This is a genomic window from Fluviicola sp. (assembly GCF_039596355.1).
GTDB lineage: Bacteria > Bacteroidota > Bacteroidia > Flavobacteriales_D > Crocinitomicaceae > Fluviicola.
On record NZ_JBCNJW010000001.1, the window covers coordinates 807,401 to 1,038,086 of the forward strand.

General features: G+C 42.7%; 215 protein-coding genes, 3 tRNA genes and 1 other RNA gene (2 of these 219 cut by a window edge). 108 read left to right on the forward strand and 111 right to left on the reverse strand.

Going from position 1 to position 230,686, the window contains the following annotated elements; all coding sequences use genetic code 11:
* The 3 genes from ABDV94_RS03305 to ABDV94_RS03315 form a co-directional block, all read right to left on the reverse strand.
* A protein-coding gene (locus tag ABDV94_RS03305) for a M13 family metallopeptidase (RefSeq protein ID WP_343604737.1) crosses the window boundary here: on the reverse strand, positions 1-1,906 show its 5' portion. It extends 167 nt beyond the left edge of the window; 1,906 of the gene's 2,073 nt are visible here — the first part of the coding sequence; its start codon is at positions 1,904-1,906; its stop codon lies off the left edge, out of view.
* Positions 1,899-2,363 carry a GNAT family N-acetyltransferase gene (locus ABDV94_RS03310; protein WP_343604739.1) on the reverse strand — a complete coding sequence of 155 codons (465 nt, stop codon included), beginning with the start codon at positions 2,361-2,363 and terminating at the stop codon, positions 1,899-1,901. The genes ABDV94_RS03305 and ABDV94_RS03310 overlap by 8 nt, the downstream gene beginning before the upstream one ends.
* Positions 2,364-2,447: 84 nt before the next feature.
* Positions 2,448-4,091: an acyl-CoA carboxylase subunit beta gene (locus ABDV94_RS03315; protein ID WP_343604741.1), complete on the reverse strand. Its 1,644-nt coding sequence runs from the start codon at positions 4,089-4,091 to the stop codon at positions 2,448-2,450.
* A gap of 99 nt (positions 4,092-4,190) precedes the next feature.
* Here ABDV94_RS03315 and ABDV94_RS03320 point away from each other — a divergent pair, with 99 nt between their 5' ends.
* On the forward strand, positions 4,191-4,835 hold the full coding sequence (locus ABDV94_RS03320) for a protein-L-isoaspartate(D-aspartate) O-methyltransferase (protein WP_343604743.1): 645 nt from the start codon (positions 4,191-4,193) through the stop codon (positions 4,833-4,835).
* A 77-nt stretch (positions 4,836-4,912) separates the two neighbouring features.
* Positions 4,913-5,569, forward strand: a complete 657-nt coding sequence (locus ABDV94_RS03325; protein WP_343604745.1) for a hypothetical protein — start codon at positions 4,913-4,915, stop codon at positions 5,567-5,569.
* On the opposite strand, the gene ABDV94_RS03330 is transcribed toward ABDV94_RS03325, so the two are convergent.
* Positions 5,551-6,348, reverse strand: coding sequence for a DnaJ domain-containing protein (locus ABDV94_RS03330; protein WP_343604747.1), 798 nt, complete (start codon positions 6,346-6,348; stop codon positions 5,551-5,553). The genes ABDV94_RS03325 and ABDV94_RS03330 overlap by 19 nt on opposite strands.
* A gap of 119 nt (positions 6,349-6,467) precedes the next feature.
* Between ABDV94_RS03330 and ABDV94_RS03335 the strand changes: the two genes are divergently transcribed.
* From ABDV94_RS03335 to ABDV94_RS03345, 3 genes are all read left to right on the forward strand, one after another.
* Positions 6,468-7,100 carry a hypothetical protein gene (locus ABDV94_RS03335; RefSeq protein WP_343604749.1) on the forward strand — a complete coding sequence of 211 codons (633 nt, stop codon included), beginning with the start codon at positions 6,468-6,470 and terminating at the stop codon, positions 7,098-7,100.
* Between the two features lie 122 nt (positions 7,101-7,222).
* Positions 7,223-7,747, forward strand: a complete 525-nt coding sequence (locus ABDV94_RS03340; protein WP_343604752.1) for an RNA polymerase sigma factor — start codon at positions 7,223-7,225, stop codon at positions 7,745-7,747.
* Positions 7,744-8,859 carry a head GIN domain-containing protein gene (locus ABDV94_RS03345; protein WP_343604754.1) on the forward strand — a complete coding sequence of 372 codons (1,116 nt, stop codon included), beginning with the start codon at positions 7,744-7,746 and terminating at the stop codon, positions 8,857-8,859. Before ABDV94_RS03340 ends, ABDV94_RS03345 begins: the two co-directional genes overlap by 4 nt.
* A gap of 270 nt (positions 8,860-9,129) precedes the next feature.
* Here ABDV94_RS03345 and trxB read toward each other — a convergent pair whose 3' ends face one another.
* From trxB to ABDV94_RS03370, 5 genes are all read right to left on the reverse strand, one after another.
* Positions 9,130-10,077, reverse strand: coding sequence for a thioredoxin-disulfide reductase (trxB, locus tag ABDV94_RS03350; protein WP_343604755.1), 948 nt, complete (start codon positions 10,075-10,077; stop codon positions 9,130-9,132).
* Between the two features lie 106 nt (positions 10,078-10,183).
* Positions 10,184-10,741 (reverse strand): rRNA adenine N-6-methyltransferase family protein, encoded by a 558-nt coding sequence (locus ABDV94_RS03355; RefSeq protein WP_343604757.1) that lies wholly within the window; start codon positions 10,739-10,741, stop codon positions 10,184-10,186.
* A complete protein-coding gene (locus ABDV94_RS03360) occupies positions 10,734-12,008 on the reverse strand; it encodes a dihydroorotase (RefSeq protein ID WP_343604758.1) in 1,275 nt (424 codons plus the stop codon). The genes ABDV94_RS03355 and ABDV94_RS03360 overlap by 8 nt, the downstream gene beginning before the upstream one ends.
* Positions 12,009-12,012: 4 nt before the next feature.
* Positions 12,013-14,064 (reverse strand): BatA domain-containing protein, encoded by a 2,052-nt coding sequence (locus tag ABDV94_RS03365; protein ID WP_343604760.1) that lies wholly within the window; start codon positions 14,062-14,064, stop codon positions 12,013-12,015.
* Positions 14,065-14,440: 376 nt separating this feature from the next.
* Positions 14,441-15,196, reverse strand: a complete 756-nt coding sequence (locus tag ABDV94_RS03370; protein ID WP_343604762.1) for a TIGR02757 family protein — start codon at positions 15,194-15,196, stop codon at positions 14,441-14,443.
* Between the two features lie 42 nt (positions 15,197-15,238).
* On the opposite strand from ABDV94_RS03370, the gene ABDV94_RS03375 reads away from it, so the two are divergent.
* Positions 15,239-15,433 carry a hypothetical protein gene (locus tag ABDV94_RS03375; protein ID WP_343604764.1) on the forward strand — a complete coding sequence of 65 codons (195 nt, stop codon included), beginning with the start codon at positions 15,239-15,241 and terminating at the stop codon, positions 15,431-15,433.
* 6 nt (positions 15,434-15,439) lie between these two features.
* Here the strand turns inward: ABDV94_RS03375 and ABDV94_RS03380 are convergent, their stop codons facing one another.
* The 11 genes from ABDV94_RS03380 to ABDV94_RS03430 form a co-directional block, all read right to left on the reverse strand.
* On the reverse strand, positions 15,440-16,090 hold the full coding sequence (locus tag ABDV94_RS03380; RefSeq protein ID WP_343604765.1) for an ABC transporter ATP-binding protein: 651 nt from the start codon (positions 16,088-16,090) through the stop codon (positions 15,440-15,442).
* Entirely contained in the window at positions 16,090-17,304 is a 1,215-nt protein-coding gene (locus ABDV94_RS03385; protein ID WP_343604767.1) for a bifunctional 3,4-dihydroxy-2-butanone-4-phosphate synthase/GTP cyclohydrolase II, read from the reverse strand. The genes ABDV94_RS03380 and ABDV94_RS03385 overlap by 1 nt, the downstream gene beginning before the upstream one ends.
* Before the next feature lie 53 nt (positions 17,305-17,357).
* The gene (locus ABDV94_RS03390; protein ID WP_343604768.1) at positions 17,358-17,732 is read right to left on the reverse strand and encodes a hypothetical protein; all 375 of its coding nucleotides are present in this window, start codon (positions 17,730-17,732) and stop codon (positions 17,358-17,360) included.
* 35 nt (positions 17,733-17,767) lie between these two features.
* Positions 17,768-18,955 carry a glycosyltransferase gene (locus tag ABDV94_RS03395; RefSeq protein WP_343604770.1) on the reverse strand — a complete coding sequence of 396 codons (1,188 nt, stop codon included), beginning with the start codon at positions 18,953-18,955 and terminating at the stop codon, positions 17,768-17,770.
* Positions 18,945-20,111: a glycosyltransferase family 4 protein gene (locus ABDV94_RS03400; RefSeq protein ID WP_343604772.1), complete on the reverse strand. Its 1,167-nt coding sequence runs from the start codon at positions 20,109-20,111 to the stop codon at positions 18,945-18,947. Before ABDV94_RS03400 ends, ABDV94_RS03395 begins: the two co-directional genes overlap by 11 nt.
* Positions 20,108-21,586: an LptF/LptG family permease gene (locus ABDV94_RS03405; protein ID WP_343604774.1), complete on the reverse strand. Its 1,479-nt coding sequence runs from the start codon at positions 21,584-21,586 to the stop codon at positions 20,108-20,110. Before ABDV94_RS03405 ends, ABDV94_RS03400 begins: the two co-directional genes overlap by 4 nt.
* A 42-nt stretch (positions 21,587-21,628) precedes the next feature.
* Entirely contained in the window at positions 21,629-22,438 is an 810-nt protein-coding gene (locus ABDV94_RS03410; RefSeq protein ID WP_343604776.1) for a choice-of-anchor J domain-containing protein, read from the reverse strand.
* A gap of 24 nt (positions 22,439-22,462) precedes the next feature.
* Entirely contained in the window at positions 22,463-22,927 is a 465-nt protein-coding gene (locus ABDV94_RS03415; RefSeq protein ID WP_343604778.1) for a DUF4268 domain-containing protein, read from the reverse strand.
* Between the two features lie 224 nt (positions 22,928-23,151).
* Positions 23,152-24,807 (reverse strand): T9SS type A sorting domain-containing protein, encoded by a 1,656-nt coding sequence (locus ABDV94_RS03420; protein ID WP_343604780.1) that lies wholly within the window; start codon positions 24,805-24,807, stop codon positions 23,152-23,154.
* Between the two features lie 855 nt (positions 24,808-25,662).
* Positions 25,663-26,385 (reverse strand): hypothetical protein, encoded by a 723-nt coding sequence (locus ABDV94_RS03425; RefSeq protein WP_343604781.1) that lies wholly within the window; start codon positions 26,383-26,385, stop codon positions 25,663-25,665.
* Entirely contained in the window at positions 26,378-27,577 is a 1,200-nt protein-coding gene (locus ABDV94_RS03430) for a DUF262 domain-containing protein (protein ID WP_343604782.1), read from the reverse strand. Before ABDV94_RS03430 ends, ABDV94_RS03425 begins: the two co-directional genes overlap by 8 nt.
* Before the next feature lie 87 nt (positions 27,578-27,664).
* Here ABDV94_RS03430 and ABDV94_RS03435 point away from each other — a divergent pair, with 87 nt between their 5' ends.
* From ABDV94_RS03435 to ABDV94_RS03445, 3 genes are all read left to right on the forward strand, one after another.
* Complete coding sequence (locus tag ABDV94_RS03435; RefSeq protein WP_343604784.1) at positions 27,665-28,012, forward strand: hypothetical protein; 348 nt, start codon at positions 27,665-27,667, stop codon at positions 28,010-28,012.
* Between the two features lie 266 nt (positions 28,013-28,278).
* A complete protein-coding gene (locus ABDV94_RS03440; protein ID WP_343604786.1) occupies positions 28,279-29,472 on the forward strand; it encodes an SAVED domain-containing protein in 1,194 nt (397 codons plus the stop codon).
* On the forward strand, positions 29,469-30,809 hold the full coding sequence (locus ABDV94_RS03445) for a cyclic GMP-AMP synthase DncV-like nucleotidyltransferase (RefSeq protein WP_343604788.1): 1,341 nt from the start codon (positions 29,469-29,471) through the stop codon (positions 30,807-30,809). The genes ABDV94_RS03440 and ABDV94_RS03445 overlap by 4 nt, the downstream gene beginning before the upstream one ends.
* Positions 30,810-30,838: 29 nt before the next feature.
* Here ABDV94_RS03445 and ABDV94_RS03450 read toward each other — a convergent pair whose 3' ends face one another.
* The 5 genes from ABDV94_RS03450 to ABDV94_RS03470 form a co-directional block, all read right to left on the reverse strand.
* Positions 30,839-31,459, reverse strand: a complete 621-nt coding sequence (locus ABDV94_RS03450) for a recombinase family protein (RefSeq protein ID WP_343604790.1) — start codon at positions 31,457-31,459, stop codon at positions 30,839-30,841.
* A gap of 121 nt (positions 31,460-31,580) precedes the next feature.
* On the reverse strand, positions 31,581-32,243 hold the full coding sequence (locus ABDV94_RS03455) for an ATP-binding protein (protein WP_343604791.1): 663 nt from the start codon (positions 32,241-32,243) through the stop codon (positions 31,581-31,583).
* A complete protein-coding gene (locus ABDV94_RS03460) occupies positions 32,236-34,110 on the reverse strand; it encodes a DDE-type integrase/transposase/recombinase (RefSeq protein ID WP_343604793.1) in 1,875 nt (624 codons plus the stop codon). Before ABDV94_RS03460 ends, ABDV94_RS03455 begins: the two co-directional genes overlap by 8 nt.
* A gap of 344 nt (positions 34,111-34,454) precedes the next feature.
* Positions 34,455-35,504 carry a hypothetical protein gene (locus tag ABDV94_RS03465; protein WP_343604795.1) on the reverse strand — a complete coding sequence of 350 codons (1,050 nt, stop codon included), beginning with the start codon at positions 35,502-35,504 and terminating at the stop codon, positions 34,455-34,457.
* 31 nt (positions 35,505-35,535) lie between these two features.
* The gene (locus tag ABDV94_RS03470) at positions 35,536-35,799 is read right to left on the reverse strand and encodes a helix-turn-helix transcriptional regulator (protein ID WP_343604796.1); all 264 of its coding nucleotides are present in this window, start codon (positions 35,797-35,799) and stop codon (positions 35,536-35,538) included.
* Positions 35,800-35,895: 96 nt separating this feature from the next.
* Between ABDV94_RS03470 and ABDV94_RS03475 the strand changes: the two genes are divergently transcribed.
* Positions 35,896-36,186, forward strand: coding sequence for a transposase (locus ABDV94_RS03475; RefSeq protein WP_343604797.1), 291 nt, complete (start codon positions 35,896-35,898; stop codon positions 36,184-36,186).
* Positions 36,183-36,641, forward strand: a complete 459-nt coding sequence (locus ABDV94_RS03480) for a hypothetical protein (protein ID WP_343604798.1) — start codon at positions 36,183-36,185, stop codon at positions 36,639-36,641. The genes ABDV94_RS03475 and ABDV94_RS03480 overlap by 4 nt, the downstream gene beginning before the upstream one ends.
* 55 nt (positions 36,642-36,696) lie before the next feature.
* Here the strand turns inward: ABDV94_RS03480 and ABDV94_RS03485 are convergent, their stop codons facing one another.
* The 11 genes from ABDV94_RS03485 to ABDV94_RS03535 all read right to left on the reverse strand — a co-directional run bounded on the left by ABDV94_RS03485 (position 36,697) and on the right by ABDV94_RS03535 (position 50,176).
* Positions 36,697-37,644, reverse strand: coding sequence for a DNA/RNA non-specific endonuclease (locus tag ABDV94_RS03485; RefSeq protein WP_343604799.1), 948 nt, complete (start codon positions 37,642-37,644; stop codon positions 36,697-36,699).
* A gap of 12 nt (positions 37,645-37,656) precedes the next feature.
* Positions 37,657-38,685: a trypsin-like peptidase domain-containing protein gene (locus ABDV94_RS03490; RefSeq protein ID WP_343604801.1), complete on the reverse strand. Its 1,029-nt coding sequence runs from the start codon at positions 38,683-38,685 to the stop codon at positions 37,657-37,659.
* Complete coding sequence (locus ABDV94_RS03495) at positions 38,685-39,833, reverse strand: hypothetical protein (RefSeq protein ID WP_343604803.1); 1,149 nt, start codon at positions 39,831-39,833, stop codon at positions 38,685-38,687. Before ABDV94_RS03495 ends, ABDV94_RS03490 begins: the two co-directional genes overlap by 1 nt.
* A 17-nt stretch (positions 39,834-39,850) precedes the next feature.
* Positions 39,851-42,385, reverse strand: coding sequence for an effector-associated domain EAD1-containing protein (locus ABDV94_RS03500; RefSeq protein ID WP_343604804.1), 2,535 nt, complete (start codon positions 42,383-42,385; stop codon positions 39,851-39,853).
* On the reverse strand, positions 42,372-43,229 hold the full coding sequence (locus ABDV94_RS03505; RefSeq protein WP_343604806.1) for a hypothetical protein: 858 nt from the start codon (positions 43,227-43,229) through the stop codon (positions 42,372-42,374). Before ABDV94_RS03505 ends, ABDV94_RS03500 begins: the two co-directional genes overlap by 14 nt.
* A gap of 2 nt (positions 43,230-43,231) precedes the next feature.
* Positions 43,232-44,191, reverse strand: coding sequence for a hypothetical protein (locus ABDV94_RS03510; protein WP_343604808.1), 960 nt, complete (start codon positions 44,189-44,191; stop codon positions 43,232-43,234).
* Between the two features lie 4 nt (positions 44,192-44,195).
* Positions 44,196-45,461, reverse strand: a complete 1,266-nt coding sequence (locus ABDV94_RS03515; protein WP_343604810.1) for a GTPase-associated system all-helical protein GASH — start codon at positions 45,459-45,461, stop codon at positions 44,196-44,198.
* 235 nt (positions 45,462-45,696) lie between these two features.
* Positions 45,697-47,286: a reverse transcriptase domain-containing protein gene (locus ABDV94_RS03520; protein WP_343604812.1), complete on the reverse strand. Its 1,590-nt coding sequence runs from the start codon at positions 47,284-47,286 to the stop codon at positions 45,697-45,699.
* Positions 47,287-47,979: 693 nt separating this feature from the next.
* Complete coding sequence (locus ABDV94_RS03525; RefSeq protein WP_343604814.1) at positions 47,980-48,774, reverse strand: Swt1 family HEPN domain-containing protein; 795 nt, start codon at positions 48,772-48,774, stop codon at positions 47,980-47,982.
* 10 nt (positions 48,775-48,784) lie between these two features.
* Positions 48,785-49,942 (reverse strand): zinc ribbon domain-containing protein, encoded by a 1,158-nt coding sequence (locus ABDV94_RS03530; protein ID WP_343604816.1) that lies wholly within the window; start codon positions 49,940-49,942, stop codon positions 48,785-48,787.
* Positions 49,943-49,960: 18 nt separating this feature from the next.
* Positions 49,961-50,176 carry a helix-turn-helix transcriptional regulator gene (locus ABDV94_RS03535; RefSeq protein WP_343604818.1) on the reverse strand — a complete coding sequence of 72 codons (216 nt, stop codon included), beginning with the start codon at positions 50,174-50,176 and terminating at the stop codon, positions 49,961-49,963.
* On the opposite strand from ABDV94_RS03535, the gene ABDV94_RS03540 reads away from it, so the two are divergent.
* On the forward strand, positions 50,100-50,522 hold the full coding sequence (locus tag ABDV94_RS03540) for a hypothetical protein (RefSeq protein ID WP_343605361.1): 423 nt from the start codon (positions 50,100-50,102) through the stop codon (positions 50,520-50,522). The two genes, ABDV94_RS03535 and ABDV94_RS03540, sit on opposite strands and share 77 nt — an antisense overlap.
* Before the next feature lie 126 nt (positions 50,523-50,648).
* Here ABDV94_RS03540 and ABDV94_RS03545 read toward each other — a convergent pair whose 3' ends face one another.
* The 3 genes from ABDV94_RS03545 to ABDV94_RS03555 all read right to left on the reverse strand — a co-directional run bounded on the left by ABDV94_RS03545 (position 50,649) and on the right by ABDV94_RS03555 (position 55,401).
* A complete protein-coding gene (locus tag ABDV94_RS03545; protein WP_343604820.1) occupies positions 50,649-52,553 on the reverse strand; it encodes a M56 family metallopeptidase in 1,905 nt (634 codons plus the stop codon).
* Between the two features lie 22 nt (positions 52,554-52,575).
* Complete coding sequence (locus ABDV94_RS03550) at positions 52,576-52,977, reverse strand: BlaI/MecI/CopY family transcriptional regulator (protein ID WP_124745684.1); 402 nt, start codon at positions 52,975-52,977, stop codon at positions 52,576-52,578.
* A gap of 120 nt (positions 52,978-53,097) precedes the next feature.
* Entirely contained in the window at positions 53,098-55,401 is a 2,304-nt protein-coding gene (locus tag ABDV94_RS03555; RefSeq protein ID WP_343604821.1) for a P-loop NTPase fold protein, read from the reverse strand.
* 368 nt (positions 55,402-55,769) lie between these two features.
* Between ABDV94_RS03555 and ABDV94_RS03560 the strand changes: the two genes are divergently transcribed.
* A complete protein-coding gene (locus ABDV94_RS03560; protein ID WP_343604823.1) occupies positions 55,770-55,913 on the forward strand; it encodes a hypothetical protein in 144 nt (47 codons plus the stop codon).
* Positions 55,914-55,916: 3 nt separating this feature from the next.
* Here ABDV94_RS03560 and ABDV94_RS03565 read toward each other — a convergent pair whose 3' ends face one another.
* A complete protein-coding gene (locus ABDV94_RS03565; RefSeq protein ID WP_343604825.1) occupies positions 55,917-56,759 on the reverse strand; it encodes a M90 family metallopeptidase in 843 nt (280 codons plus the stop codon).
* Positions 56,760-56,974: 215 nt separating this feature from the next.
* Between ABDV94_RS03565 and ABDV94_RS03570 the strand changes: the two genes are divergently transcribed.
* Positions 56,975-57,532, forward strand: coding sequence for a DUF5565 family protein (locus tag ABDV94_RS03570; protein WP_343604827.1), 558 nt, complete (start codon positions 56,975-56,977; stop codon positions 57,530-57,532).
* Between the two features lie 44 nt (positions 57,533-57,576).
* On the opposite strand, the gene ABDV94_RS03575 is transcribed toward ABDV94_RS03570, so the two are convergent.
* Positions 57,577-58,773 (reverse strand): glycosyltransferase 87 family protein, encoded by a 1,197-nt coding sequence (locus tag ABDV94_RS03575; RefSeq protein WP_343604829.1) that lies wholly within the window; start codon positions 58,771-58,773, stop codon positions 57,577-57,579.
* Positions 58,774-58,839: 66 nt separating this feature from the next.
* A complete protein-coding gene (locus tag ABDV94_RS03580; RefSeq protein WP_343604830.1) occupies positions 58,840-60,717 on the reverse strand; it encodes a hypothetical protein in 1,878 nt (625 codons plus the stop codon).
* 108 nt (positions 60,718-60,825) lie between these two features.
* On the opposite strand from ABDV94_RS03580, the gene ABDV94_RS03585 reads away from it, so the two are divergent.
* Complete coding sequence (locus tag ABDV94_RS03585) at positions 60,826-62,607, forward strand: hypothetical protein (protein WP_343604831.1); 1,782 nt, start codon at positions 60,826-60,828, stop codon at positions 62,605-62,607.
* 29 nt (positions 62,608-62,636) lie between these two features.
* On the opposite strand, the gene ABDV94_RS03590 is transcribed toward ABDV94_RS03585, so the two are convergent.
* Positions 62,637-64,547, reverse strand: a complete 1,911-nt coding sequence (locus tag ABDV94_RS03590; protein ID WP_343604833.1) for a lipoxygenase family protein — start codon at positions 64,545-64,547, stop codon at positions 62,637-62,639.
* A 636-nt stretch (positions 64,548-65,183) separates the two neighbouring features.
* Here ABDV94_RS03590 and ABDV94_RS03595 point away from each other — a divergent pair.
* Together ABDV94_RS03595 and ABDV94_RS03600 are read left to right on the forward strand one after the other, a co-directional pair.
* Entirely contained in the window at positions 65,184-67,571 is a 2,388-nt protein-coding gene (locus ABDV94_RS03595; protein ID WP_343604834.1) for a serine protease, read from the forward strand.
* Between the two features lie 65 nt (positions 67,572-67,636).
* Positions 67,637-68,269 (forward strand): T9SS type A sorting domain-containing protein, encoded by a 633-nt coding sequence (locus tag ABDV94_RS03600; RefSeq protein WP_343604836.1) that lies wholly within the window; start codon positions 67,637-67,639, stop codon positions 68,267-68,269.
* Between the two features lie 19 nt (positions 68,270-68,288).
* Here the strand turns inward: ABDV94_RS03600 and ABDV94_RS03605 are convergent, their stop codons facing one another.
* Genes ABDV94_RS03605 through ABDV94_RS03615 form a run of 3 tightly spaced genes read right to left on the reverse strand, consistent with a single transcriptional unit; the run spans position 68,289 to position 71,064 of the window.
* On the reverse strand, positions 68,289-68,771 hold the full coding sequence (locus ABDV94_RS03605; RefSeq protein WP_343604838.1) for a hypothetical protein: 483 nt from the start codon (positions 68,769-68,771) through the stop codon (positions 68,289-68,291).
* Between the two features lie 39 nt (positions 68,772-68,810).
* Entirely contained in the window at positions 68,811-69,680 is an 870-nt protein-coding gene (locus tag ABDV94_RS03610; RefSeq protein WP_343604840.1) for a DUF2182 domain-containing protein, read from the reverse strand.
* A complete protein-coding gene (locus ABDV94_RS03615; RefSeq protein ID WP_343604842.1) occupies positions 69,673-71,064 on the reverse strand; it encodes a tyrosinase family protein in 1,392 nt (463 codons plus the stop codon). The genes ABDV94_RS03610 and ABDV94_RS03615 overlap by 8 nt, the downstream gene beginning before the upstream one ends.
* A 305-nt stretch (positions 71,065-71,369) precedes the next feature.
* Here ABDV94_RS03615 and ABDV94_RS03620 point away from each other — a divergent pair, with 305 nt between their 5' ends.
* A complete protein-coding gene (locus ABDV94_RS03620; RefSeq protein ID WP_343604844.1) occupies positions 71,370-71,597 on the forward strand; it encodes a phosphate ABC transporter substrate-binding protein in 228 nt (75 codons plus the stop codon).
* Between the two features lie 13 nt (positions 71,598-71,610).
* Here ABDV94_RS03620 and ppsA read toward each other — a convergent pair whose 3' ends face one another.
* Both ppsA and ABDV94_RS03630 read right to left on the reverse strand, forming a co-directional pair.
* Positions 71,611-74,205 (reverse strand): phosphoenolpyruvate synthase, encoded by a 2,595-nt coding sequence (gene ppsA, locus ABDV94_RS03625; RefSeq protein ID WP_343604846.1) that lies wholly within the window; start codon positions 74,203-74,205, stop codon positions 71,611-71,613.
* Complete coding sequence (locus ABDV94_RS03630; protein ID WP_343604848.1) at positions 74,202-74,669, reverse strand: MarR family transcriptional regulator; 468 nt, start codon at positions 74,667-74,669, stop codon at positions 74,202-74,204. Before ABDV94_RS03630 ends, ppsA begins: the two co-directional genes overlap by 4 nt.
* A 108-nt stretch (positions 74,670-74,777) precedes the next feature.
* Between ABDV94_RS03630 and ABDV94_RS03635 the strand changes: the two genes are divergently transcribed.
* Positions 74,778-75,134, forward strand: coding sequence for a DUF5655 domain-containing protein (locus tag ABDV94_RS03635; protein WP_343604850.1), 357 nt, complete (start codon positions 74,778-74,780; stop codon positions 75,132-75,134).
* 132 nt (positions 75,135-75,266) lie between these two features.
* Here the strand turns inward: ABDV94_RS03635 and ABDV94_RS03640 are convergent, their stop codons facing one another.
* The gene (locus ABDV94_RS03640) at positions 75,267-75,593 is read right to left on the reverse strand and encodes a hypothetical protein (RefSeq protein ID WP_343604852.1); all 327 of its coding nucleotides are present in this window, start codon (positions 75,591-75,593) and stop codon (positions 75,267-75,269) included.
* Positions 75,594-75,933: 340 nt separating this feature from the next.
* On the opposite strand from ABDV94_RS03640, the gene ABDV94_RS03645 reads away from it, so the two are divergent.
* From ABDV94_RS03645 to ABDV94_RS03670, 6 genes are all read left to right on the forward strand, one after another.
* Complete coding sequence (locus ABDV94_RS03645; RefSeq protein ID WP_343604853.1) at positions 75,934-76,260, forward strand: metalloregulator ArsR/SmtB family transcription factor; 327 nt, start codon at positions 75,934-75,936, stop codon at positions 76,258-76,260.
* An 8-nt stretch (positions 76,261-76,268) separates the two neighbouring features.
* A complete protein-coding gene (locus tag ABDV94_RS03650) occupies positions 76,269-76,736 on the forward strand; it encodes an SRPBCC domain-containing protein (RefSeq protein ID WP_343604854.1) in 468 nt (155 codons plus the stop codon).
* Between the two features lie 6 nt (positions 76,737-76,742).
* Positions 76,743-77,123: a DoxX family protein gene (locus tag ABDV94_RS03655; protein ID WP_343604857.1), complete on the forward strand. Its 381-nt coding sequence runs from the start codon at positions 76,743-76,745 to the stop codon at positions 77,121-77,123.
* A 30-nt stretch (positions 77,124-77,153) separates the two neighbouring features.
* Positions 77,154-77,732 carry a YdeI/OmpD-associated family protein gene (locus ABDV94_RS03660; protein ID WP_343605351.1) on the forward strand — a complete coding sequence of 193 codons (579 nt, stop codon included), beginning with the start codon at positions 77,154-77,156 and terminating at the stop codon, positions 77,730-77,732.
* 18 nt (positions 77,733-77,750) lie between these two features.
* Entirely contained in the window at positions 77,751-78,314 is a 564-nt protein-coding gene (locus tag ABDV94_RS03665; RefSeq protein WP_343604859.1) for a DUF4256 domain-containing protein, read from the forward strand.
* Positions 78,315-78,460: 146 nt separating this feature from the next.
* Positions 78,461-79,369, forward strand: coding sequence for a lipase family protein (locus ABDV94_RS03670; RefSeq protein ID WP_343604861.1), 909 nt, complete (start codon positions 78,461-78,463; stop codon positions 79,367-79,369).
* 81 nt (positions 79,370-79,450) lie between these two features.
* Here the strand turns inward: ABDV94_RS03670 and ABDV94_RS03675 are convergent, their stop codons facing one another.
* Both ABDV94_RS03675 and ABDV94_RS03680 read right to left on the reverse strand, forming a co-directional pair.
* Positions 79,451-81,850 (reverse strand): ATP-binding protein, encoded by a 2,400-nt coding sequence (locus ABDV94_RS03675; RefSeq protein ID WP_343604863.1) that lies wholly within the window; start codon positions 81,848-81,850, stop codon positions 79,451-79,453.
* A 102-nt stretch (positions 81,851-81,952) separates the two neighbouring features.
* Positions 81,953-82,432 (reverse strand): hypothetical protein, encoded by a 480-nt coding sequence (locus tag ABDV94_RS03680; protein ID WP_343604865.1) that lies wholly within the window; start codon positions 82,430-82,432, stop codon positions 81,953-81,955.
* A gap of 170 nt (positions 82,433-82,602) precedes the next feature.
* Here ABDV94_RS03680 and ABDV94_RS03685 point away from each other — a divergent pair, with 170 nt between their 5' ends.
* The 4 genes from ABDV94_RS03685 (at position 82,603) to ABDV94_RS03700 (ending at position 85,739) form a co-directional block, all read left to right on the forward strand.
* Entirely contained in the window at positions 82,603-83,289 is a 687-nt protein-coding gene (locus ABDV94_RS03685; protein ID WP_343604867.1) for a hypothetical protein, read from the forward strand.
* Between the two features lie 150 nt (positions 83,290-83,439).
* A complete protein-coding gene (locus ABDV94_RS03690; RefSeq protein ID WP_343604869.1) occupies positions 83,440-83,802 on the forward strand; it encodes a hypothetical protein in 363 nt (120 codons plus the stop codon).
* Between the two features lie 79 nt (positions 83,803-83,881).
* On the forward strand, positions 83,882-84,433 hold the full coding sequence (locus tag ABDV94_RS03695) for a GNAT family protein (protein WP_343604871.1): 552 nt from the start codon (positions 83,882-83,884) through the stop codon (positions 84,431-84,433).
* Positions 84,434-84,653: 220 nt separating this feature from the next.
* Complete coding sequence (locus ABDV94_RS03700; protein ID WP_343604873.1) at positions 84,654-85,739, forward strand: AI-2E family transporter; 1,086 nt, start codon at positions 84,654-84,656, stop codon at positions 85,737-85,739.
* Here ABDV94_RS03700 and ABDV94_RS03705 read toward each other — a convergent pair.
* Genes ABDV94_RS03705 through ABDV94_RS03720 form a run of 4 tightly spaced genes read right to left on the reverse strand, consistent with a single transcriptional unit; the run spans position 85,736 to position 87,921 of the window.
* A complete protein-coding gene (locus tag ABDV94_RS03705) occupies positions 85,736-86,221 on the reverse strand; it encodes a hypothetical protein (RefSeq protein ID WP_343604874.1) in 486 nt (161 codons plus the stop codon). The two genes, ABDV94_RS03700 and ABDV94_RS03705, sit on opposite strands and share 4 nt — an antisense overlap.
* Positions 86,218-86,451: a hypothetical protein gene (locus ABDV94_RS03710; RefSeq protein WP_343604876.1), complete on the reverse strand. Its 234-nt coding sequence runs from the start codon at positions 86,449-86,451 to the stop codon at positions 86,218-86,220. The genes ABDV94_RS03705 and ABDV94_RS03710 overlap by 4 nt, the downstream gene beginning before the upstream one ends.
* Positions 86,439-87,293, reverse strand: coding sequence for an aminotransferase class IV (locus tag ABDV94_RS03715; RefSeq protein ID WP_343604877.1), 855 nt, complete (start codon positions 87,291-87,293; stop codon positions 86,439-86,441). Before ABDV94_RS03715 ends, ABDV94_RS03710 begins: the two co-directional genes overlap by 13 nt.
* A 1-nt stretch (position 87,294) precedes the next feature.
* Positions 87,295-87,921: a rhomboid family intramembrane serine protease gene (locus ABDV94_RS03720; RefSeq protein WP_343604878.1), complete on the reverse strand. Its 627-nt coding sequence runs from the start codon at positions 87,919-87,921 to the stop codon at positions 87,295-87,297.
* A gap of 55 nt (positions 87,922-87,976) precedes the next feature.
* Between ABDV94_RS03720 and ABDV94_RS03725 the strand changes: the two genes are divergently transcribed.
* Positions 87,977-89,572, forward strand: a complete 1,596-nt coding sequence (locus ABDV94_RS03725; protein ID WP_343604880.1) for a L,D-transpeptidase family protein — start codon at positions 87,977-87,979, stop codon at positions 89,570-89,572.
* Positions 89,573-89,758: 186 nt separating this feature from the next.
* Here the strand turns inward: ABDV94_RS03725 and ABDV94_RS03730 are convergent, their stop codons facing one another.
* Positions 89,759-90,505 carry a dienelactone hydrolase family protein gene (locus tag ABDV94_RS03730; RefSeq protein ID WP_343604882.1) on the reverse strand — a complete coding sequence of 249 codons (747 nt, stop codon included), beginning with the start codon at positions 90,503-90,505 and terminating at the stop codon, positions 89,759-89,761.
* A gap of 248 nt (positions 90,506-90,753) precedes the next feature.
* On the opposite strand from ABDV94_RS03730, the gene rpe reads away from it, so the two are divergent.
* The 17 genes from rpe to ABDV94_RS03815 all read left to right on the forward strand — a co-directional run bounded on the left by rpe (position 90,754) and on the right by ABDV94_RS03815 (position 108,096).
* Positions 90,754-91,404: a ribulose-phosphate 3-epimerase gene (gene rpe / locus ABDV94_RS03735; protein ID WP_343604884.1), complete on the forward strand. Its 651-nt coding sequence runs from the start codon at positions 90,754-90,756 to the stop codon at positions 91,402-91,404.
* Positions 91,404-91,817, forward strand: coding sequence for a hypothetical protein (locus tag ABDV94_RS03740; protein ID WP_343604886.1), 414 nt, complete (start codon positions 91,404-91,406; stop codon positions 91,815-91,817). The genes rpe and ABDV94_RS03740 overlap by 1 nt, the downstream gene beginning before the upstream one ends.
* 41 nt (positions 91,818-91,858) lie before the next feature.
* A complete protein-coding gene (locus ABDV94_RS03745) occupies positions 91,859-93,238 on the forward strand; it encodes an OmpA family protein (protein ID WP_343604888.1) in 1,380 nt (459 codons plus the stop codon).
* Between the two features lie 74 nt (positions 93,239-93,312).
* Positions 93,313-93,813: a GNAT family N-acetyltransferase gene (locus tag ABDV94_RS03750; protein WP_343604890.1), complete on the forward strand. Its 501-nt coding sequence runs from the start codon at positions 93,313-93,315 to the stop codon at positions 93,811-93,813.
* 112 nt (positions 93,814-93,925) lie between these two features.
* Positions 93,926-94,024: signal recognition particle sRNA small type (gene ffs, locus ABDV94_RS03755), an RNA gene on the forward strand.
* Between the two features lie 130 nt (positions 94,025-94,154).
* Positions 94,155-94,949 carry an AraC family transcriptional regulator gene (locus tag ABDV94_RS03760; RefSeq protein ID WP_343604891.1) on the forward strand — a complete coding sequence of 265 codons (795 nt, stop codon included), beginning with the start codon at positions 94,155-94,157 and terminating at the stop codon, positions 94,947-94,949.
* A gap of 63 nt (positions 94,950-95,012) precedes the next feature.
* Entirely contained in the window at positions 95,013-96,854 is a 1,842-nt protein-coding gene (locus tag ABDV94_RS03765) for a S41 family peptidase (RefSeq protein ID WP_343604892.1), read from the forward strand.
* Between the two features lie 263 nt (positions 96,855-97,117).
* Complete coding sequence (fsa, locus tag ABDV94_RS03770) at positions 97,118-97,774, forward strand: fructose-6-phosphate aldolase (RefSeq protein WP_343604893.1); 657 nt, start codon at positions 97,118-97,120, stop codon at positions 97,772-97,774.
* A gap of 261 nt (positions 97,775-98,035) precedes the next feature.
* Complete coding sequence (locus ABDV94_RS03775; RefSeq protein WP_343604894.1) at positions 98,036-98,536, forward strand: DUF6702 family protein; 501 nt, start codon at positions 98,036-98,038, stop codon at positions 98,534-98,536.
* Between the two features lie 2 nt (positions 98,537-98,538).
* Positions 98,539-100,827 (forward strand): M1 family metallopeptidase, encoded by a 2,289-nt coding sequence (locus ABDV94_RS03780; protein WP_343604896.1) that lies wholly within the window; start codon positions 98,539-98,541, stop codon positions 100,825-100,827.
* Between the two features lie 2 nt (positions 100,828-100,829).
* The gene (locus ABDV94_RS03785) at positions 100,830-101,516 is read left to right on the forward strand and encodes a hypothetical protein (protein WP_343604897.1); all 687 of its coding nucleotides are present in this window, start codon (positions 100,830-100,832) and stop codon (positions 101,514-101,516) included.
* Between the two features lie 30 nt (positions 101,517-101,546).
* Positions 101,547-102,077 (forward strand): NADPH-dependent FMN reductase, encoded by a 531-nt coding sequence (locus tag ABDV94_RS03790; RefSeq protein ID WP_343604899.1) that lies wholly within the window; start codon positions 101,547-101,549, stop codon positions 102,075-102,077.
* A gap of 128 nt (positions 102,078-102,205) precedes the next feature.
* Positions 102,206-102,811: a hypothetical protein gene (locus ABDV94_RS03795; RefSeq protein ID WP_343604900.1), complete on the forward strand. Its 606-nt coding sequence runs from the start codon at positions 102,206-102,208 to the stop codon at positions 102,809-102,811.
* Positions 102,812-102,835: 24 nt separating this feature from the next.
* A complete protein-coding gene (locus tag ABDV94_RS03800; protein WP_343604901.1) occupies positions 102,836-103,180 on the forward strand; it encodes a WG repeat-containing protein in 345 nt (114 codons plus the stop codon).
* Between the two features lie 4 nt (positions 103,181-103,184).
* Positions 103,185-103,793: a hypothetical protein gene (locus ABDV94_RS03805; RefSeq protein ID WP_343604902.1), complete on the forward strand. Its 609-nt coding sequence runs from the start codon at positions 103,185-103,187 to the stop codon at positions 103,791-103,793.
* Between the two features lie 414 nt (positions 103,794-104,207).
* Positions 104,208-106,130, forward strand: a complete 1,923-nt coding sequence (locus tag ABDV94_RS03810; RefSeq protein ID WP_343604904.1) for a lamin tail domain-containing protein — start codon at positions 104,208-104,210, stop codon at positions 106,128-106,130.
* 79 nt (positions 106,131-106,209) lie between these two features.
* Positions 106,210-108,096, forward strand: coding sequence for a SprB repeat-containing protein (locus ABDV94_RS03815; RefSeq protein WP_343604906.1), 1,887 nt, complete (start codon positions 106,210-106,212; stop codon positions 108,094-108,096).
* Between the two features lie 45 nt (positions 108,097-108,141).
* On the opposite strand, the gene ABDV94_RS03820 is transcribed toward ABDV94_RS03815, so the two are convergent.
* Entirely contained in the window at positions 108,142-109,281 is a 1,140-nt protein-coding gene (locus ABDV94_RS03820; protein ID WP_343604907.1) for a metallophosphoesterase, read from the reverse strand.
* A gap of 168 nt (positions 109,282-109,449) precedes the next feature.
* Here ABDV94_RS03820 and ABDV94_RS03825 point away from each other — a divergent pair, with 168 nt between their 5' ends.
* Both ABDV94_RS03825 and ABDV94_RS03830 read left to right on the forward strand, forming a co-directional pair.
* A complete protein-coding gene (locus ABDV94_RS03825) occupies positions 109,450-110,256 on the forward strand; it encodes a universal stress protein (RefSeq protein ID WP_343604909.1) in 807 nt (268 codons plus the stop codon).
* A 5-nt stretch (positions 110,257-110,261) separates the two neighbouring features.
* A complete protein-coding gene (locus ABDV94_RS03830) occupies positions 110,262-110,534 on the forward strand; it encodes a hypothetical protein (RefSeq protein ID WP_343604910.1) in 273 nt (90 codons plus the stop codon).
* Positions 110,535-110,544: 10 nt separating this feature from the next.
* Here ABDV94_RS03830 and ABDV94_RS03835 read toward each other — a convergent pair whose 3' ends face one another.
* Positions 110,545-111,042 carry a DUF6265 family protein gene (locus ABDV94_RS03835; RefSeq protein WP_343604912.1) on the reverse strand — a complete coding sequence of 166 codons (498 nt, stop codon included), beginning with the start codon at positions 111,040-111,042 and terminating at the stop codon, positions 110,545-110,547.
* A gap of 126 nt (positions 111,043-111,168) precedes the next feature.
* Here ABDV94_RS03835 and ABDV94_RS03840 point away from each other — a divergent pair, with 126 nt between their 5' ends.
* Positions 111,169-112,002, forward strand: coding sequence for a S1-like domain-containing RNA-binding protein (locus ABDV94_RS03840; RefSeq protein ID WP_343604913.1), 834 nt, complete (start codon positions 111,169-111,171; stop codon positions 112,000-112,002).
* A gap of 74 nt (positions 112,003-112,076) precedes the next feature.
* On the opposite strand, the gene ABDV94_RS03845 is transcribed toward ABDV94_RS03840, so the two are convergent.
* Positions 112,077-112,856, reverse strand: a complete 780-nt coding sequence (locus tag ABDV94_RS03845) for a response regulator (RefSeq protein ID WP_343604914.1) — start codon at positions 112,854-112,856, stop codon at positions 112,077-112,079.
* Complete coding sequence (locus ABDV94_RS03850) at positions 112,853-113,908, reverse strand: histidine kinase (RefSeq protein ID WP_343604915.1); 1,056 nt, start codon at positions 113,906-113,908, stop codon at positions 112,853-112,855. The genes ABDV94_RS03845 and ABDV94_RS03850 overlap by 4 nt, the downstream gene beginning before the upstream one ends.
* A 128-nt stretch (positions 113,909-114,036) precedes the next feature.
* Here ABDV94_RS03850 and ABDV94_RS03855 point away from each other — a divergent pair, with 128 nt between their 5' ends.
* On the forward strand, positions 114,037-114,945 hold the full coding sequence (locus tag ABDV94_RS03855; protein ID WP_343604916.1) for a polymorphic toxin type 23 domain-containing protein: 909 nt from the start codon (positions 114,037-114,039) through the stop codon (positions 114,943-114,945).
* 167 nt (positions 114,946-115,112) lie between these two features.
* Positions 115,113-115,394: a hypothetical protein gene (locus tag ABDV94_RS03860; protein WP_343604918.1), complete on the forward strand. Its 282-nt coding sequence runs from the start codon at positions 115,113-115,115 to the stop codon at positions 115,392-115,394.
* 85 nt (positions 115,395-115,479) lie between these two features.
* On the opposite strand, the gene ABDV94_RS03865 is transcribed toward ABDV94_RS03860, so the two are convergent.
* Positions 115,480-115,668: a hypothetical protein gene (locus tag ABDV94_RS03865; RefSeq protein ID WP_343604920.1), complete on the reverse strand. Its 189-nt coding sequence runs from the start codon at positions 115,666-115,668 to the stop codon at positions 115,480-115,482.
* A gap of 43 nt (positions 115,669-115,711) precedes the next feature.
* Between ABDV94_RS03865 and ABDV94_RS03870 the strand changes: the two genes are divergently transcribed.
* Entirely contained in the window at positions 115,712-117,334 is a 1,623-nt protein-coding gene (locus tag ABDV94_RS03870) for a CTP synthase (protein WP_343604922.1), read from the forward strand.
* Between the two features lie 80 nt (positions 117,335-117,414).
* Positions 117,415-119,370 carry a membrane protein insertase YidC gene (yidC, locus tag ABDV94_RS03875; protein ID WP_343604924.1) on the forward strand — a complete coding sequence of 652 codons (1,956 nt, stop codon included), beginning with the start codon at positions 117,415-117,417 and terminating at the stop codon, positions 119,368-119,370.
* Positions 119,371-119,512: 142 nt separating this feature from the next.
* Here the strand turns inward: yidC and ABDV94_RS03880 are convergent, their stop codons facing one another.
* The 3 genes from ABDV94_RS03880 to ABDV94_RS03890 all read right to left on the reverse strand — a co-directional run bounded on the left by ABDV94_RS03880 (position 119,513) and on the right by ABDV94_RS03890 (position 123,126).
* Positions 119,513-120,799, reverse strand: a complete 1,287-nt coding sequence (locus ABDV94_RS03880; protein WP_343604926.1) for a hypothetical protein — start codon at positions 120,797-120,799, stop codon at positions 119,513-119,515.
* Between the two features lie 208 nt (positions 120,800-121,007).
* Complete coding sequence (locus ABDV94_RS03885; protein WP_343604928.1) at positions 121,008-121,487, reverse strand: nuclear transport factor 2 family protein; 480 nt, start codon at positions 121,485-121,487, stop codon at positions 121,008-121,010.
* A gap of 64 nt (positions 121,488-121,551) precedes the next feature.
* Positions 121,552-123,126, reverse strand: coding sequence for a S8 family peptidase (locus ABDV94_RS03890; protein ID WP_343604930.1), 1,575 nt, complete (start codon positions 123,124-123,126; stop codon positions 121,552-121,554).
* Positions 123,127-123,229: 103 nt separating this feature from the next.
* Between ABDV94_RS03890 and ABDV94_RS03895 the strand changes: the two genes are divergently transcribed.
* The 4 genes from ABDV94_RS03895 (at position 123,230) to ABDV94_RS03910 (ending at position 128,816) form a co-directional block, all read left to right on the forward strand.
* Complete coding sequence (locus ABDV94_RS03895; protein ID WP_343604932.1) at positions 123,230-125,815, forward strand: S8/S53 family peptidase; 2,586 nt, start codon at positions 123,230-123,232, stop codon at positions 125,813-125,815.
* Between the two features lie 37 nt (positions 125,816-125,852).
* Entirely contained in the window at positions 125,853-126,503 is a 651-nt protein-coding gene (locus ABDV94_RS03900) for a DUF5606 domain-containing protein (protein ID WP_343604934.1), read from the forward strand.
* Positions 126,504-126,609: 106 nt separating this feature from the next.
* A complete protein-coding gene (locus ABDV94_RS03905) occupies positions 126,610-128,304 on the forward strand; it encodes a M3 family oligoendopeptidase (RefSeq protein ID WP_343604936.1) in 1,695 nt (564 codons plus the stop codon).
* A 98-nt stretch (positions 128,305-128,402) separates the two neighbouring features.
* Complete coding sequence (locus ABDV94_RS03910; RefSeq protein ID WP_343604938.1) at positions 128,403-128,816, forward strand: hypothetical protein; 414 nt, start codon at positions 128,403-128,405, stop codon at positions 128,814-128,816.
* A 46-nt stretch (positions 128,817-128,862) separates the two neighbouring features.
* Here the strand turns inward: ABDV94_RS03910 and ABDV94_RS03915 are convergent, their stop codons facing one another.
* The gene (locus tag ABDV94_RS03915) at positions 128,863-129,252 is read right to left on the reverse strand and encodes an START-like domain-containing protein (RefSeq protein WP_343604939.1); all 390 of its coding nucleotides are present in this window, start codon (positions 129,250-129,252) and stop codon (positions 128,863-128,865) included.
* Positions 129,253-129,315: 63 nt separating this feature from the next.
* On the opposite strand from ABDV94_RS03915, the gene ABDV94_RS03920 reads away from it, so the two are divergent.
* The gene (locus ABDV94_RS03920; protein WP_343604941.1) at positions 129,316-130,065 is read left to right on the forward strand and encodes an isoprenylcysteine carboxylmethyltransferase family protein; all 750 of its coding nucleotides are present in this window, start codon (positions 129,316-129,318) and stop codon (positions 130,063-130,065) included.
* A gap of 61 nt (positions 130,066-130,126) precedes the next feature.
* Positions 130,127-130,200, forward strand: a tRNA-Met gene (locus tag ABDV94_RS03925).
* A 153-nt stretch (positions 130,201-130,353) separates the two neighbouring features.
* Here the strand turns inward: ABDV94_RS03925 and ABDV94_RS03930 are convergent.
* A complete protein-coding gene (locus ABDV94_RS03930) occupies positions 130,354-130,929 on the reverse strand; it encodes a pentapeptide repeat-containing protein (RefSeq protein ID WP_343604943.1) in 576 nt (191 codons plus the stop codon).
* Positions 130,930-131,104: 175 nt separating this feature from the next.
* Here ABDV94_RS03930 and ABDV94_RS03935 point away from each other — a divergent pair, with 175 nt between their 5' ends.
* Positions 131,105-131,731, forward strand: a complete 627-nt coding sequence (locus tag ABDV94_RS03935) for an NAD(P)H-dependent oxidoreductase (protein ID WP_343604944.1) — start codon at positions 131,105-131,107, stop codon at positions 131,729-131,731.
* Positions 131,732-131,838: 107 nt separating this feature from the next.
* On the opposite strand, the gene ABDV94_RS03940 is transcribed toward ABDV94_RS03935, so the two are convergent.
* The 11 genes from ABDV94_RS03940 to ABDV94_RS03990 all read right to left on the reverse strand — a co-directional run bounded on the left by ABDV94_RS03940 (position 131,839) and on the right by ABDV94_RS03990 (position 143,859).
* The gene (locus ABDV94_RS03940) at positions 131,839-132,723 is read right to left on the reverse strand and encodes a retropepsin-like aspartic protease (RefSeq protein WP_343604945.1); all 885 of its coding nucleotides are present in this window, start codon (positions 132,721-132,723) and stop codon (positions 131,839-131,841) included.
* Positions 132,720-133,016 carry a thioredoxin gene (gene trxA / locus ABDV94_RS03945; protein ID WP_343604947.1) on the reverse strand — a complete coding sequence of 99 codons (297 nt, stop codon included), beginning with the start codon at positions 133,014-133,016 and terminating at the stop codon, positions 132,720-132,722. Before trxA ends, ABDV94_RS03940 begins: the two co-directional genes overlap by 4 nt.
* A gap of 90 nt (positions 133,017-133,106) precedes the next feature.
* Positions 133,107-135,431 carry a DUF4135 domain-containing protein gene (locus ABDV94_RS03950; RefSeq protein ID WP_343604949.1) on the reverse strand — a complete coding sequence of 775 codons (2,325 nt, stop codon included), beginning with the start codon at positions 135,429-135,431 and terminating at the stop codon, positions 133,107-133,109.
* 89 nt (positions 135,432-135,520) lie between these two features.
* Entirely contained in the window at positions 135,521-135,940 is a 420-nt protein-coding gene (locus ABDV94_RS03955; RefSeq protein ID WP_343604950.1) for a hypothetical protein, read from the reverse strand.
* A 6-nt stretch (positions 135,941-135,946) separates the two neighbouring features.
* The gene (locus ABDV94_RS03960) at positions 135,947-136,720 is read right to left on the reverse strand and encodes a tetratricopeptide repeat protein (RefSeq protein WP_343604951.1); all 774 of its coding nucleotides are present in this window, start codon (positions 136,718-136,720) and stop codon (positions 135,947-135,949) included.
* 57 nt (positions 136,721-136,777) lie between these two features.
* On the reverse strand, positions 136,778-137,503 hold the full coding sequence (locus ABDV94_RS03965) for a sulfite exporter TauE/SafE family protein (RefSeq protein WP_343604953.1): 726 nt from the start codon (positions 137,501-137,503) through the stop codon (positions 136,778-136,780).
* Positions 137,504-137,516: 13 nt separating this feature from the next.
* Positions 137,517-137,969 (reverse strand): DUF1569 domain-containing protein, encoded by a 453-nt coding sequence (locus ABDV94_RS03970; RefSeq protein ID WP_343604955.1) that lies wholly within the window; start codon positions 137,967-137,969, stop codon positions 137,517-137,519.
* Positions 137,970-138,019: 50 nt separating this feature from the next.
* Positions 138,020-138,856, reverse strand: coding sequence for a hypothetical protein (locus tag ABDV94_RS03975; RefSeq protein ID WP_343604957.1), 837 nt, complete (start codon positions 138,854-138,856; stop codon positions 138,020-138,022).
* Between the two features lie 227 nt (positions 138,857-139,083).
* Positions 139,084-139,608: a hypothetical protein gene (locus ABDV94_RS03980; protein ID WP_343604959.1), complete on the reverse strand. Its 525-nt coding sequence runs from the start codon at positions 139,606-139,608 to the stop codon at positions 139,084-139,086.
* Positions 139,609-139,746: 138 nt separating this feature from the next.
* On the reverse strand, positions 139,747-140,892 hold the full coding sequence (gene bshA, locus ABDV94_RS03985) for an N-acetyl-alpha-D-glucosaminyl L-malate synthase BshA (protein WP_343604960.1): 1,146 nt from the start codon (positions 140,890-140,892) through the stop codon (positions 139,747-139,749).
* Positions 140,893-140,904: 12 nt separating this feature from the next.
* On the reverse strand, positions 140,905-143,859 hold the full coding sequence (locus tag ABDV94_RS03990) for a glycoside hydrolase family 3 N-terminal domain-containing protein (protein ID WP_343604961.1): 2,955 nt from the start codon (positions 143,857-143,859) through the stop codon (positions 140,905-140,907).
* A 216-nt stretch (positions 143,860-144,075) separates the two neighbouring features.
* Here ABDV94_RS03990 and mutL point away from each other — a divergent pair, with 216 nt between their 5' ends.
* The 6 genes from mutL to proC all read left to right on the forward strand — a co-directional run bounded on the left by mutL (position 144,076) and on the right by proC (position 150,539).
* Positions 144,076-145,953: a DNA mismatch repair endonuclease MutL gene (gene mutL / locus ABDV94_RS03995; RefSeq protein ID WP_343604962.1), complete on the forward strand. Its 1,878-nt coding sequence runs from the start codon at positions 144,076-144,078 to the stop codon at positions 145,951-145,953.
* A gap of 12 nt (positions 145,954-145,965) precedes the next feature.
* Positions 145,966-146,769, forward strand: a complete 804-nt coding sequence (locus ABDV94_RS04000) for a rhomboid family intramembrane serine protease (protein ID WP_343604963.1) — start codon at positions 145,966-145,968, stop codon at positions 146,767-146,769.
* Positions 146,770-146,771: 2 nt separating this feature from the next.
* On the forward strand, positions 146,772-147,668 hold the full coding sequence (locus tag ABDV94_RS04005; protein ID WP_343604965.1) for a rhomboid family intramembrane serine protease: 897 nt from the start codon (positions 146,772-146,774) through the stop codon (positions 147,666-147,668).
* 2 nt (positions 147,669-147,670) lie between these two features.
* Entirely contained in the window at positions 147,671-148,798 is a 1,128-nt protein-coding gene (locus ABDV94_RS04010; protein WP_343604967.1) for an endonuclease/exonuclease/phosphatase family protein, read from the forward strand.
* A 124-nt stretch (positions 148,799-148,922) separates the two neighbouring features.
* Positions 148,923-149,408 (forward strand): lipocalin family protein, encoded by a 486-nt coding sequence (locus ABDV94_RS04015; protein ID WP_343604969.1) that lies wholly within the window; start codon positions 148,923-148,925, stop codon positions 149,406-149,408.
* A gap of 345 nt (positions 149,409-149,753) precedes the next feature.
* The gene (proC, locus tag ABDV94_RS04020; RefSeq protein WP_343604971.1) at positions 149,754-150,539 is read left to right on the forward strand and encodes a pyrroline-5-carboxylate reductase; all 786 of its coding nucleotides are present in this window, start codon (positions 149,754-149,756) and stop codon (positions 150,537-150,539) included.
* Positions 150,540-150,722: 183 nt separating this feature from the next.
* Here the strand turns inward: proC and ABDV94_RS04025 are convergent, their stop codons facing one another.
* On the reverse strand, positions 150,723-156,449 hold the full coding sequence (locus ABDV94_RS04025) for a T9SS type B sorting domain-containing protein (protein ID WP_343604973.1): 5,727 nt from the start codon (positions 156,447-156,449) through the stop codon (positions 150,723-150,725).
* 299 nt (positions 156,450-156,748) lie between these two features.
* Between ABDV94_RS04025 and ABDV94_RS04030 the strand changes: the two genes are divergently transcribed.
* Positions 156,749-158,059, forward strand: a complete 1,311-nt coding sequence (locus tag ABDV94_RS04030; protein ID WP_343604975.1) for a DEAD/DEAH box helicase — start codon at positions 156,749-156,751, stop codon at positions 158,057-158,059.
* Positions 158,060-158,233: 174 nt separating this feature from the next.
* Here ABDV94_RS04030 and ABDV94_RS04035 read toward each other — a convergent pair whose 3' ends face one another.
* The gene (locus ABDV94_RS04035) at positions 158,234-158,653 is read right to left on the reverse strand and encodes an acyl-CoA thioesterase (protein ID WP_343604977.1); all 420 of its coding nucleotides are present in this window, start codon (positions 158,651-158,653) and stop codon (positions 158,234-158,236) included.
* A 282-nt stretch (positions 158,654-158,935) separates the two neighbouring features.
* Between ABDV94_RS04035 and ABDV94_RS04040 the strand changes: the two genes are divergently transcribed.
* The 5 genes from ABDV94_RS04040 to ABDV94_RS04060 are packed head-to-tail and all read left to right on the forward strand — an operon-like array spanning position 158,936 to position 163,151.
* A complete protein-coding gene (locus ABDV94_RS04040; protein WP_343604978.1) occupies positions 158,936-160,801 on the forward strand; it encodes a carbamoyltransferase in 1,866 nt (621 codons plus the stop codon).
* 4 nt (positions 160,802-160,805) lie between these two features.
* Positions 160,806-162,005: a hypothetical protein gene (locus ABDV94_RS04045; protein ID WP_343604979.1), complete on the forward strand. Its 1,200-nt coding sequence runs from the start codon at positions 160,806-160,808 to the stop codon at positions 162,003-162,005.
* A 4-nt stretch (positions 162,006-162,009) separates the two neighbouring features.
* Positions 162,010-162,159 (forward strand): DUF5989 family protein, encoded by a 150-nt coding sequence (locus ABDV94_RS04050; RefSeq protein ID WP_294861244.1) that lies wholly within the window; start codon positions 162,010-162,012, stop codon positions 162,157-162,159.
* A 12-nt stretch (positions 162,160-162,171) separates the two neighbouring features.
* The gene (locus ABDV94_RS04055) at positions 162,172-162,549 is read left to right on the forward strand and encodes a hypothetical protein (RefSeq protein WP_343604983.1); all 378 of its coding nucleotides are present in this window, start codon (positions 162,172-162,174) and stop codon (positions 162,547-162,549) included.
* Positions 162,550-162,569: 20 nt separating this feature from the next.
* A complete protein-coding gene (locus tag ABDV94_RS04060) occupies positions 162,570-163,151 on the forward strand; it encodes a hypothetical protein (protein WP_343604985.1) in 582 nt (193 codons plus the stop codon).
* Between the two features lie 166 nt (positions 163,152-163,317).
* Here the strand turns inward: ABDV94_RS04060 and ABDV94_RS04065 are convergent, their stop codons facing one another.
* The 14 genes from ABDV94_RS04065 to ABDV94_RS04130 all read right to left on the reverse strand — a co-directional run bounded on the left by ABDV94_RS04065 (position 163,318) and on the right by ABDV94_RS04130 (position 175,592).
* Complete coding sequence (locus ABDV94_RS04065) at positions 163,318-163,950, reverse strand: NAD(P)H-dependent oxidoreductase (RefSeq protein ID WP_343604987.1); 633 nt, start codon at positions 163,948-163,950, stop codon at positions 163,318-163,320.
* Between the two features lie 190 nt (positions 163,951-164,140).
* Positions 164,141-165,037, reverse strand: coding sequence for a 3-hydroxyacyl-CoA dehydrogenase (locus tag ABDV94_RS04070; RefSeq protein ID WP_343604988.1), 897 nt, complete (start codon positions 165,035-165,037; stop codon positions 164,141-164,143).
* 29 nt (positions 165,038-165,066) lie between these two features.
* The gene (locus tag ABDV94_RS04075; RefSeq protein WP_343604990.1) at positions 165,067-165,429 is read right to left on the reverse strand and encodes a DUF1304 domain-containing protein; all 363 of its coding nucleotides are present in this window, start codon (positions 165,427-165,429) and stop codon (positions 165,067-165,069) included.
* A gap of 6 nt (positions 165,430-165,435) precedes the next feature.
* Positions 165,436-165,858, reverse strand: coding sequence for an organic hydroperoxide resistance protein (locus ABDV94_RS04080; protein WP_343604992.1), 423 nt, complete (start codon positions 165,856-165,858; stop codon positions 165,436-165,438).
* Positions 165,859-165,866: 8 nt separating this feature from the next.
* Complete coding sequence (locus ABDV94_RS04085) at positions 165,867-166,295, reverse strand: MarR family transcriptional regulator (protein WP_343604994.1); 429 nt, start codon at positions 166,293-166,295, stop codon at positions 165,867-165,869.
* Between the two features lie 98 nt (positions 166,296-166,393).
* Positions 166,394-166,978 (reverse strand): bifunctional phosphoribosyl-AMP cyclohydrolase/phosphoribosyl-ATP diphosphatase HisIE, encoded by a 585-nt coding sequence (gene hisIE, locus ABDV94_RS04090; RefSeq protein ID WP_343605353.1) that lies wholly within the window; start codon positions 166,976-166,978, stop codon positions 166,394-166,396.
* A 69-nt stretch (positions 166,979-167,047) separates the two neighbouring features.
* Positions 167,048-167,809, reverse strand: a complete 762-nt coding sequence (gene hisF, locus ABDV94_RS04095; RefSeq protein WP_343604996.1) for an imidazole glycerol phosphate synthase subunit HisF — start codon at positions 167,807-167,809, stop codon at positions 167,048-167,050.
* A complete protein-coding gene (locus ABDV94_RS04100; RefSeq protein ID WP_343604998.1) occupies positions 167,796-168,521 on the reverse strand; it encodes a 1-(5-phosphoribosyl)-5-[(5-phosphoribosylamino)methylideneamino] imidazole-4-carboxamide isomerase in 726 nt (241 codons plus the stop codon). Before ABDV94_RS04100 ends, hisF begins: the two co-directional genes overlap by 14 nt.
* Positions 168,518-169,075: an imidazole glycerol phosphate synthase subunit HisH gene (hisH, locus tag ABDV94_RS04105; RefSeq protein WP_343605000.1), complete on the reverse strand. Its 558-nt coding sequence runs from the start codon at positions 169,073-169,075 to the stop codon at positions 168,518-168,520. Before hisH ends, ABDV94_RS04100 begins: the two co-directional genes overlap by 4 nt.
* Positions 169,075-170,211 (reverse strand): bifunctional histidinol-phosphatase/imidazoleglycerol-phosphate dehydratase HisB, encoded by a 1,137-nt coding sequence (gene hisB / locus ABDV94_RS04110; protein ID WP_343605001.1) that lies wholly within the window; start codon positions 170,209-170,211, stop codon positions 169,075-169,077. The genes hisH and hisB overlap by 1 nt, the downstream gene beginning before the upstream one ends.
* Positions 170,208-172,529, reverse strand: a complete 2,322-nt coding sequence (hisD, locus tag ABDV94_RS04115) for a histidinol dehydrogenase (protein WP_343605002.1) — start codon at positions 172,527-172,529, stop codon at positions 170,208-170,210. Before hisD ends, hisB begins: the two co-directional genes overlap by 4 nt.
* A gap of 1 nt (position 172,530) precedes the next feature.
* A complete protein-coding gene (gene hisG, locus ABDV94_RS04120) occupies positions 172,531-173,388 on the reverse strand; it encodes an ATP phosphoribosyltransferase (protein WP_343605004.1) in 858 nt (285 codons plus the stop codon).
* A gap of 344 nt (positions 173,389-173,732) precedes the next feature.
* A complete protein-coding gene (locus ABDV94_RS04125; RefSeq protein WP_343605006.1) occupies positions 173,733-174,014 on the reverse strand; it encodes a hypothetical protein in 282 nt (93 codons plus the stop codon).
* 57 nt (positions 174,015-174,071) lie between these two features.
* Positions 174,072-175,592, reverse strand: a complete 1,521-nt coding sequence (locus ABDV94_RS04130; protein ID WP_343605008.1) for an NAD(P)H-hydrate dehydratase — start codon at positions 175,590-175,592, stop codon at positions 174,072-174,074.
* Positions 175,593-175,679: 87 nt separating this feature from the next.
* On the opposite strand from ABDV94_RS04130, the gene ABDV94_RS04135 reads away from it, so the two are divergent.
* Positions 175,680-177,269 carry a hypothetical protein gene (locus tag ABDV94_RS04135; RefSeq protein ID WP_343605009.1) on the forward strand — a complete coding sequence of 530 codons (1,590 nt, stop codon included), beginning with the start codon at positions 175,680-175,682 and terminating at the stop codon, positions 177,267-177,269.
* 165 nt (positions 177,270-177,434) lie between these two features.
* Here ABDV94_RS04135 and ABDV94_RS04140 read toward each other — a convergent pair whose 3' ends face one another.
* Positions 177,435-178,091 carry a hypothetical protein gene (locus tag ABDV94_RS04140; RefSeq protein ID WP_343605010.1) on the reverse strand — a complete coding sequence of 219 codons (657 nt, stop codon included), beginning with the start codon at positions 178,089-178,091 and terminating at the stop codon, positions 177,435-177,437.
* Between the two features lie 171 nt (positions 178,092-178,262).
* Here ABDV94_RS04140 and ABDV94_RS04145 point away from each other — a divergent pair, with 171 nt between their 5' ends.
* The 3 genes from ABDV94_RS04145 to ABDV94_RS04155 all read left to right on the forward strand — a co-directional run bounded on the left by ABDV94_RS04145 (position 178,263) and on the right by ABDV94_RS04155 (position 180,954).
* On the forward strand, positions 178,263-178,823 hold the full coding sequence (locus ABDV94_RS04145) for a hypothetical protein (RefSeq protein ID WP_343605012.1): 561 nt from the start codon (positions 178,263-178,265) through the stop codon (positions 178,821-178,823).
* Positions 178,824-178,941: 118 nt separating this feature from the next.
* Positions 178,942-179,883, forward strand: coding sequence for a hypothetical protein (locus tag ABDV94_RS04150; protein ID WP_343605014.1), 942 nt, complete (start codon positions 178,942-178,944; stop codon positions 179,881-179,883).
* Positions 179,884-179,958: 75 nt separating this feature from the next.
* Entirely contained in the window at positions 179,959-180,954 is a 996-nt protein-coding gene (locus ABDV94_RS04155) for a hypothetical protein (RefSeq protein ID WP_343605016.1), read from the forward strand.
* Between the two features lie 68 nt (positions 180,955-181,022).
* On the opposite strand, the gene hemB is transcribed toward ABDV94_RS04155, so the two are convergent.
* Positions 181,023-181,994 (reverse strand): porphobilinogen synthase, encoded by a 972-nt coding sequence (gene hemB, locus ABDV94_RS04160; protein WP_343605018.1) that lies wholly within the window; start codon positions 181,992-181,994, stop codon positions 181,023-181,025.
* A gap of 333 nt (positions 181,995-182,327) precedes the next feature.
* On the opposite strand from hemB, the gene ABDV94_RS04165 reads away from it, so the two are divergent.
* From ABDV94_RS04165 to ABDV94_RS04175, 3 genes are all read left to right on the forward strand, one after another.
* Positions 182,328-183,215, forward strand: coding sequence for a hypothetical protein (locus tag ABDV94_RS04165; protein WP_343605021.1), 888 nt, complete (start codon positions 182,328-182,330; stop codon positions 183,213-183,215).
* 10 nt (positions 183,216-183,225) lie between these two features.
* On the forward strand, positions 183,226-183,648 hold the full coding sequence (locus ABDV94_RS04170) for a hypothetical protein (protein WP_343605022.1): 423 nt from the start codon (positions 183,226-183,228) through the stop codon (positions 183,646-183,648).
* Between the two features lie 188 nt (positions 183,649-183,836).
* Positions 183,837-186,920: an ATP-binding cassette domain-containing protein gene (locus tag ABDV94_RS04175; RefSeq protein ID WP_343605023.1), complete on the forward strand. Its 3,084-nt coding sequence runs from the start codon at positions 183,837-183,839 to the stop codon at positions 186,918-186,920.
* Between the two features lie 175 nt (positions 186,921-187,095).
* Here the strand turns inward: ABDV94_RS04175 and fabG are convergent, their stop codons facing one another.
* From fabG to proS, 7 genes are all read right to left on the reverse strand, one after another.
* Complete coding sequence (gene fabG / locus ABDV94_RS04180; RefSeq protein ID WP_343605024.1) at positions 187,096-187,842, reverse strand: 3-oxoacyl-[acyl-carrier-protein] reductase; 747 nt, start codon at positions 187,840-187,842, stop codon at positions 187,096-187,098.
* A gap of 95 nt (positions 187,843-187,937) precedes the next feature.
* Positions 187,938-189,647, reverse strand: coding sequence for a putative porin (locus ABDV94_RS04185; RefSeq protein WP_343605025.1), 1,710 nt, complete (start codon positions 189,645-189,647; stop codon positions 187,938-187,940).
* Positions 189,648-189,722: 75 nt separating this feature from the next.
* Positions 189,723-189,974, reverse strand: coding sequence for a 30S ribosomal protein S20 (gene rpsT, locus ABDV94_RS04190; RefSeq protein WP_343605027.1), 252 nt, complete (start codon positions 189,972-189,974; stop codon positions 189,723-189,725).
* 29 nt (positions 189,975-190,003) lie between these two features.
* Positions 190,004-190,075, reverse strand: a tRNA-Glu gene (locus tag ABDV94_RS04195).
* Between the two features lie 44 nt (positions 190,076-190,119).
* A tRNA-Glu gene (locus ABDV94_RS04200) sits at positions 190,120-190,191 on the reverse strand.
* A gap of 69 nt (positions 190,192-190,260) precedes the next feature.
* Complete coding sequence (locus ABDV94_RS04205; RefSeq protein WP_343605028.1) at positions 190,261-190,941, reverse strand: hypothetical protein; 681 nt, start codon at positions 190,939-190,941, stop codon at positions 190,261-190,263.
* 94 nt (positions 190,942-191,035) lie between these two features.
* On the reverse strand, positions 191,036-192,511 hold the full coding sequence (proS, locus tag ABDV94_RS04210; RefSeq protein ID WP_343605029.1) for a proline--tRNA ligase: 1,476 nt from the start codon (positions 192,509-192,511) through the stop codon (positions 191,036-191,038).
* Positions 192,512-192,597: 86 nt separating this feature from the next.
* Here proS and ABDV94_RS04215 point away from each other — a divergent pair, with 86 nt between their 5' ends.
* Positions 192,598-193,680, forward strand: a complete 1,083-nt coding sequence (locus tag ABDV94_RS04215; protein WP_343605031.1) for a hypothetical protein — start codon at positions 192,598-192,600, stop codon at positions 193,678-193,680.
* 9 nt (positions 193,681-193,689) lie between these two features.
* On the forward strand, positions 193,690-195,162 hold the full coding sequence (locus tag ABDV94_RS04220) for a hypothetical protein (RefSeq protein WP_343605033.1): 1,473 nt from the start codon (positions 193,690-193,692) through the stop codon (positions 195,160-195,162).
* Here ABDV94_RS04220 and ABDV94_RS04225 read toward each other — a convergent pair.
* The 3 genes from ABDV94_RS04225 to ABDV94_RS04235 form a co-directional block, all read right to left on the reverse strand.
* Entirely contained in the window at positions 195,153-196,604 is a 1,452-nt protein-coding gene (locus ABDV94_RS04225; protein WP_343605035.1) for a hypothetical protein, read from the reverse strand. The two genes, ABDV94_RS04220 and ABDV94_RS04225, sit on opposite strands and share 10 nt — an antisense overlap.
* Positions 196,605-196,961: 357 nt before the next feature.
* Positions 196,962-197,936, reverse strand: coding sequence for a glucosaminidase domain-containing protein (locus ABDV94_RS04230; RefSeq protein ID WP_343605037.1), 975 nt, complete (start codon positions 197,934-197,936; stop codon positions 196,962-196,964).
* Between the two features lie 231 nt (positions 197,937-198,167).
* Positions 198,168-199,211, reverse strand: coding sequence for an acyl-CoA reductase (locus tag ABDV94_RS04235; protein ID WP_343605039.1), 1,044 nt, complete (start codon positions 199,209-199,211; stop codon positions 198,168-198,170).
* Between the two features lie 411 nt (positions 199,212-199,622).
* Here ABDV94_RS04235 and ABDV94_RS04240 point away from each other — a divergent pair, with 411 nt between their 5' ends.
* The 9 genes from ABDV94_RS04240 (at position 199,623) to ABDV94_RS04280 (ending at position 207,120) form a co-directional block, all read left to right on the forward strand.
* A complete protein-coding gene (locus ABDV94_RS04240; RefSeq protein WP_343605041.1) occupies positions 199,623-199,970 on the forward strand; it encodes a 4Fe-4S dicluster domain-containing protein in 348 nt (115 codons plus the stop codon).
* 57 nt (positions 199,971-200,027) lie between these two features.
* Positions 200,028-201,143, forward strand: coding sequence for a hypothetical protein (locus ABDV94_RS04245; RefSeq protein ID WP_343605043.1), 1,116 nt, complete (start codon positions 200,028-200,030; stop codon positions 201,141-201,143).
* A gap of 72 nt (positions 201,144-201,215) precedes the next feature.
* Positions 201,216-201,527, forward strand: coding sequence for a DUF3276 family protein (locus ABDV94_RS04250; protein WP_343605045.1), 312 nt, complete (start codon positions 201,216-201,218; stop codon positions 201,525-201,527).
* A gap of 113 nt (positions 201,528-201,640) precedes the next feature.
* A complete protein-coding gene (locus ABDV94_RS04255; protein ID WP_343605047.1) occupies positions 201,641-202,453 on the forward strand; it encodes an AAA family ATPase in 813 nt (270 codons plus the stop codon).
* Positions 202,443-203,363 carry a ParB/RepB/Spo0J family partition protein gene (locus tag ABDV94_RS04260; protein WP_343605049.1) on the forward strand — a complete coding sequence of 307 codons (921 nt, stop codon included), beginning with the start codon at positions 202,443-202,445 and terminating at the stop codon, positions 203,361-203,363. The genes ABDV94_RS04255 and ABDV94_RS04260 overlap by 11 nt, the downstream gene beginning before the upstream one ends.
* Complete coding sequence (locus ABDV94_RS04265) at positions 203,363-203,911, forward strand: DUF5683 domain-containing protein (protein ID WP_343605051.1); 549 nt, start codon at positions 203,363-203,365, stop codon at positions 203,909-203,911. The genes ABDV94_RS04260 and ABDV94_RS04265 overlap by 1 nt, the downstream gene beginning before the upstream one ends.
* A 40-nt stretch (positions 203,912-203,951) precedes the next feature.
* A complete protein-coding gene (gene dapB / locus ABDV94_RS04270) occupies positions 203,952-204,674 on the forward strand; it encodes a 4-hydroxy-tetrahydrodipicolinate reductase (RefSeq protein WP_343605053.1) in 723 nt (240 codons plus the stop codon).
* A gap of 5 nt (positions 204,675-204,679) precedes the next feature.
* Positions 204,680-206,518 carry a S26 family signal peptidase gene (locus ABDV94_RS04275; RefSeq protein ID WP_343605055.1) on the forward strand — a complete coding sequence of 613 codons (1,839 nt, stop codon included), beginning with the start codon at positions 204,680-204,682 and terminating at the stop codon, positions 206,516-206,518.
* Positions 206,518-207,120 (forward strand): WbqC family protein, encoded by a 603-nt coding sequence (locus ABDV94_RS04280; protein WP_343605057.1) that lies wholly within the window; start codon positions 206,518-206,520, stop codon positions 207,118-207,120. Before ABDV94_RS04275 ends, ABDV94_RS04280 begins: the two co-directional genes overlap by 1 nt.
* Positions 207,121-207,310: 190 nt before the next feature.
* On the opposite strand, the gene ABDV94_RS04285 is transcribed toward ABDV94_RS04280, so the two are convergent.
* Both ABDV94_RS04285 and ABDV94_RS04290 read right to left on the reverse strand, forming a co-directional pair.
* Positions 207,311-208,690, reverse strand: coding sequence for a hypothetical protein (locus tag ABDV94_RS04285; protein WP_343605059.1), 1,380 nt, complete (start codon positions 208,688-208,690; stop codon positions 207,311-207,313).
* Positions 208,691-208,817: 127 nt separating this feature from the next.
* Positions 208,818-209,885: a branched-chain amino acid aminotransferase gene (locus tag ABDV94_RS04290; protein ID WP_343605061.1), complete on the reverse strand. Its 1,068-nt coding sequence runs from the start codon at positions 209,883-209,885 to the stop codon at positions 208,818-208,820.
* A gap of 363 nt (positions 209,886-210,248) precedes the next feature.
* Between ABDV94_RS04290 and ABDV94_RS04295 the strand changes: the two genes are divergently transcribed.
* On the forward strand, positions 210,249-212,141 hold the full coding sequence (locus tag ABDV94_RS04295) for an ATP-dependent DNA helicase RecQ (RefSeq protein ID WP_343605063.1): 1,893 nt from the start codon (positions 210,249-210,251) through the stop codon (positions 212,139-212,141).
* Here the strand turns inward: ABDV94_RS04295 and ABDV94_RS04300 are convergent.
* The 4 genes from ABDV94_RS04300 to ABDV94_RS04315 all read right to left on the reverse strand — a co-directional run bounded on the left by ABDV94_RS04300 (position 212,110) and on the right by ABDV94_RS04315 (position 215,412).
* Positions 212,110-212,931, reverse strand: coding sequence for a helix-turn-helix transcriptional regulator (locus tag ABDV94_RS04300; RefSeq protein ID WP_343605065.1), 822 nt, complete (start codon positions 212,929-212,931; stop codon positions 212,110-212,112). The genes ABDV94_RS04295 and ABDV94_RS04300 overlap by 32 nt on opposite strands.
* 213 nt (positions 212,932-213,144) lie before the next feature.
* Entirely contained in the window at positions 213,145-214,086 is a 942-nt protein-coding gene (locus tag ABDV94_RS04305; protein ID WP_343605067.1) for a YihY/virulence factor BrkB family protein, read from the reverse strand.
* Complete coding sequence (locus tag ABDV94_RS04310; protein ID WP_343605069.1) at positions 214,055-214,993, reverse strand: ABC transporter ATP-binding protein; 939 nt, start codon at positions 214,991-214,993, stop codon at positions 214,055-214,057. Before ABDV94_RS04310 ends, ABDV94_RS04305 begins: the two co-directional genes overlap by 32 nt.
* A complete protein-coding gene (locus ABDV94_RS04315; protein ID WP_343605071.1) occupies positions 214,993-215,412 on the reverse strand; it encodes a hypothetical protein in 420 nt (139 codons plus the stop codon). The genes ABDV94_RS04310 and ABDV94_RS04315 overlap by 1 nt, the downstream gene beginning before the upstream one ends.
* Positions 215,413-215,608: 196 nt before the next feature.
* Here ABDV94_RS04315 and ABDV94_RS04320 point away from each other — a divergent pair, with 196 nt between their 5' ends.
* The 16 genes from ABDV94_RS04320 to ABDV94_RS04395 form a co-directional block, all read left to right on the forward strand.
* The gene (locus ABDV94_RS04320; RefSeq protein WP_343605073.1) at positions 215,609-216,778 is read left to right on the forward strand and encodes a class I SAM-dependent rRNA methyltransferase; all 1,170 of its coding nucleotides are present in this window, start codon (positions 215,609-215,611) and stop codon (positions 216,776-216,778) included.
* Positions 216,778-218,097, forward strand: coding sequence for an MATE family efflux transporter (locus tag ABDV94_RS04325; protein WP_343605075.1), 1,320 nt, complete (start codon positions 216,778-216,780; stop codon positions 218,095-218,097). Before ABDV94_RS04320 ends, ABDV94_RS04325 begins: the two co-directional genes overlap by 1 nt.
* Before the next feature lie 11 nt (positions 218,098-218,108).
* Positions 218,109-219,065, forward strand: coding sequence for a methionyl-tRNA formyltransferase (gene fmt / locus ABDV94_RS04330; protein WP_343605077.1), 957 nt, complete (start codon positions 218,109-218,111; stop codon positions 219,063-219,065).
* Between the two features lie 150 nt (positions 219,066-219,215).
* The gene (locus ABDV94_RS04335; protein WP_343605355.1) at positions 219,216-219,527 is read left to right on the forward strand and encodes an HU family DNA-binding protein; all 312 of its coding nucleotides are present in this window, start codon (positions 219,216-219,218) and stop codon (positions 219,525-219,527) included.
* 122 nt (positions 219,528-219,649) lie between these two features.
* A complete protein-coding gene (locus ABDV94_RS04340; RefSeq protein ID WP_343605079.1) occupies positions 219,650-220,324 on the forward strand; it encodes an RNA methyltransferase in 675 nt (224 codons plus the stop codon).
* A gap of 122 nt (positions 220,325-220,446) precedes the next feature.
* Positions 220,447-220,677 (forward strand): 30S ribosomal protein THX, encoded by a 231-nt coding sequence (locus tag ABDV94_RS04345; RefSeq protein WP_343605081.1) that lies wholly within the window; start codon positions 220,447-220,449, stop codon positions 220,675-220,677.
* Between the two features lie 148 nt (positions 220,678-220,825).
* A complete protein-coding gene (serC, locus tag ABDV94_RS04350; protein ID WP_343605083.1) occupies positions 220,826-221,896 on the forward strand; it encodes a 3-phosphoserine/phosphohydroxythreonine transaminase in 1,071 nt (356 codons plus the stop codon).
* Between the two features lie 120 nt (positions 221,897-222,016).
* Positions 222,017-222,982 (forward strand): D-2-hydroxyacid dehydrogenase, encoded by a 966-nt coding sequence (locus ABDV94_RS04355; RefSeq protein ID WP_343605085.1) that lies wholly within the window; start codon positions 222,017-222,019, stop codon positions 222,980-222,982.
* An 11-nt stretch (positions 222,983-222,993) separates the two neighbouring features.
* Complete coding sequence (locus ABDV94_RS04360; RefSeq protein ID WP_343605087.1) at positions 222,994-224,229, forward strand: DUF1015 domain-containing protein; 1,236 nt, start codon at positions 222,994-222,996, stop codon at positions 224,227-224,229.
* 1 nt (position 224,230) lies between these two features.
* Positions 224,231-224,893, forward strand: a complete 663-nt coding sequence (locus ABDV94_RS04365) for a YggS family pyridoxal phosphate-dependent enzyme (protein WP_343605088.1) — start codon at positions 224,231-224,233, stop codon at positions 224,891-224,893.
* Complete coding sequence (locus ABDV94_RS04370) at positions 224,890-225,486, forward strand: DUF1684 domain-containing protein (RefSeq protein ID WP_343605089.1); 597 nt, start codon at positions 224,890-224,892, stop codon at positions 225,484-225,486. Before ABDV94_RS04365 ends, ABDV94_RS04370 begins: the two co-directional genes overlap by 4 nt.
* A gap of 238 nt (positions 225,487-225,724) precedes the next feature.
* Entirely contained in the window at positions 225,725-227,743 is a 2,019-nt protein-coding gene (locus ABDV94_RS04375) for a dihydrofolate reductase (protein ID WP_343605091.1), read from the forward strand.
* A gap of 92 nt (positions 227,744-227,835) precedes the next feature.
* Positions 227,836-228,882: an ankyrin repeat domain-containing protein gene (locus ABDV94_RS04380; protein ID WP_343605093.1), complete on the forward strand. Its 1,047-nt coding sequence runs from the start codon at positions 227,836-227,838 to the stop codon at positions 228,880-228,882.
* A gap of 146 nt (positions 228,883-229,028) precedes the next feature.
* Positions 229,029-229,568, forward strand: a complete 540-nt coding sequence (locus ABDV94_RS04385) for a GNAT family N-acetyltransferase (protein ID WP_343605094.1) — start codon at positions 229,029-229,031, stop codon at positions 229,566-229,568.
* A gap of 76 nt (positions 229,569-229,644) precedes the next feature.
* Entirely contained in the window at positions 229,645-230,133 is a 489-nt protein-coding gene (locus ABDV94_RS04390) for a hypothetical protein (protein WP_343605095.1), read from the forward strand.
* Positions 230,134-230,164: 31 nt separating this feature from the next.
* A protein-coding gene (locus ABDV94_RS04395; protein WP_343605096.1) for an ACP phosphodiesterase crosses the window boundary here: on the forward strand, positions 230,165-230,686 show its 5' portion. It continues 54 nt past the right edge of the window; only the first 522 of its 576 coding nucleotides appear in the window; it begins with the start codon at positions 230,165-230,167; the stop codon falls past the right edge of the window.

Sequence of the window (230,686 nt, forward strand, 5' to 3'; positions counted from 1 at the left end):
AATTGATTTTCCACAATTGTGCATAAGCAATGAAGAAGCGCTGTGCAGGTGTGTAGCCGTCAATGATTTTGTTTTTCTTGAAATCGTCCGTCATCGTATAGGCATAGTAAGCCATCGTCAATCCGCCAAGATCGGCAATGTTTTCTCCCATCGTCAAATCCGGGTTTACGCAGTTATCAGAAACAGGGCAGAAGGAGCTGAACGTTTTTCCGAGGATTTCTGTTTTAGCGACAAATTTCGCTTTATCCGCTTCTTTCCACCAATCGTTGTAACTTCCGTCTGCAGCGAATTTGGAACCATTGTCGTCAAATCCGTGTGTGAATTCATGTCCGATGACCATCCCGATTCTTCCGTAGTTGACAGCATCTTCCGCATTTTCATCGAAGAACGGAGGCTGCATGATTCCAGCCGGGAAAGCGATTTCGTTCAACAGCGGGTGGTAGTAAGCATTCACCAGGTGAGCAGGCATTTCCCATTCCTTGCGGTTCACCGGCTTGTGCAGTTTTTCCAGGTTTTCTTTGAAAGAGAAGTTGCGGCAGTTATCGATGTTAGCTACGTAATCCACTGAGCTGATCGTCAATCCTTTGTAGCTTTTCCATTCGTCCGGGAAACCTAGCTTTCTTCCGATTGCATTCAGTTTGGTCAACGCTTCCTTCTTGGTATCTTCCGACATCCAGTCCAGTTTCTCGATTCGCATGCGGAAACTAGCCAGCAGGTTATCCACCATTTCGTTTACTTTCTTCTTCGCTTTTTCGGAGAATGCCTTGTCAACAAATGCTTTTCCCAGTAATTCGCTCAGAGCAGAGCCCGTAATCTCGTCGATGCAGCGATCTTCAATCGGTTTCATAGCACTTGTTCCACTCAGCACACCACTGTAGAAATCAAAATTGTGTTTTACCCACACATCATCCAGCTTTCCGGCGTAAGCATTTACCGTACACCAGGACAGGTAGTTTTTCCAGGAATTCAGGGATGTTTTTTCCACCATGGTGTTGACCTGTTTCATGAAGTCGGGCTGGCTTACGATCAGTGAATCAAAGCTTTCACACCCGATTTTGGAAAGGTACGCTTCGAAGTCAAACTTCGGCATTGCTTTTACCAACTGATCCAAAGACCATTTGTTGTAGGTTTTTTCCGGCAAGCGGGATTCTGCAGGAGTCATCATGGCATTCGCCAGTTCTTTCTCGAAATTGAAAATATCTTCTGCTTTTGTTTTCGCAACACTTTCTGGATCTCCCAGCAATTGGTAAGATTTCTGAATGTGTACAATATAAGCGTCACGGATGGCCTGTTTGTTGTCCATGAAGTAGTAATCACGGTTCGGAAGACCGATTCCGGCTTGTCCGAGGTAAGCTGTGTTCTTATCCACGTTCTTCAAATCCTGTCCAACTCCGAAACCGTATACGGATTCAATCCCAAGTTGGTGTTGTTTGGAAATGATGTCAACCAGTTCATCTTTTGATTTCAATTCGTCGATCTTGATCAAACGCTGTTTCAAAGGTGTAATTCCAGCCGCGTTGCGCACTTTCATATCGGTATACGACGTGAAGTAATCTCCCAGCAGTTGGTTTTGGTCTCCGGGTGCTTTTTCTTTCGACGCAGCAGCCGTTTGCAGGATTTCTTTCAGCAAAGCCTTGTTGCGCTGATCAAGTTCGTTGAAGCTTCCCCAGCGGGATTCCGTGTTCGGAACAGGATTGTTCTTACACCAGGTTCCATTGGCAAAGAGGAAGAAATCTTCCTGTGGTTTCACCGATAAATCCATGTAAGAAAGATCGATCGTCGTATTTTTCTTAGCTGTTTCCGGTGTGGAAGCGGCTGATTTATCCTGATTTTCAACAACTGTCTTCGGCTGACAGGCAACCAGAGAGGCAGTAATGATTGTTAGAGGAAGAATTTTATTAACCATTGTTTTCCGGGTTTAAAAGCATTTCAACATGCGGGATTTCATCTTCGAAGTATTCTTTTCCGGTAGAAACAAAACCGGATTTATTGTAGAATTTCTCCAGGTGTTTCTGTGCGGAAATACGGATCGGAACTTTTCCGAATTCATCGTATACAAACTGAACACATCGTTCCATCAGCTCCATTCCAACTCCGGAACCGCGGCATTCGGCAGTCAGTACCACCCGTCCGATTGCAACCTCCGGGAACGAAATTCCGGGGTGCAGAATGCGCGCAGTAGCGATCACGTCGCCCTTTCCATCGCGCAGCAGCAAGTGGTAAGCCTTCTTGTCTTTTCCGTCCAGATCCAGGTAAGAACAGTTTTGTTCCACAACAAATGCCTTCAGTCTCAACGCAATGATGTCGTGAAACTCATTTATTGTCAGTTCTTTATAAGGTTTGAATTGCCAGTCTAAATGCATCTTTATTTTAATTAAAAATGAATCAATTCAAAATTCAAAATAAACCTGATGATGAATTTTTGAATTTTGATTTTTGAATTTATTTCAGGTTTGGATTACTCCAACGTTGTACTGTTTTTCTGCTTTTTTGTGGTTTGCCATTTCAATTCCGATTGACAGGAACTCACGGGTCTTCGCCGGATCGATGATTGCATCCAGCCACAGGCGGGAAGCGGCATAGTAGGGAGAAATCTGTTCGTCGTAACGGCTTTTAATGGTGTTGTACAATTCGGCTTCTCTTTCCGGCGTAATTTCTTCTCCGCGTGCCTTCAACGATGCCACTTCGATTTGTAACAAGGTTTTTGCTGCGGATGCACCGCTCATCACGGCAACTTCAGCTGTCGGCCAGCCCACGATCAAACGCGGATCGTATGCTTTTCCACACATGGCGTAGTTTCCTGCACCATACGAGTTTCCTACAATTACGGTAAACTTCGGAACCACGGAATTCGCCATGGCGTTCACCATTTTTGCTCCGTCTTTGATGATTCCGGCATGCTCTGATTTGGAGCCAACCATGAATCCGGAAACGTCCTGGAAGAAAATCAATGGAATATTCTTCTGGTTACAGTTCATGATGAAACGTGCTGCTTTGTCGGCAGAATCGTTGTAGATCACACCTCCGAACTGCATTTCACCCTTCGCATTTTTGGTCAGTTCGCGCTGGTTTGCGACGATTCCGACACTCCAACCATCCAAACGGGCATACCCGCAGAAGATCGTTTTCCCGTATTCACTTTTGTATTCGGTAATACTTCCTTCGTCGAAAATACAATCCAGGATGTTTTCTACATTATAAGGTTTTGCGCGCTCAGCCGGTAGAATTCCGTATACTTTTTTCGCGTCTTCTTTCGGAGCAACTGCTTCAATGCGGTCAAATCCAGCTGATTCCGATGCACCGATCTGGCTCATCATTTTGCGGATTGTTTTCAGGCACTCTTCGTCGTTTGCTACTTTGTAATCACACACACCGGAGATTTCGGTATGGGTTGTTGCACCGCCCAATGTCTCGTTGTCGATGTTTTCGCCGATAGCCGCTTTTACCAGGTAAGAACCCGCCAAAAAGATGGTTCCTGTTTTATCTACAATCAGGGATTCGTCAGACATAATCGGAAGGTAAGCACCTCCGGCAACACAGCTTCCCATCACGGCCGCAATCTGGGTAATTCCCATCGAGCTCATCACCGCGTTGTTTCTGAAGATACGTCCGAAATGTTCTTTATCCGGAAAAATTTCATCCTGCATCGGGAGGTAAACACCTGCAGAATCCACCAGGTAGATAATCGGCAGTTTATTTTCCATTGCAATTTCCTGTGCACGCAGGTTCTTTTTTCCGGTAATCGGGAACCAGGCTCCTGCTTTTACAGTTGCGTCGTTTGCAACGACAATACATTGTTTTCCGGAAACTTTTCCGATCACCATGACAACTCCGGCAGAGGGGCAACCGCCGTGTTCCTGGTACATGCCCATTCCAGCAAAAGCACCGACTTCGAAACGCGGGGTATTCGGATCGAGTAGCATATCAATGCGTTCGCGGGCGGTCATTTTTCCTTTTTCATGAAGGGCTGCAATGCGTTTTTCACCGCCTCCTTTCATGATTTTGGCTAATTCGGCTTCCATTCGGGAGATTTTTAGCCTCATTTCATCGTCATTCTTATTGAATTCCAATTCTTTTGCGTCAATTGCCATGTTTTTTCGTTTATAAGCGTCCCAAATATACACAATTCACTGTAGAAACTTTCTTTGGAAATGGTAAAGAATCCACGTTTTCTAAATTACTTTTGTTGTATGCAAGATACTTACAAGCACAAGGGAATGAGAAAGCAGCTGATTGATCAGTTGCGTCAAAAAGGAATCAGTGATGAGCGCGTTTTGGATGCGTTTGATGCGATTCCGCGCCATTTCTTCCTGGATTTGGTATTCGAGCAGCAAGCTTATTCCAACGTGGCTTTCCAAATTGGTGCGGGACAAACCATTTCCCATCCGTACACGGTTGCTTTTCAAACATCGATTCTCGAATTGAAAAAAGGGGAGAAGGTGTTAGAAATCGGTACAGGATCCGGGTTTCAGACTTGTATTTTGTGTTCGCTGGGGATGAAAGTGTTTTCGATCGAACGCCAGAAAGAACTGCACATGAAGGCGAAGAAAATCATTGATCATTTCCGCTTCACTCCGAAATTGTTTTTCGGCGACGGTTATGAAGGAAAGGAAACATATGCTCCTTTTGACAAGATTCTGGTAACTTGCGGCGCTCCGTTTATTCCTCAGAAATTGTTGCAGCAGCTGAAAGTGGGTGGTATGATGGTGATCCCGGTAGGTGATCTGGATTCTCAGGAAATGCACCGCATTACTAAAATTTCGGATTCGGAATACAAAGAAGAAGTCTTCGGAAATTTCAGCTTTGTACCGATGCTGGAGAAAACAGTCCGGTAATTGAGAATTGAAAAGTGAGAATTGAAAAGATCAGCGCGAATCAAAAATTTTTCAATTCCCAACCCTAAATCTACGATATGAAAAGCCTTCGACTGATAACCAATATCCACCTGATCTTTTACGGAATATTCATTTTACTGAATCTTGCTGAATTCGGGTTTTATTTTCGTGAATATGCTTTGTACGGAGGGAAAATCATACTCTTCAAAAAGGCCCGTGTTATCGATTCTGTTCTGGATTGGGAGTTGTGGTTCCATACTCTTTTGAATTATGTGGATTTGCTGGTGTTGTTTTTTCAAATCGTGATCTACAATGCATTTGTAAAGAAATATACGGATGAAAAGTCAGTTCGTGTGTTATGGATTTTCGTTGCTTTTATTCCGTTGGTGCATTATTTCTGGGGTTTCATTATTTGGAGAAAACTCAACCGTTCGATTTTTACGCATGCAGGAAAAGACCCGCGAGCTTCGGATCGAAAAATTGTGGTGATGTGGGGACTGATCCTGGTTTCTTTGCTGGCAGCTATTTTCTCGTCGCTGATCTTTCATTACCTCGTACGTGTCGGCCCGATGGGGTCGTTTCAGTATGAAAGACTCAGCAGTATTCTGAATTCTGCTTGTATATTGAGTTATTCCGTTATCGGAATGAGCTATTTCATAGAGTTTCACCGGAAAATTACCCGGAAGGGTGCTTTGAATCCGGAGCTTTCCGAGAATCAGTTGTTGGATGAGTGATTCGTTAGGCTTTCGTATGCATTCCGGATCTCCACAAACTTCTCAGCCGCCATTTTTTGCTGGGATTCGGTTCCGGTTGCAAAATGATCCGGGTGGTGGAGTTTCACCAGTTTTCGATACGCTTTTTTGATTTCTTCCTGCGTGGCATTCTTTTGCAGTCCCAGGATTTCATAGGCAAAGTTTTCGGATTGTTTCGCCGGCTTTTTTTGAGCGTTTTCTTTTCGGTGCTTCTCGTATGAAGCATAAATGGCAATGATTTTCGTCAGGTTCTCCGGCTTTAGTTCCAAATCCCGGTTGATCTGTTTCAGGAATTGTAATTCGGAAGCATTCATTTTACCGTTTATCAAGGCCATTCCGGTGAGGAAGTAGATAACCTGCGAACGCGCTCCTTCATCCTTCAGGTGCATTTTCATCCAATCGGTGATGGTATGCGTGCGGATGGGATATTTGAGCGAAAACAACAGCGAATCACCGAAGTTGTAATTGGCAGCGGTAAAATAACGGTTAAAATAGTGATTGATGAATTGCACTTTTTCCTTTGATTCCATGTAATCCAGGAGAATCAACTTTGCACCCAGTGCCAGGTACGCTTCCAGGTAATTATCTTCCGTGGGTTTCAGCTTTTGCGGAAAAATTCCTTTACGCCAGGATCTGGCATGACGTGTTTTGTAAGCGTATAATGCAATGCCACCAAAAAAAGGAGTTCCGAACAGGATGATCACAAGCCAGTTTGGTAACTCGGCAATCGGTTCAAAGGTGAGCGGAAGAAATAAGGTCATACGAAACAGTTCTTTTATTTAATCCAGTAAAACTCCAAAGTAACAAATATTGGTAAATGAAAATAGTTCGGAAGTTTTACTTTTGTTCGCAAATGGAAAAAACCGCGAACCTAAAGTATTTGAAAGGGATTGCAATCATGCTGATGATAGCGAATGTCTTTTTCATGTTTATGAACTTTTTGAAAGGAATTTGGGATTGGACATTTCATTTCGGGAATGGAGGGTTGGTAGCATTCATACGCTTCGCAAATGGTCTTGGAAAAGCTTATTCGGTGATGTATATCTTGATTTATATCCTGGAGATCAGTTTCATAATTATCCTGAACCGGTTTTTGAAAAAGCAAGGAATAGGGAAAGGATACCACATTTTAATCCTCTTGCTGTCCTTTTTACCTGTGGTAAATCTGTTCCTGTTTTATATCATCAAAAGGAAATTGAATCAACAGTTGTTTGCTTATTCAGAAATGAATGGAGCGAGATCCGACCGGAAAATTGTTGTTATCTGGATTTTGATGATCCTTTTAATCACTTATATCTTTATCATACTACCGTTTCTAACATTTTATGTAAATATCCCGGAACTTGTTTCCGAAGCTGCCTATTACTCACACATCTCTATCGTGGTAACCGATAGCTGTTTTTTAGTGATTTCTTTTACCTGGTTCCTTTATTACCTGGAGTTTAAAAGAATGCTGGGTAAAGTAGATTTAACACATACTCCGGTTAATAATAATGAGTTGTTAGACAGTTGATTACGTGTTTGTGTTTACCTGTGATTTAAACAATTTTACACTTCTTTTAAAATAATTGTCATTTCCCTGTCACCTTTTCGCAACTCGTTACACTAACTTTATCAAGAGACCAATTTAGCAGCATGGCAGCCACAAAAAAGAAGCACTTTATGGAACTCTACGAACCGATACATGTGCGGTTCGAAAAGTTTTGTAAAGCAAGAGCGTACGGGAATTTTCACTTCAAGGACTTGATGCATGATGCCTTGTTGATAGCTTACGAACGCTTTGATGCTTTGAAAAATGATGGTGCTTTTCTGCACTTTTTGTTCGGAATAACCATTCGTTTGCTGGCTAATGAAAACCGTAAAAAATCAACAGAACGGTTGGCTGACAATCAGCAGGCATACAATTATTCCGTGGAAAGTGACAGAACTGACAGGCAGCTGGAGATCAATCAGCTATATGAAGCGATTTCACAATTGCCGGATATTCAAAAGGAAAGTATTATTCTGTTTGAAATCTCCGGGTTCTCAATCAGGGAAATTGCCGAACTGCAGGAATCTTCAGAAGATGCCGTGAAACAGCGGTTGGTCCGAAGTAGAAAAAAGCTCCTCGAATTAATGAGTGAGAAACAGGAAGTTGAACCCAAAAAAGTTGAGTTATGATGACAGAAGATAAACTTTCCGGTTTGTTTGATGAGATTCGGAATGAATCAGCTCAGACTTCCGTTTCCGAAGTAGATCAATGGATTGAAACTGCTGTGGCAGGTGCCGCAACAATTGGACTCTTAGCGACATTGAAATTATTTCTCATTAAAAAACCTTTGATTATGTGGTCAGCATTTGTAACGCTTGCCGGTGGGGCATCATTGAGTGCGGTTGTAATTCTCAGCCAGCCGGAAGTGAAAGAAAAACAAGAAAAACAACCGATTGTACGGGCATATGCAGAACCTGTAAGAACAGTCGAATCAACCGAAGATACTGATTTGGAGATTCCCATACCCGAAATCCCGGCCGAAAAAACAACTGCTCCGGCGGAGCCAGGTCAGCCTGAGGATATGGGAGTTCATATTCCTGTAAGAATCCCGGATTTGCATTCCAAACTGACAGAAATTACACCGCTTGCGCCATTGCGGAAAGTGGTTCAGGGGGGAAACTTCACGAAATTGGATCTTTCAGGTGTGGTGGATGTGGAATTGACACAGGGAAAAACGTGCAGTGTGGAGATTGTTCCGGAGAGTGCGAAGGACGTGATCATTGTGAAAATTGAAAACGGTACGCTGCACATCGCGAATGAACCTGAAAAGTGGAATAAACGCCGCAAAGAGAACGAGAAAGAAAAGATCGTTGTGAAAGTGACGATGGAAACCCTGGAACGAATCAATATGAGCGGAGCAACGAATCTTGTAACGAAAGGACAATTTGTCGTTAATTCACTGGAATTGGATATGGCTGGAGCCAGCGACCTGAATCTGAATGTCAAAGCAACAAAACTAAAAGGCGATTTCTCCGGCGCGGTGAATGCAAAACTGAGTGGAGAATGTGAAACCATGAATTTGGATATCTCAGGAGCTGCAGAAGCGGAGTTGTTTGACCTGGTTGCAAAGAAAGCAACTGTGGATAACAGCGGAGCCGGGCACCTGGAAATTTACATTTCGGAATCGTTGGTGGTAGATGGCTCCGGTGCGAGCGAGACTTACTACAAAGTGGATGTTACCTCCAAAAATGTTTCTACCAGTGTTGAAACCAGTGGAGCTGCGGTTGTGAAAAAAAGATAACGGCGCCGAAAAGAAGAAAAATTATTTTCCGGAAATCCGGAAACAAAGAAGCTGTAACAAAGCAATAGTTAGGTTTACCATAAGTAGAGTTAAAGAGAGAAACAAAACGTTGTTTCAGCAAAAACCCTCCCGGAATCCGGAAGGGTTTTTGTTTTATAGTATTGAGTTATTGCTGGCTTCGACTCCGCTCGGCCGGCAAACAAAACTGACTTTTTAGAAGAGAACATGTCGTTTCGAGTAACGAAACGTAGCGAAGTATCTCACGAGAAGTTAATGCTCCAAACTTGCCAAATAACGCTCGGCATCCAAAGCAGCCATACAACCTGTTCCTGCAGCAGTAATTGCCTGACGGTAATTTTTGTCGGCAGCATCACCTGCAACAAATACTCCCGGTACATTCGTTAGAGAAGTTCCCGGTTTTTCATATTTGATGTAACCTGTTTCATCCAGGTTGATGTAATCTTTGAAGATATCCGTATTCGGTTTGTGCCCGATTGCCACGAAGAAACCGGTAGCAGGAATGTCATGCTCTTCACCGGTTACATTGTTTTTAACCTTGATCGCATTTACGCCGTTTCCGTCTCCCAATACTTCAATGGCCTCTGTGTTGTGCAGAATTTCAATGTTTGGTGTTTTACGTACGCGGTCTGCCATGATTTTGGATGCACGGAATTTATCCGTACGAACCAGCATGGTCACTTTCTTACACAATTTGGACAGGTAGTGTGCTTCTTCACAAGCTGAATCTCCTGCACCAACGATCACAGTTTCTTGTCCGCGATAGAAGAATCCGTCACAAACTGCACATGCGGAAACACCTCCACCGATAGAAAGGTAGTGTTGTTCCGAAGGAAGTCCGAGGTATTTTGCGGATGCTCCGGTTGAGATAATTACCGTATCGGCATGAATTTCATGACCATCTTCTGTCCAGCATTTGTGAAGTGGTCCGCTGAAATCTACTTTTGTAATGAATCCTGAGCGGATATCCGTTTCAAAGCGCTTTGCCTGAGCTTCCAGCTGGATCATCATTTCCGGTCCGGAAATTCCATCCGGATATCCCGGGAAGTTTTCAACTTCGTTGGTCGTTGTTAATTGTCCACCGGGCTGCATTCCCTGATACATAACGGGTTTCATTTCAGCTCGTGCAGCATAGATAGCTGCTGTATATCCTGCGGGACCTGAACCGATGATCAGGCATTTGATTCTTTCAGCGCTCATGTTTTGTATTCTCGTTTTTTTAGTTTGTATCCATTACAAAATTAGGGATTTCCAGCCTGTCAAATAAGCTCTCGCCGGAGAGTCTTTTTCAGGTAGGAATCCAAGGTTATTTTCTGCAGTAATAAATAAAAGCAGGGGGGAAATTGGCAGGAGTAAAGGCGATTTCCATGCGTTTGAAAAACTGTTTGATGTTCTTTTTCGCATTCAGGGAGTACTGAAACTGAACATACAGTGCATTGTCATGCATCACCTCGTGGCTTTCTTTCAAAATCCGGTTTTTCAATTCCGAAGGAAAATTGGCTAATGGGAGCGAGGAAACCACGGCGTCTGCCTGTGATAATCCATGTTTTTGAAGGTATTCCCCGATCTTCTCAGCCGAATCATGAATCAGGATCACGCGCGGATCCTTGAACTCTTTTTTGAGCATATTCATGAAACTATCATTGAGTTCGAAGACTAAAAGCACTCCGTCGGGACTCAGTTTTTCAACAATTTTTCGGGTAAACACGCCGGTTCCTGGCCCAAGTTCAACGATGACTTTAGCTGTTGAGAAATCAATTTTCTCCAGCATTTTCTTTGCCAGGTATTTAGAGCTTGGAGCCATTGCTCCAACCATTTTACGTTCTTTCCAGAAGTTTTGTATAAACGAACGCTTATCAGACATGTTCTTTGGTTTCTTTAAGCGCGAATTTACCATTATTGATCACTCCATAAACAAATCCGCTCAATTGTTTATTCAACGCCGGAGTGTTAGTAGCTGGAGTCAGCAGTTCGTTGGCTGTAAAAGTCCACGGTTTTCCGGGGATAAAGAGCGAAAGATCTGCTACGGATTGGTTTTCGATCGCGTTGGTATCAAGTGACAATAATTCTCGACTTTTTCCGCTCAATGCCTTCACAACCAGTTCCAGGTCGAATTCCGGGCAAGCTCCCAATTCTCCGAAAAGGGTTTGCAGGGTACTGTTTCCGAAATTGGCGTGGTCGAACTCCAAATCTGTTTCTTCGGTGTCATTCGGACGGTGATCGGAGACGATACAATCGATTGTTCCGTCTTTCAATCCTGCCCAAAGCGCGATTCTGTCGGTTTCTCTTCGTAGTGGCGGCATCAGTTTGAAATTGACATCGAAATCCAACACCGCTGTTTCGTTATAAATCAAGTGTTGAGCATGCACATCAGCCGTTACATTCAATCCTTTTGCTTTCGCTTTGCGGATCAAATCAACAGATTCTGCATTTGCAATTCCGGTTGCGTGGAGGTTTCCTCCGGTATATTCCAACAAGCGCAGGTTTCGCTCCAGTTCGATGACTTCGCTGATAGAAGGATCGGCTTTCAGACCGGTTTTGGTAGAAGCTTCCCCTTCGTTTACCAATCCTCCGCCCGAGATGGATTTGTCGTGTGCAAAACCAACGACAATTCCATCGAAATTTTTCGAGTAGAGCAGGGCGCGGTACATGATTCCACCGTTTACCGGAACAAGGTCGTCAGAGAACAAACGCACTCCCGACTGGAACATATCATACATTTCTGCCAGAGCTTCTCCCTGGTTTTTCTTCGTAATACAGCCCATTGGGTGGATGGTTGTTACGGCATTTTCTCCGCGGCGCAATACGTATTCTACGCTGGTTTTGTTGTCCAATACAGGTTTTGTTGAAGGAAGAACCGCAACGTGTGTATATCCACCGTATGCAGCTGCATCCAAACCTCCCTGGATAGTGGATTTATGTTCTTCTCCCGGATCTGCAAAATGAGCTTTCAAATCGGTCCATCCTTTTGAAACATGAAGATTCTCTTCCCTGATTTCCAGTTCGCAGGAACGCTCAATGCGCTCAGCAATCTCGTGTATTTTTCCATTTTCCAGGTAAATATCTACCTGTTTACCATGCCATTTAGAGGTTTGATCGATAACTTTTGCTTGTCGGATCAGTAATTTCATATTCTTATTTCTTGTAGAAAATTAGCAACGCCATTTCGCACAGGACGAAAATTCCTGCAAAGAAAACAAACCATTTCCATAAGTCATAACTTTCCCCGATTTCTAACAGAGAAGCGCTATTCCAATTGGAACCGTCCTGCACGGAATTCACTTTAATTCCGGCTTGCTGAAAGCTTGTTTTGATTTCTTCTTGTGTGGATTCGGTGGTTTGTGATTCCTGGCGGTTGTAATTCATGGAAACTGTTCCGATGGTTTTCCCAGCTTGCTGAATGGTGTAATTCCCGGCTTCCAGGATTCGAATCGCTTCCAATCCCTGAACGGAAAGGTATGGTCGCTTATTTTTGTTAAACAATACCGGGATGTAATCAACCTGGTTTTGTTTCAGGTGCACCGGATTATCTCCGGAAGCGTTGGTATTCAATGGATAGCTTCCATCCGAACCGATAATGAGGTAGTACGGATTCTGTCGCTGACTCAGGTTCCCAACATGTAACAAAAGCGTAGAAAACAACTGGTTACTCGTAAAGGTGCTGAATTCCGGTTTCAGGGAAGTCGAGAAGAGGTATGAAGTTCCTTTTCCGGTACTTTTCACAAAGAATGGTGTCCCGTTTTGGTAACTGATCAGGCTGCTTGAAAGTGTTTTCGAACTGCTGAGCAAGCGGTATGCCTTTGCAACGGCCGGAAGTGAGATATTGTCCGGTTTCCCCTCAAAAATGCCGTGGAAGAACGGATCTTTGATGTTGAGTTTTTGAATGGATAATCCAACGGTTTGTGTTCCGTTCATTGCAGGAAGTGCCAGCTTTTCAAGAACAGCATTCCATCCTGTCGGAGAAACATTTGTTCCGGGAATCAGTAAAACCGAACCTTGTTCCTGGTTATATGATTCCAGTGAAGTGCTCAGATTGCTTGGGATTTGATTCAGTCCGTTCAGCACAACCAGGTCGAAATTCTCCAGGTTTTCCTGGGAAGCCTGAGTTGTTGAAATTTCCTTTGTTTTGTAAAAATCATCCAATCCGTATACGATTCCCACGTTATCCACAGCATCTTCACCGTTGATAATCAGTACAGCGCTGCTTTTCTTTACTTCGTAATTGAAGTAGAAAGAGTCGTCCTGGATCATCTGCTTGTCGTTGATTGACACTTTTCCTTTTACGATTCCTGCCTCCTGGTTGAAATAGTTTAGTTGTACCGTATCGGAGCCAAAAGCCGGAAGTTCGGCAAACAAATCACGCTTCATTTTCCCGATCTGTACATTGACTACCGCTGATGCGATCGGTTCTTTTCCGCTGTTCACCACCCGGATGGAAAGTGTTTGTGATGAACCCATTTTCTGAATCGGTGTTTCGAACCAAAGCGTATCTACATACAGGTTTCCAGCGTTTTGAGGGTTCAAAACCAATGGAGAAACGGACGAAATCGATTTGAATTTCTTCAGTGTCTGTCCGGATTTACCTTTTTGGAAATCAGACAAAAAAACAAGAGAAGGCTTCGTCTTGATATTTCCCTCTTTTTGGGCATCCTCAACCCACTGATTCCAGAACGAAAGGATTTCTGTTCGGGAACGGTAAATCGGAGAGTAGTTGATCTTTCCAACCTGGTCGAGGAATTTGACTTGTGTCAGTGTTTGCTTCTCATTTCCGCTTAGTTCGTTCGTGAACAAAACATATTGGGTGTTTCGGGGCGCTTTCTCCGTAATCGATTCTGCGAGTGTTTTTGCCTGGGCCAGTAATTCACCCTGGCTCCCGATGCGTGACATGGAAAAGGAGTTGTCAACATAAACACCGATCAATTGCACATCTTTTTTGCTGAGATCGGAATGAGGAAAGTAAGGCTGTGCAAAAGCAATGACCAAACAGGCAAAGGCAAGCGCCCGTGCAATCAGGATCAGTAAATGCTTGAGTTTTCTCGGGTTCTTTTGTTGCTGCTCCACTGATTTAACGAAAGCAATACTCGAGAAATAAACCGTTTTATACCTCCGGAAATGAAAAAGATGGATAAGTATTGGGATGACCAAGACTAGTAGGGCGAACAAAAATTCAGGATAAACCCATTTCATAACGCTAAAATAACATTGAATTACGAATTACGGGGTACGAACGGGAAGTGTTTTTCTACGATTTTTAAACAATTTAACGAGTTGAAATGTTTAGTCTCATTTCCACGATGTTCTGATACTCGAAGAATAGAAGCACTCTCCATGAAATTCGGAGTTTGTGTTGTATAATGGGAATTCGGGAATTCCCAATTTCCCAATATTGGGACAAGATTTAAGTGTTACTTTATATTTAAGTGTTAAATGTTTTGATTTTCAATATTTTGAAAGTAAACGTGAGTGATTTTTGATCAATGTACTTTTTACGAAAGATCACCAGATTCAAAGTGTTGATCGAATAATTCGTCATTCAAGATTCTTTTTGTCACAGCAAACGGAGTTATTTAACTCCCTCAAAAGCTCCCAGTCCAAACAGTGCAAAATCGTACTTACACGGATCATTCGGGTCGAACAGAGTCAACTGCTCCTGGATTTCGGCTACGCTGCGCCAATCATTTTGCGTTCGGGTGAGAATCCCCAGTTTGCGGGCAACATTTCCGGTATGTACATCCAATGGCAGGTGTAATTCTGACATCGGGATGCTGTTCCAGATTCCGAAATCCACTCCGGATTCGTCTTTGCGAACCATCCACCGCAAAAACATATTGATGCGTTTGGCAGAAGACCCTTTCAACGGATTGGCCAGATGCTTGTGTGTTCTGTCTGGGAATGGCTCCTGGGTGAATACTTCTCTGAAGGAAACAATTCGTCCCTGTACTCCCGGAATTTCCGGATGCGTCTTGAAAGCAGCTTCCAGACCTCCGTATTGTTCATAAATGCGTTTCATGGAAACAAAAAAGGCATTCAGATCATCGCTATTGAAAGTGCGATGCACAAATGCATGTTTTTGTTCCTCGTAATTCATCACATACTCATATGGTTTGAATTGCATGATATTTAGGAGTTTTTCGCCACTTTTGATAATTGCGGTGCGGTTTCCCCAGGCCAGCGTAGAAATTAAAAAAGCACTGATTTCGATGTCTTCCTTCCGGGTAAACTGTTTTGGAATTTGAATCGGATCGGTTTGAACGAAATCCGGGCGGTTGTATTCTAAAACCTTTTTATTCAGATAATCAATGAGTTGCGATTGGTTCATATTCCGGAGAAGTATTAAATTCGTACTGTAAATGAATGACTTATGAAAACAAAAAACTACTTATTAGTCATTATTACAGCCATTTCAATTGGTTTTTTCTCACTGTCTTCCTGTATGCGAAAGCCGAATACCTGTAAATGTTATTTCCTGAACGGAGATAAATTCTATTACGACATGAGGGCATTGGTGAAATGGCCAATACCTGCAGGGCACTCGATCAGGAAAATTGTTTCCTGAGGTAACTTATCCCAGTGCCCCGTCTGCCATTACGATGGATCGGTCTGCCATTTCAGCCAGGAGGTTGTTGTGGGTGACGATCACAAATGTCTGTTTGAATTCTTCTCTCAAATCAAAGAAAAGCTGGTGCAATTCGGCTGCATTCTTAGAATCCAGGTTTCCGGAAGGTTCATCTGCAAAAATGATATCCGGTTCATTCATCAGTGCTCTTGCTACTGCCACACGTTGCTGTTCTCCACCTGAAAGTGCCGCAGGCTGGTGACTTTCCCGGCTTTGAAGTCCGAGTTTTTTCAGTAGGAGGGAAGCGCGTTCTTTTGCTTCCGGCATACTTTTTCCACCGATCAGTGCCGGCATCACCACATTTTCAAGCGCTGTGAACTCCGGAAGCAGCTGGTGAAACTGGAAAATGAACCCGATTTTCTGATTCCGGAATCCGGCAAGACCTTTGGAAGATAAACTGAAAGGATTCACACCGTTTAATGTAAGTGTTCCAGAGTCTGGTTTGTCCAGCGTTCCCAAAATTTGAAGAAGCGTTGTTTTACCGGCTCCGGATGAACCTACGATCGAAACGATTTCCCCGGATTGAATTTCCAGGTCGATTCCTTTCAGAACTTCCAGTTGTCCGTATTTCTTTTGGATTCCCTTTGCAATCAGCATTATTTGTCCAGTTTTAGAGAATGTCCCATTTTCTGAACCTTGGTCTGAAGGTATTTTTCGTTGTGAGCATTACGTCCCACTTCCAACGGAACGTTTTCAACGATCTCCAGACCATATCCGATCAGACCGGTACGTTTTTTCGGGTTGTTTGACATCAGGCGGATTTTGGAAACACCCAATTCGTGCAAGATTTGAGCTCCGATTCCATATTCACGCTCGTCTGATTTAAACCCGAGTTTCAGGTTTGCTTCAACCGTATCGTATCCTTCTTCCTGAAGTTTGTAAGCTTTCAATTTATTCAGCAATCCGATTCCGCGACCTTCCTGGTTCAGGTAAACGATCACTCCTTTGCCTTCTTTTTCGATCATTTTCATCGCGTGATGGAGCTGTGGTCCGCAGTCACAACGGCAAGAACCGAAAATGTCTCCTGTCAGACAAGACGAGTGCATGCGCACTAAAATCGGTTCTCCCGGTTCCCAGGTTCCCTTGATCAGTGCCAGGTGCTCTTGTCCGTTGGATTTCACGGAGAAAGCAGCCAATTTGAAATCACCATGTTCTGTAGGCATTTCCACTTCGATTTCACGTGAGATCAGGGATTCGTGCTTCATGCGGTAAGCAACCAGATCCGCAATGGAAATCAGTTTCAGGTCGAATTTCTTCGCGATTTCCATCAATTGAGGCAAACGCGACATGGATCCGTCTTCGTTCAGAATTTCCACCAGGATTCCTGCAGGTTTAAACCCTGCCAGACGCGCCAAATCTACTGCCGCTTCCGTGTGTCCTGTTCGTTGCAAAACACCGCCTTTTTTGGCACGAAGCGGAAAAATGTGTCCGGGGCGTCCCAGATCCTCCGGCTTGGTGTCTTCAGAAACTAATGCTTTGATGGTCTTTGCACGGTCGAAAACAGAGATTCCGGTTGTACATCCGTGACCGATCAAGTCTACGGAAACCGTAAACTGGGTTTCGTGTAAAACCGTATTGTTTGTAACCATCAGGTTTAATTCCAGTTCGTTACATCTGGATTCGGTAAGCGGTGTACAAATGAGTCCTCTTCCGTGGGTTGCCATGAAATTGATCATTTCAGGAGTCACCGTTTCTGCAGCGGCAATGAAATCGCCTTCGTTTTCGCGGTCTTCATCATCCACAACGATGATTACTTTTCCGGCTTTTATATCTTCAATCGCTTCTTCGATTGTGTTTAGTTTTCCTGACATAAGGATTTAATAAAGTATCACAAATTTACTCCGAATTCTGCAATCGGGGTAAACTATTTAACTTTTTTAAAGGTAAAGAAAATCCCGTGCGGGTCATTTTCGGCGTTTCCGATCCAAACCGACATTTGCGAACCGTTTCCACGGGCATAATTGATCCGTTTGGGGAAGGAATTCTGATTATTTACAAATGTTAATGTGTCTGCATCGATGTAATTATCACATGTAAACAGAAGGGTGTCCTTGTCAATCACAATTTGGTAGCAAAGCAGGTTTTCGTGCTCGAAAATGCGCAATTTTTCGCGTTGGAAGCGGTTTTCGTAAACCATGTAATTTTGTCCCGACAGGTGACCGTTGTGAACCGTCCAGTTCTCGTGAATCAATTCGTTATCAAGTGAAGTTACCCAGTTGCCTCCGATCCAGTGAGGCAAATGATCCTTTCTGGAGCACGAGAAAAACAAAAAAGCTAACAGGAGGGGGGCGAATACAGGAGTTGTAACAGTTTTAATGTTTGTTTTTCCCATGAATAGTGTTGTTCAATGTAGTTTTTTCCATGAAGTGCAATGGAACTAAAATTACCTTCATTAACTAAACCTTCGGTTATTTTTTCGACAAAGGTGTCGATATCTTCTGCCAATAGGATGTTTTCGTAGTTGATACCACCCAGTGCGTTGTTTGCCAATGAAGTGGTGATGCATGGAAGCCCGCTGGCCATCGCCTCCAGTAGTTTATTCTGCAACCCTGTGCCGATAAAAAGAGGAGCAGCAAAGAGCCGGGAGCGCTGGTAACTGGTACGGATGTCATCCACCCAACCGCTGATATGCACATCTTTCGACTGCAGATCAAGTACTTTTTTCACCGGGCTTGCTCCGGATAAAAGTAGTCTGCATGGAATTCCTTTTTGGTGAATCCGTGGCAGGATTTCTTCTGCCAGACAAACCGCAGCTTCAATATTCGGAGCGTAGGAGAAGTTTCCGGTGAAAACCAGGTCGTAATCCTTCGGAAGGGCTAAATCTTCGAAAAATGCCTGATCGATTCCATTAGGTACGACTACAATCTGCGCATTTTCCGGGTGATAAATCAATTTGCGATCCTGTTCCGAAATGATCGTTTTGTGCTCAAAATAGTCGAAAATCCGGCGCTCATATTGCTTCAAACGCTTACTTTCAACGCGGTAAAACCAGTTTTTGTACCAGGGTTCGGTCTGAATCCGGCGTTCCATTCCTTTGGAAAGCGCGTCCATGTAATCCAGTGTTTTTGGAATCAGGTGCTCGTTTTTAACGTATTCCGAAACACGAATCAACTGGCAGTAAATGTGCTTTGGCTGTAATTCTGCGATGATCTTTTGGATCTTCCGGTGAATGGATTTCCGGTAGAAATACTGTACCTGGAAAGGTTTGGAGCTTAGAAACGATGTACATAACTGAAACAAAAGCCCTGGTTTCGACAGGTTAAAAATGTGAATGCGACTGCAGTATTGGTTTACAATCTCCAGATGTTCAGCGGAAACGGGAAGGTCTGAAGTGCAAATGAGCGTTACATGATAGTCTTTGGAAAGTTCTTTCAGCTGGTAAAATGCCCTCAATTTATCGCCTTTTTCCAAAGGGTAGGGGAAGCGGGAAACGATAAACAGAATATGCTCTTTAGCCTTCAAGGGTTTCTTTGATTACTGCGATACAGCTTTCAAAGCTATGATATTTTAAGATATAATCGCGCGATTTTTCACCCAATTCTTGCCTTAATCCGGCATTTTCATGGAATTTCAGGATTGTTTCTGTAAAAGCTTCTGCCGATTCTGCAAGTTGAATCCCGGATTTTTCAACGTCAATTCCAGCTGCACCGAGAGCCGTTGTAATGCACGGAATTCCGAGTGCCATTGCCTCGAGCAGCTTGATACGGATGCCGCTTCCGGAAAGAATAGGAGTAACCAGTGTTCCGGATTGAGCCATGAACGCATTGCTGTCCTTTACCCAGCCCACTACATCGATTGAATCAGAGTTGTAGAACTTGAAATGTTCACTTTTGGAACCGGCAATGAACAATTTGAATGACGAAACTTCCGGATTAACCCAAATCTTCTTCACCAGAAACTGAACGGCTTCCTGGTTGGGTTTCCAGTCCATTGAACCAAGATGGAAAAAGGAATTCCGGTCATAATGAACCTGGATTTCAGGATGTAAATCAACTGAAACCGGGAGTAACAGAACGTTTTTCTGCTGTGTATTTTGAAGCATCCAGCTTCGGTCTTCTTCGGAAATAGCCCAAAGAACCGCTGCTTTGTTCAGAATGTCAATTTCTTCTTTTCGGAGTGTTTTCTCCAGCTGACGCAGGTAAAAGCGTTTCATGACAGAACTTTCGAGCGAAGCATGGAGTTTCCAGATTTCCGATTCCACGTTGTGAGAGCGGATGATTACCGGAGGTAGTTCCTGCATATCGAAATGACTCAGTTGTGCCGCCGCAAACAGGCTGTCGCACACGATGTAATCGTATTTCTCACGCAGTTTTTCCGCGATGATGTGGTAAAGTTTATCCGATTTGAACCGCGAAAGGTTGTAATTTCTCCGCCGGATGAAATTCACCAAAGCTCCCGCCGGATTCACTTCGGTCTTCATCGGAACAACCGTTTGTTTACGAAGGTATTGTCCTAAAATGCGTTCGGATTCTTTGGTGTAGGGATGTTTGTAGGTTTCGAGAATGATTCCGTCGACTTCTGCAATGGTACTCAAACCTTTCAGGCATTCCATCATGGCGAAACATCCTCCGTCGATAACGGGAGCAGGAGATTTCGGTGCAATGTACAGTATTTTCATCTGCGTCGTCCGAAACTCAGGATGTAACTCCACAATTTTTTATCGAAAACCTTCATGTCGTTGGCCGCCGCTGTCATCAAAATGCAGGCAATCGGGATCAGGACAATGGTTGGAAGCCACATGCCCAGAATCGGAGATACGACTTCACCGGTTGCGAGGCTTTCCCCGACGCTGAAGAGTACGAAGTAGACCATGAAGAGCAGTGCTGCAATCACAACCGGTGCTCCGAAACCTCCTTTGCGGACAATGGCTCCGAGCGGTGCTCCTACAAAGAACAAAACAATAATGGCACCCGAAAGTGCAAACTTGCGGTGAAATTCAATTTGAAACAGGTTGTAATTCTTGTACAGAACGGTTGTCATCGATGCCTGATCCATCGTAGTGCTGCTCATACTCCGGGCACTCATAATGGCTGTATTAACGGCAGCTGCACGTTCTTTTGGTGTTAGATCCGAAAGTTTGATCACTTTTTCCGGAATCGCCTGAAGTTGTTCGATCTCCTGAGCATTTCCGTTGAGTTTGTGCATCGGGTTTTTGATCTTTTCAAAGTTAACAGACTGTGTAAACGGACGGTTGTTCAGGTTGTTCTTTGCAAAATCCGACAGCATTTGGTCTTGTTTGCGCTGCATGGAGTCCTTGGCTTCGCTGATCTGGAAGACATTGAGCATTTCGAAGTCGTTCTTAAACAATTCTTCGTCCGACTTATTGAAATTGAACCCTACCAACTCCATTTTGTAGGTTGCGGCTTTGAACTGTGTGGTTCTGCTCGGCCTGAAATCGCCACTTCGGAATGGTTTTCCCTGGTTGGTGAATACGGGGGCCTGTGCCTGTAGTTCTTCGTGAACAATTCCGTGAGAAAGATGGAAAAGCAGGTATCTTCCGTTATCACCTTTGTAGACGGTTCCGGAGTCTGCCTTTACCGTTTTGAGAATATTCGGATTGGTATAATCGTGAATGGTAATGCCGTAAAACGTATTGTTTTTACCTGATTTTACTTTGATGGCGTAACCGTCGATTTCTTTGGAATAAGAGCCTGGTGTGAGTAGCATCCCGACTTTGGTTTCCTGGATGTCGAAAATAATCGAGTGCCATTTCAGGTTTGCAACCGGGATCACATAGTTCGAGAAGAAAAATGTTGCTGTTGCAATGAGTATGACGGTTTGAGTGAGCGGTCTCAGAATCCTGAATAAGGATAACCCGGATGATTTGAGGGCTGTCAATTCGTTGTTTTCCGCCAGGTTTCCAAGGGTCATAATGGAACTCAGGAGAATTGCCAAAGGCAGCGCCAGCGGAATCAAACTGGCCGAAACATAGAACATCAATTCGATGATCACTGCAGTGCTCAATCCTTTTCCCATCAGGTCGTCAATGTACACCCAGGTAAACTGCATGATCAGCATGACCATCGAGATGAAGAAGGTGACCACAAACGGACCTGCGAAGGATTTTATGCTAAAAACAGTGAGTCTTTTCAATGTCCTGATACAGTTTTTGGGCGACTATTGTGTTCCTGCGGATCAGAGTTTCTGAATGCGTTTCGTGATGATTTGACCTGTATTTGTTGTCATTCGAACCAGGTACATGCCTTGTTCAAAAGACGCCAGGGAAATATCCGAACCGTTTTCCTGACTGTAAACCAGGTTTCCGGCAGTAGTATAAACAGTGACTTGTTTCAATGCATCCTGAGCCGAAAAACGAATCAAATCCCGTGTTGGATTCGGGTAAATACTGATGTCTGTTTTCACTAATTGCTCGTTTACGGCAAGCGGATCGTCTTTTCGTACGTTGATATCGTCGAGAAACAGTTTGAATCCGCCGCTTGTTTTCAAAACAAATGCCAGGTAAATCGTTTGTCCGCTGGAATATCCTTCGTTCGATAAATTAACCTCGCGATCCGTCCAGTCTTCCCATTCACCTTCTACGCGGAAAATGGTATCGTTGAAACTGGCGATTTGCGTATCTGTTGTTGAAATCAGTACCTGGTAGGTGTCCGGATAGCTCGGGTCGAACGATCTGGCTTTCCACTTCACCAGGTTTCCGTATGTTCCAAGGGTAATCGGAGGAGTAATCAGCCAGCGGTCAGCGGCTCCACTTGTTGTGAAATACGATGTTGCAGCGGCAACCGAATCGTTTGATCCGTCCGGATCTGCCAGAGTAATCCATCCCGGTGCAAACTGAGAATCCACTTCGGTATAGGAATCTTCTTTTAGAATGGTCCAGTTTGCCGGGATTCCCTGCTGGAAACCTTCGTTCAAAATCGTTGTCTGTGCATTCAGCGAAAGAGCCGAAACCAGGACTGTTGAAAAAAGAGCTAGTTGTTTTAACATAAGGCAAAAATACAAAGACTTTGGCTACATTGCCAGATTTATCAAGATATCCTTAAATTCCTGGTAAAAGGCGTCAAAGTGGATCAATCGATCTGCTAAAAAGCGTTGAATTTCAGGATGATCTTCTTGTTTGAAAAAATTCAGGTCGTTTCGTTCCCAGATAATGCGGTTAAACTCCGATACAGAGGAAGATGAAGCACGTTCGATCCAAACACCTTCCGGTCCCATTTCCGATTCCAGGACTACTTTTAATTCCTGCAGCTGTTCCCATAAAATCTGGCGTACTCCTTCGTCTTTTCCCTGGATATCAAAGGTTAAACGCGCTCCCTTTCCGTCTGCATCAATGCGGATGTAAATGTCTTTTACTTCGGAAGGATATGCCAGCCAGTTCATTCTGCGTCCATTGGAAGATTTGACTTTTTGCATCTTCACTTTGAATTGATTCCAGAAATCGGTTCGGAGCTGTCGGAGTTCTTCTTTGGTGTACATGTTACAAAAATACAAGAAAGTTTAGCGGGTTGTCATATAAAACGAAATCCAAAACGTAAACAAGGAGAAGTTATTTTATCTCTTGTATGAGAATCCTGAATACGTGCAGACAGATATTCCCGGAGTATCTTTTTACAAATGACAAAAATCCGGCTCCGGAACTACCTTTTCGCAGTTTCCGAACCCGGATTTCCAATCTTTAAATACCTTTCGGCTCTGTTATGTTATTCGAAAATCAGTTTATGAGTTCCTGTTTTTCCATCTTTTGTCTGCATTCTCAGGATAGCAATTCCTGTGTACTCTCCGTTCAGTACAATTTCAGAAATTCCTTCAGGCACTTCGCTGCGGAAAAGGACGCGTCCATCCAGTGAAATCAGCTCGATTCCTGCGGCTTCTTCCGTTGCGATAGCAAAATTGCCGCCTTTCACCGGGTTCGGATATACCGAGAATTCAGCGTCTTTATTGAATTCGGTCACACTGAGGTTTCCGGGTGATCCGAAAGTCAGTTTCAGGAGGTAAATACTTCCCTTGGTTGCTCCAGCCGTTGGATTCCGGTAACCGGTCAGGAGAATTCCGTTGTCACTGGTTAAATCTACGTCCATGAAATTTGCCAGTTTCCCGTTCCAGCCGGATGTTCCTACCATGCCATGGTCGAAAATCATGTAGCCGTTTCCGTTGAATGAGGTATTAAGCTGTCCCTGGTTGGTCATACTGACAACCAGTCCTTTGTTCTGGAAATTTCCGCCTACGTAGTCTGTTGTAAATCCGCATGCCAGGTATTCATTCGGACTGCGCTCGATGATTTTATTGAAGAATGTGGCGCTGTCTTCCTGGAAATCGAAAGTAACAAACCCGTTCGGAATGCTTGTATCCAGTGTTCCGTTGTTATTCACGAAAGCCACATAAGCTTTGTTGATTTGACCGTAACCACTGAAGCTCATCGTGGAATAGTAGTAGTTTTCTGAAATGTTGTAACCGGCAACCAGGAGCCTTCCGGAATTAGTATACGCAATGGAAAACGGCCGATCGGTATTGTCTGTGTTAAAGGTCATAAAACCGTTTGTACCAAAGCCTGTGTCCAGCGCGCCGTTTGGTGTCAGCTTGAAAAGCATGTTATCCGAATAGTTGGCAGAATCATATGTATGCGTTGTTTGATCCCAGGTATCAACGAACATCAAGCCATAAGCCTCACCGTTTGGTCCGATGGCCATATCCTTAAATTCAACGCGGGGTACATTGACCGAATAATACCCGTTGGTTCCGTATGTATTATCGGGAAATCCGTTCGGATTTAAGCGAACGATGGCCGGTTTTCCTCCGGGTCCGCTTCCACCAACCAGGAATTTTCCGTTCGGAAGAATGTGCAGGCTTTTCGGAATGGAATACGTTCCTGTGGTTCCGAATACGTCGCTGGTGAGCAAGTGTCCGTTATTTCCGAAGGTAGAATCCAGGCTTCCATTTGTTTTAAAACGCATCATAATGAACTGTTTGGCTCCGCAAATTCCGTTCACACAGTATTCGGATTCTCCGATCACAACGATTTTTCCGTCTTGCTGCAGTTCCACATCATAGCCAACTGTGGCTTGTCCGCAGAACGTTTTGGCAGCTCCATTGTTCCCAAAAGTGGGATCCGGCATACCATTGGGCAGGTAGCGGTAAACATAGAACATCAAATCCGGTGAATTCGGATCCCTGTACAGCACGGTTACAATCTTTCCGTCGGGTTGAATGGCAGAAGCCATACCGGATCCCAGGTTTCCTTCACTATTGGAATTTGGTCCCTGGTAGGGGAGGTAGCCGTTTGAATTGAATGTTGAGTCCAGGTGTTGCGAAAAGGCATTCGCTGTCAACAACAGTGTGCATAGTAGTAAAATTCTCATAAATAGTCTCTCATTGGGTTTGTAGCATCAAGACTCTTTTTGTGAGAGAAAAGTTGGCTGGAAATTGAAAGATTATTTATTGACTTATCAATAGAAACAGGGCTTTCAGAAGGAATATTACTGTATTGAGAGTTCTGAAATAAATCGCAAAAAATGTCATTTTGCCCGTTGCATACGCTAGATTCGGATATGAATTCCCATTCTTTTCTATTTAACATAAGATAAGTCGCTAGAATTTGATGTAGGATTTCAACTGATCCGTTGTGCAGAAATACGAGAATTTCAAAATGCTCGGTTTTGAGGGAGTTTCTATAAATTGGATGTTCGGGAGTTGTAGTGTGAGCAGTTGAAAGTATGGCGCATAGAGATTGGTTCCGGATGAGCCAACATGATCGAAGATTTTCCAGGATCATATAAACCCGGAAAATGCTTGCCAGTGATTAAATGAACGCACGGAGAATCGCACAGATATTTTTGTGTAAGGAATTGTGCACGTAGAATGGATTTGCACGAATCAACATCCGGATGAATTGGTGAAAGAAATTTTCCTGCAAATAAATCGGCTAAGTATGAATGATGTCCATAAGCAAAAGTTTGGCGGGATTCCTGGAAAGAAGGTATAGGAAGTTGTTTGAATTGAATGAGCTGGAGGATGCGATTGAACGGAAGCTTGGAGATGGGCAATAAATGTCAAATGAGAAACGTTACTCTATTTAACATAATAGTAATTATAGGACGCGATAAAAATCTTTTTCATTCATGGATTTAACTACCTAATTGTTTACACCAATTGTGGTGGTTAATTTAAAAAGTGGAATCTGGTTATTTTAAAATGTGGAATTCTACATATGAATCCTAGTCAAAATTGACTTGGGAAACTTCCAAATATTTCTTGTAGAGTTTTCGAAAGACTGAATCAATTAAAATTAATAATGAAAATCGTAGATAATAATTTTCATAGATATGATTGTCGTCTACAAGAGTTATCAATGTTGGTAGATTATCTTGATAAGAAAAAGTATTATGAGCGCAACGATTTCGATGACGATATACCAAGTCATACTTGTCTTGCAAAACATTTTCAAATAGTTTACTTGTACTAACAGCGATATGATTACTTCTAATATTAGACCATGCTTTAAGAAAATCGTTGTAATTTTCATTGGTCCAAGATTCGAGATTGGAGCTTAGAAAAATCTCATCTAAATAGGATTTTGTATCGTTTTTTATCTCTGTTCGATTGATTGCAACGCTGATGTCATATGTATCATCAAGACCTAGAATTGCCTCAATCAGGTCTTTATACACGGCTTGTTTTTCTCTATACGTAGAACATTCTCCTAAAGGAGATGCGCGGAAACGATGATACCGGTACTCGAAGTTATCAGTAGCCAATTCCCAACAAATACATTTCATCTTTTGTTCCTGAAATCCAGTCATTTTGAGGAATGTTGTTTGCATTGAGTATTCACTTAACGGGAAGGTTTCGATACCAACGCCGATTCCAGAATGAGCAGCCACCATGTCATTTAGAATTTTGGTGATTGGTGAAAGGATGAAGTCTGAATGCTTACTCATGGATAAATCGATTAAAAATTTCAATTGATGATGAGATACGTTCTTTAAGATATTTCAATGCTGCAGGAGCCTTCCTATGAGCGTCACTTGTTTTTAATTCTGTGATTTTAGATTCCAATGCAGTATGAAGATCCTCTTTTCTTGCCAGATCAATTGATTTGTCTTTAAAGACAATTTGATAGATCAGTCCAAAGAGATATAAATCTAAATCTATAATCGATGAAAATTGTTTTTTAAAGTCTAACTGTTCGAAAGATTCTCTTAATTTATCAAATCTTGGTTTGTAATTTCCATCAGGAAAAAGATCTGCAAAATTCACAAACGTATGTGAACTTCGTTCTCCTACTACCGAATAAATGTAATCTTCATAGTAGTTTTCCATTTTTTGTTTAAAGCCTCTTGCCAGTTTATTATTGTTCCCATCTTTTTCATATTGAGATAATAAAGAAAGAAATCTCACGAAATCTGCTTTACTCTCTGAATTAATGTATTTAACGGTTATGGTTTTACTTAATTCAGGATTAAAGAAGTCTACTAATCCTTCGTTTAAAAAATATAGTGATGCCCTACTTTCCTGCGCTAACAATGCTTGTCCTTGGACATTGATATTTCTGAAAACAGATGAATAATATCTTTGTTGAGCTTGAGGATTTACAGTATCAGGAACTAGGTACGAAAAACCTAAGTAATTATTTTTGAAAAATGCCTCATCAACTTGATAGTCGATGTTTTTATAATTACCAGGTGTTATACCGGTAAGAATTCCACTTCTGTTTTTCCCTTTTTTAGTCAATTGACTTAGGTCCCATTCTAAAACATCATCTAAAGCATCCTCTAATTCATCATCCTCATCGTCATTTTCATCCGCAAGCCTTTCCTCTATTAATTTTTCTTTGGTGGCTTTGTAAACAGACTTATCTGGAAATAACTGCAGATATGCAAGAAAAATGGAAGTTAATCTTTGTTGTCCATCGAGTATGTAATTAACGTTACTGGATTGATCAACTTTGAATGCTCCTATTGTGATCGGAGGGACAAATTGTTTTTGTTTAAATGTTTCTACTAGATTTTTAACTCGGCTTTCATCCCAAACGAAGTATCGCTGATAATTGGGAAGGATTATATTTTGTTGTAAAATTAACTCAACCCAATGTTTAAGCGAATATTGGCCATAGTAAACGCGGTTTTCCATTTTGAACAATGATTAGTTTAAGTTGATAAATATAATAACTGATTCTTTTAAAGGGATTATTAATTTTGAAAAAGAACTTCATAAATCATGAATCAAATCCATTTTTCAGAACAAATAGTCAAAATGAGTGTCACTGCATTCAAATGGATGGCCAATGATATTTATCAAGTATATATTCCTTCCTTAAAATTGAGCTCTTATGGACCTAAAAACGAGGCTGCGGATGAAATGATGAATTTCTCTCTGAAAGAGTTTGTTTTAGATTTAGAGAAAGTTAAGAACGCAAATGTCGAATTTGCATTATCCAATCTTGGTTGGAACCGCGATAGTTCTGAAGAGGAGAGTTTTTCTCACATCAGTATTGACAAAGAGGATGTAATCCAGCAATTAGAACTGAAGAATATTGAATTGATCGAAGAAACGTTCTCAATTTAATTTGTTGATATAAGCTTTGAAGCTGTTATAACTCAACTTCTCCTCCAATGATTATTCACAGTCTTCATAATACTGGCGACCGGTAAACCAATTGCTGGTATTCAAGGATCTGTTCCCGGAAAGGGTCGAGCGCCCTCCCCTTTCGGTTCTGGCTTCTTTGGCCGGCCGAGTTCTTTCCTTGGGCTTTGGGGCTGCAGTGTTAATAAATAATCGTATAAAAATCTAATTACTTTATTAAATTAGCTCTCCTAATTAACTGCTATTGAGTGATTAAAAATAAAAAAATAGAAATTGGCGATCGTGTCGTAGAGACTAGACCATCTATATTAGAACCAGACAAAGTAAAGTTATGGGTGCGTTCAGGTGGCCGCTGTGCTATCTGCAATAAATATTTGCTTGACCTGAATTATGAAGTTTCCACTGGTGAGATGGCACATATCGTTGGATGGAGTAATGCAAAAAAATCACCTAGAGGTAATTCAGCACTCGCTTTGGAAAAAAGAAACACCGTTGATAATCTAATTTTATTATGCGCAGATCATCATAAAATCGTAGACACAAAGAAACTACTTGAAGAGTTTACTTTGGAACGCTTGATGTTACATAAGGCCGATCATGAACGTAGAATACATCATCTTACAGAACTTCAAATAGATTCAGAAAGTATTGTTTTAAGAATGTTTGGTGGTATCAGGGGCGTGTCTGTAGAAGTATCAAAAGAACATGCCAGAAATGTCATTTTTAATAGTGAAAAAAAATTTGCTATGTTTATTGATAGCTTTGACAAGCATGGCATTGAAATAGACTTAAACAAGCTTCCAGATCCCGAAGAAAATTGGGAAGCTTACTGGTCTATTGGTATGAGCATGATCGATAAAAGTTTGCGACCATTAATTGAAGGTGTGGAAAATGGTTCTGTAAGACATCTTTCACTTTTTGCAATGAGCCGTATTCCTTTATTAGTTTATTTGGGTTATAAACTTGGTGATAAAATTCCATCTTCCCTTTATCAAAAACACCGTGGTGAGGAAGAAACCTGGATGTGGTCTGTAAAGGAAAAAGCTGAAACATTTGAAATTATTAAACTGAAAGAATGCTCTTCAGAAAATGTTGCATTAATATTATCTCTCAGTGGCAGTATTAATTTTGAAGATTTACCTTCCAATATTTCTACAAATTCCAATATATATGAAATCAGACCGGTTGAAACAACCCCAAATCGCGATATCTTAAGAAACAAAAAGTCTTATGAAAACTTCAATAAAACTTATCATGAGTTTTTGAGCCAAATAGAAGTCTCGCATAAAACGTGCAATGAAATCTATCTTTTTCCAGCGGTACCGGTTACAGCAGCGATAGCCTGCGGTCGTGGGTTAATGCGTGACGCACAACCAGCCATAACTGTTTATGATCGCACTGGAGATTCTTACAAAAAAACTTTAACCATCAATTCGAAATGAAATTAACGAACTACTTTAAAAGCTTTTTGGAAAATGAAGTCAACCTTAATCCTTCCAGGATTACCACTTTGGATGAAAGGACTGAAACGATTACAAACCTTTTAAGCGATAGTGAAAAATTCAAGGATAATTTTATTGATGTAATCCCTCAAGGTTCATACGCACATAAGACGATTATTAAGCCCGTAAAATCCACTCAGGATTTTGATGCCGACATTTTACTCTACCTAAAAGAATATACGGATTGGGAGGCTGAGGACTATGTTCAGGAATTATATCAATTTTTCAGGGATAACAAAACTTACAGAGATAAAGTACATCGAAAAACAAGGTGTGTTACAATTCAATATGCAAATGACTTTCATATCGATGTCGTTCCTTTTTTGGAACGACACGATGAAAAATATGTTACCAATCGACATGAGAACAACTTTGAGTTGACGGATCCTGAAAAATATACAGAGTGGCTCGACGAACGTAACAGAATAACAAAGCACAACTTTGTAAAAGTCATACGTCTTTTAAAATATATACGAGACTACAAACAGACATTTGCCATCAAGTCTATCATTTTAAATACTCTATTGGGTGAGCAGGTCAATGATGCTGCCTTGTTAGAGGATGAGAATTGTTACAGTGATGTTCCTACAACCTTGTATACAATTATGAAAAAAATAAAAGCATATGTTCATAATCACGAACTAATGCCGACTATCGAAGATCCGGGAGAAACCGGAGAGAATTTTGGAGATCGTTGGCATCAGGAAGGTTGGTCGGTTTTCCGGACAAAAATGATGTACTACAGTGACAAAATCAAGGAAGCATACGAAGAAACGGATAAGGAAAAAAGTTTGAGCAAATGGCAGGAAGTATTTGGAGATAGTTTTAAAAAACCCGAGAGCAAATCTGAAGAAAGCTCGACTGAATCCAACGGAAGCCTTATTGCTTACAATAATACTGAACAGCAAATTTCAGACTTGGGATTCCCTTTACATATAAACCCTAGTTATAAGGTGCGACTAATTGCACGAGTAAATAAAAAAGTGGGACACAGAAATTATGAATTGCACACTCAAGGTAATAAAGTAGGACGTGGTAGACAGATTACTTTTACTGTTAAAAATTTCAATATTCCACAACCTTTTTCCATTTATTGGAAGACATTGAATAGAGGACAACATGCGATCAAGGCAGATAGTATAAGGGGGCAAATCATAGCAGGAGGAATAACTAATCAGGAAACGACAAGTTTTAAAGGAAACCATTTTGTTGAATGTTATATAATTAAAGATGGTGTTTGTGTAGCGAGAGACAGACAATCAGTTATTATTACTTAGTTAACTAACCATTTTTTGAATGATAATTATCAATTTAATTTAAGGTAGATTTTATACGTATTATAACTCAACTTCTCCTCCAACTGATTATTCACAATCTTCATAATACTGGCAACCGGTAATCCGAGTTGCTGGTATTCCAGGATCTGTTCCCGGAAAGGATCTAGCGCCCTCCCCTTTCGGTTCTGGCTTCCTTTTGGCCGGCCGAGCTTCTTTCCCTGGGCTTTCGCAGCGACCAACCCTTGTTTGGTCCGGATGGAAATGAATTCTCGTTCTGATTCTGCGAAGTAACTGTAAATGGCCAGGAGCAATTTTACATGATGCGAGTTCCGGAAGGTGGAAAGTTCTGGCTGCCGGATAAAGATGATCTCCACTCCCCTTTCCAGTAAGGAATTGATGATATTGAGGGTTTCGATCATATTGCGCCCTAGCCTGCTTAATTCTGCAACCAGGAGAAGATCTCCGGATTCCAGTTTGGAAGAGAGCTCGTCAATCTTACGCTCCCGGACCGATTTGGTACTGGAGATTTCGATTTCAATGAATTCGGTTATGACAACCTGGATCCGCTGTGCATGTTCCAGGAGTAAGTGTCGCTGTTTGTTCAGGTCCTGCTTGTCGGTACTTACCCGAATGTATCCTATAGTTTTCATTTTCTTGGTTTGAATAAATAATCAGCATTTCGACTATTTGTGCAATGATTTTGCAGTTAAAACCGACCTATTCCTGTTCAAAATAGATCGGTTGTTTAACGGTCGTTATTTATGCACTGTTTTACATCTTTTGACGAATTTTTAATGCTTCAATCGCATACGTGACTTGAGAGAAATTCTCATTGGCATATCGCTGGATCTCTTTAATCGATTCCAGATCTTCAATACCGTGTGCTTTACACAATACCGAAATTTCATTTTTGGATGGAGGAATTAAATGTTCCCAATGCTGGATGCGTCTAAAAAGTTCCGGAACTCCTATTACGCCCTGATTTTTCCATTTCAACATATTATCCTGGAAATACTCCGGGCCAGCTAAAATAATTCCAGTAGTGTGTTGTGTAGCATCCCTCACCTCATGAAGGTATTCAAGAAATTTGGGTTTAAATTTTCCGGCTTCATCAATGATTAACAATTGTCGCTCCTGGGAGTAGTTCAATTTATAGCAAACCTGTTTGATTAATGCATGTAAATTATTTCCGATGCTTTTGCCCTCTATCCCCATCGAATTCAGTAATTTGGTATAGAAATCCCTTGCATTCATGCTGGCTGTAACGCACAAGTAATACACATTTTTGTTATTGTCCAGGTAATGCTCCAAAGCAGTAGTTTTTCCAGAGCCTGGATACCCAATAATTGCAACCATCTTTGAATACTTATGAGCATCAGTACAAATACCTTGAATCGTACTGAAATTGGTGGTACTGATTAATAACTCATTCATGGCCTTTTGTTTTTAAAAGTATTACTTCAAGTGATCCCGGAGTTTGATAAAGATGGTGCTTGTTGTGGACCTCACGTGATCGTTTATTTATTCCAGGTATTTGATCAACGTGTTCATTATCAAATGGAACCGAAGGTTTGTTTTCCTTACTTCGATAAACCAATTTTACAGGCTTGGAATACTGCAGATCTGTAATAAATCGTTCGTTTTGATCGAATAATTTAATTCTGTCACGGTCGGTTTTTTGGTAGCAAACAATCACTATTGTTCCATTCAACCGTAATCTTAATTCTTCGTCTTCAATCAGGTACTGGAACTGTTTATTCCTAAAGCTTCCTTCTGAAAGCAAAATCATTGATTGACGGACATGATATTCCTGGACACGGTTCCAGAACATTAAAGCAATTTCGTTCTCTGAAAGCTTGTAACTAAATTGACACGTATCGGCTATTGCATAAGCAATCGAAGGAGCTTTTTTGGAAGGATTTATCGAACTTGAATTGAATTCCGCAATTGCTTCCGCTAATAATTGCTCGAGTTCAGATTTACTTCTAAGGTTTTCTCGCTTGATAGCTTCCAATAAAACTTTCCGGGAAGGTCTCCCCGATTCACGCTTGCTTTTAATTCCTTCTCCCAGATATCCGAATTTTCCTTTGCAAACCGTGGTTTGAAAGGTTGAAAAGAAGCTTTCAATGTGCCCTTTATCATTTGGATGTTGAGGCAAATGAATCCGAATGTTAGTTCCAAGAGCAGCCATATGTGTTTCAAGGGCTTTGTATTTGTCATGTTTGTAGCAACTACCATTGTCTCTTAGTATTTCAGATGGAAGATAGCCGGTTGCTTCGGCTGCCATTCGAACTGCAGAGAGAACTACTCTGTGATTTTCAGATTTATCAGAAGCATACCCAATAATTTTCCTGGAATGAATATCCATTACCGCAAACAAAATGAGAAAACCAGGTTGGCCATTTTCCATCAGATATGCAAATTGAAAACGAGATCCATCCATTTGCCATAGCTCCCCGTTTGATTCTGCATCTTCGCGTAACCTAAAGGAATCCAGGTGGATTTTACTCCACTCCTCCCCGTTCCGGAAAGGCTTACATTGATTTTGAATGTATTTATCCGCTAAAACTTGTTTTACACAGCTAACCGATACCTCAGAATAACCATTTGTGATTGCCCAGCTGTTCAACTTTTCCTGGATTACTCGATAAGACCATTGTTCTTTAGCTTTAAACAACTCCGAGATCTTATCTTTATGAGCCTGAGTAAGCTTTCGGTTGTTCTTTGTTTTTCCAAGGCTTTTGTGAATTAGCGCCTCATGTCCGTATTGCTCGAATTTTTTGAGTTTATGATAGAACACTTTGAGTGAATCCGTTTCAAACACCATATTGGGAAGTTTGCAATAGAATTTGAAAATTTGATTCAGAGGAATTGAAAAACCACGTAGTTGCTGAATTTGCTGAAAGACAGAGTGATTTCGAGCGTATTGATGAATAACTTCTGTCTCATAGAAGTATCCACCACCATAAAGCTTGATATAGTTTTTAAAACCATCACGTAGAGCGAACTCAAACTTATCGATAATGAGTTTTTCTATTCGCTCCAATTTTTGCACTTCAAGACTTTCAGAGAGCTGGATCTCACTTGGCAATTGATACTTTTTGATCATCTTCCAGGAGATCGTTGAATAACGAATCCATTTGATCCGCTTATCTTCCGGATCTGCAAAGTGTTCATAGTTATTGGTTAAATTCTTCCGGTTCCGGGTCAACTGATTATTTATACTTTGCTCATTGACCCCATACTTTTTCAGGAACGATATCTGAACATAGATATCCCTGTCCAATGCGATAATATCCATTAGAAACTAGAATTGTGAAAACAGACTGGACAAGGATTTAGAACCTGCCAGCCTTAGCTTTCAGGTTAAAGAAAATAGAGATGTAAACTGAAAATTATCAGTGATTTGAGTGTCCTTTTTGGAACTCGTACTTGAATTGTGATTTTTAAGAAAAAAACACAGGGATGTCTGTAGGATATTATCCTAGAAATGTTTACTTTTACCATGAATTGTTAAAGTTCAAAAAGATCCCGTTTGCAAAGGTTCACCGGCCAGCAGCTAAGGGATCTTTTTTATTTGATCACTACAAAGTTCTGACAATAAGAAGCCGCTTTTACAAAGTACTAACGAATCTATAATTCAAACTATAATAAATCGAGGTCATTAAAGTATATTCTCCGGAGTTCTTGATAAATTTTTCGGATGTTTTCATTTCCATTTTCCTCTACCCATTTTGACATTTCCTTTACATTCATATTTCTGAATTTATAGACACCAATTAGGTGGTGAAAATCATCATTTGTTAGAGGCTCACCATTATTATTATTTAGAAATGCGATAGACAGTTTTTTTGAAATTGTTCGGTGGTCTTTGATTACTCCATAAACCATTAAGCTTTTGAACAAAAAGATGAGTGCAATAAGATGAGAATTCCATACAACTTTGGACTTGAAATTAACTCGCACACTATTTCTTTGGAATAAACAGATGAAAGCCTCTAGATCTTCTTCATTAATAAACTTTTCTTGAACCAGAAATTTTCCAAGACGGTTTAATTTTCGAGTGGCATTAATTGGTTTATTATTAAGCTTAATACCGTCAACAAGATAATGGAATGGAGGTTCGTCTTTTGATGTATTCTTATTTAAAGGTTCCGGAACTGGTATGAGTGATTTTTCGATATTACTCACTTCATTTTTATCTTTTAGAATTCGTTCTTGCAATAACAGAGTCATGTCTTCAATTTCTAATTGAACCTTAGTCCAATACATATTCTTTCTTGAAAGAAGAAACTGAAACAATCTCTTATACTGGATAATCTTTAATTCGAGATCAATTGTTGAATTGATGGGATTTAAGAATTCTTGTTTTCTGATTTCTGCATGCAATTCATCAAATAGTTTTTCATATTTGAAAAAAAGTACCTTTCTAATAAAAAGTGGTCTCCAATCTGTGATTGGCCAGGGTATCGTTTTTCCAATGATTAGATTGTTTTTCCGAATGATGAAATTGGATCTCAAATAGTGATCATTTGATTTCAGGAATAATTTTTCATCTTCGTAAAAAAGGCGCAAATATTCTCCTGGAGAACTGTATTTTAAAACCTTCATGAGTTTCAAAAACTTCTTCCAATCTTTTTGAAGAATTTCTTGGGTTAATTGTGAATAGTTATTTTCGGTTTCTTGGGTATTCATTTATGTCCTGTCAAAGGATGAAAGTAGCGAACTATTTCTTAAAAAGATCTTCCAATGTTAATCCATGAGCATCCAGGATCTGAATCAATGTAGAAACCCTCATATTCTCACCTTTTTCATAGCGACCGTAATTTGCTCTATTTATTCCTTTATCGAAAGCAAATGTTTCATAACTGGAATAGCCGCTTTTGATGCGAAGTTCTTTAAGCTTTTGACCTAAAGTGATCAATTGTTGCTTTTGTTTTTCGCTCAATTCTGCCTTTAGTTGCTCCTTTGATTTTTCCTTCGAATCCATGAACCAAAGAAAAATATTGTACGTCGTAATAATTACGTTGAATATAATACGCTAAAAACAGCGCTTTTTCATATATTTGACCAAATTTTGAAGATCATGTACAAGGTCAGATATTCAGATTCCGAGAAACAGGAAATATTGAAAGAACGCAATACTACTGGGATTAGCGTGAGAGAAATTTGCGAGAAATATGGAATTACGGTCCAAACGTTTTACGCTTGGAGAACCAGGCTGTCCATCCCTTTGCCAGCATTCTCGTCTGAACCTGGAATGAAATCAAAATCCGATTTACCGAATCCAATTGAAGAAGAAAACAAAACTCTGAGAAGGCTTTACATCAACCTTTCAGAACACAATTATCAATTAGCCAAATTCCTCGAAAAATGAAATCAATAACCAAATTTTTAACCCTATTCCCTATCGTATTAATACTGATTTGCTCTGTAAGCTGTAGGGAGAAACGCTTGCTCAAATTGTCTGATGGAACCTTTGAAAAGCCCTACCCGTCCCCTTGTATTTATACAGATAGTTCCACTCAAATTTTCTATGAAACAACAAAACTATGGATTGATAGTAAAGAGGAAGTATTGTCCTGGAAAGGTGGAACTACCGGAGGAACAGTTGATATCAAGTTGGCTAAATCAGACCGGGGAAGAAAAGACGAACTTCGTTTAAGTATAAACGCAGATAGTGCTTTCAACTATATGCTTCCTCCTGGAGCAATACCAAATCATGAATTATTGAGAAACTCCAGGATCTATATTATTCCAATTAAAAGGGCAATGACGATGAGTATTGTAATTGATGGTCAGGAAACGAATTATTATTTTGTGAGTTATTGATCAACAGAATTCAAAGGGTAGAGTTATCCCTACCCTTTACCTTTATGACATTCAGCTAAAGCGACATATTGATTGAGTAACCAATCCTATATTCTAAAGAATCACTTTCTAATTCATTAGAAATATCTACTTCCTCAAGTACTAGTTTAATACTTCGATCATCTGTATACACATCTTTAGCTTCGGGCATTTTTAAACCCGAAAGCTGTTCAATAAGGGAAACATTAACTTGATAAGTATCAGCGTCTTTAAAATTTAAAAATAGTCTATCTTCAATGTTATCTGATTCGAGTTCGAAGGCTGATTGATTAATAATTTTATTATCTTTTAGTAAGCTTCGCTGACTCATAATAAAGCCAACTCGATAGTGATTTCCATCACTTTTTGGAAAAACTACGACTTTCCAAAACAGTATTGGTATTCTTACTGATTCGGAATCTACTTTTGTAACAAAAATAGGGTTCTTGTCGCTCAAAATTGGTCCTGTAAAAACACAAACACGCAGCTTATGTTCTTTAGTTTCTGAATGTAGAATATAGTCTTCTAAGCTTCTCCAAACAACTTGATTTAAATCTTTATGTTGCGGCACAGCGTTACTGTAAAAAAAGGTAGAATCCGCAGCTGCAGATGCGATAGCATCTGATTCGCCCCATTGAACATCTTCTCTTTTTGTCATGTGACCACGATCGAAATCACTCCTTGCAGCACTATACAATGTCTTTCCCCATTGGTATTTTTTTACGCGGTCGTCATCTCTCCAGTTATCTTTTCGAGGTCGATTTCTAAAATCTTTGCCATTCATATTAGTGGCTGTGAAAAACGGAAATTTATGGGAAACCGATAACATCAAGCTGTAATTAATATAATTGACAATTCCATCTGGATTTCCATCTACTGGAGCAAGATCGGATCTTTGATCTTCGCTAAGAATTGGCATTTCTACATTTTTTCCAGTTTGTAAAAAATCTGATTTGTAGCCTGTGAATAGTGTTTCATTTTTCATATGTGTAGATATTTAAGATTGCTGTTTTTCCTTTATGAAGTCTATAATCTTATTAATATGAATTCCTTCATTTCGGGATTTAAAACCATTTGGTAATGAAGGTTCATCGGATTTGATGCTTCCACCGCTATGGTGAAGAGCAACAACTTCCCATGACGAATTAAATACTGGGGAACCAGAAGAACCTTTTAAAGTATCAGTAAGATATTGTACTCGTTTCTCATCAATATTTGTAACAACGTTGTGGTAAAGAGATATTTGTTTCATTTGACCTCCAGGATGCTGAACAATATTTACAAAATCATTTTTACTGATATTTGTTTGGAAGAGCGGAATAAATCCAAATTCTTTTAGTTCTTCATTGTTAGCAATAAGTTTAAAAATTGTAACATCGTAATCCTCTACAGGAGAGCAAATCCATGGACCATTGGGGTCGATCTTAAAACTTTTAGATGCTTTAGAATTACCATCAATATCCAATTCATAATTGAAAATGATTCGCGTTTGGGGAATTTTATTTGTTTTACTGATCACATGATAATTTGTCATGAAGAAAGTTTCTTCCTGCCCTTCTAGTCTGAAGAGGAAACCAGAACCAACATCACAATTAGCTCCATTTTTTATTTCCACTTTACCCACAGATCTACTGCGAAGAATTCCCTGTTCTAGAAAATTAATCGGAAGAAGAGTACTGATTTCTAATGTAAGTACCTCGAGAGTATCTTCAGAAATAGGCTCCCATTGTGAGATTTCATCAATATGAGGGCTTAATGAGTAGTTGATTTCGGGGTTTTCTACAGCTGTTTTTAGGAATGGGTCATCAGGATATTTAATTTGTACAGCTTTAATAAGATCGTCCACTTTGCCATTTTTGTTAGCCTCAGAGATCACATTATTCCATATATCTAATGGAGTACCGGTTTGAACTAACATAGAAGGTTTAAGCCCTGCATCTTTTGCATATCTCATTATTCCTTCAGGAGATGTTACTAAATCACCAAGTACATCATTTAATTGAGTTAGTTTCTTTGTCCAAGTCATTATTCAAAAATATTTGGGTATTCAACAATAATTCGATCAATTAATTCTTCAATTATATTTTTTTGTAAACAATAATCAACTAATTGGGCTGACATTCTTGCAGGAGCATCGTCGACTAAAAGAGCTCTGCTCATTCCTGCCATGGTGGCTAATCTTTTAATTGAATCCTTAGAATCGTAATGCTTGGGCAACCCAATTAATAGTTCTTCGATAGTAGTTTCTTTAAAACTGGTATTCCTGATTCGAGCATTAATTAAATTTAGTTGTGCTCTATCACCAGTAGATTGTAAATCTTGAGGGGATGAATATTGTGTTTCGAAATATGGTTCTACGGTGTTAGGATTTATTAAATATTGACCATTCCGATTTTCTTTTTGGGAATAAGATTTAAAAAAACTGTTTATATATTCTCGATCGGGTTCATCTTTTCCTTTGTCTTCAACGGTTAGATAAACATAATCATATAATAAAGCATCACCTTTTTCATACTCCATTATGGAAAAAGGGTGGTAAATCATAGGTGCCCCCTTACGAATAACTTGTATTTTATTTGGCGAATCGATTATTAAAAAACCTCTTGGAATACCACTTGTTGAAGGGAAACGTTTGGACCATTCAGTATCAAGTTGTTGCCACCTTGCTCCCTTTATATCTACAATATCTCCTTGTTGAATGTTCAGTATTTCTAAAACACTACGAAAAATTAAAAGGGGAATACCAGTTGATGCATTACATCCGGCACTAACAGACATTAATACGTTACCATTAATATCAGGAGACAACAATATCGTTCCAATACCACCCAAAACTTTTTTCGATTTACCTGGGGGATTAAATTCAATCCAATTACGACTTTGTTCAAAAACATCATTTGGAGAATGACGTCTCAAAATTGCGGAATAATCGGCCCAATATAATCCTGGAACTCTCGCCACCCATTCAGAAACAATAAAACGATGTAACTCAATTTTTTTGTTCCAATAGCTTTTAGGTTTACTGATTATTCTTCTCCAGAACTCTTCATCAGTAGCAAAATCATGATAACCATCTTGTTCGTCATTTATAGAATAATTGGTGTCATGGGATATTGAATAGTTCTCTATCGTTTCAATTATCCTAGTGGTTTTATAAGCATTTGAAAGACTCATAGTATAGTGGTTTATGTTTAAATGAAATCCTTTCTTATCTCGAATAAGATTTTAAAGTTATCATTTTCAGGATATTGTCGATTAATTTCAGTCAATAAATTATTTATAGATATTTCTTTTTTATTTTCTCTTCGAAGACGACGAAGAGCATCATTCCAAAGATCAGAGGTGGTTCCATTCATTCTTAAATCGGCTTCTTTACCTCCTGATCTAGTCCATATTGTTACAGATGATTGAGGGTTTGTGTATAAACTCAAGATAACTTCTTCAACTGCTTGCCACCACTGGTCTTCTGTAATATTCATTCCAGTTAAAATACCTGAGTGTATTAGCTTAATTTTCTTGAATAAACCCAATAAATTATAACAGTTAACTAATGCGGAACGCCAAGTATTATGTTTATTGGATTTATCATAGATTACATTAGCAGTATTTCTAAAATTCTTGTGATGAACTAAGTTTCCCAATCTGGTTGCCTGAGCGGCATTTATTGGTTGAGGGTATCGAGAGATGTAATCTGCTAAGGCCTGATCATTCATGAAGTTGATTCGTTCATAAACGGTCAGTATAAAATCAATGTCAGATTCACTTTTAGCTATTGATGTTTTTAAATATTCATCACTAGATATGTAGTTTTTAAGATCATTTTCCAGACTCTTAAGGTCAAATGTTGAGCTTTTGATTATTGAATCTGAAGTTGCTTGGAGAAATTGATTTTTGACATCAAATGATAAGTGTTTCCAAATTGAAGTTCTTTTTTCATGATCGGAAATATCTGCAAAGTTGCTTTTCGAAATTGCTTTGACTAATTCAGTTGGAATATTAATTCCATGTGACAATTCAGTTATGACTTTTTCAATCTTTTCAGGTAAATTATTAATACCTAGACCTAAATCTTTTGTTTGTTCAATACTTCTTCCCCATATTTCCAGCCATGTGGGATTATTTGGTTTAAGATCATTAAGAAGTAATGAATTAGATACAGTACGATCAGCAAACTTATCAATGAAATAACTTTCTTTTTTTTGGAGTGTTAGATTCAGTAAATCAGAATCAGAAACCTTAAGGAGTATAGCAGAAGTTCCTGTTTTGTCTGTATCGTTTTTTTCTAGTGAAAATAGTTCTAATAAAGCTTCTTTTGGCTTTAAATAAATTTGAATTAAATGAGCGTAAAGAAGATACCACTTGTTATTTTTAACTCTTGCTGCAAGATGTTTTGCTAATTCAACTGGAATTTGAGTGGGAACAGTTTTTAATAATGAATTCTCATCAATTGCCTTTCCAATAGTTAGAAAGGAATATATTGCTTCAGAGGATTCTTTTGATTTGGTTAGTATCTTCCAAACATTTTTTAATGGGGTTTTTTCGGTGAAGTTCCCGATTTTATTAAATGATTTTATAGCTTCCTTATACCACCAATTTATTAACTGCTCTTTTGCAATGTCTATTGCAATTTCTGAAATTAGATTAATATTGAAATCCTTTTCTTTATAAAACTCTTTGTCAATTTGTTGAGATAGACCTTCGCCAATTTGTTTTTCTCCTAAATGATATGCTTCCAATGGAATATTTCTCAGTGATTTTAGATTTACCTCACTTCCATCAATTAGTCTCTTCTTTAATTCCAAGATCAATTTTGTCTTTATGGGGTGCCCATTTTGAGATTTTGGTGATATCTTGGCCACTTGTCGTATCAATTGTTTTAACGCGTCATTGCTCAAGTTTTGAAAATCCTTGTATGAATCGAATGCTCGCGCTGAAAGATCTATAATATTCCAGTTATCTATGACAATATTAAGTTCACTTATGAATGAATGAAATTCATTGTTTTCTTTTTGCAATAGAATATACTCCTGGGCAGTTGAATAGGTATTTACTATGGGGGAGTTATCAATTTGATCGGAAACAAACTGTTTATTATTGAGTTGTTGAACAAGATCTTTTTGAAAGAATAAAAATGTTTTTGACACATCAATATTGTTTCCTGAAAATCCAACCGTATAAGATATTTTAGATCGCATTAAGGTTGGAACACCTCTCCATATAAGTTTAATCAATTTCAAAAAGACTTCTTGTTCTCCACAAAATACAACGGGTAATTGTCCGGAAAACAATTGCTCTAATACTTTGGTAGTGAATGGAGGGAATTTCTCTTCAAGATTGTTCTTTTCTGATTGAGAAAGCGTTATGATCTCCAAATTTCTATTTGCGTCAGGAATCTGGGATACAAAATGATCAAATAAATCATTTATAGTGGATATATTCTCAATATCCTTTGCTAAAACAATTAAAGCATGAGTAAAAACCATTCCGGACCGTTTCGCACTATAATCTGGAAATGTCAGTGTCACGATATAGTAATTCCCATAACTGGTTGCTGAATAGTAAGGTTCCATTTTTATTCCTGCCGGAACTTGGCCAGGACGATCAGTAAACCGAGTTAAAAAAGCATTTAATTCTTTATCAACAATAGTTGAAACGATACAACTATGTGACTGATTAACTTCGCCATAAAAGGCTTGTTGCACTAGTATTGGATCACTTGTTTTCAACGAAAGATGCAATTGTTAATGTCAAATCATTTTTCTTTTCGCCAATATTATTGATAATATATCCGAAATTTTCAGGACCTTTTTTTATAAAATCCATGTCTGGTGTTTCGTTTGATAACGATTTTTCCGTTGATGAAAGACCAATGACTTGAAAAGCGTTCTTTTCCCATGTAGTTTGAATAAAATCGTAAAGTCCTGGTAATTTTTTAGCTAGTATTTCTCTAGGTAATTCTTTCTGCTCTTTTTTAGTTAGTAAATCCCAACAAGAAATAACTACAGACAACTTTGGAGTATTTACTAAGCTTTTTTTAGAAACTTGTTTAGCAAAGATCAATATTTGAAGGAGTTCAATATAAAATGCAATATCAGACAATTTCATTGGATTTTTATCTGAGTTTCGTAGCTGCAATATTTCTTGATTTGGGATACCTCGATTTACAATATCTTCAATAAGAACGATTTCATGCAATCTGATAAATAAAAGCCAAGAATTACTTTTTTCTATCTGCTCCTTCCATATTTGGTTAAGACGTCTATCATTAACGATAGATTTAATTTGTTCTCCACCGTAATCAGGGAAAGTGAAAGTTGATTTGATACCATTTTCGTCTTCAATTTGAAGCTCAAGTGTTTTGTGCATATCTACGTGTGTGTGACCTGCAGACTTACCTTCATTGAGTTTATCCCATACTTCTTTAAATATTGTAATGTCTTCAGGTTGAGAAATCATTTTAAAATGGTTAGAACGGGTGTTTAGCCTTCCATATAATTGACCGCCAAAGTGTGTTTTACCTGAATTAGGTCCTCCAATAATCAATATTGTATTTTCTTCGTTTAATGCCATAATTATCTTTTTGAAAGAAAGAGATCATTGGAATCGATTCGAACAATCTCTGGTAAAATATTGTTTTGATCCGAACGTGTAGTAATTATCCAGTGAATACTGTTAAGTATATTTTCTTGAAATTTCTTATCTCCCTCATTTCTAACACTTGTCTCAAATTCTTTGTAATGTTCGATATGAGAATTTTGGATGTGATTTGAAATCTGGTGTTTGATATCTGTGTCAATTTGAATGTCTGATTTCGACCATATTAGTCCAAATGGTCGTGAATCTAGACCTTGTTTTAATCTATCTGCAACTGCTTTTGTTTGTTGCCGTGCTCTTCCTAATTGTGTTCCTGACAACATTTCACAGTCTGCAAATAACAAGAAAGCATCTGCAAATTCATGAATCCAGTTTGCTCCTTTAGCATTAGGATCTTTACTGTTAGTCGTCCAATGATCAAACCATTCACCAGGAGCATCGGTAAAGACTAGTTCTTTCTTATCTCCATTCGGATTCCTTAGAGATAAATGCAACATACCTGGAATACGACCTGAATTACTGCTTGTATGTGGTGGAAATTGAATATTATTATGCTGTTTCCAACTCAAGTACCAAGCTATATTTTCCCAACCAATTAGAGTTAAGGATCCTGAAAAAGTATAATCGCCAACTTTATGACCATTTCGAAGTAAACAATAAAGCGTTGCTAAAAAAGTTGTCTTACCCGCACTAGCAACTCCAGATATTCCGATTAATGTAACTGGAGAAGAAGATCCAAGAAAGTTTAGATCTTTTAGCCCAAATGCATTGCCTGTCCATGGTATACGAATATAAAATTCATCTTCCTCTTCGATAGTATTTTCCTTTGGCTGTTCTGTGTGTGAATAATATTTACACTCAGTCAGGATATTACAGCCTTCATGATTACACCCAGTTTCTAGTGGATAACAATCTTCTTTTGAACAAGTTCCAGCCATTTAATTATTTTTTTTGAGTTAAATGAAATGTCATCCAGTCATTAAGCATTATAACTGCAATATCGGAAAAGGATGTTTGTTCATTTTTATCGATTCCGGTATACTTTTTAAAGGAGTCAATTTTCACCTTGTCATAAGCAAGCAGTCCAATAAAATCAATAACAGCAATTCTTTTTTCCTTTACCTCGGCTTCTGAAAAATAATTTTTCAAAATTACCTTATTAGATTCTTGTTCAAGCTCTTTCAATAGTTTTTCAAAAGTGAGTTTTTCGTCGGCGGAATCATTAAGTAATAACAAAGTATCTTTCAATAAATAATTTACACTTACTGGAACAATTGCTGGTAATTGCATATAAAGATCTTTAGCCAAAACAATAGGTTGCAAAACCTTTTCAATTGTACGATAGCTATCTTTTAACGAAGCAGAATACAAGGTTTCTTTCCACCACAATAGTTTGCTGCGTCTTTCCACCGATTGGATTGATGTAAAGGATTCTTTTAGTGACTGATCTAGAGATTTTTTGAAATCCGTAAAGAATTTATTTACAGAGGCTTCTACCGAGGATAGATCTAATGATTCCGTTGCTTTGTTAGCTGCAGTTTCGATCGCTTTCGAAATTCCCTCTGAAGCTAAATTTGCAAACGAATTTGACCAGTCATTTTGATTGTGGTATGGGTTGTATCCATTAGTTGATTGATTTGTTGATTGTGCAAGACTTTGTTTTAAAGATTCTTTACCAACTGTGACTTTTGTTGATTTTAATCCCTCTATTTTTAAAGTTCCAATTTTAATTTTTGGTTCTTCATCGATTAAAGACCATTCTTCTATTGCATTCCTTTCAGCTAATTCAGCTAATTCTGTTAAAATCGAATCTACTGTAACCTTTTCCCTGCCCAATTTTGCATAGGGGTAAAAATTACTGGCTGTTAAGTATATAATCCGTGCTATTTTAGAATCATTAATACCAACATTATATAAAGCATGAAGTATAACAGACCTAAGTATTGATATTGGTCTTTCTGAAAATTTAGCACGGAGTGCCTTCCAATTTGAAGCCACGATCGTCTCGACTTCTTCCAATACAGGATCATTTTCATTAATTTCGGGATCTAAACCGACGAGAATGTAGCTTGGTAAGAGTGAGATGTTTTTCTTGAGATGTTTTTCTAAATCACTGATAGATTTTTCAACATTAGCAAGTCTTTCGTCGTTATCTCCGATATCTAAAAGACCAGCTTGTAATAGCGGTTGTAAGTATTTATTTTCCATATTTTATTTGATGAGTTATTGAGTGCTATATTAATAGAGGGAAGAATCAGGAAAAGATTCTTGAGTAGTTATATTACAATAAAAGGGAGTATAGTTTATGTATTTGGGTGTAGTAATAGTATACATAGAATAATGGTTATTAATTAATCAACTAATTTAATGTTTTTCAGAATTGATGATTGCGGAATATCAAAATGTTTTTAGTTTCTCATTTGAATAGTTCCTCAGCCGAGAATCAATCAAAATCAACTCCTTTATTAATCTCCATATATGTTTTTTTCTTTACCTCATGAAATTTTCTCCAAGTTTTACGATGCTGTTTTGCGATTGTATCATCACCATTAATGCTTTTCATAACACTATTTGCTTTGTTCAAATAACTTAAGAAGTTTCCCCAGTCCTGTTGAGTTGATCGAATATAGCTATCCGGTCTTTTAGGGTCAACTAACCATTTCAAACGTCGTTTGGCTCCGAGATGAGTAAACCTTTTGTATAAACGTGTTTCGAAAAGTGAGTTTGAAGGTATATGAGATTTCTTTGCAAAGTGAGCACCTCTTCTAAATGAACGTTTCATTGTCCGATAGAACTTTGAAAATCCTGCAGTTTTAACTCTCACTTTAGAACCATCATAAACAAAACCTAAATATTCTAATTGTTTATTAGGATTTACAATATCATTTTCTACAATACCTCCTTTAAATTCAGAATATTGGTTTAATTCATATCTATAAATGTTGGTTTTTTTAGGCTGAATATCAAGATTTGCTTTTGTTTCAATTTCTTCCCGGATTAATTTATAAAAATGATCTTCATCTTTGCGATCACAAATGATTATCATATCATCACTATAGCGCTGATAATAAGCATTTCTAGAATCGGATTTAGTCTCGTTATACACCCGTTCATCAAAATCTAACATATAAATATTGGCTAGAGTTGCACTAATTGGAGTTCCTTGTGGAATACCTCTTAACAGACTTTTACCACGAGAAGTTCTTTCTGCATTATTATTTGGTTTGTCAAATCGAATAAGATTCGTTGCCTCAGAGAAAAATTCATCTTTATTGCAAAATGCTACAACTTTTTCGTGTCGCATATTTTGAATTTTACTTACAAATTTTCTCTTAAGTTCTTTTTGTTTAATGTCGTTAGGCTTAAATCTCTCTATTATTAATTTGTGTCGAAAACGCTTGAACAATTCATTTTCATTAACATATCGTTTGGCAACAAGATTCTTATAAACGGCATAATGATCATCTGGTAAATTATTTAATTGTAGAATTCGTTTCCATTGTTTATGAAGGAGTTTGTGATCTAAATTGTCAAAAAATGAAGTTACATCAGCAACAATAATTGAAAGTTGTCTGTTCTTATTTTCCTCTATGAATTTGATAGCCTCATAAGCGAATTCGATATTGCATTTATTTCCCTTTTTTCCTTTCTCAATTTCAATTTTTCTGTAAGCTACGGCAACTGAATTGTAAGATTTGTCCCCTAAAAAATCTTCATACGCTTTAGTTAGAAGATTACTATAGTAGCTATAGATTATGGAATCCAAATGTGATGCAAAGTAAATATGACGCTCTTTAGGATCTTTAACTGTACGAATACGCTTACGACTTTTGTTTTTTTTGGAGTTTTTATCAGGACGAAATTTTCTTTGGTTAATCACTCGGTGAAGAAGTGGTGAAAATTTGTGAACGGCAATTTTATTTGGATTTAAAACATACCTTTTAATCCATTCTCCATCCTTTACTCTATTCAATGGTTCCCCAATATGAGGGTACTTTTTAAACTTTAACCAGTCGTCGTCTTTTAGTTCCATAAGAAAAAAAATATAGCCGGTCGTGGCTTACCTATTGGTAGATACATGCCTGATGTTGCTTTTCGTTTTCACTATGTACAACGCCACTCATTAATAGAATGAGATTCATATCTTTGCTAATAACTATCAATATGACAGCGATAACAGAAGTCGAACCAGGAATAAGTCTATTCGCCATATCAGCGACACATCTTCTTGCTAAATGTGTTCTGATTTGGAAAATCAGAATTACGCCTCACACGTCAGCCAAAATCTGCGTGTGGAAACACTTACGTGCACTTACATAAAACGTATCTACCGGTCTTGTCCCGGCTATATTTAATAATTGTAGTCACAAATCATTCCAAACTATTACAAGAGTAAAGTTCTGTCAAAATCACATTATACAACTGACTAATTGTCACATTTTGAGCAGGTTGAATGTCATGTCTGACAGATGTTATCCAATATTATAAATCATCTATTAGGTAATTCCTCTTCCTGGCCAAAAATCTCATTCCAAGGTATTAGGTAATTCTTCTCCGGAACTAATTAAATCTTTGACTGGTAGCGCATTCCACCAATTTTCGCATTCCACACGAAAACGATCCCAAAAAGTCGATTCCACTTTTTAAGTCAAATCATTGAAAGTTCCGGAAAGCCTTTTGAGTATTGGGATTTAGGCGTTTTAAGATCGGGACCAATTCCACATTCTTAATTAACCACTACACAATCTTTAAACGATAGGATGACTCTTTGAAAATCGTCTTCAGATGGCAAAACTCCATTATGTGCAACAATATTCCTCGTCTTCTCAAGCTCTTCCAATCTCAATTCCACAAACTTGATGTCGTGGATTACCGCAGAAAATTGGTCTGGAAACTTTCTAATAATTGATACGAGATCTGACCAATCTAAGTAGTATAAAGGTGAACCAGCTCCTCGTGGACTTAACCATTTGTTCTTTTCCTCCTTTTGTTTTCTTTCAGTATATTTTTTAGACATACTAGAATTAGCTGCTTGATCCCACCATTGTGAACCCAAGGTGTTTGTCAAAGTATTTTCAATGAGTCTTCGTGCCGAATTTTCATAACAATGTATAATTACATATAGTTCTGCCATTTTATGAGCGGCTTGCACATCCACTAGTTCTATAAAAGGTGCTTCTAGTAAGTTTAAACTTGTTGAAACCGAAGGTTCCTGTGATTCAAAAAGAGAGCCATGAGACTGATCATATTCTAGTTTAACGCTACGTACAAGCTTAAACAAACCTGTCTTTGCTCCTTTGGTGATCCTTCTGGATTTTTGAAGATCACGTTTTAAGTATGTTGGATTATACTTTGGAAGAGAAACCATTGAAAAGTATTCATTTATTGTCGAAGCATCACACCCATTTTCATCGCCTGTAATTTTACTATGAAACCAAATAAATCCAATAGCAATTTCAAGCTTGGTAAGATCTTGAATCTTTGTACGCTCACAAAATATCTCTAATGTGTCTTTTTGCATCTAATTATCGTTACTTTCTTTTTAAATCGTGTTCGAAATAATTTTCTCCAGGAACAGTAATGGAAATTTTGCTTAGGTCACTCGTATCAATCCAACCTTTTCGCTGACTTGTATCGACAAGGCTTTGGTATAAATTACCTGGAACTCTTTCATTAACTTGCTTGTAACAAGTATATATTTGATTTAAGCCAACATCAGTTGTTTTTAGCACCTCTTTTAGATAATGAATGAAAACCAAGTTTTTTTCAAAGTTTGAATTCGCTTCAACTTTTGCATAGAAATCCTTTAGGCTTTCTGATCCTTTAGGATGAAAGTTAATAGTTTTATCAAGTGTTAGTGGCTGACTTTTACCTTTTGAAGTGCCTTTTTTGCTTGGACTCGAATTAGTTGATTTTGTAACACCCTCTTTAACGGTTTTAGTTGTTTTTGAAATTTTTGCTGGACTACCGCTAGTTCTTGATAAAATTTCTTTGGCTTTTTCAATGCCAGGGTCAAGAATAGAAAATTGATTGTCACTTAATGGATTGATATAGTTTGCAGTAACAACGGTTTTGATATTTCCGCTTAAATTTTTAATTCTTTGTGGTGTTTTGCGTTTGGTTTGCTGATAGCAATTAATAATGTCTTGACGTGTAAAAATATCTTTTCCGAAATTTGAGGTGTAAAAGCTATAAATTGTAATCCATTCTGTTTCGCTAGAAGGAAGATTCTTCATCATAACACTTTCTATAGTCGGGTAATTTGTGTTTTGTAGTGTTGAAGTGACAACTGTTTCCGCAATTATTTGAGCTTCAATATTTTCATGCGAATTGGTAGAGATGTTATCAAACTTACTAATGTCTTGAATGTTTGTAGTATTGAGAGATAATTGTTTTGCAACAAGGAAATTACCCAACGTATCCATCAATCCTTTTGCAGCAGGATCAGTGAATTCTGCTTCAATAGATCGACCGTCAACTGTTTCTTGAATTCGAAGTTTATTAATCGCTCCATTCGATGAGCTTTTCCTTGAAACATCTTTTCCACAAGCCTCACAGCACTCATCTTCTACAGATAATGGTTCTCTACAATCCAAGCATTTTACTTGTGTTTTGCATTTACCGCAGAACAAAGAAGTTTCTTTTAGTGGTTTTTGACAACTTGGATTTGGGCATTCAGTGATATTCATAGCGTAGGTTTTTATTCATTAATTTTTCAACTGTAATTCTCTACAGACTTCCTTTAATAATTCACAAGGATCAACGTCAATCGCCAAGGCAATCAAGTACAACTCGTCCGCTCGCAATTTCGTGCTGGCATTATTCGTCAATTCACTTAAACGTGTTTTGCTGATTCCAGTCTTCCTGGAAACGTCTGAACGGTTTACTGATTTTCGGGAAAGAAATAATCCTAATTCGGTCATTATTGTCTGTTTTTCTGAACATAAATCTACCAAAACAGAACAATTTTTCCGAAAATCTGAAAAATCATTTGGAATTTTATCCGAAATTCGATACGTTTGTTTAGAAAATCGGATAAAAAGTATTAAAAATAAGAATATGTCACTTCAAAGAGCCTACACAAAATCGCAACTGGAAGCATTAATCTTCAGTCAATTAGAAAACTTAAATGAGATGAATGACTTAATCAGTATCATGCGCCATCAGAATGAGTTGTTGAAGAAAGCCAATAAGAAGCTGAAAGAAGAAATAACGGATTTCAAAGAACGCCAAATAAAATATCCTACCAGAAGAAAGCGAACCGTCTAAAAGTGAAACAACGGCAAACTATTGTAGTCCATGAATCCCCAACAACAAAACAACAAAGCTCCGACTGTTACGATCGGAGCTTTCATCTTTAACTTACTGATGCCTAAACTGTACTTAAGACATACTTTAATGCGTATCAATATTATGTAAGATGCGCATGCCGGGTTTGATGTATTTTTCTACTTTTTGAAAGAGTGTCACGGGTTGTGTTTTTCCGTTAATGATCAAGGCTTTCTCGTTCAGTTCGAAGGAAAGAATTTGCTCGGTGTATCCCGCTTTTTTCAGATCGTCCATAATTGTTTCAGTGATGTCTTTGCGAACGGCTTCCACACGCTGTGCTTCTTTTTCCTGCAATTTCAGCTTGGCGTCGATCTTGCGCGACTGTTCATCAATTTTACGGGATTGCTCGTCGATCTTGCGGGATTCAATATCAATCTTTTTTGATTCGACCTGAATCTTAGCTTGTTCTTCCTGGATGCGTCGCTGTGCTTCGTCGTGTTTTTTCCAGTCGATCTTCCCGCTTTTTTTACTGATTTCAGCATCAATAATCTTTACCTGCTTGTCGATAGCTGCTACATGTTTATCAATCACTGCTGTATGCTTGTCAATGATTGCTGAGTGTTTGTCTATAATCCGGGATGCTTCATCAATGATGCGTTCTTCTTCTGAAACATCGACTCCGGTTGCATATTCGCTGTTTTCTTCTGAAGCAATCACCGATTCATACATGGCAATCAATTGCTTGATTTCAGGAAGGTAAGTCTCCCGTTTCTTTCCGGTGATCAATTTCCCGTCGACCTTAAAATGCTCCAGATTTTCAGGAACCTGGTACAGCACTCCATTGTTCTTGAAAATGTATACGTGAAATTCTTTCCCTTTTTTTCCATCCACATAGCGAATAGAAGTTCCTTCAGGAATCTCCTTCGGATTGTATTTATTGCTGCTCAAAGTGTCTAGTACCGGTGGCTTGATTTCCTGTGCGGAAGAAGAATTGACGTTCAGAACCACCAGCGAAAAAATGACACTCACTGCGACACAAGCCGACAGAAAGTACTTTTCACGGACGCTGAGCATCTTGTTGCTGTTGAAAAGAATTCTTTTGGCACGGTCAGCCAGCTTCATCTTCTGATCGCCGAACTGCAGTGCGAAACGCTGGGTGTTCAGGTTGTATTCCTGGAAGGAAATCAGGGCGTTGACAAATTCCTTTTTATTGTTTGTAACGCGGATCGCCAAATCATCGCAGCAATTTTCACGTTCATCCTTCAGCAGGGAGGAAATCCACAAGATTCCGGGATTAAAGAAAAACAAGATCTCAATGAATGTTTGCATGAGATTGACAGCATAATCACTGCGGCGAATGTGTGCCAGCTCGTGCAGCAAAATAGCTTCTACTTGTTCCTGGGGAATATGGCTCAGCAATCCGACGGGAACCAAAATAATGGGTTTGAAGAAGCCTGTTACCGATGGAATCGTGACTAATCTGGATTCAAGTAATTGAACCCGACGTCTGATCCGGAGTGAAACCTGGAGTTCTGACACGCGTTGGCGCCACATTTCCGGTGGAGGAATCGTTTGATAATTTCGGGCACGGTAAACCTGGCGCAAATCGCCCGTCATGCGGATGCATTTAAACATAAAAATGGCCAGCCAGCTGAAAAAGATCCACGAACCGGATTTGCTGATGAATGCAGAAATCTCTGAAAACGGAGCACTCCCCTCTTCATCTGCGGCAGTGATTGCGGGTGTAGCAGATAATACATGGTGTTCTGTTTGAAGATCACTCTTGATCACTTGATCTGCTTGTGAAACGGACGCCTGTGTTTCAAGTTCGTTGTAGAAAATGAAACCGATTGTCACTAAAAAGACAACACTCAATCCCGTGAGCAAATTATACCGGGCTGCTGAAGTTGCTTTTTTAGTCAGCAAAAGGGTCAGTCCTGCCAGGAGAGCCGCAGCGAGTCCCAGCCAAAGGGAATGGACTAATGTCCAGCTGACTGCTTTGATGATAGAGTCGTTTACTAAAGAATTCATAGTATGAAGGTTTTAATGGGTTTTATTTCTTGTCCAGTTGATCCAGCATGGCGCGGATTGCATCCAGTTCTTCCTGTGAGGTTTTCTTGTTCCCCAGCAGCTGCATCATCAGGTTGGTACTGGAGCCGTTGAACATCGTATCGATGAACTTATCAAGCAGAACGGTCTTCGTTTGATTTTCCTCGATTGCCGGGCTGTAAATATGCTTCATACTCGAGGCATCGCGCAGCAGCATTTCTTTCTCAGTCATGATCTGCATCAGCTTCAATGTGGAAGTATATTGTACGGCACGTTTCTGTTCATTCAGGTAATCATTGACGAAACGAACGGTTGAAGGACCGTTTTTCCAAAGAACCTGTAAAATCTCCAGTTCTGATTTTGTCGGTTCCGATTGCGGATTATTTTCAGAGTTTTTTGCTTTCATGTTTCAAAGGTACGATTATTTTCGTACGAAACAATATTGAGGTGAAATTTAACAAAAAACGAGCAGACAAACATAGCGTGATTGGATTAAGGGTAAATTAATTTTGTCTGAAAATGTAGATTAATTTTCTTTGATCGGAATGACTTCAAACTGAAATTCTATTGCTTGGTATTTTGCTTCTGCCGATCTATTTAGAAATAATTCAAATTCCATTTGATAGTCAGATCCTAGAATTTTTGAATCACAAAAGGTCAATTTAAATTGGTCAAAGCTGTCAAATATGTCCTTAATGATTCTACTCAAATAAAAATGATTTTGATTTCTTCGTTCATTAGTGATAACTGATTGAACGAACCATTTTAAATTAATAGAATTACTATAAATGTATTCTATAAAAATTTTATTTGCCTCTTTATTTGGTACCATATATTTTTTATCGTTCTCATATAAAAAAGTATTGCAGCAATGATAAAGATCCCAAATTCTATCATCTGGAATCGAGGCAAATTTCAAATAGCATTTGAAATAGTTTAATGTTATCTCTGTTAAATCATTTTTTGATAGCGGGAAGCTCTCCAGAAGATATTCATTTCTGATCATATAACTGGCAAATTCAGCGAGAAATCTGTAGGGCTGCTCAGATGTTTTGAATATTGATAAGAGAAATTGTTTGTAGTCTTCGCTATTATTGTTGTAGAATTGCTTAGACAAATAATGATTTGTATCGTTCAACTTATAATAGAAATCATCATCAAAATATCCGTATTTAACCATTGTCCGGTCCATTATTCTATTTTTCTTAGTTCCTAAATAGACAATCGCTTGGATGATTTTTTCAAAATCATCTTTTGATTCCAATTCACGTATATCAAGAGCTTTAAATCTAGTCATTAGTAATAGTTTCTTACAATCATAGCACCATTGATCAATGGCGATCTTTAGATCATTAAGATTCCCTTTTGTACCATTTTGAAATTCAACTTCAGATAAATCACTTGAATTCAATCTACTTATGAAATACTTGTCAAAATTGACAACTCTTCTTACGGAAAGATGTCCAGGACTATCGGTGAAATTTTTATCTGGAAAAATGTTTGTGATTAAGTTAATTAATGTTCTGATTTCATGATTATCAAATGAAAACTTATTTTTTTCTGATTCAAGTACTTTTTGGAGTACTGAGATAGATTCTTTATTTGATTTATCGGGATCCTTTTTGAGATAACCATTATTTTGAAGATAAATGGATGGATTCAGATATAATTCCCAGTATACGGAGGGGAATTTATAGTGTAATAAACTCAAATTAAAGTATTCTTCAAATTCGATTTCCCCTTTAATCTTTTTGTATTCTGGAATAAAATGGATGATAAATCTTTTGATATCGCGAATTGAAGTTATGACCTTTTCTATATAGCTGGTCTCTTTATAAATCTCTCGGTCAATCATATATTCGATTTTACTTTTAACCTCTGGAAAATGTTGTGCTATTTTTTTTGATAAGAGTTGAGTTAGTTCTTTACTACTAATCGGAGGTAATTCAACCATTTGTAAAAAAATCTTATCGAGATATTTTGATGATGAATAAGAATTAGATTCTGTAATAGAATTAATAACATATTCTCTGTCAAAGGCGACTAGAAATTTGATCCTATTAAAGCTTCCTGTATTTCGTATTAACTTTAAAAGTTCTATTATTTCTTTTTTATCCAATCGATCTACATCATCAATGATAATAACAACATTTTTGTTTAGTTTTTTTAGAGTTTCATTTATTGATTGAAATCTGTCTTCCAGATCGATAGTACTATCAAGGTTTAAAAATGATTTTATTCCCTGACTCCATGATTGGTTGTTTGATTGAAGGAGTTCGCTTGCATATTCGTTAATCTCTTTGGAAACTGTAAAGCTGTATTTTTCGAGTTGGCTTGAAAGAGTTTTAAAAAAGTCACGAATTAAAACTTCATGGTTTAAGCTTTTCCAAGGATTAAAGTCAATAATAATGTCTTGGTGATTTTTAAATTGCTCTTTTAAGAGATTCATAAATGAAGTTTTCCCACTCCCCCATTTGCCTGTAATGCCAATTGCTATTGAATTATTACCATTTGTACCAATGATCTTATTTGCCAGTTCTATTGAGAGCGTAGCTCTGTTTAATAAATCTTCATCTTTTACTTGTATTGGGTCATCAATTTCAAATAATGATTCAAGAGAATATCTAGAATAACTTTCTCGAATTATCTGTCTAACAAAAACTGAGATTTCAGCTATTGTAAATAGTATTATAATATCTAAATATTTCCAAGGTTTGAAAAAAGTGTAGTTTATGAATAAGTAATTATGATCAAAAAAACGATAGTATGAATAGGTTATTAGTAGCATCGATACAAAAATCACCCTATACACAGATGATATAAAGTTCATTTTTAATCTATTAATAAAGGTGTAAATGATAATCAAATTGAAAATGAGAAAAAGGGTATCGTTGATCCTGTTGGAGTTTACAATAGCAAACCAATCATTTATAAGCCAATTGTTAATTAGAGACTCAACTTTTTTGTGAAATATTATATAGAAGACAAAAGGTGAAAAAATGATGAGAACCTTGGTTCTGTTTAATTTGATTTTTGACAGATACATGAATAGAAGCATTGAATAATTAAGCTAATTAAGAGGTTTCAATGTTTTAAATTAATTATTGATTTTCAAACAACAAAGAATTAGTTTTCTTAAGAAAAAGATAACTGATTGCTAATTAGAAAATTAATCTATCTTAGTAAAAAATCACTATCATGAAACTAGGCGCAACTGAAATCCTTCTTATTATCGGTATTCCCGTATTACTTATCTTACTTATTTTCTGGGTTGGCAAACTGGCTGGCAGAAATGCAGCGAATAAAGAGTTTTTGGACAGAAACAGGAATAATCCCGATTAAATATCAATTCACCAGCGCCGATTTCACTTCCCGCGGGTCTTTAAACGGTTCCTTCGGTTGATTTTTCGGGGCGTTTTTAGTATTGTAAAACCGATCCAGGATTTGGTAGAGTTCCGGGTGTTCTGTTTTCATTTTTTCCGGACTTTCAAAAAAGAATTCGCTCACAACGGCGAGAAATTCTGCAGGACTGGTGGAACCGTAATTGCGGATGCTGGAATTCCCGGTATGAATCTGGCTCATTTTATTGTTGATAATCTGCAGCCAGGGTTTGATATCGATTTCTTTCATGATCGTTCCCAGCTTTCCATCGATTGCTCCGTCCTGCATGTCGAGGACGTGAACGAATTCGTGGATGGCCACATTTTTCTGGTCGTTGTTATCGTAAAAACCGTGAACGAGCGCTTTCCGTGAGAGCTTGACCTTCCCTTCCATCTTTCCCCAGCCAACCAGCCCGTTCGCGTATTGCTGCGTGTTGGGAATCAGGAACTGATCGGGGTAAATCTCAACGACTTCCAGGTTGGAGTAATGCCAGGAATCAAACCCAAAAATCGGGATGATTGCTCCGGAAGCAACTAAAATCCGGTCCAAATGTGTAACTTCCGTATCAACACCCACAATCTGAACATTCAACAGGAAAACATGCACGCGATTTTCGAATTTAGTCTTATCCAGGGGATTCAAGCGGTTATAAAAAGCGACATGCTTTATCAATAATTCCCTCCATGGATGTGGAAACGGCCGATCCGGGTTCTTTTTGGAACGATTCTTTTTCAAACTGTACCGCGAATAGCTGATCAGGAGACTGATCACGATTCCGATCGCCAGGAAAATATAGGTCGAATTCATAGGTGCTAAAGATAATAGATCAACGATTAAAAAGTGAAACGGATCCAACACATTTTTGAATTTTAGCATGCTTTCAACTCATTGAACGACCCGAAAACCATGAAAATTTGAGCAGATTGGACTTTTGGTGTGAGACTTTTTTATAATTTTGCTTCGTCTTAAAATATTGGTGGGTGGACAGGACTCGAAAACTTGTTTAACTAATATTTTATCACATGAAAAAGATTAGCACTTTATTCAAAAAAGATCCAAACAACTTAGGTCGGGTTATCAACGAAATCAATCCTGAAAATTCCTGGGTCTTGAATGGCGAAGGAATTGCCACCCGTAAATTTGACGGAACCTCAGTAGCTATTATTGGCGGTGTTTTGCACAAAAGATACGATGTGAAAAAGGGACGAACCGTTCCTGAAAATGCAATTCCCTGCCAGGAAGCCGACTCATTGTCCGGGCATCATCCTCACTGGTTACGGTGTGAAAGAGCCAAAAAAGAAGATCAATTCTTCTTCGAAGCCTTTGACGCTTTGCCGGAGATCGTGGATGGAACCTACGAATTGTGCGGACCGAAAATCCAGGGAAATCCGGAGAAATTGGATCGGCATGTATTGATTCCCCACGGAAAAGAAATCATGGAGATCACGGATTTCGGTTTTGAGGCATTCCGCACACTCTTGTCAGACAAGAACACATATATCGAAGGAATTGTATTTCATCATATCGCTGACGGCCGGATGTGCAAAATCCGCAAAAAGGATTTCGGGATCAAACGCTGAACCAGCGATTTTGAAGAGCAGTCGTTTTAGTCAGGAGAAGCCGCCTATCGGGTGGCTTTTTCATTTTCCGCTATCTTTTTTTCAGTTCGAATCCCTAAAAAAGTAGCAATAAACACCAGGTTCCCGATTCCCAGCAAACCGTGATCGAACACAAAATCAGACAGATTCCCCAATAAATCGGATGAATTAAAGGAAAAGAGACTCATCCCGATGAAGAACCCTGTCCAGTGATACCATTTTCCACGATTTATGAGTGCCGTGAGCAGCAGCCAAATCAGAGGAAGCGATAAGAGGAAGTGTTCGGTGTCCGTGATAAAGAAATTCGGAATGAACGCCGCGAAAATGGCCGTCCAGGCCAGGTAAGTATCGGATGCCGGTTTTTTCAGTCGGTAGATATCGTTGATCATCCAAGCGATCAGCACCAAAAGACAAAGCAGCGCTGCCAACCAGCCGATCGGAAGTCCTGTGTGATTTTTTACGAGTGAATCAATCGTATTGAAACTCGACAGGTATTGCCCGTGTGCGACAATGCTTTGAAACCAATCCGTCCAGAGAATCCAGTTTCCTTTGAATCCCACATGAAGCGCCGGGAACAGGAAGAAAAAGAGTCCGAAGCCAGCCATTATCAGGATGGTTTTGATGCGGCCTTTGAAAAGGAGCGGCAGCAGGATCAGGATCATAATGGGTTTCAAAACGATCATCAAACTCCAGTAAATGGCCAGCGGAAGTTCTTTGTTATTCAATAATGCGCTTAGTCCGAGGTTGAAAAACAGCAGCAGCAGCAGGTTGATGTTTCCCAAATGCATTTCACGGGTAATGTGGATTGCAACGCAGGCAAATAGCAGGTAAAGCATGCCGGAAGGAACCCGTTTTGAACCGAAAATAGCAAAGCGTTCCGCCAGCAACCGCATATTCATCACGGAATACATGAATGAGAAAGCCAATAACAGGATGTGTACGATCTGCCCGATTCCGTATGAAAACAGGCATTGAGGGGAAAACAGGTAAAGGGTAAACGGTGCATATTTGAAATAGCCTGTATCAAGTCCGTAGTTGTGTTTGTAGGGATTGTTTCCTGCAAAAAAGTCGCGCGTCGCCTCGTAATACACCCGGAAATCATTCGTCCAAAGTCTGCCGTTGATGGATTCCATAATGGTAAACAAGGCGCAGAACCCTGCAAAAAAAAGCAGGAAAATCCAGTCAGCCCTGGAAATGATTCCCTTGTTTTTTCTGTTCAGCATAAGAGGCGAATTTTTGCGTAAAAGTAAGAATCATTCCCGATTTTGATGTGGGGAATGGAGAATCACTTACTCCCCGATCATCCAATACTCAATAGTGTCATTTTCGGTCAGCAGCGCAACCAGGTTCCCTACTCCGCTCAAAACGGCCCGGTAATGGTTGGGATTGATCGGATTCAGTTGTTCGTCAACCAACTGGTAAAATGTTTTTTGAGCGTCTCTCCGGGCCAATATCAGGGTTGTGATATTGTTACCGATATTGTTGGTTGCGTTGATCGGAAAAATGTCACACTGATCGCACAGAAGCTGGAAATGATCGTTGTATACAGACATGATCGTGTCATTGTACAACGTGAGCAGAAAATGACCGTTTTTTAACCGGATGAATGAAAGCTGTTGCTCATTAAAAGTAAGCAAAGTGTCTCCTTTTCGGTTGCTCAAATAGTTCTGGGATTCGAGCGTATTGTGATAATGTAAAACATCCTTTGTGAGCGCATAAACCTCCAGGTCTTTTATCGGAAACCAATACACACTGTCTTTTTCGGGAGTATAAAGCCCGAAGCATTTGTTGGTGTCATCCGTTCTGTGGATTTCATGAACCTGGATAATATCCTCATTCGAACTGAGACTGAATCCAAAGGTGTTTTTATTGGTTCTGCGGAGTGTTTTTCCGGATGCAGAAACCAAAATGGATTCAAGTACGCGATCATCTTTTGAAATAATCCGGATGCAGGCCGGCTCTTTTTCAAACAAATTATTTTCATCGAGTGAACTCAATGTGGCGTAATTTCCTTTGCTGACCTGAACGGAATAAATCACTTCCCCACCCCGTAACAAAAAATAGGTTCTGTTTTTGGGCGAATAGCAGAATGAATAGGTTTTGTTGGAAACCAGCTCCGTCACGTTATTCAAAACGCGCTCTAAAGTTGCTGCAGCGTATATGGCATAAACCGAATAACCGCTTTTTCCGGTTTGGATATACCTGATTTCTTCTGAGATCCTTCCACCGTTGAACCAGGTTCTGTTTTTCCGCCCGTTAACCATTCCGGGAGTGAAAGTATGAAGTAAGATACCTTTGTTGTTGTATATGTTTACATGATCAATCGTTCCGTGTTCAGCATAGGATACACTGCTCAGATACAACTGTCCGTCCTGTATGAAACTTGAAAAATTAAACTCGGAAACAGCAAGGGTGTCCTCTTTCGCTTCATCGATAATAACCTGTTCATTTTTTTCGGGATTGCGGTACACAATCAGTGATTCTCCTAAATAATCAGACACACTCAAGCCGGGACGCTCTTTGACAAATGGCATTCCCGATTGAGGGAAAAATTTGAGCATGTTTCCGCAAAAAAGAACTTCGGCATAGGGGCCGTGATAACGTGTGTTTTGATTTACGAGAACTTTGATTTCGCCCCTCCCCTTTGCTTCCGGGAACTGGTCTGCCCTGTCAATGGAATCTGTAATACTCCTGGAGTACAAGTAAGCATCCTGTTGCAAGGGAAATGTGGTTCCCTGGAAGAATCCTGCCACACTCCAGCCGCTGAAGGAATCTGTGATGTATTCCCTGGAATAGCCCTGAGTATTGGTTACTTTCAGGATAAAAGCATGTTCTTGATCGGAATAGTATTTCTCGATGCTTTGAATCGGTTCATAATAGGTATTCTTCAGATTCCGGTCGAGTAAGTTGAAAACAGAACCACGTTTTACCACACAAAGTTCCTGTCCGAAATTGTAAATGGTGTCGTAAATGGCTTCCGAAAGCGGGTGATTCTTGTACACAAAACCGTACTTGCCATTTTCCTTGTAGGTGAGAATTCCGTTTGTAAAGAAAACCGCATGATCCGCAAGGTAATCGATGTCATTCAGTGGTTGTTGCTGACTCCAGCAATTGGACAGCGAAAGAAAGACGGAGCAAATGATGAGATAGGCAGATTTCGAAAGCATTGGAATCGGTTTATACATTCAAAGATAAGCAATTTAGCTAAAGAATCATGGACATTGAAATGATTGGAAAACACGTTCCGTCCGGTTGGATTTTTTTATTTTTGAGAGATGAAAAAAATTATTTTCCTTTTCTGCCTGATTCTTTTTAATACGTTTACTTTTTCTCAGAAAATTGAAATCGACTCTCCTAAATCAAAGGGACAGAATAATCAGGAAGTGCGTGAAGAATACAGAGCTGACGGAACATACGTTCGATACCGTGGTAATCGACTGGAAGCTTCTGGTTTTCACAAAAACAAGGTGTTTGATGGAGTCCTGAAAATAGTTGATGGTTCCGGGAGAGTGAAGACGTCGACGACCTACAAAATGGGAGTTAAAGATGGTGAAGAAACAGAGCATTACGGACTTGATCTGATTAGACGAAATTATACCAATGGGATCAAAACGGGTTATGAAACCAGGATAAATGCTGATAGTATTGAGACATTCAGAATGGGACCTTTCTTTGCCGGCGCAAAGAAAGAACTGGTATTCCTTTTCAGAGTGCAAATCCCGTATAAAGAGAATCAGATGCTTGAAAAGCTGGATACAATCTTCCTGAAATCAAATACGGCGGCAGAAATTCACCGCTGGCATTTTTCCAGAAGAAATGACGTGGTTGTGGATACCTTGTTTCATGCTGTTTGTAAATTGCAGATGCATGCTTTCGAAGAGTACACAGTTGGTGCTGTTCAGGAATTGATTCAGAATGCGACTTACAGCTCAGATCAGTTTGATTTTTACAACCTGGATCGTCCGAAAGAAGTAGTCGTTTATCAAAAGGATGGTTCCGTTTCTGCAAAAACGTTTCCTGTTTCGCGCTTCACGTTTTATTCCAACGGAAAGCTCAAAGATTCGATAGTCGTTTCTGAAAACAAGGAACATGATTGTCATTTCAGATTTGATGAACGGGGAAATCTCGTGTTCAAAGCAAAAAAAGAGGTGCTTTCATGGGAGTTTGATCATGAAAAGACTTTTCGGTGGACGTATGATTATTTCAAAGATAACCAGGTTTCATACACGATTTCCACTGTGAACTTCAGCCCTGAAAAAATAGTGAGTTCTGATCCGTTGATTAACAAAGCAATTGCAAAAGGAATGTTTACAGGTATGGATGGAACGGTATACATGACTCGTCCGGATGGTATCATTGATACGGCTTACTCGCAAGAGTTGTTTCCGCTTCGCTATAGAGGAACGCTCAAAACAGGCAGGTATTACTACCTCAACCTGGAACGTAAGGACGAAGTTGAGGCGGTCGAGGTGACTGCAGACGGAATCAGTTTTATTCGTGTGAATCTCACAAATCCAGACCAGGTATCCAAACGAAAGAAGATGAATATCGTTTTTCAAAGAGATTCGCTCTACCTGATGTATGATTACCTGAATACGACCGATCCTGCCAAAAAAATTATTCTCAGCAAATCCGGCAGACTGTATGCTAGTGACTTCCGAAGAAATAGTTTGGATTTCCCCTGGTATGAATCCATTGAGGAGTTAGCCATTGAATCGAAGAAAGATTCTGTGATCCGTTTCCGTACGCTGATGCTTCCTGAAAAAGAATTCCAGGAAGCATTGAAGTTGAAAAGTATTTCCACACTCCCGAAAAGTGAATTCATGGAATGTGTTTCGGAACTGGATCTCATCCGAACACGTGAGCATGCTGTTAAAAAGAACTTGAGTCCGGAGGAATCCCGGATGCTGACACTGGTGTCGCGGCAATTGTTCCATGTTTTTTACCATAAAGGATACAACCCGTACTTTTCGGCAGACGAACTTAAAAACTTAATGCAAAGCTATGGCTTTACAAAAGAGGAAAGTCACTATGTGAAAAGTGTCATCAGGATCTAACCCCTTTCCGGATTGACAACCAGCCTTTCTCACGTCTCAATATTTCGGGGCCATTGATGAATTTGTGCTGTTTCCGTGTCGCCTTCGTATGAACCGATAAAATCTTCAATAAACTGCCGGAACCGGACTAAAGCCTGATTACGAGGGTCATCCGTACCTCCCGGCCAAATCAGTTCGGTTTCACTGCCCGAAACAGGGATAAACGGAACGTATGGAGCTGAGAATACAAATGTAAACAGGAAGGTTACCATTTCTCCGATTGTACCGGTATGAGGAAGATATTTCAATAATTCGGTTGTAGAAAGTTCCTGATCCGGAGCAGGAAGATCGGTGCGTTGCAGACAGGGCGGGTAATTCGGAACAAAGGAAAATACCGGGTTTGCCGTGCTGTTCAGGCGGGATGCTCCGTGAACGGTGATCCGGAAAACGAGGCTTTTGAGAATAGTGATCAGGCTTTCGCGGCTGTCAGGTGATGGAATTCCCGCCACATTGCCGTTTGCCGGATCAGAAGAAGCTGCAACCCAGGCCTGGACTTGTTTGTCGGCCACCACAGCGGCATCGCTTTCCCAGGTTTGGTTTACAAACACGCGCACGTATGCCTCCGAAGCATGAAAAACGGATAAAATCTCTCCGGCAATCGGAAATTGATCCCACTCCTTTTCATTGGAAAAATCACTTGCCTGAATGCCGTTTTGAGCAAGCATTTCATCCGGATTATCCTGCAGGAAGGTTCTACCGGTTGCAAACCGGTCCATCAAAGCAATAAACTGTTCGGCTGTACTAATGGATGTCGGCGGTGCGATTTGTTTCCATAGAAGCAATAATGCATCATTAAACGGAATCACGAAATCACTCTGCGGAGCCATAAATATCCGTAAAGGATGTGTTTCTTCTACGGTATTGTTCAAAGTCATTAATAAAGCCGCCGAGACGATATGCCAGTGATACACGTGTCCGATCCAGATTCCATATACCGTGATGGAAGCTTTGGCTGCCATGAGCGCATAGAGCCAGGAACCATCCGTGCAGACACCGTATTGGTAAACGACGTATGCTGAAGATGCCTCCGGATTGGAAACCGCTACGGAAACCGGAAGCAGTGATTTATCGGCTTGCTGAGCCAGTAATGTGAGTGTTGCGGGAGTGAATCGTGGCGCGTCTTTCACCGTGTTGGCAGGTAAAGAAGCAAACATCCGCAGGTCGATGGCATACAGTTTTCCGTCGTTCATCAATTGTTCTTCCGCGGAAGTCCAGGCATTTCCGAATACTTCTTTGTAATCGGAAGCCATTTCAGGAGTCACTTTTTCAAGAATCAGCAAATTGAACGCAAATCCGTGTTGGGAAATGGTGGGCCAGAATGACCGATTGGCACTTGCAGCCGAAGTCATCGTTTCGATCATTGCAGGAAGCACCTGCTGCCCTTTCTCGTAAACGTAATTAAAAGTTGTCCACGACATCGTAAACTGTTCGGGGTCTGTCAGAGAAAGCAACGTCAGTGGATCGGACTGAGCGGCGCTAACCGGATGCGTGAAGGTATTCAAGCGGTTTTTAACCCGGTCGGGCATTAGTTCCCGTTTCAAAGACGATTTTTTGAGGTCATCTCTCAATGATTGAAGATCAGACATCTTTTCTGAGTCGGAGTTGGTTCCCCGGCCATATTGAAAGGTATACCCGTTGGCGGTTTGATCACCGATGCGGTATTCGTTGCTCATTCCCCATTTGGCCTGTGTGATGGCATAAGCCCGGAGTAATAAGCGGGCCAGTGTACCGATTGTTTCGGTCAGTTGAAAAGGAACCGCAGGAATATTGGGATATCCCAGGTCTCTTAACGGAAGTTTGAAAATGTGTTTCCCGTAATTTTTGGTTAAACGCCAGTAATATACCGCTACGCCAACCAGGGCAAGTACGAGTAGTACCAGGAGTATTAGTTTCCAGTTCATAGTTGAAAGGTTTAGAGGCAAATGAACAGAAAACAGTTGAATCGAAACCAGGTGTTTATACCTGTTTATTGAAAAATGTAGAAATACATGAAATTAAAAACATGTAAAAAATACGAATAATAAGTTTTTTACACGTTTTGTGGTTTTTCTGTTAAAACTATGGAGTGATTCATTACCAGTGAAATAATCGTTTATATTTGAAAATACATGTACCTGGTGCATGATTGATGTAACAACTATTCACGTCCGCAATTCGCCGGTTCGACACGGAAATCCCGTGCTCATCCGGAAAATGACAGATGTCTTAACATATTGAAAATGGAATGCCTGAATTGGTGAGGGGAAAACGCTGTTCTTTTCCTCGCTGGTTAAACTGCATGATTCGGATAAAACGGATGAAATAGGCCTGTTTTGTCCGAAGATAATCAATATTGCCTTGCAACCTGGATCTGGCTGGCACACGGAATAGGACCATTTAGTTGTTCCTGCCGGCTATTTATGACGAACTGTTGCAGGAAATGCTATGAAAACAAACACACGCTCACTGAGTCTTAAATCAAGACACCCTCCTTGAAACCCTGATTTCATTGGAAAAAACATTCACAAAATCACTATTCACAACAAAAATGAATCAAGATGAAATACAAATACTTAGTAGTTTTCTCGGCACTTTTTCTCTTTAATAAAGGTGTTTTGGCCCAGACAAAAAATGTTCCTGCGGGAAGCAACGGATATTCCTGGGGATATGGAACTTCAAATATTTTGGGAGGAACAACGATTCCAATCTCAGCAGCACCTTACCAGGTTTCCATGAAAATTGGTGGGAGTCATGCGTGCGGAGGTTCAATCATTTCCGACCAATGGATCCTGACCGCTGCCCACTGTGTGGTACTGGGAGGAGCAACCACATCCAATACAATCATTCACGCCGGAAGCAATAACCAAACGAGCAGTGCCGGACAGAATATCGCTGTAAATGCCATCTATGTACACCCGAGCTACAACAGTTCCAATTCGGAGAATGATGTGGCATTACTGCACCTTGCAACACCTTTGCAATTCAATAACGACGTCATGCCGATTGAATATGCAAATAGCTGTAATACCAATACTTCGGATTACAATGCGGGGAATAACGTGTATTTGTCCGGTTGGGGAATTACCTGTAATTCGTGCGGAGTTGCAACGTATCTGCAGGGATTAACGATCCCGTTTGTTACGAATGCTACAGCTATGGCTATCAATGCAGCGTACAATGCCGCTTACACGCAGAATATCTCGTCCAACATGATCTCGTTTTACAATTCGGGAACAGGTGCTGGACCAGGTGACAGCGGTGGCCCGGCTGTGATTAATAAAAACGGGAACAAAATTAACCTGGGTGCATCCAGCTGGGGTTACTGGCCGAAAGACCAATTGCCGACAGTGTATACCAATATCCGGAATTACGCACCATGGATTCAGAGCATTACAGGCTTTTCCATCAGTAAATCAGGATTGGATTTGTATTCCAAAGACAAACCGTGGGACATGGGGAGAGAGCCCAGCAACGTGAGCAACCTGTGGGAAAGTGAGGACATTTGGGTACGCCGGCAAAATGACGGTATCGCAAACCAGGTACACCAGGATCCGGAATACTATGCGGTTGCATCCAACCACGATTATGTGTATGTGCGCATCAGAAACAGAGGATGTGTCGCTTCTACAGGAACAGAAAAAGTAACCTTGTACTGGGCGAAAGCTGCAACATCATTGGGATGGCCGAGTAACTGGAATGGTTCGGTGCTTACCAGTGGCGGATTCCCGCTTGGAGGAGTAATCGGAACGATTACATTGCCGGTGATTCAACCTGGAAATGCGACCATTGTTACGTTCCCGTGGAACCCGCCAAACCCGGCAAATTACGTCGGAGGATTAACAAGTGATCCATCGTTGTTCTGGGCTGAAGAGCCACATCATTTCTGTCTGTTGTCCAGAATTGTTGCGGCAGGTGATCCAATGACCGTAGCTGAAACAGTGAACCTGGGAGCCAATGTAAATAACAATAATAATATCGTGTGGAAAAACCTGTCTGTTGTGGATCTCGACCCGACCAATATCGCGCCGGGTGGAACACTTCATACCGGAGCTACAGTGCTTGTAGGTGATTCATGGGATCACGGCGGAGTGTATACTCTTGAGTTCACCAACCCGGATTATTTTACCGGAAACCCGGTTACAGCTGAAGCCGAAGTGCGCATCACATTGGATGCTGCGTTGTGGGATAAATGGGTACATGCAGGGTATCAGTCTGAAAACATAGAAGTTGCTAATCCGCAGGAACACCAGTTGGTGATGACCGGACCGAATGCAAAACTGCAGAACCTGGCATTCACGCCAAATGAGCGAAACCTGGTACATGTGGCTTTCAACTTCTTAACACAGCAGGCGAGCAATCAAAATGAATTCGATTTTTGTGTCATTCAAAGACAAAGCTCCGATAACTCGGTGGTGGGCGGAGAAACCTACAAAATCTATAAATCAGAAAAAAGAGCACTTTTCGTAGCGAATGCAGGCGAAGACGAAGAAATCGAGCAACTGAGCAGTACCACGTTGAGTGCATATCCGATTGGAGAACAGGCAGTCTACAATTGGTATGATGAAAGCGGTAACCTGGTGTACACCGGTAAAGACTTTACCGTTACCCCGGATGTGACTACGAAATACAAATTGGAGGTAATCGCTTCTATCGACGGATTCAAAGATTACGATGACGTGGAAGTGAAGGTCAAAGAGTTTGCAATCAACAGCATCTCTCCCAACCCTTCAAGTACTGTCATCAATGTGGAGTACACCGCTCAAAAAGCAAGTTCTGCATACGTGATGATTGTGCCGTTGTTCACCGGAACATCGAACCAATACATCCTGAACACATCCGTGAAATCAAAAACAATCGATGTGTCAGCTTATGCAAAAGGACAATATGCTGTTGTATTGATTTGCGATGGGAATGTGGTCGATTACAGAAATATTTTAGTTCAATAATAGGTAAATCAAATGCAGGGCGGGGTTGGGTAATCCTGCCTTGCATTGATCAAATAACGTATCGCATGAAAAAGATCATTCTCTTCGGCTTATTGCTCCTGCCCGTTTTTGGTTTTTCGCAAACAATTGACAGTGTAGCTGTGACAATCGGTAGTCCCTCAAGTTCCGTTTATATCAAAGGGATCAGGCCGCAAATGGAGCTGTCCGGGATCACATTGACCGCGTTGAATGATATGAATAATACGCAGGTTCTCAACTTGTATTTCAAAGGATGCCCGCTGAACCAGATGGTTTTTCCCTATGATACCGTCATCAATTTAAACGTTCCGTTTCCGTTTGCACTGGAGATCAACTCTTTTCACGATACATCAGTAGTCTGCCCCTATCCGTCAAATCCGATGCTGGTAGACACTTTCCATTTGTATTCTTCCGAAATTTTAGGAATCGGAGAACAACTCAATAAGGGAAAAAGTGTGGAAGTATATCCCAATCCGGCAAACAATTCGATGGATGTGCGAGCCGGGGTTGAAATAGAAGAAATTTCTGTTTATTCGATGGAAGGCAAACGGTTGTCAGAAAAAGTAATCGGGAAAAAGAATTTCACCGTGGATCTCTCCGACTATTCCCCGGGGCCTTATTTTTTGGTGCTGAAAACCCCGTCAACTGATTTGATTATCAAGCGAATTATTAAACGGTAAGATAAACGGGATCGTTCGATCAGTTAAAAACAACCAATTCAATGCGTTCAAACGAAAGTTCCGCACCTTCCGGGAAGGCATGTTGCGGGACAAAAGTCAGGGTAAAAGAGTGATAAGACCAGTTTTTTTGCCGGGCGGCAATTTCAAATACACGGGTCACGTCCCAGCTTTCATGCAAACCTGTTCCCGGATTTTTTGAATCTGCTGTTGAGCTTCCCCTCAGGCCATACAAAGCCATTGAACCGACCTGTAAACGCTCGTCAAAAGGGGCGTTTTTTGCATTCAGATAAACATCGATTAACGGAAAAACATGGTAGCCGCGGATGTGCAGAATGCGGAGCGAAAGGGCAGAAACAGTCGACGAAAAAGCCAATTGTTGCAATACGGAATGTGCCGCCGGAGTGTCAGCAAACCGGATTTCCAGTGTGGAAGGCCCTGAACGGAGTACCAGGTCATCGGTATGTTGCAGGATCGCAATCGTTTCTGAAGTTTGTTCGCGCATATGCTTGCTGTCTTGTTGCCTTTAGTACAAGGTACGGATTTAATGCATAATACCGGAACCTAAAACGATGCCGCCTAAAAGTGCCCAGACGTACCCGATTGATTTGCTGCCGGGAGGGACAAAGTATCGTTCAATGACTACTGTAAGACTAACGGCCAGCATCCATAAAGCAGAATGGTGAACGAGCATCAGCCCAATCATCGGAATCCAGCACATGCGGATGCAGTTGGTCCCGATTTTGATCCCGTAAACGATTGAATCTTTAAATAAAGACCACCCGTTGAGACGAATGGGCAGGGTGATATCGCATTTCATCATAGTGATCTTCCTTGATGGAAGCCAGCTGACAATGGCTGCGAGTAAGAAAATCAAACCTGCGGCCAGGTTCTGCACGTTTAGCGAAGACCCGGTAGAAATGTTTCCTGAAAATTCCGGAATCAGCCGGAAAAAGATGCCACAAATACTCCAGATGAACGTATATCCGAGCAGGAAAATCCCAATGGCCTGGGTACGGTTTCTTTGCCGGACAGAAAAAGCGACATGCCTGATCGGATATTTCAATAAAGGAAACATCATAGCAAAGACCATCAAAGCCCACGGAATCATTCCTGAAAAAATGGTAGCGTAAATACTGTCTTGAACACTTGTTTGTGTGACTTCGGCGGCGGAAGAAAAGGTCTCCCCTCCGTACTGGCCGGAAGAGAGACATAAAATGATATTTTTCGGTTGTGAAGATGCAGCGAAATGATCCGCGGAAAAGTAAGTATAGACGATCAGGATTCCCCAAACAGACGCACTCACAAGCCACGTCCACCATTCCGGGTGAGCAGCCAGAAAAATGCGGATCTGTGCAACATAATCGGTTGTTTTTTCCCGCGACCGGTTCGCTATTTCATACGATTCACTCACTGTATAAACTGATTCGTCCGATTGAAACCGTTACCTTATCACCTACTTCCCGATCCGGTTTGATACTGATGTCCAGTTTTTTCTCATCCCAGTTGGGCAGTGTTCGGAGGTGTGCGATTAAATCTGTCACATCCAGCTGTTCGTTCAGCCCGCTTCCGGAATGGTGTTTGTCACTGGTTGAAGCACGTTCTAACCCGAATAGTGCAATGGATCCTGCATAATTGGCTTGCTTGTTCCCATCCTTATCCGAAGCATTGATGTACACAGAATAAACCGGTGCAATTCCCGTTCCTTTGATGTTTTCAAAACGAAGCAAAATGTGCTTTTTATCACCCGCTCTTTCAAGTAGTCCGGCGCTTTTGAGGGCTGTTGCTTTCGCTCTCGAAGGAGACAGTTCAAGGGATAGTTGAGCACCTGTTTTTGTGAGTTCATGAGCTTTATCCGAAGCTGCAACGATATCCAGAGGTGGTACAAATCGTCTTACCAGCTTTTTAGTTGACTCGACAACCGGTTCGGTATTTTTCACCGGCACGCCCTGATAAGTATACCCGGAAAGTACTTTGCGTGTATCCAGCACGTCTTTATTCTGGATCACGACCGGTTTTCGGTCTTTGTCGTGGAAATCAAAGGAAAAATCCAGCCAATCTGATTTAGTAGGGTTGTGACGGTTACCTCCTAAATTCAACCAAACTTGCCACAAACGGTCGATGTTTGCGTGGTGAAGCCAGAATATCGGATCGAGTCCTGCGGTGTCTGGATCACCCATTGCTCCGCCGATGTCTACGTGGATTTTGTTGTGCGGCAAGCTTTCAAGTCCGCCGCTGTAACCGCCGCCATGATGAAATGTCGTAACAGGCCCTCCGAATCCGGTCATTCCATTGGAAAGCGTGGTATAAAAGTCGATGTCCAATGCAGTGAGAACGGTGTCTGCTGCTTTTACCTGGTTGTTTCGACCCGGCATCCACAATGGGTTGGAATCATCGTTTGGGGTCGTGAACGCAGCCGGAATATCCAGCCTTTCAGGATTGCTGATTTCAGAGTAATCCCAAAAAGGAAGTGCCCAGTCTGTTGGTCCGCCTAAATCTGCAACTGCTTGTGCAACGATTTGTTCGAAATAAGCCAGGTACATGCGGTGCCAGGGAAGAAAGTACCACGATTGGTGCTGGCATCTTTCCCAATAAGTGTCCCGCTCGCTCAAAGGAGGCAGGGTTCCTACTCCACTCCAGAAAGGATTGGAGGCATAAAATCCATGGATGGCTGCCTGGTAATACCAGCTTGTAGGATCAGTCGCAGGTCGTGTTTTCATGACTGCAACCGCTTTTGAATACCATTCCAGCGTTTTGTCGCCGGACGGAAGCTTGTAAACGTTTTTTCGTTCTTTCATAATGTATAGTGAATATGGTTACTTTCCGGAGCTGAATAGCTTGTTGTGTATGGTATTCAGCTGCCGGACGGGGTAAAAGTACAAAAGTAGCAATGCACTGTCAATAAGTAATTTTACCTGTTTTTGAAACTTGCGAAAGTACTTGTGTCAGGCAAACTGAAGCGTTAGGAAATCTTTTCGGACAACCAAAAGAAGGACTTCTGCGTCTGTAACAGACAAAACCATTTTGATCAGTCAATGCTTTATCAAAAAAGATCCAATTATCGAAAAGGCGCACTCTATTAGGTTTAAAACTTAATAGAAGGATGTTACAAAAGTCAAACAAGCGTCTGCGTCAGGCGTTTGGAGTTAATAAATGGGGACTGATCGATTTCCCTGTTCGGTTTTCGAACACCCGTATTTCCCGTCTGTATTTCGGAGATCAGCGCGGATGTTCCCGTTGTTTTCCACATGGATGGGAAACCGATAATTCCACGATTTCCAACCGGCAGCGGAATTGGAAGAAACAGCGGATGAAACAATGGAAATTATGAAGCAGGACTTTGTTTACAGGATTTCCACCCAGCCCTCGCCTCCATTCACCCGGATTCGTTGTCCGTCCGTGATGAGTTTGGTTGCATTTTCCACCCCGACAACTGCCGGAAGTCCGTATTCACGTGCAATAACTGCTCCGTGTGTCATCAAACCACCGACTTCCGTCACCAATCCCTTGATGGAGACAAACAGCGGTGTCCAGCTGGGATCGGTAAAGGTGGTTACGAGAATATCGCCTTCTTCCAAAACGGCTTGTTCCATGGTGAGGATCACGCGTGCCCGTCCTTCGATTACTCCGGTTGAAACAGCCAGCCCGGCAAGTGCATTTTCGGGAAGATCTTCCCGTTTATAGCGGCCGCTGATCACCTCACCGTCGGATGTGATGAAACGGGGCGGTGTCAATTTTTCATACGTTTTGAACGCATCTTTTCTTTGCTGTATGAGCTGCTGGTCGACTTTCCCGGTGCGGAAAATGTCCTGTAATTCCTCGAAGCGAAGGAAGAAAATGTCCTCCTTACTGCTCAGAACACCTGTCAATTCCAGGTTTTCAGCTTCTTTCATGAGTGCCTGTTTGTACTCAAAATAATGGTTGATCATCAGGTATTTCGGATACTCGCGGTAACCACTGAAAATCCGGAGTTGTGCAACCCTTTGCCGGGTTTCGGAAGCCTTTTCTTCGCCATCCGGGAGTTGTTTCAATCGCGTAAGTAATTCCTGTTCTTTTTCCAGTGCTTCAGCTCTGCCCAGTTCAAATTTCCGTTTCCCCGCCTGTGGTTCGAAGTTCCGGATATTATTGAGAAGCAATGGAATCAGGATCGTTGGTTTTTCGCTCCAGCGCGTTTTGGTAATGTCAATTTCACCGGCACAGCGCATGCCGTATTGATCCAAAAAATGCGTAATCGCTTCGTGAACAACTTCCCCTCCGTTGAATGCCTTGATTTCATGGAGAAAATCTTCTCCCGGCGTATTTTCCAGGAAGGTTCTGATTTCCGGGTACAGACGAATGATATCTGCCACATCCATCAATGCAAGTCCCATTTCAGAAGTCACATTATTGTCAAGCGATTGGGAAAGCACATCAGCGGCATTCTTTTCGCCCAGCCATTCCTGCATGTGCTCATTGATCCAGGCGGAAGCCGTAATACCAGCCATCAACGCCTGGAAACCTTTCGGATCAAAGAGTAGTTGCCGGAGTCTACCCAAATCTTCCCGGATAAAATCCAGGAGCCCCGATCCTGTTTTTGTCCGGATTTGTTCGTGTAATTCCTGAATTGCCTGCCTGCCTTTCCGGATTAGTTCCGTCACAATTTCCGGATCGTTTGAAAGTGTTACTTCTGAAGTTAGTTTGTTGGTGATCGGTTGGGTTTGTTCACTGGAAAGCGGAATGATATTGCGTTCCATTATGTCCGTCAAGGCATCTTTTGAGAGTGGATCCGACTTTCCTAGTGTGTTTAGTAGCGAATCTCTTCCTGTTTGTGAAGCAAGCTGTTTGGAAATATCCAAAAACAACCTTCCGCCCGCCGTGTGCATCGGGTGGGAAGTAGACAATTGCCAGAAAGAAATACCAAGCGGTTTCATGGCATCGGTCATCATCTGCTGGTGACCAACAGATACATATACTTGTTTTTCATTGTCTGCCACCTCCGGAACCGGGAATAGAGTTGTAATCGGTCTGCTTTGAACGATGTAAAAAACGCCATTGTCCAGGCACCATTCAATATCCTGCGGATAACCAAAATGAGCCTCAATGCGTCTTCCGATCCGTTCCAGTTCCAGGATTTGCAGATCTGTCAATACCTGTTCGCGCTGGTTTTCCGGCTCCAATTCCTGTTCCATGGTTCCTCCTTCCGGAAGCGGATAAATTGCGTGCTTTTTCAATGGGATTTTCCGGTCGGTAATCTGTCCGCCCTGAATCCGGTAAGTGTCGGCATTGACTAAACCGGATACCAAAGCCTCGCCTAATCCGTAACCGGCGTCAATTGATGAGATGTTCCGGTTGGAAGTAATGGGATCGGCGGTAAACAAAATTCCGGAAACTTGTGGAAAGACCATCTTCTGAATCACGACTGAAAGCTGTATTTGCCGATGTCCGAAACCGTGTTGAATCCGGTAAGTCACCGCCCGCTCGGTAAACAGCGATGCCCAGCATTTGGGGATGTGTTTCAGGATGGATTCCGTTCCGGTAACATTCAGAAAAGTATCCTGCTGACCTGCAAAAGAAGCTGTTGGGAGGTCTTCAGCAGTGGCACTTGAACGAACAGCATAAGCATCTGTTTCACCGAATGTCAGGAGGCGGTCTGAAATGGCTTTTTGAATAACCGGTGGTATTTCTATATTGGTGATTATTTGATGAATACGATTACTTGTTTCACTAATTACTTTATGGTTTTCGGCGGGAAGCTGCTCCAATTCGGTCAGTAATAAATTCAGTTCCGGATGGTTTTCCGTTAATTCCTGATAAGCGTCCGTCGTAATGCAGAAACCGTCGGGAACGCGGATTCCTTCAATCCGGGATAATTCTCCCAGGCTAGCGCCTTTTCCACCTGCAATTGGTAGTGATTTTCTATCAATTTCGTTGAAATTGAGCACATATGAATCCTTTCTCATTTGTTCTCCGGTTTGGGATTATTCAATTGCTTAATTGCATCATTCATGAGGTCGATTGCCTGCGAAAAGTACCGTTCGATTACAGTGACCTCTTCTTCGGAAAAAGAAGCCGTAAGCTTTTCCGACCGACTTCGAAAATCGGCATAAAGCGGCTGCAAAAGCGCCATAATGTTGTCTGTATTGGCTTTGATGATCACTTTTCTGCGGTCGTTTTCAGCAAAATGCCTGCTCACCAGTTTTTTCTTTTCAAACCGGTCAATTAAACCCGTTACAGCACCGGTTGTCAATCCGGTTAGTACGGCCAGTTCTCCGGCGGTCATGGTTCCCTTTTCCATCAGGAAACCCAGGTATTTGTGGTCGGTTCCGGAAAGTCCTGCCCGGCGTGCTACCGCTTCGTGCATTTGAATAGAGGTATAAGCATAACGCTGAGTTAACTTCCGGATGATTGTAATTGGATCGCTCATTTATCTTGGCTAATAAATATCTTAGTTGCAAAGATAAATAAAACGAGGTATGTAATCCAACTATTTTTCACGATTTCAGTCCGAAGGTTGTATCTTGGTTCTATGAATATGTCTGAGTATCGATCCGTTGACGTTTTTCTATCGGGAAAATCGGAGTACACGCTGAGTTTGTTTACACATTTTGTGAAGGAATATGAAGCGCTTGGTGCAATTACGCTGGAGCCGACCAAAACCATGATTGCAATTGATAACGGACAAAGACGTGTGGCCTGGATCACTCAGTTGGGAAAGAACTTCATTCACGTGGTTTTTCCATTCAAACAGCCCTTTCACGATAATTTGTGTTTTCAAAAAGTGGGTCAGGTTCCGGGAAGTGGCCAGTTTAATCATCATTTCCGGATGTTACAGTTGGAAGATGTGAATGAGGAAGTGAAAGGATTTATGCGGATGAGTTTGGAGGGGTGAGAGATTTTCGGTCTTTGCCTGGTATGAACAGCTGGACGTAATTCCGCAATATTACGTCTGTGGTAGAAACAAAAAAAACGGCCATAAGCCGTTTTTCATTTCCTGATTCCAGTCATTCGAATATATGGATTATTATTTCTGTACCTGGAATTTGAAAGTATAGTTAAAAGTATTCCCGATCAGGTTTTGCGGTACACTCAATTTGATTTGTTTCACTTGTTTTTCTACTGCAGCTTTCATTTCCTCTGAGTCGGAAGTGATTTCAACAATTTCTAGTTGATTTTCTGCTACCACACGCACTTTTACGTTCACCGTGGTTTCGATTCCTTTTGCTCTGAGAGCTTCAGGGTACGAAATTTTTCGGTGCATGATGCGGTCCAGTAATGTTTCTCCGTTTCCTGCCAGTGCAGTGTAACTAGTTGCGAAAAGTAAGCTTGTGAATAAGACGATTGCTTTCATATCTTCAATTTTTTGATTGGTTTCCCGTAAGACCTGTTCACTTCTCATTTGTTACAGCGGATCAAAAAAAAAGATTGTTAAGAAACGTGAATCCCTTGCTGTGACTGGTTAATCGAATGAATTTTTTTTTCAATAACCTGATCTTCTGCATCAATGGTACCGCAGTAATGCTTCAGCCTGGCTTCGATCAGTGTTCCCTTTTCTGATGTTTGATCAAACACTTTTTCAGACCGATGATCTGGTTTCTTATTGGAGGTTCGGTCTTTTTTAATGAAAAAATGAATGAAAAATTTGTGTAGCTAAATGGCTACACATATATTTGTAGTCAAATAACTACATAATGAATTTACGACGAGATGTTTTTCAGGCAATAGCAGACCCTACCCGGAGAGCGATTCTGCTGCTGGTAGCAGGTCAATCCATGACGGCGGGGGCCATTGCTTCCAATTTTGATACGGCACGGCCTACGGTTTCAAAGCACTTGCAGATTCTGACCGAATGCGAACTGCTGAAACAGGAACAGAACGGTAGAGAGGTTTACTATCATTTAAATGCCCTGGGAATGAAAGATATAGCAGATTTTATTGAGCCGTTCCGCAAGATGTGGGATGAGCGCTTCAATAAACTGGAAGAAGTCATGAAGCAGTACAAAACAAATAAGCAATAAATCAGGACATGGAACGAAAAACGAAAATTGATGCCGAAAACGGCAGGCAGGAACTCACGATTACCCGTGAATTTGACCTACCGGTGGATCTCTTATTCAGAGCTTATACTGAAGCTGGGATTGTGGAGCAATGGATGGGAACTAAAGTGTTGAAACTGGAAAATAAAAAACACGGTGGCTGGCAGTTTCAAACCAGCGACCAGCAGGGAAATGTGGTTTTCCAGGCGAACGGAACCATTCATGAATTGATTCCGGATCGTCAGATTATCCGGACTTTTGAAATGGAGAACTCCCCTTTTCAACCGCAACTGGAATTCCTGGATTTTGAAGCATTAACCGACGATACCAGTAAACTGACCATGCAGATTGTTTACCGGTCGGTGGAGCTTCGGGACAAACAGTTACAACTCCCGTTCGCACAGGGAATCAACATGGCGCATAACCGCCTGCAGGAAATTGGAAACCAACTTAAATAAGAGCAGATGAAAAAGAGTACGAAAATAGCTTACTGGATTTTTACCGTTTGGATGTCGCTTGGAATGACTTCCAGTGCCATTGTGCAGTTGGTGGGAATGAAAGAAGAAGTCTTGATGTTTGAGAAACTGGGATATCCGGCTTACCTGATGACCTGGCTGGGCGTTTGGAAGATTTTGGGAGTATTGGTCGTGTTGCTGCCGAAACTTCCTGTATTGAAGGAATGGGCGTATGCCGGGTTCTTTTTTGCGATGTCGGGAGCGGCATTCTCGCACCTGGTTTCTGCACATCCGTTCAGCGAAACGTTTCCATCCATCTTGCTTTTGGTTTTAACAGGATTATCCTGGTATTTGAGACCGGCAAGTAGAAAAGTTGTTTCAGTTGCGTAACTTTATTCAAAGATTGAATACATGAGTCAGATGAACCCGAAAGTGGATTTCTTCTTCCATAAAGCCGGAAAATGGCAGGAAGAATATGAGAAGTTGCGAACGATTGTTTTGGATTGCCAACTCACGGAAGAATTGAAATGGGGTGTTCCCTGCTACACGTTCCAAAAATCGAATGTGGTACTGATTCATGGATTCAAGGAATATTGCGCATTGCTCTTCCCGAAAGGCGCATTATTGAAAAATTCCGACGGAATCCTGATTCAGCAGACGGAAAATGTACAGGCCGCAAGACAGGTGCGTTTTACCAGCCTGGAGGAAATTACGGCGTTGGAGCAGATCCTGAAAGCGACCATTTTTGAAGCTGTCGAAGTGGAAAAAGCTGGCTTGAAGGTGGAAATGAAAAAAACGGTCGAATTTGCCATGCCGGAAGAATTTCAGGCAAAACTGGACGAACTTCCGGCTTTGAAAAAAGCATTTGAAGCGCTGACACCCGGAAGACAGCGGGCTTACCTGCTCCATTTCGGGCAGCCCAAACAGGTAAAAACACGCGAAGCACGCATCGAAAAAAGTATGGAAGCCATTATGAACGGCCGTGGCTTAAATGATTAACGAAATTCCCCTGAAAATATGAGTAAGCAAAAGCAAGTGTCGGCTGAAGAACAATCCGGTTTATTACAGGTGTTGCAAACACGCTTTGAAAAACACATGAACCGCCATAAAGGGTTGATTTGGCAGGATGTTGAGCAAAAAATACGGGCTAATCCCGGAAAACTTTGGTCTCTGAATGAAATGGAACTGACCGAAGGAGAACCGGATGTGATTGGTTTTGATGCAAAAACGAATGAATACATTTTCTGCGACTGCTCGGCTGAAAGTCCGAAAGGGCGCAGAAGTCTGTGCTACGACCGTGCAGCTCTGGATGCCAGAAAAGAACACAAACCCGAAAACAGTGCGGAAGACCTGGCACAGGCAATGGGAGTTGAACTGTTGACGGAAGAAGATTACAGAGAACTACAGCAATTGGGTAAGTTCGATCTGAAGACATCCAGCTGGGTGAAAACACCTGCCGCAATCCGGGAATTGGACGGAGCGCTGTTTTGCGATCGCCGTTATGACCATGTTTTCCTGTATCACAACGGAGCGTCTTCTTACTATGCAGCACGTGGGTTTCGTGGAAAATTGAAAGTTTAATCAGGTGGACGTAATATTGCGGAATTACGTCCGGACGCAGCAGGAGGATAAAACTATCTGATTTCGAAATACGCGTATTTCTACCGGTGTCTGACAGCCTGTAACTCATTAACTTGGCTTCGTTTAACCCGAAAACCATAGATGATATGAGTACCATTTCTTTACCATGCAAGCTGTTATGCGCATCTGTTGCTGCTTATGCAATCAATCCCAAAGATCGTAGTGGTCAGTATGACCCGGCAACAGGAACCGATTATGAAAAAGAATACAAGGCTGTAAGTTTTATTGGAACACCTTATGTAATCACCGATTTACAAATCGAAGCGGCATTGGTGGGCAAAACCGAATTCGGAATTATAGTTGCTTTCAGAGGAACGCTACCTCCTGCCCTCCATTGGGATTCCATCCTGGATTGGATTCAGGACTTTTTTATGCCGACTACCAAATACCCGGATATTGAAGGAGAAATACATGCTGGCTTTGCGTTTGCTTTTACGGCCTTGAGAGACGGAATTTTCAAAGCGGTTAAGGAGCTGGATCAGGGAGCCGGACTTCCGGTGTACATTACCGGTCATAGTAAAGGTGGTGGAATTGCACCAATTGCCGGGATGTTCTTCAAAAAAAGTGGTTTGCTGAATGTGGAGCAGGTCATTACGTTTGCCGGACCACATCCCGGAAATCTCGCATTTGGAAAAAGCTACAGCCAGCTCTTCCCGAAAGCCATCCGGTATGAGAATTACCTCGATATCATCCCGCTTCTTCCTCCCAATCCCGAGTTTGTGGACTTACTGGAAACACTTCCGGGTTTGCCAAAGAAATTTGTTGAATTACTGAATGAAATGAAAAGCCTGGATTATGAGCCTGTCGGGTATCTCCGGTATATTGACCATAAAGGAAAAGTAAATCCGCTGGTTCCGGGAGAAACTACGCGAATCAAAGCAATTAGAGACCACCTGATGACAGGACAGTTTTCTTCCGTTGTTGATGCGCATCATCCGGGCTGCGGATACCGCTACATGAAAGCTGTTTGTGGTGGAACAGTTTGCGATTCCTGAAAAGCAGAAATTTTGTTTATTTGATGTAAAAGGTGTCTCAATCGAGTTGGAGACACCTTTTTGTTTTTCTCAATATCCATTCTACTTTAACAGGTTATGGATGTGTGAGTGTATTTCATTTAGTTGATTTCCAAGCTTTTGAATTGTAGTCATTAAATCAATACTTTCTGTGTGCTTTTCCAGCTGATCCAGAGTTGAAGTATCCATTCCGAACATACCGAAAGACGTTTTCAGTTTATGAGCTTCCCGTGAAATGGCGGTATAATCCGAGTGTTCACGGGCTGCGGAAATAAGGTTCAGCGATTCCTGTGAATTGATCAGGAACAACTCCAGCATTTGTTTTTCAAAAGCTTCATTTCCACCGGATGCTTCTTTCAGGATTGCCAGGGAGAATTGAACGGGGGCTACTACCGTTGATTCCATATTTTCCTGTGGGACCCAAAACTTGATTTTATCAAACAACTCTGCTTTCCGGAAAGGTTTTGAGAGGTAATCATTCATCCCGATTTCCAGGCAGGTCTCTTTTTCTTTTACAATGGAATGAGCTGTCAGGGCAATAATCGGAGTTGGGGAATGCAGCTCATTGCGAATGAATTCTGTTGCCTGGTAACCGTCCATTTCCGGCATCTGGATATCCATCAAAACCAGGTCGTATGTTTTCTGCTGAAATAGCTCTATCCCTGCTTTTCCGTCTTCCGCAATATCGAGTTCCACCAAAGTGTCTGAAAACAATTGTTGCGCAAAAAAGCGGTTAATCTGGTTGTCTTCACACATCAGGATGCGTCCTCTGAGTTGCGTGTAATCGTCTGTAGCACCTGATGATTCTGTTTCCTGCTGTTCTTCGGCGATATCAAATGCCAGCTCAAAAGTAAATTCAGTCCCTTTTCCGGTTTCACTGGTGGCAAAAATGGTTCCTCCCTGTCTTTCAACCAGCAGTTTACAGATATTCAATCCAAGACCTGTACCGCCGTATTTCCGGGTGGTGTTTTCTTCTGCCTGTGTAAACCTTCCGAAAATGCTTTCCAGCTTATCTTCCGGAATGCCAATCCCGGTGTCGGAAACGCGAAATATCAGTTCTGTCTGCTTCCTTCTCTTTTTCTTCAATTCAACAGATAATTTCACTTCTCCGTCTTGTGTGAATTTCAAAGCATTGTCAACCAGGTTGATCAAAATCTGTGAAAGACGGTGTTTATCTCCGAGCAGATGATCCGGAATTTTCGGATCAATGGTGTAGCCGAACTGCAACTGTTTCTGATCTGCTTTCACCTGTAAAATGGAAAATACATTCTCTACCGTATCGTCCAGGTTGAATACCGCTGAATCGAACTGGAACAACCCGGCTTCGATTTTACTCAGATCCAGGATTCCGTTGACCAGATAAAGCAGTGAATCTCCGGCATTTTTCACCGATTGAAGTTGTTTTGTTTTGGAGTTGTCGGTTTCTTTTTCAAGCAATAATTCAGTAAAACCGAGAATTGCATGGATCGGAGAACGCAGTTCGTGACTGATATTCGCAATGAAATGATCTTTTTGAATACTCAGTTCCTCCAGTGCATCCACAGCCTTAATATCGTTGGTGATATCGATCGAAATATTGGTAATCTTCGTAATATTTCCATCCAGGTCAATAACCGGGCTGTAAGAGGATTGTACCCAGATGGTATCTCCTTGTTTGTTTTTGCGTTTGAGTTTGCCCAAAAACGGTTCTCCCGCAGCCAGCTTTTTCCAGAAATAATCCTGTTCCTCCGGGTTCAAATCTTGTTTCAGTAAAAGCGAGTGTTTTTGTCCCACCAGTTCCTCCGGGCTATAACCGAGCATGTCGGCAAGCTGGTTGTTTACGCTCAGGATGGTTCCGTCGACTGAAAATTCAATCACGGCGTTGGATTGCGAAATGGCCTGGAGCAAGCTGTTGTATACTTTGTCCTGAACCTGAAGCTGTTTCTCTGAAAGTTCAATTTTCTCAGTCAAAACAGTTCTTAATTCGTGTTCCATTTCTTCATTCTGTCTCTTGGCTTCTAGGTGGAGCATCACGATTTTAGCCACATCCCGCAATGCCTGACGCTGCATTTCAGAAAGTTGTTGAGGTTTGAAATCTGCTGCGCATACCGAACCGATCGCGTAACCGTCTTTAGCGCGTAAAGACACACCTGCATAAAAGCGGATTCCGTTTTCAGCCTGTACATGAGGATTTTCGGTCAAACGGTCGTCCTGCAGTGTATCCGTAATTTCCAGGATATCCGGTTCTTTTAAAGTGTACTGACAGATGGTTTCCTCAACGGGAAGCTCCACCATGTCCATCCCGATCTTCGATTTGTACCACTGCCTCCTGTCGTCAATAAAAGAGATCAGGGCAATCGGTGTATTACAGATGGTAGAGACCAAACTGTTGAGCGTATCGTAAAATTCTTCCGAAGGAGTATCAATTACTGCATAAGCCAGCAAAGACTTTATTCTGTTGATATCTTTAATGTAATTGTCCAAGCGTAATCTAAAAAGTGACTTAAACAAAAATAAACTTTTTCTTGAAATGCTAAAATGGATTCAAGGGGTAAATCGGTTAAATCTGCAGTGTCCCCCGTCTGTTTAAAGATCAAGGATGTCATGGTCTTCCCGGTGCTTTCTCACTTTGCCGGGAGCATTGATGATGCTGGTAAACGCCTGTGTGATCAGGACCACTTCGCAGATCAGCATGAGGTAGAAACCCGAAAACATAGAATTCTCATAACGCGTGGCAGCACTCGCTTCATTCGTATAAATGAGCAGAATCATGGAGGCAGTAAACGTACAGGCACATATAACGGCAGAAACAACAGAAGCCGGAAACAAGAAACGCGATAACACCAATAGTCCTGCTACGGGTAAGTTGATCAGCGCAAACAGGGATCCGAAACCGTTCAACTCAAATACCGAATGAGTGGATGAAAACTCCATCACTTTCAGAACGGTAAAACTATCCGCCTGGACCGATGCTTTGGGAAGAAGCGTTTCATAAAAAGGCAAAAACATCGAAACAACAACGATTCCGAAGCAGGCAAGTGTTAATATGGGCGATCGGTTTCTCACGGTAGCGCGGGCGAAATCTGATTAAATGTACGAATACTAAATTTAGAAATTGAATTGGGATTCCACTGAAAATTTATCAGCATGTTCGCAAATTCCTGATTTTTTCGCTTTCAAACTTTTATAACTTTGTGAGATCACCCCGAATTTTGGACACACTAAAAACAACAAGTATGGATTTATCCGCCATTATCACTTCTGTCCCTGATCACGGCCCCATTTACAGAGAAACAACCGATCTGTCTTTATTGATTGTGGAGCCCTGGAATGCCTGGTCTTCCCTCACCTTTCTTATTCCTGTAATGATCTTCTTGTGGCAGCTGCGGGGCCGTTATTCCGAATATGCATTCATTGTTTGGTTCTGTTGTCCGCTTTTGGTATTGGGAGGATTGGGAAGCACCTTTTTTCATGCATTCCGGGTTTCCCGCTTACTGTTGTTAATGGACGCCATTCCGATTGTTGTATTGGTTCTGGGGGTGAGTATCTGGATGTGGCTGAAGGTACTCCCTAAAAAGTTTCAGCTGGTTTGGATTTTATTGTTGTTCTTCGGATTAACCTTCCTCTCCATGTACTTTTTAAACGGTCAGGACCGCATTTCTGCCGGTTATTTCTTCCGGGGATGGATGTTATTGCTGCCCTGTTATTTATTTCTGCGTCAAACCAGGTTCCGGAATGCAGGAGGGTTGTTTATTGCAATTACTTTTTTCGTTCTGGCCTTGTTATTCCGTTTCCTCGACGAAAAAATCGTGATCGGCTTCATGCCCTGGGGAACACATTGGCTCTGGCATGTTTCAACAGCTTTCGGAGCTTATTTCCTGGGAGAATACCTGATCCGAAATGCTTATGCAAAAGGAGATTAAGTCATAAACGAAGCTTACGCATTTTGATCATGCATCCGAACCGGATGTTAACGAAATGTGCCTCAATGATCAATTAAAACGAAACCGGGCCGGTAAAAGGAATCATTTTAAGAACTTTTTAGTTAATTTGCGTAAAATTATTCTTCAGACATGAAAAAACTAATTATCCTATCTTTCTGCGTGTTTTCCTTATTGGCATGTACAAAAAAGAAATTTACAGGTACTTATTCATTTTGGTATAACACAGAAGTAGCAAACGATTTGAGTGCATACGGAATTACCAGTTTAAGTCTGTATGTGGATGAGCAATTTGTGAAAACCATTGATGCCTCTAAACATTATACGGGAGATCCGGGTTGCGGAACAGGGAATTTTGTCTACGAAGAATCCATGTTCAAAAAAGAAAACAGAACACATTACTATAAGATTTACGATCAGACAAATAGTTTGATTTGGCATGGTCCCTTCATGATGAGCCAAAAAGAATGTAATTCGCTGCAACTGACGCGTTAATCTTCAAAATTGATTTTGGAAGGCTGTCGGTTCACTGGCAGCCTTTTTCATTTTAGCGGAATAATCCTTAATTGAGATCATGAAATTTGAACCGAGAAAAATAACCTTGAAAGACGGACGTGAAATCCTGCTCCGTCATGTGACAGTTGAAGATGCAGAGAAAATCATTCCGTTTGTTCAGGGCTTCGTGTATGAGGAAGAATTTGTTCCGCTCAGCGAAGGAGAATTTAACCCGACACTGGAAGAAGAAAGAGCGGTTTTGAAGAATTACGTGGAGCGTGCCAATTCCCTGTTTTTGGTAGCAGAAGCACCGGATGGAACGATCATCGGAAATCTCAACCTGGACGGTAACCAGCGGAAAATTATGCGGCACACTGCTGTTTTCGGAATGGGGATGCACAAAGGCTGGCAGGGCTGTGGTCTGGGGACGGCTTTATTGCAAAATGCCGTTGACTGGGGCCGGGATCATTCCGAACTGGAATTGATTTATTTACAGGTATATGCCGAGAATGAATCGGGGTTGGCTTTGTACCGGAAAATTGGATTCAGGGAACATGGACGCATGCCGAAGGTTTTCAAGCAGAACGGCCGCTATCACGATGAAATCTCGATGCATTTGGTGTTGAAATAGGGAGGAATTGGAGTTGTTTTTGGGCAATGATGCGCTAACTGAATTGGTTAAAATATGCAAACAAATAACCCGATTTTACAAATTTATAAAATTAGGTAAAAAGCCTGGAATCACTGGTTTTTAGAGCGGCGTTCCTGAGTCTCAAACCCCAAAACTTCCTCTCCCCGGACTTGCAAATCAGGTGTCTTTTGCTATATTTAAAAGAACTGATAGGAAGTTTATGGAGAAAATACAGCCGAATTATTTGAAACGGATTTTTACGATCCTCTTGCTGGTGGTACTCACAGCGGTTATTTACCTTGCCAACGATATTTTGTTTCCACTCATTTTGGCATTCATCCTGGCGGTACTAATCCGCCCGATAGATTCCTTTCTGCAAAACAAGTGGAAGTTTCCCAAAATCATTTCGGTGATTCTGACGCTGGTCGTTGCGGTAGTATTTTTTCTGGGCTTGTTGTTCCTGATCGGGATGCAGTTAAAAGAGTTTTTCGATGATCTGCCCAAAGTGGAGCAAAACATCACCAAAGTGATCTCGGATCTCAACGGATGGATTTACCAGCATTTCGGCATTTCAAATTTCCAGCAGGAGAAAATTGTGAAGGACAACCTGATGAAGTCCAGCATGATCTCTATGGAGTATTTCGGATCTTTGACCGGTTTTTTGATGTATTTCGTCCTGATTCCGATCTATTTGTTCCTCTTTTTGTTCTATCGCTCCCTCCTGCTCGGCTTTTTGATCAAACTTGTACCTGCAAAAAGCACTGAAAAAATGCAGGTGGTAGTAAACGACATCAAATTGATCGTACGCCGCTACATTCTGGGATTGTTACTGGAAGTCGGGGTGGTTTCTACGTTAACAACATTGGGACTTTGGGCTATTGGTGCGCCTTACTCCCTGTTCCTGGGACTTTTAACCGGTCTCCTGAACCTTGTTCCCTATGTCGGAATTATTATTGCCAGCTTTCTAAGCTGTTTGATTGCACTTTCCGGTAATCCGAACCTGGAACAATCGGTGATCGGTGTACTGGTCGTTATTGCAGTTGTTCAATTCCTGGATAACAACATCCTGATGCCTCGAATTGTCGGGTCGAAAGTACGAATCAATGCCCTGGCATCCATTTTATCCGTCATCATCGGCGGATCACTGGCGGGAATTCCGGGAATGTTCCTGGCGATACCGGTTACGGCTATTTTAAAAGTCGTATTCGATGCTGCTCCGGGATTGGAACCCTACGGATATTTATTGGGAGACGAACTGCCGAAAGCACTCTTCTGGACCAAAAAATCGGATTTAAAAGACAATTAACCGTTTTCCGGAATTAAATCCTGGAACCAAAATCCGTATTCAGTGGTTTTTCCGTCGCTTGTTTGCGAAGTGTAGGTTTTGTAGACCTTCTCGCCCTGTGAAAAACGAAGCGCTTCGCTGAAGATTGGCCCGTCAAACACAAAGGTGTGAAATTCGCCGTTTTCTCCGCACGGATCCACGTTTTCAGGTAGTTCGGAAAGGAATTCACGGTCAATCACGCGCCCGCAAAACGAGTCATTCAACTTGGAAGCATCGGTGCAGACCACCATCGTTTTGAATCCGAGATCAACAAATTCAAGAAGCAATTCACGTGTGTCGCGTTTCCACAACGGAAAATGTGCTGTAATCCCCGATTCCGCCAGTTTTTGTTCGCGGTAACTCCGCAAATCTTCCAGGAAAATATCTCCGAAAATACATTGTGAAATTCCTTCCGCTTTGAGTTCTTCCATGGCCTGGTTCATCACTGATTCATAGGCTTTCATATCTGAGCTTTCCGGAAGAAAAACAGTTTTAAAGGAATATTCAGTGCCTGGGCCTGAGCCCTCAGCAGTTCATTTCTGACACCGTGCATGGAAACACGGTCTGCTTCCTGGTTGAGCGTTGTTAAAAGGTAACGGACATCAAACACACCTTCCTGCAATACATGATACAGTGCCAGCGTACTGTCCTTTCCCCCGCTCCAGTTAAAATAAGCCGGAATCAATTGTCCCATTCTTCATTCAGGAAAGCAACAATTTTTCGGGCAGTGGTATTGAAATAGCGTTTGGTGCGGTAGCCGCCCACCCAGGTAATTCCGCGCACAGCATTGGTCAGGAATACTTCATCTGCAACCAGTAAGTTAGAAGGCAGAATCGGACATTCATACACTTTCAAGCCGTTTTTCAGCGCCAGATTGATCACCTGCATCCGCATGGTTCCGGCTAAACAACCGTCGGCAAGACTTGGAGTGTAAAGCACGCCGTTGCTTACCACAAAAATATTGCTGTGCGAACTTTCAAGAATCTGACCGTTTTCATTGGTGATCAACATATCGTCCAGCCCTTTTTCTTTCGCAGAAATAGCTGCCAAAACATACAAAATCCCGTTTTTGGTCTTGTAATTCGACAGAATATTCTTCGTTTTTTTGATATCCTGGTACAAGTCAACCTCTAAACCCTTGGCATTCAGTCCGAACAGGTTTTGCTCAATCGGGTAAATTTCAATGTAATAGCTAACTTCATTCGTATCAGGAAGATACGTCCCGCCCCCTAAACGATCAATTGAAAGACGAATACGCGCGCCTTCTGTGATTTTGCATAAGGTAATCAGCTCTTCGATCTGCTGCAGGAAAAATTCGGTGGTGTAAAAAGCAGGCAAACGCATTTTCAGGATTTTTGCTCCTTCAACCAGCCGTGAAAAGTGATGAGCCAGGTTCAAAACCTTTCCATTCATGACCCGCATACTCTCAAAAAGACCGTCGCCGTAAGTGTAAGCACGGTTACCGGCCGTGATGGAATGTCCTGAGTTACTGATTATTTTACCGTTATTGTTTACAAAAAGTTCCTGGTCGCTCATCTTAAAGTAGGTTTTGAAATGCAATAATCACTTGTTCAATATTAGTAATTAAAATGAAAACAATACCGAAAATAGCGCCTGATATGTGCGCGTCGTGTGCAATATTTGACTTTTTGGTGCGGTTGGCATAAATCTCAAAACCCAGGTAAATGATCCCGTACATCCAGGCTTTGAATGGGATCGGAAAGATCATGTTTCGGATTTCCATATTCGGATCCAGCGTGAATGTGGCAAAAAGTACGGCACACGCCACTCCGGATAACCCCAGGGCCCGGTAATACGGATCAAAACGGTGTTTGTAATAGGCATACATACTGGAAGTCACCATCGAACCGAAAATCAACGTCCAGAAAACAACCTGTGTCATAATCGGATCGTGGTATATCACTAGCAAGCGAACCTCCAGATAAGTACCGAAAATGTAAAAAGTCACGCAATTGAAAATCAAATGCTGCATATCCCCGTGCAGGAACACGTTGGTTACAAAGCGGTAATACTGCCGTTCGTTTTTAATTCCATACGGATAAAAGAGGTATTTATCCCGGAATCCCTCATTGTTAAAACCAATGAATGAAACGATGGCTGAAATGATAAGAATGATGTATGTTGAATAAATTTGGTGCTCCATGTTTTGCAGTGTGAATATCTTGCAGTAAAATTGCTTATTATTTTTGAACCCTGATATGAAAATAAACAGACTTCTAATACTGTTTCTTGCATTTACACTGATTCGCTGTACCTCCTCAATCGACAAAACAAACCCGGTTTTTGACAAAAAAGTGTCGTTAAAAAAACGAATCGGGATTGCTATTGAAAACGACTTATTAACAACACTTCAACTTCCGGAGGGATTAAAAGATTCTGTTTACGCCTTCTACAAGGCTCGTGATTTCCGTCCGGTGTGGGCCAATGATTCGATGCTGACTCCGAAAGGTGAAAACTGGAAAGAATTATTGCAATATCCCTGTGCCATGGGATTGCCCGAAAACCGCCCGTTTACCTTCAAAGAAGATTCCCTGAGTCAGAGCTCCATTATCCAGGAATTCATCCTCACAGCACGCTTGGCGCAATTGCAGCAGGATTTGAAAGTCGGTTTCCTCGATACGGCTGTGAACCACTACCGCCCGATCGTTTCCATTGATCTCAAAACACTCGACAAAAGCGTCCGCCAGATGGATACCGTTAAAAACTGGGGCTACTGGTTTGCACAAATGGGCCCATCCAGGCCGGAATACCGGGCTTTGGCCATTGGTTTGTTCAACTATGCCCACGGAAAAAAACTCTCTTCTATTCATTTTGAAGTTCCTGCATTGGTCGAAGATTCCCTGCGTTCACTGGAATTGGCAGAAGAATCCCTGATCGACAAAGGCTATTTGGATCAAAAAAAGACAGATTCTGCCGCTTTCTGGGAAGCGATGGGTCGTTTTCAGGCAGATAATGGCTTGAAGCCCGATGGAGTGATCGGCGTATACACCCGTAAAGCACTCGATGAATCAGAACGGTACAAATGTCACCGGGCCGTTCTCTCACTGGAGCGCTGGAGATGGCGTGCACCTTTCCCGGATCGTTATCTGTGGGTCAATATCCCGGAATACAAACTGCGTATTTTCTACAACGATACCTTGTTCTCCGAACACCGCGTAGTGGTTGGAAAGCCTGAAAATCAAACGCCTCAGTTGACTTCGCGTTTGCGTGCCATTGTTTCCATGCCCTTCTGGACACAGCCTCAATCCATTGCCAGTAAAGAATTTTTGCCTGCGATCCAGCGAAACTCCGGTTATGCTGCCAAAAATCACTACAAAGTGTATCGCGGTGATACAGAAGTCGATCCGACAACGATCAACTGGAAACGCTACAAGGAAAAGAATTTCCCGTTCAGGGTGAGGCAAGAACCCGGAAACGATAACGCGCTCGGCTTGGTCAAATTTGAGTTCAACAACAAATACGGCGTTTACATTCACGATACACCGTCAAAAGGGTTTTTCAACAAAGACATTCGCGCCTACTCGCACGGTTGTGTGCGTTGCCAGATGCCGGATTCCCTGGCGCGCTTCATTTTGAGTCGTGACGATAAGCAGAAAATGACCCGCGACTCCCTCGACACGCTGATTGCAAGAAAAGAACATTATTCGATTGCCCTGCACAAACCCATCCCGATGGAGCTGGATTACATCACCGTTGTGACAAATGAGAACGGAAAACTGGTATTCTTCCCGGATGTGTATGACCGCGATGAAAAATACCTGAAAGCCATGAAAATCTACCCAAAGGTTCAGTGATTAACCGCATAGAAACATAGGTTTTTATAGTTAGAGAATGATTATTCCCATGTATTCTATTGTGAACTATGTGGTGATACTATTAAATGATTCATACATAATTTACCTGGTTCTTCTGCGGGAAAAATTAATCCAAATGAAGCAAGCTATGTGACCTTGTGTGTGCTATGTGGTTTACCAAACTACTCAATCATTTTTCTGCACGAACTCCAATACATCCTTCATCTCTTCCTGCGAGATAGCATGTCCCATTCCCTTGTAAATATGGAAATCAATGGAATACTGGTGTTGTTCCAGCCATTGTTTGGCATCGTTCGCCTCGTTAAATGAAATGCGCTTGTCCGAATCCCCGTGGGCAATGAAAATAGCCAGTTCGCTCGCTTTCTTACCGGCAGTTGCTTCGCGGGTCATAGGTAATAATCTGCCGCTGAGTACCAGGATTCCTTTCGCGAGAGATGCATCCGACAAACCGAGCTGGTAGCTCATGATTCCTCCCTGGCTAAATCCTCCGATGAAGGTTTTGGAAGCGGAAACTCCGTATTTCTTTTGAAGTTCCTTTACCGTTGCCACTACTTTTTTGCTGCTTTCAGTGACTTCTGCCTGTTGATTTTGAGTGTTCTGAATGTCATACCATTGAAACGAAGCCGCTCCGATCGGGTAAGGCGCTTGTAAAGATGCAACGATGTAATTCTCCGGGAAAAACTGCGCCAATGACAGTAAATCGTCTTCATTGGAACCGTAACCATGGAGAAGAACGACCAAAACCGGCGCTTCCGTTCCCCGGGCTTCGTGAATTTTATAGAACAGCAAATTACTGACCTGTTCTTCTTTTGGTGTTTGTTTATTGGTTCCGGAAGTGTCAGGTTGGGCGTTGCAGGAACTGATCCCTGAGATTAAAAGCAATAAAGCCAATAACAATTGAATGTTTTTCATCGTGTTTGTTTTATACGTTTGTCGAAAGCTGTCTTTTTTACAAAAATCGGATATTCTGATCGATTGAAATGGTAAAAACAGAAGATTATCTTGTAAAAATTAGGGGACGCTTCAATTCCAATAGCGAATTGATAATTGAAAAGGAAACGTTTTTTGACTTATGCGCACAAAAGTCAATTGAAATATCGAATCGATTTAGCAAGTACTGACCGGATTTCCTTACTTTTGCAAAAAAATAAAACAAAACTATGTCAGTGATCATTGCTCCTTCTATCTTGTCTTGCGATTTCGGAAATTTGGAACGCGATTTTGAATTAATCAATCAAAGTGAGGCAGATTGGTTTCATGTGGATGTGATGGATGGGGTATTCGTGCCGAATATTTCCTTTGGTTTTCCGATCATTTCCGCATTGAAGAAAGTAGCAAAGAAAACGATCGATTGTCATATCATGATTGTGAACCCGGATCAGTACATTACAGATTTTGCAAAGGCAGGAGTCGATATTCTGACCGTTCATTACGAAGCATGTACACACCTGCACAGAACGATTGCTGCTATTCATGAGGCGGGAATGAAGGCTGGAGTGGCACTAAACCCGCATACACCTGTTTCGGTATTGGAAAACGTGATTGCAGATTTGGACCTGGTATTGATCATGTCTGTGAATCCGGGTTTCGGAGGACAAAAATTCATTCCGCAAGCCATTGAAAAAGTGAAGCAGACGAAAGCACTGATCGAAAGCACGGGATCAAAAGCTGTAATTGAAGTAGATGGCGGCGTGAATACCGAAACCGGAGCAAAATTGGTTGAAGCGGGTGCTCAGGCCCTGGTGGCAGGAAGTTTCGTGTTCAATAGCCCGGATCCGAAAGCTACGATTGCTTCTTTGAAAAAATTGTAATGCTCGATTTCTTTCAACAACGTTTTTCCTACATCCACCAGTTAAATCTGAGCTGGATCAATCATTTGAAGCAAAATGACCGGGATATTCCCTGGGATGTTAAACTGGCACTTTCCCGCCTGATCAATTCGCAGCACATAGCTGTTTGTGGCATCCTGGATTTGGAAATTGAATCGGAATTGGATGATGTGCAGCCGGAAATGTACTGGGAATCTCTTGAGCGCGATAACTTTCAGCAGTGGATGAATGTGTTCCTGCAGTTTAACCAGGGAATTCGAGACAACATGGAATGGCTCACTCCCCTTTTGTTCAAAGCACTTCACGAGAATGCGCAATACCTCGGGCAGTTGAAATTACTGCTGGTACAGCACGAAATGGAGCTGTTTGACGAAACGATGATCCGGGTGGACTAATCGAATGTGTTTACCTTTCTGTTTCCCCGACATAGGGTTGTATGAAATACCTACTTGCCTTTTTCTTTTTGGTTTTGAGCAGTTGCGTCCTAAACGCACAAAATCTGTGTAAACCAACCAGCGTTTTCTTCGATTTGAATAAATCAGCGTTGAAACCTGACGGGAAATCTGTGGTCGACAGTTTGATCGAATCCGTAGAAGTTTCCGAATTCATCCTGGAGATTTACGGTTACACCGATACATCCAATACGGATAGCTACAACCGGAAACTTTCCCAAAACCGGATTGATGCGGTGTTAAGTTATCTCAAAAAGAAAAAAGTAGTCCCGAAGGAAATCCGGACGTTTAACGAAGGAGAGGATTTTACTTCCAGTATCCAGAATAAAAACGCTGCTTTCCAACGTCGTGTAGACCTCTACATCACCCCGATGGAAGGTTTGGAGGTGGTTTTTAAATCACCGGAAGGTGTCATCATCAAAAAAAGTTTGGCTTCGTTCGGAGACTGCGGCGTTTGTGCTTTGCGACCGACAATATACTACCAGCAAACGACGGGCTTCGTGAATGAAAAAGACGTTAATCTCGAAACCTATTATGGTGGAAGACTGAAGCTGAGCGGAATCATCTCGTTTAAGATGGATTCGTGCTTGTCTGTATCGAAGGAAGAACAGGACAACATCAGAATGGAGGTGAAATCGTCCGGTTTGAATTGGGGTGATCAGCCGGGGAACGATATCCGGCGAGCAATTCCGGACAAGATTTATTGGGATTCGGTTCACAAAGTACTTCGGCTTTACGAAACTTTCCGCAGGCGTAGTTGCGAGATCATCGGGATCAGTGATGAACATGCGCCGATACTTGTTTTGCCTGAGGAATCATTGAAAGGCCGTTCTTTCTATATTTTCGGTCTATCGAATTCGGTGCAAAGGCTGCGAAACGACACGACCCTGCTCAAGAACACTGTTACAGAAGTCGTCAGTTATTTTCCTGTAGGAACGGATTGGTATCTTTTCAAAGACAAAGCCTCCAAAATTGAGCACTGGTTCCTCAATCGCGATTCCGTTTCGCCCAATGCCTGCCTGGTATACACGTCGGATTACAGCAAAGTATCTCCGAAAGGTGAACTATTCTTAAAAGTAAAATTAGACGGCGTTGAAAAAGTGGGGTATTACAACAAAGAATTCGACTTGTTAATCGAGCTGGAACATACTTCGGGAAATAGGTATCATGGACAGATATACCAGGACGGATTTGAGTTGTGCTATGTCCGAAAAGGCCGCTATTACCTGGAAAAGAATGGTGCTGAAAAACTGAACGTTAAAACAAAGGATGGAGTTTTGAAAGCGAAGATTAAAAAGAAGTACCTGTTAAAAAAGAACCAGTTGAAATGGCGGAATTTGAAGAAAAGAGGACTCGTTAATTGATAAGTTAAAAGTGATGCTTCGACTTCGCTCAGCATATAGTAATTGAAAAGTCAAAAGTTTAATTTTGTGAGTGTATGATGAAACTTCCTCCTTTTGATGTGTTCCCGGTGCTGCAATCCGAAAAAGTGGTTTTGCGGGAAGTGAGTGACGCGGATATTCCGTTATTGCTTGATGTATTGACTTATGACGGGAAAACAGCCGAAACGCTGGACGAAGGAGTCGCCATTATCTCGAAAATCCGCAGGGATTACCAGGCTGGAAATGCTGTTAATTGGTTGATTGAAGAAGCCGGAACGGGAGAATTGGCCGGTTTAGTGGGGTATTTCCGGGGATTTGAAAATGGAACAGGTGAATTGGGATGTATTTTGAAAGCGGCTTATCGCGGAAAGGGATTCATGTTTCCTTCTTTGAACCTCACCGCCCGATTCGGAATGGAAGAAATGAAGCTGAATCAGGTCATCGCATTGACAAAGCCGGAAAATGACAAAGCCATTGCTTTGTTGAGTCGAAATGGCTTTCAGCAGCAGGAAGGACTTACGGAAGGCTACCTGAAATTCGTCTATTTGCCCGAATAAGCAGTTATAAACAGCGCTGAAACAGAAAAGGTTATGTTTTTGTTAAAGCGATATTTCGAAAAAAATAACTTTTGTAAACGCAGATCTCTTAGAAATGACTACTTTTGCGCCGGGGTAAGTCTTTTACGACCAGCTCCCTCTGATTCCTCCAGGACGGGAACGTAGCAAAGGTGAGAGGTTGTAGCGGTGCGATAGAAGTAGCTTACCCCTCTTTTTTTGTCTTTTTTTTGGGTTCTCATTCCCTACCCGATCAGCCTCTTTCAAAGCCAAAATAACTTAAAAGTGTTGCTTGATCCGGAAAATATCCTGCAGAATAAACACAATCGCATACATTTGTCTCAATGGAAGTGCTCACGCTTGACAAAGGACAATATTCCGGGAATATCCGGCAATGGAAAGAGTATCGTGGTTTGATTGCCAGTAAAACGGCATACGACAGCGATTCCAATCCGTCGTTCCATGCGCATGAGCACCCGCATGTGAGTTTCATTTTACAGGGCGGAAATATCGAATACCGTGGTGCAGAATCCATTGTTCGCGGTGCAAACGAAGTGACATTCTATCATTCCGGAGAGTTGCACAAAACACTTCCTGCAACGGAACATACCCGGAATCTCAACCTGGAAATCGACAGTGCCTTCCTCGATGAAAACCGTTTTTCGGAAGATCAGTTGAAAAAAGCAATCGGGAAAAACCCGGACAGCAATCTCTTCCTGCTCCGGATGCAGTCGGAAATTCATTTAAATGATCAGCTCACGGAATCGGCGCTGCATGCACTGTTATTTGAGTTTGTGACGGGATTGGATGTGAAAAATTACAGGGAAATTCACTGGTGCGTGAAATTGCATGAACTGATCAATGACCGCTGGGCCGAGCCGTTTCACCTGAATGAACTTTCTGTGGAACTCGGAGTTCATCCGGTAACGATTTCGAAGCATTTTGCGCGTTATTTTGGCTGTACGCTCAGCGAATATGTTCGGAAGTTGCGCATTCAGAGAAGTTTACCGTTGATTCAATCGCGGGAACATTCACTTTCAGAGATCGCTTTTCTATGCGGATTTGCGGATCAAAGTCACTTCATCCGGGTGTTTAAGCACTACACAGGAATGAGTCCGAAAAACTACCGAATGTTATGAACGGCTAATCTGGTTCTATTTTCTGGTGTACTTTTGCGCTTTCTTTGTAACCAAAATAGAAGTATGAAGCGTTTTTTTACCACCGCTGCGATCGTATTGCCCTTGTTTGTATCTGCTCAAAAGCAAGAAGTCCTCAAACAGGATCAGTTGAAAACAATTCAATTGGAAAAAGGAACGACCAAGACATTTGCGATTAAACTGCAGCTGGGAACACCGTATGTCATTCACCTGGAGCAAAAGGGAATTGATGTGGCTTTGGTTTTGAGAGACAGTACCGGAAAAGAATTGGCACAAATGGATAGTCCGAACGGATTGTACGGGCCGGAACGTATTGAACTGACTCCAATGGTTCATTCAAACCTGATCGTGTCGATCGAACCCTTGTCAGATCCGGCAAATACATCCTCCGGGAAATGCAGTATCCGCTATCGTGTACGTGTTCCGGACGACGAACGAAAAAACCGCCTGCTTTCGCCGAAAGAAATGAAAAAAGACTTACTTGCTTTCAGATCCATTCGCGAAAAGGCAAATTCCGGGCTGTACAGATACCGCACGGTGCAGCAAATCGACAGCATCTATTCCTGGGCTTTCTCGGCTACGAAAAAAGCAATGCCGATTACTGATTTTCATAAGATTATTTTGGTGCTGACAGATTTTGAAGGAAGTAACCACAACGGAACACGTTTGCCTTTCAAAGGAAACATGATGTTTGACAGAACCCGCGGTTATTTCCCGTTTTTCATGAAATGGGTCGATGGAAAAATGCTGGTGAATTATCAGGGAGGCGAAATTCCATTAGGCTCTCAGGTTGTAAGTGTCAACGGAATCCCGGATGCGGAGTTACGAAAACGGTTTTACAAGTATTTCACCACCGATGGATATAACCTCACGGCGAAGGAACGTCTGGCAGCAGAAGATGCATTCGGCTGGCTTTTTCCTTTTGAAATGGGAACGTTAGACGTGCTCGAAATCGGCTATAAACTTCCCGGATCTGATCGTATAGAAACTATCCGGATGAAAACCGTGAGTGCAGACGAGAACAGCCGGCGTTATTTCAATCGTTATTCAGCCCCGGCAGATAGTTTGCTCAACTATGAGTTCCAGCCGAAATACAGCTTTGTGCGAATCAATGACAGTACGGCGCGTTTGAATTTCCGGATTTTTACCATGGCTTCCAATGCGGAGGATCCTGAATTTGCCGTATTCTCTCATTACCTGGACAGCATCTTTACATTCATAAAACAGGAGAACATCACGCATTTGATCCTGGATGTACGCAACAATCCCGGGGGAAATGATCCGAATTACGAAAAAGTGTTCACGTATTTGACAAACCGTTCATTCTATGAAAACAAGGGAGCGTACATTCTCTTTTCCAAAATCCCTTATCCGGAGTATATCAAGAAGGAATCCGAAGACAAGGAAAACCAGAAACGCATGGTCAAATCACAGGATGATTACCTAAAAAGTGTTTTTACCGTGAAGCAGGGAAATTATTACCTGCAGCACCCGGATTTTAACCCTGTTTACCATCCGGATTCCAACCGTTTTGAAGGAAAACTGTATCTGGTGATCAACGAACACGTGGGGTCAGCGGCTTCGCATTTTGCTTCACTCGTGCGAGGTTACAGCAATGCAACCGTTGTGGGAATCGAAACTTCGGGTGGTTATTATGGTCACAACGGTCATTACCCGATTGAGTATACCTTGCCGAATTCAGGAATCACGACCCGTTTTTCCATTGTGCATGTAGACCAGGATGCCCCGTTGCGGAAAGATCAGCCGGTAGGTCATGGAATTCGTCCGGATTATACGGTTCCGTTATCATTTGGGGATTTTATGAATCAGGAAGATTCGCAGGTGAAGTTTGTATTGAAGTTGATTGAAGGAATGAATAAGCATTAAACGACAAATCCCTTTCGAACATAAATTCGCGAATTCGCAATATTGCGAACCTGTTTAAAGTGATTGGTTAGATTCTTAATATTAACAATTTGATTATTAATAATTTGAATGTGTTTTTTTGAGTTGTTTCGAAACGCTCTGCAAGGTGTTAAACCCCATTCTCGGCCGAAATATCCACGGAAATACTTGTGTAAAACTTCCATTCTGTCGGTTGTTATGGCTTAACTAAATGCTTTTATCTTTGTCGTTCAAATTCAATACACATGAAATTTTTCATCGATACGGCAAACCTGAATGATATCCGCGAAGCAAATGATTTGGGGATCCTGGACGGAGTAACTACTAACCCATCCCTGATGGCGAAGGAAGGAATTACAGGTCAGAACAATATTTTGAAACACTACGTTGACATTTGCAACATTGTAGACGGACCAGTAAGTGCGGAAGTCATTGCAACAGATTTTGAAGGAATGATCCGTGAAGGAGAAGCATTGGCAGAGCTGCACAAAAATATTGTAGTGAAAATCCCGATGATTCCTGCAGGAATTAAAGCGATCAAGTACTTTTCCTCCAAAGGAATCAAAACAAACTGTACCTTGATTTTCAGCGCAGGGCAAGCATTGCTTGCAGCCAAAGCGGGAGCATCTTACGTTTCTCCGTTTGTTGGTCGTTTGGATGATGTGTCTACCAATGGAATGGATTTAATCCAGCAGATACGTATTATTTTCGACAACTACGGATTTGAAACAGAAATCCTGGCGGCATCTATCCGTCACCCGATGCATATTATTCAGTGTGCTGAAATCGGATCAGATGTGATGACAGGACCATTGAGTGCAATTCTTGCTCTGGCGAAGCACCCGTTGACAGATAACGGATTAGCTCAGTTTTTGGCAGATCACGCAAAAGGAAATAAATAATCCGAAATTTTCCCGGATTGAAAATAAACAGGAAGGGGCCTTTTTCGGGCTCCTTTTTTGTGTTTTGAACATCTTAGGAGCGTTTTTGGGATAAGAGTACACTTATCCACCACTTACCCGGGTAGCCATTTCTGAGCCACAAAAATTCACTCCGCTTCATCCCGTTTTTTCCAACACTCAACCGAAATATTTACCGGTTAGTCAAAAATTGAACAACTCCTACGGACATTCTGTTATTTTTGCCCTTTGGTATATCTATTTATGAAGAAATTACTGTTGTTTTGTTCGTTCGCTTTGACCGTGCTTTCGGTTCGTGCACATGAATATTACTTTGCGTTCGGTGAAGTAGAATACAATGAAACAACCAAAAAACTGGAGATTACCCTGGAGTTGAGTGCGCACGACATGGAGTCTGATTTAAAGAAGACTGGAGTTGTTTTCGACAAGCACATGGAGAATCAATCCCAAAATGCAGTATTCAAAAAACAGCTGGAGGCCTATTTATTGAAAGGGTTTTCTATCTCAAACGGTGATCAGCCCGTTTCGATTTCCCTGATGGGGTTCGACGTATTGCCAAACGGACAGTTGTATGTCTATATGGAAAGCCTACCGCTCGAATTGAAAAGCTCCCTACTCTTTCGCTTTGACTTACTGATGGAAACCTTTCCGGATCAGCAGAACAAGATCACATTTATACACCATAAACAAAAACAGACGGCTGTATTTTTACCAACCAAGCCTACAGAAATCATAACCCTGTAACTATGAAAAAAATCCTCTTTTTCCCGATCGTACTTTCGGTATTCAGCGTTTCTGCTCAGACTAAATTTGCCCAACTGGACATTGAGCTGCCAACTCCGAATGAATACCGGACGGCTGCCGGAGCTCCCGGACATGCTTACTACCAGCAGAAAGCAGATTACAAAATGAACCTCATACTCGACGATGAGAAACAAATCATCCGCGGAGAAGAAATCATTACGTATACCAATAATTCACCGGATGTCCTGGAATACCTGTGGTTACAGTTGGATCAGAATATTTTCAAGCCGGATTCGGACAGCAAATTGATTGCGGTGGAGAAAATGGAGGATTTTCAGTCGATCAGGGACGTGGAGCGCAAACTGATGGTTTTTGAAGGTGGATTCAATATCGAATCTGTTTCAACGGTAAACGGTGAAAAAATGCGTTATGCGATCAATAAAACGATGATGCGCATTGACCCGGCAAAACCGCTGGGGCCGAAACAAAGCATTTCCTTTAAGATCAAGTGGTGGTACAACATCAACGACCGCATGAAAGTAGGCGGAAGATCCGGGTATGAATACTTTGAAAAAGACAACAATTACCTGTACACCATCGCACAGTTCTTTCCAAGAATGTGTGTATATAATGACGTAGAAGGCTGGCAGAACAAGCAATTCCTTGGAAAAGGAGAATTTACGCTTCCATTCGGGGATTACGAAGTTTCCATTACCGTTCCGTCTGACCACATTGTAGCCGGAACCGGAGAATTGCAAAACGGGGCGGCGGTTATGACCGCTGAACAAAGACAGCGCATGGACAAAGCAAAAACATCCGATAAGCCTGTTCTGATCGTCACGCAGGCAGAAGCAGAAAATGCAGAAAAGAACAAAGCGACTTCTACCAAAACCTGGACATTTAAAGCTAAAAATGTACGCGATTTTGCCTTTGCTACTTCCCGCAAGTTTATGTGGGATGCGCAAAATACAGTGGTGAAAGGGAAAAACATCCTGTGTATGTCTTTTTACCCGAAAGAAGGAAACCCGTTGTGGGAACGCTATTCCACGAAACTGGTAGCACACACGATTCAGACATATTCGAAATATACGATTGATTATCCGTACCCGGTAGCAATTTCGGTACATTCGAACCAAATTGGTATGGAATACCCGATGATTTGTTTCAACGGTGGAAGACCGAATGAAGACGGAACCTATTCGGAACAAACGAAATACGGCATGTGGGGAGTCATTATCCACGAAGTAGGACATAACTTCTTCCCGATGATTATCAACTCAGACGAACGTCAGTGGTCGTGGATGGATGAAGGATTAAACACCTTTGTTCAGTACCTGACAGAACAGGAATGGGAACGCGGTTATCCTTCCCGAAGAGGTCCGGCAAACATGATCACCGATTACATGCGCGGTGATAAGAAGTTTATCTCCCCGATTATGACGAATTCGGAATCGATCTGGCAGTTTGGAAACAATGCCTACGGAAAACCGGCAACAGCCTTGAATATTCTGCGCGAAACCGTGATGGGAAGAGAATTGTTTGATTTTGCGTTTAAAACGTATTGTGAGCGCTGGAAATTCAAACACCCTACTCCTGCCGACTTGTTCCGCACCATGGAAGATGCTTCCGGAGTGGATTTGGATTGGTTTTGGAGAGGCTGGTTCTATTCAACGGATTACGTAGATATTTCATTGGATTATGTGAAGCATTTCGAATTGAACTCCAACAACCCGGATGTGGAAAAAGCTGAAAACAAGAAAGCAGCAGATTCCAAACCTCAGTTTATCGGCGATATCCGTAACAAAGACGCAATCAAGCAAACAGTCAATGAACGCGATACCCTGATCGACGATTTCTACGCGAAAAGAAACCTCTACGAAGTAGACCGTCTGGATAAGAAGGAATACGAGGAATTCCAGGCGAAACTGACTCCGGAACAAAAGAAACTGCTCGAATCCAAAAAGCAATTCTACGAACTGGCTTTCACCAACAAAGGAGGATTAGTCTCCCCGCTGGTAATCCAGGCAAAATTTGCAGATGGTACGGATCAGGTCATTCGGATCCCGGCAGAAATTTGGAGAATGGACGAAACAACGGTTACGAAAGTGTTCATCTTCGATCAGCCGGTGGTTTCTTTCCAGTTAGACCCATTCCTGGAAACGGCAGATTGCGATACAGACAACAATGCTTACCCGCATGTTTCCGGTCCTACACGCTTCCAGTTGTTCCAGCAAAAACAAAACGGTGAAAACCCGATGCAGCGGCAGAAACGCATGCAAAGCGGAAATTAAATATGAAAATTAGCTTCATCTTCATGCTCTTATTTTCCTGTAGTCTTTATGCTCAGGATACAACAGTTGTGGCTTCATCATCCTATTTTCAGTTTTTGTATCATAGGGTGCCTAATTTGGTTCGGATTGGTTTTGCCAACATGGATGAGCCTTATTTTTTGGTTTGTTCATGTGATAAAATAACCAATATTGACTCTTTGGGAAACGCTTTACCTGCACACACTTATTTTGTTTTACCTTCTGAAAATTGGAAAACAATTATTGAGGTATATCGATTAATTGGTGAAGACACTGTTCGTATTTCAGAAATAGTATTTAACAATATCAGTTTACCCAATCCAGAATTATGTTTTGGAGCAACTTCCTCGGAGGGTGAATTTAACCCGGATGAAACGATTCTAATATTAAGACCTAGCATCTATACATATGGTATGGATTATCATTTTAGAATACTTTCATGGAGTGTGAAGATTGGTAAGAAAAGATATTCCGGTGAGAAAAACAGACTTACTCATCAAGTACTAAATCGAATAAAAAAACTAAAAGAGAAGAGTAAAATAGAAATAGAAGTTCAATGTGATGCTGATGATGGAATAGTAAGAATTATTCGGTCTTCCTTTTATAAAGGGACAAAAATTGAAGGTGAGATACCAGATGAAAATGGAAATTATCCTTCGTATAAAGAATAAATGAGCTTAATTAAATCCTGACGTTTCAAAATGAAAACAATCCTGGCAATCATTGGCAGTGCGAGCGAAAATTCATCCAACCAAAAACTGGTCGAATTTATGGCTTCTCAAGACGGGAATAAATTGACGTTTAAAATGTACACGGGATTAAAGTCTTTGCCACATTTTGATCCCGAACTTTCCGTAGCAAATCCACCGCAGGAAGTGGTGGATTTGCGTACTGAAATCGAGTCGGCTGATGGAGTCCTTATCTGTACACCCGAATACGTTTTCAGTATTCCTTCCGGGCTGAAAAATGCCATTGAATGGTGCGTTTCCACAACTGTTTTCTCCGATAAACCATGTGGATTGATTACTGCTTCCGCCCAGGGAGAAAAGGGTCATGAAGAGTTGCTGTTGCTCATGAAAACATTGACCGCCAGGTTTACCGGGGAAACCACCTTGCTTATCCAGGGAATTAAAGGGAAGTTAAATGAAAACGGAGAAGTAACCGATATCGAAACCCAAACAAAACTGAGCTCTTTCCTTGAAGCTTTGATCGAAATAGTGAAGTCAGATTAACGGAGATCAAAAAAAACAAGTTCACTTAATTTGTTTATTTTAAACAGGTTAAATGGTCAGGATTGAAATAATAGCTAAAACCCGCTAAAACCCTGTCACTTTCCCTGTACTTGTTACACTATACAGATATGACACTCTTTACCAGAATCAAAACAATAACAGGTTTATTCCTGCTGCTTGGCATGGTTTCGTGCAGTACTTCGGAACACAAAAAGAATTTTGAACACCTCTATCCGAAATACTGGGAAAAGTACTCGGATTTACAACTTCGTGATTCGCTCTACGCCGATACGTTGCTGGTTGGACCTGATATCGACGGAGGAAATTCGGCAGCTGACTTCTACAAAGAAGAAATTCACAAACTCCTGATTGATCTTCGGAATGATAAATACAAAACGGATCGACTCTACCCGATGGCTTCGTTCAGCGAAGTTGTTTTGACAGATAAGTCCTCCGGTGAAAATCATCTGTTAACAACCAAACAGATCTCCCGCTTATTGGTCATTGTCAACGACCCGCTTTCGTTCAATTGGTCCGAAAGCACATTTGAGCCGCATTTTCAGCTTGATTTCATGAAGGATGGAGCTGTTGTTTCATCATTAATCATCGAAGACGATAAATCGGTTGTTAAAATCCGCCCGGAACTGAATGGATTCCGCAAAATGAAATTTGGAACCCTGAAACCACGCTTCAGAGATGAATTGATTGACTTGTTCAGGGAAATAGAAGTATAATTACACATATAAACACGTATCGCTATGAAAGTAAAAGAATTGGTATTGATTTGCCTGCTCTTCAGTTCCGTTTCCTACGGACAAACAGGATATAAGAAAGTTTACAAACTCGGAGAATACCAGCAAAACTGGTCCCTGGTAAAAACCCATGCGGGAACATACGGTTTCATCGACAATAACGGGAAGGAAGTCGTTCCGCCCATTTACACTAAAATCGGGAAGTTCGGAGAATTTGATCCGAATGTGGCACTGGTCAAAAATATCTCAGATGCATACGGCTTTATCGACCGGTCGGGAAAAGAAGTCGTTCCGGCGAGATACACGTTGGAGGAAATCCGGCAGCAATTCAAAACACTTTACAAACCCTAGTTTTTTGTTTTTAGGTTTCACTTTTTCGGCTAAAAAGCTGTTTTGGTTGTTGCTCTTCCTCCCTTTCTGGGGCAGGACACAACGGGATTCCCTGGATTTTCAGATGGTCATTCTAAATGCCGCTGATAGTTCACTGGTAGCTTATATTTTGACACCGGGAGATACTTTTAAGCTCCCGGTTTCTTGTTTGAGACCTGATGGTACTATCATTCTTGATTCGTTAATGGCTCAGAACTATATATTCGAATACGACCAGCCGTATTACGGCCCAATAATCGACTTAACAAATGAACGAATACGACAGATCGTTCCTATTGGTTTCCTCGCCTGTGATGATATAGGTGCTTTTTTGAATCGATCCGGCATGAAATTCTATTTTCTGCATTATGGGTACACTACCTATTCCGATTTTAATGAATTGAGAGAAAAATACGGTGTGATCGTGATGAATGAAGGATGTGTCGTTCATCATCAGGAGAATGATTACATGAAAAGGGTATATCGTTTATTAGACATTCGCAATGGTGTTGACTGGCATGCGCGATACCGAGCTGATCATAAGTGTCTTGAACAGGAAAAGCTGAACACGTTTGATATTCAAAAAACCAAATAAGCAGTTTGTGACGACGTTATTTTCTCCAAATATAAATTCCTGATTACCGAAGTGTTGTCTTAAACCGAAAAGAAACCGCTACTCCCTGTTTGCTCTGGTTTGGAGAGACTTCTCTCCGGAATACATCCAACTACCAACTCCGGATCAACACTTATAATATTCAAAAACCGATCCGCTTTTTGCTGAACGATGTTTTCCGGATAAAAAGATTCAAAATCAACCGGTTGTATTAAAAAAGATCGGGCTGTTTATTGATCAAAGATTAAGAGATCCGAATCTTCTTTTAAAAAGCTTAAAACATTCTTGTTTTTGGATTTACGCCCTCAAAATCACCTCGTTGTACATTTACATTGGTTTCGAAACCATTATTCTATTCACTTTAACATTTCAGTCATGAAAAAAAGAAACACTGTAATGAAACAACTATTCGCAACAGGTGCATTGGCACTTATCGGTTTTGCCGCTAACGGGCAATTACTGGAAACAATGGGAACTGCAGGAAGCGGAACTCAAACAATCAGCGCAAGAGAAGCAGCGGGAAGTTTTGATTTGACAGCCCTTACGTATGCAGGGACTGCAGACATGAGAACAACAACTCCTTCAACTGGCTACACCGGTGCTTCAGGAGGTTACAACACCTTGATCCAGGCACAGGAAACATTTGAAATGCAGGGTATCAACGCAGCAGGATGCCGCAGCAACGATTCCCTTTTCTTCGGAATCAACAAAAACACCAATGCAGCTACAGGAATCGATTACCTGGTATTGGAATACAGTGTTGATAACGGATCTACGTGGACGGGAATCACATACCCTGCTTTACCTACGGGAACAGGAACTTCAAAATGGTACAAAGTAGGAGTTGCATTGCCTGCAGGAGCACACAATGCAAACCTGCGTATCCGTTTCAGAAGCACATTGGTTGGAACATCTTCATCCAACCCTCAGTACCGCATTGACGATATCGCATTCTCTTGTGGTTCAACAGTTTCTTGCGGAACGCCTACAGCGTCAATCAACGTATCAGGAGCAACTGTAGTATGTGCAGGAGCTACGATGCCACAACTGACGACGACGACGGGAATTACAGATCCAAGCTACCAGTGGTACAACCAGGATGGTATTATTTCCGGTGCTCAGTCGGATGCTTATTCTCCTGCAACTTCCGGAACTTACTATGTAGTAGTAGGAAGCGAATTGGGATGTGAAGCTACAACTCAAAAAGTATACGTACACGTTTATCCGCAAGTACAGTACTGCCCGATTACATTGGAAGGATGTGTGAAACAATTGGTTTCTGCTTGTGTAAGCGTAAAAGCTCCGGAATTGTTCTTCTCTGAATACGTTGAAGGAGACGCATTCAACAAATACCTGGAAATTTACAACGGTACTTGCGCGGATGTAGATCTTGCAGGTTACCAATTGCGTGCATACCACAACGGTGCAGACGGAACTCCAACTTACACGATCGCTTTGACAGGAACCATCGTTGCGGGAGGTACTTTCGTAATCGCTCACCCATCTGCAACAGCTTGGGCTGGAACTCCGAACATGTACTCTGCTAACTTGCAGTTTAACGGAGACGATGCATTGGTATTGTATAACGGAAACACTTCTACTGTCGCTGATATCTTTGGTTCAGTAGGAAACGATCCGGGATCATCCTGGAGAGATAATGACTCTACAAGTGCAACTTACGGTTGGTCAACTGAAAACAAAACATTGGTTAGAAAAGGATGTGTATACGCTGGTATCACAACAAATCCGGATCTTGCCGGGATCGGTGGTTTCCCTACATTGACTACAGAATGGGATACATTGACACAGAATGATGTTTCAAATTTAGGAACTCACGATAGCTACGGAGCTTCTTCTTACAGCTTCGCTGTTGCTTCCGGAAACGCAACTATTTCTGGTGCTGCTGACAATTGTGCAGATATCGAAGTTGGTTCTGCTAACTCTGTCATTAATGTAACAGGTACTTTCTGTACGTTTAACAACTGTAACACCACTCCGGGACAAATTGCTGTAAACGTAAACTGTGCTCAGGGTCGGAGCATGAACACTTCTGCTGCAGTTGCTTCTGCTGAATTGTTCCCTAACCCTGCAACAGGTTCAGTCATGTTGACTTTCAACACAACAGCTGATGAAGAAGTTTCTGTAGTATTGTTTGATCTTTCAGGAAAAGCGCAAATGACACTTCAAAACGGACTCCTTGAAAAAGGAACACACCGTATGGAAGCTGACTTGTCTAAATTGGCTGCCGGAACGTATATCGTTCGTATCGCTTCTGCTTCTCAAAACCAAACACTTCGCGTGGTGAAAGCAGAAAAGTAATAACCAGGAAATTTGCTCATTCGAAAGAGTCCTTCCGTTTTGGTGGAGGGGCTCTTTTGATCGTTTATAAAAATCAAAGATGAAAAAACAATTAGTTGCTTTTTTGATCTGCTCGTTCGTTTCAGCAGCTTTCAGCACGATCAAGGCACAAACTTCTTTCAATCCGAATACCTATTCCGGATGGATCAGTACTCCAGGCAATTATTTTGCAACCCTTCCTGCCGCTCCGGGAGTTACCTTTAACCAGCCCGCACGCGGAGCCGGAAATCAATTTTCTACAGCAACAGACGGGATCAACTCCGGTCAGTGGCAAAACACTTCTGCTGCGGATGCTATTACGGCAAACCGCTATTTTACGTTTTCAGCAACTGCAAATAACACTACCCAGTTTCAGATCGACAGCTTGCTGCTGGTTCTCGGAAGATCCGGCACCGGCCCGGATTCCTGTATGCTTCAATATAAATCTCCTGCAACCGGCTACAATTATGTTCCGGTAACATCCACTGTTCACGCCATTTTAAACCCGTCAACAAATCCGACGACTTCCCTGATGATAATCCCTTCTACCGCTATCCAGGTCTCCCCTTCCGACAGTGTTGTTTTCCGCCTGGTGGCGTGGCATGCCAGCAGCTCTCTCGGTAAAATGAGAATTATCAACAATACGACGTTTTACGGAAACTCGTCACCAGGTGTCCCTTACACCATCAGTGCGGCTACTGTTCAAACCGGCGATCCAATCTGTGTTTCGTCTCTGAGAGGTGATAGCATCCAGGTCACATTCAATGCTGTGGGAACATTTAATCCCGGAAACACTTACTCCCTCGAATTATCGGATGCTTCCGGCTCCTTTGCTTCTCCCCTGACCATCGGGTCGGTGAACAGCCAGGCAAACAGTGGAACAATCAACGGATTGATTCCTGCGGGAACTTCCGATGCAGCTTACCACGTGCGGATCAAATCAAGCAGTCCGGTAGTTAATGGATTGGACACAACAACCGTAGTGGTTCATCCCGGAATGGAACTGAATGCTGCAATCACACAGCCGGATTGTCCCGGGGGTATTGGGGCAATTGATCTGACGCTGACCGGAGGTACAGGAACGATCAATTATACCTGGTCAAACGGAAGTACCACACAAGCTGTCATCAACTTGCCTTCCGGACCTTGTGGTGTCGGAATTACAGATGCAGCGGGTTGTTCCGTAGATACCACATTCCAAATCATCTCCATTCCGAATTTCAACGTCAGCCAAACGCATACGAACGTGAGTTGTCATTCCGGAAATAATGGAGAAATAACTGTAAATGTGAGCGGTGCGACTGCTCCATACACGATTTCCTGGACAGGAAACGGAATCAGCCAGTCGGGACTAACAGCAAGCAATTTAACTGCGGGAACGTATCATGTACATGTTCTGGATGCCAATAACTGTGTTTACACGAATCAGTACACCATTACACAACCCACAGCGGTTAATCTCTCTGCGGTGATTACACACGCCGCATGTGCAAGTTGTAACGGAAACATTGCATTGTCAGTAAGTGGCGGTGTGAACCCGTATACCTTTGATTGGTCGAATAATGCCACAACAAGCCAGATTCTGGGGATGCCCGGAACGTATTGTGTTGAAGTGACGGATGCCAATAATTGTATGACTGACAGTTGTTTCGTGATTTCATCTACGGCAGGGATTTCAGAGGCGGATGCTTCTTCTTCTTTCGCAGCTGTTTTCCCGAATCCGGCATCCGAAGCAGTTCAATTTGCTTTTTCGGGGAACCTGAAAGGAATTGAAAAAATGGTTGTTGTGACAGACTTATTTGGAAAAATTATCTGGCAGGAAGTCATTTCCCCCGAAATGGATCAAATAGAAGTACCCGTTGACCGGTGGGCCGGTGGAACATACGTTTACCAGTTGTTGGTAGCTGGTAAATCCTTCGAATCCGGAAGAATCCAGGTCATTCATTAAGAAAATAAAAAGGTCGGGGCGAATGATTTTAGCCCCGACCTTTTTTTATTTCCGTGTACTTCTCAATACAATCTCTGTGATTTCAGGATAAATTCCCACCCTTCCTGGGAACCCAAGATAACCGAAGCCGCGGTTCACATACAGGAATTGCTTCCCGACATGATACAATCCCGCCCATTTCTTGTAGCGCAATGAAACCGGACTCCACTTGATGCCGAAGCGCTCAATCCCGAACTGCATGCCGTGGGTGTGCCCTGAAAGTGTCAAATCAATATTGGTACTTGTGACCTGCTCGTCAAAATGGCTAGGATCGTGAGAAAGCAATACTTTGAATGCATTTTGTGGAACGTGTTCCAGTGTTTTTCCCAGCTCACCGCTTTGTCTGAATGGCGCTTTTCCCCAGTTCTCAACGCCTAAAAGCCAGAATCCGGGTCTCAGTTCCACCGCTTCGTTCAGCAAAGGTGTAAAACCGATTTCTTTGTGGATGGAAATGAGTTTGGAAAGGTTCGAGTTCTTTGTTTCCTCTTTGTCCCATGGAACATAATCACCGTAATCGTGGTTTCCGAGGATGCTGAATTTTCCTTTTTTTGCCTGGATTTTAGAGAAAATCGGCTCCCAGCCAAACATTTCTTCTGCGATGTTGTTAACCAGGTCGCCGGTGAAGAAAACGAAATCCGCTTCCAGCTGGTTAATCATCCGGATGGCGTGTTCCACTTTGTCGTATTTATGAAAGAAACTCCCCACGTGGATATCACTGATCTGGACAATTTTCAATCCGTCAGATTCTTCCGGAAGGTTTTCAAAAGGCAGTTCGATGCTGTGTACTTTCCAATTCCATCTTCCCCAGATAATCCCGGCAAGAATGGCAAAAAACATAGCCAAAGCAACGCCGTAACCGAGGTATTTAATGAAAGCGATATGTGTTAAAAGATAAACGATCCCGAACAGGAAAAATCCGAGTGCCGGAACGCCGGAAGAGATCATGACACCGAACGCATTGAATCCTTTACGGTAGTCGGCGGTGTTGCGGTTGCGGAAATAGCGCATCATGATGATCATGCTTCCGAAAAACAAGGTAATCTGCAGAATCCCGAGGATGGTCAGGTACAGATTGTGGTGTTCAAAAAGTATATACGAAAATGTTGCCTGGGCAAGTAGAATCAACAACAGAAATAATCCAAACATAGGTTCAATTTTTCAACGGATAAAGGTATAGACTATAAGGATTTAGAAAAACCGTCAGAAGCCAATCTTCGTTAAAATAGGCGAAATAATCAATCAACATCTAAATGTTAAAAATTTAAGCATCTGAGCAAGCGACTTTTTTCCTATTTTGGTGAAAAATAAATTGCTATGAGTCGAAATTTGTACATCGTTCCGCATGATTTAACGGAGGTGGGAAACACTGCTTTGGATTATGCGCTCTTCCTTGGAAGGCACGTGAAAACGGACATCATGTTGCTACATCTGGTCGACAATCAGGCAAAAATCGCCACTATCGAAGCCAAACTGTGGGACATTGTTAAAAACAAGTCCATTCCGGAAAGCGTGGAAATGTTTGTACTGGTTACGGTAGGCGATATTTTTACCGACATCAATAAAATTGCAACCCGTGAACACGCGCAGCTGATCCTGATGGGAACACACGGAGCAAAAGGCTTCCAGAAATTGACCGGAAGTTTTGCAATGAAGGTCATTACCAGTTGCGATATTCCGTTTATTGTGGTGCAGAAGGAAACCAAACACCAGGAAATCAAAAACATTGTGGTTCCGATCGATTTGACAAAAGAGAGTTTGCAGATTGTGAGTTCCGCAGGAGATTTGGCACGTATTTTTGACGCAACGGTTCACGTAATCGGTGAAAAGCATACGGACGAAGGGCTTTCACAGCAAACCAAAAACCGCGTCTTGCTGATCCGCAATAAATACGATGAAAAAGGCGCGAAATGTGAAGTAAACCTGCTTCCTTCCAGTGGTGGTTATGCCAAAAAGGTGATGAACTATGTGAAAGAACAAAAAATTGACATCATTGCCATTGCATATCACTCCGAAAGTCTGCTTCCTCAATTCGACAACTTCGCGCAATCATTGATTACCAATGAAATGAAGTTACCGTGTATGATTATCGCGGCGAAACAATCCGGTAATTTGTATTTCTAAAAGTATTGGACAGTAGCAGATACAGCTCAACTGTTTTACAGATTGAGTATTTTTCGCCTGCGGATGAATCGTTCGTCGGAGAAATTGATCTTTACGCATATGATCTGGCAACAATCAACGCATTTTGTCCTCCGGAAATAGCCGATGATCCTCACTATTGTAACGGTACTTTTATTGAAAAGGAATCATTCTCGTTGCTTCAGGAATACATCGATGAGTTGAAGTCTTTTGTTTATGAGGAGTATATCTACAACATCATCACCCGCGGTATTTACTAGTTTTCACGGATTACTTGACTTTTTTCATAGGAAACCGCTCTTTGGCGAATTTTCCTTTCTGAATTCCTGAAATTTCAGCAATCGTTGAATCTCCTTTGTGTTCGTAACGAATCATTGTCGGGAAATCGTGTTTCGGATTTTCAAACACCATCAGGTTGTCTTCCTGTTTGGTCATGGTAAACACCACCGGCTTCGCCTCATTCTGATCCGGAATGGTAATGACGCACTGAAGTGTTTTGCCGGTTTCTTCGAGGGAAGAATGTTCTTTGAACACCGTGTCTTTTCCCAAAACGATAAACGTTTCTGCGGTGTAGGCATTGTTGCCGTTCTTTACCCAGGTTTCAGATAAATTTCCTTCTTTGGAGTTGTTTTCCCATCTTCCGAGCAACCATTCTGCTCTTTCCAACCTGCTTTTCTCTTTTTCTTTCGAAGTGGGCGTCACGGTGTCGTTTTGGCAGGAATAAAGCGCTGCCGTAGCAAGTACAAATATGGGTAGTACATTTTTCATAGATCGGAATTTGAATACTAAAATGCGAATAAAATGTGAGAATTCGTGCAGGAAGCCGGAAACGCAAGGTCGATCTTATTTTTCATTACATTTTTAAGTATCCATTTACAATGCTACCTTTGTTTCGTGGAATTAGGAGTTTATAATGAATTGCGCCTCGACCGGTTTACAAGTCCGGGGGCTTATCTCGAAGATGAAGAAGGAAACGACGTGTTGCTTCCTACCAAGTATGTGGATCCGTCTTTTCAGATCGATGACCTGGTAAAAGTGTTTTTGTACAAAGATTCGGAAGGGCGCATCATTGCTACAACGCTGACTCCGAAAGTTCTGGTGAACCAGTTTGCATTCCTGAAAATTGCCGAAGTAAACCAGTTCGGAGCTTTTGCAGAATGGGGTGTTGAAAAACACCTGTTGATTCCGTTCCGCGAACAACCGAAACCTCTGGAAGAAGGCAAAAGCTATTTCATCTACATGTATATCGACGAAGCTACCCAGCGATTAGTGGGAACTTCCCGCATCGGGATGTATATCAAACCGGTTGTGGATGAAGTACAAGAAAACGACGCGGTAGATTTAATGGTCTGGGAATTCACCGATTTGGGACTGAAAGTGCTGGTGAACAATCAATTCCAGGGATTGATTTTTAAAAACGACCTGCACCGAAGAGTCCGTATGGGAGAAACCCTGAAAGGATTCGTGAAGAAAGTTCGTCCGGACGGGAAGCTGGATATCGTGTTACAGCCAGCCGGTTATGATAAAATCGATACATTGGCACGGAAACTCCTGGCAATGCTTCATGACAACGATGGTTTCCTGGATTTAACGGATAAATCCGATCCGGAAGAAATTCAATACCGCACCGGCTGGTCTAAAAAAGTATTCAAGCAAGTGGTTGGAAACCTCTACAAACAACGTTTGATCAGCCTGCATGAAAATGGAATTACGTTAATTGAGGGATAAAGGTTGGCTTCTACTCCGCTCAGTCAACCCAAAACGATTATATAACAGGTCACTGAGCGGAGTCGAAGTACCTGTTATATCGAAAACAACTCCTTAAACTTAATCGCTTGTCTGCGGGAAATTTCGATTTTCTCACCTTCGCGGATTTCCTCTCCGGTCGACGTTTTAATAATCACGGGTTTTAGTTCCACTTGCAGCCCGCCATTGAACCAGTTTTCCACTTTCTGTACCCAGTTCAGGTTGATGATGTATTTGCGGTTCGCACGAAAGAAATGCTGTGGTTCCAGGCGTTCTTCCAGGCTGTTTAAGGATCTTAAAATCAATGGTCTGCTTTTCTCGAAGTAAACCTTTACGTAATTACCGTCGCTTTCGAAAATACGCACTTTGTCCAGGGAAATGAAAAAGCACTTCTCCCCGTCTTTGATGAAAATAGAATCCGAAATAGTCAGCGGACGCGAAGAACGGTCAATCTTGGGAGCCTTTGCCGTAGATTGAAAATCTGCTTCCGGGTTGTTTAAGAGCTTTTTAACCGTTTCGTCCAGTCTGGCTGGGTCAACCGGTTTTAAAACATAATCCAGCGCATTGACTTCGAATGCTTTCAGTGCAAAATCATCGAAGGCAGTAACGAACACCACCTGCGGGATTTCATCCAGTTTTTTCAACATGTCGAAACCGGTCATTCCCGGCATTTGAATATCGAGGAAAATCAGATCTGGCTTCAAAGCCTTGATTTTCTCAATTCCCTCTTCCGGGTTTTTCGCCTCGTCAATGATCTCGATTTCGTGATAATCCTTCAACAATTTCTTTAACTCTTCACGTGCAAGTCTTTCATCATCAATGATTATTGTTCTCATGTTTCTTTAATTTCAATTATAGCTATAACCGTATTTGGGGTGTTTTGTCTTAAATTAAATTTAGCCTTTCCGCGATACTGAAGCTCCAGTCTTCGCAGCGTGTTGGAAACGCCGATTCCCATCGAATCTTTTTTACTGGACTGCAATGTTCCGGTGTTTTCAACTTCCAGCAGAATAACCTGATCTGTCTTTTTTGCACGAACCCAGACAGTGCCTCCATTGATCAGCTGCCCGATTCCATGTTTGAGCGCGTTTTCAATCAAGGTTTGAAGAATAAACGGCGGAATGAGAATATTATTGACTTGTTTGTCAATTTCCAGTACCACGTTCAAACGTTCTTCGAAACGTACCTTTTCCAAATCCAGGTAATCCTGAACAATCAGCAATTCTTCTTCCAGTGGAACCAATTGCTCACTACCGATAATCAGTGATTTACGAAGCAGGTTGGATAGTTTGGTAATGTTTTCCTGTGCCCTGTATGGTTCAATATCAATCAGTGCACGAATGGAATTCAGGGAGTTGAACAAAAAATGCGGATTCAATTGAGAACGCAGGTTCTTCAATTCCATTTCGTTGTGGCTTGCCGTTAGTTGCAGGTTGTTCACTTCCTGCTCCTTGGAACGTCTGAAAAAGTGAAACGTAAAATAAACACCGTTCCACAAAATGAAGAAAATCAGGGTGGCAGAACATTCCAATGAGAATTCCAGGAAGGAAAACTTGAAGGGAATAGGTTCTCTGGAGTTGATATTCAGGAGAAAATGTGACGTCAGGTTATTCAAAAACGCCATGATTCCGGCCACAACCAGTGAAGTGATCAGGATGCGGGAAATCAGGTTGGTGAGACGCATATTCAGCCATCCCATCCGGATAAAAAAGTAACGCATTAAGTGCGTCAGCGTAATTCCGAAAACAAAGAAACAGCCTGTCGAAATCAGCATCATTTTCAACTCAATCTTTTGATTGGAGAAAGTAGATGCCGAAAAAATCAGCAGCGAAAGTAAAGCCCAACCACCGATCTGGGCTAACCAATAAGTCTTTCTGGCTTTAAACATAAAACCAAAGATAACCGAAATACGATGCGAAAAACGCTTATTTGGAATAAACGGCAGTTAACCGTGGTGATCGGACATATTTCAGGAAAACAAGCGATTTCGGTCTGAAAATTGTACATTCGTTTTCGATGAACCGGATCCTTTTATTACTCTTCATTTGTGCCTGTAAACCAGTGTCTGCCCAAAACAGGTGGATTCCTCATGCAGGAGTCAAAGCAACACTTTTGATTGCGTTCGGATCACATCAAAACACTTTTGGAGTCAAGCTGGATTCATACGTCGGAAATCAATACCTGCAGGTTAATGCCGGGCTGACCTCGCGTTATTTTTTGACCAATCTCGGAAACCGGCGGAATTTCGGAGAGCTACGCATCAGCACGGGGGCGGTGGTAATGTTTGGAAGACCGGATAACCCGGTCAACATGGACTGGGATGGAACCTTGCATCAAAGCACCTCTTCCTACTCGATTGGTTATGCACATTACTGGTATCTTGACCGGATCGGAACCTCGCAGCGATCCGGCGCGTGGAACCTTGGAATCAAACGCGTCGACATTCTGCTTGAAAACGATGTGTTTGCCGGACAAGCCAAAGACCGTTTCCGTACCGGAGCGTTGGTGTTTTCATACCGCGACAGTTTGTATAAAGCCAGTTTGGGACTTACTATCTGGACCGGAGAAACCGGCGGAACGGTTTGGGACAGAACGCCGCGACCGGATGCGCCGAACGGAATCCGGGATTTGACCTCTAAACCTTATGGAAAACTGAATCATGGCATGTTGTACGGAGAAATGAAATACCGCTTCACAGGAATGCAGGTTGCGGGTGGCCGCGTGGGCTGGGATAGCGAACAAATCCGGCATATCTTCCAGAACAAAATCAGTCACGATCTGATCTTTTTCCCGAAAAGCATGAAACGGAACACCCCGCACTATCCGCGCCTGGACGACAACGGGAACAACGTTTATTCACGGAAAGAAGCGCGAAAACCGCTGTTTTACTTCCAAACTTTCCTGAATGACGGGCTTCCTTATTAAAAACGTCATTTCATCGTTAAAAGTGTTTTTTGAAACCTGTTCTTTGTCGCTTGTAATGTAGGCAGGCATTAATACCGGATTATCACAACCAGTTATTATTACCCTGAAAAATCACCTCTCCATGAGATAACTTTGTTCAACCAATATTCACTTAAAAACAATAAGTTATGTCAAATTTTACTGTAAAATTCGCTGTTTACGGAGCATTAAATGGCGGAAATGAAAACCAAACACAAGCAATTGATGTGTCCAAGTCATTGCAAATGGCACTTGATAGCAGCGATGGAATCGTTACGATTAATAACAAGACGTTCGGAACTGATCCGAGTAAAGGCAATTCCAAACATTTCGGTGCACAGGTAACTGTTAATGGAGCAGATCACTTCTTTGCCTGTCTGGAAGGTCAAACAATCGACTTTTATCATTCCATTCCTCCAACATCGAATTAAATGATGCCGAAACAACGGTTAACGCACCGGTAATCAATCAAAAACGTATATATCATAAAAGAGAGGGGCGAATCTGCTTCTCTCTTCATATTTTATGACAATTGGTTTTGTACCAGCGTTCAGGCAATCCTTTTAAAATCCTCCACGCCCCGATAACTACCGGAATTCTCAATTCCAGGTTCTGTTCACCGATATTTTTATCGCATATGAATGGAGAAATCAGCACTTCACCTTTATTTCTGAAAAAGCGCATAGAACATTCGTGTTTATTCATTTATTTGATGTAATTTTGCGCCCCGTAGTTACAATTTTTATATATGTCCAATTCAACAAAATACGTATTTGTAACCGGGGGAGTAACATCATCCTTGGGTAAGGGAATTATCTCAGCTTCTTTGGCGAAATTGCTTCAGGCACGCGGTTACTCTACGACGATCCAGAAATTAGATCCATACATTAACATCGATCCGGGAACATTGAACCCGTATGAACACGGAGAATGTTTCGTGACGGATGATGGAGCTGAAACCGACCTGGATCTGGGACATTACGAACGTTTCTTAAATGTGCCTACTTCACAGGCAAACAACGTAACTACCGGACGCATTTACCAAAGTGTTATCGATAAAGAGCGTAAAGGAGAGTACCTGGGGAAAACGGTTCAGATCATTCCGCACATTACAGACGAAATCAAAGAGCGCATTCAAATTCTGGGGAAAACCGGGAAATTTGATATTGTGATTACCGAAATCGGTGGAACAGTCGGTGATATTGAATCCCTTCCGTTTGTGGAAGCAGTGCGTCAGATGATGTGGGAATTTGAAAAAGACTGTCTGGTGGTTCACCTGACATTGATTCCGTATTTATCTGCTGCCGGAGAGTTAAAAACAAAGCCAACACAACACTCAGTTAAACAGTTACTGGAGCTTGGAGTTCAGCCGGATATTCTATGTTGCCGTACGGAGCATGAACTGGATTTGACAATCCGTAAGAAGATTGCGAAATTCTGTAACGTGAGCATGAATGCAGTAATCGAGTCGCGCGATGCTGAATCGATCTACGACGTGCCGCTTTTGATGCAGGCAGAGGAATTGGATAAGGTCGTATTGGAAAAACTCGGACTGCCTTCTAAAAATTCCCCGGAATTGTCTAAATGGAAAGAATTCCTGACACGTTTGAAAAACCCGACCAAAGAAGTAAACATCGGTTTGGTTGGGAAATACGTCGAATTGAAAGATTCTTACAAATCCATTTCCGAAGCATTCATTCACGGAGGCGTTGCCAATGAAGCACGTGTGAACGTGAAATGGATTCACTCCGAGTCATTGACCAAACAAAACATTGAGTCCGAACTGGCCGGATTGGATGGAATCCTGGTTGCACCGGGATTCGGTTCCAGAGGAATCAGCGGAAAAATTGAAGCGGTGCGTTACGCCCGTGAAAACAAAGTACCTTTCTTCGGAATTTGCCTGGGAATGCAGTGTGCGGTGATTGAATTCGCGAGACACGTCCTGGGTTACGAAGACGCACATACAACAGAAATTGCAGAAGATTCCAAATACCCGGTGATTTCGATGATGGCAGAACAAAAAAGCATTTCAAACATGGGCGGAACCATGCGTTTGGGGGCTTACAAATGTCAGTTGAAACCGAACACGAAAGTTGCTACTGCATACAATACCGAATCGATTGAGGAAAGACACCGTCACCGGTACGAATTCAACAACGAATACCTGGATGCTTTTGAAAAAGCAGGAATGATTGCAACTGGTAAAAACCCGGAAACAGGATTGGTGGAAGTAGTTGAAATCCCTGGGCATCCATGGTTTGTAGGAGCACAGTATCACCCGGAGTACAAAAGTACGGTAGATAATCCGCACCCGTTGTTTGTTGCTTTTGTGAAAGCTGCGATTGAGAATCAGAAATCAGTTGAGAACTGATTGATAAACATAAAAAACACCGCTTCGGATGAATCAGCACAGCTGGTTGTTCAGGCAACTAAATAAAATAATAAACGCGAATGGATAGGAATACAGTCATTGGTCTTACGCTTATTGGTGCTTTATTGGTAGTGTTTACATACATGAGCCAGCCAAGTGAAAAAGAGGTCAAAGCACAAAAAGAAAAAGAGCAAAAAGAATTAGCGGAGCAAGCTAAAAAGGAAGCGGATTCGATTGAAAAAGCCGACAAAAACAAGCCGGTTCTGGTACCTAAAAAAGATAAAGAAGGAAACCAGATGAAGGACGAGAAAGGTCGTTTGGTTTACATCAATCAAAAAACGAAGCAGGATACTGCAATCGTTGCGCGTGCAAAGGTTCCTTCCAATGTATTGACGAAAGGAGAAACTTTCCGCCTGGAGTCTGAGAAACTGATTGTAGACTTTTCCACGAAAGGAGGAATTGTTTCTGCCGTTCAGTTGAAAGAATACGAATCGTATGTCAACTTTGCGAAAAAAGACGGGAAACTGACTCCGCTTTACTTATTCAAGGACGGTGATCAAAAAAACCAGTTGATTTTCAATATTGACGGAAAGAAGTATGCAACCGGGAACAAAGCGTTCGAAATGGTCTCCAAATCGAAAAACAAAATCGTGTTCAGACATGAGGTTGCGGGTGGTTCCATTGATTTCATTTATACACTGAAAGGTGGATATGATTTAGGGTACACGATCCAGTTGAAAGATTTGTCCGGAAACATCCTTCCTAATTCCGTATTGCTGGATTGGCAGATGGAAATGTTGCGTTCGGAAAGATTGCTTTCAGAGCAGCGCAAGGTTTCTACCATTTGTTACCAGTCTACAGCAGGAAAGCTGGATTGGAACAGTGAAGTAGCAGAAGCATACAAAACGGCTGAAGCGGATATGAAATGGGTGGCTTACAAACAAAGCTACTTCTCCTCTATCCTGGATGCTGATAACGGTTTCAAAGCAACCGGAACCAAGTTCACTTCTACGAATTACAAGGAAGGTTCAGAAAAATACTTTACACACATTCGTAAGTACCAGTCGAAACTGAACCTGGGATTGACGTCCGTGAAGGACGGCACGGTAAGCTTCAGCTGGTATTTCGGTCCGAATGACTACCATACACTGGCAGCATACGACAAAGATTACGATGATATCCTGAACCTGGGTTGGGGGTTATTCCGTTGGATTAACTTGTATGCGGTACAGCCTGTATTTGAATTCCTGATGAACTTCGGTCTGAATGCGGGAATCGCGATTTTGCTTTTGACAATCATCCTGAAAGTGGTGTTGATGCCAATTCAGTGGAAAATGTTCGTTTCTTCTGCTAAAATGAGAATCCTCAAGCCGCAGATTGACGAAATCAACGCGAAATATCCGAAGAAAGAAGATGCGATGAAAAAGCAGATGGATATGATGGCGCTCTACCGTGCTTCAGGGGCTTCTCCGTTGGCAGGTTGTGTACCAATGCTAATCCAGATGCCGATTTTGCTGGCGGTATTCCGTTTCTTCCCGGCAACATTTACCCTGAGACAAAAAGGATTCCTTTGGGCAGAAGATTTATCATCTTTCGATTCTATCTGGGATTTCGGAACGTATATTCCGCTGTATGGTAACCACATGTCGTTGTTTACCTTGTTGATGGCCGGAACAACCTTGTTGTATACGCATTTGAACTCGTCTAACATGACACAGCAGCAACAGCCGGGAATGCCGAACATGAAAGTGATCATGTACTTCTTCCCTGTGATGATGATTTTCTTCTTCAACAACTACTCTTCCGGTTTGAGTTATTATTACTTCATCTCTACCTTGATGACCATCATCCTGATGTTTGTGATCAAGAAATTCTTCGTAGATGAAGATAAACTGAAAGCGAAAATGGCAGAAGCACAAACAAACTCTGCTAAGAAGGCAACCAGCCCGAAGAAAAAATCCAGCTTCATGCAGCGTTTGGAAGACCTGCAGAAACAACAGCAGGAACAAGCAAAAAACAGAACGAAAAAGAAATAACACTAAAAAGGCGGGATACTGAATCCCGCCTTTTTAGTTGAAGTAAGAATATAAAAAAACTCCCGGTGATCAAACGCCGGGAGTTTTTTGTGTTTTATACTGCTTGTCGGCTGAGCGGAGTCAATGCCACAAGTTGTACAGGTTATCTTCTCATACCGCCCATACCGCCGCGGAAGCCTCCTCCGCCTCCACCACCGCCCATTGGTCGGCTGTTCATCATCGGACGGTCCGGAATGTTTTGTCTGAATACCGGAGCATTTTGACGCGGTTCCATTTGAATTCGACCCGGATTTTGTTGTATCGGCTGTTGCTGTGGCATTCGTTCAATCTGACGCTGCGGTTGTTGTTGTGGTTGCTGCTGAATCATACCCGGATCTCGTCTGACAGGGTCTGCCGTACGCGGACTGCTGGTATTGAATCCGCCGTTCGGATTCGTACCGTTAGTTCCGCTATTGATCATACCATCACCACGGTTGATAGGTCTCGGGACCTCGCGAACCACCGCTCCCTGTTGTCCCGCAGGACTCGTTGTTGTTGAAGGTCGGACAACTTCGTTTCTCACACCTTCATTCCGTACCATTGGTCTGACATTCGTATTGATAGTTCCGTTCTGATTTGCGGTCGGGTTGTTTCCCCTTCCGTTTCCTGCATTCGCAGATTGATTGCTGGTATTTCTGTTTTTATAAGCCGTGCGTTGAGGCTCGTATCTGCTTTTCACGTAAGCACTGTTGGTATACCCGTTTTTATAAATCTGGTGTGCGTAAGGAACCTGGTAATAGGTCGTGTACTGACACCATCCGTGGTATGGATAAACCCGTTGATAATAGACGTTCCAGTAGAGTGGTCTCCACGGATACCACCAGGATGGATAATAATCCCAGTAGTATGGAGAGTACCACGGACTGTACCAGGGATCATAAATGTATTGAACGCAGGGCCAGCCCCAAACGTTTACGAAGATAACGGCAGCCGGAGCATTGTAAGCATCCGGGCCTGTTTTTTTAACCGGCATGTCCTGAACCGGTTCCATGATTTTCTCATCTCCATACAGTGTTTCGTTCCCGATAATTTGCAATTGAGCTTCTGAAGCGGAACGTTTTTCGATGACAATCGCAGCGACATCCTGGGATTCTTTGTTGTTTACAGGAACCTGCAGCATAATGGCATGGTTGTCTCCCTCTTTCTTGTCGATCACACGGATGTAGTCAATTTGATTATCCCCGTTTAAATCCAGGTTGTTCACCGCATTGGATTCGGTGTTCAGTTTTTTTTCAAACTCTTCTAACGTGGAAGATTGCTTAAAAAGCTGGAGAGCTCCCTGCAAATCAAAGTTGTCTCCAGGCATTCCCGTACTGTCGGAATCCTGAGCGAATGTGTTGAATGATAACCCTGTTACCATGATCAACCCCAAATAAATCAACTTTTTCATAACTGGTGTTTTAACGCTTATACAAGTTACAAAACCTGTACCAAGCTTACCAGTCATTAACGATTATTGTGATAGTTGTATTCTAAGCCTGTCCATCCGAGTTTCGAATGAGGTACGAGTGAAGAAGTATCGAGGATAAGGCGAAACTCCTACAAGTCCGCGCCTCGATACTTTTCAATTTCATTGAAAAACTCGACAGGACATGAGACTACTTATCCCGCAACTGAATGAAATCCTGTATTTTATCGTTTTCAATCAGTACGGCCAGGTTATACTGAACCAGCTTCCACTCTTTGCCTGATTTTACCAATACACCGCTTCCACGACAATCCTTCATCCAGGTGTTGATTGTTTCGTCAAACCAGGCCGTTTTTCCGTCTTTTGAAATTTCAATGTGGCGTTCTATTTTGCGAAAATCCCATGCTTTTCCCTTGTCGAAATACGGTTTACAGAAAGCACTGAATTGCTCTTTGTTCCATCTTTCGGAAGGATCCGTACCCAGGAAAATGAAATTATCGGCCATCACGCCAAAATAGTTGGCGTAGTTTGCTTCTGCAGCAGCTTTGTGCCAGTTGTCAATTAACAGATCGATGGTTTCTGTTTCAGATACTTTCACTTTCGGTGCAGTGAACCCGGAGATAAACCAGAAACCCACCAAAACGACAAAGAGGAATGTGTGTTTTTTCATAAGCAAAAAAAATACCGCCCCAACTCATAAAGCGGGACGGTATGCAATATACGTGATTCTTGAATTACTTCTTCACTTTAGCCTGGCACATTTTTACTGCGGCAGCTACGTCGATTACAGCTCCTGTCGTAGACAATTTCCCGAAATCAACGGACTCTCCTGTTCCCGGAGAAGGGATCATGGTTCCTTTGTATTGTTTTGCAGATGCCAGCATGATGTCTTTGATTTCTTTCATAGACAAGCTTGGGAAGTAAGATTTCAACAACGCAGCAACTCCCGTAACCATCGGTGCAGCCATGGAAGTTCCCTGGAGGATTTTGTAATCACTTTGTGGAATGGTGTTGTAAATCTCGTATCCTGGTGCAAAAACATTTACCTGACGGGAGCTGAAGTTAGAGAAATCAGCTGCCAGATGTTTTTTATCTCGTGTGGAAGCTCCTACACATACGTACATGTCCAATGGTTTTGTCTGGAATGAGTATTCGTTTGTAGGGAAGTTCGGATTATCGTCCAGGTTCACACCGTCGTTTCCTGCTGCGTGGATCAGCAAAACTCCTTTTGAATCTGCGTAAGCCATCGCTTCGTATACTTCTTTCTGATGCTTGGAATATGCTTTTCCGAATGACATATTGATTACAGAAGCACCGTTGTCAACCGCATAGCGGATGGCCATTGCCACATCTTTATCCTGCTCATCTCCGTCCGGAACGGCACGAATAGACATCAATTTAATGTTTTCGGCAACACCGTCACCACCCAGTTCGTTGTGTCTTACCGCTCCGATAATACCACCTACGTGAGTTCCGTGCAAGGCATCCGGTCCTTCTACGTCGTTGTTTCCGTAACGTGTATCATTGAAATCGTCCGGGTTGTCTCCGATAAACTGACGATCGTTGTATTCCATGTTCAACTGGTAATCGGCACTTGCACGGAAATGATCCAACGCTTCTTTGATATTTTCTTCTGTCAGCTGTCCGCTTGCGATGTACACACCGATCTGCTTCAACTGCATATCCTGCTGTGATTCAGGTTTCATCTTCTGAACGTCTTCTTCCGTGAAGTTTTCTCCCAGTCTTTCAACCAATTTCGCCTTCAGTGCAGGAAGCATCTGCTCCAATTGTTTGTATTGCTCCAAAGCCTGCAGGTTTTGGTTGCGCTCCTCTTCGATGTCTTTCAGCAACTGCTTGTACTTGGTATAATCCGATCTGTCTGCACTGGAAATATCTGATTCGGATTTCCCGTTGAATTTCGCATGTAAATCTGCACAGATCCGCGTTTTTTCCAAACGCGCATAGTTTTGGTTTTCTCCGTTCGGGCTTCCCAGGAAGTTCCATCCATGGACATCATCGATATAACCGTTGTTGTCATCATCAATTCCATTGTTTGGAATCTCGTCTTCATTCGTCCAGATTTTCCCCTGTAAGTCTTTGTGCTCGATGTCGATTCCCGAGTCAATGACAGCTACAATAACGGTGGTTGATTTTTGTTTTTTCAGTGTAGAATAAGCTTTTTCAGTATTCATTCCCGGAGTCGGGCCGTTATACCAGTTCTTGATTTCTTCTACTTTCTGACCATAAATAAAATTCATTACACCTAAGGAAAATAAGGCCAATGACAATGTGATGATTCTCTTCTTCATGTCTATCTAAGTTCTTTTTTTAAGAGGAATATAGTTCCATTTAAACAAATATCTTAATTTGCATAAGATAATTGTTACCATACTTTATTAAAGGTTAAAAAAAATGTTCATAGGAAATCTACGACAACAAGCGGTGAAGGTAAGTAAAATATTACGGATAGCCGGATTAATTTTGTTCTGTTCACTGACAAGTCTTGCCCAGGTCGATAATTTCAAATTCAGAAAGCTGCTGGCCGAACAGCCGGATGTCCCGATGGCTTTTGCAGTGACGAACTCCGGAAACCTGGATCGTTTACTGGCAACGAAAGAAATTTCGGTCAAACAAGTTACCCGCGAGTGGATTTACATCCAGGCGAAACCAATTTGGATTGAGCAAGCCATGAAGTCTCAGGTCATTCAATCTTTTTACCTGGAGTTTTCGCTTCCGAAAGCACTCAATGATTCTACGCTGGTAAAACACTATGTAAAACCGGTTCACCAGGGATTAGGTGGTTTGCAGATTCCGTATACCGGGAAAGATGTGATTGTGGGGTTTGTAGACCAGGGATTGGATTATAACCACGGTGATTTCAAGGACCAGAACGGAAATACCCGTGTGCTTTACTACTGGGATCACACCTTGCCTTATGATGCTGTTCGTACGCCGCAACCATACGGATACGGCCAGGTTTGGGATGCAAATGATATCCAGTCCGGAAACTGCGGAAGTATGGAAGAATCTTCAGCTCACGGTACATCGGTAACCGGAGCGGGAGTTTCAAACGGCCTGGCAAACGGACAAGAAAAAGGAATGGCTCCGGATGCAAAAATCATCGTAATCGAAACGAATTTCAATTTACCGAACTGGACACTGACAGTTGCGGATGCCTGTGATTTTATCTTTCAAAAAGCAAATGAACTCGGACTTCCCGCTGTTGTGAATCTTTCAGTAGGTTCGTATTTGGGAAGTCACGACGGAACGGATCCTGCCGCTGTATTGATGGATAATTTGCTGGATGCACAAACGGGACGCATTATTGTTTGTGCTGCCGGAAATTCCGGTTCATGGGGGAAATACCACGTACACGGAGATATCGACACCGATACTTCTTTTGTCTGGGTGAAACCAAACCCGGGAAGCCAGTTGGGAGCGAATACGGTTTACCTGGATCTTTGGACGGATTTAACGGATGCCGGCTGGAACTATGCCATCGCAGCGAATAAAGGAAGTGGTAATTTCCAACAGCGTGCACAAACCATTTATCGAGCAGCAAATTCGGGACTCGGAACTGTTATCCGCGACACGTTATGGAACGGAAGCAACCGGATTGCAACGATGGAGATTTACCCGGAAATTGTAGGGTCAAACCTGCACATCGAATTTTATCTGAATCATGTAGATTCTACAAGTTACCTCTATGCATTGAAAACAACAGGTTCGGGGCAATACGATGCCTGGAGCGGGTCGGAATCCATTTCCCTGAACGATATGCTGACAACCGGGCTTCCTTCTGCGGGAATTTACCCGAATATTCAGCACTACCACATGCCTGATTCCCTTCAAACGATCGTTTCTTCCTGGAACTGTTCGCCGAAGGTGGTGACCGTCGGAAATATCCGTAACCGCTATAGTCATATTGATAAAAACGGAAATGTGTACTTACCGAATCCCCCGAACTATACGGCGGTGGGTCAGTTAACTCCTGCCTCAGCAAAAGGACCTACCAGACACGGGGTGATCAAACCGGATGTTTCTGCTTGTGGTGACGTTTCTTTGAGTGCAGGACCTTTCTGGTTATTGAACGATCCGGGCTACAACGCGGCGGTCGATATTGACGGGTTGCATGTGAGAAACGGTGGTACTTCGATGGCTTCTCCGGTGGTTGCCGGAATTGCGGCACTTTACCTGGAAAAATGTACGAAAGGAAATTATCAAAGTTTCCTGGATGCCATTCACAGTACTGCTTTCACAGATGCATTTACGGGAACTATTCCGAACAATGCGTATGGCTATGGGAAAATCCATGCATTGAACATGATGCTGCAATCCAATTTCACGACGACCATTACGGCTGCTTCACCGTTCTGTCCCGGAGACAGCGCGTTCTCTACGGCTTCGGTTCCATACACCATTCGTTGGATGAATGGAAGTACGTCGTACAATTCGGCATTAACGACTTCCGGGGATGCTTATTTCATCGCGTATGACCAGCACGGATGTAAGTCGTATTCCGATACGATTCCGGTTGTAGCGCTCTCTGCCCCACCCGCTCCGGTGATTTATGTCAACGGAACATTGCTTTCTACCGATCCGTACCCGAGTTTGCAGTGGTATGAAAACGGAACAGCGATTCCGGGAGCAACGAATGCGAGTTACACGATTACATTGCCTTCATCTTCCTATTTCACCGTTGCGCGGACAAGCACAGACGGTTGCGAAGTCTTCTCCGAGCCGTATAATCCTTCATTGGGAATCGAAGAGCTGGCAAACCAGATCAACGTTTATCCGAACCCGACACAAGGAACGGTAAATATCGATGCGTCGGTTCCGGTGAGTGATGTACTTGTTTTGGATGTACAGGGAAGAACCGTTAAAAAGGTAACGGATGGAAAGCACGAAGTTTCTGTTTCTGAGCTTGAATCGGGCACTTATTATTTAGTTATTCACACGGATGTTCAATACTTTCAGGTGAAAATTGTGAAGAATTAAAAAGAAGCAGTATTTTTGGCTCAAATAAATTAATCGAATGAATTTAACAGGTATCATTGCTATTTCAGGAAAGTCGGGACTTTATAGAGTTTTGGCTCAAGGTAAAAACAACATCATTGTAGAATCTTTGGAGGACAAAAAACGCGTTCCTGCATATGCTTCCGACCGAATTTCCGCGCTGGATGATATTTCTATCTATACCTATGATGAGGACAAACCGTTAAAAGAGATTTTCATTTCGATTTTTGAAAAAGAAGGTGGAAAAGAAGCGATTTCTCACAAAGAAGACCAGAGCAAACTGAAAAACTATTTGTTGGAGATCTTGCCTGAATTCGACCAGGAACGTGTTTATGCTTCAGATATCAAGAAAATTTTCCAGTGGTACAACTTGTTGTTGAAAGCGGGAGCTTTGGTGATGGAAGAAGAAAAAGAAACGGTTGCTGAAGAAGCTCCTGCAAAAGAGAAAAAAGCAACTAAAACTGCTGCAAAGAAAGAAGCTGATGATGCTTCGGAAGAACCTGCCAAGGAGAAAAAAGCAGCGCCGGCTAAAAAAGCTGCTGCACCGAAAGCGGCGGCTAAAACAGCAGCAAAAACTCCTGCTGCAAAGGCTCCGGCTAAGGCATCTGCAAAAGCGACAAGTGCTAAGAAAGTGGCTGCACCTAAAACAGGTTCGTCAAGAGGGAAATAAGAGAAAGCACTGCTTTCGATGAAGACAAGCGTTAGTGCAGTCATAATATTTTGTAAAAAGTCGGGGTGAAAAAATTTTCGCCCCGACTTTTTTTATTTTTGTGTTTATGAGAAAATTTGTAGCTCCCGACTTCACTTGCGAAAGTTGGAATTCTGTAGAATCGTACCTTTTGGATCTCCAAAACCGTGATATTTCGAGTAAAGAATCGTTCAAGCAATGGCTCCTGGACAAAAGTGAATTGGAAGCTGTTCTGGAAGAGAACATGGCCTGGCGTTATATCAAAATGACGATCAATACACTGGATGAGAAACTAACCGAATCTTACCAGTTTTTTGTGACCGAAATTCAGCCGAACCTGGCTCCATATGAAGATTCCCTGAATCAGAAAATGATGAGTTCCGGGTGGATTTCCGAACTTGAGAAAGAAGAAGCTTACGCGATATATTTCCGTGGTGTGCGAACAGCCCTTGAATTGTTCCGCGAAGAAAACATTCCGATTGAAACCGAATTAAATACGCTTTCACAGCAATACGGAGCAATTTCCGGAAAACAGCAGATTACTTACAAAGGTGAGCAATTGACCATGCCACAGGCCGCAAATTTCCTGAAAAACACGGATGAATCGGTTCGAAAGGAAGTGTTTGAACTGATTGCGAACCGGCGCTTGGAAGACCGCGAAACATTGGATGAATTGTTCGGTAAATTGGTTGTTCTCCGTGATCAGCTGGCTAAAAACGCCGGATGTGCGGATTTCAGAGAATACAAATTCAAGGCACTTGGCCGTTTTGACTATACGGTGGAAGATTGTTTGGCTTTCCACGATGCTATTGAGCAGATGATTGTTCCGATTGCCAAACAAATTACCGAAAAGAAATGTGCCAAATTGGGCAAAGCGAAACTGAAACCATGGGATTCGGAAGTAGATCCGGACGGCTTGGATCCATTAAAACCATTCCAAACCGGAAGCGATTTGATTGATAAATCGATTGCTATTTTCGGAAAATTGGACCCTTTCTTCGGTTCATGTTTGAAAACGATGAAAGAAGAAGGGTATGTGGACCTGGAATCCAAAACAGGAAAAGCTCCGGGAGGATACAATTATCCGTTGTATGAATCCGGAATTCCGTTTATTTTCATGAATGCAGCCGGTGCGCAGCGCGATTTATCGACCATGGTTCACGAGGGCGGACATGCCGTGCATTCGTTCCTGAGCCGTGATTTGGAACTGACCGGGTTTAAATCCCTTCCTTCCGAAGTAGCGGAATTGGCTTCCATGTCGATGGAATTGCTGACAATGGATTTATGGTCTGAGTTTTACTCGGATTCCAATGATTTGAAACGCGCCAAACTGGAGCAGGTTGAATCGATCGTAAAAGTATTGCCGTGGATTGCACAGATTGATGCATTCCAGCATTGGATTTACACACACCCTACTCATACAACTGACGAGCGCACACAGGAGTGGCTTCGATTGAGTCAGCGTTTCGGTACCGGATTGGTTGATTACACAGGTTACGAAGCCGTTTTAGAAAGTTCCTGGCACAAACAACTGCATTTGTTCGAAGTTCCGTTCTATTACATTGAATACGGAATTGCCCAGCTGGGAGCTTTGGGAGTTTGGACCAATTACCGTAAAGATGCTCCGAAAGCATTGGAAGATTACAAGAACGCCTTGTCTTTGGGATATACGAAATCGATTCCGGAAATCTACAAAACGGCTGGTTTATCGTTTGATTTCTCAAAGGAAACACTTGGCAAAATCGGTGTAACACTCCAGGAATACATTCAAAATCTGAATTAAAGCAATCACTGCTTCAGGTAGCTAATTAACACCGGTTAACAATGTGAAATGGAAAAAGTCCGTATATTAAAACATGTTTAACTGTTAAAAAAGTAATGATGAATTGGAAAATAGTGATCGGAGCATGTGCGTTGGGTTTCTTCTTAGTTACTTCTTGTGCTTCCAAAGAGAGTCATCGAGAGGTGAAATTTGTGGTGGATAAAACAGATGAGACAACTCAACTGACAGTCCAGGAAACGAAAGACGGGGTGACAACAACCAAGGCATATTCCGGAAAAGAAGCGAACAATAAAATCAAGGAGTATTTGAATGATGCAGACGAAGCGATTAAACAAGCCGCGAAGGATGCAGAAGAAAAACTGGAGAAAGCCGGTGAAGAAATCGAAAAAGCAGCGAAAAAAACTGGCGATAAAATAGAAGAAGGCGTTGATAAAGCGGGCGAAAAAGTAAAGGAAGCCTGGGATGATACCAAAGAAGGTGTCAAAAAAGCCAATGAAAAAGTGAACAAATAGGTCGAACAGACCTGTCCATATGAAAGAAGGCTCCGGCCTTCTTTTTTTATGCTCCTATTACCCTTCTCAGGTCACTGATTTGGGATTCCCACAGCCGCACGATCTCATCTTTCTCTGTTCTTTCGGCAAAATCCGAAACAGTTAGGATAACCACTTTGGTCATCGGATCAATCGTGTATTTCATTTCGAAGAATGTTTCCAGTTCGTCTTCCTCGTCATGCAGCCACTGCCACTTGATAGACTCCCCTGCTTTCTTGGAGATTAAACGCGCATGTTCTTCACTTCCATCCCAATGGAACGTGTACACATCATTTTTTACGATTACGTCATCCGCAAACCATTCACTGAGACCATCAGGGGTGGATAACAACTTATCCAGAACCTTTGGTGAGGTTTTTAGTACATATTCTAACTCGAATGGTTCCTTTTTTGTCATAGTAGTTTAATAATGTTAACTTCGCGCCGAAAAATCATTTTCGAAATATACACATTTCTTTTCATGGCATTAGTACATTCATTTGAAAAAAACGGAAACAAGCTCTTCAAATACAGAGGTCAAATTCCGGTAATTTTATTCCTTTTGGCAGTTCCTGTAATTTACTTCACAGACGTCCAGTGTATTATGGATGATGACCGTTGGTTTTACATCTGTACAGGTATTGCCATTGCGATGTCCGTTTTGGGTCAGGTGATCCGTGCTATTGCAATCGGAACGAGTAACAAGAATACGTCGGGAAGAAATACGCAGGAGCAAGTTGCAGAAGCTTTGAATACGAAAGGAATTTACTCAACGGTGCGTCACCCGCTTTACCTGGGGAATTATTTCATGTGGATCGGTATCGTTTGTTTTACATTCAATATTTACTTCATTGTTATCGTGAGCTTGTTGTTCTGGATCTATTACGAGCGCATTATGTTTGCAGAAGAGCGTTTCCTGGAACGTAAATTCGGTGATGCTTATGTGAACTGGTCGAACTCTGTTCCGGCATTCTGGCCGAGCAGGAAGAACTATGTAAAAGGAACGATTCCTTTTTCCATGAAGACCATCCTGAGAAGAGAATACTCCGGAATTTCCGCAACTGTTCTGGGCTTCGTTTTTGTAGCCGGAGTACGCGAATTTTTCATGACAAAAACGATTGCAAACCCATTAATCTACATTTATTGGATCGCAGGTGCAATTTTATTTAGCCTGATTTTCAAGTTTCTAAAACATAAAACAAAAGTTTTATACGAAGAAGACCGCTCATAGGCTTGCACAGAAGAAAAAAGTAACTATCTTTGCACCGCCTTTCAGGAATAGGCAAGGATTTGGCGAGATAGCTCAGTTGGTTAGAGCGCAGGATTCATAACCCTGAGGTCCCGAGTTCAACTCTCGGTCTCGCTACAAAAAGCCCAGTTTTATACTGGGCTTTTTTATTTCTATGTTTTCTGAATCCTGACATATATTAGCTGGAAGCAAAGATTAAAGCTTAATTTTCGTGATCTGCAATGAAACATGCCCAAAAGTGCATCTGAATCCAGAATACCTCCTGTGAATTCAATCCTTTACCACCAAATCATACCGGGATAGCAGCCCAAGCAATCCTGCATGTGAGAAAACAGCTTTCTTGATCCTGTTTCGTTCCGGGTTGATTTCGAAATTCACGGCAGTACTGAAATCTACTTTTTCCAGGTTACTCCGGTCAAAAATGGTTCGGGTCAAATCACAGTTCACAAATTTGGATTCGGAAAGGTCGCATTCCGAAAAATCCACCTCTTTCAGGATGGTATTGGTGAAAACGGTCTTCTTCATGCGCTTCGAATGGAAAGTCGCGTAGTCGATATGACAATCGGTGAATTTAACGGAGAAGAGAAACTCGTTACAGGCGCTAAAATCTACTCCAACAATCTTACAATCCTTCAAGTGAACATCCTTCAAACCGGAATGTTTCAGGATTGTCAGCGAAAAATTACACGCTTCAAATTCACAATCCACAAAATCGATGTTGCTGAAATTTGCCTTGGTGAAATCACAATCCACAAACCGGCAGTCACTGAATTCGTTATTGATTAATTGCTTGTTGACGTAATTAACCTTGTTGAAGGTCTTTCCTTCGTGAAGTTTGATGCTCATTTTTCTCGTGTATCTGACAAAGGTAAAAAATGAAAGCTCACCTGATTTTACATAAATGATCCTCTGATTTTATTTTTAAAAAGCAAGGTCAGTTTCCTCGCGGATACTGGTATACTTTAGTATATTGGTATTTTTTGGAAACTATTCTGATTACCTTTGTCAAAAAACACATACGATGAATTTAATAGACACATTGAACTGGCGATACGCCGTGAAACGCATGACATCTGAGAAAGTATCAGAGGAAAAAGTAACCGAAATTTTGGAAGCAATTAACCTGACTGCGACCTCTGCCGGCATGCAGCCATTTAGAGTGATTGCAATTTCCAACCCGGAGATCAAAAACAAACTTAGAGCAGCTTCATTTAATCCACAAGTCGGAGAATCGTCTCACTTATTGGTTTTTGCTTCTTACACACACGTGTCACAAACACACGTAGATGAGTACATTTCACTGGTTGCAAAAACACGTGGTATTCCGGAAGAAAGCCTCAACGATTTTAAGGAGAAATTATCCGGTTTCGCGAGCATGCCGGAAGAGTTTGTTAAAAACTGGGCTGCACGTCAGGCATACATCGCATTGGGAACTGCCATTGTTGCAGCTGCGAACTTAAAAGTAGACAGTACACCGATGGAAGGTTTTGACAATGCAGCTTTTGACGAAATCCTGGGACTGAAAGAAAAAGGCTTGCAATCTGTAGTGATTCTGGCATTGGGCTACCGTGATGAAGAAGCGGATTTCCTTGCTAAAGCGAAAAAAGTACGGATCCCGTTGGATGAATTGGTTGTGACTTTGAATTAAGCAGATAACCAACCCGAATAGATTAGAGAGCCTTCATTTGAGGGCTTTTTTTGTTTTAATACACACATCATTCCGTTGTGTAACCAGCGGGATTTGCGGCAACATGTTTAAAACGGTGAATACAGCAATTCGTTTGGTTTGAAATAGATATAACCATTTGGAAGATCCAGGACGATATCAAAACGCTTCAAAAAGTTATTCCCAAAGAAACCCGCCATTTTCTCCGTTGCGTCAATTCCTTCACTGGCAGAGGAAAGATTCATGGGAATAGCATAAAAGGACTTCTCCCCGATGTTCAGTTCCGGAGCAAGCACAATGGCCATTTCATACTGGGAACCATCTGACCCCTGGAACGAAGCGGTAGCAATTTGTTCGGTCTTCTCTTTGAACTTATTTTTCTTTTCGTAGGGAGAAGCAATCGTCAACGCATCATTTGCCCCGGAATCCAATCCAAACAAGCCTTTGTATGTTTTTCCCTTCACTACGATCGAACAGGAAATAGCGGGATAGGAATCAACGAAGTGAATTTTGAGTTTGTCGTATGAACTCAGGTCTATTTTGGAAGTTCCCGGTTCATAGAATTTCATTACCCGCCGGTTGTAATCAATTTCAATGAGGTGTTTGTTCATCAGGTTGGTGCCGAAAACGCCATCGAAATCAGTTGTTCCGAAAGGAATCAACATCAATGGAACCTGGTTCTTCACGATTCCGCCGAATGAAATCCGGTTGTTTGCACTGGTGGGTACTTCGTTTGATCCGTTTGAACCCTCATTGACAGATTTACCGTCGATTTGAAGGGAGAGCTTTTTCCCTGATTCGGTATTGATCACCGAACTGTTTGCTCCGGTATCGAAGAGAAAACGTACGCTGTCCGTGTTATTGACTTTACAATAGATATAAATGCAGTTGTTTTCCAGCGTAAACGGTACAATCGACTGAGAAAACAGAACCCCGGTAAACCAAGTGCTTGCAAGAATCAAGAAATACTTCATGCGTGTTGTTTGATGATTTGCGCCAATTGATTTGCAGGAACTACGCCGGATTGTCTCCAGACCACTTTTCCCTGTTTGAAGAGAATCAATGTAGGGACACTGCGAATCTGGTATTTGCTCGCTGCATGCGGATTTTTATCGACATCCACTTTCAGCACTGAAGCCGTATTTCCCAGTTTGGATTTCAGATCATCCAGGATGGGTTTCATCGTTTGACAAGGTCCGCACCAGGTTGCAAAAAAGTCGACCAAAACAGGTTTATCAGCATTGATTATTTCGGAAAATGAAGCCATGTGTGATTTTTAGATTAAAGTTACCACTTCAACCCGAAATCACCGTAAAATCAAGGAATTCCTTAACGTTATTTGTGTTTTGAAATAAACCTAAACATCGTCAATCTGCTGCACGGATGTCGTAATCTGATCAACGGTCTGCATCAGGATCCATTTCACATTTTGATTTACAACTTTTTTGGTGTTTTTCGGGTCTGGTCTTTTCCCGATAACCCTCTCGTTCCAAACCAATTGATTTTTGGATCCGTTGTAATGCAGAATCGGAATATTCCCCGCTTCAAAATCTTCCCGGATCAACTGGTTGATTTGTTTCACCCTGTAAAGCGTATATCCCTTCTCGTAAAGAGATTTCACCACGTCGAATTCTGCGGATTTGACACTTCCGTTCAGCCCCTTTTCGCTTTGGTGTCTTTTATGGCCGCGGTAACTGCGCATACAACTTTTGAAATCATTTGTACCGATAGGAACCACCCGAACCTGATCCGTTGAAAGAATGGCGGATGTCGTATCGTTTTGGATTCCCTTTCGGTTGACCCGAATAAGATTTACCAGGTGCGCAATTCCCCGTTTTAAATCTGCTTCATACGTTCCGCCGGCTTTGACATCTTTTTTCCGGATTTTCCCGATATATTTATCGAACCCGGGATTGCCGTTTTCATCTTTTTCCAGGTTTTTCCAGTTTTGTTCTTCCTGTGCCGTATAAAAGGCATTGTTGGATAATTTCTGATCGATTGCAGAAATATGTTCAAAAACTCCCATTTGCAGCTCGTTGGACCGGAAATCCCTTGTTGTCATTACGCTTGTAAGGAAGGATGTTTCCCCATCAATAATGTTGGGGCCATTGGCTGCAGCCATGATGTTTTCATAATGCAGGTCATTGACTCCGAATAGCTTTGCTGCAACGGCGAGCTGCCCCATTTTAAAGTAATAATCCTGGATTTCGCCGGTTGTTTTTAAGCGTTGCTGCTGAATGAATTCGACATACGATCCTTTCGTTTTGGATGTATGAAATTTCATCGTTGGCAAATTGGCTCCTTTTTTATTGAGTTTCGCAAAGGCTCCGTTTTCCGTATCCAGCAATGCTTTGTCGGGAGCTACGGAACGCGGTTTGTAGACCACCTTCTGCCCTCCTGCCGATTCGATGATCACCACTTGCTCGGCTCCGTGATGCAAATCAGAACCTGTAAAGGATACTTTTTTCAAAGCACCTTTTAATCCGAATTTCTGTTGGAGGTCTTTCCAGTCTTTTTTGAGCAGCTCATCCAGGTTCAGGATGTTTCTTACCAGCTCGATGTGCCTTTTTTGAGCCAGAACCAGATCCGATTCTTGGAGGTTCTGATTGTCATATCCCGCATCAACCGATTTAACATCCGGGTGAATGGTATGTAAAATAACTTTCCGGTTGCCTTCTGAATCCATATAGGACGGAAGGAATCCAATGGTGTCAAGGTAGTATTGAATCATTTTTCCGACGTTGGAATCTTTGGTGTTCTTGCCATAGGCAAGCATCATATCCTGGTCGCCCTTGACACCAACCAGTGTAATTTTAGAAGCTATCAGGTCTAATTTTTCCTGGATGACTTTTAGTTCTTTCGAGGTTTCTTTTATTTCAGTGGATTTAATGGTTTTGTTTTTGAGTACGGCCAGCTCCTGCCCCAACGTGGTGATTTCCGGAAAGCGCGGAGCATAAGGCTGCATCTCCAGGAAAAATGCATTGACGTCTTTTTCTTTCTCAATGAGTTTGTCTTCTGCACTATTGTAGTAGAGAAAACTCATGAAGCGGTCAAATTTCACACGCTGCACCGGGTGTCCCGATTGGTTACTGACACCGGAGATCTTTTGTTCCTGATTCACGGGATGATCCGACCATTTGAACTGAACCGCTTTTGCTCCCATCACATCCGCTTCTTTTTCGAGAGATTGATCATCATTCACCGGAACCTTTTCCTGTAATTGCGTCGTTGGCTTTACCCTGCCCTGTTTTTGCTGTACCACGTGCCAGGCTTCATGCGGAAGGTGTTTTTCCTGCCCGGGAGCTACATGAATCTCGGCTCCCTGAGCGTAAGCGTGTGCCTGCAATTGAGCCGGTTTCCCGGAATTGTAATGCACTTTGACGTCATTCAGTGAATACCCGGACAAATCTTCTATTCCAGCTTTGAGTGAGTCCGGCAACCCCGTTTGATGGTCTTTTCCTGTAACGGATGTGTGTTGCGCAGCGCGATCATTGGCTGCTTTCTGAAATTGTGCAATCTGCTGCGCCTGCGGACTTCCGTCGGCGGCTTGCTGGTAATTGTGAATAGAATCTGTTTCCAAACGGGAACCGGCGAGTTGCTGGATCGGATGCTGTTGTTTCGCAGAAGATGATTTCTGTTTCCCGGTTTGTTTCCTTACCGGTTTCCCAACACGTTTATTCATGTAACTGGTTTTGGGTGTTTCCGTCGAATGTACAGCTTGTTTTTAAGCTTCACAATGAGGGATATCCCTGATTTTAACTTTTCAGGCTGTTATTTGATTTTGACGAAATATTGGTCGTCCATGATGGCATATCCCTGCCCGATTTCAATCGTATCATACGGAATAACGAGCTGTACCTCGCTTGTTTTCGGGTATTGATTGATGGTAAACCGTTGTTCCTTCATACTCATCCATCCGAAATGAAGTACATCTTTTTTAATCACCCATCTGCGAACCATGTCGCTCGACCATTTGAGGTAATTTCCGGATGAGTCATAAACGGTATACGTGCCCCGGCTGTCGTCTTTAATGGAAATGTAATGAATCCGGTTCGGGTGTTCGATGAATTTCCAGGTTCCGATGAAATTCGGATCTACAGACAATGCTTTCTCTTTCTGACAGGAAGTTCCCAATGTCGTAATCAGGACTGACAAGAGAAACAGAATCCGGTATGTTCTACTGGAATGCATGCCGGTTTAGTTGGTTACAGGTAGTTTTTCTGCTGTTTCAAAATCCCGTTTCGCCTTCTCCGCCTCACCGATTTGTTTGTACGACTCCCCGCGCATTAAAAACAGTTCCTTGCGGGATGACAACGAAGGTCTGTATTCCAATGCTTTTGACAGGTGTTCTGCCGCTTCACTGTAATGACCTTGTTTGTAGGATAAAACCCCAAGATTATAGAAACCCTCCGGGTTGTATTCTGCCAACGAAATACTCTTAGACAGGTTTGTGCGTGCCTTTTCAAAATTCCCTGTCATCAGGTAGGCGTAGCCCAGGTAATAGAATGCTTTTGCAAAGGTTTTATCTAATGCAACTGCCTGCTCTAATGAAGGGATGGCTGCTGTATACTGGTTGAAATACAAGTAAATAAAGCCCAGGTTTAAGTGGTTTCGCGCATATGACAAGTTCATCGAAACAGCTTTTTTCATGTTACTGATCGAACGGGCCGAATCATTCAGAAAACAATAACTCATTCCCATATTGGCGAATGCTTCCTGCTTCTCTCCGAATTTCTGCAGAATCAACCGGTAATCATCAATGCATTTCTGGTATTCCTTGAGTTTGTACTTCATATTTGCCCGATGGTAGTAGTAGCTGATTTCCGTACTGTCACCAGCAATCAGCCTGTTCACTTCCTCGATTCGTTTCGGGTAGTATTTGACTTCAAAATCGTCTTCCTCGAGGTATAATAACTGACTATTTCCATAAAAAGCACAAAGGAGTAACAAGCTGGTGATTATGTGTTTCATGTGGTTGATATTATTTGGCGGACACCATCTGATTTCAAAGATAATGGAATTGATGTATTATTCAAATTGTTTAAAAAGGATCACTATTCCTGTCACCAGAACCAATACCAACACGATGGTTTTGAATTGATTATCGGATATCCGGGATAAAATCAGCTTCCCGATATATGTTCCTGCAATACTGACTACAAGTAAAATGGGAATCAGGTAAAGATCATGCGTATGGACATAACCATTTAAAGTATAAACAACACTTCTGCTCAGGTCAATCCCCAGGTCGATAATAGCTGATGTAGCGATAAAAACCTCGATTTTCAGGTTGTAAGCAGCCAAAACCATCCCCCGGATTACACCTCCGGTTCCAAGTAGGCCAGCCATTAAACCGGAGAGAACTCCTCCTCCAATCGAATTTGCGCGGGTTGGTTTTACGGAAAAAGATTTAAAAATCAGGAAAAATAAACTCAATAGAATGAGGAAGACTGCCAGAATACTTTCCAGGAGTTCACTTTTGAAATACTTGCTGGCCGCCGCCCCGATAATGACGAAAATCACGGCTGGGATTCCGATGGAAAACAGCAGTTTTTTGTCGACTCCTTTCCTGAAAAAGGTGATTTTAGTGAGGTTACTGGATACATGAAAAAGAGCCGTAATACCTAGCACGGACTGGAAATCGAGAAAATACCCGGCAATCGGAACAAAGAACAAGGAAGAACCGAATCCTCCTACTGTCCCGAGGATTTCAGCCAGTAAGGCCAATGTGATGAAGAGCCATAAGTGATCCAAAATGCCTGTTTTATCAACTATTAAATTGTCGTAAATGATGATCATTGTGTTTGTAGACCATCATCCCAACTTGTTCTTCGGTCATTTTCCCAAAGAAATCGTGAATGAATCCCGGGTTCGAGTAATGTTCCCAGGATTGGATCAATTCCACCCATTTCTGTTTTTCAGCCGGAATGTCACCTGCATTTTCTTTGATCTTAAACTGGGGAGAAGTCGGAACTCCTTTGTCGAGTGGCTTATCGTCTTTGAGCATGCGTTTTAAAGCCATTTTCCCGAAAATTTTCCCAATAAAAACTTGTTTATACGTGTGATCTCCTATTCCCTGCATCCATGCTTCCCAACCGGAGCAATGTTTGATCATTTGGTAGACATTCATCTTTCCCCACTGTGCGGGTGATGCTTCATCCAGTGTTTCAATCCTTCGAATGATTTCATTCCGCTCCGTTTCGTTGAATATTGACTTCATAGTTCTGATTCTCTGATTCTAAAGGTATTGAAATTTTGGAGATACCGGAATTAGTTTGAGTTACTGCAACCACTGGAGCTGCACCCGGAATCATGATGTCCGTGTCCATGACCGCTGCATCCGTCGAAAATACAGCCAACCCCTGAGTCGGAATTGGAATCCTGATGATGGTGATGATGGTGATGATGGTCATCCCAGTCGGAAGAGCAACCGTTATTGTTTCCACCACCTCTAAAAAACTGAATCACGACATACAAGATGATTGCAATCGTGATTACCATCCCGAAATGGTTGTTTCCGAAAGACTGTGGGAGTAAAAACAAAACAGGAATGATAAACAGTAAAACTCCGATGCTTCCGAGAACGTGCCTGGCAGGTTTCCGGATCATCCAGTAATTGGCAACGTTGATTCGCTTGTAATGTACTTGTTTGAAACGGGTATCATGATCCAGCCAGATATCATTCGGTGGTTCCTGGTGAAATTCCCGGACATACATCTCAAAAGTAGCGTCGTAGCAGCCCGAGAATTTCTCCTGTTCACTTTTCCCTCCTTTGGTGGGATGGTGGTGCAGGTTTCGTTTCAGTGTCTTCTGACACAATTCTTCCCAATAAGACTGCGTATAGGTCAAATGTAAATGCCATGCCTGATCCACAGCGTCCGAAGGAGTGATGGGTTGTTTGCTGACAGCGCACAGGTAAATGAATTTTTTGTACTCGAGAAGAACGCGCCTGGTGTAATTGATTGACCAATTGTTTTCGCGGGCCAGGCGCTGGAGGAAAGAGAATTGAACGTTTCCGGAATCAAATTCAAAATCACGGATTTGTTTCCAAAGATTCGGAGCGGTCATCGCCTGGTGATTCGTGGTTTTTTCAGGTAGTAAACTCATGTTGTTTTTACATTGTTGTTGAGCTAATTTATTCTTTTCCCGAATTGGTGTTCTGCTTTTAAGAAAAATTCACTTTTAACGTAACTCATTGATAAATTGTGGATATACGTTTTTACTAAAAATTTAGAATCGTTATTATAAATGTATAAAATTGTGAGGGAGTCTTTAGGGGAATTCCAGGAGCAAAACAAGTGATTATGCGTTTCGCAATTACCTTGGGTTATACCCTACAACTCAGCTGTTCTCAAGTGAGGTTCTGCTTTCCAGAATAGATTCCAGTGCCGGCTGGTTCCTTGTCCTGGAAGGATTTTCTCAAATCTCCCCGTTCCGTCATCATAGAAGTAACCGGTTCCCCAGATATTCGTGAATTCGAGTTTCCACTCACAGCGGTGTTCCGAAAGAATTTGGTGTTCGTAATCAAAATTTCCGAATGCTGCGGTGGTCATTAGTTTCCCGGAGGCTGACACGTCTCCCAGGTCATCCGGGGTTTTGTGATGGTGCCGGTAGTAGTCGAAGACTTCTGCCACGAGAATTTTAGCCTGTCGTTTGGCAGAATAATCCTGGAGCAGTAAAAACACTCCGATTCCGGACAAAGCAGCCAGTGCCCAGGTGAGTTTTGTTCGTTTCCGACTGATTTCCAAAAGAAACCAACCGGTTGAAAACGCCAGCAATACCAAACCGAATAAAGGAATGTAGAAATAGATAATGAGCGAAACAATGAATACTACATTTTGCAGGGTTACGTTTTTCATAACAAGTAGTTTTTAACGTTGCGTGGTTTTCTAATGTATTGAATTTAAAACAAGAAAACAAAAAAAATCGCCGGAAGAAACTCCCGGCGACCTGTTTTTAAGTATAAACCGATGCTCATATCGGTTGTTCATTCAACTCTAAATGCGTACCGCATCTGCATGACCTTTCAAAACGGATTCATACAATTCTTCGTAAACCGGTAGAATCTCTGACAGATCGAAGCGTTTTGCCTGCTCCAGTGCCTGTTGGCGGAACAACTGGTGTGTTGCTTTGTCTTTCAGAATCCGGATAGCGTTTTCCGCCATGGATTCAATGTCTCCTACATTGGATGTAAACCCTGAGAATCCGTCGATGTTTACCTCCGGAATTCCTCCTGTATTGGATGAAACGACCGGAACTCCCTCTGCCATTGCTTCCAAAGCTGCCAACCCGAAGCTTTCCGTTTCGGAAGGAAGCAGGAATAAATCGCTTAATTCCAGAATCGGAGCTGTTTCGCGCACTTTACCGGTAAACGTAATTTTCTGGCAGATTCCCAAATCACGCGCCAAACGTTCTGCAATGGCACGATCGGGCCCGTCACCAGCCAAAAGCAGTCGTGCGGGTAGTTTCTCCTGAACCTTTTCAAAAATGCGTACCACATCCGTCATGCGTTTCACCGGGCGAAAATTTGAAATGTGACACAAAATCAGTTCATGATCTTCTGCATAATGCCGTCTTTTCTCCATGTTGATTTCCGGCAAAGCAGGTTTCGACTGGATAAAGTTCGGGATCACGTGAATTTTACGTTTTGTTTCAAAATGCGCATAGGTGTCTTTCATCAAACTTTCCGACACTGCCGTAACAGCATCCGAAGCATTGATACAGAATGAAATGACCGGTTCGAATGAAGGATCTTTCCCGACGAGTGTAATATCTGTTCCGTGCAGTGTGGTAATAAACGGAATGTTCACTCCCTGTGCTTTCAGGATTTGCTGGGCCATAAAAGCTGCCGAAGCGTGTGGAATTGCGTAATGTACGTGCAGAATATCCAGGCCTTCGTATTTCACCACATCCACCACTTTACTGGCTAATTCGGTTTCATAGGGCTGGTATTCAAAAAGCGGGTAATCTGAAACCTGTACTTCGTGATAAAAAATATTTTCGCGGAAGCTTCCCAAACGCACCGGCTGGGAATAAGTAATAAAATGGACTAAATGTCCTTTCTGGGCTAAGGCTTTGCCCAATTCAGTGGCTACAACGCCACTCCCGCCAAATGTGGGATAAAGTACGATTCCTATTTTCATGGGGTGTATGTATTAATTCCGGCGTGCTTCAAAAAGTGCTTCGTATATCACTCGCTGGATCTCCGTTCGCACGCTCATCTTTGTTATTTTCCAATTGTCTGCATCCGGGTATACCCGGTTTGATAAAAACACGAAGTTTACCTTGTTTTCAGGATCTGCCCAGGTAATGGTTCCCGTGAACCCGGAATGACCGAATGTTGACGGAGAAACCAGATCACAGGTCGGACCGTTTTTCAGGCTCACTGTCGGTTTGTCGAAACCAATTCCTCTTCTGTTTCCAGGGCAAAATTGGCACGCTGTAAACTGATCTACAATTTCTTTTTTGATAATGGATTGGTCTCCTATCTGGCCTTTATTGAGGAGGAACTGCATCAAAGCTGCCAAATCCGTTGCATTGGAGAACAGACCGGCATGTCCGGCAACTCCACCCATCATCGCTGCTCCCGGATCGTGTACATATCCGTGAATCAGTTGTTTGCGGAAGTCTTTGTCCAACTCAGTAGGTACAATGCGTTTTTTGGCAAATTTCTCCAGCGGTAAATACGTCATTGTTTGTAATCCCAAAGGCTGGTAGATTTCCTTGTCAACAAATTCGTTTTGTCCCATTCCACTCACCCGCTCAATGAATTTATTGAAGAAATAATAGCTCAAATCGGAGTATTCGTAGGACTTCTTCCCTGTCAAAGGCGTTTCTACGATGATTTTCAGCATCGTTTTCCAGTAATCATCGCGAATCCAGATATTATCAGCTACTACGCGTTTGTAGATGCCGTTGTCTTTTTTGTCATAGATTTCCGGGTCGAGTTCACCGTCTTTCATGGTGCGTTTGTAGAATGCAATCCATGGAGTTAATCCTGCCTGGTGCGTGAGCAGATCAATGGCTTTCAAATTGGCGTATTCAGTTCCTTCCACATAATCCGGGGTCAATTCGCCCAGTTTCATATTCGTATCAAATTTACCGAGTGTTTTCAAGCGCATCAAGGCCGTAGTCGAGGAAGCGATTTTGGTAATTGAAGCAATGTCGTAAATGTGTCCGTTCGTGATGCTGTCGCCGTTTTCATAAACGGTTGTTCCGTAAGATTTCTGAATCACGATTTTCCCGTCAATAGCAACTACGATCTGGCATCCCGGAAAGGCTTTCGCTTCGATGGCTTTTGCCACTATGTCATCCACTTCCTTGAGTTTTGCCGGATTCAATCCCAATTCTTCCGGCTGGGAATATTTCAACCGTCCGTTTCCTTTCAATTGAATTCCGGAACCTGCTTTCCAGTGACTATTGATTTCCATGGCCAGTTTCCCCGTAATATCAAAAGCTCCCATCACTGCCTGAGCGGTTCGTTCCTGTGCAGCTGCCGTATTTTCATACGCACAGAGAATGGATTTCACCGCTTTCGGGAAGTCTGTTTCATCCTGAAGCACCAGCGGATTTCCGAACAGGATTACTGAAGCATGTGCATTTTCAGGAAGAACGTCCAGTACTTTTTTCCACGAACCGAAACCGTAATTGTTACGTGCGCGCTGTGCATCAGAATGGAAATCAAGAATATAGATAGCTTCCGGATTGAGTTTCACTTCTTTCAATCGTTTTGCCGCTTCTTCCGGTGTATAGTATTTATAATGAGTTACTTTCGCATAATCATTTAAACGATCTCTGAAAGATGCCGTGTGTGTTCCAACTCCAATGCGGATGATTTCGCGATCCAGTCGGTCGATCGGCAAATTGTCCTGCTCATTTTTCAAACAGATCAATGCTTTTTCATACGTTTGATTGATGATCAGCTGTCTTTCCGGAGCCGGATCTTTGCGCTTCACCATTGGTTTGTGAATAATTGCCTGGTATTTTGCATGCAAGACTCTGCGGCAATGCTCGTTGACTTCTTCTTTTGTCAAACTGCCGCTTTCCACTTTCGTTTGGATCAGTTTGATCGCATCTTTTACGTTTTCCGGGAACAACAAAATGTCACATCCTGCTGCGTATGCTTTTGCCACCACTTCTGATTTCCCGTATTTCTCCGAAACGGCTTTCATGTTCAATGCATCGGAAATGACCAATCCTTTGAATCCCAGTTTTTTTCTCAGGTAGGTTTCGATCACCGGTTTGGATAAACTGCTTGGTGTACCGCTCGGATCCAGTGAAGGAACATTTAAATGTGCGACCATAACAGATCGTGTTCCGGCATCAATTCCACTTTTGAATGGTAAAAAGTCTTTGGTTTCAAACTCCGGGACGCTGTGTGAAACGGTTGGAAGTTCCAAATGTGAGTCTTTATCCGTATCTCCGTGTCCGGGAAAATGTTTGACACAGGAAATAACACCTGCACTTTCAATTCCTTTCACCATTGCAGCGGTTTGTTTGGCAACGGTTTGCGGATCGGAACCAAATGAACGGAAACCGATCACCGGGTTCTTCGGATTGAGGTTTACATCTGCAACAGGAGAAAAATTCATGTGGATTCCGAGCATGTCGCATTCTACCCCCATGTGGTAACCGATTTTCTCCGTCAGGTCAAAATCATTTGCTGCTCCGATTGCCTGCTGATACGGGAAACGTGGTTCTCCGGAAAGACGCATCGCCACTCCCCACTCGGCATCCATTCCGATCAATAACGGCATTTTCGCCGCTCCCTGCATTTGCTGAATGGCTTCCTGCAGGTTGTCTTTTTCACCCTGGAAGAAAATCAATCCGCCGATATGCTGATCTCTGACAAGCGCTTCAGTTTCTGCCAAATGTGCTTTTCCTTTGTTCGACCAGCATGCCACCATGAACGATTGAGCAATGCGGTCTTCCAGCGACAACTTTGAAAGTTCGGTTTCCACCCACTGATCTTCGTCTGCGGAAACCCGGCTTGTTTTCTGTTTTCCAGTGGTTTTCGGAGTGGTTTTCAATACCAATGCGGAAGTAATCAATCCGGAGCCTAAAAGAAGAGAAAACAGGAATGCTGTTTTGCGAATGGTCTTTCTGTTCATAAAACAAAATTACGTTATAATTCATGAAAACTGACAGGGTGTCAGCCAGAAAATATTGGAACGGGAATTGTTAAAAAGAATCCACATGTTTTAACGAAAATAATGGCGGGACTAACGTTTGCCGGCGTCAAAAGCTGCCGCTTTTTTTTATTTTTGTTGAGATTGCCAACAGAACAACGAAAAAACAGCATTCAAAAAAACAAAACTCATTGATTCATGTCAGATATTATTCGCTTACTTCCCGATCATGTTGCCAATCAAATTGCGGCCGGAGAGGTTGTTCAACGACCAGCTTCCGTTGTGAAGGAATTAGTGGAAAACAGTATTGATGCCGGAGCAACCAAAATTGAGTTATATATTAAGGATGCCGGCCGTACGCTGATCCAGATTGTAGACAACGGAAAGGGAATGTCACCCCTGGATGCCCGCATGTGTTTCGAGCGGCATGCAACCAGTAAAATTGCGCATGCAGACGATTTGTTTGCATTGAAAACAAAAGGATTTCGTGGTGAAGCACTTGCTTCGATTGCGGCGATTGCGCACGTCACGCTTCAAACACGGCGTGCTGACGATGAACTCGGAACCAAAATCCAGATCGAAGGAACAGAACTGGTAAACCAGGAACCCGTACAGTGTGCGGAAGGAACCAATTTTGAAATCCGCAACCTCTTTTTCAACGTTCCGGCAAGGAGAAACTTTCTGAAATCGGACAACGTAGAGTTCAAGCACATCATCGATGAATTTGAACGGGTTGTACTCCCTCATCACGACCTTGCTTTCCGGTTGGTGCACAACGACCAGGAAATTTACCACCTGGTTCCTGCTCCGCTCCGAAAGCGGATTGTGGATGTCTTCGGACGGAATTTCAACGACCGCCTGGTTCCGGTAACCGAACAAACGGATATCGTGGCACTGGATGGCTTTGTAGGAAAACCGGAGGCAGCTAAAAAATCGCGGGGAGAACAGTTTTTGTTTGTCAACAACCGTTTTTTCAAGGATACGTATTTCAATCATGCGGTTTCGGCGGCATTTGAACACCTGCTTCCTGCAAAATTATTCCCGAGTTATTTCCTGTTCCTGGATGTAGACCCGAAGCAGATTGATGTGAACGTACATCCGACCAAAACAGAGATTAAATTCGAAGAAGATAAAGCGATTTACAGCATTATCCGCAGTGCGGTACGGCTTGGGCTGGGGAAATTCAACATTACCCCGACGCTGGACTTTGACCGTGAAAGCGAATTCGATTTACCGCTTTCGATGGCGAATCAGCTGCCGGTTGAGCCGGAGATTCGCGTGAATAAAGATTACAACCCGTTTCATGTTCAGAATACACGTGAAGGGCAACTTTCTTCCGCTAAATCATCCGGTTCGGGTTCCGGATTTAAAAGTAACGGATTTTCAACTGCTTTGAATAATGCTGGATTCGGTTCCCAATTTCAATCAGCTAGTCTTGATGAATTGTGGAATACGGAATCCGTCAACGAGGAACAGCAAGAGGAAACACCGGTTCAAACACAAATTGAAGTCGAATCGACCAAATCGCTCGGGCCGTTCATCCTGAAAGGTTCGTTTGTGGTTTGTTCTGTTCCGCAAGGCTTGCTGGTTTTCCATTACCGGCGTGCGTATGAACGCATGCTGTATGACGAACTGATGCGTGGTTTTATGGTGAACCCGCTGGCTTCGCAGCAGTTGATTTTCCCGATGGAGAAAAAACTCTCCAAACAGGAACAGCTGGCATGGAATGAACACGAGAAAACACTTTCCCGGATCGGTTTCAATTGGAACTGGGAAGAACAGGAACTGCAAATCAGCGGTATTCCCGAAATCCTGGATGAATCGACCGTTTTGTCGTGTGTAGATAAAATCCTGGAGCAATTGCAAATGGGAACATTGGATAAGGGCGAAATTGCACACACGGTGTTGTCACAGATTGCTTTCGCGGGCAGTATGTCGTTCAAAATTCCGGATAACTCCGATGCTATTTCGGACTTTATCTCCCGTTTATTCGAAGCAGATGAACACACATTCTCTCCTTCGGGCAAGCGGATCATTGCACAAATTACGAATGAAGAATTATTTCAACTTTTTTAATATCGACGAATTATGTTTGGAAATATACAGCCGGTAACGAAGAACTTACTATTGCTCAATATCGCAATGTTCGTGTTGACGTCTTTTTTTGAATATTCAGGAAATAGTATTGACTTGGGAAATCTATTGGGAGCTCACTACTTTGGTACGCCTTTGTTTGAGCCTTACCAACTCGTTACCCATTTTTTTATGCATGGCGGATTTTTGCATATTTTCATGAATATGTACATCCTGGTGATGTTTGGAAGTTTTTTGGAGCGGCTTTGGGGGCCAAAACGGTACTTCATCTTGTATGTAGCTGCTGCACTTGGGTCAGTCCTTTTGTACAATATTGTCGGTTATGTCCAAATTATGGAATACAAATCAATCATAGGGGATAGTGAAGTTCTTGCTGGAATTAATGGTATGATTAGAGAGAATGGTTTTACGGCTAAAACAATCGCAGAATTAAATCAAGACATCTACGAGACAGTTGTTTACGCTTCAAATCATGGCATTACCTCTATGGAACAGTTGAGAGCTGTTGAAGCATACGCAATTAAATCATACATCCCGATGGTGGGGGCCTCCGGTGCTATTTTCGGTTTGATGGCTGCGTTTGCAATCTTATTCCCGAACACCCAGTTAATGCTTATTTTTCCTCCTATTCCAATCAAAGCGAAATGGCTGATCGGAGGATATTTTTTATTTGAAGTGTATAACAGTTTCCAGAATAATTCAGGAGACAACGTGGCGCACCTGGCGCATGTCGGCGGAGCGATTGTTGGCGCGATCATTGTTTTAATCTGGAGAAGAACCGGTAAAAACTTTTATTAAAGATGACTAACGACAGAAATTTAACGGAAGAACTGAAGTTCCAGTTTCGCTTCGGCGGCATGCACATCAAGTTGATTTTTGTTAACTCGGTGGTGTTTTTGGCAATGATCCTGCTTCATTTGGCAGGAAAAGCAGCTCCCAACGGTTGGACGGACTGGTTTCAGACTCAGTTTTTCACCCTTCACACCGACCTGAAAGAATTTGTGTATGCGCCGTATGGTTTGATCACCAGCATTTTCACGCATTTCGGTTTCTTTCATTTCCTTTTCAACATGTTCTTCCTCTACTTTGCAGGGAGTCTGTTCCGTCAGTTTTTCTCGGACAGAAGAATGCTGCACGTATATGTGGTCGGAGGAATTTTCGGAGGAATTTGCGAATTAATCGTGAGCCAGTTTACTGGAACCGGTTATCCCGTATTAGGTGCTTCGGGCTCCATCATGGCCTTATTCATTGCGATATCTTTTTACAGACCGAATATCCAGATTAATTTATTGGGATTGTTCCCGGTTAAAATTTATGTGATCGCATTGATCTATCTTGTCGGAGATTTGGCTCAGGCATTGGATGGCGACGGAACAGCTCATTTTGCGCATTTAGGTGGTGCTTTGATTGGTTTCTTGTCTGTGCAGAATTTACATTCCTCTTCCAATATCATCAACTGGACCGAATCGATTCATCAGCGTGTGTTGTCCTGGTTCTCAGGAAATAGAAAACGCCGGACGAAAATGAAGGTTCAATCCGGTGGCGGCAGGGTTCCGAAATCAGACGAAGAATACAACATGGACGCCAAGGCCAGACAAGAACGCATTGACAAAATTTTAGATAAAATTTCTAAATCGGGATACGAATCGCTCACGAAAGCTGAAAAAGACTTTCTATTTTCACAAAGCAATAAATAAACGTGAGCTGGTTCAAAAAAATAGCGCGATTTTCAACGGTGATCAAGATTCTGTCTGTCACCGTGATCTGCTGTTTGTTACTGGCCTATTTAGCTCCTTTCGTTCATCCGAATTCAATCCGGATCCTGCCGTTTTTCGGACTCACCTATCCTATTTTCATTTGTTTGGCACTGGTTTTAATGATCTATTGGGCTTTTGCAAAATCCCGGTGGTTCTTTTATATCCTGGTAGCCATTGTTTGCGGAGGAAGCCTGCACTTCAGAACCTTGTCGATTCATTTTTCAGATTCCAAACCGGAAACGGAAGTGGATTCCTGGAATATTATGAGCTACAATGTGCGCTTGTTTGATGTGTACAATTCTTCCATCGAGGAACGAAACAAATCCAGAGATAGTATTGTGAGTTACATTCAGCGCGTTGATCCGGACGTAGCATGTTTCCAGGAGTTTTTCCACCAGGATAAGCCTTCCGCGTTCTCTACCCGGGATACGCTGATTGAATTGATGGGCTACAAATATTACCACGAACGTTATTCCCACCGGATCCGCAACCGTCAAAACTTCGGAATCTGCATGCTCTCGAAGTACCCGATCATTGCAAAAGGCGACGTGATGTTTGAGAATTTCAAAACGACTGATAATTACTGTATTTATGCGGATATTGTCAAAGGAAAAGACACGATTCGTTTTTACGACATTCATTTGCAATCCATCAAGTTACAGCAACAGGATTACGAATTATTCGGAGAGAAAAACGCACAGGCAGGAAGTAAATCTTCTACCATCCGCCTGCTGATCGATAAATTGAGAATTGCTTATCCGGCACGGGCTGAACAAGCAGAACGGGTGGTTGAGCACATGAAGACTTCTCCTTACCCGGTAGTGGTTTGCGGTGATTTCAACGATACTCCCATGTCTTATGTGTATAATCAATTCAATTCCAGTTTAGTTGATTCTTTCCGGGAAACTTCTTCCGGAATTGGTGTGACGTATGTAGGTCGTGTTCCTGCCGGAAGAATTGACTACATCTTCCATTCCGGCGATCTGGGAGCTTATGATTTTGAAATTCAAAAAGTTGCATTTTCAGACCACCGTGCTGTTCACTGCCGGATTTACAAAAAGCAGTTGTAGCCTAAAAAAAAACAAGCAGTCCGGATAGTTGGAAATTGGATTTTTCATCTATTTTTAATTCAGAATAGATCATTAGTTTATACTATTTGGTATAAACCAGTCTTCTGAAATGAAAAGGATGAATATGAAAACTAGTTTTAGCTCATTGAACAAGCATGTAAAGGCATTTACCCCCTGCATTTTGTCCTTGTCATTTTTAATCAGTGCCTGCTCCGGATCTCAGCAACCGGAAGAACCTTCAAAAAGCCAATCGGCTTCCATTGTCGGGAACTGGAAACTGGTAAAGCGCCGCCTTGCGGATCGCAACCTGGAAAAGAATTTCAACGGCGACCCCGCCAATATCATTGTCAGCATCGAGAAGACGGGATATTTTCATATCTACGACACCCTGAAAAATGAGAAATGGCTTGCCGGAGATCTGAATTCGATCCATACGCGGAGAATCGGTCAGTGGACTTATGAAGATTCAACACTGCATTTCAGATACCAGGATAAGGACTCATCGTATAAAGAACGCATCATTATTACGAAGTTGACCGAAGATGAGTTGGTGATGAAACGGAATAAAAACCAGGTGACTACTTTCAGCTACTTCAAGCGGAATCAATAAAAAACCCATACAGTGCCCGCCAAAAGACGGGAGATTCTGAACGTCTCAGAAAGCACGATTTGGTTTGCTGTTTTTCGTTGTAATCTGCCGATCGTCGTCCTGACGAAACCGTTGCCGGTTGCAGCCCGCCATTGAAAAATCAAGACTCCCCGTTCGCAAAAAAATGTTAGACGTCAACAATATCACTGCATGGGTGTGTCTTCCTACTATGGAAAACTGCCATTTTCACCCCGCGCTCGGGCGGGCGAATGACTCTATAAAGATACGAAAAACATTTTGATATGTAGTCTGAATAGTGTCGAAGACTGCATATTAAATGTGTATTTTTAACTCAAAAAAGTGATTATGAAAAAGATCGGAATTATCGGATGTGGAAACCTGGGATTGTCATTGTTGAAAGGATTTCGGAAACAATACCCCGATGCGCATTTGTACGGAACCAGGAGAAACCTTGCCGGACTCCCCACAGAAGACGATCTGACTCATTTTACTTCAGACAATGCAGCTGTTATTGCAGCGTGTGATTACCTGATCATTGCGCTGAAGCCTTATACGATCCTTTCATTCCTTTCGGAGCACAAAGCATTGTTTGATCCTCAAAGACACACCTTGATCAGCGTAGCGACCGGAATAACCCTGGAAGAAATCCGGAACGCGCTGGAAATAACGGAAATTTCACTTTACAGAGGAATGCCGAATACGGCAGCAGATGTCCAGGAAAGCATGACTGCTCTAAGCGGGTTGAATGACCCGTTGAACCGAAAAGAACATGTTTCCGAATTGTTTGATGCTATTGGGGAGACAGTCTGGATCGATGAACAGCTTATGGAGTCAGCAACGATTCTCGGAGCTTGTGGAATTGCTTATGTACTGCGTTTTATCCGGGCCATGATCCAGGGAGGAATCGAAGTGGGATTTGATGCCAAAACGGCTAATAAAATTGTGAGTCAGACAGTGAAAGGTGCTGCACAGCTGTTGATTCAAAACGGATTGCACCCGGAAGCTGAAATTGATAAGGTTACCACGCCGAAGGGCTGTACCATTGTGGGATTAAATGAAATGGAACATAGCGGGTTTAGTTCGGCGTTGATTAAGGGGATTGTGACGAGTTATCAAAAAATAGAGCGTTGAAACGGGTTTGTTTCCCGGACGTAATATTGCGGAATTACGTCCGGGAAATGAATCCAGGCTAAAACTAAAAAACATTAGTTATCAATACGTTAATACCCTGATTTAGTTCAATTGATCGCCGCTATTTAATACGTTGGACGTAATATTGCGGAATTACGTCCAACGAACCGCTTCCGGGATTAATTATCGAAGCAGGTTTACATGCCCTTCCATTGATTCCGCAAATCCCGTTCTCTTTGATTTCAGACTCAATTTCCAGACATACATATCTGTCTTGCACAGCTGTCCCAGATACGACCCGTTCCATCCGGCATTCCGGTCAGTAGTTGTAAAAATGCGCTCGCCCCAGCGGTTGTAAATCTCGAAAAGATAATGATCCAAACTGAAATCATCCGAAATCACTGGGATGAATAACTCGTTGGTTCCGTCGCCATTGGGTGTGAATGTGTTCGGTACGTACACGACTCCATCGCTCAGCGGTTCAATAACAAGCGTCGCAGTGTCCGAACAACCGTATTCGTTTGCGGCAATCAGCAAAATCTCTACATTCCCGAGTCCTTCCTCTAAAGCCAGGGTCGGATTCGTTGCTGCAGAAGCCCAATTCCCGTTCACATACCAATTGTAAACTGAGGCATTTTCAGAGAGATTCACCAGTTCGATTTGATCTGTAAATTCGTCAATGGTATTGCTGTTTAACCCGGTTGTAAAATCAGCAGTCACATCCGGATAAACCTGGATACCTCCATTTAAACTTTCCATTTTCGAACAACCGAAAGAATTCGTCACCAAGACATCAACCGAGTGTGTTCCGCTGGTTCCGAAATAGGTATTCAGATCCGTTCCATTCGAACTGGCACTCAGTGTTCCGTCTACAAACCATTGAATACTCACTTGTTCCGTTGTAGTGAGGTGAATAGACACCATACCATCTTCACAGGAGAAAGACGATGAAGAACTCAGGGAAACATCTGAAACCTCCACTCCGGTAAAAGCCACCGTATCTGTGTTTTCACATCCGAGATTGTTTGTTACCGTAAGTACATAAGAGATTGTCCCAGCTGAATCGGCAGTAATAACCGGATTGGAAATAGTTGTGTTGTTCAAATTCGTTCCCGGCGACCAGGAATACGTGTTTCCTGCTGAAGAAGCGGCCCCGATTTGATGTACAATTCCATCATTCAAACAAGCTGATTGATCACTTCCGGCGTCAGCAACAGGAAGGTTGTTTACAGTAATGGAGAAAGAAACCGGTGTTCCTGCACAGTTATTTATCACTGGAGTGACTTCAATAATGGCAGTTTGAGATCCCGATTGATTGTTGACCGCTGTAAAATCCGGGATTGTCCCTGTCCCGGAGCTTGCTAACCCAATCGCTGTATTTGTATTCGTCCATGCAAATGATATTCCGTTTGTTCCGGTGAAAGCCGGAATTTGAACCAACCCCCGGGCACATAGATTGATGTCCGAAACAGGGTCAATAACAGGAATCGGATTTACCGTGATGGTAATTGCACCTGTCAACGATTGTGAACAGGAAACCGACTGAACATGCAGAAGCGTGTAGTTAGTTGTATTGTACAATGCCGGTGATGAAATGGAAATCGTTCCTGATGCGGGAATCGTTATGGAAGATGTAGTGGCTCCATCGGTATAATCAACTGTTGAGCCCGGTGTTCCTGAAAGTGTGAAATTGGCATTGTCACCTGTACAAATAGTGGCATTCGAGCCAATAGAAGCAGTTGGAAGCCCCAGAACCTGGATGGTTTGAGAAGTTGAACAACCACTGGCTTCCGTATAAGTAATCTGCACCGTTCCTGCACTAACACCTGTAACTTCTCCCGAAGCAGAAACCGTTGCAATTGACGGATGAGATGAGCTCCAGGAAGCCCCCGTTGAAGTTCCTGTTACGGATAACTGGATGGAAGCTCCCTGGCAAACAGAAGATGCCCCGGAAACTATTGGTGTGGGATTGATAATCACAGTAGCCGACCCCGTTTGATTTTGAGAACAGCCGTTTACACTGGAAACGCTCAACAAGTTATAAGTGGATGTACCTACTGTTGTTGTCGGAATAGTGACCACCGCATTTGATCCCGTTCCGGAAGAAATTGTTTGCGTTGTGCCTCCGTTGATGTTGTACGTGAAGGTATATGGAAGTGATCCGTTCGAACCGGTAAACGTAACTACTGGCTGTGCAGCGTTCTGACAAACTGTTGCCGTTCCTGAAATGCTGGCCGTTGGCATGCTGTTTACAGCGATTATCGCCGAACCTGTTTGGTTCTGAGAGCAACCGTTCGCATTGGAAACACTTAACAGGCTATAAGTAGCTGTTCCTGCGGTTGCAGTCGGAGCATTGAGCACGACACTTGAACCGGTTCCGGAAGAAATGGTTTGTGTTCCGCCACCATTAATGGTGCAACTAAACGTATAAGGTGTTGTTCCGCCCGATCCGGTAAATGTAATAGCTGGTTGTGCAGCGTTCTGACAAACCGTTGCTCCACCTGAAATACTGGCTGTTGATACCGGGTTCACAACCACACTCGCAGAACCTGTCTGACTTTGAGTGCATCCCGAAGAGCTTGCGACACTAACCAGATTATATGTGGAAGTTCCGCTTGTACTTGTCGGAATGCTAATGGTTGCCGTTGAACCGGTTCCGGAAGAGATGGTTTGATTGGGTCCCCCGTTGAGATTGTATGTGAACGTATAAGACGCTGTTCCATTCGCCCCTGTAAAAGTAATCACCTGTGAAGGGGTGTTCTGACAAACCGTTGCACCACCTGAAATACTTGCTGTTGGCATGCCGTTTACAACGATTGTTGCCGAACCTGTTTGGTTTTGAGAACAGCCGTTTGTATTGGAAATACCGAGTAAATTATAAATGAATGTTCCTACTGTTGCTGTTGGAGCATTGAGTATAACGCTGGAACCGGAGCTTGTAGAAATGGTTTGCGTTGCACCACCGTTGATGTTGTAACTAAACGTATAAGGCGCTGTTCCGCCCGATCCGGTAAATGTAACTGCAGGTTGCGCGGCATTTTGACAAACCGTTGCCGTTCCAGAAATACTTACCGTTGACACCGGATTCACGACCACACTTGCTAAACCTGTTTGATTTTGTGTACATCCCGAAGGACTTGCAACACTAATCAGGTTATAAGTAAACGTTCCTGCCACAGTTGCCGGAACACTGATTGTAGCAGTTGAACCGGTTCCGGAAGAAATCGTCTGATTGGCTCCCCCGTTGAGATTATAGGTGAACGTATAAGGAGTTGTTCCTCCTGATCCGGTAAAAGTGACCACTGATGGAGTACTGTTTTGGCAAACCGTTGTACCACCTGAAATACTTGCTGTTGGCATACTGTTTACAACGATTACTGCCGAGCCTGTTTGGTTCTGGGAACAACCACCTCCATTGGAAACACTCAGTAAGTTATAAGTAAATGTTCCGGTTGTTGTTGTCGGAACGTTGAGGACAACACTTGAACCGGAGCTTGTGGAAATGGTTTGTGTTGCACCACCGTTGATGTTGTAACTAAACGTATAAGGTGCTGTTGCTCCCGATCCGGTAAAGGTAACTCCGGGCTGTGCGTCGTTTTGACAAACCGTTGCGCCACCTGAAATACTCGCCGTTGACTGCGGGTTCACGACTACACTCGCAGAACCGGTTTGATTTTGGCCGCATCCGGAAGAACTTGCTACACTAACTAAGCTGTATGTAAAAGTTCCGGTCACAGTTGTCGGAACACTGATTGTTGCTATCGAACCTGATCCCGAAGAAATCGTTTGGTTTGCACCTCCATTGAGTTTGTAGGTGAATATGTATGGTGCTGTACCGTTTGCCCCGGTAAAGGTAATGACCTGTGAAGCGGCATTTTGACAAACCGTTGCACCACCTGAAATACTCGCTGTTGCAGAGGGATTTACCACAACAGTTACAGCACTTGTTTGATTTTGAGAGCACCCGTTTGTCTCTGAAACACTCAGTAAATTATACGTAAACAGTCCCGATACTCCCGTTGGCACATTCAGTGCAATACTTGATCCGGTTGAAGTTATGGTTTGTGTCGCTCCTCCATTGATGTTATAGCTGAAGGTATAGGGAGCTGTTCCGTTTGAACCGGTAAAAGTAACGGATGGTGCTGCATCATTCTGGCAAACCATCGTCGAACCAGAAATCGATGCCGTCGGTAAAGGACTGACAACTATCACTGCTGAACCCGTTTGGCTTTGAGAACAGCCCGCAGCACTCGAAACACTGACCAGGCTATAGGTGAATGTTCCGGTTGTACTTGTCGGAACATTGATTGTTGCAGTCGAAGCTGTGCCGGAAGATATTGTTTGGTTTGCACCTCCATTGAGCTTGTACGTGAATGTATAAGGCGCAGTACCATTTGCTCCCGTAAAGGTAATGGTTGGCTGCGTTGCATTTTTACAAACGGTTGCTGCTCCGGTTACGGTTGCCGTTGGAAGTGGTTTCACAACAACTGTTACAGACTGAGGCATGCTCAGATCGCACATTTGTCCACTTGACAGCATGGTATAAACATATGTTCCGGGAGTAGTTGTTGGTACCTGTACACTGGCTGGTCCACCTCCAGGAACAGATTGCGGAAATCCCGAGTTAATCGTGTAGCCGTAGGAATAAGCCGCACAAGAGTAACATGAGAAAGAAACAGATGGCATTGGTCCGTTTACGCAGACACTGGTTGCGCTTACACTCATCGTACGGTTTTCATTCGGTACAATATAAAGTGAACCTCCACCGGATAACGGCCCTGTACATCCTGCAGAATTTGTGACACTGACTCCTGAAATAACGAACGTAGTCGGTGAACTTACATTCGGCCCGTTCACAGTCAGTGAACTACCTCCTACTACCGTATTTGTCACACCATTCACCGTGTATTGATAGGTAAAAGGGCCTGTCCCGCCGGATGCGCTCAAATTAAGGGTGTATTTGGTACATGGTCCATTAGCCAAGAGTGTTCCTGTAGGTGTGGGTAAAACAATCACACTACTGCTAGCGCTAACCGCCTGGTAATTTCCATATGAGTCCGTTATTCCTGTCAACTGGTAAGTGGTCGTTCCGGCTGTAGTCGTCGATGCAGGAATTGTAATCGGGCTTCCTCCTGTGATGGTTTGCGGTACACCGCCGGCTGTATAAGAATACGTATACGGGCCTGTGCTCCCGGAAGCAGAAAAGGAAAAGTTAGCAGAAGCAGCTCCGGCACACACCGTTTGATTGGTTCCGGAAACCGTCATCGGGTTCGGAATAACGGTTATTGTTGCCGTTGATCCGTTGATACCTGTAGTTGGTAAACTCTGACACAGGAATGAGGAGTATACATGTATCAATTCAAGCGTATAAGTTCCGACTGTAGCGGTTGAAATCGGTATATGAACGGATGATGTTCCGGGAGGACTCGTAATGGTCTGTTGTGGTCCGCCGTTGATTGTATATTTAAACGTATAAGGCGGAATACCTCCTGACCCCGTTAGTACAAATTCCGGAAAAGGCGTACTGTTCTGATAGACGGTGGTCGTTCCAGAAACACTTCCTACCGGATTGATAACAAACAAGAAATCACTACTCTGGTTTATCGTTGCTGTACAACCAGTTGCATCTGTTACACTTAACAGGGTGTAATTTACATTTCCCAGCCCCGGCATAGGCAAATCTAAAACAGCAGAATCGCTTGTTCCACCGGATGTAACAGTTTGAGCAGGGCCTCCATTTACTGAATACACAAACGTATAAGGTGCTGTTCCGCCCGATCCGGTAAAAATGACCTGGTAATTGAGTCCAGCCTCGTAACAAATGGTGTCTGATGGTGAAATGGTCGCATCACAGGCATTTGCCCGAATAGCGGTAAAGATGGTTAAAACAATAAGGTAAATGTATTTCACGGTAGTTGTAATATAAGGTCAAAGATAAGCTTAAAAAGGAAAATTAGAAATGAAATTTCAGCAAGAAGAAAGAAATAGTTTTTAAAAGATGTTTCTAATTGTAAAACAGTTAATTACAAGTCATTTTACCAGTATCTTTTTTGACTGGAACACAGCTGAAAAACAAGGTGCTTACCACGGTGTATATTCTTAGGTCAAGTATGTTTTTGATTTTCAAAAATCACCTCTGTCCCAATATTGGGAATTTGGGTTTTCACGAAAATAGGGCTGGTTCGTACGGAAACATGTACCTTTGCTTCATGAAAATCCCCCACTCCAATTTCTCGCTCGAAAAACTGGGTATTTCATCCTTGAATGAAATGCAGCAGGAAATGCTTCAAACCTCCGGAACAAACAACGATATTATCCTGCATGCTCCTACGGGATCCGGGAAAACAGTTGCGTTCCTGACGACGGCTTTGGGGAAACTTTCCAAAGAACAGCAATCCGTGCAGTTATTGATTATTTCTCCGACCCGCGAACTTTCAATTCAGATTGAGGATGTGTTCAAAAAACTGAGCACCGGATTCAAAGTAAATACGTGTTATGGGGGGCATTCCATGCGAGTGGAAGAAAACAACTTATCGGTTCCGCCTGCTGTGCTGATCGGAACACCGGGAAGACTGGCGGATCATGTCCGCAGAAACAACGTGGATCTTTCCGAGGTACACACCCTGGTACTCGATGAATTTGACAAATCGCTGCAAATGGGATTTGAGTCGGACATGACGGAAATTATTTCCGAACTTCACTCTCTGAAGCATAAATACCTGGTTTCCGCCACCAAACTGGAGCAAATTCCAGCATTTACACGTATTCAGAACCCGGTTACAATCGATTTCCTGACCGGGCAAAGCCACCGGATCAATTATTTCGGCATTCACTATATCCCAACAGACAAAGAAGGAACCTTATTGGAATTGCTGTGCAATCTTCCGGAAGGGAAAACGATTATTTTCTGCAATCACCGCGAACCGGTTGTTGAGATCACAGACTTTTTGAAGTCGAACGGTGTGGTTGCAGCTGCTTATCATGGTGGAATGGAGCAGGATGACCGGGAACGTGCGCTGATCCGTTTCCGGAACGGAAGTGCGGATTTCCTGGTTTCAACCGATCTCGCTGCACGCGGATTGGATATTCCGGCAGTTGAACACGTGATTCATTATCAACTTCCGTTGAAAGAAGCAGAATTTATTCACCGAAGCGGAAGAACCGGCCGGCAGGACGCAGACGGAGTAGTCTTCCTATTCCTGGATGCTCAAAAAGAAGTTCCTGCGTTTATTCCCGAGCACGAATTGTATGATGTAATCCCGGACGAACCGCTTCCGGAAGCTCCGAAATGGAAAACCATTTACATCAGTGCGGGAAAAAAGGATAAAGTCAATAAAGTGGATATCGTGGGCTTCCTGCATAAAACCGGAGGACTCCGTCCCGATGAAATCGGGCTGATTACCGTGATGGATCACAGTTCTTTTGTTGCAATCCGAAGTGATATTGCAGAACAAGTCGTTCCGGAATTACGGGATCAGAAGATCAAGGGAAAGAAACAGAAGATCGGATTTGCGAGGTGATTTAAGCCGTACTCCAATTTCCGGTGCTGCCCGTTCTGGCGGTTCGCTGTGTCGGAATACCAGGAATCACCGAAACACACAAAGGGAGGGGTAATCCCTCTGGAGACTGACTTTTTACACACCATTACAAATTGATGAATTTGTGGAGGAAGGCAGTGTAACAAAACCCGCAGACTAGCTTCTCGGAAACTGATTCATTACATCCATCACAATCTGCGGCGTCGGATTTGCCAGTTTGCGTTTCTGCGTATCAATCCATGCTCCGTCAATTGTAATGGTCGCACACCACTCGCCTTTCGAATTGGTCAATACGTGCTGCATTGTCCAGCGGGAACCGTCTTCGTTAATTGATTTGATTGACAAGGTCATTGTCACTTCATCGTGCATGTGGATTTCTTTGCGAAAAACACATTCTTCGCGAAACAAAATCGGCCCGAAATGATTCTCCTGCATCACCTTCAGCGAAAGCCCCAGGTCATTCAGAATTTCAACACGCTGCTGAGCTCCCCAATCGTAATATGCACTGTGTCTGACATGATAATTCGGATCGAGGTCTGACCAGCGGATAGATAGTGTTTTGCTAAACGATTCCATTTCTTTTTTTGCTGTAAAAGTACAAAATATTTATGCGTGCAGAGTAAATTTCACGTTTCCTGACAGCCGATTCCGAATGAAAAATCCCTAATCGCTTCAATCTCACATTTCTAAAAAATAATGACGCTGATGGTTGTCTGTATCAAAAGCCAAGGCCTTCCTCAAAACAATACTTTGTAAAGCAATTTTCCTCTTCAAAAGCAAAGCTTTTTCTTCTTATTTTTGCTCCTCATCAAAATGAAGCGGCGTTTTTGTCGTTAGTAAAACAGATTAAACCGATTAATGAAAAAAGTCTTAGGAATCTCCGCTTTTTATCACGATTCTGCTGCTGCACTGGTCATTGGAGGCCGGATTATCGCCGCCGCACAGGAAGAACGATTTACACGAGACAAACACACTCCGGATTTTCCCGTTCAAGCGGTGAAATACTGCCTGGAAGAAGCCGGTTTGGAAATCGATGACCTGGATGCAATTGTTTTCTACGATAAACCCTTACTGAAATTCGAACGACTGCTTCAAACCTATTACTCTTTTTCGCCGAAAGGACTTGTTTCATTCCTGAAAGCCATTCCGGTTTGGATCAACGAGAAAATGTTCCTCAAGAAAATGATCCACGAAGGATTGCGCGATGTCGGTACTTACGACAAACGTAAAGTGAATCTCCTGTTCCCGGAACACCACTTGTCTCACGCAGCGAGCGCCTTCTACCCTTCGGCATTCAACGAGTCAGCAATTTTGACCATTGACGGTGTGGGAGAATGGTGTACGGCATCGATCGGAATCGGAAAAGGCGAAAAGATTGAACTGGTACGTGAAATGGAATTCCCGCATTCGGTGGGATTGCTTTACAGTGCATTTACATATTACCTTGGGTTTACGGTTAATTCCGGGGAATACAAACTGATGGGACTTGCTCCGTACGGAAATGAGTTCTCGCCTCAAACCCAGGAGTTTATTTCAAAAATAAAATCAGAACTGGTTGACATTAAAGAAGATGGATCTGTTTGGTTAAACCAGAAATACTTCAATTATGCAACCGGACTCCGCATGGTTCACGATCACAAATGGAAAGAATTGTTTGGAATCGGGCGCCGGGAAGCCGAAGCGGATTTGGAGCAGATCCACTGTAACCTGGCAATTGCGATTCAGAAAGTAACGGAGGAAATCGTGATCAAAATGGCGAAAGAAGCCAAGCGCATCACCAATTCCGATTACTTGTGCATGGCAGGAGGAGTTGCTCTCAACTGTGTTGCCAACGGGAAACTGCTGGAAGAGAACATTTTCAAGGAAATCTATATTCAAGCCGCTTCCGGTGATGCCGGAGGAGCTTTGGGCGCGGCACTGGCCGTTTCCCACATGTATTTTGAAGAAGCACGTGTGGTTGATTATACCTACGATCAAATGAATGGAACATACCTTGGGCCGGATTATTCGGAGAAGGAAATCCAGTCTATGAACAAGCGCACGAATGCGAACTACCGCAAATACGAAGACTTTCAGGACCTCACGGAATTTGTAGCTTCCCGCCTGGCTGAAGGAAATGTCGTAGGCTGGTTCCAGGGAAGAATGGAATTCGGGCCGCGCGCTTTGGGGAACAGAAGTATTCTCGGAGATGCCCGCAATCCTGAAATGCAGAAAAAACTCAACCTGAAGATCAAATACCGCGAAGGATTCCGACCGTTTGCGCCATCTGTTTTGGCAGAAGATGCAAACGAGTATTTCGACCTGCAGGCAGATTCGCCTTACATGTTGGTCGTTGCACCTGTGAAAGAAAGTCGCCGTGCAAAGCTTCCGGAGAATTACCACGACATGCCGCTTTGGGATCGTTTGTACCAGCAGCGAAGTGATCTGCAATCGATCACACACCTCGATTTTTCGGCACGCGTTCAGTCGGTTTACAAAGAAACCAACCCCCGATACCATGCACTGATCCAGGAATTCAAAAAACAAACATCTTACGGATTGGTTGTAAATACCAGTTTCAACGTGCGTGGAGAACCAATCGTTTGTACGCCCTATGATGCGTTCCGTTGTTTTATGAGTACCGAAATGGACTACCTCGTGGTGGGAGATTTTGTTTATACCAAAACCGAACAAGCTGATTGGGAAAACAAAGAAAAGTGGATGGTCAAATTCAAAATGGACTAAGCGTATGCTCAACCGGTTTAAATCTTTTGTAAAAGCAAATAAGCGTACATTCCTGGTGCTCCTTGCCGGAATCATCAGTCTTTTCTGTTTCAACGTAACCAAAAACGGAATCGGACCGGAAATTTTCGGATGGCTGAGATTGTGGAAATATGTTTCTCTGCTTTTGCTTCTCATCTGCTTCTATATCCTCTTCCTGAAAGGAAAGAAAGTGATCCTGGCAAACCTTACGTTGGTTGCCTTATTGGTTTTACTGCTTGAAACGATTTTGTTCTTCGTTTTAGGAATGCCGTCCGCATTTAAAAAGGATTTCAGCGTTCCGGACCTTCCGGAAAACCACATTGCCCGCCAGGTTGGAATGACCTATTATGCAGACAGTGTGTACCACGACATCAAAGTAAATGGAACAGACACGGTTTTTGACGTGCACTACTCCATTGACCACATGAATAAGCGAATTACTCCCGGGTTTGATTCCACGAAAAAGAATTACGCTTTGTTTTTCGGTTGTTCCATCGGTTTCGGTTACGGACTGGAAGACGATCAAACACTGGCATACCAGGTACAACAGCAGGGAGAATCGACCAATTCTTACAATTTCGCGATCTCGGGAACAGGAACCAACCACATGCTGGCTGAAATCCAGTACCGCGATTTATCGAAACAAGTTACCGAGAAAGACGGTTGCGGCTATTACATCTTTTTCTGGGATCACATCTACCGAGCGATCGGAACGATGCATCGCTATACGGAATGGCTTCATTTGGCTCCGTACTACAAAATGGAAAACGGCAAATTGATCCGTCATAAATTGTTCAAAGACGGCCGCCCGTTTATTTCAAGTATGTATGAACGGTTGTATCAGACCAATATCGTGAAGTACTTCGAAGCGGATCTCCCGTTGAAGCTGAATGACTCACACTACGATTTAGTGACGGAAATGGTATTGGAAACCAAAAAGAACTACGAAAAGCAATTCGGAAACGACAAATTCTATCTGGTGATTTACCCGAATTATGTGGCGTATACTCCGGAGCAGATGCAAATTTTCAAATCGTATTTAAAGAAAAAGAAAATTAAGTTTATAGATTTGTCGCAGAAAATCGTGTACCAGGGAAAATATACCCTTCCCGGAGATGCGCATCCGAATGCGGAGATGAATGAATTAATGGCGAAGTATTTACTTCAGGAAACAAAGAAACTCTAGAAAAATGGAATTTTTACGCGATTTATGGCGCTTTATGAAAGAGCGAAAGAAGTTTTGGTTAGCACCTGTAATTATCATTCTTTTGCTGATTGGTGTGTTGATCGTTTTCGGAGGATCCAGTGCATTGGCACCATTCATTTATTCCCTTTTCTAAGCAATCCGTCACATGAGTGTTCCCAAAAACAAGCAGTCCAACCCGGCGAAAACGGTTCTAACCATCGTGGTGGGATTCCTTTTGATTTACCTCGTAACCAAGTGGAAATGGAGCTTATCGGTAGCTTTTTTTGTCGGGCTGGCAGGTATTTTATCGGATTTCATTGCCCGGCAGATCGATTTCGTCTGGATGAAACTGACACTCGTCCTGAGTTATATCGTTCCGAATATCGTACTAAGCATCATTTTTTATGTATTCCTCTTCCCGATTGCAATGCTGACCAAACTTTTCGGTAAAAAAGACCCGCTTCATTTGAAAAACACCGCTTCTTCACTTTTCAAAACCAACGAAAAAGTATTTGACAAAGCGTATTTTGAAAAGCATTGGTAATTTAACCGCACCACCGTACCTTGAAACACCTTTACTTCACACTTAAAAAATACGACGATCTGTATGATCCTCGTCTCGATAAGCGTTTTTCCGACTGCTACCGCATCGAGTTATCATCCGATGACGATAACCTGTTCGTGATTTTTGTTACGAATAATACTTCGGGAGTGATTTACGGAGAAGAAAATATCAAACTCCGCATTTATGACAAATCGCGGTTTTTCTCTTCTAAATCGATCTTTGATCTGACGTTGAACAACGAATTATTCTGCAAAAAGGAAAGCAATAATCCCCATGCTGTTTTTGGTCCTGGCTATCCGTGGAGAAACCGGCTGTCGTTTAGCGACGGGCTGGTACTCACTTGTACTGAGAACAACTTTCATTACTCCTTTTCTCCTGAAGTGATTGAATACCGAATGGGCGATCAGGAGGTGGTTTGCCAGCTCATCGTACGCAGAAAGAAGAAGGGATTTATGAAGCGGATTTTCGCGCCTTTTGATTACGTCGGTGAGATGAAATATGCCGAACAACTAAGTACAGATCATTTGATTAGTATCCTTCAGTTGCTGGTGATTGATCATATCCGGTCTTCGAATCATTGAGCTGCAATCCGGTGATAGCAGACTTTTGACACATCCAGATAGACTTCGGCGTGAGCTCAGTCGAACGCTATCGGGATTATCAATTTGTAAAATTGTGTGTTTCAGAATATAAAAAAACGGCCCGGATACCCCCAAGCCGTTTCCCTCTTTTTGAGGAAGAACCTCTTTATTTCACAATACGAAACTCTTCATGTGGAATCCGTACTTTTTTCATCGTTCCGAGCCAGTCTCTTTCCTTATCGGCATATCCGACATAGAGTAAGGAAACGCTTTTCAAACCGTGTTCTGCAAGTCCCAGTATCTCGTCCACTACCTGGTTATTGAATCCTTCAGCCGGAGTGGTGTCGATGCGTAATTCTGCAGCCTGCGCAAGTGCCAGTCCCAAACCGATATATGATTGTTTGGCAGTATGTATAAAATGCTGTTCAGGAGTTTGTGCTCCGTAGATTTTCTTGAGCATATCCGTGTAATTGTTGAAGCGTCCTTTCGGCAATTCGCGTTCTTCGGTCGTACGGTCATACACTGCATCAATGCGCTCTGGTGTATATTCGTCCCATGCAGCGAACACCAGTACGTGTGAACAATCACGCATCACTTCCGGGTTCAATGCTCCTTCAACCATTTTCTCTTTCAATTCCTGTGATTCAACCACAATGACGCGGAAAGGCTGTAATCCGGATGAAGTTGGAGCCAAACGGGCTGCCTCTACAATTTTACGGATGTCTTCCGTGCTTACTTTTTTGGACGGATCGTATGCTTTCACGGCATGTCTCCAGTGCAAATCTTCTAATAAAGCCATTTTTGTTCTACTATTTTGTTTTTATTATTTCCTATTATGAGAACTCCTGATAAGTCATTTCGATCATTTTGCAGATCAATTCAATTTGTTCAAAGGTTCAAACAGTTTAAAGGGTTCAATTGGAACTTTTAAACGTTTCCACTCTTTGAACTTTCTCATTAGGACTTCTAATTTCATACAGGACTAGTTGCTATTTTAAAAAACCTTCTTTCTTGTAAGAAGGGTCCGGGTAGGTATAAAAACCAACTCCGGTTTCAACGCCCAATTTCCCTTTATCGATGAATTCCTCTTTGAGGTAATCGGCTACTTTTTGCTTGATCGGATCTTTGCTCACATCCGCAGCCATTTTGTTGATGTTGTAAGCGGTTGTAATACCAACTACGTCGAGAATTCCGAACGGACCAACCGGAGCACCGGTCGCAACCATCCACGTTTTATCGATGGTTTCCACATCTGCAACGCCTTTTGCCAGTAAATCCAATCCGGCGCTCAGTAACGGAACCAGCAGGGAGTTCACGATATATCCCGGTTGCTCTTTGTGAAGAGGCAGTGCCACCATCCCGATGGATTTGGCGAATGCAACGACCTGGTCAAAAACAGCTGCATCGGTTCCGGCGTGTCCCATGATTTCTGCCGTGTTGTGCTTCCAGATTTCATTGGCAAAATGCAGTGCCAGAAAGCGTTCCGGACGACCTGTTTCCTGCGCAAACTGGCTTGGAAGCAAGGTAGATGAGTTACTTGCAAAAACAGTCTTTTCAGGAGCCAGTTTCGCCAGTTCGTGGTAGAACCCGATCTTAATCTGCGGATTCTCCGGAACAGCTTCAATCAACAAATCTGCATCTTTGACCGCTTCTCCCAGGTTACTTTGGTAGCTCAATCGTTTTTTAGCAGCATCCAATTGCCCGGAAGTTGCATTCAGATCTGTTTTGAAAGCTGCACTCAGTACCTCGAATTTCGCTTTTGCTTTTTCCAGGATTTCATCGTTGATATCATAAACCGTCACGTGATATCCGTGAAATGCACTTTGGAAAGCGATTTGGTATCCCAGAACACCACTTCCCGCTACGGTTACATTTTTAAATTCCATGTCATATTATTTTTAGTGAATACTCCTTTTTATGAGAGGATCACCACGATCCATGCTGCGATCGCCGGCAATGCCTGCTTGAAAAAAATTGATTTGGAAGCGGTTAAGGCTCCGAAAGTTCCTGCTACAGCAACACATCCCAGGAAAAACAAGCGAATGTTTTCAGACCAAACCGGATCGGCGATGAAAAATGACCAGATCAATCCTGCTGCAAGGAAACCGTTATAAAGCCCCTGATTGGCTGCAAGGCCTTTGGTCGCGCCGAATAATTCTGCCGGAAACGATTTAAATGTTTTTCGTCCTGCCGTTTCCCATGCGAACATTTCGATCCACAGAATGTACAAATGCTCGATGGCTACAAGTGCTGTCAGTATGTGTGCTGCTACAATCATTTCGGATTAGTCGTTGGTTACAGATAAAATAACTTGAATGTTTCCGCGGGTTGCGTTGGAATAAGGACAAACCTGGTGTGCTTTTTCAACCAGTTGTTTTGCTTCTTCAAGACTCACTCCCGGTACGTTTACACGCAATTCCACTTCCAGTCCGAAACCACCGTTTTCAATTGCTCCGATTCCGACTTTTGCAGTAACGCTGGTGGTTCCTGTCTGAGTTTTTGTCAGCATAATTACGCGACTCAAAGCGCTGTCGAAACAAGCTGAATAACCTGCAGCAAAGAGCATTTCCGGGTTCGGATAATCATCGTTTGCACCTCCCAGTGCTTTTGGCATTCTTACCTGGAGATCCAGGATTCCGTTTTCACTTTTCACGTGGCCGTTTCTGCCGCCCGTTGCCGTTGCCGAAGCTGTATATAACGTTTTCATACTTTTGATTATTGATGTGTGATATTTAAAATTTTATGTGCAATGGTTCGCATGGTTTTGAGTTCATCCAACGAAATGTTCAGATCATTCAGTAATTTCTCCGGAATGCCTGCTGCTTTTTCTTTCAGCTCTTTTCCTTCTTTCGTCAAACTGATTTCCACGATGCGTTCGTCCGTTTTACGGCGTGTTCTGGTGATCAGGTTTTTCTGCTCCAGTCTTTTCAGGAGCGGTGTCAACGTGCCGCTGTCAAGCAAGAGCTTCTCACCTATCTGATTCACGGTTTGTTTATCTTCTTCCCACAAAACCAGGAAAACCAGGTACTGCGGATAGGTCAGATCCAGCTCGTCCAAAAGCGGACGGTAGCGCTGAATTACTTCCCTTGAAAGAGCATATATCGGGAAGCAAATCTGTTTATCTAATTGGAGTAAGTCTTCCATTTTTTTTCTTGTTGCTGAAACAAAGTTAAAACATTTCATCAAATTAAATTGTGCACAATTTAATTTTTAACAAAATATCACAAACCGAGTCCCGGAAATTACCGGGATCGTTGCTCGAGAACCTGTAATACAGTACTGAGTTTAACTTCTTTTGCTCTGAGAAGCACCAGGTAATGAAACAGCAGATCAGCCGCTTCTTCTTTAAATAATTCTGGTTTGTCTCTCATTGCTTCAATCACCAGTTCAACACCTTCCTCTCCTACTTTCTGCGCTATTTTCGGCAATCCTTTTTCAATCAGCGATTGAATATAAGAACCCTCTTCCGGAACGGTGAAACGTTGTTCAATCGTTTGAAGCAATTGTACCAGTACTGAAAAATCCGGTAGAGACGTTTCTCCCCAGCAGCTGGAAGTTCCCCTATGACAAACAGGCCCTTCCGGTTCAGCAAAAATCAACAGTGTATCTTCATCGCAATCGAGTTTCCAGTCGACCAGTTTTAAGAAATTACCGGAGCTTTCTCCCTTGACCCAAATCCGCTTTTTGGAACGTGAAAAGAAAGTCACTCTTCCCGTTTCTTTTGTCAATTGAAACGCTTCTTCATTCATGTATCCCAGCATCAACACTTCTTTGGTTCGTGCCTGCTGGATAATTGCCGGAATGAGTCCGTTTTCGTTGTATTTCATCATTATACTATTTTTATTTAAACACGTTTAAAGAGTTCAAACCGTTCAAAGTTTTTGAACACTTTGAAACTAAAAATCAGTTCTTACCCGGATCGATTTCGCCATGTTTCGTTTTAATTCCGGAATCGCTATTTCTCCGTAGTGAAAAATACTTGCTGCCAATGCTCCTGTAACGGAAGTCTGAGTAAATAACGCTTCAAAATGATCGTTTGTCCCGGCTCCACCGGAAGCAATTACCGGAACGGAAACCCGGCTTTCAATTGCCCGGTAAAAGTCGAGGGCAAAACCCTTTTTGGTTCCGTCTCCATCCATCGAGGTAATCAGTAATTCTCCTGCTCCACGTGTCACTGCTTCTTCGACCCAATCCAGCGCATCGATTTCCGTATCTCTTCTTCCGCCATGCGTGTATACTGTCCATGCATCACCTGTTTTCCGGACATCAACCGCAACCACTACACATTGACTCCCGAAGTTTTCCGCCAACTCGGAGATCAATTCCGGGCGTTTTACGGCAGAAGAGTTCACCGATATTTTATCCGCACCGCACCGGAGTAATTCCCGGGCTGTTTCAACAGAAGCAATTCCCCCGCCCACCGTGAACGGAATATCAATGCAGCTGGCTACGGCTTCTACAATCGGGAGAACTGTTTTGCGCGCTTCGTGAGTGGCTGAAATATCGAGTAAAACCAGCTCGTCTGCCCCCTGTTCTGCGTAAAACCGGGCCAGTTCAACCGGGTTTCCGGCATCCCGGATCGATTCAAAATGAATTCCCTTCACTACTCTTCCCCGCTGAATGTCCAAACAGGGAATGATTCGTTTATATACCTGCATTGTTAAATCTGTTTAGTTCGTTCAAGGTTATTTTACCATCCAGCAAGGACTTTCCCACCACACTTCCGTAACATCCCGTTTGACGCAATGCTTCCAGGTCTGTAATGGTCTCTACTCCGCCGCTGGCAATCCAGCGTTGGTTTGGAAAACGTTTTACCAAATCCCGATATAACCCAACATTCGGCCCGGATCCGGTTCCGTCTTTCCGGATATCCGTTGTCAGAATGCACAGTCCATCAAGTTCCTGGAAATGCGTCATTATTTCATCGAGTGTTACATCCGTTTGCTGCTGCCAGCCGTTGATTTTAAGATAAGTACCATCTGTATCAAGTGCTAGGATAAACCGTTCTGTTCCCATTTCATCAATCCAGGAAAGTACCGTTTCCGGAGCTGTTACGCACAAACTCCCGATCACGACTTGCGAAGCTCCGTTTTGCAGAATCTTCTCCACGTCTTCTTTGCTCTTTACCCCACCACCAAAATCAATCGCCAATTCGGTGGTTGAAAGCTTCTTCAGCAACTCCAGGTGAATGACTTTTCCTGCTTTTGCACCGGATAAATCCACCAAATGCAGGTGTTCAATCCCGGATTTCTTTATTTCCAGTGCGTATGCAAACGGATCCCATGCATACGCTGTTTGTTTGGTGTAATCACCCTGGAAAAGTCGCACGACCTTTCCGTCTATCATGTCTATTGCGGGTATTGCGATCATGATTCTAAAAATTGACGAAGCAGTTCCGCTCCGGCTTTTCCGCTTTTTTCCGGGTGAAACTGGACTCCTGTGAAATTATTCTTCTTTAAAAGGGCGGAAAACGGATTCGGATAGGTTGTCACTCCGCAGGTTTCCGGACAAATTTCTGCCGCATAACTGTGAACAAAGTAATATGCCGTGCTGTTTTCTCCGGATTTCACATCATTCCATCCCATGTGCGGAATTGGGTAAAATGCTTCCATCTTTTTGACTTCTGCGCTAAAAATCCTCAATCCGGCAGTATTACCTTCTTCCGTATGAGCACACATCAGTTGCATTCCCAGGCAAATTCCCAAAACAGGCTGCGTTAAAGCAGGAATCACCTGATCAAGTCCGCACACTTTTAACTGCTCCATGGCTGGTTTTGCGTGACCTACACCCGGAAATATCACATGCGAAGCCGCACGAATTTTATCCGGATCAGCCGTGAGAACCACATCCGTTCCCAAACGGGTAAGTGCCTGCTTCACCGAGAAAACATTCCCCGCTCCATAGTCAATAATCGCTACTTTCATCAGAGTTCATTTTTGGTCGTTGGTAATAATTCGAAATTTCCGTTGCGGCGTTTGGCCATCAAAATTGCTTTCGCAAAAGCCTTAAACACCGATTCTACTTTGTGGTGTTCATTTTCACCAAAAGCTTTCACATACATATTGCAACGAGCTGTATAACAGAATGATTTAAAGAAGTGCTTTACCATTTCAACAGGCAATTCTCCCAGGTATTCCCGTTTCAAATCCACTTCCCAGATCAATTCCGGCCGGCCGCCGAAATCAAGCGCACAAAGGGCAAAACAATCGTCCATCGGCAGGCAGAAACCGTAACGTTCAATTCCCCGTTTCGAACCCAGCGCCCGATCTACAGCCATTCCAAATGTCAATGCCGTATCTTCAACAGTGTGGTGCTCATCAATGTGCAAATCTCCTTTGGTTCTGATCGTGAGATTCAACTGTGCGTGGCGCGCCACCTGATCCAGCATGTGATCGAAAAAACCAATCCCGGTTTGAATCCCGGAAATACCACTTCCGTCCAGGTCGAGCCGGATTTCACAATCTGTTTCTGCGGTGGTACGCCGAACGGAAACCTCCCGTACTCCCAGACGCAAATCTGCCAGTAAGGAATTCCAGTCTGGAACCACGCGGCGAATGCTGGACTTCAATTCCTCTGTTGAAACGCTCAACTCGGCCTGCACATCTATTTCTCCCGTTTGGAGGAAAAATGCTTTACATCCGAGGTTCTTTGCCAGCTCCACATCCGTCCAGCGGTCACCGATCACCAGTGAATTTTCCAGATCGTACTCCTCCGAAAAATAAGCTGTGAGCATTCCCGTGCGGGGCTTGCGATTGGGAGATTGCTCTTCCGGAAAAGAACGGTCAATGCATTCTTCTGCGAAAACAATCCCTTCACCTGCTAATATTTCCAACATCAAGCGGTGCGGCCCGATGAAATCGGCATACGGAAAGCTTTCCGTCCCCAAACCATCCTGGTTCGTTACCAAAACCAGTTCGTATTCCTGCCACGACGCAATTGTTTTCAACGCAGAAATAACTCCTTCCACAAATTGAAACTTTTCAAAAGCATCCACCTGGAAGCCTTCCGGTTCACGGATAATCGTTCCGTCCCGGTCAATAAACAATACTTTCTTTTTCATAGCGATTTCATGATTTCAATAAAACGGGTGTTCTCTTCCGGGGTTCCGACACTTACCCGAAGCATATTGGTGCAGTTATATTCCCCTGTCCGGTTGCGAACCACCACTCCTGAGTTAAGGAGCTGTGCATATACCTTGTCTGCATCTGCTACTTTGAAAAGCAGGAAATTGGCTTTGGAAGGAAAGACTTTCTCCACCACCGGAATGGAATCCAACGCCCGGAAGAGCCGTTCACGTTCCGACACGATGGTTGATTTCAAGAATTCCCAATTCGTTGAACGAAGTAACTCTACAGCTTCTTCCTGCACAAGTGAACTCAGGTTGTAGGGAGCTTTGATCCGGTTTAATGCTTTGATCCATTCTTCCGAAGCGACTGCCATTCCAATGCGCAAACCGGCCATTCCGTAGGCTTTTGAAAGTGTTTGAACCACCAGGAGATTCGGAAATTCCCGTATGCGGAATGCCAATGAATTTTCAGGGCAAAAATCGCTGTATGCTTCATCTACAACGACAACACCTTTGAATTCACGGACAATCTGCACCAGGTCTTCCATAGGAATCACGTTGCCCGAAGGATTATTCGGATTACACAAGATCAATACCTTGCAACCTGCTGCTTGTTGCAACAAATCTATGGAATCAATCTGAAAATCAGCATCTAACCGGATTTCAGACACTTCCAGTGCATTGAGTTTTGCCAAAACCCGGTACATGCCGTAAGAAGGACTTAGAAACGCCATTTTATCCCGGTATGGTATGGTGGTCAACCTCAAAATCAAATCCAATACTTCATCCGAACCGTTTCCCAGGAACAGATTTTCGACCGGAATTCCTTTCACTTCTGAAATGACATTCTTTAGTGCCCGCTGTAACGGATCGGGATACCGGTTGTGCTTTACCGTCAGGGCATTCTCATTCGCATCCAGGAAAACACTTCCTGCACCTTCAAATTCATCCCGCGCAGAGCTGTATGGACTGATGTTTCGCAAATCCGGGCGGATCAGTGTCCTGACATCTGGTTTATTTTCAGATTCAAGTGCTCCCGAACGGGAAAGCCTCACTTTCACCGCTTCTGCGTGTCCGGCTAATGCTTCTGCTTCAGCCATTGCAATAACCGTTGGCCCAAGATTGACCAATCCTTCTTTCGAAACCCGCTGATATGTTATCTTTTTGACAAAGGAATCCAGGGAAACACCGCTATACGATTTTGCGAAACCGTTAGTCGGTAAGGTATGATTGGTTCCCGAAGCATAATCACCAAAACTTTCGGCGGTGTATTGCCCGATAAAAACACTTCCTGCATTGACGACATTCTCTGTAATCATTTCTTCGTATTTCCCCATCACAATCAAGTGTTCAGGCGCATACTGATTGATGATGTCTGACCAACGTGATGCTTTTTCGACCAACATCACACTGTTTTCCAATGCTGCCGCAGCGATTTCGGCTCTGGGCAGTTGTTGAAGCTGTTTTTCCACTTCCAACTGTACTTCTTTTGCCAAATCTTCGGAATCCGTCAGGAATACAACTTGTGAATCCGTTCCGTGTTCGGCTTGTGCCAACAGGTCGGATGCAATGATTACAGGAGCAATCGAATCATCTGCTGCAACGAGCACTTCAGAAGGTCCGGCCGGCATATCGATCGGAATTCCTGTTTTTTGCGCAAATACTTTAGCTGCCGTTACGTATTGATTTCCGGGACCGAATAGTTTGTCTGCTTTCGGAATAGTTTCCGTTCCCAGGCTCATGGCAGCAATTGCCTGTGCACCACCAACCTTGAAAATTTGTGTGATTCCGGCTATCTTTGCAGCAACCAAAATCGCAGGATGGATTGTTCCGTTTTGCCCAGCAGGAGTGCACAAAATACGGTTTTCACATCCTGCCAGTTTCGCAGGAATCCCCAGCATGAGTACGGTGGAAAACAACGGAGCAGTTCCTCCCGGAACGTACATCCCGACCGTTTGAATTCCGACGGATTTTCGCCAGCAGATAACTCCGGGAGTGGTTTCGATTTCCCGTTCCTGCACGCTCTGGGCAGCATGAAAGCGTTCGATATTAGACGCTGCGGTCCGGATGACTGTTTTCAGGGATTCCGGCAATGCATTTTCAGCTTCACTCAGTTCGGAATCACTGACAGTAATAGAATCCAAATCTACCCGGTCAAACTGTCGTGTAAATACTTTCAATGCCTGATCACCTTTCAAAGAAACCTCAGTAAAAATCTCTTGTATCAGGGATTCGAGTCCGGAGCTTTCCAAAAGCGGGCGTTCCAAAGCCACGCGCAGTTCTGCCGCCGAAGGATTGATCATTGTTTTCATATCAGGAAACCATTTTTTCGATTGGACAAACTAAGATTCCTTCAGCGCCGGCCGTTTTGAGTTGTCTGACAACCTGCCACACTTCTTTTTGCCGGACTACGGAATGTACACTGATCCACCCGTCTGTTGCCAAAGGCAGAATTGTCGGGCTTTTCATTCCCGGCAGGATTTCGCAAATACGATCGAGTTGTTGTTTCGGTGCATTCAACAAAATGTACTTGAATTCTTTTGCTGCCAGAACGGATTCAATGCGAAAAACGAGCTGATCCAGTAATTCCTGTTTCTCCTGGTCCAAATCCGCACCTTTGATCAGAACGGCTTCCGATTCGAGGAATGAAAACACTTCCCGCAGGTTGTTTTGAAATAAAGTATTTCCGGTTGAAACAATGTCTGCAATAGCATCCGCCAAATCGAGCGAAGGGGCAATCTCCACCGATCCTGAAATGGTGTGGATTTCAGCAGAAAGACCTTCACGTGCTAAAAACCGGCGGACCGAATTCGGGTACGATGTAGCGATGCGTTTTCCGTTTAAATCAGATACCTGGCTGATTTCAGAGGTTTTCGGAACAGCGAAAGACAAGCGGCAGCGGGAGAATCCCAGGTTTAATATGGGTTCTACATGCTTGGGTTCTTCTTCGAGTACATTTGAACCCACAATTCCCACATCAACCACTCCGTCGGCAACATACTGCGGAATGTCGGAGTTTCTGAGAAAAAGGATTTCTGCCGGGTAATCGGAAGTAATCACTTTCAACTGTCCGTTGCGGTAGTCTACTTTCAAACCGCATTCTTTCAATAATTCAAGAGATCCTTCCTGTAAGCGACCTGATTTCTGGATCGCGATAATCAAACGTTTCATGTATTGTTTTGAAATGCCTGACAACCGGAGATTCAATGATGCTGAACGAAGAAAATGACAACAAAAAACCCGCCTGATTGCCAAGCGGGTTAAAGATTTTATAGATATACATCATCTCACCAAAGCGCTTAGCTATGCATGCGATGATGATGATGTAAGGATGTCATTTTCATGTGTCAAAAGTAAATCCGAATTTTTACTCCACCAAACTAAATCGATATTTTTTTTTGACAGCTCCCCGTTTCATCCAAAATCGACACCCAAAACCAGGAGCTGTTCCGAACTGTTCAGATGTAAAAAAAGCCCTGCAAAACAGGGCTTTCGATTTATTTAAGCGGGTGGTATTACTCAATTTTGATGCATCCGTTTTTGATGGAGATTTTTGCTCCGTCTTTCACTTTTACCCAACCACATTCTGTTTTGATTTCTACTTCAGAAGCACTTGTCTGAACAGATGTGGAACTGGTTGTGGAACCGTTAAACTCAATTTTCTGAGTAGTTCCGTTGGAACGAACTTCCATGGAGTAGCTTTTAGAATCCTGGTTGTAATAACGAACCGTGAATGCGCTTGCAACTTGTACGATTAACAAGAATGCTACGGATAAAAAGATCTGTTTCAATTTCATATCGTTTTCGATTTTAAGTTAAACGTATGCAAAGATGGGGACAGAATCCAATGATTCCTAGCTCCTTTTCACAGTCGTAATTGATTCGTCTATAGATGCAGGTGCAATTTTGATATGTGCAACGAGATCATGCGGAAGCATGGCGTACTCCCCCTTTTCATCCCGGGCTTTATCTCCTGCCAGGCCATGATGAAAAACGGCTATCCGGGCGGCATCAAACGGCGAGATCCGCTGTGCCAGGCATCCCAGAATCATTCCAGTCAGCACATCGCCTGAACCACCTTTTGCCATCCCGGGATTTCCGGTGATATTGAAACAAACCGTTCCCGATGGATGTACAATTGCCGTAATGGCATCTTTCAGAACCAAAATACACGCATGCCGTTGTGTAAATTGTACCGCACGATTCAGACGATCCAGGCTATTTTCAGAAGTCCCCACCAAACGTTCAAATTCTTTCGGATGCGGAGTCAGCACACAGTTTTCGTGCAATTCCTCCATCAATCCGGGGTTTTCTGCCAATACATTCAGCGCATCTGCATCCATAACACATGCCTTTTTCGCTTGCAGCACTTTTTTCAAAGCTTTCAGTGTCCCTGCTCCGGTTCCCAGTCCGGGCCCGATTCCAATAGCTGCATACGGTTGCAAATCCGGCAGGTGTTCCCCGCTCAATTCCTGTTCATTCATATCCCAAATTCCCATTGCTTCCGGAATCCGCGTATGTAGTTGAAACTTACCTTGTGAAACCGTGTGAACAGTCAGCAATCCGACTCCAGATCGCAGTGCCGCCTCTGCACTGAGCAGGCATGCTCCCATTTTCCCATCACTACCGGCAATGAGTAAGGCGTGTCCGTATGTTCCTTTGTGTGAAAATCGTTTACGTTTCGGAATCAACTCTTTAACTGTTTTTACCTGAAGTACTGAATAAGGTGATTGTTCCAGTTCCGGACGATGCAGTAGACCGATATCGAGTACTTTCCATTCTCCGGCATATTCGGCTGTTTCGGGTAAAAAGAACGTCAGTTTCGGAGCGTGAAACGTAAACGTTTTATCGGCCCGCACAATGGTTTGGTGAGTCGGAAGTTCGTCAGCAGGAAGTCCGGAGGGCATGTCAATGGCATAAACCGGGCAGTTTGCCCCATTAATCCAATCAATAGCCTGCTTCAATTCATTTTGAGGAGCACGGTTCGACCCGATTCCCAAAATGGAATCGATGATGAGTGTCTGTGCATCCCACTCCGGATTTGTCTCCGCGTCCCAGATAAGGACATTGTCTTTGACCAGTTCGTACTGAACCCGGCAATCTTCGCTCATCGTTCCAAAGGGAACGAGGTAGCACGTTACCGGAATCCGTACAGCTTTGAAGTAACGCAGTAAGACAAAACCATCGCCCCCGTTGTTTCCCGTTCCGCAGAGCAAAACCACCGACGTCACTCGTTCATTATTCAAGATCTCTCCGATGATTTCTTCCACGCAAATACTTGCCGCCCGGTTCATTAAATCCACTGACGAAATAGGTTCGTTCTCAATGGTAAATGCATCGAGGTATTTTTGTTGTTTTGCAGAGAGAATTTGCATGCCACATTCCTTTTTTACAAGATACAAATCAATTGAAATGTGTGTATGAGAATTGAACTTTTTTTGATCACAGTTTTATCAGGTAATATGAAATGGTTACTAATCGTATTTCTTTCTCTCCGGCTTCAGGCACAAGACCTGGACTCAATTGCTCACGCACATATTCTTCGTGCAGAACGCTGCAGTGAATCATCTGATTTTATCGAAGCTGAGTTCAGTTATCAATTGGCGCGTCAAATCAATCCCAGGCTATGCTCAAAGAAAACGATGAACTATTACCGGGCATCAGCTGAAAGAGAACGGACTTTTATTACACAACATGCTCCCGGAATTGATCCCCAGCCTCTTTTCCTGACTATCATGAAATATGCTGACAAGTACCGGGAAACATATGAATTGAAAAACAAACTGACCTTGTATGAGAAAGCATACACATTCAATCCAATTGATAGCGTTGTTTGCAAAAAGCTGAATTACCTGCGACTACATGTATTCAAAAACCTGGGAGAAGCATTGAGAACTCCCGATTCGGTATACAGCCTGGATTTAGCTCTTACGCAACCGGATCAACTGGATTTTCTGAAGTTATTCAGAAACCTGGTCGAATTGGAAATCAACACCAATCATTACTCCGTCCTCCCCGATTCGGTAGAGTTTCCTGCGTTATTGAAGGTAATCCGGTTCACTGGCCATAACTTAACGGCAATACCTGCCTCTGTTTGTTCTTTATCCCAATTGGAAGAACTACATGTTTCAGGAAACAGGTTAAGCACACTTCCTGAAACTATTGAAAACTTGACTCATCTTCGATTTTTTTCAGCAAATTTCAATCAACTGACCTCGCTTCCGGTAGGTTTTTGCAGGCTTCCCGAAATTCAAATCATTTACTTGCAGGGAAATTTACTTCAATCACTTCCTGAACACTTCGGAAACCTGTCTAATCTCAAAAACCTGCAACTTTCATTTAATGACCTAAACTCCCTGCCGGATAGTTTCGGATCTCTTCACAAACTAAACAATTTGTCACTTGAAAACAATCGGCTAACGACTCTTCCGGTTACCTTGTCCGGCCTGGATTCATTGAAACAATTGATCGTAAACAACAATCTCCTGCGTCAAATTCCAAATGAATTAATGCACATGGCTAGTTTGCAAACGCTGGTTATCTATGGCAACCGATTGGAGGAATTGCCCGTAAACATTCATCAATCGAAAACACTTTCAAGTATTTTTGCATCCCACAATCAGCTCTCCTCATTACCTGATTCAATTTGGCACAGTCAATCGATTGGAAGCCTACTACTGAGTTTCAATCATTTCAATACCCTTCCGGATTCGCTTTCACAGATGAAAAAACTAACGATCCTGGATTTTGACCACAATGATTTTCAGCAAATTCCGCCCTGCATTTACCAATTAAAAACGTTAAAAACACTTCGTTTCGAAAGGAATCAAATTCAATTCATCGCAGATCAAATCGGTGATTTGTCTGAGCTCCGGGAACTGTATTTACGAGGAAACAAGATCCAAACGGTTCCAAAGAACATTTGCTACCTGAACAACCTGAAAGAATTCTGGATTCAGTCAAATCCGACCGATTACAGAGGCAACAAACAATTGAGTAATGCGGAGTTTGTATTATTACAGCAACTGCTACCCGGGGTTAAAACACATTGATACACAATGCCTTTAACTACCACCTGCGCCATCGGATTTCCAGGCGAAGTTTGCGAAATGTTGCCTGCCGGTATTTTTGATACGGTTTCTTTTTCAGCATCCAAAAGATGTTCACCATCAACATACTGCTCCACAACAAAATCAAAATCATCCTCTGCTGATGAGTTACGGTGTATTTGAAAGAACGCGGACAACAAGCGCAACTACCAGCATCACGATTCCCAGGATGAAAATCCGGAAACCGTGGTTTCGGTCTTTTGCTGCATAAACTGCGATCTTCACCCCGTTTGGAAGTACTTTCGTGGCGTTATACAAGTGCCAGCCAATCATGATTCCGAGCAAGCCGCCGAGAGCAGCAGAAATATAACCGGCAGTGACCCAAAACGGCGCGTGTTTCTCCGGTTCGGCCAGTTGCTCTATCCGATCTGTATTGATGAGTGAAAGTTCCTGATCAGTAATACTGACTCCCCGCTGATCCAGGATATCACGCGCCAGCACATAGTCAAAGCGATTCCATTCATCTTTTGCGTGCAGAATATCAATCAGTTCGTCATTGGAATAGCTGAACAGGTAATAATCCTGTGGAACATCATCTAATTGCGCCAGTACCAGTTTTTCCTGTATGTTGTCTACCCGGTCAAAATCATCCGGTTTCAATTTGATGATGTATTCGTGCGAAAAACGATCGTTCCGGATATCTGAAATAAAATTAATCGGATAATCTTCGGTTTCAAACTCAATGTGATGGTCGTTCAGCAAGGTGGTGAAATCCACAAATTCGTCTTTGCTTTGAAATGTCTGGTATGGTTGAAAGATTTCCATGATTTTTCTAAAGAGGGAACAAATATACCTGCCTTTCTTTTCACTTATCAATTTTCACGTGTCAATTATATAGAAAACAGCGTTAAAAAACCGAAAGAGCCGTGAACAAACGATTCAATCCCGTATTTTTGAAGGAATGAAACACACTATCCAATGAAACTCTTTTGCGTAATGACCATACTGCTGGCGTTGCATACCGGTTGTGCCAAATCAGCAAAACAAGAACCCCATTTTCAGCTTCCACTCCCTCAAATTAATCCCGCAAGTGCTGATATGAGCGGGAAAGTGTTTTTCATAGGGCCGGAAATTGATTCTGTTAATGCGGATATCATTGCGGCTTGTGATTGTTGTGCAAGTGATCTTGCGTTTGTGGACAGTACCTCGTTTATTTACATTGAGCGTTGTCTCGGAGGCGATGTCTATGTGAAAGGGCATTACCTCGCTTTCGGGAATACCTTGCTGCTCCAAACAGACAAAGAATACGTTTCATCCGAAGATTCCATGCCGCCCGACACGGTTTTTCAAACCACGTATGAACTGGGTTATACCAAAAAGAACAATTACATCAACTACACCCTTTCGGAGTTGAAAGGCAGGCGATTTGTCACCTACTCCAGGGAGGACTACACCGAATACGGAATTGAAACAGACAATTCCATCACCCATTTCCTGAAAGAATTCCGGGGAGAAAAAATACTGGAAGAATTCCTGAGTACCATCGTTTCGAATTAATTTCCGTTCATTTGCATCTATGATTTTCAGAAAATTAGCCGGCCTTTTTAAATCAGAAAAGAAAATAGTTCCTGAAACCGAGTCTGAACCGGAATTTGATCCGTTAAAAATGCCCATCGTGATCCATTCGAAATATGATCAGGTGGAGTTTCTGAATAAGCAATGTACCTTACTGGAAGATTTCGTGATCAATGACCAGATCAACGCATACGACCTGGAAAAATTGGCGGATCTGAATAGAATAACCCTTCAAATATATGCTGGCTGGTATCCATTGGTGATTGAGTTAATCCAGAAACTCGATAAACTTGGCTGGGACAAACGGGTTTCCTGCATCAAAGAAAAGTATGCTTCCCTCCGGTTTTACACCGATAATAAATACGATGATCTCATCGAAGAATATGAATCGAGATCACGTCATATTTGTGAAATCTGTGGTGAACGGGGAGAAAACCGTCATCGGGGCTGGGAACAAACTCTTTGTAGAGAACACCACCTGGAAAACACCCGGTACATCCATTTCGATCCAAATGGATTCATGATAAATGATGTTTTGTATTGGTGGTCTGACATTACGAATATATCTACAGACGAAGACCAGAAGTACACATGTCTTTGGTTGAAATTTAGACCTGGTGTTCTTCCCCGGAATGATTGGAATGATGATGACCAGCTTTTTGTGCACGATTCGATGCGTGGTTACGGCGAACTTCTTCAAAGACTTCTCCAGGAGTCCATCCCATTCAATTATGGCTTGCGAAATCATATCAAAATACATTTCAGCCAGGTTGAATTCTGTTTGATATGTGGTTATGAAGCCGTTTATTACAAAAAATGCGAATGTTGCGAAAACCTGTCAGACAAAGGATATGTTTCAATCGGTTACAAACCCGGAGAACTGGATCAGGAAAAAATCAAAGACCTGCAATTAGACTGGTTCCTGGATGATGGCGAGTTGTTTGAATCTCAGAATCCTTTTTACCCGAAGAACCCTGAACACCGGATTTTGTTTACGCAGGAAGAACTGGAAGAGCGCAAAAAATGGACTTTTGATTTTTAATCCTCATGAACTCATGCTTCTAGAGCGTAACCAAAAACAAACTTCCGCTTATAACATCCGACGAACTGAAAACTCATGTTTTACAAAACGACCTGTATCTTTATTTTACTAACCGTTTCCGGAGTGATGCCGGCACGTGCTCAAGGATTACATCTATTGGAACTGCTGGATCGGATGCAGCATGAACGAATGGGGAAACTGGGTATTTCCAAATACATGCTCACTACCGAGGTCTGCGATTTCGGAAAAACAACTTTGCGTGCCTATCAGCCGATTACGGAAGTGGATTCATTGGGCCGAATCATTGCGACATACAAACTGGCAGACAGCCTGCAATATCTTAGCTTTCGCAGAACCTACACCCAAACGGGAAAAGTCGATCGAACACTCAATTACAAACCGGATGGAAAGGTGGAGTATGCTTCCCAGTGTTTTTACGACGACAATGACTCATTAATCCTGATTGATTCCGGTAATAATACCCGTTCTTTTATCTATGAGACTTGCGGAGACACCATTCTAATGAAATGGATTTCAAAAAGTCTGTATTCCGAAAGGCTGGAATCCATTACGTATATCACCGAAAACGGCAAACGACAGCTTACACTGTCTCAGGATGGTAATTGCCGCGAAACACTTAAGTTATTTGACGAGCAGCACCGCATCCTCTATGAAGAAGAAGGCCAGCGTTTCCGCCTCGAAGGGTATCGGTTTGACTCTTCTACGCAATACACCTACGATGATCGCGGACGACTCATTTCTTCCCAATTCCGGGCGGAAGGAAACAGTGTGAGCCTGTTTGCATTGCGCATGCAATATGAATACGAAGGCGATAAACTGATTAAAATCGTGCGGACAAAAGGAACCGGAGATATTGATTCCCTGGTTTTTCAATGGAACAAAGCAGGACAAATCAGCTGTATCATCCTGCACGATAAATACGAAACGTACGAAGGATCAATCATCCACTTGTTCTATCACGAAAACGGCTTGCTTCGCGAACAGCATTCCCAGGGATTCAACATGCGTGGCGATGATTACTTCGCGATCACACGATACACCTATCCATAACAAAAAGTTGCAACGGTTTAAAAGCTCAAGGAGTTGACATTAAACCTTTTAAACAGTCAAACTTTTAACTATTTCTTCATCAATCGCGCTGCGTCCGGAGCGAAATACGTCAAAATACCATCCGCTCCCGCACGGCGAATACTCAACAGCATTTCCATGATCGTGCGGTCGTAATCCAGCCAGCCGTTTTTAGCTGCTGCATACACCATAGCACACTCGCCGCTCACATTGTAAGCCGTTACCGGAGTTGCAAAATTTTCTTTCAGCATATGAATGATATCCAGGTAGCACAAAGCCGGTTTAACCATAATGAAATCTGCACCTTCTGCCACATCCAGTTCCGCTTCGATCAATGCTTCGCGCTTGTTGGCAGGATTCATCTGGTATGTTTTTTTATCGCCGCTCTTCGGAGCTGAGTTCAACGCATCGCGGAAAGGACCGTAAAACGCACTGGCATATTTTGCCGTGTAGGACATAATGGAAACATCCTGGAATCCGGCGTTGTCCAATTCATCGCGGATAAACCCTACCCGTCCGTCCATCATATCAGACGGCCCGATGATATCGATTCCTGCCTGCGCCTGCGCAACAGACATTTTCCCCAGGATTTCCAGTGTCGGGTCATTGACAATCTTTCCGTCAATGACAATTCCGTCGTGTCCGTCAGAAGAATACGGATCCAGCGCCACATCCGACATCAAAACCGCTTCCGGGAATTTTTCTTTCAGCGTACGGATGACGTGCAGGTAAAAGTTCTCATCCGCGTAGCTGTAGCTTCCCAATTGATCTTTCAGGTGTTCGTCCACCGCTGGAAACAGATCAAACGTCCGTATTCCCAGTTCCATCCATTTTTCAAACTCAGGAAGCAGCTGATCCATGCTCCAGCGGAAATTTCCCGGAAGAGACGAAACTTCTTCCCGGATGTTTTTCCCATCTTTCAGGAAAATCGGGTAAATCAAGTGCTGAGGACCTAATTGAGTCTCCTCAACCATGGCTCTGATTGCTGCGTTTTTGCGATTTCTGCGCGGACGGATGTTCATATAATACGTTTTTATATTCTGAAAATGCGTGAAAACGTTGCTTCACGGGTCTGTTCGAGTATCCCGCCTGTTGTTCCCGATACGTCCGACTGAAGGAGTCGGACACTCGAACTGACATGTGCGGGATGTATCGAGAACGGCCTAAAACCTTAGTCTTTTTCAGACCTTCACCGATATTCTCATTTCGCGACACAAATTTAATTAGAATCCGGAACTATTCGCTCAAATCAGCGTTTTAAACAATTCTGGTTCAGAATTATTAACAACAAACTTCCGTTAACATTTTTTTGTATATTTTCGTCTACATGTTAACGAAGAGAAACGATGCAACTTATGAATAAGCTATTAACTACTTTCACCCTATGTACCGGTGTTGTGCTGCTAATCAGTTCCTGTGGTACGGAAGAAGAAAAAAAGCCGGAAATAAGCCAGGAAGTAACTGATCCCAACAGTTCTTTGAACGCAAAATTCGACGACAAAATCTTCAGTATTCCTTCCCCGATGCAGATGGCGCTTCTGCTGGAAGAATCCAAAGCTCCTTACAACGAATACCTATTGAATGACCTCGGAAAGGTGGATGATTATACTTCTGAGTATAAAAAAGCGTTGAACCTGGGGATTTACGGAACAGATTTAGGCTATGTTTCGATCTACAAACAGAACAGCACAGCCTTGAAATACTTATCGACCATCGAAAAACTAACCAGTAAATTAGGGCTGGAAGGTGCTTTTGATAAAGATTTCATGACACGTTTCGAAAAGAATTCGACCAATAAGGATTCCATGATGGTCATTGTTTCAGATGCCTTTAAAAAATCAGACAACTTCCTGAAGTCAAACAACCGTAAGAGCGTTTCTGCACTGATCCTGGTCGGAGGATGGATCGAATCCATGTACATTGCCTGTAACATCAATAAGGAACATGCCAATGATCAAATCCTGGATCGCATCGCAGAACAAACCGAAACATTGAATACGATTGTTGCCTTGTTGAGCGATTACAATAAAAAAGGAGCCTGGGATGAATTGATCAAGGATATGAAAGATTTGAAATTCTACTTTGATCAGATCAGTATCAAATACGAATTCTACCAGCCGGTGACGAATGCAAAAGCAAAAACAACCACTTTACGACACAAAACCGTGGTGACAATTGATTCCAACGTATTGAACTTTATCAATCAGAAAATTGAATCGATCCGATCAAAAGTAACCGAATAACAGCAGCCATATGAAAAAAATAGCCCTATATAGCATTTTTACCCTGTTCGTCGGATTTGGAGTAAAAGCACAAGATTGCGAAACACTCGTAAAGGATTGTGAAAAGATCCTCAAAGGAAAAGAACAGAATTTCGTTTCAGACGGACAGGTTTACACCGCTTTCCTGGATCGCGAGAAAGCAGAATTCAAAACAACCTTTTTCGGCGGAACAACGTATCGCATCGCTACTACAGCAGGAAAAGACGATGAATATGTCATTTTTACCGTGAAAGATCTCGACGGAAATATCTTGTTCACCAACCGTAAATTTAAAAACTCCAATTACTGGGATTTCAAAGTTCCAAGAACGATCCCTGTCATTGTGGAAACAGAATTGGATATGGACAAGAAAATCACCGGGTGTGCCGTAATGATGATCGGATTCAAACGCTAAACAAAAAAACGAGTACTTAATTCTACGCCTTGACCGGAAATGAAAAGGTTTCTTCCGCTTAGTACAGATAACATACACGCTTTGAAAGGTTCAGAAGGTTCGTCCTTTTTGAACCTTTTTGACGATTTATCCTTTTCAGTACAAAACCCGTTGTTTCCCGCGCAGGGCATACTAAACTCCGATATAGCATGAGTGAACGCATACTCCGCGCTCTAATGCAGTTATTCGCTATTATTGCGAAAGTTGATGAAGTCACCGACCCGAGCAGTGAAGCTATCGAAAGTTCCAACGGGCGCCGGATCGTGGAAGCATTTCTGCGTACGGAATTAAACGACGAATTACTCCAAAGATACATCCAGCTTTTTGACGAGTTTCTGCTGGTCCACCACCAGGGATCCGGTAAAAAAGACGGTCAGCGCAAAAGAACATCCGTAAACTCGGTGAAAGTTTTGCGCATCTGTGCTCAAATCAATGAAGAATTGACGCAGCGACAGAAAATGATCGTACTGCTCCGAATTTTCGACTTTATCCATGCAAACGACCAGGTTCACGAACAGGAGCAGGAGTTTGTACACACCGTTTCGGAATCATTCAATATTCCTGATTTCGAATACCAGCAGCTGAAGGCGTTTGTTGAAGCAAATCAGAAAACAATCCTGGACGACGAGCATTTCATGTACATCAGCGACAAGGCAATGCATCTCGAGCAGGCAAAATTCATCCGGCAGGATGGTTTGGAAGGAGCTATCCTCGTGATTCGCATCGACAGTGTCAACATTTTGTTTTTCCGATATTTCGGCCAGGGAGAATTGGTGCTGAATGGCCAGATTGTTTCGAGCTTCCGCCGTCATATCCTGAACCAGGGATCTTCGCTTCGCACCAACAAATCTGCACCGATTTATTACAGCGATGTCATCTCCCGCTTTCTCAACGATGCCAACCAGGAAAAAATCACATTCAAGGCAGATCACCTGCAATTCCATTTCAACAGCGGAAAAGTAGGTCTGCACGAAATCAATTTCATTGAACAATCCGGGAAACTGGTTGGAGTAATGGGCGGTTCCGGAGCCGGAAAATCAACTTTCCTGAACGTTTTAAACGGGAACTACACGCCTACTCACGGAGCCGTTACGATCAACGGAGTAGACCTTCACCGTGAGAAATCACGACTGGAGGGTGTGATCGGTTTTGTTTCACAAGATGACCTGCTGATCGACGAATTGACCGTTTTTCAAAACTTGTATTTCAATACCAAATTGTGTTTCAATGATTTATCTGAATCACAATTAAAGAAAAAAGTATTGGACCTGCTTTCCGATATCGGTTTGAGCGATGCCAAAAACCTGAAAGTCGGAAGCCCGTTGGAAAAAACCATTTCCGGAGGACAGCGCAAACGACTGAATATTGCCCTGGAATTAATCCGCGAGCCGGCGGTTATGTTTGTAGATGAACCTACTTCCGGACTTTCTTCCCGTGATTCGGAGAATATCATGGATATGCTCAAAGAACTTTCCCTGAAAGGAAAACTGATCTTTGTGGTCATTCACCAGCCGTCTTCCGAGATTTTCAAGATGTTTGACCGCCTGATGATTCTCGACCAGGGAGGCTACCCGGTTTTTGACGGTGACCCGATTGATGCAGTGGTTTACTTCAAAACACACGTGCACCATGTCAATGCCAATGAACGGGAATGCCCGGTTTGTGGTAACGTGAATCCGGAACAGATTTTCAATATCATCGAATCCAAAGTGGTGGATGAGTACGGAAACCAAACCAAGGTACGGAAAGTCAGTCCGAAAGAATGGAACGAACGATACTTATCTGACTACAAAACACCTGATATTGAAGAGATTATTGAACCAATCAAAGGTACATCACACATTGCCAATAAGATAAGGCAATTCAAGGTATTCTTCCTGAGAGACGTTTTGAGCAAGCTGGCGAACCGCCAGTACATGGTTATCAACATGCTGGAAGCCCCCGTTTTAGCCGCGATTCTCTCTTTCTTCGTAAAGTTTTTTAACTCAGACGGCAAAGGACATGAAGACTACGTATTCTACGAAAACGAGAACATTCCGCAATACCTGTTCATTTCAGTGGTTGTAGCGCTTTTCCTCGGATTAACCGTTGCAGCGGAAGAAATCATCAAAGACAAGAAGATTCTGAAGCGTGAAAGTTTCCTGAATCTCTCCCTCGGCTCCTATTTGTGGTCAAAAATATTGATCATGTTCATCATTTCGGCTGTGCAAACCGCGTTATTCGTGCTAATCGGAAACCTGATCCTGGAAATCCACGGACTCTGGCTGGAATACTGGGTGGTACTCTTCTCCACTTCCTGCATGGCCAATGTACTCGGATTAAACATTTCCAGTGCGTTCAATTCCGCAAAAGTCATCTACATCATTGTACCGTTATTGATCATTCCTCAGTTATTATTTTCCGGGGTAATCGTGAAATTCGACAAACTCCACCCGATTTTTTCCGCGAATAACGAAGTGCCGTGGGTTGGAAATGCCATGGCATCGCGCTGGGCATACGAAGCACTGGCGGTTGTTCAGGCCTCGGACAACGAACATGAGCGGATGCAGTTCAACCTGCACCAGAAGCAAAGTAACGCCAGCTGGAAACGGGATTACTGGATTCCGGAAATGAAGAATCAACTGACCATTTTAGCAGATAAAAAGTCTTCTCTGGTGGATTTTGAACGTGCAAAACGCATCCTGGCAAATGAAATCAGGAAAGAAATCAACCTGTGGGACAAACTGGAATGCAAAGGATGTATTGAAAGTGTTACGGCCCTGAAAAAGGGAAAAACATCGGTACAGGAAGTGCAGTACGACATCGGTGGATTCCTCGAAATGATGAAAAAGCAGTACAACCTGTCATACAACGAAGCAACCGAAAAACTGGACCGTTTGGTAGTTCAGATGGGCGAAAAAGCATACGAAAAATCACAGGAAGCCTATGTTAATGAAAGCCTGGAAGATTTGGTAACCAACCGCACAGAGGTACAGAAAATCATTGTGACGGATAACGAATTGATTCAAAAAGACGATCCGCTTTACATCGATCCGAAGAACACCCGTCTGCTGGACGCACCGTTCTACGCCTACAAAAAATACTGGTTCGGAATCCCGATGAGTACTTTCCTGGCGAATGTCATGGTTCTTTGGGGAATGACAATCTTGCTGATTATCACACTTTATTATGACCTGCTCCGGAAATTCCTGGAATTGTTCTCCAAAGCAAGAAGGTCCCGAAGCATTTCATAGAAAAATAACACTCGTGTGTTTTCAACACATCCCGTAATGTCAGTTCAAGTGTGCGGCTAAACCGGACGTACCGAGAACACATGCGGGATACTCAAACAGACACGAGCTCAGAAATAAAAAAGCCCCGGCACTTCGACTTCGCTCAGTGACCGGGGCTTTTATAATATGATATCAATTACATCAACATTCCACCACACACGTGGATGGTTTGTCCTGTAATGTAAGCTGACATGTCAGAAGCTAAGAAAACAACTGCGTTTGCAACGTCAACAGGTTGTCCTCCTCTTTTCAACGGAATGGAATTTCTCCACTCTTCCACTACTTTCTGATCCAACGCTCCGGTCATTTCCGTTTCGATAAATCCTGGTGCAATGGCATTGCAACGAATATTTCTGGAACCCAATTCCTGGGCAATTGATTTTGTAAATCCGATCAATCCTGCTTTGGAAGCTGCATAATTTGCCTGTCCGGCGTTTCCGCTTACTCCAACTACAGAAGACATGTTGATAATGGATCCGGAACGCGCTTTCAACATCGGGCGCTGTACCGCCTTTGTCAGGTTAAATGCAGACTTCAGGTTCGTGTTCATGACTTCATCCCACTGCTCCTCAGTCATGCGCATCAAAAGTGTATCGCGAGTAATACCGGCATTGTTCACAAGCACATCAATCGTCCCGAACTTCGCCACTACATCATCTACCAATTGCTGAGCCTGGTCGAAATTAGCCGCATCAGATTTAAACCCGATTGCAGTTCCTCCGTTTGCAGTCAATTCCGCTTCCAAAGCACGTGCTTTTTCTTCAGAAGACAAATACGTGAAAGCAACGATCGCTCCTTGTTTCACACATTCTTCTGCAATTGATTTCCCGATTCCTCTGGATGCTCCAGTAATTAATACAACTTTATTATCTAATAATCCCATGAATGTTTATTTGGTCTTCAAATATAGGAAAGGTTTCCTTCATACGGCTGATTTGTTTAAAACTAGTCGGGGTGAAAATTTTAGTTTTAGTATCATTAATTAAAGAAATCCCACGAAACGCCAAAACGAAGTTGTAGCGGCGTGACAGGATACCCCAGTCCTTCGAAATTGGTCGGCTTCACAAATGTCTGCTCGATATTTTCAACCCGCACAAACCAACGGAAATATCCCAGATCAAACTGGCTGTAGAAATGCAGCTTCATCATTTCTCGGAACGAACGCCCGGAGTTTGCGAATACATAGGTGTTCATCAGCGGAGCGAAATCCATCAATTGATAGGAACTGATATACCCCACTTCTATTCCGGTAACGGTTTTCAGTTTTTTAGCTTTGAACAGTCCGCCATTATAGGCAATGCGCCCGGAGATGAGCCAGTTCGGAAGCAAATTCCCGGTACTTTCCCGGTAAGATGCCCGTGACTGAACCAGTAATTTCTTGTAGGAATATTCAAAACCGACCTGGATTCCAGCAACAGTCAACTGACTCAGTGTGTCCTGGCGCCAACGGTTCTGAACAAATACGGGCATATTGGTGTTTGATTCAATGAAAGCTTCTGCAAAGAAAGGAATGATCCGGTTTTTATTGGACCAATGTACATTTCCGCTTGCTTTGGTACTCAATTCCTTATTTAACCAGTAGTAATTCAACGTATTTCCGTAATAATTCCGCTGGTAATTCTCCGGGTATTGGCGTGAAAACGCCCCGTGAACAGCAAAATAGTTGCGATTCATCCGTTTCGTAAGATCTGCAATGACAGCTGTTTCTCCGTTTGCTCCCACAAACGTGTAGTTTGCCGCCGCTTTCAGAGCGAAACCAGCTACCTTCATATCCAGCGCAGCAAATCCATACGCTTCGGTCGTATCCTGGTGAATCACCAGGTTATCATAATCCCAGTAACGCGTTCCCAAACCGGCTTCGAAGTTAAAATCACGGTTCTTGTAGAATAGTCCGCCGTTTAAGCGCAGGGAAGAAAGCTCCCAATAATCGTAGGAATAGGTAGAATCGTAATTGTAGAATCCGTAAATCTCCTTCAATGTATCGCGTTCAAAATAACGCTGATTCTTGATATCCAGCCGCGATTGCAGCAACAATCCTACTTTCTGAAGTGAATCCTTCGTAAAGGAGAGGTAATTCTTCCAGTCGGCGTGCAGTTCTTTGGTTTTATTTCCTGCATTGGATTTGACCACTTCCTGGAAATCCAGTGCAAATCCTTCCCGCACGGAATCCCCGATCAATCCATCGCTCAACTGGTTGTTGTTTCCGTAAAACGAAACATCCAGGATCGTTCCGTAATGACGGGAACGGTGCATTATCGCGAGCTGAACCGAATTGCGTTCAAAATTGGAGTTTCGCAGGTTCCCGTTCGTCGTGTTCCGGATGTAATCGAACTGGATAAATGTATTGGAATCTACTGCTTGAGTATAGGTGATCCGGCCGAATTGTGCCAGTTTGGATCCCATGGAATATTCAAAAGCAATATGCGGAATGGTTGAATACCTTCGTGGTAATGGTTTCTGCCAGGTCGTGTTCAGATCAGAATAGGAAAACCGGAAAAGGAACGGATTGAAATCCCCCGGAAGCGTATGCTGGTATGACGCCAGGTTCGCATCAATAGAATCCATCTTTCCGGAGATGCGGTATCCGGGTTTAAGGGTATCCTGAAAGTAATGTCCAAAGGGAGATTGCGCCCGGCTATGCAGCTGGCAGAAGGCGACAATAACACATAACAAAGCCCACTGCTTCATGAAACTTTATTAAAACACAAAAAGGTCTTATCGCCAGTAGCAGACAAGACCCTTTGATTTCTTAAATGAATTTTCTTACAATTTATTCACTGCAACTGTCAATCCTGATTTCAGGTTAGCAGCTTTATTTTTGTGAATGATATTACGCTTAGCCAATTTATCCAACATAGAAGCAACAACCGGAAGCAACTCGCTAGCTTCTTTCTTATCTTTCAAAGAACGAAGTTTACGTACCGCGTTACGGGTTGTTTTATGTTGGTATTTGTTACGCAAACGCTTAACATCGTTAGAACGAATTCGTTTTTGTGCTGACTTGTGATTTGCCATTTTTTTCTTTTATTACAATCTAAAATTTGCAGCCCATAGGAGAATCGAACTCCTGTTTCCAGGATGAAAACCTGGCGTCCTGACCACTAGACGAATGGGCCGAATATTTTTCTCAGTTACCGTTTCAAACGCTTTTGAAACTTTGCAGCCCATAGGAGAATCGAACTCCTGTTTCCAGGATGAAAACCTGGCGTCCTAACCACTAGACGAATGGGCCGTTTTTGAATTTCGGAGTGCAAATATAGGTGGATTTTTCCTATTTGCAATACTTTCCGAGCATTTTTTTCTAAAAAATATCCGTGTCTTCTGCTTCAAATTTGAAACCCAGACGTTTACCGGTTGACAATTGATTACTCGCTTCGATCTCGTGCATTTGGAAAACGGTCACTTTTGACACGATCTCGTATGGCGGCGTGAGCAGATCGAACTCCAAAGCATAGGCAAAAGAGACCTGAATAATGTGTCGGAGGATCGCATCCGAGAGAATAGATTGGGGTAAATCACGGAATAAAAAGCCGAGTTGTCCCTTCCCTTCAATCATAAAATGTTCATCCTTGTTGATGAAAACACGCCCGATCAGGTAGCCCAAATCGTTCATGCGGTTCTTCAGATATGACTCCGCCAGAAAATTATAGATATTGATAATGCCGAAATATCCCCGCGATTTATCTTCTTTCAGGTAATCAGTCTGCCACAAAGGATGCTCATCGGGCAATTTAAAGACATTCGTGTGCATTTGGAATACCAACACATCGCTTCCGATGTAAACCTGCACCTGGAACTCTCCTTTGTACTCCACGTGCAACCGGATACGTCCGTCTTCGACCAAAGACCTCAAAGCGCCTATTTCTTCCAATAAATGCTTCTTAAAGCGTTCAAAATGGTTTTTCGTATCGTGAAAAATATCCTGCTTCAAAACCGATTTCTGCTCCAGGATTGTCTGTATGATTTTTCGGGTTTCTTCCATAACTGCATTAATTCAAAAAGATAAAATGCAAAATTCAAAAAAGCAGAATCAGATTCCTGCCTTTTGAATTTTGCATTTTGAATGCTATTATTTATTAATAAGCTTTCGCGAAAACTACGCGGCCTTTCGACGGCGCACCTGTCACCATACACACTCCCGGTTCGGAAGCGATGTCGATTGGAATACAACGAATTGTTGCTTGTGTTTCCTGCTTGATTTTTGCTTCTGTTTCTTTAGTTCCGTCCCAATGAGCCAGGTAGAATCCGCCATCTTTTTCAAGTCTCGTTTTGAAATCTTCGTACGTATCCACCGTGTGCATGTTTTCCTTGCGGAAAGTCTGCGCCTTCACCAACAGATTTTGTTGAATCTCATCCAGCAAATCTTTGATGGAAGAACCGATATTCTCCAGGTTCATTGCGTATTTCTCTTTGGTATCACGGCGTGCAATCTCCACTACTCCGTTTGCCAAATCTCTCGGCCCGATCGCCATGCGCACCGGAACACCTTTTGCTTCGTATTCAGCAAATTTCCATCCCGGACGCTTCTGATCGTCTGAATCGTATTTCACTTTAATTCCCAAAGACTTCAATTCTCCGGAAATACGGTTGACAGCTTCTGTAATTTGCTGCAATTCCTCTTCGCTTCTGTAAATTGGTACGATCACCACCTGGATAGGCGCAAGAGCCGGCGGTAAAACCAGTCCCTCGTCATCCGAGTGCGTCATGATCAAAGCCCCCATCAAACGTGTGGAAACTCCCCAGGAAGTTGCCCAGACGAAATCCTGTTTTCCCTGAGCATCTGTGAATTTTACATCAAAAGCTTTTGCGAAATTCTGACCAAGGAAATGGGATGTTCCTGCTTGCAGTGCTTTTCCGTCCTGCATCATTGCTTCGATACAATAGGTATCATCGGCTCCTGCAAAACGCTCACTTTCGGTTTTGTGCCCGCGGATTACCGGCATAGCCATATATTGCTCTGCAAAATCTGCGTAAACATCCAGCATTTGCTCTGTTTCGCCGATTGCCTCTTCTTTCGTTGCGTGTGCGGTATGTCCTTCCTGCCATAAGAATTCACTGGTACGAAGGAATAAACGTGTTCTCATTTCCCAGCGCACGACATTCGCCCACTGGTTAATCAGGATCGGCAAATCACGGTAGGATTGAATCCAGTTTTTATAGGAATTCCAGATAATAGTTTCCGAAGTAGGACGTACGATCAACTCTTCTTCCAGCTTTGCATCCGGATCCACAACAACACCTTTTCCGTCCGGATCATTTTTCAAACGGTAATGCGTCACTACTGCACATTCTTTCGCAAATCCATCCACGTGCGAAGCTTCTTTACTGAAGTAGCTTTTCGGGATGAACAAGGGGAAATAAGCATTCTGGTGACCTGTTTCCTTGAATTTTGCATCCAAAATATCGCGCATATTTTCCCAAATAGCAAATCCATAGGGTTTAATGACCATCATTCCTTTGACCTCCGAATGTTCTGCAAGGTCTGCTCTGGAAATTAAATCGTTATACCACTTTGAATAATCTTCTGCGCGAGTAGCGTACTTCTGTGACATTTTTGAGTATGTTAAATTTTAAGAATAAAACCGTAAATTTAGAAATAAATCAGCTATCTTTAAGCAACCATTTAATCTTTCTCGTCATGAAAAAAGTATTTAAAATCGGTGTTTGTGTCGGAGTAATTGCTTCACTTGCAAGTTGTGGTACTACTTCCGAGCATTTCATGCAGGACGATGTTTACAACACACGTACTCCTGTCATGCCTCCGGGTACGGATTTGAATGATGTGACGGATTACGCCACATTCGTTGCCAAAAAAGAACAATCCGCAACACCTGAAAAAACAGCATACGTTTCCCAGCGCGATTACAGGGATTATTTCTACTATTCCCAGTTTATGAACTACGGATATTCTCCTTATTCCATGAACCCGGGATTGAGCTATTTCGGCTACGGAGGTCCATACTCCGGATTCGGAAACAGTTATTATTCTTCTATCGGCTTCGGTAATTACTACAATTACAACCCTTACGGGTACAATCCATACGGAGGATATTACGGTTATCCGTACCATTCCTACAGTTACGGTGGTTACTACGATCCATACTGGAATTCTCCGTACTACAACAATGCATATTACGGAAATTACTACGGACCCGGATATTACGGGTACTATTACGGAGGCGGAAGTTCTTTTACACAACAAAGCAAGCCGAATACCGGAGCGAACCTGTCCAATATGCATGCGGGAACCTCTTCCGGACGAATGGGATCATCTTCCAACGGGGAAATCATCAGTTACCCGCATAAAATGCTGATCAATCCTTCAACGGGAACGTTAAGTGCAAACACGTTCAACGGAGTTGGAAGAAACACCACGTTGCGTGAAGGAAACAACGTAGCTCCTGCAACAATGAACTCCGGAAGAATTCAGCCGGCTACCAATTCGGGAAGCACAGTCTCTGTAACAAGACCGCAAAATTCTGTCCGGCCAATGGTTTCTGCACCGCGTACCAATACGGTGAACGGCGGCTACCAGCGAACAGGAAACTCCAGCGTGGATTACAACAACAATTCGAATACACGAACAAGAACAATTGATAATTCAAATTCGACACCTGTAAGAGTCAGCACTCCTACTCCAACGATCCGCAGTGGTGGTGGAGGTTCCGGCGGAGGCGGCGGAAGCACAGGTGGTGGAGCAAGAACCGGTGGAAGAAGATAAACCTATTCAATGACAAAAAAAATCCTTTTGGCTTCAGTATTTTTTACGGGAGCCTTTTTTACGTTCGGACAAAATGAAGTAGACGCCTACCGTTTGTCAAACACTTATGTGCAGGGATCTGCCCGCTTTGATGCAATGGGAGGTTCATTCGGAGCCCTTGGAGCCGAAAGCGGCTGTATTGGGATCAACCCCGCAGGTTTCGGACGGGCTTCGGTCAGTGCGTTTACTTTCGGACTTTCCGGCACATCTGTAAAAACAGATGCTCATTTCAATGGGAATAGTTCCTCGATGGATGCGTTCAAAGTCCGTGTTCCGAACCTTTCAGGAACCATCGTGAGTGATGTGTCCAGTTCCAATTCCGGGTTGATTTACACCCAGATCAGTTTGGGAATCAACCGGGTGGCAAACTTCAACAACTCGTTCAATTACAGCGGACAACAATTCGAATCGCTTTTGGATGTGTTTGCAGCAAGTGCCAACGGAACCGCACCGGGAGATTTATACAACAACCTGGCTTACACCTCTTCCCTGGCATATCAAACATACACAATTGATCCGGATGCAAATAACAATTACTATCCGCGATTGAATTCCGGTGATGTCATTCACAACCGGACCGTTTTCAACAAGGGTGGAATCAATGAGTATTACCTGGCTATCAGCGCCAATTACCTCGATAAAATCTATTTTGGAGCGTCCGTTTCATACAATACGGTCAATTTCTCCGAATCATACGTTCACAAGGAAACATTGACCGATACGACTGGTGTGAGCTTGAGATCGTTTGTTTACCAATACGATTACACGACAAAAGGCGGTGGTGCAAACGTAAAACTCGGAGCAATCTTCGTTCCGGTAGATTACCTGAGGTTGGGAATCGCGGTACACACCCCCACTTTCTACCAATTAACAGATCAGTACACAGCAAACATGGAAGCGCTGCATAACGATGGAATGCGGACAGTAGATCCCAGTTTTGTTCCTGCAGATCGCTACAAATATCGTATCTGGACCCCGGCTAAATTCGTGGGTTCATTGGGTTTGGTGTTCCAGGATAACGGCTGTATCAATGTGGATCTGGAGTATGTCAATTACGGATGGGCGCGTTTGAAAACAACTACAGACGGAGCTTATGCGAGCTACAATTATGCCGCAGAAAACGCAACGATCAAAGCACAAATGGTTGATGCCTTGAATATTCGAATCGGTGGAGAATGGGCCATCAATAACACGGTATTTATCCGTGCAGGATATGGTTACTACCCGAAAGGTGACACGTTGGCGCGCAGCTACGGAAAAAGCTACAACCAAACGATCAGCGGCGGTCTCGGATTCCGGGTGAACCGCATTTACCTGGATATGTCGGTGAGATACTTAGCGCAAAGCAGTGTTTACAAAGCATTTTATGAAAGCCGTACCGAACTGAACATCGCCAATACGACTTTCAATGTTGGGATTCAATACAAGTTTGATTACAAATGATTGTAATTCTTGATTGATTTCGAGAAGTCAATTTTATCCAGTTTGGAATCAATCCATGCCGGAAGATGGAAATAATCAAGGATCACGCGCTCCTGCTGGTCCTTCATCAATTCAGTCACTTCGGTTTTCATCTTGGAAAGGATTTCATTCCGTTGCGTCACATTCATGCTCTTCGCCAGTTTCCGGAGGTGTTTGATCACCACGTTTTCAATTTCATAATCCCGGTCGTGCTTGCTTAAGTAACGGTTCGTGGATTTGATGACGTATTCCAGGAAGTCATAATTCTCCAGTTCCAGGTGGATAATCAGGTTGAAAATACGCGCGAAACTGTAAATATCCTGGCGCAGACGCTGTTCGTTATCATTCAATACTTCATTGAGCGTCGACAAGGCTTTTTTGTAATCCCCTATTCCGAAATAGGTGTACGCCTGGTTGTAACTAAACAAAATGCTCTGTTCTTTCGATACTTTATCGTCCAGGTCACGAAGTCTTGACCGCACTTCATCCGCCAGTTTTGCAGATGCTTCAAAATTCCCGGTTGCGTGATTCAGGGCAAATTCCCCGTTGTAGGAAATCGTGAATATCCGCAGGGACAAATCCGTAGAACTGAATCCTTTTTTTCCTTCCAGCGAACGAATTTCGTGAATGGTATTGGCAGCTTCTTTGAATTGTTTGTTATCGATATAACATCTCAACAAATGCGACAAGGTCAGAATGTAGCGCTGTCCAAGATCTTCCTTGATCAACGGATTATTGTCCAGAATGTCTTTTGTGCGGTTAAAAAACTGGAAACTATCTTCGTAATTCCGGTTCGTTGCGGCACACAATCCTTTGATATAGTAACACATGGATGATGCACGTGTTGAAAGCGCGGTGTTCTTTCCTTTGATCAAATGATAATCAGCAATATCGTCTACAATCTTGCGTTCTTCCTCATTCCGAGTAAATCCTCCGGAACGGAAAATCAGGTTGATTTTGGAATAAATGACCTGGTATTCAGCCAGGTTCCGGAGTTTGGCAATCACATCTTCCTCTTCCACAATGATATCATCCAGGTTCCGGGAGAATTCACCGTCTTCGTATGCAGCCTCGAGTAATTTCTTTTCCCAGGCAATCAACTCGTACCAGTAATAGAATTCTTCGTACTCTACCGCCAGGCCTTTTGCACGCTGCACAAATTTCTCACATTCCTTATACAAAGCTTTGTTGTAGAGAATTTCTACGTTTTTCAATTCTTGTTTCAGAATACTGGAAGCAGATTGTTCCGAGTAATATACCCGGAGGCTTTTCAGGATCAGCCGGTATAAATGATTCTTCTCAGAAGGCAGATGTTTGACAAAGGTTTCGTTTTGGAAAAACTCTTTCAAATCTTCTTCCTTGTATACGCCTTGCTTTTCGATGAAGTCAAAAATCTTCAGGTAGTTTTTTTCACCCGATTGCAAAGCTGACGAAAGTTTAAAAAAGCGCTTCTCAGATTTGGTTAACGATTTAATAAGTTTATACAGTTCGTTTGAGGGTTTCATAATACAGGAGTTTGTCAAATTTAACAATATGTTTCAATCCTAGAAGTTTTTTTAAAACATTTTAGCAAGCTAGTGACACTAAATGCAGGGAGATCGGTTTTTAAGCGGTTGAAATCCTAAAACAGAAATCAGATCAAATACAGTCCGACTGCATTTGAATTGAAAATGCTAAAACCGAAACACAACATGCCTGTGTGAAGATGGTGAAAACAAAAAAAGGTTGCTTTACACAACCTTTCACAAACAACAACAATAAACTTCAACGTTGGTTAGGAACTAACGGAGAAGAACCTTTTGTCCTTTCTGGACAGTTACTTTTTCTGATGTAAAACCATTCATCTGAACCAATTTTTTCAATTTGATTCCTTCAGACTGAGAAATTTCAATCAGCGTAATATCTTTTTTAGCAACATACGTTGCACCTTTTGCTCTTGCTTTGTTTCGTTTTGGTTCCAGGTAAACAATGTCCCCTTCTTCCAGCATGTCTTTCTTATCCACGAAATCGTTGTATCGGTACATCTGCCACATCGCCAGGTGGAATTCCTTTGCAATTTTGTAGTAGGTATCCCCTTTTCGTGCGATGATGAACTTCACATCGTTTTTGTTTTCCTTCGCCGTGTGGTTTTGGTATTTCAAACACGACTCGTCGATTTTCATCGAAGCGGTATTTTTCGCACTTGCCTTGTCCTTACTTTCTTTCGCATTCGATGCAAGCAATTCCGTTCCACTGTTTGAAGGAGCTGTTTTTTCGTCGTATTCGTACAATTTCAAGCGCTCAATCAAATCGATTAATTTCTCAGCGTATTCCGGATGCGTCGCGTACCCAGCTTTTTTCAAACCTTTTGCCCACGATTTGTAATCGTCAACCGGAAGCTGGAACAACGACGCATAACGTGTTTTCTTCGTTAAAAACAAACTGTGATCGTTATATGATTCCGTAGCACTCGGATATTTGCGGAAACATTCTCCTTTTGCGTCGTCGTCAAAATAGATTTTATCCCCGGTCCAGTCACTGCACTTGATTCCGAAATGATTGTTTGCCTGAACAGCCAGCGGCGAATTTCCATTCCCGCTTTCCAGGAGCCCCTGCGCCAATGTGATGCTGGCAGGGATTCTGTAGGTCAACATGTGTTCAACCGCAACGTTCGACCACATACTTACGTAGTCGTTCTGGCTTAATTTTGCGGGAGCTTCTGATCCGAAAGAGAAAAAAGAGATCCCAAATCCTACAATTGCTAAGCGTTTTTTCATGTCAAAATGCATTGAATTCTGACTTGAATACGCAAAAAAATGAACATGGTTACAAAAAATGTTGAAAACTCTTGTTTTAATTGTTAATAACTCTGGAACGAATTACAAACACTAAACCTCGTCTGTTCGAGTCCCGGACATCCGGGATATCGAGAACGACGAGCGTGTTCCAGCTATTCTTGATAAACCTCCGCTACACTGCGGTACTCGAACTGACTGGAAATTTTCAATTCAAAGCGTATTCAGCCACACACAGGTATCCACTCCATCCGCGAAATCCGTGATATCCGGAGCCTGGGCTTTTCCAAATGGAATGTACCCGTGTCCCACAACCGCCTGAAGTTCGTCTTTCAATGCTTCCAAACGATTCAATACATCTTTTTTATCCGTGTAGTATTCATAGAAAATAACTGAAAGCGGCGCATGAAGTCCTTCGTCTTCTTTCAGCATAAAGGCATTGTTATCTAAAAACGGAATCTGGTTCATCAGATAAACCGTCCGGTTGTAGTCGTAGTTATTCCCGTATTTGTGGTGTTGAATCAGGTGTGTTTGTCCGAGGAAATTCTCGAAAATGCGGTTCAGATTAAAACCTTCCGGAACAAATAATTTCGATACGTTACGGCAGCCCATTCCGAAAAAGTCAAAGCAATCGGAAGCAAGCGCCTCCAATTCTTCGTTGGATTCCGTTCCGTCGAGCAATGCAACAGACGTACGGTTCTTTCGAAACAAATGCGGCACATGACTGAAATAGGTTTCAAACTGCGCAATGGAATTATTACTTCCTGTTGCAATCACAGCATCGTAATCTTTAATCGGACCAGCCGAAATCCGGATTCGTTCTTTCATTTCCGGGTTCCACTGCTGCATCCATTCAATGATCTTCAAGGGGATGCGTGCGTCGGAACTGCTCAGTTTACAAAGTGCACAGTTTCCTGTGAGCAAAGTACAAAGCAGGTCGTGAAAGCCAACAAACGGCAGGTTTCCAGCCATGATCAAAGCAACTGTTTTTGGTTTTTCTGCAAAAGGATACTTGTTCGAAAAGGATTCAAGCGATTCTTTTTCAATCAAATGAACAATCCCACTTAAAGCTTTGTAGCAATTCTCCTTTGTGAACCAGGGATTTAATTGCACCTCTTTGTTAATAGTCTTTTTAAAATCCAGGAACTCTTCTTCCGTTAACCCGCACTCGTAGCCCGGCCAGGATTCGTTTTGAATAACAAATTGTAATGTTTTTCGAAGCTGCTCGAAAATCTGAATGATTGCTGTTTTTTCCACACTGCAAAATTAATGGGTCTGTGAGAAATCCCATGCTTTATTTTGATTCCTGCGTGTTTTATTATGCAAACCGGCTCTTTATCCGCGCTAAATTCTCCAGTAGATGAGTGCAGAATCATTTCCGTTTCCCGGCTTTGAATCCCTCGTCTTTTTTGTGTGAATTGCGTAAATCTCCCTTGGACTTCGGAGTGAACTCAGCAAAACGATTTCGCAGAGTCGCCGGGCACAGACGATAACGCTCTTACCCTTTTCCAAAAAGAATAACGTATCAAAAACACGCTAAAAACTCAGACTCTGCGCAATCTGCGAGAAGTTTAAAAGCCATTATTGAAACCCTGGCAGAAATGATTTTTTCAGAATATTTCAGGTTTAAAGCAGAGACCTCCGTATATTTGCACAAAAAAAGCATTTATGGCAATCATGATTACAGACGAGTGCATCAATTGTGGTGCATGCGAACCGGAATGTCCGAACAACGCAATCTACGAAGGTGGCGCTGAATGGACGTATGCGGACGGCACGTCATTAAAAGGATTGATTACAACATTGAATGGAGATGAAGTTCAGGCTGATGACAGCTTTGAACCGAAAGATATGGATGTTTACTACATCGTTACGGATAAATGCACGGAATGTGTTGGTTTCCATGATGAACCGCAGTGCGCAGCAGTGTGCCCGGTTGACTGTTGTGTAGACGATCCGGATTACCGTGAAAGCGAAGACGAATTGCTGGCGAAGAAGGACTTTATGCACCTTTAAGCCCTCTTTTTCTTTTTCGGCGGTGTAACATAGTTGCTTTTTGAACGTTTGAATGGTATGAAAGTTTCGTTACTCATTCTTTTACTCACGCTGAGCCTTCAATCGTTGGCACAGTTCGATGCTTCGACAAGAGAGCAGGAATTGTCTGTTTTGCTGGATTCCCTGCGCGCTTCACGAAAAAACGATCGGAAAGAATTCTGGAACAAGCAATTCAAAACGCTGGTTGAGCAAACGTTGCACGAACCTTCGATCTTCGATATTACATTCCCCAAACTCAGAACACTTGGCGTTATTGACAGCCCCGACAACATGGTGCGCATTGTCAACTGGAACGTAGAACAGGACGACGGATCTCAAAAATATTATGCTTATGTGATTCACAAAGACCTGAAAAAAGGCGAACACAAAGTCATTGAATTAGTCGATAATTCCATGATGCTCCCTGGAAAACCGGATGAAACACTGGAAGCGAACATGTGGTACGGAGCTTTATATTACCAAATCATCCCGGTAGAAAAAGCGAATAAAACCTATTACACCCTGTTGGGTTGGGACGGCGGAACCCGCATGAGCAACACCAAACTCATTGATGTATTGTATTTCACAGGAAATAGCCTGAAACTGGGTTATCCCCTGTTTAAATATTCTGAAGGAACTGCCAAGCGGATCTTTTTCGAGCATTCGGAAAAGACCGTGATGTCGCTGCGTTACGAACCAGAATACAAACGCATTATTTTCGATCATTTAATGCCGGAAACGCCGACCATGGTTGGGTTTTATGAATTCTATGTCCCGGATATGTCGTACGATGCGTTCATGCTCGACGGCAACCGCTGGGTACTGAAGGAAGATGTGATCGGGATCAATAAAAATCCGCAGACAGTTTCTGTGAGCCAGTACGATGCGAAAAAAGACGAGGTTTCTACCTACACTGTTGAAAACAAATGGATTGACCCTACTTCAGGTTCCGGATCAGGTAAAAATGATGTGCATGTCGCCGTTCTACCGGATTCCGACACAAAAAACACGACCGAAGAGAATAAAAAGACCGTGAAGCAGGACAAAAAAGAAATGACTGCTTTGCAGATCTACGAATCAAAGAAGAAACACAAAAAGGAAAAAGACCCTTCTTCCGTTACCGGATATGGCAAAAAGAAAAAGGGTAAAAAGTAATTTTATTTCCGAAATGTTGGTTTTTTTTAAATAAAAAAGCATATTTGTTTTGCTGCAACCTTAAATAAAACTATGCAAAACGATCAAGATTATGATGCTCAGAGAGAAGTGTTCACGAAGGTTGTGAAAGCCGGGAAACGCACCTATTTCTTTGATATAAAAGCCACAAAAGGACAAGACCACTACATTACGGTCACTGAAAGCAAGAAAGTCATGCTGAACGGAAAGGAAGTCTTTCAAAAACACAAGATTTTCCTGTACAAAGAGGATTTCGGAAAATTTTCGGAAACGCTGCTGGAAGTGATGAATAAAGCCAATGAACTGAATACAAACGATAATACGGATTCATCTTACCTGAGCGACGTTCAGTTTGAAGATTTGTAAGAAAACTTCCAAACAATCTTTCAACATCGCATTCGTTGAAAAAAATAGCAGAAACAAATGCCGTTTAGGTCATTTCAATAACGTATCTTTATCCTCAAATTTACAGTGCTCTTATGGGTAAAATAATCGCTATAGCGAATCAAAAAGGAGGTGTTGGTAAAACAACCACGGCTATTAACCTGGGTGGTTGTTTTGGTGTTTTGGAATACAAGACATTGCTGGTCGATGCTGACCCGCAGGCAAATGCTACATCCGGTGTTGGTCTGGATCCTAAAAACTCGCGCAACATCTACGACTGTTTGATCAACGACGTTCACCCGTCAGAACTGATCATTCCAACGGAAAATCCGAATCTGGACATTATCCCGTCTCACATTGACCTGGTTGGTGCCGAGCTGGAAATGATCAATATGCCGAACAGAGAGCACATGCTGAAGCAGGCGTTAGATAAAATCAAGGATCAATATGATTTTATCATCATCGACTGCTCCCCTTCCCTGGGATTAATTACTGTAAACGCACTTACAGCTGCTGATTCTGTCATGGTTCCGGTGCAATGTGAGTACTTCGCATTGGAAGGTCTGGGTAAATTATTGAATACGATCAAAATCGTTCAGGGAAGATTAAACCCGGAATTGGAGATCGAAGGAATTGTCCTGACGATGTACGATACACGTCTGAGACTTGCAAACCAGGTAGTGGAGGAAGTGAAAACACACTTCCAGGATCTGGTTTTTGATACGGTTATCCACCGAAACACCAAACTGGGCGAAGCTCCAAGTTTCGGGGAAACCATCGTGCTTCATGATGCTACAAGCAAAGGAGCCATCAATTATCTGAATTTCGCACGCGAGATTCTTCAACGAAATGATTTAACTAAAATCGGTAATAACGACAAACAATTTCAGGTAGGAAATGACATCTAATCCGAAAAAACGCGCAGCTTTAGGTAAAGGTTTGGGAGCTTTATTGGAAGGCTCTACAGCTGATATTACACCCCCGGCAACAACTCCGTCCGAAAGTTCAGGCGGCGTAGCCCTGCTTCCGATCACGTTTATCGAAGCAAACCCGTTTAACCCGCGTACCAATTTCGAGAAAGAAGCACTGAACGAACTGAAAGAGTCGATTGCTGTTCACGGAATTATCCAGCCGTTAACGGTTCGTAAACTTGCAAAAGACAAGTATCAGTTAATTTCCGGTGAAAGACGTTTCAGAGCGTCTCAACTTGCCGGATTGGAAGAGGTTCCAGCATATATCCGCGTAGCAAATGACCAGGCAATGCTCGAAATGGCCCTGGTTGAAAATATCCAGCGGGAGGATTTGAATGCCATTGAGGTTGCTCTCTCCTACCAGCGTTTGATCGATGAAATCGGTCTGACGCAGGATCAGTTATCTCAAAAGATTTCCAAAGGAAGAACCAGTATCACAAACCATTTGCGTTTGCTGAAACTTCCTGCTGAAATTCAGTTGGGAGTACGCGATAACCTGATTTCAATGGGGCATGCCCGTGCACTTGTTTCCGCAGGAGAAGAAGATCGTCAGTTGGACTTGTACCGACAGATTATCGATTTCCAGCTTTCTGTTCGCGAAATCGAGGAATTGATCCGTACAAACAGCTCCAGAACAACGGAAGAAGAAACTCCGAATGCTCCGAAAACAATCAGTACGCCGGATTTGACGTCTTTGCAGGAAGTTTTCAAGAATCACTTGAGCGACCGCATTTCTTCGAAAGTGGAAATCAAAAAGACACATTCCGGAAGTGGAAAAATCATGATTAATTTTTCATCTGAGGTTGATCTGAACCGCATCATCGAGTTATTGAATAAATCCAACTAATGCGTTATATCCTTGGAGTTTTGATCCTGGTATTTTCTGCAAAGGCCAATGCACAAGATTCGCTGGCTGTTCAGGCAGATACTGTCAAAACACATTCCTGGAAAAAAGCGTGTTTGTTTTCTGCTGTAGTTCCTGGTTCCGGGCAAATCTACAATCATATCGCCATGCCCAAAGGCAAAAAAAAGGCGTATTGGAAGGTGCCACTCATTTACGCGGGTCTTGGTGTGACAACATATTTTGCGATCAACAACAATTCCATGATGAAGGCATACCGTAAGGAATATACCGACCGGATGAATGGAATTGCTCCGGCGAATTTTACACAGTATGACGATCAAAGTTTACTGACGCTTTATACGACTCACCGCAGCCGCAGGGATTTTGCCATTTTGGGAATCGGGGTTGTTTACCTGCTCAATGTGCTGGACGCCGGAATTGAAGCTCATTTCGTACATTTCGACATCAGTGAAGATTTATCACTGTCCATTCACCCAACGGCATATACCCCATCTTCTTATGGTGTTTCCTTTCGATTTAAATTTCGTTAAAAGTTAGGATTGGAAACTGAAAACAGTATTTTTGCGCTACATGAAAATAGGATTAATCGGATACGGAAAAATGGGAAAAGCAATCGAGCGAATTGCTTTGGAGCGGGGGCATTCAGTTGTCTACAAAGTTGACTCTAAAAATACCATCGACCAAACTGATCTCAAACAGGCAGATGTAGCGATTGAGTTTACCCGGCCTGACCTGGTTGTTAATCATATTGAGGCATGTCTTGAACAGCAAGTTCCGGTAGTAGTCGGGACAACTGCCTGGCAGAGCGAACTGGAACGCATCAGTAAACTCGTTTCGGAAAAGAACGGAACCTTATTGCATGCCTCCAACTTCAGTGTCGGGGTGAATATCCTGTTTCATATCAATGAAAAACTGGCCGCGCTGATGTCTGCGCATCCGGAATACAAAGCTCAGATCGAAGAAATCCACCACATCCAAAAACTGGATGCTCCAAGCGGAACAGCTGTTTCATTGGCGCAGGGATTAATCGCAAACAATCAGAATTACACTTCCTGGAAATCAGAAACGGGATCCTGGCCGCACACCGAAGCGTCCGAACTTCCGATCCAGGCAGTCAGAGAACCGGATGTTCCCGGAACTCATACCATTTCGTATATTTCAAACATCGATACTTTAACCCTGAGCCACGAAGCGCATTCCAGAGACGGATTCGCATTGGGTTCTGTCGTCGCTGCTGAATTCCTTGCAGGAAAAAAAGGAGTTTTCACCATGCGTGACGTACTAGCATTTTAAGCCTTATGAACATTCTTTATTATTACCTCTTTTTAATCCTTGTTCACCCGATTCTTGCCCTTTGGTGGAAACCGTTTCAACGCATGGGAGTGGATACCTGGAAAGCGTTTGTTCCGGTTTACAATTATTACATCGTTTTTAAATTCGGGGCGGGAAAACCGTGGTGGTCTTTATTGATGTTCATTCCGGGAATCCACCTGGTGATGTGGATGGTTGCCAACTTATCTTTCATCCGCAGATTTGGTTTTTACACGATCGGCGACACGCTTCAGGGAATCTTCTTCCCTTACCTGATCCTGTGGAAGATTGCCAATTCAAACGAATCACAACTACCTGTGCTGGCCCCTACAAACTGGGCTAGTCCGGTGGAAGCTGCCAAAAGAACAAACGGAGATCACGTGGTATTATTCCTGGCATTGCCGGTGATTGGTCATGCGGTTGCTTATTTGTTGTCTTTCCGTTCCAAGCGCATCGGGAAAAAGTCAGCGATCAAAGAATGGGGTGATTCCATCGTTTTTGCATTGGTAGCAGCAAGTATCATTCGCACCTATGTTTTCGAACCGTTTCAGATTCCTACGGGATCGATGGAGAAAACCTTGCTGGTTGGAGATTTCCTGTTTGTAAACAAACTTGCTTACGGAGCAAAGGTTCCGGTTACTCCGCTTTCCTTCCCGTTGGTTCACAATACCATTCCGTGGCTCAACGTAAGGTCTTACCTGACAATCGAGACGTCCAATTACTACCGTATTCCGGGATTCGGAGATGTGAAGCCGCGGGATGTAATGGTATTCAATTATCCTTCGGGAGATACCGCTATTTTCGATCCGCGCGTTCCGGATGGTTTGATGGGGCATGATTACCATGCAATCGTGCTTGACGAAGCTTTCTATTACTGGAAAGGTGATTTTGTGAGCAAACATCCGAACATCCAATTGAACAGCGTGGAAGAAATCAACCAATACGCGGGAGACTTCTTCGAAAACCTGGAGCAATGGAAAAACAGAGCCCGAATCGGAATTGCGAGCGGAATTACGTACAGCAGACCAAACAGAGATGCAGGAACCAATTATGTAAAACACGGAGGGGTGATTTTCCGTCCGGTAGATAAACGTGAAAACTACATCAAACGCTGTGTGGGATTACCGGGAGACCAAATCGAACTGCGTAACGCTGATTTGTATGTAAACGGCAAATTCATTCAGCCGGCTCCGAACCAGAACAACCAGTATTACATTGCTCAGGCAGATTCAGCAGACTTCCTGGCTTATTCTTACCTGGAGACCCTGGGGTTGACAAACGAAGAATACGGATACCTGGGCGGGGATCAGACATTCTTCCTGACAACCGATATGAAGAAGCAAGTTCTGAATCGTTTTCCGAAGCTGAAAACAAAGATGAAGATCTACGATGACAGTGTGGAGCACAAAGATTCCATTCAAAAGTTGACTTACATGGAAATGCTCGCAAACATGCGTTATTTCCCGAACGATCCGAAGATTTGTAACTCCGTGAGCAATTACAAGGTGTCTATTCCTAAAAAAGGAAGTACTGTAACATTGACGAAAGACAACATTGCATGGTATCGCCGGGTAATCACTGCTTACGAAGGACACCAATTGCAGGAAAAGCCGGATGGCATTTACATCGACGGAAAGAAAGTAACGTCGTATACCTTTGCGATGAATTACTACTGGTTGATGGGAGATAACAGAAACAACTCTGTCGATTCCAGATTCTGGGGCTTTGTTCCGGAAGACCACGTGGTAGGAAAAGCATCCATTGTATGGTTTTCCAAAGGAGCAAACGGAATCCGTTGGGATCGTGTGTTTAACGTCATCCGATAATGCTTTTTTTGGATCACCCGTCATTTTTTCCTATTGCATATTTCGGAAGTGTTCGCTATTTCCAGGATTTAGCCTCTCAAGGTGAGATTTTACTGGAAGTTTGTGATCATTTTCCGAAACAAACGTTTCGAAACAGAACGGTGATTTTGGGATCGCAGGGGCCTCAGATTCTCACCATGCCGCTCGAACGCCCGAATGGTTCTAAAACCGTTACGCGGGATGTGTTGATTTCCTATCAGCAAAATTGGCCGGTGATTCATTGGCGGGCAATCAAAACGGCATACGCTTCTGCTCCCTATTTTGAGCACTATGCTTCCGACATTGAGCAATTACTGCTTCGAAAGCACCGTTTCCTGATTGATTTCAACGAAGAGATTACCCAGTTTTTCATAAAAACATACCAGTTGCCGGTTCTCACTTATCAGACACAAGAATACCGCTCCGATTATCCCCTCGATTTTAGAAACTCCGATTACGAAACACTGGAAATGTCGGGAGAATATACGCAGGTTTTCTTTGGTGAAAAACGCTTCATTCCCCAGGTTTCAATCCTTGATTTGTTGTTTTGCGAAGGCCCTATCGGACGGAAGACAATCATTTAACTGCATTTTCTAAATAATCATCTTATTGAAAATCAGATCAATAACTTTTTTAACGATTTTTTATCTGCTTTTTTTGAGCAAAAACATTGAAAGTCTAATTACTTATTGTATATTTGTTATGATTTAGGTGGTTAGGTTAGGTTGATTAGTGAATGGAGTTAGGACGCCCGTCTTGACTCCATTTACGCTTTTAGGGCTTTGCCATTTCCACCAGTGTACCTTTATTTGTCTTCTGAGACTTGAATGCAAAGGGTAATCGTTCCCGGTACAAATACTTTTTCTGCGTCGATTCAAAAGGACGGTAGATGTAATACACACTGTTTCCTTTGATCTGGATATTCTCCGGGTATTTGAAATGAAGTTCTACCGGAGAGCTCAATTTCCCGGTTGTTGTATTGAAATGACGTAGCTGGGCTTTTCCCGCCAATTCGTAGTGAATATAAATCTCCCCCGTTTCATAATCCTGAATGAGTTCTTTCTTCCAGCCGTTCTCTTTTGCCTGCAGGTGATAATAGATCGGAATGCTGTCAATTACATCTCCCAGGTAAGAATATTTGAATAATAAGTTTTTGTAATGATCAAACAGGAAAATGGAATCATTTCGTTCAAACATCGGCGCGTACAATTCCTTGTAGTAGATTGAACCGGTGAAATAATACATTCCCACCCAGATTTCTTTGTCGATCCCGGTTTCATTTTCTTTCTCTTTTGCCCACAATTTGGTGCGGATATCCACCCATTTGAATTCGGACCGGTACAATTCCATCATCAGGTCGTCTTGTACCTTTGCAATTTTCCGGTAAGTAGAATCGACCACATCATAGGTGAAATAATCAAATGCCGGGTAATTCGGGTTGAAATTGGAGAAATAGTATTTTGTATAAGACGTATCCAGGATTGGTGCGATATAGGTCATGTAATAATTCTTTTCGATCTGTGCGATCTGAATCTGCTTGTTTGTTTCAGTAATTCCGTAGACATTTTTTTCGGTCACCACATGCGGATTTCCGCGGTAATCGCGAATCAGCTCCTTCCCTTTCTCCGGGAGCGGAATTTCTCCCAGCAGATTATAGCCGTCATACAAAACCAACTCGGTTCCTTTCTTCAAATTCTTCGGATAAGTCAACAGCAACAGGTTGTCATCCGGAAGAAACTCAAAATCGGTTACTGAAACGCGGGAAGACTCGAAAATCGTATCAGGCACTCCGATCGGTTTAATCACAACCTGATCCAGCATGCGTTCCTTGAGGTAATACATTCTCACCTGTACCGTGAGGGTATCATTTGCCTTTCCGGAATAAATTTTTGTCTGGATGTCTTCCAGCGGACTAAAAGCAATGTGTTCCAATTCAAAACGTGTTGCTTCTTGAGTTGAAACAGTGAAATAAGCTGCTCCCTTCAGGTTCGTGTATTGTGATTTCACCATCGAATCTCCCTGGTACTGGCGGATGAATACACGAGAAACAGGATCTCCATTACTTCTGTCTTTGGCAATAATTCGAACGGTTGTTTGACTCAATGCGCCGGCAGAAAGGAATAATACAAATAGAAGGGATAAAATCGGTTTCATGGCTGCAAATTTCTTTAAAGATGCAGATGAATGCAAATTTTCATAAATAAAGATGAAAAAAAGGCACATTAAAAAAGGGGCGTGACACATCACATCCCCTTCTCATGTTTATAATTCTCTAAATCAATCAGATTTTCAAAAGCCACCCGAAAGTATCTTCTACTTTTCCGGCTTTCACATCATCCAGGTAAGCATGTACTTTCTGGGAAAACTCACGTGTTTCGATCGGAGGAAGAATCAAATCTTCGTCGCGGTAACCGATTTTTGCAATGTGTGCAATGGTTGCAGCTGTTCCGGCCCCGAAAGCTTCGGTCAATCGACCTTCTTTGTGTGCCTGAACCACTTCAGCTACAGATACTTTGCGTTCTTCAACCGGCATTCCCCACATCTGGGCAACTTCTACAACTGAACGCTTGGTGATTCCTCTCAAAATCGTGTCGCTTTCTTCCGAAGGTGTGATCAGTTTGCCGTCAATCACAAACATCACGTTCATGGTTCCTGACTCTTCGATGTACTCGTGTGTTTTTCCGTCTGTCCAGATCAACTGGTGATATCCTTTCTGCTGTCCTAATCTCGCCGGGTAAAGCGCTGCTGCGTAGTTTCCTGCTGTTTTTGCTCTTCCTACTCCACCTACTGAAGCTCTGGTGTAGAATTCTTCGATTCGTACGTTAACAGGCTCGTTGTAGTAAGCTCCAACCGGACATGCAAAGATCACAAAACGGTATGTATCGGAAGGTTTGATCCCGATGTACTCGTCAATTCCGAACAGGAACGGTCTCAAATACAGGGAATATCCTTCTTTTTTCGGAATCCATTCGCTTTCAATCTCTACAAATTTGCGTGTCAGTTCAACGAATACGCTCTCAGGAATTACCGGCATGCACATACGCACACAGGATTCTTCAAAACGTTTTGCATTCATATCCGGACGGAAGATTGCTACTTCCCCGTTATCCGTTCTATATGCTTTCAATCCTTCAAAAATGGACTGACCATAGTGTATCACTGACGTAGCCGGGTGCATGGATAACGGTCCGAAAGGCATAATTTCCGGTTCCTGCCATACACCATCTTTAAAATCCATGATGAGCATGTGATCGGAAAAGACTTTACCGAAAGGTAAATTATTCCAATCAACAGCACTTAACTTTGACTCTTGGGTACGAGTCACTTTAATTGTGTCTTGATGTATCATAACGACTAATAGTTATGCGAATATACCTAAATAAGTTGAGGATTCCGTTACGATTTCAGAAGTAATTCCAATATTTGTAACAACAACTATTTTTAATGTATTCAAACAAATGCATCGACTTACTACTCATTCACGTTTCTTTTTTGTTGTTTTATCTTTGCGATCCGATCGGAGTTATTCTCCTGAAACCGGAGGGGCAATTCCCGCCGTCTGAAGGAGGCAGATTGGATCGAGCCGGGGTATTGGATTTTGTAAACCGGGTTGAAACCTTAATTTTGCCGGTTCCGAAAGTTGAAACGCATTTTGCCGGACGTAATATTGCGGAATTACGCCCAGGAGTTAAAATCAGCAATTCAAAAACAGATGTCAACAAAGAGTGAAGAAATTCTTTCTAGGTTTTGGGGTTACTCCCAATTCAGACCTTTACAGGAAGAGATTGTCGATGCCGCAATCTACGGAAAAGACGTGATCGCTCTTTTACCAACCGGCGGTGGAAAATCAATCTGTTTCCAGGTTCCGGGAATTGCCCGTGAAGGAATTACGATCGTTGTTTCTCCCCTGATCGCCCTGATGGAAGACCAGGTAAATCAACTGCAAAAAAGAGGAATCCGTGCAAAAGCACTGACCAGCGGTTTGTCATTCCGTGAAATTGACATTTTACTGGACAATGCCAAATTCGGGGGAGTTGATTTTCTCTACGTTTCCCCGGAACGTATTCAAACACGTTTATTCCAGGAACGTGTCAAGCAAATGGAAATCGGGTTGTTTGTAGTCGATGAAGCCCATTGTATTTCAGAATGGGGCCACGATTTCCGTCCTGCCTACCTGGAAATTGCCAAACTCCGCGAGTTTCACCCGGAAGTACCGATTATTGCAGTAACGGCAACGGCAACACCGAAAGTAAAAGAAGATATTGCCACTCATTTGAAACTCAAAAACCCGGAGCTGTTTGAAGCTTCTTTTGAGCGAAACAATGTGAGTTATGAAGTATATCACGTTTCCAATAAACTGGATGCAATTACCAAATGGATTCACAAGAACCCGAACGATGTGGGAATTGTGTATTGCCAGACGCGTAAAAGCGTGAAGGACGTCATGATTTACCTGCAGTCTCAAAAAGTCCGCACCAACATGTATCACGGAGGCATGAACAGCAAGGAACGTAGCAAGGCACTTGCCGACTGGCTTTCGGAGAAAACTCCTGTGATGGTTGCAACCAACGCATTCGGTATGGGAATCGACAAACCGAATGTGCGTTTTGTGGCGCATTACGAAGTGCCAAACAACCCGGAATCCTATTTCCAGGAGGCCGGAAGAGCCGGAAGAGATGGTTTGGATTCACGCACCTTTGCATTCATTGAACCTGCTGATCTGGATGAAATTGCTGAACGGGTGTTAACGCAATTCCCGAGTCCGGACACGATTCGTTTGATTTACCGGGCACTTTGCAACTACCTGCGAATTGCCATTGGGTCAGGCGAACATGAATCTTACGAGTTGAAATTCAAGGATTTCGTAAAGAAATTCAATCTGAATATGACAGAAGTCTATCCTGCATTTAAATTGCTGGAAATGAACGGGAGTATTTTGTTTTCGGAACAAGGATTGAGAGGTTCACGGATCAAGATCAGTATTGACAAAACACATCTTTACGGATATCAACTCAAAAATCCGGTATTGGATCCGTTGATCACCTGGGTTTGCAGGAATTACACGGATGTTTTTGATTCGTTTGTAGAGATTGATGAAGAGGATGCCTGTCAGCGCTTGAAATTGTCGTCACAAGAATTGGAACGCCAGCTGAAACACCTGGAAGAACATGGAATTATCGACATTACCTGGCGGACTGAACTTCCCATGGTGACCTTCCTTCACGAACGGCTTCCGGATGATTACATTGAATTAAGACCGGAGGTATATCATTTCCGAAAGGAACGTGCTTTGGACCGCCTGAATGTGATGAAGAACTACCTGGAGCAGAAACACTGCAGACCACGTTACATCATTTCGTATTTCGGACAGGAAAGCGAACCCTGCGGCAAATGCGATTACTGCCTGGAACAAAACCTCCTGGAGAAACATCCGCGCCTGGAACTCGAATTGATTGCCTTACTGGAAGAAAAGGAAATGACCTTAGCAGAAATTACTTCTCAATTCGATCCTTCTTTTGCGGCAAAGATCAAATCCACGCTCAAAGAATTGATTACGCAGGAACGGATTCGTTTTAGCGGGAAACATTTTTCCCTCCCGCGGTAACTGTCCGCTTCAGATCGATAATCTCACGCTGCAATTCCTGGATGCTTTTCGTTAAAAGGGAATCATCAATACGCATTTCCGGTAAGCTAGGAGAAATGTAGTTTACGAATTTCCACATTTCAACGATGTCATTGACATGCACGAAATACGGCAAATACAACGGATTCGTTGAACAAAGCTCGAATGACTGCTGTGATTCGATGTGGTTATTCACGATTTTGAAAACAATCCCGTCATCTTTGGTTACCACGATACAAGGAGTTCCGTTTCGAATGCTTCCCCAATTTTGAATGTATTCTGCCACTACAAAAGATCCTTCGTCGACCGGAGGCATGGAATCTCCCATAATCGGGAAGGAACGGTATTTTCTGTTTTTGGACAAAAATGGCAGACTGAAGGTCGGCAATACTTTCAGGTAATCCGGGTCAGCATAACCGGTAGCATAACCTGCCCGCGCCTGCTGCGGAATCAATTCGATCATTTCGTTTTCGTCGGCATCCACCAATGAAGTCAATACGCGCAAATTTTTTCCGTTAATATCTGCATAAAGTCCCCTGCTGATCGTTGCCCAATCACTTTCTGTAAACGCAGCGAAATCTTTGGTCAGCAAATCGTCAATCGGAACAGCGTAGTAATTGCTCAACGCGATGAGTGTTTCAATTCCCGGTTCGGCAATTTCATTTTCATACCCGGAATAGCTGCTTCGGGTCAAACCCAAATCAGAAGCTACTTCTTCCTGTGATTTTTTCTTACTCTTGCGAATCAGTTTTAAATTGTTTCCCAACTTCATAACGATCAAATTTTAATCAAAAATATGACTATTTTTTAGTCTGACAAAATTTTAAACTATTTTTTCGTCAATTCCTGCAAAATTCTTCGTCAGAATTACTAAGAGCTAAAACAACTTATGTTCTTGCAGAAACAATCAACGGGAAAGATAAAGCCAACTAGTTAGCAAGAACTATGCTACAATCCTTTAAACAAAAAACCGAATGATAAATATTTACCCCTGGTTTCTTCGCTCCTGCATTTTCTGCAGCAGTTTGTGTACTTCAAAGGTAATCGGCTTCCCAACCAGGTCGGAATAGACTTTGACAAATTTCGCACCGAGGAAGATAATCTGCGACGAATAATACATCCACGCCAGGAAAATCAATAAGGTTCCGGCAATTCCCATCTGGCTTCCGAAGAAATAGCGCGTTAAGTAAAATTTCAAACCGATCTGTCCCAAATAGAGTAACACAGAAGTCAGTAAACCTCCCGAAAAGGCCAGCTTCCAGACTACTTTCCCATCGTGTAGGAACTTATACACCAAGGCAAACAACACCATATTAATGACAATGGCAACCACGTGTTCTGTTCCCCACAACAGCCATTTCTGCGATTCCAGGTGAAGTGACTTATAGATTTCGCCACTGACAGACATAAAAACGGTTTCACCTGTATACAGCAATACAATGGAAACACCGAATACAGCTAACATAAATACGGAAATCAATTTGGTGAGTACCGTATGGAAAATCTTGGTTTTATGATCATCGATTTTTACGTGAATGTCGTAGAATTCGTTGACGCTCATCCGCAGGGAAGAAATCAATGCCGAACTGGAAAACATCAAAGCGATAATCCCGATAATATTCAATACCAGGCTGCTTTTTTCAAAATGTACTTCGGATAAAAAGGCGAGAATTCCGGAACTATCCTTCAACCCGACCTGTTCTTCAAGTAATACTTTAATCAAACGCAGGATTTCGGCTTGTCCCATGATCTTTCCAAAGCTGATGACCGCCAGGTAAATGATCGGGATAATAGCAAAAACCGCATAATATGCCAGTGCTGCCCCATGGAAAAAGGAATTTTCCTGAAAAAACTCCAGAAAAGTACGCTTGAATAGCGTTCCTACTTCATTCCACTTAAGCTTTCGTATGTTTGTTTTTGAGCTCAATACGTTTTACATTTTTGAGTGGCTGATCTGCATACAGCACAATTGTTTCTCCTTTTTTGGTCTGAAAAAACGACTTCCAGTATGCCCCGAAGAAAACAGCATCGGTAAATGCGATTTCCACACTTCCTGTTTCTGCGATTTCATATTCACCGGGACGAAACAGGTGTGTGGTTTTGCCCGCTTTCAGTTCATTCAATTCACCGAAATACGCACCTTCATTCAAGTCGGACGGATGAAAATAAAATGCTTCCGGAGTATCGATCCGTTTTAATTTTCCTTCATCCAGGAACCCGATTTTTGCGCACCACTGCATCACTTCAGCTCCTTCATGGGAAACCAAAATACACAAAGTGTTCCGAATTTCAATCAGTTGTTTGATATAAGATCCGATTTTCAGCCTCAAATGAGCGTCCAGGTGCGAAAAAGGTTCATCGAGTAATAAAACCTCCGACTCCATGGCTAAAGCACGCGCAATGGACAAGCGTTGCTGTTCTCCGCCGGATAAATAACGTGCCTGTTTATCGGAAAGATGTGTAAGCTCTACCAATTCGAGCAGTTCCTTCCCGAAACGCAATCGCGCCCGCTCCGGCAAATGCAGCATCCGGATCAGCACGTTTTCTTTGACGGTATGAAATAAATCGAGACCGAAATCCTGGTTTACCAACTGAATTTCATCATGACCGGGAATGAGTTTTTCACTCGGACCTTTGATGCGTTCGCCATTCCAGGAAACCGTTCCATCCAGCGGATCAATGAGTCCGGCAATGATTTTTAGCAGCGTTGATTTTCCACCTCCGCTTGCTCCTACAATCCCGAAGATTTCACCCGGTTTCAATTCCAGGGAAATGTGATCTAAAACGTGCTGCCGGTCGTTGTACGAAAAATGAAGCTGATCCAGTACAAGCATTAATTTCTCAGTTCCTTTGGAAACGCACTCAACACGATATATACTCCCGGAATCGGGTTTTCAACCACTTCGTCGTCATTCAAATAGACTTTCAAACGCTTATTGTCGTGGTCGATGATGTATTCATCCAAACACTGTTCAGAAAACACAATCGGCGTTGAACCATCTTCTCCGTGAAAAATAAACTGGATTACATCCTGGATTTCGTAATGAAACGCTTTCCCTTCACCGATTTCTCCGGCAAGAACAAAAGGCTGGTCTCTCACAATTTCAAGTACCTCCGAATCGTCTGTTAAACGGAATTCATCTTCCCACTCGTACCGGATATTTTCCGGCGAGTCTTTCCCGTCATACTTCTCTAGGGCATAGTCTTCCGAGAAGGAATTGTTTTTTAAAAACACCTGAATGATATAAGACATTTTGCTTTTTATAAGAATGGAACACAAAGATACTCATAATTGAAAATGTAAAATGCAAAATTCAAAAAGATCAAACTCTCCTTCACGACCCATTTCGCAATTTGCAATCTGCATTTTGAATTTTGCATTTTGAATTTCTAAGTCAAAGCATCACTTTTCAATTTAAACTATCTTTGCGCAAAATTAAAACCAGTATATGTATTCCAGTGTTCAATTACTTCCGCATAAAACGCAATCGATGGAAAGACGACATCCGTGGATTTTTTCAGGCGCTTTGAAAGAAATGCCGAAATCCATTGAAGACGGAGAAGTAGTAACAGTACTGGATTCACGTAAAAACGAAATTGCCCGCGGACATTTCCAGCACGGTTCGATCGCGGTGCGGATTCTGACATTCAGCAATGAGGCAATCGACCAGGAATTTTTCAATAAACGCATTTCGAATGCCGTTGAACTGCGCAAAAAACTGCACCTGTTCCGGGAAGACAACTCCATTTGCCGCATCATTCACGGTGAAGGCGACGAACTTCCGGGGTTGGTCATCGATTATTACGGCGGCGTTGCCGTGATTCAGTGCCACAGTTTGGGCATGTATCTGCAAATCGAACTGATCAAAAACGCGCTGGTTCATGCAATTGGAGCGGATTTGAAAGCGGTTTACAACAAATCAAAAGAAACACTTCCGGGAAGAATTCCGGTAGAAGACGGATATGTATATGGAACGTGCGACACACCACATATTGCACTTGAAAACGGTGTGAAGTATCAACTGGACTGGATTACCGGTCAGAAAACAGGATTCTTCATCGACCAGCGCGAAAACCGCGCACTGCTTGCCAAATATTCCGCAGGGGCAAAAATCTTGAATACGTTCTGCTATTCCGGCGGATTCAGTTTGGCAGCTTTGAAAAACGGGGCTAAAGAAGTACACTCACTCGACAGCTCGAAAAAGGCGATTGAACTGACGGATGCAAACGTGGAACTGAACGGATTTTCGAACCATCAGTCCATTGTGGCTGATGCGATGAATTTTATCCGCGAAACGGGAGAAGAATACGATATCATCATCCTGGATCCGCCGGCGTTTGCAAAACACCGTGACAAGCGGCACCAGGCTGTCCAGGGCTACAAACGTTTGAATGCGATGGCGATCCAGCACATTCGTCCGGGTGGACTCCTGATGACTTACAGCTGTTCGCAGGTCGTAGACAAGCAACTGTTCAACAATACGATCATTGCCGCGGCGATTGAATCCGGGAGAACGGTGAAAATCCTGGAGCAGCTGCACCAGCCTGCAGATCACCCGATCAATGCTTTTCATCCGGAAGGTGAATATTTAAAAGGACTGCTTTTACAAATCATTTAATGCTCGACATTCAATACAAAAGCATTCTCAGAATGGCTTTACCGATGATGCTGAGCGGATTCATCCAATCCGTTATTTCCATCACGGATGCCGCTTTTCTGAGCAGGTTCAGCACACTCGCATACGATGCTTCGGGAAGTGCCGGATTGTGGTACATTACCTTTTACATGGTTTTTATCGGGCTTGGAGACGGCGCACAGATTGGAATGGCGCAGAAAGTCGGGGAAAAAGACGTGAAAGGATTTGCGGCCGTCTTCCAGTCGAATTTCGTGATCCTGGTTGCCGGAGCAATTATTCTGACCATCCTGGTGCAACTCGGCATGCCCGCACTGATGCATTACCTGGTGACTAACCCGGAGCTGGCAAAGGCAGAACAATCCTTTTTGGAAATCCGCAGTTACTCTTTTTGGGCCGCAACCATTACACTGAGCATTCAAGCCACTTACCTGGCAGTCGGAAAAACAACACTTGTATTGATTGCATCCCTGATAGCAGCTGTTTCCAATATTATCATGGATTATTTCCTGGTGTTCGGAACAGGACCTTTTCCCCGACTCGGACTGGAAGGTGCGGCAATTGCTTCCACCACAGCCGAATATTTGGCGATGATTTTCCTCCTGTGTACTCTCCTGGGCGGAAAACTGAAGCAGCACTACCCGGTTTGGAAAGCCAACTTCATCAGCAAACTACAAATCCGGGAAAATCTTCGCATCGGCATTCCGCTTTTGTTCCAGGGAATCGTGGCCCTTTCAATCTGGACCATTTTCTTTATCTGGATCGAACAGATGGGCGGTGACAACCTGACCGTCTCCCTGAACATCCGCTACATTTACTTCCTGGCGTTTATCCCGATCTGGGGATTTGCCGCGACAACTAAAACATACATTGCTCAGTATTACGGAGCACAGGAATTTCTGTTCATCCCGACTATTCAGCGCAGAATTCAGTTGCTAACCATCGGTTTTCTCATCCTGACTTTCCATGGAGCAATCCTTTATCCCGAAACACTGATCCGACTGGTTTCCGATCATCCAGACCATGTAGCAGGAAGCGCACAGATTCTGCGTATTGTAAGCGGTTCCATCCTGATTTACGGATTCGGAAGCGTATACCTTCAAACCATCAGCGGAATCGGGCACACGCGGGTGACTTTACTGGTAGAATGCGTTGCGACTTGTCTCTATGTCATTTCTGCCTATTTCTTCATTAAAATCTGGAACTGGCCGATTCATTTGGTTTGGCTGGTAGAATACGTCTATTTCATCACGATGGGAGCCTTATCCTTCGGGTATTTGAAACTATTTAATTGGACCAAATAAATAAGCAAATCATGAATAACTTGCGCATTGTTTTTATGGGAACCCCCCATTTCTCCGTTGGAATACTCGAAGCAATCCAATCAGCGGGACTGAACCTGGCAGGAATTGTAACCGTTGCCGATAAACCGGCAGGAAGAGGTCAACTCATGCATGAGAGTCCTGTAAAACAATTCGCGGTACAAAATAATATTCCGGTGCTTCAACCTTTAAAACTGAAAGATCCGGATTTCATCCGGGAACTCGAAGCATTGAAAGCAGATGTATTTGTAGTGGTTGCATTCAGAATGCTTCCTGCGGAAGTTTGGAAAATGCCGGCAAAAGGAACATTTAACCTCCACGCCTCCCTCCTTCCGGATTACCGCGGTGCGGCACCGATCAACTGGGCAGTCATTAACGGAGATTCGGAAACAGGTTTGAGTACGTTCTTTATTGACGAGGAAATCGACACCGGAAATGTGATCAAACAACTCCGCATGCCGATCGGCGAAAACGAATCTGCCGGTGAACTACACGACCGGATGATGGTTGAAGGCGGACAATTGGTTGTTGAAACCCTTAATGATATTGCTTCCGGTTCCGTGCAGCCGATTCCGCAATCCGAATTTACCCATTCACCAAAGAGACCCGCACCAAAATTATTTAAGGAAAATACGCGGATCGATTGGTCGGCGGCTCCCGAAACAATCCATAACCTGGTGCGCGGATTAAATCCATATCCTTCTGCATGGACGATCTGGGAGAATTCCAAAGGGGAAATTCGCTCTGTCAAAATCTTCCGTACAGCTCTCACAAATGAAACCGGAAACGGATCCGGGAAGATTCATTCAACGAAGACCCAATTGTTCATCGACACCCCTGGAAGCAAGCTCGAGATCGTCGAATTCCAGCTGGAAGGCCGGAAAAGAATGACTTCCCGGGAGTGGCTGGTCGGAAATTCGGCCGCAGACTGGAGTATTTTGAAGGGTTAATTTTCATCGAAGAAAATAGCAATTTAGTCGGAAAAGGCCCAAAAACAGGGAGGTTTATCAACAAATACGTTTATTTATCAACAAAATCAACGCTTTTTAGTATTTGGTCTTGGAAGAGAAGCATATTCCTATATTTTTGTTGTGTTAATTATTAGAAATCATTCAAAAAAAAACCAAACTATGAACAAAGCAGAATTAATTGATGCGATTGCTTCTGAAGCAGGATTGTCTAAAGCAGATGCTAAAAAAGCATTGGACGCATTTGTAAGTGCTACTACGGAAGCATTGAAGAAAAGTGACCGTATTTCATTAGTAGGATTCGGATCTTTCTCCGTTTCTGATCGTGAGGCTAGAACTGGTCGTAACCCACAGACTGGAAAAGAAATCAAAATCGCAGCTAAAAAAGTTATCCGTTTCAAAGCTGGAGCAGATTTGGCAGGATCAGTTAACGGCGGTAAATAAGAAGAAAACATTTCTTAATGAGAAGCCTCTTCGTTTTCACGAAGGGGCTTTTTTTATTCCCGCCAATCCTGACGAAACAGTGAAAGTCACGGCATTTTTACAATAATCACTAGCTTTGCGTCATGAAAAAGGAACTGCTTCGCGCATTTTACGATTTAATTCCGGAAGTAAAAGGTCAGTTATTTGACGATGTAGCCTCTAACAGGACACGTTATTTGACCGTTTTGCTGGAGGAAATTTACCAGGAACACAATGCCAGTGCCGTTCTGAGAAGCTGCGACTGCTTCGGCATCCAGGAACTGCATGTTGTGGAAAGTAAAAACCAATACAAAGTGCAGCGCGATATTGCCCGCGGAGCCGGAAGATGGGTCGACCTGTTTAATTACAATGAGGGAACCACGCCGCTCATGGATGCTGTTTCCAAATTGAAGTCCCAGGGTTACAAAATTGCCGCATTGACTCCGGATGCAACACTTTCCGTTTTCGATATTCCACTGGATCAGCCTCTCGCACTCTCTTTCGGAACGGAATGGGAAGGTATTTCAGACGAAATCCGCGAAGTAGCAGATTACAAAGTAGCCATTCCAATGGTTGGTTTCACCGAAAGCTTCAACGTTTCTGTTTCAGTAGCACTCACCCTGCAGGCACTTCGTCAAAGGTTGGTAGTATCCGATCTGGATTGGAAACTCACTGAAGAAGAACAAACGGATGTGAAACTGAAATGGTGCCAGCGCTATATGCGCAACGGGGATGTAGTCCGCAAGGAGCTTGAAAAACGCCTTGCCAATCAGCTTTAACGTTATAGTAACGACGAGAATTAGACCGACGGTTTTTTGAAGTTTTTGATAATTTTCACACGCTAACTCACAGAGAAAGTTATATTTGTAATACTTTTCATACTAAAAAACAGAAAACTATTATGGGAAAAGGTGATATCAAAACGGCAAAGGGAAAACGAGTGAACGGTTCCTATGGTAATACCCGTAAAAGAAAAAAAGCTATTGCAACTGCGAGACCGGCGGTGGCAAAAAAAGAAGCTGCTGAAGAAACAAAAACAGCCGCTAAAAAAACTGCTGCGAAGCCGGCAGCGGAGAAAAAACCTGCTGCAAAAAAGCCCGCTGCTAAACCAGCTAAAAAATCCGAAGAGTAATCGAATGAAAAATCCTTCAACATATAAAAAGCTCTGCCTGTCGGCGGGGCTTTTTTTGTGAAATAATTTAGCGAAAAACACTTCGCTTTTAGTCCAAAAATCTCGAAATTTGTAAACTTCCAAACAGAGAGCAAAATAAAATCAAATCATGAAAAAACACAACTTTGGCGCAGGACCATGTATTCTTCCGCAAGACGTATTCAAACAAGCTTCCGAAGCAGTATTAGACTTTAACGGGTTATCGATCCTGGAAGTCTCACACCGAAGCAAAGATTATGAAGCAGTGATGCAGGAAGCGCGTGATTTAGTAAAGAAAGCATTGAACATTTCCGACGACTACGAGGTACTTTACCTTCAGGGCGGTGCAACTTTAGGTTTTACAATTGCAGCGTTGAACATGATGCGTTCAACCAAAAAAGCTGGGTACATCAACACAGGAACCTGGGCTTCCGGAGCAATCAAGGAAGCAAAGAAAGTAGGTGTTGACGTAAATGTTTTCGCATCTTCCGAAGACAAAAACTTCAGCTACATCCCAAAAAACCTTCAGGTTCCGACAGATGCGGATTACATCCACTTCACTTCCAACAACACGATTTTCGGAACACAATTCAAAGAATTCCCGAAAACGGACTTGCCGTTGGTATGTGATATGTCTTCAGATATTTTCTCCAAAGAAATCAACGTTTCTGATTTTGATTTGATTTATGCCGGTGCTCAAAAAAACCTGGGACCAGCCGGAGCAACCTTGTACATTGTCAAAAAAGACGCGCTTGGAAAATCCACGTCTCCGTTCATGCCGAGCTACCTGGATTTGAAACAGCATGCTGACAAAGATTCCATGTACAACACGCCACCCGTATTCTCTGTTTACGTTGCGATGTTGAATTTACGTGATTTGCTGGCAAACGGAGGTGTTCCGAAAATGGCATTGAAAAACCAGGCAAAAGCGGACTTGCTTTACCGTGAAATTGATTCCAATCCCTTGTTCCGTGGAACAGCTGCAACAGAAGACCGTTCTGAAATGAATGTCAACTTCCTGCTTACCAATGATGCATTGAAAGACGAATTTGATGCGGCCTGGAAAGCAGCAGGTATCATCGGACTGAACGGACACAGAAGCGTTGGAGGCTACAGAGCTTCGATGTACAATGCATTGGAACTGGACAGCGTACAGGTATTGGTTGATGTCATGAATGAATTCTCTAAAAAACACGGATAAGAGCCCGCATAGCTGGTGAAGACTAAGGCCCTGTCTGGAAAGACAGAAAAGCCGAGGGATATAGAACAAATGAACTATTTGAGAAATCCTTCTGATTGAGGACAAAACAAAATAAGAACTATGAAAATATTAGCAAACGACGGAATTTCAAACGAAGGAAAATTAGCACTCGAAAAGGCAGGTTATACTGTTATCACAGATAAAGTAGCTCAAGACGACCTGATCGACTACGTCAACGCAAACCATATCGAAATCATTTTGGTGCGAAGCGCCACGACCATCCGCCAGGTGGTCATCGATTCCTGCCCGGGATTGAAACTGCTCGGAAGAGGCGGTGTCGGAATGGACAACATCGATGTGGCTTACGCCATTGAAAAAGGATTATCTGTCATCAATACTCCGGCTTCCTCTTCTCAATCCGTTGCAGAATTGGTCATGGGGCATTTGTTTGCCGGAGCACGTTTCCTGAATGATTCATTCAAGCAAATGGAAACGGGAGACTTCTCCGCATTGAAAAAGAAGTACGGAAAAGGAATCGAATTGCGTGGTAAAACTATTTCCATCGTCGGTTTCGGACGCATCGGTCAGTCGCTGGCAAGCTACGCGCTGGGTTGCGGCATGAAAGTGATCGCGGTAAACAACCACGACATTACGGCAGAAATCTCGATTGCCATTCACGGAGTAGGAGAAATCAAGGTTCCGATTCAGACTACGGAAGACCTGCATGAAGCATTGAAAGAATCCGATTTCGTTTCCATTCACATTCCGAAACAGGCAAACGGCGAAGCAGTGATTCAAAAAGCAGAATTCGACCTGATGAAAAAAGGAGTTGTCCTCGTAAATGCCGCTCGTGGTGGTGTGGTTGATGAAGACGCACTACTTGCTGCAATTGCAGAAGGAAAAGTGGCTTACGCCGGACTGGATGTTTTTGAAAACGAACCGAATCCAAGAGCAGACTTGCTGAACAATGAGAAAATCGGTACAACACCGCATATCGGTGCTGCAACCGGAGAAGCTCAGGATCGCATTGGGCTGGAACTGGCAGATTTGATTGTAAAACAATTTGGAGTTCAGGTTCCTGCATAGTCGCTCAGAGAATGTCCGTAATCCACCCCTTTAAGGCTATTCGTCCGACAAGAGATAAAGCGCAGCTGGTTTCAACACGACCGCTTGCTGCTTATCGTAAGCATATTCTCCGCGCCAAGCTGGATGAGAATCCGTATACCTTCCTGCATATCATTCATCCGGAAGGTGACAAGGAACATCACTCCAAAGCCAATTCCGTGGAGCGCTTTGAAGCTGTCAAAGCACGATTTGAATCATTTATCGAAGACGGGATCCTGATCCAGGATCCCGAAGATTCGTTTTATGTGTACCGGCAGACCAAAGGCTCGCACCAGTTTACAGGCGTTATTGCCGGAGTAAGTATCGAAGAATACCGGAACGATCAGATTAAGAAACATGAAGCAACGATTACATCGCGGGAATCCATGTTTACGAATTACCTGAATATCACCGGGTTTAATGCCGAGCCGGTACTACTGGCACACAAACACCTGCCCGAACTGGACAAGTACCTGGACAAAGTCACCAAAAATCGTCCGGAATACGAATTTTCGACCACGGATAAGATCAAACACGAATTGTGGGTGATCTCAGCCGAAAAAGATCCGAAACTGGTTTCAATCTACGCCGGATTGAAAGAATTGTATATCGCAGACGGACACCACCGTTCTGCCTCTTCTGCCCGGCTGAAAGATACCATCCGGAAAAATAACCAGGCGGTATTTCCGAACCAGGATTTCTTCCTGGCTTACCTGATTGACGAACAAAAACTGGAAATCCTCGAGTTTCAGCGTTTGGTGAGACACCTGAACGGCTTATCTGCAAAAAGTTTCCTGAAAGCATGTGAAGCTCATTTTGAGATTGAAGAACTGAAAAAAGCCCGAAGACCTGAACAACGGCACGAAATCATCTGCCTGCTGGGGAAATGTACTTATTCGTTCAAAGTCAAAAAGGAAATCAGCCAGATCAAAGATGTGGTGAAACAGCTGGATGCACAAATCCTTACGGATTACATCCTCACGCCTATTTTGGGAATCGAAGACCTGAAAACCAGTAAAGACATTGATTTTGTTCCGGGAACACGGGATTTGAAGAAGGTAGTGGAATTGGTCAAAAAAGAAGAATTTAAAGTCGGATTCCTGCTTTTCCCGGCATCCATCGACGAAGTGAAGGAAGTAGCTGACCACGGAGGAATCATGCCTCCGAAGTCGACCTGGGTGGAGCCGAAAATGAGAAGCGGATTAACGATTTACAACATTAACGAATAACATGTCTTTAGCAGAACGAATTCGGAATCTGAAAGAAGAAATCGGCGACACAGCCGTTTTGGTTGCCGTTTCAAAAACAAAACCTGCAACCTTAATCCAGGAAGCATACGACGCCGGACAACACGTTTTCGGAGAAAACAAAGTGCAGGAAATGGTCGAAAAATGGGAAGTTCTTCCAAAGGATATCCAGTGGCATTTGATCGGTCATTTACAAACCAACAAGGTAAAATACATCGCTCCTTTTGTTTCGATGATTCATTCCGTTGACAGTATGAAACTGCTCCAGGAAATCAATAAACAGGGGGAAAAGGCCGGGCGTGTGATTCCTTGTCTGCTTCAATTCCACATTGCACAGGAAGAAACCAAATTCGGACTTTCCTTCCAGGAAGCGGAAGATATCCTGCAAAGCAGGGAGTTTGTCGAAATGCAGCACGTATCCATCAGCGGATTGATGGGAATGGCAAGCTTTACCGACAACGAGGAGCAGATTCGCGATGAATTCCGGAACCTGCATAACTATTTTTCGATTCTAAAGAGCAACTATTTCAAATACAACCCGGATTTCGCGGTTCTTTCCATGGGAATGAGCAGTGATTACCAACTGGCTCTTGAAGAAGGCAGCACCATGATCCGGGTCGGAAGTTCATTATTCGGAGGGAGATGAAAACACTTGTTTTAGCAATGACATTCCTGGCGTTTGGAAAAGCCGCTTTTTCACAACTTTCCTATGCTGATAGTTTAACGAAAGCGCGTGAAAAGAACGAAGCTGAATTCCTGCAACAGGTATTGAACGAAGAAGAACGGAAAATCCATCCGGAAATCTGTTTCTTTCCCATCGATACCAACTTCATGGTGATGGCGGATTTCACCCGGGAAGTCGGCCCTGCATTTGTAATGCCTATGAGCAAGGCTCGTACGGTGTATTACCGCAAAGTCGGCTATTTATCGTTTAAAATTCACGACACGCTTTGTAAACTGAACGTGTATCAAAACCTGGATCTGGCCGGGAAGAAAGCCTACAAAAACTATTATTTCGTTCCGTTTAAAGACGGCACCACCGGTATTTCGACCTATGGCGCGGGAAAATACATGGATTGCTACTTCGGCAAAAAAGCAAAAAAGGTCAAACTGGATTTCAATGCGTCATACCATCCGTATTGCGCGTATTCGGATCGCTACTCCTGCCCGATCGTTCCGCCGGAAAACCGGATCGACGTATCGGTAACCGCCGGAGAGTGTTATGTACCACATGATTGAGTACTGAAAAAAGTGCCTTCGACTCCGCTCAGTCTACTTTTTTAATGCTTTGTTCGTTTTTTAGTCATTGGGTTTTCCTGTGAGGTTGAATTCTTCTGAATCTCGCGCTGTTACTGGGCAAATAGACATAACTTGTCCCGCCACTGCGGGATGTCTATCCATCTTTTTCAGCTTCCCTCACTTCCGGATTCGCTTTCTCAAAATAATTGGTTATCTTCAAAACAGATAATTAATTGCTATGAAATTACACAATATGATTGCTTTTTCTTCTTTATTGGCGCTGTCGGCGGCTTGTGGAAGTAAGGAAACATCAACCGATGCAGAAGAAACCCCGGCTTCAGCAGAAACAGCTGTGGAGCGCTTTGCAGACGTTCAGATTCTTCGCTTTGAAGTTCCGAGCTGGAACAAACTAAGCTTAAAACAGAAAGAGCTGGTTTACTATTTATCGATGGCAGGTTTGGCCGGCCGCGATATCAATTACGATCAGAACAACCGCTTCAATCTCGAGATCCGGAGAACACTTGAAGCCATTCACGAAAAATACACCGGAGACAAAACCAGTGCCGATTGGAAAAAATTCGACACCTGGAGTAAACAAGTCTTCTTCTCCAACGGAATCCATCACCACTATAGTATGGATAAAATCAAGCCTACATTCAGCAAAGCGTATTTCACCAAACTGATGCAGGCTGTAGAACACAACCTGAGTCCGGAAGCACTGGAAGCAATTTTCAACCCGAACCTGGAGAAAAAACGCAAGGTGAAAGACCCGAATGTTGACATGATCGTAGCATCTGCCAACAATTTCTACGGAAAAGGCGTGACACAAAAAATGGTCGAGGACTTTTACAAAGGGAAATCCGATCCGAATGATCCGACACCGGTGGAACTGGGATTGAACTCAACCCTGGTATTGAAAAAAGGAAAAGTGGTCGAAGAAGTCTGGAAAAGCGGCGGAAAATACGGCCAGGCAATCGACCAGATCATTTTCTGGCTCCGCAAAGCGGTAAAAGTTGCTGAAAACGACCAGCAGGCGAATGCCTTGAAAGCACTCATCGATTACTACAAAACCGGAAGCCTCAAAAAATGGGACGAATACAACGTGCTGTGGGCAACTGCAACCAAGGGAGATATCGATTACATCAACGGATTCATTGAAGTATACGGTGACGCTTTAGGAAAAAGAGCCAATTTTGAATCCATTGTACAGATCAACGACTTCGAGGCATCGAAAAGAATGTCCGTTCTGACCCAAAATGCACAGTGGTTCGAAGACAATTCGCCGTTGATGCCGGAACACAAGAAAAAGAAAGTAGTCGGTGTTTCCTACAAAGTGGTTGAAGTGGCAAGTGAATCCGGAGACGCGGCTCCTTCCACTCCGATCGGTGTAAACCTGCCGAACAACAACTGGATTCGCCAGATGCACGGCTCAAAATCCGTGTCACTTGGAAACCTGATCGAAGCTTACAACAAAGCAGGAGGGCCATCTCTGACGGAAGAATTTGCACACGACCAGGAAGAAATTTACCGGGCGAAAAAATATGCCGCACTTGCCGGAAAAATGCACACGGCGCTGCACGAAGTAATCGGACATGCCAGCGGACAAATCAACCCGGGAATCGGGCAGCCGGCTGAAACGCTGCAAAACTACGCTTCAACGCTGGAAGAAGCACGTGCAGATTTGGTTGGTCTGTACTACATCATGGATCCGCAGATGGTCAAATTAGGCCTGATCGAATCACTGGAAGTTGGAAAAGCAGAATACGACGGATACATCCGAAACGGACTGGTGACACAATTACAGCGCCTGGAAAAAGGTCAAAACCTGGAAGAAGAACACATGCAAAACCGCCAGTTGGTGAGCGCATGGGTTTTTGAAAAAGGTCAGAAAGACAACGTGATTGAGAAAGTCGTTAAAAACGGAAAAACGTACTACGACATCAAAGATTACGATAAACTGCGGACGCTTTTCGGAGATTTACTGCGTGAAATTCAACGCATCAAATCCGAAGGGGATTACCAGGCTGGGAAAAAACTGGTAGAAACATACGGAGTAAAAGTAGATCCGAAATTACACGCTGAAGTATTGAAACGCGTGAAACCACTGAATATCGCTCCTTACAACGGGTTCGTATATCCTGTTTTCATTCCGGTGATGGATTCAAACGGAAAAATTACCGATATCAAAATCGAAAACAAACAAGGTTTCATTGAGCAAATGCTCTATTACGGAAAGAACAACAGCTTTTTGTATTAAGAAATAACCACATCCTATGAGGTTCCTTTCGCAGAGATTTACAGACTAAAAACGGTAAATCTCTGCGAAGCACTTCAAAAGCACTCAAAACAATGGCAAAACGAAAAACGCTTCCGAAAGATTTCAGGGAATTGCTTCAACAAGGCGATTTGGAAGAATTGAAAGCGGTATTTGACAAATGCGACTGGAATGCGCGTGGAGGTTATAGTAAATCCACCGCCCTGGCTTTTGATGAATGCCCGCATGAATTGGCCTCCTGGCTGGTCGAAAACGGAACAGATATTCAAGCGGTAGACAACTGGAAAAACACACCGCTTCACGAACGATCCCGCAGTGTTTTCGGAAATATTCAAAGTTTGCTGGAACTGGGAGCGGATGTCAATGACGCAAGTAGCTCCATCGGAACACCGTTACATGCAGCGGCAGATTCCCACCATGTAGAAAACACCAAACTGCTTCTTGCTCACGGAGCCGACTGTAACCTGCTAAACTCCTACGGGTTCAATCCGCTGGAACAAGCACTCAGATCGTGTAATAACATCGACATCATCAACACCGTTCAACTCGCTGAAATCTACCTGGATCAGGGCATTCAGATCACGGAAAAGATGAAGGGATTTGTATCTGAAATCGGTAAGCGCTTCGAATTTCACAGAGGTGGGTTCAACATAGATTCTGTCGACGAATACAGCATTGCATTGGACAAATTATATGTCCTTTTTGGAGTTGAACCAGTGGCAAAACGCATCATTCATGATGGTAAAGCTCCCATTACGAGTTCCGAAAAAACGTGGCAGAAACAGCACCAGGATTTCTGGGAACAACTGGTTCCGTCAAGTGGCCCGTGTTTAACCATCCAGGGCGAAGTCATCCGCATTACAGGACGAATTGCCAACGAACTGGAAGGAAACGGCGGAATCAACTGGGATACGGCATACAAGAAAATGACCGATGCCTTTTTGACTTTTGTACAAAACGGAACGCCCCTCCCTCCTTCCGAATTAACGGAAGTCGGTGAAATCGTCAAAGCAGTCAAACAACGATCCGGCGATACGTACCGCATGAGTGAACTGGGCGTAAAATGGGTGAATTTGAATCCCACTCCACTGAAACTTCCTGCCCTGGATTATGACCGTTAACAATCAACGTCTGAAATGCTGCTACAATGAGTCCTTTATCAAAAACAAACATGGGGCATTTGAATATCAAAACAAGCAGTAATTGATCCCCGATGAAAAATAGTTTAACTCTGAATTCCAACAACTCATTCAACAAGTAGAAAACCATGCATTTTGATATTCAACCCCTTTTAGAAAATGACCAGGTAATCCTCTATCCGCTTCAGGAAACTGATTTCGAGGCACTGTACGCCACTGCTTCTGATCCGGGAATCTGGGAACAGCATCCGAATAAAGACCGCTGGAAAAAAGAAGTGTTTGCCAAGTTCTTTGAAGGAGCCATGCTGAGTAAAGGAGCGTTCAAAATTGTCTCCAAATCCAACGGAGAAGTCATTGGAAGTACGCGGTATTACGATTACAATGAAGCAGACAACAGCATTTTGATCGGCTACACCTTCTATTCCCGTGATTATTGGGGAAAAGGAATCAACTCTTCCGTAAAGAAACTCATGCTGGATTACGCGTTCCGGTTTGTACCCAAAGTCCATTTTCACATCGGGGCAACCAACATCCGTTCACAAATTGCTATCGGCAGACTCGGTGCGGTTAAAATTGCAGAAGAAGACATTACCTATTTCGGCGAAACTCCCAAGATGAACTTCATTTATGAAATCACGAAAGAAAACTGGGAAAATAGAAAGCAGTAATCAGTTTTCAGTGTGAAAATTACCCGGAAATCACGCTGATAACACTGTTTTACAGTTCTATTCGACGCTTCTAATTATGAAAAATCACACAGCTTTTATTCTAACCCTTCTCCTGATCTGTTTGAACGCCGGACACTTGTTTTCACAAGGTACGGAATTCAGTGTGGTCAGAATATCACGAATCAGTTACATTCACAACCATTCCGGAGCAATCAAAGAACAGCTGGAAATCAATCCAGAGACCAATACCATTTACTACCGCAAGAATATTCACCGGAAATTCACAAAAATCAAGACAGATCTATCTATTTCTCTCTTTTCAGACAGCATCAAAATGGACCGTGTGAAGCAAATTTCAAAATCAATTGCCGGGGACAGCGAGGAATGTCGTTACCACAATGAATATGGGTATTTCAGAATTGAATTGCTAAAGTTCTCCGGGGAAGATCAAATTTATAGCGAGCGTTTTTTGATCAATCAACCGTACGAGTGTCAAAATGAAAGTGATCAGGTCATCGTCAGAACCTATTACAATTTAATCACTTCTTTATTCAAGGAAACGTAATCACGTCAGAAATAATCATACATTTAAGTTCATGAATTACCTCGGACATATCTACTTTTCGAATAATGATCCGCAATTGGCAGTAGCCAACCTGTTCGGTGATTTTACCAAAGGAAAAAAATACCTGGAATACCCGGAACACATTCAAAAAGGGGTGTTACTCCACCGGAAAATTGACGATTTCATCGACCACCATTACGACGTAATCCAGTTGATTCATCAAATCCGGGGTTCTCTCCCGAAAGTTGCTCCGATTGCCGTAGACATTTATTTCGACCACTTATTGGCGAAGAATTGGGATCTGTATCATCCGGTTAAACTTCCTGATTTCCTGGCAAATCTCTATTCCAATATTGATTTAAGTAGCGAACCTTATCCTGCAGATTTTAAACACTTTATCGGCTTGTTGATTGAACGAAACTGGATGAGCTACTACCCAACTGAAGAAGGTCTCTACCGAATGTGTCAGGGAGTCAGTAATAAGCTTTCTTTTGAGAACGCCTTAAAGAACGGTCACACGGTGTTTTACGACTTTCAGAACGAAATTACTAGT

What these genes read in the sequence shown, in the direction of transcription:
- ABDV94_RS03880 (WP_343604926.1), bottom strand. Translation starts at nt 120,799, where the DNA reads ATGAAAAAGTTGATTTATTTGGGGTTGATCATGGTAACAGGGTTATCA.
- ABDV94_RS03315 (WP_343604741.1), bottom strand. Translation starts at nt 4,091, where the DNA reads ATGGCAATTGACGCAAAAGAATTGGAATTCAATAAGAATGACGATGAA.
- ABDV94_RS03370 (WP_343604762.1), bottom strand. Translation starts at nt 15,196, where the DNA reads ATGAACCAATCGCAACTCATTGATTATCTGAATAAAAAGGTTTTAGAA.
- ABDV94_RS04245 (WP_343605043.1), top strand. Translation starts at nt 200,028, where the DNA reads ATGAAAGTTTCGTTACTCATTCTTTTACTCACGCTGAGCCTTCAATCG.
- ABDV94_RS03455 (WP_343604791.1), bottom strand. Translation starts at nt 32,243, where the DNA reads ATGAATGAGTTATTAATCAGTACCACCAATTTCAGTACGATTCAAGGT.
- dapB (WP_343605053.1), top strand. Translation starts at nt 203,952, where the DNA reads ATGAAAATAGGATTAATCGGATACGGAAAAATGGGAAAAGCAATCGAG.
- ABDV94_RS03645 (WP_343604853.1), top strand. Translation starts at nt 75,934, where the DNA reads ATGAATTTACGACGAGATGTTTTTCAGGCAATAGCAGACCCTACCCGG.
- ABDV94_RS03845 (WP_343604914.1), bottom strand. Translation starts at nt 112,856, where the DNA reads ATGAGAACAATAATCATTGATGATGAAAGACTTGCACGTGAAGAGTTA.
- ABDV94_RS03920 (WP_343604941.1), top strand. Translation starts at nt 129,316, where the DNA reads ATGGCATTAGTACATTCATTTGAAAAAAACGGAAACAAGCTCTTCAAA.
- ABDV94_RS03425 (WP_343604781.1), bottom strand. Translation starts at nt 26,385, where the DNA reads ATGAGTAAGCATTCAGACTTCATCCTTTCACCAATCACCAAAATTCTA.
- ABDV94_RS04055 (WP_343604983.1), top strand. Translation starts at nt 162,172, where the DNA reads ATGAGTGTTCCCAAAAACAAGCAGTCCAACCCGGCGAAAACGGTTCTA.
- ABDV94_RS04300 (WP_343605065.1), bottom strand. Translation starts at nt 212,931, where the DNA reads ATGAAGTTGGGAAACAATTTAAAACTGATTCGCAAGAGTAAGAAAAAA.
- ABDV94_RS03820 (WP_343604907.1), bottom strand. Translation starts at nt 109,281, where the DNA reads ATGTTTGGATTATTTCTGTTGTTGATTCTACTTGCCCAGGCAACATTT.
- ABDV94_RS03670 (WP_343604861.1), top strand. Translation starts at nt 78,461, where the DNA reads ATGAGTACCATTTCTTTACCATGCAAGCTGTTATGCGCATCTGTTGCT.
- ABDV94_RS03485 (WP_343604799.1), bottom strand. Translation starts at nt 37,644, where the DNA reads ATGAAAAATGAAACACTATTCACAGGCTACAAATCAGATTTTTTACAA.
- ABDV94_RS03410 (WP_343604776.1), bottom strand. Translation starts at nt 22,438, where the DNA reads ATGTTAAAACAACTAGCTCTTTTTTCAACAGTCCTGGTTTCGGCTCTT.
- ABDV94_RS03550 (WP_124745684.1), bottom strand. Translation starts at nt 52,977, where the DNA reads ATGAAAGCAAAAAACTCTGAAAATAATCCGCAATCGGAACCGACAAAA.
- ABDV94_RS04035 (WP_343604977.1), bottom strand. Translation starts at nt 158,653, where the DNA reads ATGGAATCGTTTAGCAAAACACTATCTATCCGCTGGTCAGACCTCGAT.
- ABDV94_RS04080 (WP_343604992.1), bottom strand. Translation starts at nt 165,858, where the DNA reads ATGAAAACGTTATATACAGCTTCGGCAACGGCAACGGGCGGCAGAAAC.
- ABDV94_RS04040 (WP_343604978.1), top strand. Translation starts at nt 158,936, where the DNA reads ATGAAAAAAGTCTTAGGAATCTCCGCTTTTTATCACGATTCTGCTGCT.
- hisG (WP_343605004.1), bottom strand. Translation starts at nt 173,388, where the DNA reads ATGAAACGTTTGATTATCGCGATCCAGAAATCAGGTCGCTTACAGGAA.
- ppsA (WP_343604846.1), bottom strand. Translation starts at nt 74,205, where the DNA reads ATGAGAAAGGATTCATATGTGCTCAATTTCAACGAAATTGATAGAAAA.
- hisF (WP_343604996.1), bottom strand. Translation starts at nt 167,809, where the DNA reads ATGCAGGTATATAAACGAATCATTCCCTGTTTGGACATTCAGCGGGGA.
- ABDV94_RS03930 (WP_343604943.1), bottom strand. Translation starts at nt 130,929, where the DNA reads ATGAGCATCAAACTTCACGAAGGAAAGACCTTCAACAAGGTTAATTAC.
- ABDV94_RS04355 (WP_343605085.1), top strand. Translation starts at nt 222,017, where the DNA reads ATGAAAATATTAGCAAACGACGGAATTTCAAACGAAGGAAAATTAGCA.
- ABDV94_RS03890 (WP_343604930.1), bottom strand. Translation starts at nt 123,126, where the DNA reads ATGAAGAAGAGAATCATCACATTGTCATTGGCCTTATTTTCCTTAGGT.
- ABDV94_RS03765 (WP_343604892.1), top strand. Translation starts at nt 95,013, where the DNA reads ATGAAGCGTTTTTTTACCACCGCTGCGATCGTATTGCCCTTGTTTGTA.
- ABDV94_RS03800 (WP_343604901.1), top strand. Translation starts at nt 102,836, where the DNA reads ATGAAAGTAAAAGAATTGGTATTGATTTGCCTGCTCTTCAGTTCCGTT.
- ABDV94_RS03825 (WP_343604909.1), top strand. Translation starts at nt 109,450, where the DNA reads ATGAGTCGAAATTTGTACATCGTTCCGCATGATTTAACGGAGGTGGGA.
- ABDV94_RS03705 (WP_343604874.1), bottom strand. Translation starts at nt 86,221, where the DNA reads ATGAAAGCCTATGAATCAGTGATGAACCAGGCCATGGAAGAACTCAAA.
- ABDV94_RS03790 (WP_343604899.1), top strand. Translation starts at nt 101,547, where the DNA reads ATGAAAACAATCCTGGCAATCATTGGCAGTGCGAGCGAAAATTCATCC.
- ABDV94_RS03865 (WP_343604920.1), bottom strand. Translation starts at nt 115,668, where the DNA reads ATGAATAAACACGAATGTTCTATGCGCTTTTTCAGAAATAAAGGTGAA.
- ABDV94_RS04140 (WP_343605010.1), bottom strand. Translation starts at nt 178,091, where the DNA reads ATGGAAATCTTTCAACCATACCAGACATTTCAAAGCAAAGACGAATTT.
- ABDV94_RS04365 (WP_343605088.1), top strand. Translation starts at nt 224,231, where the DNA reads ATGTCTTTAGCAGAACGAATTCGGAATCTGAAAGAAGAAATCGGCGAC.
- ABDV94_RS04075 (WP_343604990.1), bottom strand. Translation starts at nt 165,429, where the DNA reads ATGATTGTAGCAGCACACATACTGACAGCACTTGTAGCCATCGAGCAT.
- ABDV94_RS03330 (WP_343604747.1), bottom strand. Translation starts at nt 6,348, where the DNA reads ATGACCTTATTTCTTCCGCTCACCTTTGAACCGATTGCCGAGTTACCA.
- ABDV94_RS03970 (WP_343604955.1), bottom strand. Translation starts at nt 137,969, where the DNA reads ATGAAGTCAATATTCAACGAAACGGAGCGGAATGAAATCATTCGAAGG.
- ABDV94_RS04360 (WP_343605087.1), top strand. Translation starts at nt 222,994, where the DNA reads ATGTCCGTAATCCACCCCTTTAAGGCTATTCGTCCGACAAGAGATAAA.
- ABDV94_RS03740 (WP_343604886.1), top strand. Translation starts at nt 91,404, where the DNA reads ATGCTCGATTTCTTTCAACAACGTTTTTCCTACATCCACCAGTTAAAT.
- ABDV94_RS04125 (WP_343605006.1), bottom strand. Translation starts at nt 174,014, where the DNA reads ATGAAATTGAAACAGATCTTTTTATCCGTAGCATTCTTGTTAATCGTA.
- ABDV94_RS03365 (WP_343604760.1), bottom strand. Translation starts at nt 14,064, where the DNA reads ATGAAATGGGTTTATCCTGAATTTTTGTTCGCCCTACTAGTCTTGGTC.
- ABDV94_RS03785 (WP_343604897.1), top strand. Translation starts at nt 100,830, where the DNA reads ATGAAAATTAGCTTCATCTTCATGCTCTTATTTTCCTGTAGTCTTTAT.
- ABDV94_RS03835 (WP_343604912.1), bottom strand. Translation starts at nt 111,042, where the DNA reads ATGAAAAATGTACTACCCATATTTGTACTTGCTACGGCAGCGCTTTAT.
- ABDV94_RS03725 (WP_343604880.1), top strand. Translation starts at nt 87,977, where the DNA reads ATGAAAATAAACAGACTTCTAATACTGTTTCTTGCATTTACACTGATT.
- ABDV94_RS04005 (WP_343604965.1), top strand. Translation starts at nt 146,772, where the DNA reads ATGACTAACGACAGAAATTTAACGGAAGAACTGAAGTTCCAGTTTCGC.
- ABDV94_RS03795 (WP_343604900.1), top strand. Translation starts at nt 102,206, where the DNA reads ATGACACTCTTTACCAGAATCAAAACAATAACAGGTTTATTCCTGCTG.
- ABDV94_RS03420 (WP_343604780.1), bottom strand. Translation starts at nt 24,807, where the DNA reads ATGAGAATTTTACTACTATGCACACTGTTGTTGACAGCGAATGCCTTT.
- ABDV94_RS04230 (WP_343605037.1), bottom strand. Translation starts at nt 197,936, where the DNA reads ATGAAAAAACGCTTAGCAATTGTAGGATTTGGGATCTCTTTTTTCTCT.
- ABDV94_RS03860 (WP_343604918.1), top strand. Translation starts at nt 115,113, where the DNA reads ATGTCAAATTTTACTGTAAAATTCGCTGTTTACGGAGCATTAAATGGC.
- ABDV94_RS03990 (WP_343604961.1), bottom strand. Translation starts at nt 143,859, where the DNA reads ATGAACAGAAAGACCATTCGCAAAACAGCATTCCTGTTTTCTCTTCTT.
- ABDV94_RS03630 (WP_343604848.1), bottom strand. Translation starts at nt 74,669, where the DNA reads ATGAGCGATCCAATTACAATCATCCGGAAGTTAACTCAGCGTTATGCT.
- ABDV94_RS04170 (WP_343605022.1), top strand. Translation starts at nt 183,226, where the DNA reads ATGAAAAAAATAGCCCTATATAGCATTTTTACCCTGTTCGTCGGATTT.
- ABDV94_RS03450 (WP_343604790.1), bottom strand. Translation starts at nt 31,459, where the DNA reads ATGAAAACTATAGGATACATTCGGGTAAGTACCGACAAGCAGGACCTG.
- ABDV94_RS04130 (WP_343605008.1), bottom strand. Translation starts at nt 175,592, where the DNA reads ATGCAAATTCTCTCTGCAAAACAACAAAAATACCTCGATGCATTTACC.
- ABDV94_RS04030 (WP_343604975.1), top strand. Translation starts at nt 156,749, where the DNA reads ATGAAAATCCCCCACTCCAATTTCTCGCTCGAAAAACTGGGTATTTCA.
- ABDV94_RS03750 (WP_343604890.1), top strand. Translation starts at nt 93,313, where the DNA reads ATGATGAAACTTCCTCCTTTTGATGTGTTCCCGGTGCTGCAATCCGAA.
- ABDV94_RS03345 (WP_343604754.1), top strand. Translation starts at nt 7,744, where the DNA reads ATGATGACAGAAGATAAACTTTCCGGTTTGTTTGATGAGATTCGGAAT.
- ABDV94_RS04240 (WP_343605041.1), top strand. Translation starts at nt 199,623, where the DNA reads ATGGCAATCATGATTACAGACGAGTGCATCAATTGTGGTGCATGCGAA.
- ABDV94_RS03595 (WP_343604834.1), top strand. Translation starts at nt 65,184, where the DNA reads ATGAAATACAAATACTTAGTAGTTTTCTCGGCACTTTTTCTCTTTAAT.
- ABDV94_RS03320 (WP_343604743.1), top strand. Translation starts at nt 4,191, where the DNA reads ATGCAAGATACTTACAAGCACAAGGGAATGAGAAAGCAGCTGATTGAT.
- ABDV94_RS03360 (WP_343604758.1), bottom strand. Translation starts at nt 12,008, where the DNA reads ATGAAATTACTGATCCGACAAGCAAAAGTTATCGATCAAACCTCTAAA.
- ABDV94_RS04050 (WP_294861244.1), top strand. Translation starts at nt 162,010, where the DNA reads ATGGAATTTTTACGCGATTTATGGCGCTTTATGAAAGAGCGAAAGAAG.
- ABDV94_RS03940 (WP_343604945.1), bottom strand. Translation starts at nt 132,723, where the DNA reads ATGAAGTATTTCTTGATTCTTGCAAGCACTTGGTTTACCGGGGTTCTG.
- ABDV94_RS03910 (WP_343604938.1), top strand. Translation starts at nt 128,403, where the DNA reads ATGAATTGGAAAATAGTGATCGGAGCATGTGCGTTGGGTTTCTTCTTA.
- bshA (WP_343604960.1), bottom strand. Translation starts at nt 140,892, where the DNA reads ATGAAAATAGGAATCGTACTTTATCCCACATTTGGCGGGAGTGGCGTT.
- ABDV94_RS03385 (WP_343604767.1), bottom strand. Translation starts at nt 17,304, where the DNA reads ATGTCAGGAAAACTAAACACAATCGAAGAAGCGATTGAAGATATAAAA.
- ABDV94_RS03460 (WP_343604793.1), bottom strand. Translation starts at nt 34,110, where the DNA reads ATGGATATTATCGCATTGGACAGGGATATCTATGTTCAGATATCGTTC.
- ABDV94_RS04285 (WP_343605059.1), bottom strand. Translation starts at nt 208,690, where the DNA reads ATGAAACCGATTTTATCCCTTCTATTTGTATTATTCCTTTCTGCCGGC.
- ABDV94_RS03640 (WP_343604852.1), bottom strand. Translation starts at nt 75,593, where the DNA reads ATGAAAGCAATCGTCTTATTCACAAGCTTACTTTTCGCAACTAGTTAC.
- ABDV94_RS04275 (WP_343605055.1), top strand. Translation starts at nt 204,680, where the DNA reads ATGAACATTCTTTATTATTACCTCTTTTTAATCCTTGTTCACCCGATT.
- fsa (WP_343604893.1), top strand. Translation starts at nt 97,118, where the DNA reads ATGAAATTTTTCATCGATACGGCAAACCTGAATGATATCCGCGAAGCA.
- hisH (WP_343605000.1), bottom strand. Translation starts at nt 169,075, where the DNA reads ATGAAAGTAGCGATTATTGACTATGGAGCGGGGAATGTTTTCTCGGTG.
- fabG (WP_343605024.1), bottom strand. Translation starts at nt 187,842, where the DNA reads ATGGGATTATTAGATAATAAAGTTGTATTAATTACTGGAGCATCCAGA.
- ABDV94_RS03340 (WP_343604752.1), top strand. Translation starts at nt 7,223, where the DNA reads ATGGCAGCCACAAAAAAGAAGCACTTTATGGAACTCTACGAACCGATA.
- ABDV94_RS03435 (WP_343604784.1), top strand. Translation starts at nt 27,665, where the DNA reads ATGAATCAAATCCATTTTTCAGAACAAATAGTCAAAATGAGTGTCACT.
- ABDV94_RS03660 (WP_343605351.1), top strand. Translation starts at nt 77,154, where the DNA reads ATGAACCCGAAAGTGGATTTCTTCTTCCATAAAGCCGGAAAATGGCAG.
- ABDV94_RS03900 (WP_343604934.1), top strand. Translation starts at nt 125,853, where the DNA reads ATGAATTTAACAGGTATCATTGCTATTTCAGGAAAGTCGGGACTTTAT.
- ABDV94_RS03490 (WP_343604801.1), bottom strand. Translation starts at nt 38,685, where the DNA reads ATGACTTGGACAAAGAAACTAACTCAATTAAATGATGTACTTGGTGAT.
- ABDV94_RS03545 (WP_343604820.1), bottom strand. Translation starts at nt 52,553, where the DNA reads ATGAATTCTTTAGTAAACGACTCTATCATCAAAGCAGTCAGCTGGACA.
- hisB (WP_343605001.1), bottom strand. Translation starts at nt 170,211, where the DNA reads ATGAAAAAGAAAGTATTGTTTATTGACCGGGACGGAACGATTATCCGT.
- ABDV94_RS03430 (WP_343604782.1), bottom strand. Translation starts at nt 27,577, where the DNA reads ATGGAAAACCGCGTTTACTATGGCCAATATTCGCTTAAACATTGGGTT.
- ABDV94_RS03515 (WP_343604810.1), bottom strand. Translation starts at nt 45,461, where the DNA reads ATGGAAAATAAATACTTACAACCGCTATTACAAGCTGGTCTTTTAGAT.
- ABDV94_RS03955 (WP_343604950.1), bottom strand. Translation starts at nt 135,940, where the DNA reads ATGCATTCCAGTAGAACATACCGGATTCTGTTTCTCTTGTCAGTCCTG.
- ABDV94_RS03570 (WP_343604827.1), top strand. Translation starts at nt 56,975, where the DNA reads ATGAAAAAGATTAGCACTTTATTCAAAAAAGATCCAAACAACTTAGGT.
- ABDV94_RS03475 (WP_343604797.1), top strand. Translation starts at nt 35,896, where the DNA reads ATGTACAAGGTCAGATATTCAGATTCCGAGAAACAGGAAATATTGAAA.
- ABDV94_RS03355 (WP_343604757.1), bottom strand. Translation starts at nt 10,741, where the DNA reads ATGTCTGATAAGCGTTCGTTTATACAAAACTTCTGGAAAGAACGTAAA.
- ABDV94_RS03690 (WP_343604869.1), top strand. Translation starts at nt 83,440, where the DNA reads ATGAAAAAACTAATTATCCTATCTTTCTGCGTGTTTTCCTTATTGGCA.
- ABDV94_RS04215 (WP_343605031.1), top strand. Translation starts at nt 192,598, where the DNA reads ATGAAAAAAGTATTTAAAATCGGTGTTTGTGTCGGAGTAATTGCTTCA.
- ABDV94_RS03580 (WP_343604830.1), bottom strand. Translation starts at nt 60,717, where the DNA reads ATGCTTTCGAAATCTGCCTATCTCATCATTTGCTCCGTCTTTCTTTCG.
- ABDV94_RS03620 (WP_343604844.1), top strand. Translation starts at nt 71,370, where the DNA reads ATGTTACAAAAGTCAAACAAGCGTCTGCGTCAGGCGTTTGGAGTTAAT.
- ABDV94_RS03600 (WP_343604836.1), top strand. Translation starts at nt 67,637, where the DNA reads ATGAAAAAGATCATTCTCTTCGGCTTATTGCTCCTGCCCGTTTTTGGT.
- ABDV94_RS03870 (WP_343604922.1), top strand. Translation starts at nt 115,712, where the DNA reads ATGTCCAATTCAACAAAATACGTATTTGTAACCGGGGGAGTAACATCA.
- ABDV94_RS03665 (WP_343604859.1), top strand. Translation starts at nt 77,751, where the DNA reads ATGAGTAAGCAAAAGCAAGTGTCGGCTGAAGAACAATCCGGTTTATTA.
- ABDV94_RS03590 (WP_343604833.1), bottom strand. Translation starts at nt 64,547, where the DNA reads ATGAACTGGAAACTAATACTCCTGGTACTACTCGTACTTGCCCTGGTT.
- ABDV94_RS03700 (WP_343604873.1), top strand. Translation starts at nt 84,654, where the DNA reads ATGGAGAAAATACAGCCGAATTATTTGAAACGGATTTTTACGATCCTC.
- ABDV94_RS04295 (WP_343605063.1), top strand. Translation starts at nt 210,249, where the DNA reads ATGTCAACAAAGAGTGAAGAAATTCTTTCTAGGTTTTGGGGTTACTCC.
- ABDV94_RS03400 (WP_343604772.1), bottom strand. Translation starts at nt 20,111, where the DNA reads ATGAAAATACTGTACATTGCACCGAAATCTCCTGCTCCCGTTATCGAC.
- ABDV94_RS04265 (WP_343605051.1), top strand. Translation starts at nt 203,363, where the DNA reads ATGCGTTATATCCTTGGAGTTTTGATCCTGGTATTTTCTGCAAAGGCC.
- ABDV94_RS03775 (WP_343604894.1), top strand. Translation starts at nt 98,036, where the DNA reads ATGAAGAAATTACTGTTGTTTTGTTCGTTCGCTTTGACCGTGCTTTCG.
- rpe (WP_343604884.1), top strand. Translation starts at nt 90,754, where the DNA reads ATGTCAGTGATCATTGCTCCTTCTATCTTGTCTTGCGATTTCGGAAAT.
- ABDV94_RS04290 (WP_343605061.1), bottom strand. Translation starts at nt 209,885, where the DNA reads ATGATACATCAAGACACAATTAAAGTGACTCGTACCCAAGAGTCAAAG.
- ABDV94_RS03695 (WP_343604871.1), top strand. Translation starts at nt 83,882, where the DNA reads ATGAAATTTGAACCGAGAAAAATAACCTTGAAAGACGGACGTGAAATC.
- proS (WP_343605029.1), bottom strand. Translation starts at nt 192,511, where the DNA reads ATGTCACAGAAGTACGCTACTCGCGCAGAAGATTATTCAAAGTGGTAT.
- ABDV94_RS03885 (WP_343604928.1), bottom strand. Translation starts at nt 121,487, where the DNA reads ATGAAAAAACACACATTCCTCTTTGTCGTTTTGGTGGGTTTCTGGTTT.
- ABDV94_RS03650 (WP_343604854.1), top strand. Translation starts at nt 76,269, where the DNA reads ATGGAACGAAAAACGAAAATTGATGCCGAAAACGGCAGGCAGGAACTC.
- ABDV94_RS03780 (WP_343604896.1), top strand. Translation starts at nt 98,539, where the DNA reads ATGAAAAAAATCCTCTTTTTCCCGATCGTACTTTCGGTATTCAGCGTT.
- hemB (WP_343605018.1), bottom strand. Translation starts at nt 181,994, where the DNA reads ATGAACATCCGTCCGCGCAGAAATCGCAAAAACGCAGCAATCAGAGCC.
- mutL (WP_343604962.1), top strand. Translation starts at nt 144,076, where the DNA reads ATGTCAGATATTATTCGCTTACTTCCCGATCATGTTGCCAATCAAATT.
- ABDV94_RS03715 (WP_343604877.1), bottom strand. Translation starts at nt 87,293, where the DNA reads ATGAGCGACCAGGAACTTTTTGTAAACAATAACGGTAAAATAATCAGT.
- ABDV94_RS04390 (WP_343605095.1), top strand. Translation starts at nt 229,645, where the DNA reads ATGAAAAATCACACAGCTTTTATTCTAACCCTTCTCCTGATCTGTTTG.
- ABDV94_RS04100 (WP_343604998.1), bottom strand. Translation starts at nt 168,521, where the DNA reads ATGATCGCAATACCCGCAATAGACATGATAGACGGAAAGGTCGTGCGA.
- ABDV94_RS04000 (WP_343604963.1), top strand. Translation starts at nt 145,966, where the DNA reads ATGTTTGGAAATATACAGCCGGTAACGAAGAACTTACTATTGCTCAAT.
- ABDV94_RS03975 (WP_343604957.1), bottom strand. Translation starts at nt 138,856, where the DNA reads ATGAGTTTACTACCTGAAAAAACCACGAATCACCAGGCGATGACCGCT.
- rpsT (WP_343605027.1), bottom strand. Translation starts at nt 189,974, where the DNA reads ATGGCAAATCACAAGTCAGCACAAAAACGAATTCGTTCTAACGATGTT.
- ABDV94_RS03605 (WP_343604838.1), bottom strand. Translation starts at nt 68,771, where the DNA reads ATGCGCGAACAAACTTCAGAAACGATTGCGATCCTGCAACATACCGAT.
- ABDV94_RS03720 (WP_343604878.1), bottom strand. Translation starts at nt 87,921, where the DNA reads ATGGAGCACCAAATTTATTCAACATACATCATTCTTATCATTTCAGCC.
- ABDV94_RS03760 (WP_343604891.1), top strand. Translation starts at nt 94,155, where the DNA reads ATGGAAGTGCTCACGCTTGACAAAGGACAATATTCCGGGAATATCCGG.
- ABDV94_RS04165 (WP_343605021.1), top strand. Translation starts at nt 182,328, where the DNA reads ATGAATAAGCTATTAACTACTTTCACCCTATGTACCGGTGTTGTGCTG.
- hisD (WP_343605002.1), bottom strand. Translation starts at nt 172,529, where the DNA reads ATGAAAACAATGATCAATCCTTCGGCGGCAGAACTGCGCGTGGCTTTG.
- ABDV94_RS03560 (WP_343604823.1), top strand. Translation starts at nt 55,770, where the DNA reads ATGAAACTAGGCGCAACTGAAATCCTTCTTATTATCGGTATTCCCGTA.
- ABDV94_RS03575 (WP_343604829.1), bottom strand. Translation starts at nt 58,773, where the DNA reads ATGCTGAACAGAAAAAACAAGGGAATCATTTCCAGGGCTGACTGGATT.
- yidC (WP_343604924.1), top strand. Translation starts at nt 117,415, where the DNA reads ATGGATAGGAATACAGTCATTGGTCTTACGCTTATTGGTGCTTTATTG.
- ABDV94_RS03310 (WP_343604739.1), bottom strand. Translation starts at nt 2,363, where the DNA reads ATGCATTTAGACTGGCAATTCAAACCTTATAAAGAACTGACAATAAAT.
- ABDV94_RS04065 (WP_343604987.1), bottom strand. Translation starts at nt 163,950, where the DNA reads ATGGCTTTATTAGAAGATTTGCACTGGAGACATGCCGTGAAAGCATAC.
- ABDV94_RS04085 (WP_343604994.1), bottom strand. Translation starts at nt 166,295, where the DNA reads ATGGAAGACTTACTCCAATTAGATAAACAGATTTGCTTCCCGATATAT.
- ABDV94_RS03635 (WP_343604850.1), top strand. Translation starts at nt 74,778, where the DNA reads ATGTCTGAGTATCGATCCGTTGACGTTTTTCTATCGGGAAAATCGGAG.
- ABDV94_RS04070 (WP_343604988.1), bottom strand. Translation starts at nt 165,037, where the DNA reads ATGGAATTTAAAAATGTAACCGTAGCGGGAAGTGGTGTTCTGGGATAC.
- ABDV94_RS03445 (WP_343604788.1), top strand. Translation starts at nt 29,469, where the DNA reads ATGAAATTAACGAACTACTTTAAAAGCTTTTTGGAAAATGAAGTCAAC.
- ABDV94_RS04380 (WP_343605093.1), top strand. Translation starts at nt 227,836, where the DNA reads ATGGCAAAACGAAAAACGCTTCCGAAAGATTTCAGGGAATTGCTTCAA.
- ABDV94_RS04205 (WP_343605028.1), bottom strand. Translation starts at nt 190,941, where the DNA reads ATGGAAGAAACCCGAAAAATCATACAGACAATCCTGGAGCAGAAATCG.
- ABDV94_RS03585 (WP_343604831.1), top strand. Translation starts at nt 60,826, where the DNA reads ATGAAAAAAATTATTTTCCTTTTCTGCCTGATTCTTTTTAATACGTTT.
- ABDV94_RS04260 (WP_343605049.1), top strand. Translation starts at nt 202,443, where the DNA reads ATGACATCTAATCCGAAAAAACGCGCAGCTTTAGGTAAAGGTTTGGGA.
- ABDV94_RS03495 (WP_343604803.1), bottom strand. Translation starts at nt 39,833, where the DNA reads ATGAGTCTTTCAAATGCTTATAAAACCACTAGGATAATTGAAACGATA.
- ABDV94_RS03470 (WP_343604796.1), bottom strand. Translation starts at nt 35,799, where the DNA reads ATGGATTCGAAGGAAAAATCAAAGGAGCAACTAAAGGCAGAATTGAGC.
- ABDV94_RS03815 (WP_343604906.1), top strand. Translation starts at nt 106,210, where the DNA reads ATGAAAAAACAATTAGTTGCTTTTTTGATCTGCTCGTTCGTTTCAGCA.
- ABDV94_RS04345 (WP_343605081.1), top strand. Translation starts at nt 220,447, where the DNA reads ATGGGAAAAGGTGATATCAAAACGGCAAAGGGAAAACGAGTGAACGGT.
- ABDV94_RS03565 (WP_343604825.1), bottom strand. Translation starts at nt 56,759, where the DNA reads ATGAATTCGACCTATATTTTCCTGGCGATCGGAATCGTGATCAGTCTC.
- ABDV94_RS04320 (WP_343605073.1), top strand. Translation starts at nt 215,609, where the DNA reads ATGTATTCCAGTGTTCAATTACTTCCGCATAAAACGCAATCGATGGAA.
- ABDV94_RS03980 (WP_343604959.1), bottom strand. Translation starts at nt 139,608, where the DNA reads ATGAAAAACGTAACCCTGCAAAATGTAGTATTCATTGTTTCGCTCATT.
- ABDV94_RS03415 (WP_343604778.1), bottom strand. Translation starts at nt 22,927, where the DNA reads ATGTACACCAAAGAAGAACTCCGACAGCTCCGAACCGATTTCTGGAAT.
- ABDV94_RS03850 (WP_343604915.1), bottom strand. Translation starts at nt 113,908, where the DNA reads ATGTTTAAAGCCAGAAAGACTTATTGGTTAGCCCAGATCGGTGGTTGG.
- ABDV94_RS04185 (WP_343605025.1), bottom strand. Translation starts at nt 189,647, where the DNA reads ATGAAGCAGTGGGCTTTGTTATGTGTTATTGTCGCCTTCTGCCAGCTG.
- ABDV94_RS03895 (WP_343604932.1), top strand. Translation starts at nt 123,230, where the DNA reads ATGTTCATAGGAAATCTACGACAACAAGCGGTGAAGGTAAGTAAAATA.
- ABDV94_RS04370 (WP_343605089.1), top strand. Translation starts at nt 224,890, where the DNA reads ATGAAAACACTTGTTTTAGCAATGACATTCCTGGCGTTTGGAAAAGCC.
- ABDV94_RS03615 (WP_343604842.1), bottom strand. Translation starts at nt 71,064, where the DNA reads ATGAAAGAACGAAAAAACGTTTACAAGCTTCCGTCCGGCGACAAAACG.
- ABDV94_RS03510 (WP_343604808.1), bottom strand. Translation starts at nt 44,191, where the DNA reads ATGGCTGGAACTTGTTCAAAAGAAGATTGTTATCCACTAGAAACTGGG.
- ABDV94_RS04015 (WP_343604969.1), top strand. Translation starts at nt 148,923, where the DNA reads ATGAAAACTAGTTTTAGCTCATTGAACAAGCATGTAAAGGCATTTACC.
- ABDV94_RS03655 (WP_343604857.1), top strand. Translation starts at nt 76,743, where the DNA reads ATGAAAAAGAGTACGAAAATAGCTTACTGGATTTTTACCGTTTGGATG.
- ABDV94_RS03935 (WP_343604944.1), top strand. Translation starts at nt 131,105, where the DNA reads ATGAATTTAATAGACACATTGAACTGGCGATACGCCGTGAAACGCATG.
- ABDV94_RS03505 (WP_343604806.1), bottom strand. Translation starts at nt 43,229, where the DNA reads ATGGCATTAAACGAAGAAAATACAATATTGATTATTGGAGGACCTAAT.
- ABDV94_RS04325 (WP_343605075.1), top strand. Translation starts at nt 216,778, where the DNA reads ATGCTCGACATTCAATACAAAAGCATTCTCAGAATGGCTTTACCGATG.
- ABDV94_RS03535 (WP_343604818.1), bottom strand. Translation starts at nt 50,176, where the DNA reads ATGACCGAATTAGGATTATTTCTTTCCCGAAAATCAGTAAACCGTTCA.
- ABDV94_RS03710 (WP_343604876.1), bottom strand. Translation starts at nt 86,451, where the DNA reads ATGGGACAATTGATTCCGGCTTATTTTAACTGGAGCGGGGGAAAGGAC.
- ABDV94_RS03525 (WP_343604814.1), bottom strand. Translation starts at nt 48,774, where the DNA reads ATGCAAAAAGACACATTAGAGATATTTTGTGAGCGTACAAAGATTCAA.
- ABDV94_RS03325 (WP_343604745.1), top strand. Translation starts at nt 4,913, where the DNA reads ATGAAAAGCCTTCGACTGATAACCAATATCCACCTGATCTTTTACGGA.
- ABDV94_RS03950 (WP_343604949.1), bottom strand. Translation starts at nt 135,431, where the DNA reads ATGAATAAACGTGTTGGGAAACCGGTAAGGAAACAAACCGGGAAACAG.
- ABDV94_RS03685 (WP_343604867.1), top strand. Translation starts at nt 82,603, where the DNA reads ATGGATTTATCCGCCATTATCACTTCTGTCCCTGATCACGGCCCCATT.
- fmt (WP_343605077.1), top strand. Translation starts at nt 218,109, where the DNA reads ATGAATAACTTGCGCATTGTTTTTATGGGAACCCCCCATTTCTCCGTT.
- ABDV94_RS04155 (WP_343605016.1), top strand. Translation starts at nt 179,959, where the DNA reads ATGTTTTACAAAACGACCTGTATCTTTATTTTACTAACCGTTTCCGGA.
- ABDV94_RS03810 (WP_343604904.1), top strand. Translation starts at nt 104,208, where the DNA reads ATGAAACAACTATTCGCAACAGGTGCATTGGCACTTATCGGTTTTGCC.
- ABDV94_RS03465 (WP_343604795.1), bottom strand. Translation starts at nt 35,504, where the DNA reads ATGAATACCCAAGAAACCGAAAATAACTATTCACAATTAACCCAAGAA.
- ABDV94_RS03530 (WP_343604816.1), bottom strand. Translation starts at nt 49,942, where the DNA reads ATGAATATCACTGAATGCCCAAATCCAAGTTGTCAAAAACCACTAAAA.
- ABDV94_RS04375 (WP_343605091.1), top strand. Translation starts at nt 225,725, where the DNA reads ATGAAATTACACAATATGATTGCTTTTTCTTCTTTATTGGCGCTGTCG.
- ABDV94_RS03915 (WP_343604939.1), bottom strand. Translation starts at nt 129,252, where the DNA reads ATGACAAAAAAGGAACCATTCGAGTTAGAATATGTACTAAAAACCTCA.
- ABDV94_RS03375 (WP_343604764.1), top strand. Translation starts at nt 15,239, where the DNA reads ATGAAAACAAAAAACTACTTATTAGTCATTATTACAGCCATTTCAATT.
- ABDV94_RS03480 (WP_343604798.1), top strand. Translation starts at nt 36,183, where the DNA reads ATGAAATCAATAACCAAATTTTTAACCCTATTCCCTATCGTATTAATA.
- ABDV94_RS03555 (WP_343604821.1), bottom strand. Translation starts at nt 55,401, where the DNA reads ATGAACTTTATATCATCTGTGTATAGGGTGATTTTTGTATCGATGCTA.
- ABDV94_RS04340 (WP_343605079.1), top strand. Translation starts at nt 219,650, where the DNA reads ATGAAAAAGGAACTGCTTCGCGCATTTTACGATTTAATTCCGGAAGTA.
- ABDV94_RS04045 (WP_343604979.1), top strand. Translation starts at nt 160,806, where the DNA reads ATGCTCAACCGGTTTAAATCTTTTGTAAAAGCAAATAAGCGTACATTC.
- trxB (WP_343604755.1), bottom strand. Translation starts at nt 10,077, where the DNA reads ATGAGCGCTGAAAGAATCAAATGCCTGATCATCGGTTCAGGTCCCGCA.
- ABDV94_RS03730 (WP_343604882.1), bottom strand. Translation starts at nt 90,505, where the DNA reads ATGAAAAACATTCAATTGTTATTGGCTTTATTGCTTTTAATCTCAGGG.
- hisIE (WP_343605353.1), bottom strand. Translation starts at nt 166,978, where the DNA reads ATGAAATACAACGAAAACGGACTCATTCCGGCAATTATCCAGCAGGCA.
- ABDV94_RS03905 (WP_343604936.1), top strand. Translation starts at nt 126,610, where the DNA reads ATGAGAAAATTTGTAGCTCCCGACTTCACTTGCGAAAGTTGGAATTCT.
- ABDV94_RS04175 (WP_343605023.1), top strand. Translation starts at nt 183,837, where the DNA reads ATGAGTGAACGCATACTCCGCGCTCTAATGCAGTTATTCGCTATTATT.
- ABDV94_RS04315 (WP_343605071.1), bottom strand. Translation starts at nt 215,412, where the DNA reads ATGTCTTATATCATTCAGGTGTTTTTAAAAAACAATTCCTTCTCGGAA.
- ABDV94_RS04310 (WP_343605069.1), bottom strand. Translation starts at nt 214,993, where the DNA reads ATGCTTGTACTGGATCAGCTTCATTTTTCGTACAACGACCGGCAGCAC.
- proC (WP_343604971.1), top strand. Translation starts at nt 149,754, where the DNA reads ATGAAAAAGATCGGAATTATCGGATGTGGAAACCTGGGATTGTCATTG.
- serC (WP_343605083.1), top strand. Translation starts at nt 220,826, where the DNA reads ATGAAAAAACACAACTTTGGCGCAGGACCATGTATTCTTCCGCAAGAC.
- ABDV94_RS04145 (WP_343605012.1), top strand. Translation starts at nt 178,263, where the DNA reads ATGACCATACTGCTGGCGTTGCATACCGGTTGTGCCAAATCAGCAAAA.
- ABDV94_RS03520 (WP_343604812.1), bottom strand. Translation starts at nt 47,286, where the DNA reads ATGGAACTAAAAGACGACGACTGGTTAAAGTTTAAAAAGTACCCTCAT.
- ABDV94_RS03960 (WP_343604951.1), bottom strand. Translation starts at nt 136,720, where the DNA reads ATGAAACACATAATCACCAGCTTGTTACTCCTTTGTGCTTTTTATGGA.
- ABDV94_RS03380 (WP_343604765.1), bottom strand. Translation starts at nt 16,090, where the DNA reads ATGCTGATTGCAAAGGGAATCCAAAAGAAATACGGACAACTGGAAGTT.
- trxA (WP_343604947.1), bottom strand. Translation starts at nt 133,016, where the DNA reads ATGGCTTCATTTTCCGAAATAATCAATGCTGATAAACCTGTTTTGGTC.
- ABDV94_RS04250 (WP_343605045.1), top strand. Translation starts at nt 201,216, where the DNA reads ATGCAAAACGATCAAGATTATGATGCTCAGAGAGAAGTGTTCACGAAG.
- ABDV94_RS04135 (WP_343605009.1), top strand. Translation starts at nt 175,680, where the DNA reads ATGAAATGGTTACTAATCGTATTTCTTTCTCTCCGGCTTCAGGCACAA.
- ABDV94_RS04385 (WP_343605094.1), top strand. Translation starts at nt 229,029, where the DNA reads ATGCATTTTGATATTCAACCCCTTTTAGAAAATGACCAGGTAATCCTC.
- ABDV94_RS04280 (WP_343605057.1), top strand. Translation starts at nt 206,518, where the DNA reads ATGCTTTTTTTGGATCACCCGTCATTTTTTCCTATTGCATATTTCGGA.
- ABDV94_RS04220 (WP_343605033.1), top strand. Translation starts at nt 193,690, where the DNA reads ATGACAAAAAAAATCCTTTTGGCTTCAGTATTTTTTACGGGAGCCTTT.
- ABDV94_RS03855 (WP_343604916.1), top strand. Translation starts at nt 114,037, where the DNA reads ATGAACCGGATCCTTTTATTACTCTTCATTTGTGCCTGTAAACCAGTG.
- ABDV94_RS03745 (WP_343604888.1), top strand. Translation starts at nt 91,859, where the DNA reads ATGAAATACCTACTTGCCTTTTTCTTTTTGGTTTTGAGCAGTTGCGTC.
- ABDV94_RS04255 (WP_343605047.1), top strand. Translation starts at nt 201,641, where the DNA reads ATGGGTAAAATAATCGCTATAGCGAATCAAAAAGGAGGTGTTGGTAAA.